This window comes from Halorubrum salipaludis (assembly GCF_002286985.1).
GTDB lineage: Archaea > Halobacteriota > Halobacteria > Halobacteriales > Haloferacaceae > Halorubrum > Halorubrum salipaludis.
In genome coordinates, this window is record NZ_NSKC01000008.1 from 1 (window position 1) to 225,256 (window position 225,256).

Genomic DNA, 225,256 nt, shown 5'->3' on the forward strand with positions numbered 1-225,256 from the left:
GGTTGGGTGGGACTCAAAGGGGCAGTCGCAAGGGCAGCTTAGGCGACGCTAAGCACCGCAGTGAAGGAGCGACAGCGACTGAACGAGGCGCGCAGCGAGCGTAAGCTGCCCTTGCGACTGGGGCTTTGGAAGTCTTCACCGCAAATACACCGATCACTCATGAATATCCGACAGCACCACCATTATCCGACTTATAAACAACCACTCCACTACCGTACGAGACTCACTCCTGCTCCCGATCAAGAAGCAGGCGCGTCCTCACGGCTGTCTCAGTAGAGATTATCTGAAAATATAACGACAACAGCGCCGACTCAGTCGTCGAGCGGGTTCTCGACGTCGATCTCGCCGGAGTCGATCTCGGCTTCGATCTCCCTGACCGCGGTGACCATGTTCTCGGTCTTCCCGTACGCGATGTCGCGCGGGAGCAGCTTCAGCCCGCAGTCGGGCGAGATCGTGAGCTTCTCCGGCGGGACGACGCGGAGGCCCTGCCGGATGTTCTCCTTGATCTCCTCGACCGGCTCCACCTCGGCGGTGTGGGCGTCGACGACGCCGAGCGCGAGGTCGGGCTCGAACGATGGGTCGGTGAACGTCGGGATCTGCTCGAAGTCGCCGTTACACAGCTCCACGTCGAACTCGTCGATCGGGTAGTCGTTGATCTCGGGGTAGATCCGCGAGTAGTCGCCGTAACAGACGTGGAGGCCGATCCGGACCTCCTCGTCGATGCCCGACACGATGCGTTCGAGGGCCTCGCCGACGATGGCGTGGTCCTCCGGCGTCGTCGCCAGCGCGGGCTCGTCGATCTGGATGTAGCGCGCGCCGGCCTCGACGAGCTTCTCGACCTCCTCGTTGACGAGGTCCGCGAGGTCGTAGACGAGCTCCTCGGTCGAGGGGTACGCCTCGTTGAACGCCCAGAACCCGAGCGTGTACGGCCCCGTGATCGGGACCTTGACGGGGCGCTCCGAGACATCGGAGGTGAACTCGAACTCGTCGACCAGCCACGGCTCGTCGTATTCGACCTCCTCGACGACGGACGGCTTGTCGAAGTAGTTGTGGCCCCACACCTTCACGGGCCCGTTGAACTCGTAGCCGTCGATGCGGTCGGCGAAGAACTCGACCATCTCGTTGCGGCGCATCTCGCCGTCGACGACCGTGTCGAGCCCGGCGCGCTCGTGCTCGTGGGTGATCAGCCGACAGGCGTCGTCGTGGGCCTCCTCCAGGTCCGATTCGTCGAACTTCGAGTCGGGGTCCGCGACGAGCTCGTCGGCGCGGTTGAGCCACTTCGGCTTCGGGTACGAGCCGACGACGGTCGTGAGCAGGAACGCGTCGTTCGGGTGGTCGTGCGGGCGGAACTGTTCGCGGTTGGCTTCGGGGTTTCGGGCCATTAGTCGAGCACCTCCGCGGCGGCGGCAAGGGCGTTCAGCTTCGCGCGGTACTTGTTGGTCGGCAGGTAGAACAGCTCGGTGTTCGGCGTCAGGTACGTCCGGTCGAACGCCTCGTTCGGGACCTGCGACTCGAACCACTCGACGCGCTCAGCGACCGTCTCCGGCTCCTCGACGAGCGTGTTCTGTCCGTCGACGAGCCCGAGCGAGAGCGAGTCGGTCGCGCCGAACTCCTGGACGTTGTAGACGGTGTCGTCGCGGTCGCCGGCGACGAGGTCGAGACCGAGCGCGTCGGCGCCCGCCTCGTCGACGAGGTGGGCGTACAGCTTCTCGCCGAGCGCGCCGTACGAGGTCTGGACGACCACGTCGGCGTCGGTCGCGTCGGCGACCGCCGCGATCGCGTCGGTCGCGGCCGACTCCTCGCCCTCCGCGGGCGGGCTCGTCACCAGCGACGGCTCCAGCAGGAACAGCGTCTCGTGGGCCGGGAACGCCTCGACCTCGCCCGCGAGGAACTCGGCGATCGCGGCCTGGAACTCCGCCTCGTCGCCGTAGTGTTCGTCGCTCGCGAGCTCCGCGAGCGAGTACGGGCCCGGAAGCGTCGCGGCGAGGTCGGCGTCGCCGGCCTCGCCGGCGAGCAGGTCGGTCGCGCGCTCCAGCTCGCGCGCCACGTCGCCGGAGAAGTCGAGGTCGTCGACGACCCGCGGGTCGCGGTAGAAGTTGTTGTTGTCGTAGTACCGCACGATCCCGCCGGTCTCGACGCTGTCGTGGACCGTGAGCGGGTGCGCGATCATGTCGTCCCAGCGCCCCTGCCCCTCGGTGATCAGATCGAGGCCGGCGTCGAGCTGGTCGTCGACGTACTCGGCGCGCACCTCGGCGTACTCCTCGACGATCGCCTCGCTCTCGTCGCCGCTCAGGAGGTCACCCTTCTGGTGGCCCTTGAGGTCGGAGAGCGTCTCCTTCGCCCAGTCCGGGAGCGGGTACAACCCCGGCGTGGCCGCGACTCGTTCAGTCATCACCGACCGTTCGATATGCCGCCGTATAATATTTGCTAATGCATTTTATGTTTTATAGTAATACAACATCGGTCGATGCGGCCGAAGGAGAGTGCTCCCTCACTCCCGGCGCAGCGCCACCACCGTGAGCGTCTCGAACGGGAACGACTCCTCGACGACCGGCTCGGCCGCGAACCCGGCGTCCTCCGCGAGGGCGAGCACCTCGTCGTACCCCGTCAGCGACGAGACCAGGAGCAGGACCACGCCGCCGGGCGCGAGGACGCGCCCCACGTCGTCGAGGAACGGCTCGATGAGCTCGCGGCCGGACTCGCCGCCCGAGAGCGCGTGCTCCATCCAGTCGTCCCACTCGTTGTCCGGGTCGGTCGGGAGGTACGGCGGGTTGAAGCACACGGTGTCGAACGCGTCCGCCCGGAACGGCGAGAGGAGGTCGGCGACGACCCCCTCGACGCCGCGCTCGCGGGCCTGTCGCGCCGCGTGGGGGTTGAGGTCGCTGCCGACCACGTCGAGCCCCCGCTCCTCGGCGACCTGCTGGGCGACCCACCCCGACCCCGTGCCGACCTCCAGCACCCGCCCGTGCGCTTCTTCGAGGGCCGCCTCCGCGAGCAGCCCTGAGTCCTCGGCCGGCTGGTAGACGACGGCGTCGTCGAGGCCGCGCCGCTCCGCGAGATCGGTCTCGGCGTCGTCTCCGGTCATCGGTCGGACTCCCCCGAGCCGTCAGCGTTCGACGCCGAGCCGTCAGCGTTCGACGCCGAGCCGTCAGCGTTCGACGCCGAGCCGTCAGCGTTCGACGCCGAGCCGTCGCCCCCGCCGTTCGACTCCGACTCCGCGGTCCCGCCCGTCGACCGGGACCCGCCGCGCGTCGCCGACCGGCCCTCGACCGACGCGTCCAACTGCGGCCCGGAGCTGCCCTCGGCCCGCGCGGAGAGCGTCTGCTGCGGGAACGGAATGACGATCCCCTCGTCTTCGAGCGCCGCCTTGATCGCGTTCATCGCGGCGGTCTGGGTGCGCCAGCGCTTGCGCATGCTGGGGTTCCGGATCCAGTAGCGGAGCCCCAACACGACCGCCGAGTCGGCGAACCGCTTCGTCACGGCGTTCGGCTCGGGCATCGCGGCCACGTCCTCGACCCCGGCGACGGTCTCCTCGATCACCGCCGCCGCGCGCTCGATATCGGCGTCGTAGTCGACGCCGACCTCGATCTCGATCCGCAGCCGGTTCCGCCGCGACCGGTCGATTATCGACCCCGACCGGACCGTGTCGTTCGGAAGCGTGATCACCTCGCCGTCGAACGACCGGAGGCGGGTGCTCATGATCGAGATCTCCGTGACGGTCCCCTCGTGGTCGCCGACCTCGACCCAGTCGCCCACCTCGAACGGGCGGGAGAACATCAGCACGAAGCCGGCGAGGATCGCTCCGAGCGTCTGGCGGGCCGCCATCCCGACCACGATCCCGAGGAAGCCGGCCCCGACGAGGAGCCCGCCGACGTTGTCGGTGAACAGCCCCACGACGACCAAGATTGCGAAGGTGTACACCGATATCTGGGTGAGCCGCCGGATCACCTCCTCCTGGTGGTCGGACAGCGCCGCGCTCTCGGCGGAGATCTCGCGGATGACCCCGCCGAGGAAGTCCGTGACCGCGTAGGCGCTCGCTAAGATCACCACCGCGAACACGACGTTCGACAGCTGGTCGGCGATCGCCGCCGACTCGTAGGCGTCGAGGAGCGCGCCGCTCCGGTCCCACACCGCGAGCAGCGAGAGCGCGCCGACCGCGGTGGCCCCGGCGACAGCCATCGACAGCAGGAGCCGCCGCTTCGAGGTGAGCTCCCCGTTCCGCCGCTTCGCCCACCCGGTGAGGAGCCGGACGCCGAGCACGGCGGCGACAATCAGCGCGGAGACCGCGACGCGCTCGACGTTCCCCGTCACGGCTCCGTAGAGATCGCTGAACGGCCCGGGAAGGGCGGTCGCGTTCTGCGCGAGGAGGGAGGCGATCACGGCTCCCCTCCGTCGGCGACCGCCGCGGCGCCCCGCACGGTCACGGTCCGAAACCGCCGCCGCGTCCGGCGGCCGCACCGTCGGGACCTCGGGACTCGAACGCTGAGCGGGGTCGCCGGCCACGCCATCGGCTCAGGCCTCCGTCGGCGACCCGCGCTCGCGGGCCAGCTCGGCCAGCGCCGCGAACGCCGCCGGTTCGAGGTCGCCCGGGCGGCGCCGGAGCAGGTCCTCGTCGGCGGCGTCGACGACGGCCTCGGGCTCGTCCAGCCCGGAGATGTGGCCCGTGTTTCGGATCGCGTTCCGGACCGTCTTCCGGCGCTGGGTGAAAAGCGCCTTCACGAACCGGAGGAAGAACGCCTCGTCGCCGGCCTCGTACTCCGGATCGCGGGGTGTACACCGGACGACGGCGCTCTCGACGGCCGGCTGGGGGTCGAACGCCTCCTTCGGGACGCGCTCGACGATCTCCACGTCGGCGTAGTGCTGGGCGGACACCGACAGGCGGCCGTACTCCGACTCCCCCGCCGACGCCACCATGCGCTCGGCGAACTCCGCCTGAAACATCAACACGAGGGGCCGCTTCTCGGGGAGCAGCCGGAAGGCGATCTCCGAGGAGACGCCGTACGGGAGGTTCGCGACGCAGGCGGTGAACGGCGGGAGGTCGACGTCGAGCGCGTCGCCCTCGATCACGTCGAGGAGGCCGTCGTCGACCGCGGTCGCGAACTCCTCGCGGAGGAAGTCGGCGAAGACGCCGTCGCGCTCGATCACGGAGAGGTGACCCGGAGCGGCGGCGTCGGAATCGGCGTCCGGGTCGCCGCCCTCCGCGACGATCGCCGCCAGCAGCCGGTCGGTGAGCGCCCCCGCGCCCCCGCCGATCTCGAGGAGGCGGCTCGCGTCGGCGTCGTCGGGGAGGTACGCCGGGATCCGATCGAGCACGCGGTCGTCGACGAGGAAGTGCTGGTCGCGGTCGGGGTTCGCGCGCTCCCCGGCCCGCCGGGCGAGCGCGTCGGGGTCGCGGTCCCCGTAGGCCGCGCCGGCGCCCGTCGATGAATCGGTCATGGCCGCGTTACTCCGCGGCTCCGGGTAAAAGTCCCGTTTCGGGTCGTCGCGGGCCGTCCCGACTGTCCGCCGCGAGGACGGGTCTGATCAGCCACAGAGATAGCGGCGATTGGTGGCGGGAGTGGGTATCGCAGATCGGTGGCGGCGAGACGGGATTTAAACTGCCAAGAGCGACGGCGACGCTCACTCATAAACCGATCTGCGGTGGCGTGCGCCTCCGAGCGTGCCGCCGAAGGCGGCCGCGAGGAGCACGCGCGAGGGACGCCGCGAGCGCAGCGAGCGGCGAGGCTGGGGAGGCGTGAGGCGCTGTGCGGTGCTGTGCGGGGCGGGACTCAAAGGGGCAGTCGCTGTGGGCGGCGCAGGCGACACAAGCACCGCAACGAGGGAGCGACAGCGACCGAGTGAGGCGCGCAGCGAGCGTGCGCCGCCCACAGCGACTGGGGCTTTGGAGGCCGTCACTCCAGAGTCGTCGATCACTTATAAACACCCGCCAGTACCACCACAATCTGACTTATAAACAACCAACCCATCGAAATGATTCACGTACTCCCGCTATCGATCGAGAGGCACGCGTCTCACCCAATCCGCCGGACGTCTGGCGCGTCGTACTCGCCCGCGAACGCCGCTGACCCCTCACCGAGACGCTCCCTCCCTCACTCCTCGTACCCGACGAACCGCCGGTACTTGAGGTCCTCCTCGCGGATCTCCTCGACGATCCGCTCGACGATCACCTCCCGCGGGCGGTGGAGGCCGGCGACGCGCTCCGAAACCTCCGCGAAGCTCTCGAAGGGGCCGCGCTTCCGCTCGTCGAGCACCTTGTTCCGGAGCTGTTTGCCGATCCCCGGAAGCAGGTTGAGCTGGTGGAGCCGCAGGGTGATCGGCCCGGCCTCGTTGTAGAAGTCGACGAACCGCTCCTCGTCGGCCTCGACGATGTCCTCGACCGCGTACTCGATCTCGGCGGCCGCGTTCCGGGTGAGGTCGTCGAACGACACCTCGCGGTACCGGCCGACCCCGGGGCCGTCCAGCGCGATCCGATCGCTCACGGAGACGTCGGCCGCCTCGTCGAGCGCGAGCTCGTACAGCCGGAACGCGTCCGTCCCGAGCCCGTACGCGACCGGCGACTTCCGGTACTGCGCGCGGTCGTCGTCCGGCCGCCCGTTGGGCAACACGTCCAACAGGACGACCGCGGGACCGTCGTCCGCGTCGGGCGCGTCGGTTTCGGGATCGCTCATACGCGTTTTAGGTGTCCGCGCGGTGAAAAAACCGCGGGCGTGCGGCGGTGACGACCGGTCCCGCACACCGGGAGCCGCCGAAAGCCAAAAGCCCGTCTGTGCCCCACGAACGGTATGAACGAGCCAGGCACCGAGGGCGTGCTGTTGGACCAGGAGACGCTCCGCGGTCGGCTCGACGACGCGCCCGGGTGGCTCCGGGAGCACTACCGAACCTTCCGCGAGTCGATGCTCGGCGAGCGCGACGGCTCCCCGTTCCCCTGCTACTTCGGCATCGAGGTCGAGCGCGAGGGCGACCTGCTGTACGCCGCCTGCGAGTCGACGACCGACCCCGCCGCCCTGCTCCGGCTCCGCGACGTGCTCTCGGAGTACCTCGACACCTACGACGACCACGCCGACCGCGCACCGCTGGCGGTGTTCTTCCGACCGCCCGACGGAGACCCGGGCGAGGCGCACTACCACGAGCGGCTCTGGCACGTGCTGGAGTTCCTCCACGTCCACGACCCCGAGCCGTGGCCCGAGGACATCCCGACCGACCCCGACACCCCCCGGTGGGAGTTCTGCTTCGGCGGCGAGCCGCTGTTCCCGACCTCCCGCGCCCCCTTCTACGACGAGCGCAGGAGCCGGTACTCGCCGGTGGGACTGGAGATCACCTTCCAGCCGCGGGCGGTCTTCGACGGGCTCACCGCCGACACCGAGGCGGGGGAACGGGCCCGCGAGACGATCCGCGACCGGATGGGCGAGTACGACGGGGTCTGTCCCCACGCCGACCTCGGCGACTGGGGCGTCGAGGGCGACCGCGAGTGGCGCCAGTACCTGTTCCGCGAGGACGACGACGCGAGCCCGGACGCCTGTCCCCTGCGCCCGACCCGCGAGCACCCGAAGGCGCCGGACGCGCTGCTGGAGCCGGGCGCGTGGCGTCGGTTCGACGAGTCGCCCCCGGCGGCGGGCGGCGATGAGGCGCTGACTACGGGGTTCGGCGATGACTGAGCCGTCGCGGTCGGCGGCCACGGAACCCGCCCGCGCGCGCTCCGACGACGCGGTCCTCCTGTTGATCGACTTTCAGACCGGATTCGACGAGCCGGGGTGGGGCGAGCGCAACAACCCCGACGCGGAGTCGATCGCGGCCGAACTCCTCGGCCGGTGGCGCGCCGAGGGACGACCCGTCGCGCACGTGCGACACGCCTCGACGGAGCCCGACTCGCCGCTGCGGTCCGACGCCCCGGGGTTTGCGTGGAAGCCGGAGACCGCGCCCGAGGCGGGCGAGCCGACCTTCGAGAAGTCGGTCAACGGCGCCCTCCTCGGCTCGGGGCTCGACGAGTGGCTTCGCGAACGGGGACACGAGTCGCTCGTCGTCTGCGGACTCACCACCGATCACTGCGTCTCGACCACGGTCCGAGCCGCGGAGAACCGCGGCTACGACGTTCGCGTGGTCGCCGACGCGACCGCGACGCACGCCCGAGCGACCCACGACGGCGACCGGATCGACCCGGAGACCTCTCACCGCGTCGCGCTCGCGCACCTGAACGGCGAGTTCGCGACCGTCGTCGAGAGCGGGGACCTGCTCGCGGACTGACCGAAAGCCCATATCCCTCCCGCGAGAACCGCGAGCGTGTTCTACGGAACTCCGAACTGCCCGGAGTGCGGGAGCCGCTTCCTCGTGAAATCGATCCGGATGAACGGGGGGTACGTCCCGCCGCCGGACCTGACCGTCTACCGCTGTTACCGGTGCTTCGCGAAGTTCACCGACGAGGACGTGGCGGCGGCCGAGGACGAGGTCGAGCCCGACGACGGGGGTCCGGAGAGGGACCGGCCGATCCGCGTCACCGATGTCGATCTCGCCGTCTCGCCAGCCGGCGAGAAACGCGCGGTCGACCGGTTCGCGGTCGCCCTCCGCAACGACGGCACCGAGCCGGTCCGAGTGGCGCGGGCGACGCTCGCGTTCGACGACGGCGAGGAGTCGGTCGCGCCGGTCGACCCCGTCGTCCTCGCCCCCGACGAGACGGCGACCGTCACGGTCACCCGCGACTGGCTCCACCCCGGCCAGGAGGCGGTGACGGTCCGGCTGTCGGGCGACGGCGAGACGGTCGGGTCGGTCCGGGTTACGGACCTCGACTGAGCCCGTCGCCGGCGGTCGGCGGCGATCGACCGCGTCAGTCGTCGGCCGCCTCCGCGGCGCTCCCGCTCGCGCCGTCGCCGGGGGCGTCGTCGGTGGTCGTGTCGTCGCGAGGCGCGGCGTCGCCGGACGTGTCGTCCCCGTTCGCGCCGTCCCCGCCCGCGTCGCCGCCGTCGCCGTCCCCGCTCGCGCGGTCGGCGGCGTTCGCGAACATGCCGCGCCGGGTCGTGTACAGGAAGTAGCCGCCCAGCCCGAGGAACCCGACGACGTTCGAGGCCGCGACCGCCCAGAAGACGGCCTCGACGCCCCAGCCGAGCCCGGGCGAGACGGAGACGCCGAACGCCCCGAACGTCGCGGCCGCGGGCACCGCGGCGACCGCGATCGGGAACCGGACCCCCCAGTACTTGACCAGGTCCGCGACGAACGAGGTCCGGGTGCGCGAGGCGCCGTTGAAGCCGGCGAGCAGGGTGTAGCTCCCGCCGAGCGCCCAGTAAGTGACCGCCAGGATCCGCAGGTACAGCACCGACAGCGACCGCCCCGCCGCGGTGAGATCGGGCGCGAGCAGATCGGCGATCCCCCCGGCGAACAGGAACTGGACGGCGCCGAGCGCGAGGAACCCGACGACGATCAGCTCGGTGCCGACGACCGTCGTCCGGCGGGCGCGCCGCGGGGCGTCCGCCCCGAGGTTCTGTCCGATCATCGACTGGGCCGCCTGCTGTACCCCGAGCGCGGGGACGACCGCCAGCGTGGCGACCCGCGCGCCGACCGTGTACGCCGCGACGCCGGCCGCCCCGCCGGCGATCGCGACCAGCCCCACGACGAGCACGCGCACCAGCTCGCTCACCCCGCGCTGGCCGCCGAGGGGGAGCCCGACTTCTACGACCTCGCGCACCGCACCGAGATCGACGGCGAACGCGTCGCGGGTGAGCCGGAACGTGTCCCGTCCGATCCCCGCCGCGTACGCGAGCACGTGGACGAGGCCGACGACGCCCGCGAGGACCGTCCCGAGGGCCGCGCCCGCGACGCCGAGCGCCGGGACCGGGCCGACGCCGAAGATGAGGACGGGCGCCGCGACGAGGTTGGCGAGGACGCTGGCGACGCTCACGTGGAGGACGGCGCGGGTGTCGCCGTAGGCGGTGAAGCAGTTCTCCACCGTGTCGCCGACCGCCCCGAGCGGGAGGACGGCGACGATGATCGCGAGGTACGTCGCCGTGGTGCCGGCCAGGGCGGGGTCCGCGCTGAGGGCCCGCACCAGCTCCTCGGCGTAGACGACGACGGGTATCGCGATCGCGCCGGTGACCGCGAGCGCGACGAGCGCGCCGTTGACCGCGACGCGGCGCGCACCCGCGTCGTCCTCGTCGCCGGCGCGCTGCGCGACGAGGATCTGCGTTCCGAGGGCGGCGACGACCACCGCCGCGCCCAGGAACGACTGGATCGGGAGGCTGAGCCCGACCGCGGCGACGGCGTCCTCGCTCACCCGCCCGAGCCAGAACGTGTCGACGAGGGCGTTCGCGACGTACACGAGGTTCTGCGCGACGAGCGGGGCCGCGAGCAGCAGGAGTACCCGGCCGACGGGCCCCCCGGTGATCGCCTCGCGGTCGACATCGAACATCGAATAGTTCCGTATCGGATTCTGATAATAAAAGCATACTGGTGTTAGATAGCATACGTCTCTCCGCGCCGGGCGCCGCGGAGCCCGCCGGTGGTCGGCCGGACCCGCCGCCGATCGATCGGATCCTCACGTTTTTGCACCCGGCCGCCGTGGCTCCGGTATGCAACGCGGCCGTCGGAAGCCGGACTGGCTGAAGTCGCGTCCCCCGTCGGGCTCCCGGTTCACGGAGATCAAAGAGCGCCTTCGCGAGCGGGACCTCCACACGGTGTGCGAGGAGGCGAACTGCCCCAACATGGGCGAGTGTTGGTCGGGCCGAGACGGGCCGGGGACTGCGACGTTCATGCTCATGGGCGACCGCTGCTCGCGCGGATGTAACTTCTGTGACGTGGAGACCGGCGGTATGGAGCCCCTGGACCCCGACGAGCCGGCGAACGTGGCGGACGCGGTCGCGGAGATCGGGCTCGACTACGTCGTGCTCACGTCGGTCGACCGCGACGACCTCGCGGACGGCGGCTCCGCGCACTTCGCCGAGACGATCCGGGCGATTAAGCGGCGGGACCCGGAGATCCTCGTCGAGACGCTGATCCCGGACTTCGGTGGCGACCCCGAGGCGATCGACCGGATCGTCGACGCCGGGCCCGACGTGATCGCCCACAACGTCGAGACGGTCGAGCGGCTCCAGTGGCCCGTGCGCGACCGGCGGGCCGGCTACGAGCAGTCGCTCGCGGTGCTCGACCGGGTCGACCGCGAGTCCGACATCCACACCAAGACGAGCCTCATGCTCGGCGTCGGCGAGTACCACCACGAGGTGTACCGCACCCTCGGCGACCTCCGCGAGGTCGGCGTCGACGTGGTGACGTTCGGCCAGTACCTCCGGCCCTCGCGCTCGCACCTCGACGTGTTCGAGTACGTACACCCCGACGTGTTCGACGTGTGGCGCGCGGTCGCCGAAGAGGAGTTCGGCTTCCTCTACTGCGCGTCGGGGCCGATGGTCCGTTCCTCGTACAAGGCGGGCGAGCTGTTCGTGGAGGCCATGCTCCGCGAGGGGCGCTCTCCCGAGGACGCACGGCGACACGCGCGCGCCGCGGGCGGCGACTGAGGCGGAGCGGGGAAGAGGGGGGACGGACCGCGGAAGACCGAGACGGATCGGCGAATTCCGACGTTCCGACAGCTGTCAGGCGTTTTCGAGGTATCGACTTTTGTCGGAACAGCGAGTTATTTACCTCTCCATAACTCACTCTGCGGCAGTGAGACGCACACATGGGAACAACTGAATCGTCGATCGTCGACTCGGCGCGGGCCCGGCCGGGGCTTCTTCTCGTCGCCCTCCTCGGCGGCCTGCTGCTCGTCGACCTCGCCGCGAAGCTCGCCGGGCTCTCCGTGGGCCCGGTCGGCGGGGCGCTCTCGGCCGATCGACTCGGCTCGAACCTCTGGAACGGGGTCGTGATCGGGCTCGTCGTCGGGCTCGCCGGCATCGGGCTCTCGATGACGTACAGCATCCTCTCGTTCGCGAACTTCTCGCACGGCGACCTGCTCAGCACCGGGGCGTTCACCGGCTGGGGGGTCGCGTTCCTGATCGCCGGGTTCGGAGACGTCCCGGTCCGGGCGCTGTTGAGCGTCCGGGACGCCGGGAGCGCGTCCGCCGGCGAGGTCGGCGCGCACATCCTCTCGACGCCCGTCGCGGTGCTCGCGGGACTGGTCGCGGCGTTCGCGATCACCGCGGCCGTCGCGCTGGCGCTGGACCGCGCGTTCTACAAGCCGATGCGGGACCGCGACGGGATCTCGATCCTGATCGCGTCGATCGGCGCCGCGCTGGTCGTCCGGTACGCGATCCAGTTCGTCTACGGCTCCGACCGGCGCGGCGTCACGGCGAGCGTCGACGCGTCGAACCTCGCGTTCGGTCCGCTCGGGCTCTCCGTCAACGCCCACGAGCTGACAATCGTCGTCGCCGCGATCGGGCTCATGCTCGCGATGCACTTCATGCTCCAGCGCACGAAGCTCGGCACCGCGATGCGGGCGATGGCCGACAACAAGGACCTGGCGCTCGTGACGGGGATCCCGGCCGAGCGCGTCGTCACCGCGACGTGGATCATCGGCGGCGGGCTGGCGGGCGCCTCGGGGTACCTCTACGTGCTGCTCCGCGGGACGATCCAGTTCGACTTCGGCTGGCTGCTGCTCCTCCTCATCTTCGCGGCCGTCATCCTCGGCGGGATCGGCTCGGTGTACGGCGCGATCGCGGGCGGGCTCGTCATCGGGATCGTCTTCACCACCTCGACGATCTGGATCCCCTCGGACTTCAACGAGGCCGCCGCCTTCGCCGTGATGATCACCATGCTCCTGTTGCGCCCCGAGGGGCTCTTCGGAGGTGTTTCGACCGCATGACCGACGCCTCGTCCTCGGGCGACCGGGACGCGCCGGCCGACGAGCGGCCGGAGAGCGCGACCGCCGCCCTGCTCGACGCCGCCAAGCGGAGCGACCTCGGGCTCGTGCTCGGGACGCTCCTCGTAGTCTACCTCGCCGCGACGGTGCTCACCTTCGCCGACGGTCTCAACAGCGTCGTCGGGCTGATGCGGACGCTGACGTTCCTCGGGCTCGTGTACGCGCTCGCGGCGCTCGCGTTGAACCTCCAGTGGGGGTACGCCGGGCTGTTCAACATCGGCGTGGCCGGGTTCATGGCGCTCGGGGTCTACACCATGGGGATCGTCGTCCGCTCGCCCGACCCGGCGTTCGGGCCGCCCGGGTTCGGGCTCCCGCTCCCGGTCGGCATCGCCGCCGGCATGCTGGTGGCCGCGGTCGTCGGCCTGCTCGCCGCGCTCCCGGCGCTCCGGCTCAAGGCCGACTACCTGGCGATCGTCACGCTCGGCATCTCGGAGATCGTCCGGCTGTTCCTCCAGTCGAGCGCGTTCGACACGTTCCTCAGGGACTCGCTCGGCGTCGGCACCGGCGGCGGCCGCGGCATGGGGATGCCGCGGAACCCCGTCCGCGACCTGTTCCTCGTCGACGGGCAGGCCGGGACGCCGACGGCCTTCGGCGAGCTCGTCTTCGGGGTCTTCGGCGAGGACGCGCTCGGGGTCTCCAACTCGATCCTCATCGACTGGGGGTACATCGCCGTGCTCGCCGCCTTCGTGATCGCCTTTTACGTCCTGCTGGAACGGCTCGGCCGGTCGCCGTTCGGGCGGACGCTCAAGGCGATCCGGGAAGACGAGCTCGTCGCCGACTCGCTCGGGAAGAACGTGGACCTGATCAAGGTGAAGGTGTTCGTCATCGGCTGTGCGCTGATGGGGCTCGTCGGCATCCTCTGGTTCGGCAGTCAGGGCAACGTCTCGCCGACGCCGCAGTTCATGCCCCTCCTGACCTTCTACGTCTTCATCGCCGTCATCATCGGCGGGTCGGGGTCGAACACCGGCTCGGTCCTCGGCGGGATCGTCTTCGCGACGGTCCTGTTCGAGGGGCCGCGCCGCGTCGGGGCGTCGGTACGCGATGTCATCGACGCCGAGACGCCGCCGTCGTTCGCCGACGCGGTGGCCGCGCTCGACCCGACCGCGTTCCTCGCGTTCGCGACGGACAACGTCGCGCCGCTCCAGTTCATCCTCCTCGGGCTCATCCTGGTGTTCATCATGCACCGGCGCCCCGACGGGATACTCGGGGACCGGATCGAGACGGCCGCGGCCGTCGACCTCTCGGAGCGCCCCAGCGGGGGTGAGACCGATGAGTAGCGACGTTCCGGACGCCTCGGACGTCGCCGACGCGGCGGACGAGGTCGACGCGGCCGACGCGATCACCGACGAGCCCGAGGCGAACGACAGCGCCGTCGAGGAGGCGGCGAAACACGTCCCCTCGGGGGCCCCGCCGCTCCGTGTCGAGGGGCTCGTCAAGCGGTTCGGCGGGGTCACCGCCGTCGACGGCGCCAGCTTCGAGGTCGAACAGGGGTCGCTGACGGGACTGATCGGCCCCAACGGGGCCGGGAAGTCGACCACGTTCAACTGCATCACCGGCGTCCACGAGCCGACCGCGGGGTCGGTGTACTTCAAGGGCGAGGACGTCACCGGGCTCGAACCGTACCGGATGGCGCGGAAGGGACTCGTCCGCACCTTCCAGATCGCCCGCGAGCTCTCGGAGATGACCGTCCTGGAGAACCTGATGCTCGCACCGAAGGGCCAGCTCGGCGAGTCGGCGATCCGGGCGGTCACGCCCGGCCTCCGGGGAGACGTCGTCGAACAGGAGGAGGCGATCCGCGAGCGCGCGTGGGAGACCCTCGACTTCTTCGAGATTGACCACCTCGCGACCGAACACGCCGGCAACCTCTCGGGCGGGCAGCGGAAGCTCCTCGAGATGGCGCGGGCGCTCATGACCGATCCGGAGGTGGTTCTGCTCGACGAGCCGCTCGCGGGGGTCAACCCCACGTTAGAGGAGAAGCTCCTCGACCGAATCCACCAGCTGCGCGAGGACGGCTACACCTTCCTCCTCGTCGAACACGACATGGACGTCATCATGAACAACTGCGAACACGTCATCGTCATGCACCAGGGCAGCGTTCTCGCCGAGGGGACCGGCGACGAGATACGGAACGACGAACGGGTCATCGAGGCGTACCTGGGGGAGGACGTATGAGCGTCGAGGAGGGCGAGACCGGCGACGAGCGCGTCGGCGAGAGCGGGACCGACGAGACGACCACCGACGAGACCGTCGCGGACGACCCCGTCGAGTCGGACGGGACCGCCGAGTCCGACGCGACCGACGCCGACGCGGGGACGGCCCACACCCTCGACGGCGACGCCATCCTCCGGCTCCGCGACCTCGACGCCGGCTACGGCGACCTGCAGATCCTCTCGGACGTCGACCTCGACGTCGCCGACGGAGAGTACGTCACCATCGTCGGCCCCAACGGCGCCGGCAAGTCGACCGTGATGAAGACGGTCTTCGGGCTCACGACGTACATGGACGGCACCGTCGAGTTCGAGGGCGAGCCGATCCACGGGCTCGCGCCCGAGCGGATCATCCGCGAGGGGATCGGGTTCGTCCCGCAGACGGACAACGTGTTCCCGGGACTGAGCGTCCGCGAGAACCTCGAGATGGGGGCGTACATCCTCGACGAGGTCCCCGAAGACCAGATCGAGGCGATCTACGACCGGTTCCCGATCCTCCGGGAGCGGAAAGACCAGAAGGCCGGGACGCTCTCCGGCGGCCAGCGCCAGATGGTCGCGATGGGGCGGGCGCTCATGCTCGACCCCGATCTGCTGTTGCTCGACGAGCCGTCGGCGGGGCTCGCGCCGGACCTCGTCTCGGACATGTTCGACCGGATCGACCGGATCAACGACTCGGGGACCGCGATCCTGATGGTCGAGCAGAACGCGAAGGAGGCGCTACGGCGCTGCGACCGCGGCTACGTCCTCGTCAACGGCGAGAACCGGTACACCGACCGCGGCGACGTCTTGCTCGGCGACGAGGACGTGCGGAAGGACTTCCTCGGCGGATAGCTCGGTCGTCCGTCTTTCGGTTTGCGGGCGGCTCGTCCGGGGCGCCCCGTTCGTGATCGATGGCGGGAGTAAGTCTCGCACGTTGGTGATCTGGTTGTTTATAAGTCGGATTGAGTTGTTGCCGTCGGCTGTTTATAAGCGATCGATGATGCTGCGGTGAAGCCCTCCAAAGCCCCAGCCGTGAGGCGGGCGGACGCTCGCTGCGCTCCTCACTCGGTCGCTACCGCTCCCTCGTTGCGGTGCTTGTGTCGCCTCCGCCCGCCTCACGACTGCCCCTTTGAATCCCACCCGACCGCGACCGCACAGCACCTCATGCCTCCCCAGCCTCGTCGCTGGCGGCTATCGCCGCCAGCGACTCCCTCGCACCGTCGGCTCGCGGCCGCCGAGGGCGGCCGCTCACCGGGGCGCGCCACCGCACGGCATTTATAAGTGATCGTCGCCGTCGCTTATATCCTTTTAAATGCAAGATCGCTCGCATCAATTTGCGATACCCACTCCCGAACTCAATCAAGAACGACCGTATATCGGACGGGGTCAGTCGAGCGCGTCGGCGAGGACGGGCGCGACGCTGACGACGCTGCAGCCGCGTTCGAGGGTGTCGCTGCCGACGATGCGGTCGACGCCGGCGCCGCGGAGCTTCGTCACGGCGTTGGCCGCGAGCATCGGGTGGACGCAGGCGGCGAGCACCCGCTTCGCGCCGCGGTCGTTCAGGACGGCGACCGACTCGCTCATCGTCGACCCGGTGGCGACGATGTCGTCGACGACGACCACGTCCCGTCCCTCCACGGGCGCGTCCGACGGCGACACCTCGATCGCGCCCGTGTCGCGGTCGCGGTGCTTCTCGAAGTAGTCGGTCTCGCCCGCGCCGTACGCGTCCCGAACCGTCTCCGCGATGCCGACCGCGCCCTCGTCGGGCGCGAGGAACAGGGGGGAATCGAGGACGGCCGGCAGGGGCTCCGCGAGCACGCCGGCGGCGTCGACCGTCTCGACCGGGGCGTCGTAGAAGTCGGCGACGCCCGCCTCGTGGGGGTTGACGAGGACGACGCGGTCGGTCCCGGTCGATATCGCCCGGGCCATTGCCCGCGCCGAGACCGGCTCGCCGTCGCCGAACGACGCGTCCTGCCGGGCGTACCCCATGTAGGGGATCACCGTCGTCACGCGCTCGGCGCCGGCCTCGCGGACGGCGTCCTGGAGCTGGAGCAGTTCGACCCACGCCTCGTCGGAGTCGGTCGCGGCGACGATCACCGCCTCGTCGCCCGCGAAGTCGGGGACCGCCGCGAGCCCCTCCCCGTCCGGGAACCGGTCGTAGGTCGGGGTCGCCAGCGGCCGACCCGTCTCCTCGGCGAGCGCGGCCGCGAGCAGCTGTGAGCTGGATCCGGGTACGATCATGGGCGTCCGTTCCCCAGACACCGATAAACCAGTTTCCTTACTCGCCCGCCTCGGAGTCCGATCGGCCGCCGATCGAGCCCCACGCGAGCGTGTGACGCACCGCGGCCACAGGGGCGGATATTTACGCGAGCGGCGGATACGACGCCGTAATGACCGAAACCGGAGACCGAGTCGGTCTCGTCTGCCCGTCGTGCTCGTCGGGCGAGGAGACCGTCCACGAAGTGTTGCGCCCCGGCGGGCAGGCGACCGTTCGCTGTACCGAGTGCGACCACACGCACAAAGCCGAGATCCCCGAGGAGGAGACCGTCCGGCTGACCGTCGTCGTCTCGCAGGACGGCGAGTCGTTCTCGACCGAGATGGACGTGCCCGCCGACACCTACGTCGCCACGGGCGAGGAGTTCGTCGTCGACTCGCCCGACGCCCTGATGCAGGTCCGGGTGACCGGGATCGAGGTCGGCCCCGAACAGCGCGTCGAGGAGGCCGACATCGAGGCCGTCGAGACGCTGTGGACCCGCGCGGTCGACAACGTCTCCGTCCCGGTGACGCTCCACCCGAAGGACGGCAACGCCGACCAGACGCGCTCGCTGCAGGTGAACGTCCCCGGCGACTACGAGTTCACCGTCGGCGAGACCGAGGTCTTCGGCGAAGAGGAGTTCACCGTCGAGGGCGTCCAGATCCGCGAGGACGCCCCCGAGTACCGCCACGAGAAGCTGGACCACGAGGGCGACTTCGCGTACGCCAAGGACTGCAAGCGGGTGTACGCCCGCGACGAGAGTCTGACGGCGTGGTCGGCCTGGTAGACCGAAGCGGGAGTCTCGGGCGAGCGGTCGCTGTTCGGAACGAGTCCTTCGAAAAAACGGTGGCACCGATGGGGGCGACCCACATCGAACACCGTCTGTGAGTACGACCGCGGCGTGGTCGGAGCGGCGTTAGATGACGCGGTTCTGCAGGTAGTCGAGGTGTTTCGCGTTGTAGACGATCTTGACCTCGTCCGTCGCCGGGCTGCCGATGCAGGTCAGGCGAACGTTCTTCTCTTCGACCTCCTCGTCGGAGAGGATCTGCTGCATGTCCATCTCGATGTCGCCCTCCTTGACGATGGAGGCGCAGTTCGCGCAGGCGCCGGCGCGGCACGAGAAGGGCCAGTCGTAGCCCTGGGCCTCGGCGGACTCGAGGATGTACTCGCCCTGATTCACTTCGAGGGTACCGTAATCCTCGTCGTCGAGGTCGGCGTCGGCGGCCTCCTCGAACAGGTCGTCGTCGTCCATCGACCAGCCGTGGTCGTCGAGCACTTCGTAGTTGAGGTATTCTACTGTGGGCATCACCCGGCGGTTTGATGCCCACCTCATTAGGCTTTGCTGTTCCGCGTTTTTCTCGGACGATCGCCCACCCCGAACGCCCGAACACGTTCGTTCTCCATCTGTCGGCGTGTTATCACGAATGATACGTCAGGAGAAACAGTAAATACCGGAGAGCCGCAAGCAGAGTCCGATGGAAGAGTCCGTCGTCGCCGACTTCGTCGGCCGCGTCCACACCTCCGACCTCGGAAGCGGCGAACCCGTGACGGGCCGCGTCCTCCTGAGCCAGCGCCGGCTCGTGCTCGCCACCGACGACGGGAAGACGACCGTCCCCCTCTCGAAGGTGTTCGACATCGTCGTCGGCACCGTCCCCGGCGACCTCCAGTCGTTTTTCAGCGACAGCGTCACCGTCGCGTACGATCGAGACGGACAGCGGGGCACCGCCCTTGTCGAGGGAGAGCCGGACGACATGGAGCGGTTCACTCGACTGCTGTTCAAGGCCCTGTTGCGCGGCGTGACGGTCACGGTCCGCCACCCGGCGAAGCTCGGCGGCCGCGTCACCGACGCGTCCGACCACACCGCGTCGATCAGCCTCTCGCCGGGCGCGATCGGCTTCGCCGACTGCCCCGAGCCGTTCGAGGTCGACCTCTCCACGGTCATCGACTACGAGCGGACCGACCGCACGATCGCCGGCACGAAGCGTCCCGCGCTCGTGTTCCGCCACGTCCCCGAGACCCAGACTGTGACGTCGATCGCGACGGTCCCCGACAAGCGGATCTTGAACGTGCTCGGCCGGTACATCAAGCTGGAGTACGACGAGGTGATGGAGGACGTCGAGGCGTTCGATCCGACGGAGGAGCAGCTGGAGATCCTCGTGTCGATCTACTCCGCCGGCGGCGAGGCGAACATCGCCGACGTGATCACCGGCGACGTGGCGCAGACGGAGATGGTCCTCGACACGCTCCGCGAGGAGGACCTCGTGGTCGACGGCGACGCGGGCGCCGCGCTCACGCGGAAGGGCCAGATGATCGTCACCTCGTACATGGAGTCGGTCAACTCCTAGCCGGCCCTCCGGGCCCGGCGCCCTACTCCTCGCGCCCCGCGCCCCGCTTCCCACACTCCGCGCCCCGCTCTCCGAGAGACGCCGGGAGCGACCCGCGCTGGACCCCGAGCGGGGGAAGTTTCATGGCGATACGCGTGTAGGTAGTTCACATGACAGACGACCACCGCGGGCGGTCGACGCGCCTCGACGCCGCGGTCCGCGATCGGGGGATCGACGCGCCGGCCGACTCCGCTTTGGCCGACGCGTCCGGTCCCGACTCGGGGCCGCGGGTCGCGCGGGTGCCCGAACAGCACGTCCATGACACCTTCTCCGTGGAGGGGATCGACACGAAGCGCCGAGAGGGGCTATTGGAGGCCGTCCTCCGCGACCGCGACGGCGTGAGCGCCGCGTCGGCGACCGCGCGGAACGGCACCGTCGGCGTCCACCACGACCCGTCGGTGTCCCGGGACGACATCCGTGAGACGCTGACGGCGTGCGGGCTCGTCGTCGACCCCGCGGACCGGGCGTTCGAGGCGCGGCGGGCCTCGCAGTTCGCGTCCGCCCGCGTCGCTGTCGCCGTGCTGTTCGGACTGATGGTCGCGACGCCGTACATCGCCGTGTTGTACCCGACCCGCATCGAGTGGTTGTTCTACGATCCGATGACGGTGTCGTACCTGCAGTCGCTCCTCGACTCGCGGATGGCGACGCACTTCTTCGTCAACCTCGGCGCGCTGTCGGGGATCGCGTTCCTCGTCGCCTGCGCCCCGCGCATCCGCCGGGCGCTCGGCGCGCTCGCGGAGGGGCGGCTCACGACCGACGCCCTCTTCGTCGGGGGCGTGGCCGGGTTGTTCGCCTACAGCACCGCCGCCGCGTTCACCGGCTTCGACGGGACGGTCCACTACGACCTCGTCGCCTACGCGGTCGCGGGCGCCACCCTCTGGGCCCACTTCGGCGCGGCCGACCCGGCCGCCGAGGACCACGGGGCGGCGGAGTCGGCCGGAAGCGCCCCCGACGCCGAGGTCGCGGAGGGCGAACTGGCCGACGGCGATCCGGTGGCGATGACCGACGGCGGTCGGTAGCCGGCCGCCCGCCGTTTCATTCCGTCTCCTTCAGTTCCCGCCGTTCGGCTCCGGCTCGACGCCCTCGATCGCGACCGCATCGCCGACCGCGAGCGTCGAGCCCCACTCCGCCTCCGGGACGACCGTGTTGACCATCAGCCGGAAGTCGTGGTCGAACCGGTCGCCCTCGGTCCACGCCGGCCGCGTCTCGCGGCGCTTCCGGATGAACGTCTCGCGGAAGCCGTCGATCGGCTCGCCCGTGTCCGGGTCCCGCGAGGGGACGACGCAGCGCTGACACGGGTTGACGCCGAACAGCTCGCCCTCTCCGACGGAGACGCGCACGGCCTCCCCGCGGTCGGCGAACAGCCGGTCCTCCCAGAACGCCGGGCAGTCGTCGAGCACGACGCTGGGGCGGAGCCGCCGCCGCATCTCCGTCGCGTCGTCGACCTCGTCGAACCACGAGGCGACCGCCTCCAGCGTCGCCCGCGAGACGACGGTCGGTCCCGGCGCCGCCCGGTCGTCGGGGAGCCCGCCGTCCGGCTCGCGGACCAGATCGACCGCGTAGCCGAGGTACTCGCCGACCCACGCCTCCAGCGCCTCGCGGTCGTCGGGGAGCGTAAACGTTTCCTCGTCCGCGGCGGCTCCCGTCTCCGGACGCGCCGGCCGCGAGAGGGTCACCGCGGTCGGCGTCGCGTCCGTCGGGCCGGCGACTTCGTAGGTCGCCGAGAGCCCGTGGACCGCCGGCTCGCTCTTCCCGTTGACGTAACCGCCGTCGCCGCCGACCGAGGCCGCGTGCGGGTCGACGCCCGCCTCGACGAGCGCGTAGGTACGGTCGCCGCGGAGGGCCCCGTTCGGGCCGATCTCGGCCCGTTCGAGTGCCACCCCGTCGTTCGACTTCAGCGGGTACGCGACGAGTTCCGCGATGCGTGCCATATCCGCGGTTCGGCAGGCGGCGACAAAAGGGTCCGGGAGGCGGGAAAAGCGGATGACGAGCGGGAGGAAGCGGAGAAAGCGGAGAAAGGCGTCGAGAGACGAGGGGGTTACTCCTCGTCGTCGGTGTCGTCGGTGTCAGCGTCCGCCTCGCCGGCGTCCGCGTCGTCGCCCTCCTCGTCCTCGTCGCCGACCGTCAGCCCGGCGGCCTCGAACGCCTCGGCGATCTCCTCGACCGGGAGGGTCCGGTAGCCGTCGGCTTCGGTGACCGTGGCGACGGCCAGGTCTTCCGGCTCGAACTCGTCGTCGTGGGCGGCGAGCGCGGCGATGCCGAGCTCGACGCCCGCGTCGAGCGAGAGCCCCTCGGTCCACTCCTCTTCGAGGTGGCCCTGGATGTCCTGACGGCCGCCGCCGATGACGGTCGCCTTCCACTCGTTCGGGGTGCCGGAGGGGTCGGCGGCGAACAGGCGCGGCTCGCCGTTGTCGATGCCGCCGATGAGGAGCGCGGCGCCGTACGGCCGAGTGCCGCCGCGCTGCGTGTTCTCCTGGATGTGGTCGGTGACGAACTTCGTCAGCGTCTCGACGCCGACGGGCTCGCCGTAGCGGAGGCGGTTCCCCTGCGACTGGCGGCGCGCGAGGTCGATCAGCTGGCGGGCGTCGGCGACGTGGCCGGCGCTCGCGGTGCCGAGGTGGTCGTCGAGCTTGTGGAGCTTCTCGATGCTCTCGGCCTCCATCAGCGTCGAGGAGGCGCGGGACATCGCGACGAAGACGACGCCGTCGGCGGTCCGGACGCCGACGCTCGGCGCGCCGCGCGAGACCGCCTCGCGGGCGTACTCCACCTGATAGATCCGTCCGTCGGGCGAGAACAGCGACGTGCCGCGGTCGTACGCCTGCTGGTCGTTGCCGCCCATCATCGTCGATCACCCGCTCTCGCGGTGTCGCGCTGGCTCATTACCCGTTCTTATACCGGACGGTTGAAAAAGCAACCGTAACCGGTACGCTCGGATCGGGACCCCGCACCCTATCCGTCCGCGTCGACGCCGGAGAGATCGCCGCGGAGTTCGCCGCCGCGCTCGTCGTCTGCGACGGGTCTTCGATCCCCGCCTGCGACGGATATATCCCCGAGACTCCCCTAAGAGGGGTGACATTGACACCCACGAGAACCACAGCCGCGCTGCTGGCCCTGCTGGCGCTCCTGGGGGCCGTCGGCGCGGCCGCGGCGGTGCCCGACGCCCGGATCGCGATCGACGGGGTGGACGTGAGTTCGAGCGAGCCCGCCGTCGGCGAGCGGACGGCGCTGAACGTGACCGTCTCGAACTCCGGCGGGAGCCCGGCGGCGGCGGACGTGACGAGCGTCCGGCTCATCGACGCGGACGGCGGCGACGACGAGGACGCGGACCGCGATTCCCGCGACGAGGCGACCGCGGTCGGGGCGCTCTCGGCGGGCGACGCGACCGACGTGGTCCTGTGGACCCGCTTCGACGAGCCGGGCGAGCACCGGCTCACGGTCGAGGTCGTCGCCGAGGGGGAGGCGACCGACGGCGACGACCGGGAGACCGTCACCGTGACGCGTGACGTGGTCGTCGACGTCCAGCCGGCCGAGGTCGCGCTCGACGTGCGGGCCCGGGCGCTCTCGCCGGAGGACCTCCGGAGCGACGAGGAGGACCAGAGCGCCGGCGGGATCGGCGTCGACGGCATCGAGGGGGTCTTCGGCGGCGGGGGCGGCGGGCTCCAGTCGTCCGATGACGACGCGGCCGAGTCGGTCCGATCGGCGGACTCGCCGGTGGCGGTGACCGTCGTCAACACCGGGACGTCGACCGCCGACCGCGTGCACCTGACCGCCGTCGGCACGCCGGTCGAGGCTGGCAGGGGAGATGACGGCGACGCCGGGGAGTCCGACGCGGCCGACCCGACCGTCGAGGCCGGCCCGTTCGTCGTGGAGGACGTGGCGCCGGGCGAGGAGCGGCGCGTGATCGTCGACCTCGGTCCCCTCGACGAGCGCTCGGACGTGACGGTTACGGCGGCGTTCCGGTCCGAGCTCGACGCGCCCGCCGGGGCCGGCGCGAACCGGACGGCGACCTCGTCCGTCCGGTACCCAACGCGCGAGGGCGCCCCGACCGTCACCGACGCGGCGGTCCGGACAACCGAGGGCGGCGAGGTGGTCGTGGACGCGAACCTCGGCAACGCGGGCACCGGCGAGCTGGAGGGGGTCGTCGTCTCGGTCGCCGGCGCCGAGGGGGTCGAGCCGACCCCGGCCGGCCGGGAGTACTTCGTCGGCGGCGTGGGGGCGGGCGACTTCGTCGCCTTCGATCTGCGGACGACGGCGAACGCCTCCGTCGCCGACTCGATCCCGATCCGGATCGCGTACACCGAGCGCGGCGTCCGGTACACTGAGACCACGACGGTGGCGCTCCCCGAGTCGGGCGACGGCGGCGGAGGCGGCTCCGGCGGCGTCGGGACGCTGGGGGCGCTCGGGATCGTCGGACTCGTCGGCGGCGCGGGCGTCGCGGTCGTCGGGAGCGCGGTCCGTCGACGCGATGTATAGCGTCGAACTGCGCGGCGCGACCAAGCGGTACCCCGGCGCGGGCGCCGAGCCCGTCGTGGCGCTCGACGACGTGGACTTCGCGGTCGAGCCGGGGGAGTTCGTCGCGGTCGTCGGCCCCAGCGGCTCCGGGAAGTCGACGCTGCTCAACGTGCTCGGGCTCCTCGACGACCCGACCGACGGGTGGCGCCTGCTGGACGGGACCGACGTGACCGAGCTCACCGTCGGCGAGCGCACCGCGGCCCGCAAGGAGTCGATCGGGTTCGTCTTCCAGGACTTCCACCTCCTGCCGACGCTGACCGCGGTCGAGAACGTCGCGCTCCCGACCGCGTTCGACCCGGGGGACGCGAGCGACCGCGCCGCCGACCTGCTCGGCCGGTTCGGGCTCGGCGACCGGCTGGACCACGAGCCCTCGGAGCTGTCCGGCGGGCAGAAACAGCGGGTCGCCATCGCCCGGTCGCTCATCAACGAGCCGGCGGTGCTGCTCGCGGACGAGCCGACGGGGAACCTCGACACGGAGACCGGCGAGTCGATCCTCGCCGAGTTCGAGCGCGTGAAGGAGGAGGGGGTCGCCGTCGTCGCCGTCACGCACGACCCGCTGGTCGAGGAGTACGCGGACCGTGTCGTCGAGCTCACGGACGGGGTCCTGGAGGGCGGGATCCCGGGCAGGGACCCCCCGGCCGAGGGGCCTTCGGACCGGGACGCCGACGCGGCTCTCAGACCGGGGGAACGATGACGGAGGGATCGGGGGGCCCGGAGCCCGGCGTGGGCGGCGGAAGCGAGGGCGCCAGGGGCTGGCTCCGGGGCTGGCGACCCGCCGTCTCGATGGCCGCGCGGAACCTCCGCCGGAACCGCGTCCGAACGATGCTCGCGGTGCTCGGCGTCTGTATCGGCGTGCTCGCGGTCGCGGGGCTGGGGATCTTCGGGAACGTGCTCGCGCTCGGCGCCGACGACGCAATCGGCGACATCGGCACGCAAGTGGTAGTCTCGCCGAACGCGGACGCCGGCGTGGAGTCGCTCTCGGCGGCCGACGTGGCGGCGATCCGCCGCGCCGTCGACGACCCGGCGGTCGGCGACCCGGCCGTCGTCCCGCTGTACTCCGACAACGCGGTCGTCGAGGGGCCGAGTTCACAGACCTTCGCGACGGTCTACGGCGTCGAGGAGCCGGGGCTCGCGTTCGAGGCCGCGGAGGGCAGGCTCCCGGACCGCCACAGGCAGGGGGCGATCGTCGGCGCGGGCGTCGCCGAGGACCTCGGCCTCGGGGCGGGCGACACCGTCGGGATCGCGGGGTCGCAGGTCCGCGTCGTCGCGGTGCTCGCCGAGAGCCAGACGTTCAGCCCGGTGGCGCCCGACGACGCCGTCTTCCTCCCGGAGTCGGCGTTCGCCGCCGACGGCTACGCGCAGGCGCTGGTCGTCGCGGAGTCGGGGGCGACCGCGCGGGCCGCCGCGGACGCGATCCGCGAGGAGGTGAACGCCCGGGAGGAGCGCGTCGACCTGTTCGAGCTGGCGGCGCTCGTCGACGAGATCAACGACTTCTTCGATCTCTTGAGCACGTTCCTCCTCGGGCTCGGCGCCATCTCGCTCGTGGTCGCCGGCGTCTCGATCCTCAACGTCATGCTGATGAGCACGGTCGAGCGCAGACAGGAGATCGGCGTGATGCGCGCGGTCGGCGTGACGCGTCGAGACGTGTTGCGCGTGCTGTTAGCGGAGGCCGGGCTTATCGGCGCGGCGGGCGCCGCGGCTGGGACCCTGTTGACCGTGCTGCTCGTCGCCGGGCTGGTGGCCGCGACGCCCGCGGTCGACGCGGCGCTCGTGCTCGACCCGACGAACGGCTACTACCTCCTGTTGGCGCTCGGCTTCGGCGTCGGCGTCGGGATCGTCAGCGGCGCGTACCCGGCGTGGAAGGCCGCGAACGAGCGCCCCGTGGAGGCGCTGCGGAGCTGATTCGGACTCGCACGAGCCTCGATACGGCGGGGCCGTCACCCCGCCCAGCCGGCCCGCATGTCGTCGGTGATGCGGTCGCGCCACGTCTCGAACGCGTCGCGACACTCGGGCTCGGCCTCGACGTGGCGCATGAAGCCCGCGCCGGGCGACGCGAGTGTCGCCCCGCAGAACGGACACCGTTTGGGCTCGATCGCGGTTTCTGACAGTGCCATGTGAACACACAACACGATGTAGCGTGAAAAATGTTTTCTCGATCGCTATTTCGCGAAGACAGTAGCCGAAATTCTGTGGCTAACGGGGATTACTGACTGAATAGCCAGAAATAACCAGATTTGATTCCAACCTAGCAGACTTCGATCTGCCAACGGGCAGGGGAGTCGGTCCCCTTCAGTCGACGGTTCGCTCGTAGGTGACGAACGCGAGGTCGGCGGCGTCGGTTTCGTCGTTGTCACCGGTCCCGACGACTTCGCGTTCCGCCTCGGCCCACTCCTCGGGGTCCCAGTCCGGAAAGCGCGTGTCGCCGTCGGGGCGCTCGGGGACCTCGGTCAGCACCATCCGGTCGGCGCGGTCGAGGAGCTGCTCGTAGACGGTCGCGCCGCCGATCACGTAGACCGCGTCGACGCCGCGCTCGGCCGCGTCGGCGGTCGCGAGGTCGACGGCCTCCCCGACGTCGCTCGCGACGACGGCGCCCTCGGGGAGATCGAGGTCGCGCGTCGTCAGCACGACGCTGGTGCGGTCGGGGAGCGGGCCGCCGATCCGGTCGGCGATGCTCTCGTAGGTCGTCCGGCCGACGATCACGGGATGTCCGGTCGTGAGCCGCTTGAAGTGCGCCAGGTCGGCCGGGTAGTGCCACGGCATCCCGCCGCCGTCGCCGATGACGCCGTTTTCGGCGACCGCGGCGACGACGACGAGGTCGATGTCCGCGCCGCCGGACGCCTCGCCGTCGGACGCGTCGCCGGCCATCACTCCGCGACCGCGAACGAGATCCCGTCCGCGGAGTCGTAGTCGACGACCTCGACGTCCTCGTAGGTGAGCTCGTCGAGCGGCACGTCCGCGATCTCGATCCGTGGGCGCTCGCGCGGCTCCCGCGAGAGCTGTTCGAGCAGGCCGGGGACGTGGTCGTACCCCTCCTCGCCGTCGGCCTCGTCGGGGGCCGTGCGCTCGACCCAGCTCTTCACGTCGAGGTAGTCGGCCTTGCTCTCGACGTTCGCGAGCCGGTCTTGCACGTACGGGAGGTTGTTCGCGTACCACTTCCCGCGCTCTCCGCGCCCGCAGTAGACGTGGGCGTCGACGACGGTGTGACCGAACTCGCCGACCTCGAACCCCGTCCGCTGCGCGAGCGCGTTCGCGAGCAGCGCGTAGGCGGCGATGTTGAACGGGACCCCGAGCGCGATGTCCCCCGAGCGCTGCGTGAGGTGGAGGTTGAGCCGCCCGTCCTGTACGTTCACGACGAAGGTGTAGTGACACGGCGGGAGCGTCGAGACCGCGGCGTTGGCGGGATGCCACGCGTTCACGACCATCCGGCGCGACTGCGGGTTCTCCGCTAAGGTGTCGAGCACGTACTGAATCTGGTCGAAGGTCCGGCGCTCGGCGCCGTCCGGTCCCTCCTCGACGGTCACCCAGCGGTGGGCGTCCTCGGGCCACGTCTCCCCGGGAAGCGCGTCGACGCCGTCCGGCACGGGGAACCGGCGCCAGAAGCGGCCGTAGGCGGTGTCGAGTTTGCCCTCCTCGTCGGCCCACGCGTCCCAGATCTTGGTCTCCTCGCGGAGGTTCCGGATGTGCTCCTCGCCGGAGAGGTACCAGAGCACCTCGTGGATCAGCGAGTTCCAGCGGTAGCCGTCCATCTTCTTGGTCGTAAGGAGCGGGAACCCCTCCGCGAGGTCGACGGTGTACTGCCCGCTGAACGTCGCGATCGTGTCGACGCCGGTCCGGTTCGGCTTGTACGTGCCCGTCGAGAGGGTCTCGTCGACGAGATCGAGGTACTGTTGCATGGTGGATCGGACTCTCCGCGCACTCGCCGGAGAGACGGGTTTACGTGTGCAAACGAACGGGCGAACCTAACCGTGACGGTTGCCGGTGGGTCGGTACGCCGGAGTCGTCGCGAGCGGTTTGAGAGCGAGGTGAGACTACCCGGCTAGGCAGTTCGCAAAATGCACCGGCCGAGATTTGAACTCGGGTTGCAACCATGGCAAGGTTGCGTGATACCACTACACTACCGGTGCGTGCTTCGCATTCGCTGGTTAGTCGGAGGATTACTTAAACCTGTCACATCCGACCGACCGCAAGAAGACGGGCCCGGAGACCTCGGATGAGGGGATGAGTTCCGAGGCGAGACTACTCCCCGCGCGTCGCCGCGATATCGTCGGCGTGTTCGGCTACGAGCTCGGCGAAGGCGGTCGCCTCCGCCCGCTCCTGCGCCTCGTCGTCGCGGCGGTCGCGGACCCGGCGTTTGATCGCGCGGAGCGCGTCCGGCTTCCCGCTTGCAATCTCGTCGGCGACCGAACGCGGGTCGTCGACGACGCGGGAGACGAGCCCGGTCCGGAGCGCCTCGTCCGCGTCGAGCACGCGCCCCGAGAGCGCGAAGTCGAGGGCGTCGCCCTCGCCCATGATTCGCGGCAGACGGACGGTCCCGCCCCACGCACCGAACAGCCCGAACTGGACGCCCGGCTCCGCGAACGTCGCCGCGGGCGTGGCGATTCGGAGGTCGGCCGCGAGCGCGATCTCGACCCCGCCGCCGCGGGCCGCGCCGTCGATCCCGCAGACGACGACCGTCTCGGCGCCGGCGATCGCCTCGGCCGCGCGCTGGCCCGCGCGGGCGAACGACTCCGGATCGTCGAGCGCGGCGACGACGTCGAGGTCGGCGCCGGCACAGAACGCCTCGCCGGCACCGCGAAGGTAGGTCACGGGCGCGTCGGCGTCGGCGACGGCGGTGCGGAGCGCGGTCAGGTCCTCGGGGCGGAGGGCGTTGCGGCGCGCGGGGCGGTCGATCGTCACGACGCGGATCCCGTCGTCGTCTCGGGTGCGGATCACGGTCGCGTATCCCGTTCGTTTCCAAAGGTCTTTGCCCCTCGATCGACTACCGTTACGTAATGGACGATGCCGCGCGAGCGCGTGACGCCGCGTCTGAGGCGCTCGCCGACGTCGAGCCCGACGAGCTGCGTGAGGCCCTCGAAGACCGGATCGCGAACGCCGCCGTGACCCCGGGGGTGCTGGCGCTCGTCACCGCCCGCGCGGTCGACCCCGAGGTCGACCCCGACGCGGTGGTCGACCGGGCCGCCGGCGTCCAGCTCATCTACGAGGGCCTCCGGCTCACCCGGTCGGTGGCCCACGAGGAGCCGTGGGTGACCGCGCCCACGCAGGAGTCGGACATCGACGCCGACATGGACGTGCTCACCGCCGACGTGCTCGTCTCGCGCGGGTTCGCTCTGCTGGCGTGCACCGACGCCGCCGCGGCCGCGGTCGAGGTCGTGCGCGCGTTCGGCCGCGACCAGACGCTCCGGGACCGCGAGGGGACCGACCCCGCCGCGGCGACCGCGCTCGACCGGAACCTGGAGATCGACGCCCTCGAGCTCGCGGTCGTCGCCGGCACCACCGCCGTCGGCGGCGACCCGCCCGAGGAGCTGTTGACGTACGCCCGCGACCTGGCGGCCGACTACGACGGCGAGTTCCCGCCGCCGGGGCGCGCGCTCCCGGAGACCACGGCCGACCGGATCGCCGACATCTCCGACCGCGCCGTGAGCGCGACCGATCGCTGAGTCGCCCGACGGCGACAGGGCGGTGTGTGTCCGCGTGACGGGTCGCCCCCGAATCGAAACCCATAAAGTCGAATCCGGTCAACGACTGATTGCGTGCCTGGGTAGCTTAGCGGTAAAGCGCGTCCTTGGTAAGGACGAGACCCCGAGTTCAAATCTCGGCCTAGGCTCTTCTTCCAATTCCCGTTCGACCAGCCCCGGCTTCGACCCGCTCCGGCCCTCGGCCGCAAGCCCGATATCCGTCGCCCCCGATCCCTCGACAATGACCTTCGCCGACCTCTTCGACCGGGCCGCCGAGTACGACGCGGACGCCGAGGCGGTGAGCGCGGCGCTGGCCGAGCGACGATCGGACTTGGACGCCACCGAGGCCGAGGGCGACGCCGAGACCCTCCCGCCCGTCGACCCCGAGCCGAGCCCGGCCCGCGTCGTCGCCGACGCCGACGTGCTCGCGGCCGACCTCCTCGTCGGCGGGGCGGCCCGCGAGGCGCTCGACGCGCTGCGCTCGCACGCGTGGACGACACTCGTCGCCAGCGACCCGCTTCTCGACGACGCCGAGGCGGTGATCGCCGCGCTCGCCGACGAGGGGTTGGCGGCCGACTGGCGCGACGCGGTCGCCGCGTGGCGCGAACCGGTGGCACAGCCCCCCGGCGACCACCCGGCGCTGGCGTCCGCGTACCGCGGCGGCGCGATGCAGGTCGTGAGCTTCGACCCGTCGCTCACGGGCCCGCGGGCCGCGGCCGGGCTCCGCGACCGGATGGCGGTGAGCGTCCGGGAGCCGCGGGCGTTCGCGACCGTCTTCTCGCCGGCGGGGCTGTACCCGGAGGCCGTCGGCGGGGAGTATCCGGGTCCCGACCGCGACCCACGCTCGATGGAGCCGGTGGAGGGCGGTGCCGGCGGACACCCCGACGCGGACCAGCACGGATAAACCGCCGCCGGCCGGAGCGACGGTAATGACCGACTCGGACGCGACCGCGGAGGGCGGCCCGGAGGGGCTCGCCGAGGGCGACGCCCCGGCGCTGCCGGCCGACCTCGACGCGGTCCGCGAGGCGCTCGTCGACTGGTACGAGGCCGACCACCGCGAGTTCCCGTGGCGGCGCACCGAGGACCCCTACGAGATCCTCGTCAGCGAGGTGATGAGCCAGCAGACCCAGCTCGATCGGGTCGTCCCCGCGTGGGAGGACTTCCTCGAGGAGTGGCCGACGACCGCGGCCCTGGCGGCGACCGACCGCGGCGACGTGGTCGCGTTCTGGTCGGACCACTCGCTCGGCTACAACAACCGCGCGAAGTACCTCCACGAGGCGGCCGGACAGGTCGAGGGCGAGTACGACGGGACGTTTCCGGAGACCCCCGAAGAGCTCCAGGAGCTGATGGGCGTCGGCCCCTACACCGCCAACGCGGTAGCGTCGTTCGCGTTCAATAACGGCGACGCCGTCGTCGACACCAACGTGAAGCGGGTGCTCCACCGTGCGTTCGCGGTGCCAGACGACGACGACGCGTTCGCGCGGGTCGCCTCGCGCGTGATGCCCGACGGCGAGTCCCGCGTCTGGAACAACGCGATCATGGAGCTCGGCGGCGTCGCCTGCGGGACGACCCCGCGTTGCGACGAGGCCGGCTGCCCGTGGCGCGGGTGGTGTCACGCCTACGAGACCGGCGATTTCACCGCGCCCGACGTGCCCGAACAGCCGAGCTTCGAGGGGAGCCGCCGACAGTTCCGCGGGCGGGTCGTCCGGACGCTCGGCGAGTACGACGCGCTGGCGCTCGACGAGCTCGGTCCCCGCGTTCGCGTCGACTACGCGCCCGACGGCGAGCACGGGCGGGAGTGGCTGCGCGGGCTGATCGACGACCTCGCGGACGACGGGCTCGTGGCGGTGGAGGAGCCCGCGGCGGGGGACGACTCCGGTGAAACCGTCGTCTCCCTCCGGCGGTGAGTCCCGGAGCCTGGGAACGCGGCGGTGAACCGTCATTCGTTTATCAGGGGAGCCGGAATAGCCGACCATGAGCGAGACCGTCGACGCCGACCTCTACACGCGGACGAAGGCCTTACTGGAGCCGGGCGACATCGAACTCGCGGGCTGTATCGTCCACACGACGCTCGGCGGCCAGGAGGACCTGGAGATGCACGAGCTCACGGTCGCGATCAACGAGGTCATCGCCGACCACGCCGGCAAGGGCGAGGCGTACATCGAGGCCGGCAACGACGACACGGACTTCTCGTCGAACCAGTTCCAAGGGCGCACCCTCGACGACGAGGAGTTCGTCTGGGAGTGCCAGCAGCTCCTCCGCGACGGCACCTTCGATCTCGTGTTCTACTACGAGGCGAACGTCGACCAGGAGGCGCTCGCGGCCGACCTCGCCGAGCTTGACGACGTTGATCGCGTGACGCAGGTCCCCTGACGCGGCGGATTTCCCGAGTCCGTGAGCGACACCGTCCTGATCCCCGGCGGCCGCGACGTGCGCGCCACCCTCGACACCGCCGCGAGCGACGGCTCTCAGTCGGAGACGGTCGTCGTCGCCTGCCCCCCGCACCCGCAGCAGCGCGGCCACCGCGGCGACGAGCGGCTGCGGGCGGTGAGCGACGCCCTGACCGACCGGGGGATCGACTGCCTCCGGTTCGACTACGGCGACTGGGACGAGGGGTACGGCGAGAGCACCGACGCCGACAACGCGGTGGGGTGGGCCGCGGAGCGCTACGATCGCGTCGGCCTGTTCGGCTTCTCGTTCGGCGGAACGATCGCGCTCGTCACGGCCGCGTCCCGCCCCGGCCTCGCCGGGGTCTGCGCGCTCGCGCCGACCGCGCGGCTGAACCCCGACGCGGACGCGCTCGCGGCCCTCGACGACCTCGTCGAGCTCGGCGTGGCGACGCGGATCCTGTACGCGACCCGCGACTCGACGGCCGACTGGGAGCCCGTCGTGGCGAGGGCGGAGGAGCTCGGGATCGAGACGCGGGCGTTCGAGTCCGACCACTTCTTCGTGGGGCGGGCGGGAGACGTGGGAGAGGCGGTGGCAGCGTTTCTCGGACCGCGGCTGTGGGACGGGTTATAAGTGGTCCGGCGGTTCCGGTGAACTCCCCGGCGGATGGCTGTCCGTGTTGTCCTCGGTACGGGCAGAGTGACGACCGATTACGGGAGTGAGTCTCGCAAATCGGTGGGGACGATACGGTATTTAAATAGCTGTGAGCGACAGGGACAATCGCTTATAAAGGACGCCGCGGTGGCGTGCGCCTCCGAGCGGGCCGAAGGTCCGCGAGGAGACCGCACGAGGGAGTCGGCGGCGACCAACGGGAGCCGCCGACGAGGCTGGGGAGGCGTGAGGCTGCGGTTGCTGTGCGGGGTGGGGGCTCAAAGGGGCAGGCGTGAGGCGCCCAGAGACGATGTAAGCACCGCAGGAACGAGTGGAACGAGTGACGAGGAGCGCAGCGAGTGTCTGGGCGCCTCACGCCTGGGGCTTTGGAGGTCCTCGCCGCCGATCTCCAGTTAACCATTTATAAGTGATCGGCTGGGGCTTTACAGGTCTTCACCGCAGAGCCGTCGACCACGTATAAACAGCCGACAGCAACACCAAAATCAGACTTATAAACAACCGAACAGCCAATTTGCGAGACTCACTCCCGCAATCGATCAAAACGTCGTTCCGCGACCGGGTGTTTCGGACGAGATCTCGACGACAGCGTTTACGACAGAACCGATCAGTTGTACCCTCGCCACCGGTGCCCGCACTCTTTGCACTTGAAGAATCGCGTCGGGGGCTCGTCGGCGGCGCCGGTTTGTTTGATCGTGTACCACGCCTCGCCGTGGCCGCACTCGTCGCAGACGATGTCGTCGGCGGTCGGCTTCCCTTCGAAGTTCGCGCCCTCCTCGGTCTCGATCACCTCGTCGCCGGTCTGCTCGGTCGTCGACTCGAACGCGGCCGCGAGCCCCTCGTCGCGCTCGGCGGTGCCGCCGCAGTCGTCGTTCTGACACACCATCTCCCCGTCGCGAGAGACCATCATCGAGCCGCAGTCGTCACAGAACTGCATATACGTGGCCGGTAGGGCGTCGAGCCGTTTAGCTCCCGTGACTGCGGGCGGCGGGGGTGCTCGCCGGCCGCGCGCCGCGAGTGCCCCCGGTTCCGCCTCCGGAACGCCCTTGCGTTCGCCCCGATCAGTGGTGGGTGAACATGAACCACCGAACGCTCGGGAACGTCGGCGCGGTCAGCGAGGTCGGCTACGGCTCGTGGCAGATCGGGAGCGACTGGGGCGACGTGAGCGAGGCCGAGGCCGTCGAAGCCGTCGAGACCGCCCGCGACGCCGGGATCGACTTCTTCGACACCGCGGACGTGTACGGCGACGGGCGCTCCGAGCAGATCCTCGGCGACGTGCTCGAAGACGACATCGCGAGCGGCGACGTGACGGTGGCGACGAAGGCCGGCCGCCGGCTCGACCCCCACGTCGCCGACGGCTACGACGAGGCGAACCTCCGCCGGTTCGTGAACCGGTCGCGGGAGAACCTCGGAATGGAGACGCTGGACCTGGTCCAGCTCCACTGCCCGCCGACGGACGTCTACTACCGCCCGGAGACGTTCGACGCGCTCGACGACCTCGCCGACGAGGGGAAGATTGCGAGCTACGGCGTCAGCGTCGAGCGCGTCGAGGAGGGGCTCAAGGCGATCGCGTACCCCGGCGTCGAGACGGTCCAGATCATCTTCAACCCCTTCCGCCAGCGTCCGGCCGAGCTGTTCTTAGAGGAGGCCGCCGCGCGCGACGTGGGCGTGATCTGCCGGGTGCCGCTCGCCTCCGGCCTGCTCACCGGGGCGCTCTCGCGGGACGCCGAGTTCCCCGAGGACGACCACCGCAACTACAACCGCGAGGGCGACGCCTTCGACGTGGGCGAGACGTTCGCCGGCGTCCCCTTCGAGACCGGCCTCGACGCGGTCGACGCGCTGGAAGATCGGATCCCCGACGACCGGGCCTTACCGGAGTTCGCGCTGCGCTGGATCCTCGACCACGACGCCGTCTCGACGGTCATTCCGGGCTCGACGACGCCGGCGCACATCGAGTCGAACGCGGCCGCGAGCGAGGCCGCCCCGCTGTCCGACGCCGAGCGCGAGGCCGCGAACGCGGTGTACGACGAGTACGTCCGCGAACACGTGCACCACCGCTGGTAGCCGGCTCGACCGGTTCGACTCGACCGCCGAGAGAACGAGGCGCTTTTCTCCCGAGCCGGGTCACGTCGAGGTGACTCGTGAACGACGGATCCGGAGCCGGCGGCGACGCGGCGGGCGATTCCGCCAGCGGCGCCGATACCGCAAGCGACGCCGACACCACGAGCGACGCCGACGACGCCGTTCCCGACGACGAGCGCGAGGCGCTCATGACGATCGCGGGCGGGGCGGTGATCACCGCCGGCGGCGTCTCCGGCCAGCGCGCGCTCACGGCCGCGACGGAGTTCGTCCTCGCGAGGGGGCTCGGTCCGGCCGCCTACGGCGTGTACGCGCTGGCGTGGCGGATCGCACAACTGCTCTCTCGACTCGTTACGTTCGGGAGCGTCCCGGCGCTCCAGCGGTACCTCCCGGAGTACGCGGACGACCCCGACAGGCAGGGGGTCGTCGCCGGGCTCGCGTACGCCACGACGCTCGGGTTCGGCGCCGCCATCGCCGCCGGGATCTGGCTCGCCGCGCCGCGGATCGACGCGCTCACCGTCGAGGACCCCGCGTTCCCGGCGACGATGCGCGCGTTCGGGTTCCTCGTCGGGCTGCTGGGCGTCGTGATGGTCGCGTCGGCGATCTTCCGCGCGGTCGGCTCCGCCCGCGGCGAGATCGCCTTCAACAAGCTCCTGCGCCCGGGCGTCCGGCTCGTCGGGGCGCTCACGGCGCTCGCGCTCGGCTACTCCGTCGTCGGCGTCGCCGGCGGTATCGTCGTCGCCACCGCGCTGCTCGCGGCGGTCGCCGCGCCCCTCTCGGCGCGGGTGACCGGAGTCGTCCCGTCGCTTCGGGGGGTACGCGGAGAGGCGCGGCGGTTCTACGACCACGCGGCGCCGGTCGCGATGAGCAGCCTCGGGAAGGTGTTCCAGAACCGCGTCGACGTGCTGCTCGTCGGGGCGCTGCTGACCGCGACCGCGGCGGGGGTGTACAACGTCGTCCTCGTGTTGATCGCGATCGCGTGGATCCCGCTGCTCTCGTTCAACCAGCTGCTGCCGCCGGTCGCCTCGGAGCTGTACGCGGACGACCGGACCGAGACGCTCAACGCGGTGTACGGCTCCGTGACCCGCCAGATCGTCACGAGCGTGATCCCGATCTTGGCCGTGCTCGTCGTGTACGGCCGGGAGCTGCTCGGGCTGTTCGGGGAGCCCTACGTCGCCGGGTACGTCCCCCTCGTCGTCTACCTCGGCGGGGTGTTCGTCGGCAGCGCGGTTGGCGCGACCGGCTGGCTCCTGATGATGACCGACCACCAGTACGCCCGGATGGCGCTCGACTGGCTGCTCGCCGTCCTCAACGTCGCCCTGACGTACGCGTTCGTGGTCCGGTACGGGCTCGTCGGCGCCGCGCTCGGCACCTCGCTGGCGATCGCGGTCCAGAACGGGATCCAGGTCGTCCTGCTGCGTCGCTTCGAGGGACTGTGGCCGTTCGACCGGACCTACCTCACCCCGCTCGCGGCCGGCGGCGTGACCCTCCTCGCGATGCGAGCGATCCGGGCGGTCGTTCCCGGGCGGGCCGCGATCGTCGTCGGGGCCGCGGGCGGGCTGGCGGTCTACGCGGGCGCGCTCCGCGTCCTCGGCGTCGATCCCCGCGACCGGCTCGTGGCCCGGGAGCTGGCGAGGCGGTACCGCGCGGCGCTCGCGGAGCGGCTCGGTCGGTAGGTCACACACCGCCGGTCCGGCTCGCAACGGCGACACTTTATCAGGACCGACGCGTAGTGGAGGTATGGAAACGATCGACCGCGGGTCCGCGGGCTCGGCCCGCGTCGCGATCGTCGGCGGGATCCACGGCGACGAACCCGCCGGCGAGCGGATCGTCAGGCGGCTCGCCGACGAGCTCGACGCGGAGGGAGAAGGCTCCGGCGACGGGCTCGTCCGCCTGATCGTCGCCAACGAGCCGGCGCTGGCGGCGGGGACCCGGTACACGGACGCCGATCTGAATCGCGCGTTCCCGGGCGACGCCGACAGCGACGAGTACGAGCGGGCGCTCGCGCCGCGGCTCGCGGCCGAACTGGACGGGATGGACGCGGTGCTGGCGCTCCACACCTCACACAGCGCGCCCCCGCCCTTCGCGATCCACAGCGGCCTCACGCCGTCAGTCCGCCGGACCGTGACGGCGATGCCCGTCGACTACGTCGTCGACGCGAGCGGGCTCCGCGGGACGACGCTGGACTCGACGATCCCGCACACCGTCTCGATCGAGGTCGGCCGACAGGGCAGCGAGGAAGCCGTCGAATTCGGCTACGAGGCGTGCCTGGCGTTCCTCCGGGCCCACGGCGCGATCGACGACGAGCCGCCGACGTTCACGGAGACGACGGTCGTCGCGGGCGACGAGGAGGTGCCGAAGGGCGGCGGCGAGCCGACGGTCCACTTCGCCAACTTCGAGGAGATACCCGTCGGGGAGGTGTTCGCCGAGGACGACGTGTACACCCACCGCGTCGAGGAGTCGGGCGTGGTCCCGATACTTGCGAGCGAGCACGGATACGAGGAGATATTCGGGATCTACGGGCGCGTGGCAGGGACGCTGGAGCCGCCGGGCGCTGTGGACGACGCGGCGGGAAGCGAGAGCCGCGGAGAAGCGGACGGAACGGTCGAGGAAGCGGACGGAACGGTCGAAGAAGCGGAGACGGAGTAGCCCGCGTTCACTTCGCGGTCGGCGTCACGTCGCCGACCGCGTCCATCACCTGCATCGCGGCGCTGGCGGCCAGCCCACGCGCGACCTCGTCGGTGTCGGCGTCGGCGATGCCGGCCTCGAGCTCGTCGGGGTCGGGCGTGAATCCGGCCGAGACGGGGTGACCGGCGGGCGGGTTGACGGCGACGGTCGCCTGCGGCCCGTTCGCGCCGACCGACAGCTCGGAGCCGACGGCGTAGCTGTCCGGGAGATACGATTCGGTTCGGGAGACGATTCCGGCGACCGCGCGCCGGAGCCGCCGTTTCTGGTCCGGAGAGAGGTCGACGGCCGCGGGCTCGCCCGCGTTCGTCACACCCGGTGCCCCGGCGTACGGGTTGTTGCCGTTCATCGAAGACACGCTGGATACGCGGAGCCGACTCAAAAAGGCGTCGGCGGGAGCGATCCGACGGGGGGTTCGCTCGGAGCTTACAGGATCGGCTCGGACTCGCCGTACGCCGCGATGACGACCGCGGTCGTGAAGCGGTCGGGCTCCGCGGCCGCCGTCTCGACGCGGAGCTCGCGGTCCGGCAGGTCCCAGTCGCGGAGGTCGCCGCCCGCGTCGAGCCCCGCCTCGATCCGCTCGCGCACGTCGTCCGGGTCCTCGCCGGTCACCTCGTAGAAGAGCCCGGGGCCCGGACCGGTGGCCCAGCCGAGCCCGGCCGCCACGTCGGGGTGGCGGCGCGGCGCGCGCTTCGACTCTGCGTCTTCCGCGCCGGCGCGGCCGCCCTCGCGGAAGTCGACCGCGTCGCCCGGGCCGACCGTCCGCCGCGCCTCGACGACCGTGAGCCGGTTGCCGGCGGGGCCGAGGTCGGGGGCCTCGTCGACCGACTCGACGGTCGCCTCGGCGGGGACGACCGAGGAGACGGCGACGAGGTTGTAGTTGTGGAGGTTCGCGTCCGCGAGCGCGGCGTCGTAGGAGGCCATCGCCGTGTCGGCGACGCCGACGCCGCCGGCGACGTGGATGGTGTTCATCGACGGGAGGTCGGCGACCCGGGAGGTAAGGGGTTACGAAGCGGTCGTCGTCGACGACGAACCCTTATAAATGATAATGCGGTGGCGCGCGCCTCCGAGCGGTCGCCCTCGGCGACCGCGAGGAGCGCGTGCGAGGGACGCGGTGAGCGCTCGGAGAGCGCGAACCGCGAGGCTGGGGAGGCGTGAGGCTGCGGTCGCGGTGCGGGTGGGAGTGGGACTCAAAGGGGCAGCCGCGAGGCGGGCGCAGGCGACGTAAGCACCGCAACGAGGGAGCAACGCGACCGAGTAAGGAGCGCAGCGAGCGTGCGCCCGCCTCGCGGCTGGGGCTTTGGACGTGTTCACTGTCGATCCGTAGACGACCGCTTATAAGCGAGCGACTGAGGCTTTGGAGGCCATCATCGTCGATCCGCGGTCAAAAATCCCAGAACACTCAAACCCGACCCGCAATCGATACCGTCAGTACTGGTAGTTGATGACCTGCTCTTCGGTCTGCTCGGCGTCCTGCAGCTTCTCGCGGGCCGCCTCGAAGTCCGCCTGCGTCACTTCGGTGCGGCCGTCGCGGATCGCGAACATCCCGGCCTCCGTGGCCAGCGAGGCGATGTCGGCGCCGCTGTACCCGTCGAGCTCGCGGGCGACCGCGCCCACGTCGGTCCCCTCGGCGACGTTCATGTCGCGGGTGTGGATCTCCAGGATGCGCTCGCGGCCCTCGGGGCCGGGCTCGGGCACCTCGATGAGGCGGTCGAAGCGGCCCGGACGGAGGATGGCCTCGTCGAGCATGTCGAAGCGGTTGGTGGCGGCCATGATCCGGACCTCGCCGCGGTCGTCGAAGCCGTCCATCTCGGAGAGCAGCTGCATCATCGTGCGCTGGACCTCGGCGTCGCCCGAGGTCTTCGAGTCCGTCCGCTTGGCGGCGACCGCGTCGATCTCGTCGATGAAGATGACGGCGGGCTCGCGCTCGGCGGCGAGCTCGAACAGGTCCCGGACGAGCCGGGCGCCCTCGCCGATGAACTTCCGGACGAGCTCGGAGCCGGCCATCTTGATGAAGGTGGCGTCCGACTCGTTGGCGACCGCCTTCGCGAGCATCGTCTTCCCGGTGCCCGGCGGGCCGTGGAGGAGGACGCCGCTCGGGGGCTCGACGCCGACCTTCTCGAACTGCTCGGGGTCCTCGAGCGGGTCCTCGACGGCCTCGCGGACCTCGCGGATCTGGTCGTCGATGCCGCCGATGTCGTCGTAGGTCACGTCCGGCGACTCGGTGACCTCCATCGCCTGCGCCCGCGAGTCGGTCTCGTCGTCGAGCACCTGCTGGACCGCGAAGGAGTCGTTGATCGCGACGCGGTCGCCCGGACGGAGGTCGGACTCCAGCGTCGTTGACGCCTGCGTCAGCACCTCCTGGTTGTTACCGTGCTGCTTGATGACGACGCCGTCCTCCGTGATCTCCTCGACGGAGGCGATGTACAGCGAGGAGGTCTTCAGCACCTCGTTCTCGCGTTTCAGCTCGTCGACGTCCGCCTTCAGCTCGCCTCGCCGGTCCTGCGCGTCGTCGAGGCGGTCCTCGAGCTCGTCGTTGACCTGCAGTATCCGCCGGTAATGCTGGCGGATCGCCTCGAGCCGTTCCGTCTCGCTCATCTCCGGATCGAGCTCCAGACGGGGACGGTCGGGCAGTGAGGGGCTATGAGACATTGGTTGTCCCCGGTTACGAAGCGCGCGTAAATGTGCCTTTGGGTCACGGCGGTCTCCCGGTCCTATCGGAACCCCGGTTCTCACCGGGCGATCGGAACCGATCTCGGCGGCCGAACGCGAACGGCTCGCCGGCTGAGCGCCAAAATATCGCTTCTGATATCTATGGGTCAACGTTTTAACCGGTCACTCGAGTAGCTCGCGTCATGAGCGCACGAACAGCGGTCGACCGCGCCGGCTCGGAGGCCTCGGCGGACGACCAGCAGACCGCCGTCCTCCGATCATGAGCGGCGGCGAGACGAGACCCACGGTCCTCGCGGTGGACGACGAGCCCGACCTCGCCGAGCTGTACCGCGTGTACCTCGACGCGGCCTACGAGGTGCGGATCGCCACCGGCGGCGAGGAGGCCCTCTCGATGATGGACGACTCGGTCGACGTGGTCCTCTTGGACCGGCGGATGCCCGACATGTCGGGTCACGAGGTGTTAGAGGCGATCCGCGGGGATGGGTACGACGCGCGGATCGCGATGCTGACCGCAGTCGAGCCCGACGTGGACATCGTCGAGATGCCGTTCGACGACTACAAGACGAAGCCCGTCACGAAGGAGGACCTGCTCTCGCTCGTGGAGGTGCTGCTCCACCGCGCGGAGTTCGACGAGCACAGCCAGGAGTTCTTCGCGCTGGCGTCGAAGAAGGCCGCGCTGGAGGCCGCCGGCGAGACGGGAACCGACGAGTACGAGGACCTTCTCGACCAGATGGAGGCGGTCCGAGACCGCGTCGACGACACCCTCGATCACCTCTCCGCCCGCGACGCGTTCGTCGAGGTCCCCGGCAACGTCCCGTAGTCGCTGTTCCGGCAACGTCCCGTAGTCCCCGCCCCGGAAACACCCTGATTCCGGTTTTCTACTCGATCTCCAGCTCGCCGCTCTCGTCGCCCCCCTCGCTCTCCTCGTCCCACTCCAGCTCGAACTCGACGCTGAGCTCGCCCGGCCCGTCGGCCGGTCCCTCGCGCTCGGCTTTCACCTCGAACGCCGGTCGCGCCGGCGGGTCCATCGTCAGCGACTCCTGACCCTGCTTCAGCGTGATCGCGTTGCCGGACTCCAGCGAGTCCGCGACGGTCCGGAGGTACGCGGCGATCTCGGCGCGGGTCCGACGGCTCTCCGACTCGAAGAGGACTTCCTCGGGCATGCGTGGGAGTAGGCGCCGTCGCGACATAAACACGACGCGGGTCTCGATCGGCACCGCCCCCGACCGACACCGCCCCCGACCGTTTTGTAGGGTCCCGCCGAAGGCGAAACCGTGCCTGTCCCCGACTGGCTCCGGACCGCGTTCGCCGTCGTCGTGTACTGGACGGCGATCGCGGTCGGCGGATCCGTGCTGCTCGCCGACCCCACGAGCCCGCTCGCCGCGGTCCCGGTCCTCGGCGGCGGTGCGGTCGCCGCGCACGCCGCGCGGACCGATCGCCTCGTCGAGCTGGGCTACGCCGTCGGCACGATGTGGCTCGCCGTCCTCGCCCTCTCGGTCGGGGCCGGCGTCGTCGACTTCGCGGCCGCCCCCGACGGCGAGATCGCGCCGCTGGCCGATCTCCCGGGCGTCGCCGCCGCGGGGACCGTCGGGCTGTTCGCGGTGCTCGTCGGCGCGTACGCCGCGTTCGCCCGCCGGAGCGCGAGGCGCGACGCGTCCGAGCGCGACTGAACGACCCGAACAACGACCGGTCGGCCCGAACGACGACCGCCCTCAGAACCCGTCCTCGAACACGAACGTCCCAGTTGCACCTTTTTCCCGGCCTCGCTCCGCTCGGCCGGCAAAAATCTGCACCAAAAAACCGCGCGTCCGAGGACGACTGAACGACCCGAACAACGACCGGTCGGCCCGAACGACGACCGCCCTCAGAACCCGTCCTCGAACACGAACGTCCCGTTCCGCTGGACGACCTCGCCGTCGACCTCGATGACGGAGTCCTCGCTCATGTCGACGATCATGTCGACGTGCTCCGCGGACTCGTTGACCTCGTTGCCCTCGCCCACCGTCTCCGGGTACGCGGAGCCGACCGCCATGTGGACCGTGTCGCCCATCTTCTCGTCGAACAGCATGTTGTAGGTGAACCGGTCGATCTGGCGGTTCATCCCGATGCCGAGCTCGCCGAGCCGGCGGGAGCCCGCGTCGGTGTCGAGGATGCCGGAGAGCAGGTCCTCGTTGCGCTCGGCCGAGTGCGAGACGACCTCGCCGTCCTCGAAGCGCAGGCGGACCCCGTCGATCTCGCGGCCGTAGCGGTACAGCGGGAGATCGAAGTGGACCTCGCCGTCGACGCCGTCGCGGGCGGGCGCGGTGAACACCTCGCCGCCGGGGAGGTTCGCCTCGCCGTAGTCGTTGAGCGTGGAGTTCCCGGACACGTCGAGCGTGAGGTCGGTCTCGTCGCCGGACTTAATCGTGACCTCGTCGGCGTCATCGAGGATCTCGACCATCTCGGCCTGGAACTCGCGCTGTTCGTCCCAGTCGAGCGAGACCGCGTCCCAGACGAAGTTCTCGTACGCCTCGGTGCTCATCCCGGCGAGCTGGGCGTGGCTCGCGGTCGGGTACTGCGTGAGACACCACGTCTTCGAGAGCCGCGTCCGCTTGACCTCCTCCATCGCGCGGTTGTAGGCGGCGTTGGTCTCCGGATCGATGTCCGCGTCCTCGGTGGCGTTCGCGCCGCCGCGGGCGATGATGAACACGTCGGCTTCCTCGTAGAGGGCGCGCCGGTGGCTCGGCTCGGAAAAGTCGTCGGCGGAGCGCTTGAAGGCGCGCTGGGCGCGCTTCGAGTAGTTGAGGTAGACGGGGTTGGCGCCGCGGTCCCCGCACACCTCGTGGAGGGCGACCGCGAGGTCCTCGGCCTCCTTCGGCAGCTGGATGACCACGTCGTCGCCCGACTGCATATCGGTCGAGTGGTCGGCGATGATCTCGGCGTGTTCGCGAACGCGTGCGTCCATACACGGCGTTTCGCGGCCGGGGAATTACGGCTTTTCCTTCGCAACGCGTTTGCCGTCGGCAGCCCTACTCGCGCCCATGTCCCGGCTCGCGTTCCGCGCGGCCGCGGCCCTCGTCGGCGTCGCGCTGCTCGCGGCCTACCTGACCGCGGCGCTGTTCGTCGCCGACGCGCTGCGGTTCCTCTGGGCCGTCCGCCCCGACCTCCCGGTCCTCCTCGCGCTGCTCGCCGCCGTCGCGGTCGGCTCGGCGTCCCTCAGCTACCGGATCGGGACCGCACAGGTCCTCGCGAGCCTCGAGGGGGACCGCGTGCCCAGGGAGCGCGCGCCCGACCTCCACCGCCGGGTCGACGCGCTCGCGGCGCGGATGGAGGTCGACCGGCCGACGCTGTACGTCACCGACGCCCGGACGCCGAACGCGTTCGCGGTCGGCGGCTCGGGGCGGTCCGGCGGCGGAAAGGCCGGGGGGATGGTGGTCGACCGATCGCTGTTCCGGCTCCTCACGGCCCGCGAGCTGGAGGCGATCGTCGCCCACGAGCTGGCGCACCTGGAGGGCAACGACGGGTTCGCGGTCGCGATGGCCGACGGGGTCGGGCGGACCGTCGTGGGGATCGCCACGGTGATCGCGCTGCCGGCGCTGCTGGCGCTGTCCGGACTCGCGACCGCCTCGGCGTGGATCCGCGGTCGACCGGGCGACCGGTCGGGCCCCTTCGCGCGGCTCCACCGCGCGCTGTCGGAGGCGCTGTTCGCCGGGTTCGTGCTCGCGACGCTCCTCACGCGCTCCCGCTCGCGCAGGCAGGAGTTCGCGGCCGACGACCGCGCCGCCGAGGTGACCGGCGACCCGATCGCGCTGGCGCGGGCCCTCCGGCGGATCGAGCGCGCGACCGATCCGACGTGGCCGTTCGCGCCCCGCTCCACGCACGGGCGGACCGAGGACCCGGCCGAGCGCTGGCTGTCGACGCACCCGTCGACCGACGAGCGCGTCGAGCGCCTGCGGCGCCGGGCCGAATCGCAGGGGCCGACGCGACGGATCCCCGCTGGGCCGTCAGGGCGAACCACCGGACGCGGGCGGTCGCCCCGGTGAGAGCGAGGGGGTCGACCCATCGATCTGAATGTCGTGCGGTGGCGCGTGCCTGCGAGGCCGCCCTGCGGCCGAGCAGCACGCGCGAGGGAGTCGGCCGGCGCTTATAAGCGCCGGCCGACGAGGCTGGGGAGGCGTGAGGTGCGGGTGCTGCGCGGTCGGGTGGGACTCGAAGGGGCAGTCGTGAGGCGGGCGCAGGCGACGTAAGGACCACAGCGAGGGAGCGACAGCGACCGAGCGAGGACCGCAGCGAGCGTGCGCCCGCCTCGCGGCTGGGGCTTCGGTGATGTTCACCGCCGATCCGGAGTCATCGACGTATCGCCGAGCGGCTGGGGCTTCGGTGGTGTTCACCGCCGATCCGCAGTCAACGACGTATCGCCGAGCGGCTAGGGCTTCGGTGGCGCTCCCATCTGGATCGACTTCAAAACTGGAGGCCCGGTACGAGGTCCCTTACAGCCCGTACTGCTTCCGTGCCGCGTCGCCGAGTCCGCGGTCGTCGAGCAGGTCCAGCGGCACGAGCATGTCCAACTGCACCACGCCCGGGAGCCGGCCGATCTGGACCCCGCCGGTGAAGGTGCAGCGGGCACGGATCTCGCCCTCGCTCATGTCCAGCAGGGTCCCGGCGCGGTCGAAGGCGTTCTGCGTGGCGTCGTTGACGGTGGCGCCGGAGCCGACGACCTGGATCGGGGCCATCTCGTCTTCGACGTCGACGCCGTGCTCCGCGCCGAGGTCGCGGCCGGCCTCGCGCTCGGCGTCCGAGTAGGGCTGGCTGATAAAGGGGAGGTCCTCCTCGTTCGGGAGCAGGATCGGGCCGTCGAGGTCGAGCCCCTCGATCACCTCCACGTCCATGGTGACGGTGCCGCTCACGTCGGTGGTGTGGAGCGAGAGCTCGCCGTCGCCCTGGTTCGCGTGGAGGTCGCCGACGTACACCCCGCCGCCGTCGACGGCGACGGGACAGATCAGGGTGGCGCCCGCGCGGACCTCCGGGATGTCCATGTGGCCGTCGGTGCGCTTCTCCAGGTCGGCCTCCGTCTCGACGCCGTAGTCGTGGTCGGCGCCGATGAGGCTCTGGCCGAAGTCGCCCGCGTTGTGCGAGTCGGGCATCGTCACCGGCGGCGTCGTCCCGATGTTCCCGATGAAGGGCCGGAGGCGGCCGAGCGTGCCGGGCATCCCGTCCGGCTCGTACAGCAGGATCGGGTGCTGCCGGGCGTTCTCCGGGATGTCCATCACCTCGTCGGCGTCGAGCGCGAGCTCGTGGGCGCCCTCCTTGTCGAGGGTGATCCCGACCGCGTTCTCGTGGTCGAACGCGACGGTGTAGCCGTACTCGAAGCCGAACGAGGAGGCGTTGGCGCCGCACTCCGCACACCGGATCGCGTCCTCGCCGGTGCCCTCGACGACGGAGTCGGGCCACGTCGTCCCGCACTCGGGACAGCGGTGGTCCACGAAGGGGTCGTCGCCGAACGCGCCCTCGCGCTCCGCCATCGACCCCGTGCTCGTCGCCATGCTCGTCACGGTCACGTCGCGGATGTGGATCGCGATCGCGTCGCCGACCTCCGCGCCCTCGACGCGGATCGGGCGCGTCACCTCGTGGCCGCCGCGGAACGAGGGCGTGACCATCGGCCCCCAACAGCCCGGCGGCGTGTACGTCTCGACGGTGCCGCCGTCCGCGACCGTGCCCGCCCACTCCTGATCGGGCCCGACCAGCCCGAGCGTGTACTGGTCGACGTAGAGCTCGTCGTGTACCTCTTGCTGTGACATACACATTTTGGTACGGTATGGCACAGCATAATCGTGGTGTTCGCGGCACGCGAGTCGGGGAGATCGGGGAGGTGGCAAGCCGGGTGGCAATGGGCCGGAGATTGCGAAGCGAGGTGAGCCGGCCTCGGGATCGCGGACCGCCTCGGGGAGTCTGCTGGTTTTTATACCGCGAACACAGTCGATCGGGTATGCAGACGCACGTCGTGCCCGTCGGGTTCGACTACGACCGGATGATCGCCCCCCTCATCCGGGACCAGTTCGACGTCGACCGCGTGATCCTCCTCGAAGGCACGGTCGGCAGCGAGGCCAACGTCGAGTACTCGCGCAACATCGCCCGGAAGCTCGAACAGGACTTCCGGAACCTGCTCGGCGCGGAGACGGTCCGCGAGAAGCTGACGGACGTGTACGACTACGACGCCGCCTTCGAGCGCGCCTACGACCTCATCAACGCGGAGCTGGACAGAGAGGAAGGCGTCGACGAGGGCGACGAGCGCGAGGTCTGGGTGAACCTCTGTTCGATGCCCCGCCCCGTCTCCTTCGCGTTCGCGACCGCGGCCCACTCGATCATGGTCGAGCGGCAGGACGACCGCGACCGCATCCACACCTACTACACCGCCCCGGAGAAGTACTTAGAGACCGAGCTCGCCGAGGAGCTGCGCGCGACCCGCGACCTCCTGGGCGACCTCGACGCCGCCGACCTCGACCCGGAGGCGCTCGCGGACGCGGGCGTCGACCCCGACCGCGTCGCCGACCGGCTCGCGAGCACCACCGACCTCCTCGCGGAGTTCGACGAGCGCGGCACCACCATCGGCGCGAAGCGCATCGGCGACAGCCACGTGATCGAGCTCCCGGTCGCCTCCTTCCAGAACGTCAAGCCGTTCGAGGAGCTCGTCTTGTTCACCCTCGGCGAGCACGGCGAGTTCGAGTCCGTCTCCGAGCTGGCCGAGACGCTCGCCGACGACCTCAACGAGGAGTACACCGACTCGTTCCGCTCGAAGGTGATCTACAACGTCGACCGCCTCGGCCCCGGCGGCAAGGGGTACATCGAACGCGAGGAGCGCGGGAAGTCCTACCGGACCACCCTCTCGCGGATCGGCCAGCTGTGGGTCCGAGCGCACGCCGACGAGGACCGGGACTTGGCGTAGGACGTGTTGGATCTGGGGGCCTCCGTCGGTTTTTTTTTATAAGCGGTTGCTGGCGGCGGATCGACGGCGAAGGCCTCCAAAGCCCCAGGCGCGAGGACTCGCGCGGCTCGCTGCGCGCTTCAGTCGCTCGCGTTGCTCGCTCCTTCCAGTGCTTGCATCGCCGTGCGTCGTCCTCGCGGCTGCCCCTTTGAGTCCCACCCGACCGCAGACCGCAGCCTCACGCCTCCCCAGCCTCGTCAGTCGCCGTCGCTTCGCTCCGGCGACTGACTCCCTCGCGCGTGCTCCTCGGCCGCGGGGCGGCCTCGAAGGCACGCGCCGCCGCGGCTGTTCTATCAGTGCCACGACCGTCCCGTTTTTATCCGTGGGATGGAGAGACGTACCCGATGACTCCGGCGCGGGATCCCGACGCGACAGACCGCGACGCCACCGACCTCGACGACGACTTCGGCTTCGCCGAGCCGTCGACCGACCAGTCGTTCGAGAACGCGCTGGCGAAGGCCCGCGACGGCGACCGCCTCTCAGTCGACGACGCGACCGAACTGCTCGCCACCGGCACGGACACCGAGGGGATCGACCCGGTCCGCAAGGAGGCGGTTCTCGAGCTCGCCGACCGGCGACGCCGCGAGGAGGTCGGCGACGAGGTGACCTTCGTCGCCAACCTCAACAACAACGTCACGACCGCCTGCAACACGGGCTGTCTGTTCTGTAACTTCAAGGACTCCGCGCACGCCTTCGAGGCCGACAGCGACGCCGACCACGCGGGGTTCACGAAGACGCCCGCCGAGTCCCGCGAGATCGTCGAGGACGCCCTCGACATGGGCGTCTACGAGGTGTGTTCCGTCTCGGGGCTCCACCCGGCCTTGGCGCTGAACGAGGAGCATCACGAGATCCTTCGGTCCTACGACGATCCGGAGAGCGAAGTGAACTACAAGCCGCCGTCGGCGTACGCCACGGACCCGGGCACCTACGTCGACCAGATCGAGGCGATGTCGGTCGGCGGGATCCACGTCCACTCGATGACGCCCGAGGAGGCGTACCACGCCGCCCGCGGCACCGACTGGGACTACGAGACCGTCTACCGCGAGCTCGCCGCGGCCGGCCTCGACTCCGCGCCCGGCACCGCCGCGGAGATCCTCGTCGACGAGGTCCGCGACGTGATCTGCCCCGGGAAGATCCGCACCGACGACTGGGTCGCGGCGATGGAGGGCGCGATGGCAGCCGGCCTCGACACCACCTCCACGATGATGTACGGCCACGTCGAGACGGTCGCCCACCGGGCGGAGCACCTCGGCGTGATCCGCGACCTGCAGGACCGCACCGGCGGAATCACGGAGTTCGTTCCCCTTTCGTTCATCCACCAGAACACGCCCCTCTACCGCCACGGCGTCGTCGACTCCGGGCCCTCGCGCGACGAGGACGAGCTCGTGGTGGCGGTCGCGCGCCTCTTCTTGGACAACGTCGATCACGTGCAGGCCTCGTGGGTGAAGTCGGGCGACGCGCACGGCCTGAAGCTGCTCAACTGCGGCGCCGACGACTTCATGGGCACCATCCTCTCGGAGGAGATCACCAAGCGCGCCGGCGGCGACTACGGCGAGTTCCGATCGTTCGACGACTACGTCGACATGATCGCGGCGATCGGTCGCACCCCGGTCGAGCGCTCGACCGACTACCGGACCCGGCGCCGGATCGACCCCGACGACGGCCCCCACGGCCCCCGGCTCGGCCCCCGCGCCGACGGCACGCCGATGCTCCCGGACTCGTCGTCCGGCGCGGACCCCGACGGCGAGTCGGCGAGCGCCGACGACTGAGCCGACCGAGCGGGCGAGCCCGCCGAGGCGTCCTCCGAGGGCGACCGCTCCCAACGAGCGAGAAGCGCCGTAATACTCTTAATATTGGTATGCGTTAACACACGCAGGATGCCCGCGTCAGACGCACCGACCGCCGGCTCGGAGAGGGGCCCGCCGCCCGAGGAGGGCGACGGCGACGGAGATCCGGACCGCCCGAGAGTGTCGCTCACCCGCACCGACGAGCGGGTGCTGGCGTACCTCGACGACGTCGGGACCGACTACCCGGCGTTCGTCGCGAGCAACACGGGGCTGTACGTCGACCACGTCGAGTCGCGGCTGGAGGCGCTCGCCGCGGCGGGGCTCGTCGAGCGAGTGACGGACGAAGAGGTGTTCCGGGTCACCGACGCCGGGCGCGACGCGCTCCGCGAGGACTGCGCCGCCTGGTCCGACTGACGCGCGCCGCCTGGTCCGACTGACGGGGGTCGATCGGCTTTTCGGGTCCTACCGGCCCAGATCCGCGTGCGCCGAGGAGAGGTGTCTGGAGCCGAGCGCCGCCAGAAGCGACAGCTCGCCCGCAAGCGCGCCCACCGCGATCGCCTCCGCGAGCGCGTCGCCGTTGCTCCCGGCGGGGTCGCCGCCGCCGCGGACGCCGAGGATGTCCAGCCCGGCGGCCTGCGTCGGGAGCTTCGTCCCGCCGCCGACGGTGCCGACTTCGAGGCTCGCGAGCGACACGGAGCAGTACAGGTCTCCGTCGGGCGTCGCCTCCGCGGTCGTGATCGCGTTCGCCCCCTCGACGACCTGCGCCTCGTCCTGCCCGGTTGCGAGGAACATCGCGGCGACCGCGTTGGCGACGTGGGCGTTGAAGCCGAGCCCGCCCGCCTTCGCGGAGCCGACGAGGTTCTTCCGGGTGTTGATCTCGGCGATCGCCTCCGGCGTCGTGTGAAGCCGTTCTTCGACGACCTCGCGGGGGATCTCCACGTCGGCGCTCACGGAGCGCCCGCGCCCCTCGACCGCGTTGATCGCGGCCGGCTTCTTGTCCGAACAGAGGTTTCCGGAGAGCGCGACGAGCGAGGCGTCGGTCGCGTCCTCGATGGCGTCGCAGGCCTCGCGGGTCGCGATGGTGACCATGTTCATCCCCATCGCGTCCTTCGTGTCGTAGCGGAACCGGAGGTAGACGTTGTTGCCGACGACGTACGGCGTCACCTCGAGGAGTTCGCCGTGGCTCGTCGTCGACTCGGCGGCCTCCCGCAGCGTCTCCTCGTTGTCGCGGACCCACGAGACGAGCGCCTCCGCCTCGGCCACGTCGGCGACGCGGAAGACGGGCGCGCGGGTCATCCCGCTCTTCGTCACCCGCGCGGTCGCCCCGCCGGCGTCGTTGACGACCGAGCAGCCGCGGTTGATGGAGGCGACGAGGGCGCCCTCGGTGGTCGCCATCGGGAGGTACCGCTCGCCCGAGAGCGCGCCGCCGTCGACCGCGACGGGCCCGGCGACGCCCATCGGCACCTGCACGGCGCCGACCATGTTCTCGATGTTCGACCCGTGGGCGTCGGCCGCGTCGAAGGCGTACTCGCCGAGGGCGTCGACGTCGGCGTCGGCGGTCTCGGCGACGAGGCGACGGCGGGCCGCCGCGGCGGTGTCGGCGTCGGCGTGCTCTTCGAGCTCGTGGAAGCGGATCTCGCCGTCGCGGACGCGCGCCGCGAGCGACGCGGGAGTGGCGTCGGCCATGCCCGCGTCTCCTCGCGGCGCGTGCTAATGGCTATCGGTTCCGGCGGCGCTGGAGGGGCGCGGGGCAGGACCGTCCGCCGCCGACCTACCGCCCGACGAACCCCGAGAGCCGCTCGCGGAGCGACTCGCCGCCGAGCTTGAGGTAGTAGGCGTCGCCGCCGTCCTCGTAGTAGTCGTCGATCCGGCGGACGACCTCGAAGCCGAGGTGCTCGTAGAAGCCGAGCGCCCCGGTGTTGGTCGTGCGGGCGTGGCAGGTCACCGACCGGTGCTCCGCGGCCACGTCGGCGATGAGGCGCTCGGCGTGGCCGCGTCCCCGGTGTTCGGGGTGGACGGCCAGAAAGAGGACGTAGCCGTCGCGTCGCACGGAGGCGAACGCGACGATCTCGTCGTTCTCGACGAGCAGATGCGTCGTGGAGCGGCGGTAGGCGTCGACGAAGAACCCCCGTCGCTGTCGGAGGACGCCCTCCTCGGATCGGATCCGCTCTTTGAGCTCCCACGCCTCCGTGGCGTGGTCGGCCTCGCCGGGCGGTTCCGTCCGCTTTTCCACGTTGACGCTCACTGCAGGAGACTAACACGCCAACGCAATATAACTCCACCGCCAGCGGGGAGGGTTGCGGTCGAGGCGTTTCGACGGCACCCCGGCCGCGCCCGACGACGGAAGCGTTTTGGTGGGCTCGGTCGTGGCTCCGGTAATGGCCGGCGAGTCGCCACCGGACCGCGGACGCCTCAGACGAGCGCTTCTGACCGGCGTCGCCGTCATCGTCCCCTCCGTCATCACCCTCGCGGTGCTCGGGGTGGTGTTCAACGCGATCTACGACTACTTGGACGCGTTCTCGTCGGCGATCGTGCCGGTGTTGCCGCCGGGAACGCTCCCGGTCGGCCGCGAGATCGCCATCGAGGTCGCCACGCCGGTCGTGTTCGTCGGGTCGATCCTCCTCATCGGGATCGTCGTCGAGTCGACGCGGTACGGTCAGCGCGCGGTCGACTACGCGGACTACGCGATAGAGCAGATCCCGGGCGTCGGATCCGTGTACGAGGGGTTCCGACAGATGAGCGACGCCATGCTGGAGTCGGACGGCGGGAACTTCCGCGAGGTTGTCCTCGTCGAGTTTCCGACCGAGGGGAGCTACACGCTCGCGTTCGTCACGAGCGACACGCCGGAGACGATCGCCGCCCCGGCCGAGAGCGGAAAGATGCGGACGCTGTTCATGCCGATGGCCCCGAACCCGGTGATGGGCGGGCACGTCCTGTTCGTCCCCGAGCGCCGGATCGTCGAGGTCGATCTGACCGTCGAGGAGGGGATCCGGGCGCTGGTGACGAGCGGCGTCGCCCTCGAACGCGCCGCGGCGGAGGCCGACGGCGTGTCGCCGGAACAGGTCCGCGACAGGGGCCACGGCAAACGGATCGGCTCGCATCACTCCTCGATGTCGGACGCGGCGAAGCGTCCGGACGACGACGGGGACGGGCGAGGCAGCGAGCGGATCGCGCCCGACGACCGGGGTGACGACCGATGAGCTACGCCCTCCGCGAGCACACGGCCGACGTGGCGGTCGAGGCGACCGCGCCGACACTCGGAGGGCTGTTCGAGGCCGTCGCCGACGGGCTCACCGCCGCGAGCTGCGAGACGGTTCCCGACGCCGGAGACCGATTCGAACTCGCCGTGAGCGCCGAGAGCCGCGAGGCGCTGCTGTTCGACTTCCTCGATCAGCTGATCTACGAACGCGACGTACGGCTCGTGTTGCCCGCAGACCACGAGTGCGCGATCGTCGCCCCCGACGAGTCCGGATCGGGAAGAGCAGAAGCGACGTGGACCGTCGAGGCGACGGCCCGCGGCGTCCCGCTCGACGCCGTCGCCGCCCGCGAGATCAAGGCGGTCACGTACTCCGAGATGCGTCTCGAACGGCGGGACGAGGAGTGGTACGCGTACGTCGTTTTCGACGTGTGACGTACTCAGGCGCCGGAAAACCGCGATCCGCGTGAAAACCGTTATCCTTGCAGAGATCCTTGTTAGCGTATGCCACAACCAGGTGAGCGCGTCGCGGATTCGGACGCCGAATCGGGGACGGAGGAGGCGGCGGAACGCCGACCGGACGCGGCGGCTGAGGGGGCCGCCGAGGGGGTCGGTCGGCGCTGGCGCGCGGGCGTCGCGGGCGGGGTCGTCGCCGGCGCGGTCATGGGGATAGTGTTACACGGCGCCTTGGACCTCATGCCGACGATCGGCGCCCTGATCGGCGCGGAGACGGTCGCCGCCGGCTGGGCGGTCCACCTGTTCAACAGCGCGGCGTTCGGGGGGTTGTTCGTCGCCGTCTTCGACCGCGGGTTCTTCGACGACCTGCGCGCGGACGTCGGGGGGTGCCTCTCGCTCGGCGTCGTCCACTCGGCGCTGCTCGGCGTGATCACCGGCGGGCTGCTGTTGCCGACGGCGCTCGCGCTCGAGGGCGCCACCGCGCTGCCGGTGCCGACGCTACCCGTGCCCGGGCTCACGGCGAGCTTCGAGTTCGGCGCGGTCATCGCGGTCGCGCACCTGCTGTACGGGCTCGTGCTCGGACGCGTGTTCGCCGCGTTCACGCTCGTCGAGGGCGAGATCGGGTGGCTCCCGATCGACCCGGTCGACTAGCGGTCGCGGATGCGGCCCGTTCGCGTTCGCGCCCGCTGACGCAACGCCCTTCTCCCCCCGTACCGAACGCCGGGTATGACCACGCGCGAGTTCGACGGGATCCGGCTGGAGAAGGTGCGCGAGCACGTCTGGGAGATCCCCCGCGAGGGCGACATGAACGTCCCCGCGCGGGTGCTCGCCAGCGAGAGCCTGCTGGCGGAGATCGGTGAGGACGACTCGCTCCGACAGCTGAAAAACGCCACGCACCTGCCCGGGATGGTCGAGCCCGCCCTCTGTATGCCCGACGGCCACCAGGGGTACGGGTTCCCGGTCGGCGGGGTGGGCGCGATCGACGCCCGAACCGGCTGTATCTCGCCCGGAGCGGTCGGCTACGACATCAACTGCGGCGTCCGGATGGTCCGGACGAACCTCACCTACGACGACGTGCGCGGCCGCGAGGAGGAGCTCGTCGACGCGCTCTTCGAGGCGATCCCCTCCGGGCTCGGCGGGGGCGGCGTCATCGGCGGCGACGCCGACGCGATCGAGGGCGCCTTAGAGCGCGGCGTCGAGTGGGCCGTCGAGGAGGGGTACGGGATCGAGAGCGACCTCGCGCGCTGCGAGGACGAGGGGCGGCGCCCCGACGCCCGGCCCGAGTACGTCTCCCAGAAGGCGATGGACCGCGGGCGCAACCAGATGGGGTCGCTCGGCTCGGGGAACCACTTCCTCGAGGTCCAGCGCGTCACGGACGTGTTCCGCGAGGCGGTCGCCGAGGAGTACGGGCTCCGCGAGGACGGCATCGTCGTCCTCATCCACTGCGGGAGCCGCGGGCTCGGCCACCAGACCTGCAACGACTACCTCCGGCGGATCGAGAAGGAGCACGGCGACCTGCTCGCGGACCTCCCCGACAAGGAGCTCGCGGCGGCGCCCGCCGGCTCGGAGCTGGCCGAGGAGTACTACGGCGCGATGGGCGCCTGCATCAACTTCGCGTGGGTGAACCGCCAGCTGATCACCCACCAGGCCCGCGAGACCTTCGGCGAGGTGTTCGACGCCGACCCGATCGAGGACCTCGGGATGGAGCTCCTGTACGACGTGGCGCACAACATCGCCAAGAAGGAGACTCACGAGGTCGGCGTCGACGCCGACGGGCGCCCCGCGGTCGGCGACGAGGCGGTCGACCGCGCGGACCGCGAGCTGTACGTCCACCGCAAGGGCGCGACGCGGGCGTTCCCCGCGGGCCACGAGGACGTGCCCGAAGCGTACCGCGGCGTCGGCCAGCCCGTGATCATCCCGGGCAGCATGGGCGCCGGCTCGTACGTGCTCCGGGGCGGCGACGAGTCGATGTCGGTGTCGTTCGGCTCCACGGCGCACGGCGCCGGCCGCCTGATGAGCCGGACGCAGGCGAAACAGGAGTTCTGGGGCGGCGACGTGCAGGACGACCTCGAGGACGGCCAGCAGATCTACGTGAAAGCGGAGTCCGGCGCTACCATCGCCGAGGAGGCGCCCGGCGTCTACAAGGACATCGACGAGGTGATCCGCGTCAGCGACGAGCTGGGAATCGGCGACAAGGTCGCGCGGACGTTCCCCGTCTGCAACATCAAGGGGTGAACGAGGCGCCGTCGGCCGGCGGCTTATATCGGATGCCGCGGGCACTCCGCGTCGAGATGTCGAGCCACTCGCGGGACGGCGACGCGCGACGGGAGCCAACCAGACGATCGGTCCTCGGCGGGGTCGCCGCCGTCGCCGGCGGCGGCCTCACCGGCCTCGGTGCCATCGCCGCCTCCGGTCGGCCGGCGGCCGCGGTCGACGGCGACCCTGCGGCCTTCGAGGCGGGCGACGCGCCGACGGTCACGAGCAACGACGGCCGGGTCGAGTCCGTCTACCTCTCGCCCGCCGTCGAGGTGTCGTGGGCCGACTTCTCCGAGGGCGTCGAGCGCGTGACGCTCTCGCTCGCCGTGGGAAGCGACGCCGGCGTCGACGAGGTGTACCGCGAGACGCTCACGGCGGCCGACCCCGAGGCGACCCCCGGCGACGTCGCGGCAGTCGGGGACGTCGGCGGCTCTCCCACCGACGACGCCCCGCCCGACTTCGATGCGGTCGACGGCGGCCTCACCGCGCGGTTCGCGCGCGCCGACGCGACCGCCCGGGGCGACGCGGTGACGAGCGAGGCGCTCTCCGCGGCCGAGCTGTCCGGCGGCGAGACGGAAACGACGACGCTCGACGTGGTGTTCCGCGCGCAGGTCGCCGGCGGCGGCGACGAGGCGACCGTCGTGCGCACGACGACCGTCGATCTGACTGTTGAGAACCCCGCGGGAGATGCGACGGCGGGCGGATCGGTCGGGATCGACGCCGTCTGAGAACTGACGCCGTCCGGGAGTCGACGCCGCCGCTCTCGCTTCGTCAGCGCTCCCGCTTCGCCTCCCGACCGAGATGTTCCTCGACGGCCTCGACCTTCCGGTCGGCGGTCGTCTCCTCGGTCCGCTTGTCGTCGATCTTCAGGACGGTGGAGACGCGGTCGCCGTCGACGGCGTCGTGGGCGGCCGCGGCCGCCGCGAACAGCGTCTGGGCGTCGTCGGCCTCGATCACGGTCCCCATCGGGTTCGTCTCGTAGCTCACGTCGAACTCGTCGAGCGCGGCGACGGCCTTCGCGACCTCGCCAGCCATGCTCCCCTCGATCACCGGCGCGACGCTCAGGAGTGCGATCGCTGTCATACCTGGCCGTCCGCGCCGCGGACACTTAAAAACGGAGCGCCGACGCCGCGAGGGCACCGACGGCGGCCTCAGTCGAGGGCGTCCACTCTCCCGGTGTCTGCTACCGGTCGAGGGCGTCCACTCTCCCGGTGTCCGCTACCGGTCGAGGGCGTCCACTCTCCCGGTGTCCGCTACCGGTCGAGGGCGTCTTTGAGGAACGAGAGCTGGTGACCGATCGCGCCCTCGAAGTCGTCGCCGAACGGGGAGAAGTGGTCCGCGGGCATCGTGACGACGGTCCCGCGAGAGAGCGCCTCGCCCGCGTCGACGACCGCCTCGCTGTCGACGATGGCGTCGTCGGTGCCGGCGAGAAGGAGCGTCGGCGCTCGGATCTCGTCGAGCCGCTCGACGGGTCGGTAGTTCGCGACCCGCAGCAGCGACCGCGCCGGCGTCTCGTTGCGCCACGTCGACTCGCGGTCGACCAGGTCGAGGTACTTCCGCTTCGTCCCCGGCTCCGTGATCGCGGCCAGCTCCTCGGTGCTCCCGACGATCGGGACCGTGCGACCGCGACCGAACCGGTGACCGAACTGGTCGCGGACGCCCTCGACCCCGGAGCGCGCGAGGTACCGCCCGCTGCGTCGCCGGGCGATCGCCCGCCCGTCGAGCATCGGGACCGCGCCGATCACGGCGTCCGGGTCGCGCCGCTCCGCCGCGAGCGTGAGGACGTGCGCGGCCGACAGCGACGCACCCCACAGCACCAGCCCGCGGCCGACCGCGTCGACACGTCGGACGCGGTCGATCGCGGCCGCGTAGTCCGCGCGCTGGCCCTCGGGATCGACGAGCTGCGAGTCGCCGTCGGACGCCCCGAACCCGCGGTAGTCGAAGAGGAACGCGGCGTAGCCGGCGTCGGCGAACCGCTCCGCGACCGCCGGGTAGCCGAAGCTCCGCTCCGCGCCGAGCCCCGGCGCCATCACGACGACCGGCGGGTCCTCGTCGCCGCCCGGCAGGTAGAGGGTGCCGCGGCAGGTGTCGCCGTCGGCGTCGAACGCGAGCTCGCGGGTGGCGAACCGCTCGCGGGGCGGCCGGGCGAGGCGTCGCTGCGCGCGGTTCACCGGATTCCTGCGGGTCACGCTTCGTCCCCGGCCTCCGCGGGGTCGCCCCCCGCGGCGCGCTCGTCGGACCCGTCGGCGTGTCCAGTGGATCCGTCGGTGTCGGCGGGCTCGTCCGCGTGCGTCAGCGTCTCCAGCACGCGCGTCGAGAACTCCGTCTCGCTGATCTCGTAGCCGATCAGCTCCTCGAACCAGGTCGCCTCCGCGTGCCACGTCCCGAGCACGTCGCCCGGCGAGCGGACCACGGTCGCCTCGACCCGAACGGGGTCCCACGCGTCCGCCTCGGCTCGCTCGATGAGGGCGTTGAGCGCGCGCCCGATCTCGCCGTGGTGCACCTCGCGCCCGGGAAACGCCGTCATGTACGTGATCTCCAGCGGCTCGCCGCCGTCGACGGCTTCGACGCTGATCCCGTAGCTGCGGAGCTCCGGCTCCACCTCGGTCGTCCGCTCGTCGCCGGTCATACGCGACCCACGTCCGGGCGAGATAAATCGGTACCGGCGTCCGGGCGGCGGGGTCGCTCGGGGAGCGAAAACCGGATGGTCGCGCGAGAAACGGATCGCCTCAAAAGCCGCGGACGGGGGGAGGCCGTCGCGATAGACGGCCGGGATCGGATTTGTCAGAGGCACACGATTGTCCCGCGCGGCCATCCCGGAGTACTCCGCGAAATTATATAAACTCTCGGGACGGTTCCGATCGGTGATCGGTTGGATTGAAATCGATCCCCGAACGGGGGGCGAGTCGCCGGTTCCCGACACCCTTTATCAGTGTCGCGTGACAGGATCGGGTATGCTCGGGGGGACGGCGATCGCGCTGACGCGCTCGACCGACGCGGCCGGCGTCCTCGTCGTCGGCGGGCTCTTGACCCTGCTGACATGGGTCCTCACCCCGGTCTGGGTCGTCGGATCCCTCGTTTTTCCCCCGCTCCTCCTGCTCGCGCCGCTCGCGCTCGCGCCGGCGTTCGTCGTCCGCGGCTACTTCGTCCGCGTCCTCGCCGACGGCATCGCGACCGGGAACGCGGACGGAGCGCCCGCCGTCGTCGCGTGGAACGACCTGTACCGCGACGGCCTCAAGTCCGCGCTCGTGAGCGCCGTCCTCCTCGCGCCGCTCGCGCTGGGGCTCGCGCTCCCGGTCCTCGCGGGCGGCGCCCTCGGAAGCGGCCTCGTCGATTCGGCTCCCGCCGCCGACGCCGTCCGGACCGCTCTCGGCGAGGGAGGCGTGCCGGCCGTCGCCGGTTCGGCGGCCGGGCTCGTCGGGGCGGTCGCCGCGGCGTACCTCCTCGCGTTCGCGTACGTCAGGCCCGCGGCGCTCGCGGCGTTCGCCGCCTCCGGACGGCTCCGTGACGGGCTCCGACCGAACCGGGTCGCCCGCGTCGTCGGGTCCGGTTCCTACGCCGCCGCGTGGCTCGTCGCGGCCGGGACGCTCGGCGCCGGCTACGCGCTGGCCGGCCCGTTCGTCCCGCTCGTGGTCGGCGCCGCGCTCGTCTTCGCCGTTCGCGTCGCCGCGTACGGGCTGTACGGGCGGGGCGCGGCGGCGACGCTGACGGTGGTCGACGCGGGCGACACCGACGAATCGGCCGATCCGACCGCGTCGGAAGCAGCCGGGCGGTCGACCGACCTCGCGCGTCCCCCGACGCCCGAGGTCCCGCCGGCGGTGCAGACGGGACGGACGGTCCCGGGCGTCGGGACAGAGGTCGGCAGAGCGATCGGCGGCGGCTCCGTGCCCGACGGCTCCGGCGGGACTCTCGGACCCGACGGCGGCTTCGACTGGTACGCGCCGGACGGGGACTCGATCGGGCGCGACGAGGCCGGCGGGACCGGGGATCCCGACGCTGACGCTGCCGACGACACTCGCGCCGCCGCAAGCGACGAGTTCGAGTGGAGCGTCGGCCTCGCCGACCCAGAAGACAAGAGTTGATACGCGGCCGGGGCGACGGTCGGGTATGCGCATCACCGATCGGGGCTACGGCGAGGAGGGCCGCGAGCGGCTCACGCTCGTCCCCGAGAACGTCGACGACCTCTGGCACCTCGCGCACGTCCTCGAGCCGGGCGACCTCGTGGAGGGCGACACCACCCGTCGGATCCAGCGGAACGACGACCAGATGCGGGACACCGGCGGCCAGCGCGAGCACCTGTTCGTCACGCTGGAGGTCGACGACGTGGAGTTCGCCCGGTTCGCCAACCGGCTCCGCGTGTCGGGCGTGATCGTCGGCTGCTCGCGCGAGGACCAGCTCAACGCCCACCACACGCTCAACGTCGAGGAACACGACGAGATCACGGTCGAGAAGCGCTTCAAGCCGGACCAGACGGAGCGGTTGGAGGAGGCCACCGAGGCCGCCGAGAACCCCGACGTGGCCATCGCGACCGTCGAGGAGGGGGCCGCGTACGTCCACACCGTCCAGCAGTACGGCACCGAGGAGTACGCCTCCTTCACGAAGCCGACCGGCAAGGGCGACTACTCCCGGCCGCGCGAGGAGCTGTTCGCCGAGCTTGGCGAGGCGCTCGCGCACCTCGACGCCGACGCCGTGATCGTGGCCGGGCCGGGGTTCACGAAGCAGGACGCGCTCGACTACATCGAGGCGGAACACCGCGACCTGGCCGACCGGATCACCACCGTCGACACCTCGGCCGCGGGCGACCGCGGGGTCCACGAGGTGCTCAAGCGCGGCGCGGTCGACGAGGTCCAGAAGGAGACCCGGATCTCCAAGGAGGCGACGCTCATCGACGACCTCACCGCGGAGATCGCGCAGGGCGCGAAGGCGACGTACGGGCCCGAAGACGTGGCCGAGGCCGCCGAGTTCGGCGCGATCGAGACGCTCCTCGTGGTCGACGAGCGACTCCGGCAGGAGCGGCAGAACGAGGGCGACTGGGGGATCGACGTCAACGAGGTGATCGAGTCGGTCGAACAGCAGGGCGGCGACGTGGTCGTCTTCTCCTCGGAATTCGACCCCGGCCAGCAGCTCTCGAACCTCGGCGGGATCGCCGCGATCCTGCGGTACCGGCTGCAGTAGGAGACGACCGACGCAGCGTCTGTTTATAAACAAACGGTGCGGTGGCGTGTGCCGGTGAGCGGCCCACAGGGCCGCGAACCGCCCGCGCGAGGGAGTCGGCCACTCGGAGCGAAGCGGAGAGTGGTCGACGAGGCTGGGGAGGTGTGAGGCGCGGGGCGGTGCGGGGTGGGATTCAAAGGGGCAGCTGCGAGGCGGGCGCAGGCGACGTAAGCACCGCAGCGAAGGAGCGACAACGACTGAGCGAGGAGCGCAGCGAGCGTGCGCCCGCCTCGCAGCTGGGGCTTTGGAGGTGACGACCGCGCTAGCAACCACTTATAAGCGTGTGACGAGGGCGTTGGAGGTGTTGGCCGTCGAATTACCTCAATCGTTTATTCACCAGTAAGCGCCTCGCTTGCGGGCGCGAAGTCGATCGTCTGCCCCCGCCCTCTCTCGCTCGCCCGCTCGTAGAGCATGTGCGCGGCCGCGACCGTCTCGATCCCGGTCCCCCCGGAGTCGAAGACGGTCACCTCGTCGTCGCTCGTCCGGCCGGGATGGTCCCCGGCGACGACCTCGCCGAGGTCGGCGGCGATTCCGGATTCCCCGTCGACCAGTCCCGCCTCGACCGCCGCGAGGAACGAGCCCGCGTCCTGCGCCGCCCGCTCGCGGATGTCGGGGACGTAGGTCGCGCGCGCGACCAGCTCGGGCGGCAGCTCGTTCTTCTCCGGGTGGTACTGCCCCATCGCGGTGACGTGGGTACCGGGCTCCACGTCGGCGTCTGCGATGACCGGGTCGCTCGCGGTGGTCGCGGTGATCACCACGTCGGCGCCGTCGAGGGCCGCGCTCGCGCTCCCGGCCGCCGACACGTCGGCGTCGAGCCGGTCGTCGAACGCCTCGGCGAACCCCTCGCGGTTCTCCGCGGTCGGGGAGAAGACGCGGACCGCCTCGAAGTCGCGGACGGTCGCGGTCGTCGCGAGCTGGCCGCGCGCCTGCGCGCCGCTCCCGATCACGGCGATTTCGGTCGCGTCGTCGCGGGCGAGCGCGTCGACCGCCACCGCCCCCGCGGCGCCCGTCTTGAACGGGTTCATCGAGGCGCCGTCGAGCAGCGCTAGCGGCTCGCCGGACTGGGCGTCGAAAAGCGGCGTCATGAACCACGCGTCCTCGGCGCCGAAGCCGGCGGAGTAGGCGTACCCGCCCATCGCGCCGGTCTCGGGCAGCACCGCGGCGTAGGTGGTGAGCATGCCCGGCGGCTCGCGGTTGAACAGCTTCGTCCGCGGCTCCGCGGGCGCGCCCTCGCCGATCTGGCGGTAGGCGTCGCGCACGACCGCGACGTAGTCGGCGGGCTCGGCGAGATCGTCGACCTCGGCGCTCGTCAGGAACAGGGCGTCGGTCATATCGGTCCGGTCGGGCGCGAGCGACTAAACCGTACAGGGAACCGGAACGGCCGGTTCGTCGAGGAAATCCCGTCAGTCGGCGCCGTCGGTCCGCGATCGACCGCGCCGCGGAGCGCCCGACCGGCCGGGCGAGCCGCCCGCCGCGCGGTCGTTCCGGACGCGCGCCTCGTCCGTGACTGGGGCCTTGACGAATATCGCGTGGGCCATGACGGCCCCCGCGACGAGCGCGCCCCCGGGAAGCGCCGCCGTCAACGACAGCCCGACCAGGTTCAACGCGGCGGTCACACCGATCAACGCTGCCGGAATGAGCCCGAGAACGTAGTCGTAGTACCCAGTCATGATCCGGTTAATACTACTGCAAAATCGCTATTAAATCTTTCTCGGGGTTCGCCGTGACACCTCGAGTGATCACTCAAAACGATCGCATAAGTTATGGCAACGTATTCGGCGAGCCGGACCGCTCGCGGGACCGCGGAGGGGGGGTGAGAGAACGGGTTGGAAGTGAGAGAACGGGTTGGAAGTGAGAGAACGAGGCGGAGAAGCGAGTTCGAAGCCGCGATCGCGACCGCCTACCGGAGCTTGAAGTACAGCGCGCGCCAGCCGCCGAGCGCGACCGCGCCGAGGACGAGCATGACCGCGGCGAACGTGAGCGCGGCGCTCCCGCGGAAGACGAACTCCCGGAGCGCGAGCCCGACGATCGCGGCCGGGATCCACGACCGGATCACCAGCGGGACCGACGACTTCGCGGTCTCCACGGCGCCGGCCGAGTACGCGCCGACCAACGGCGCGACGAGGACCCACCCGATCAGGAAGGGGGCGTACACTTCGAGCAGGTACAGGGGGTTCGCGGACAGGAATTCGACGGTGCTGTGGTTGAGCGCACCGATCGTCAACAGGACGATCAGCGCGATCAGGTCGCCGACCGCGAGGGGGACGGCGTCGCGGTCGAGGCGCGTTTCGAGGAACGACGAGTCGGGCATACCGACCCGTCGGAGCCGCCCCTACTTTGTACGTACGGATTCGGTCCGACGGTCGGTGGTGGTCGACGGCCGCGACGCCGCCGATCGGGCCGCCGCTACGCGTACAGCGGGTGCGCCTCGCAGAGCTCGACGACGCGCTCGCCGACCTCGTAGATCACGTCGTCGCTGTCGACGTTGTCGACGACCCGGGCGATCAGGTCGCCGACCTCCTCGATGGCGTCCGCGTCGAAGCCGCGGGTGGTGAGCCCGGCCGTGCCCGCGCGGATCCCCGAGGGGTTGAACGGCGATCGGGTCTCGCCGGGCACCGTGTTCCCGTTGAGGACGATGTTCGCGGCCGCGAGCGCGTCCGCGGCGTCGCCGCCGGGCAGGTCCGGGTGCGAGTCGCGGAGGTCGACCAACACGAGGTGGTTGTCGGTGCCGCCGGAGACGAGGGTGAAGCCGTGGTCCTGCAGCGTCTCGGCGAGCACGTCGGCGTTGTCGACCACGTTCTGCGCGTACTCCTCGAACGAGGGGTCGAGCGCCTCCTTGAACCCGACCGCCTTGCCGGCGATGTTGTGCATCAGCGGGCCGCCCTGCCCGCCGGGGAACACCGCCTTGTCGACGTCGTCGGCGAACTGCTCGTCGCACAGCACGATCCCGCCGCGACCGGCGCGGATCGTCTTGTGCGTCGAGCCGGTGACGAAGTCGGCGACGCCGACCGGCGAGGGGTGGACGCCCGCCGCGACGAGCCCGGTGATGTGGGCGATGTCGGCGAGGTGGTAGGCGTCGACCGCGTCGGCGGCCGCCTGGATCTCCTCCCAGTCGACCGTGCGCGGGTACGCGGAGTAGCCGGAGACGATGATGTCCGGCTCGAACTCCTCGGCGGCCTCGCGGAGCCCCTCGTAGTCGATGTAGCCGGTGTCGGCGTCGACCTCGTACTGCTCGACCTCGTAGATCTGTCCGGTGAAGTTCGCGGGGTGACCGTGCGAGAGGTGGCCGCCGTGGTTCAGGTCCAGCGAGAGGATCTTGTCGCCGGGCTCTAACACGGAGTAGTAGACGGCCTGGTTCGCCTGCGTCCCGGAGTGGGGCTGGACGTTGACGTGGTCGGCGCCCCACAGCTCCTTGGCGCGTTCGATCGCGAGCTCCTCGACGTCGTCGGCGTACTCGCAGCCGGCGTAGTAGCGACCGCCCGGATAGCCCTCGGCGTACTTGTTGGTGAGGACGCTCCCCTGCGCCTCCAGCACCGCCTCGCTGACGTGGTTCTCGCTGGCGATCATCGCGAGCGTCTGCTCCTGCCTGTCGCGCTCCCCGGCCAGCGCGTCGGCGACCGCGGGGTCGACCTCCCGGACGTGCTCGTGGTCCATGTAGGAACCCCCGTTCGATCGCGCATTAATCCTTGCGTCACGTCGGTGACCCCTGACGCTCCCGTCGCGGTACCCCGACGATCACCGACGGCTCGCTCGGACACCCTCGGCGACTCGCACCCCGAACGATCACCGAATCACCGAATTGGCCATTTTCGGCGGTTTCGACGCCTGAAACCGCGTTGTTCCTCCCTCGAATCCCGTTAATATTAAATACGAATCCGGCTTTTATCCGGAGAGATAGATGGTGTCGAATTTACTGGAAGCAGACGTCGAAAATGTCCTCGACGCGGCGTTCGCGGGCGACGACGAAGAGCTGTTCGTCGTCGATCCCGCCCCGGAGACGATCGTGTCGCTGGTCGAGGCGGCGATCGGCCGCGACGACCTGCCGGAGATGTCGATGCTCGTCGACGAACGAACGCTGAAGAGCGTGATGGAGGACTTCCTCGTCGCGTCGAAGGCGGCCGACCTCGTCGCCGACGGCGCGCTCGACCTCCGCGTCCTCGACGGCGCGGTCGACAACGCGCTGTTCGTCTCCCCGTCGCGGGTCGTCGTGCTCGTGAGCACCGACGACCACGTCGCCGCGCTCGCCTCGGACGACGAGGCGTTCGTGGACGAGGTGTTCGAGACGCACCGCGACGCCTTCGCGGACGCCGAGACGTACGGCCTCCGCACCCCCGCGATCAGTCGGGTGCGGGAGACCCTGGCAGCCGAGATCGGCGAGGCGACCCGCGAGGACTTCGACGCCGTGCTCGCCGCGATCGACTCCGCCACGGGCGACGGCGGGCTCGACGAGGTGACCGTCTCCCTGCTCGTCGCCGCGAAGAACGACGTGCTCCTCTACGACATCTCGAAGTGGGGCGAGGACGTGGGGATCGCCTCGAAGGCGACGTTCTCCCGCACGAAGACCCGACTGGAGGACCTCGGCGTCATCGACACCGAGAAGGTCCCGATCGACGTCGGCCGTCCCCGCCTCCGGCTCAAGCTCGGCGACGAGGGGCTCCACGATCTCGCCGCCGCCGACCTCGCGGACGAGGTCGCGGAGATGCTGGCCTGAGGGCGGAACGACGACTGTTCACAGTTTCGGCGCCGTCACCCGCGGCTTTTTTTCGCTCCTTCGCCTCGGAGGTGACATGGACATCGGACTTGTCGGCGACGGCCCCGCGGTCGAGGCCGTCTCGGCCGCGCTCGGCGACGTCGACGTGAACGTGATGCCCGTCGAAGCGGGGCTCCTCGACGGGTTCGACCTCGCGGTCGTGGTCGACACCGCCGGCTCGGAGACGTTCGCGACCGCGGACGCGCACCTCGACCGGTGGGTCGCGCTCGAGGTCGGCGGGCTCGGGGGCGTCCCGCTGGAGCCGGTCGACGCCGCGGTGACCGTCTTCGACGAGACCTGCTACGACTGCCTCCGGCGACGGGTCGCGAGCGGCGGGGCCGAGGCCGCCGACGCGCCGGCCGGCCGCCGGTCAGCCGTGCGCTACGCCGGCGCGCTGGCCGGTCGCCGCGCCATCCGGCTGCTCGCCGGCGACCCGGTCGCCGACACGGTCGCGGAGGTGCCGGGCGCCGAGCGAACCCTGCTCCCGGTCCCCGGCTGCGACTGCGGCGACGACCCGGGCGACGCGCTGCCCCGCGAGGGCGAGGCGCGGGCGCTCTCGGACGCGGTCGACCGCGCCGAGCGAACGGTCGACTCCCGCGTCGGTCCGCTCTCGGAGGTGGGCGAACAGGAGTCGTTCCCCGTGCCCTACTACGTCGCGCGGGTCGCCGACACGACGCCCTTCTCGGACGCGCGGGCCGCCGAGTTCGGCGGGGGCGCCGCCGCCGGCTGGGACGAGGCGTTCATGAAGGCGCTCGGCGAGGGGTTAGAGCGGTACGCCGCCGGGGTGTACCGCGAGGGGTCGTTCACCCGCGCGCCGGCCGCGAACGTCCCGAATCCCGTGACGCCCGACGCGTTCGTCCGGCCCGAGAGCGCGGAGTCGTACGCCCGCGACGACCGGCTCCCGTGGGTGACCGGCGAGGGGCTCGGCACGGGCGAAGTCGCGAGCCTGCCGGCGGAGTTCGTTCACTTCCCGCCGCCGGAGAACCGGTACCGGTCCGCGATCACGACGGGGCTCGGGCTCGGCAACTCCGGGCCGCACGCCGCCCTGTCGGGGCTCTACGAGGTCATCGAGCGCGACGCGACGATGACCAGCTGGTACTCGACGGCCGACCCGCTCGGGATCGAGGTCGACGACGAGGGGTTCGCGGAGCTGGAGAAGCGCGCCCGCGCCGAGTCGCTGTCGGTGACCGCGCTGCTCGTCACGACCGATGTCGACGTGCCCGTCGTCGCGGTCGGCGTCCACCGCGAGGGCGAGTGGCCCCGGTTCGCGGCCGGCTCCGGCGCCAACCTCGACCCCGCCGCGGCGGCCCGGAGCGCGCTCGCGGAGGCGCTCCAGAACTGGACCGAGCTCCGGTCGATGGGACCGGACGCGGCCGCGGAGCAGGGCGCGGCGATCGGTCGTCACGCCGACTTCCCGGCGGAGACGCGGGCGTTCTTCGACCCGGACGCGAGCGTCCCGGCCGAATCGCTCGGCGAGCCCGACCTGTCGGGTGCGGAGGAGCTGACCGCCGTGGTCGACCGCGTCGAGACGGTCGGGCTGGAGCCGTACGTCGCGCGGACGACCACTCGGGACCTCGCCGCGCTCGGCTTCGAGGCGGTCCGCGTGCTCGTCCCCGGCGCGCAGCCGCTCTTTACCGGCGACCCGTTCTTCGGCGACCGCGCCCGCGACGTGCCCCGGTCGATGGGGTTCGAGCCCGACCTGGAGAAGGCGTACCACCCCTTCCCGTGAGTCGGAGAGCGGCGCTCTGATCACGCCTTTTTAAGCGGATCGCAGTCGGATATCCGCCATGGAGGTACTCCCGGACGCGGACGTCGACGCGGTCGAAGCGATCGAGGGCGTGTTCCTCACGCAGGGCGCCGCGGGCAACGAGGCGAGCATCCAGCGGTTCGTCATCGAGTCCGGCGCCGAGGTCCCCGAGCACGACCACCCGCACGAGCAGGTCGGCGTGATTACGGAGGGCGCCCTCACCTTCGTCGTCGACGGCGAGGAGCGCGTCGTCGAGGCGGACGACACCTACGTGATCCCCGGCAACGAGCCGCACGCGGCGCGCAACGACACCGACGAGCCCGTCGTCGGCTACGACATCTTCTCGCCGCCGCGCGCGAACCCGGACTGGCAGGAGTGATCGTTTATAAATCGGCACGCGGTGGCGCGCGCCTCCGAGGGGCCGCCGAAGGCGGCCGCGAGGAGCGCGTGCGAGGGACGCGGCGAGCGCGGTGGGCGACCGAAGGGAGCCCCAAGCGAGCCGCGAGGCTGGGGAGGCGTGAGGTGCGGGTGCGGTGCGGACGGGTGGGACTCAAAGGGGCAGCCGGCGAGGCGGGCGCAGGCGTTCACGAGAGCGGAGCTCTCGTGAGCCAATCAGAACGCTTCGCGTTCTGATGACGACGCAAGCACCGCAGGGAGCGAGTGAAACGAGCGACCGAGGAGCGCAGCGAGCGTGCGCCCGCCTCGCCGGCTGGGGGCTTTGGCGGTGTTCACCGTCGATCCGGCGTTAGAGATTTATAAGTGAGCGACTTGAGCTTTGGCGGCGTTCACCGCCGATCCGGAAGCAGCTATTTATAAACGGATGTATCGATCCGAGTCGCGATCCGAGTATGGGGGCAACGCCCGCCACTGTCACGCACCCTTTATCAATCGCCCCCGAACCACGGGGCAACCATGGCACGCGCGAGCGCCGGGGCCCGGATCCACTTCGGCTTCTGTAACCTCAGCCTCTCGCACGAGCGGCTGTACGGGGCCCTCGGGCTCGGACTCGCGGAGCCGCGGGTGGTCGTCGACGCCGATCCGGCCGAGACGGTGACGGTCGACATCGACTCGGAACCCGCCGACCTTCCAATCGCCGACTCCCCGACCGCCGACCCCGCAATCCACACCGACGTTCGCGAGTACGCCACCACCGCGGCCGACCTCCTCGGCGTCGACGGCGCCAGCGTCACGGTCCGCCGAACGCTCCCGCGCCACGCCGGGCTCGGGAGCGGCACCCAGCTGGCCGCGGCGACGCTCGCGGCGGTCGCGGCCGCCCACGGGAAGGAACCCCAGGTCCGCAAACACGCCCCGGCGCTCGGCCGCGGCGGGCGCTCGGGCGTCGGCGTCGCCACGTTCGAGGCGGGGGGGTTCGTGCTCGACGCGGGCCACCCCACCGCGCGGTTCACCACCGACCGGCCCGCGGACGGCGAGTGGACCGTGCCGCCGGTGGCCGCCCGCCACGCCGTGCCCGACGACTGGCGGTTCCTGCTCGTCCGGCCGGACGCCGACCCGGGGCGGAACGGCGACGCCGAGGACGACGCGATGCGGACCGCGGTCGAGCGCGCCGAGCCCGGGCTCGCCGACCGGATCGGCGGGATCGTCACCCGGCGCGTGCTCCCCGCGATCGCGACGGGGAACGCCGAGCGCTTCGGCGCCGCCGTGGCGGAGATCGGCCGGCTCAACGGCGCGTGGTACGCCGACGAGCAGGGCGGGGTGTACCGCCCCCCGGTCGGCGACGTGGTCGCGTCGCTGTCGGCGTCCGCGGCCGTGTTCGGCGCCGGGCAGTCGTCGTGGGGGCCGACCGTGTACGGGGTCACGGACGCCGCGAACGCGGGCGCGGCGGCGACCGCCGGCGAGCGCGCGCTCGACGAGGCGGGGGTGAACGGGTCGGTCTCGGTCGTCGAGGCGGCCGACGGCGGGGCGCGGGTGACGGAGTAGGCGGCGGTCGCCCGCCGACGCGACGCCTGCACGAGCAACAACACTAAGCGGAGCGGCCTCCCCATACGGGACATGCCGAGTCTTCCGTTCGGCGTCGCCCGGCTCGACTCGATCCTCGAGGGCGGGGCGCCGCCGGGGAACGTCGTGTTGCTCGCGGGCGAGTCCGGCGCCGGCGCGCGCGAGTTCCTGTACACCAGCGCGGCGATGAACGCCCTCGGGCACGCCGACCCGGAGCTGTTCGACCTCTACTACGGCGACCTCCCCGCGGACGCCGAGCTCCCGGAGGCGGTCCACTACCTCTCGTTTACCGCCGACACGGACGCGCTCACTCGGGAGATGGGGTACACGATGGCCGACGAGATCGTCGACGCCGCGGTCGACGAGATCGGGTTCCGGGACCTCTCGCCGGAGTACTTTCAGCTCAGCCCGATCCCGCGCGACTGGTACGAAGACGAGACGGCGTCGATCACGGAGCTCGGCGACCGCGGCGAGTACGAGGACGTGCTCACCGCGTTCGGCGACTACCTGTCGGCGCACGCCGACGACAGCCTCGTCTGTATCGACTCCGTGACCGACCTCGTCTCGATGGTCGACGAGGACACCGAGTGGAGCGACGTGGCGATGGTGATGAAGGGCCTCAAGAAGGCGGCCTACGACTGGGGCGGGCTCATCCTCGTGCTGGTGAACACCGACTCGCTCACCGACCGCGAGTTCGGCGCGCTGATGGACGCCGCGGGCGGGACGCTCCAGTTCACGTGGGAAAGCGGGGGGTCCCAGCGCGCCCGGACCATGTTCGTCCGCGAGTTCCGCGGGGTCCTCTCGCGGCTGGAGTCGGAGAACATCGTCCGCTTCGAGACCGAGATCCACGAGGGCGGCTTCGACATCAGCGACGTGCGCAAGATCCGGTGACGCCGCGTCTTCGACGGCCCGAATCAGCTCCCGTCCCGAGTATCGATCGGGAGAACGACGCGACAGATTACTTAAGTCTCCCCTCGAAAGGGAGCGTAGATGACGGAGGGCCCGCGATGAGCGACCTCGATCCGACCGACGACGGCGACAGCGCCGCCGCGGCCGCGGAGGCCGACGCTGACGCGGTCGCGGACACCGCGGAGGCCGCGGTCGCGGCCGCCGCCGCCGAGGCCGACGTCGGTCGCGAGGAGCTGCTGAAGCGCGCCATCGTCGCGCTCGCGGAGTCCGAGGGGATCGACGTTCCGGACGCGGAGGAGGTGGCGGCGATCCAGGCGCGGCTCGACGACCTCGACGCCGAGGTCGACGAGAAGGTCGAGGACCTCCGGGAGCGGTTCGTGGAACTGTACCGCGACCTGGAGTCGAAGGCGCCCGCGGACCACGCCCACGAGGAGACGGCCGAGCGGCTGGACGCGGTCGCGGCCGACCTCGACGCGGTCGCCGACCGGCTGGACGAAATCGAGGCCGAGGCGGCCGCGACGGCGACCGTCGGCGAGGCGGTCGAGGAGACGATCGACGCCCTCGACGATCGGCTCGCGCGCGTCGAGTCCCGGCTCGACGAGGTCGGCGACGGCGACGAGATCGACGAGCTGCGCGACCGGACCGAGGCGCTCGACGATCGCACGCAGGACCTCGACGGCCGCGTCGACGAGATCGACGAGAAGCTCTCGCGCGTCGCGAGCGCGGTCGTCAGGGTCCGCCGGCGGCTGGAGGCGGCCGAGCGCGACCGCGCCGACCGCGAGCGGCTCGACGCCCTGACCGCCGCCGCGAACCGCGGGGGCGTTCGGAAGGCCAAGTGTACGAACTGCGGCGAGACCGTCGACATCGGGCTGTTGACGGCGCCGGAGTGTCCCCACTGCGGCCGAGGGTTCGAGGAGCTCGAGCCGAACCCCGGCTTCCTCGGCACCTCGCGGCTGGTCGTCGGGGACCGCCCGGCGCTCGGCGGGGAGGTCCACGGCGACGCCGGCGGCACCGCTGACGCGGCGGGCGGCGGAACGGCAGACAGCCCCGGCGGCGACGTGAGCACCCGCGAGGGCGACGGAGGCGGTGAGCCGTGACCGAGGACGACGCGGCCGGTGACGATGCGGCCGGCGACGACGCGACCGACCCATTCGACGACGAGTCGCTCGGCGGGGGCGACGCGGCCGACGACGCCGACGGGATCGACGACCCCTTCGCCCGGTTGGACGAGGGCGAGCCGGAGGCAGATCCCGACCCCGAGAGGTCGCTGTTCGGCGAGGCGAAGCCGGGGGTCGACGACCGCGATCCGGTCGACGCGGGCGGCGCCGGCGCGGACGATGCCGGCGCGGACAACGCCGCGTCCGACCCCCGACCCACCGCGAACGCGGGTCTGACAGGGGCCGACGACCCGTTCGACGAGCTCGGCCCGGCGACGGGCGAGACCGACGCGGAGCTCGACGAGGCGTTCGAGCGGATGGACGTCGGCGGCGTCGCCGAGGAGGACGTCTGGGAGTCGCTCGACGAGGACGCGGCGGGCGGGGTCGGTGAGTTCGGCGGCGCGGCCTCGGAGACCGGCGCGGCGGGAGCGGGCCTCGGGGGAGACTTCGTCGGGGCCGGCGACGAGCGCGTGATCTCGAAGCGGACGTACTGCCAGCAGTGCCCGCACTTCTCGGCGCCGCCCGAGGTCGCCTGCGGCCACGAGGGGACCACGATCCTCGAGGCCGTCGGGTTCGACGAGTTCCGGGTCCGGAACTGCCCGATGGTCGACGAGGATGACCCGACGTTCGACGCGGCCCGGGAGGAGTAACCGGAACACGGTACGTCTCGCGTTCGCGGAATCGCCGACGGTTTCTGAACACGCTCAAGGGTGTCGGGTCCCGAGAGCGTTCCGTCCGTGAGAATAGTTCGGCGACGGGACGAGACGGGTGTCGATTTCGGTCGAGGAGCGCTGACCGGGGCGATAGGGGATTCGATTACGGTCATCCCGCTGGTCGTCGCGCTCGCGCTGCTGACAGACGTGTCGCTCCCGCACGCGCTCGCCGGGTTCGGGGTCTTCCAGGTCGTCTGGGGGGTCCGGTACGGGCTTCCGATATCCGTCGAGCCGATGAAGGCGCTCGCGGCGCTGGCGATCGCCGGCGCGTTAACGTACGCGGAGCTCGCGCTCGCCGGGCTCGTCCTCGGCGTCCTCCTCCTCGCGATCGGGCTCTCGGGGACGCTCGCGCGGGTCGAACGCTGGATCGGCGAGCCGGTGATCCGCGGGGTGCAGTTCGCGGTCGGGCTGGTGCTGCTCGAGACCGGGATCGACCTCGCGATCGCCGACCCGGTGCTGGCGGCCGCGGGAGTGGCGATCGCCGCGGCGGCCGCGCTCGCCGGCCACGGGAAGGCGAGCGCCCTCGCGGTCGCGGTCGTCGGGATCGCGGTCGCGCTCGTCACCGCCGGCGTCCCGGCGCCGCGCTGGCCCGGCGCGCCCCCCGGCCTCTCCCTAGCGGTGCTCTCCGGCGCGGTCACTCGGAACACGGCCGACGGGATCGCCGCGCAGCTCGCGATGACGATCGGCAACGCCGCGCTGGCGACCTCGCTGCTGTTCGCCGACCTGTTCGACGCCGAGGTCACGCCCGACGAGCTGTCGGCGACCATGGGCGCGACGAACCTGCTCGCGGTGCCGCTCGGCGCGATCCCGATGTGTCACGGCTGCGACGGGGTCGCCGGCAAGCACGCGTTCGGCGCGCGGACCGGCGGCGCGAACGTCGTCCTCGGCGTCGGCTACCTCGCCGCGGTGCCCTTCGCGACGCCCGCGCTCCTCGACGCCTTCCCCGTGGCGATGCTGGGCGCGCTGCTGGCGATCGTGGCCGTCTCGCTCGCGCGCAACGCGCTCGACTCCGAGAACGTCGCGCTCTCGGTCGCGATCGGGCTCGTCGCGCTCGCGACGAACCTCGGCGTCGCGTTCCTGCTCGGGATCGTCGCGCACCTCGCGTGGGAGCGCGTCGGCGAGCGAGCGTCGGGAGAGTAGTCCCTTATAAACAGGTGGAGCGGTGGCGCGTGCCTTCGAGGCCGCCTCGCGGCCGAGAAGCACGCGCGAGGGAGTCGCTGGCGGCTGTCGCCGCCAGCGACGAGGTTGGGGAGGCGTGAGGTGCGGTCGCTGTGCGGGGCGGGACTCAAAGGGGCAGTCGCGAGGCGGCCAGAGGCGACGGAAGCACCGCAGCGAGTGAGCAACGCGAACGAGCGAGGAGCACAGCGAGCGTCTGGCCGCCTCGCGGCTGGGGCTTTGGCGGTCTCGTCAGCGCCGATCAGCGATTTATAAGCGACCGCGTCGTCGTACGGCCGAGCGGCTGGGGCTTTGGCGGTCTCGTCAGCGCCGATCAGCGATTTATAAGCGACCGCGTCGTCGTACGGCCGAGCGGCTGGGGCTTTGGAGGCCTTCGCCGTCGATCCGCAGTCAACCGTTTATAAGCGAGTGGCTGAGGCTTTGGAAGTCGTCGCAGTCGATCTGCCAGCAAGCGGTTATAAAGGAACGATCGCGTCACGATCGGAGCCGACCGCCGAACTACCGATCGCTTATAAAACGTCTTCGAGCGCGTCCATAACCACGTCGACCCGGTCGACCCGCGCGTTGTGGCCCATGTGGCCCACCCGCAGGATGTCGTCGGCCAGCTCGCCCAGCCCGGTCGCGAGGAGCACGTCGTGGTCCTCGCGAAGCGCCTCCTGCAGCGCCGCGGCCCGCCCGGGAACCTCGAAGGCCGTCACCGTCGGGGAGGCGCGCTCCGGGTTCGGGAACGGCTCCAGCCCCAGCGCCGCGCCGCGCTCGCGACACCGCGCGGCCGCCTCCCGGTGTCGCTCTCGGACGGCGTCGAGCCCCTCGTCGAGCCACAGCCCGAGCGCCGCGTCGAGCGCGACCACTTCGGTCGTGAGGTGGGTGTACGGGAACCCCTCGTCGGTGTCCCGCCACGGGAGGAAGTTCGTGTACAGCGAGTGCGGGTCCCGCGCCTCCATCGCCGCCCACGCGCGGTCGCTGATCGCGGCCGTGGTGAGCCCCGGCGGCGCGCTGAAACACTTCTGGGACGCCCCCAGACACACGTCGATCCGGTCGGTGGGCACGCGAACCCCGCCGAGCGACGAGACGGCGTCGACGACGGTGAGGATCTCCCCGTCGGCCTCCGCGAGGAGGTCGAGCGCGGGGCCGAGGTCGTTGAGCGTCCCCGTCGGCGTCTCGCAGTGGACCATCGTCGCGACGTCGAACGCATGGTCGTCGTCCGCGAGGACCGACTCCAGCTCCGCGAGCGGGAGCGGCTCGTCGTAGTCGGCCGCGACCAGCGTCGCCTCGCCGCCGTACGACTCGACGAAGTCGGCGAACCCGTCGCCGTAGAGCCCGTTCGAGAGGCACAGCACCTCGGTCCCGGGCTCGACCAGCGAGGCGATCGCGGCCTCCAAGCCGAGGATCCCCTCGCCGCCGGGGACGACCACGTCGCGGGTGGGCTCGTCGACCGGTTCGGCGCCGGGCCCGTCGGCGTCGCCGCCCGGATCGACCCCGTAGACCGTCGCCAGCCGGTCGGTCAGCCGGTCGTAGATCCGGTGGAACTCGGGGTCCACGTCGGGGTTTATCAGCTCGCGGCTCATCGCGTCGCGGACGGCGTCGGGGACCGCGGTGGGTCCCGGCGTCATGAGCATACGCCGTCACTCGCTTCCATCGGCATAAGGGCGCCGTCGCGGCCCCTCCTCCCCCGCGGATCGCCCGTCCGCGTCGACGACGCACCCTGCGCCACCCACCCGTGTGCCACCGGCCCGTGCGCCGGGGTCACAGACCTGCCGATACGTTAATACGTTTCTGTCGCCTGCGTTACGACGATGATGCTTCCGACCCACGTGCTCGGCGGGATGCTCCTCGCCGCGCCGCTGGTGCGCGTGGCACCGGAACTCGCGCCGATCGGGTTCGTCGCGGGGTTCCTCGGCGGGCTCTTCCCGGACCTCGACATGTACGTCGGCCACCGGAAGACGCTCCACTTTCCCGTGTACTACAGCCTGTTCGCGGCGGTCGCCCTCCTCGCGGCCCTGATCGCGCCGTCGGCGGCGACCGTCGGCGCCGCGCTGTTCCTCCTCGGCGCGGCCCTCCACAGCGTCGCCGACATGTACGGCGGCGGGCTGGAGCTGCGCCCGTGGGAGGGGAACTCCGACCGGGCCGTGTACAACCACTACCACAAGACGTGGATCGCCCCGCGACGCCTCGTGCGGTACGACGGCGCGGTCGAGGACCTCGGGCTGTCCGTGGGGCTCGCGCTCCCCCTCCTGCTCTTAGTCGACAGCCCGCTCCGGCAGATCGTGCTCGGCACGCTCCTCGTCGCCGCCGTGTACACGATGACGCGGCGGTACCTCGCGGAACTCGCGGCCCAGATCGCTCCCTACGCACCGGAGGCGCTGTCGCCGTTCCTCCCGGACCGGTACGTCGACGACGACCCGAAGCGGTAGCGGGGAAACGGTAGAGGAGAAGCCGTAGGGCGGAGACCGGGACAGACCCCTCAGTCGAGCCCGTCGATCGCGCGCGCCGCCTCGAGCACCTCGTCGTGGAGGTGTCCGTTCGAGACGACGAGTCCCGTGGAGTCGTGTCGCCAGCGGGTTCCCTCCAAGTCCGTCGCCTTCCCCCCCGCCTGCCGGACCATGAACACGCCGGCGACGGAGTCCCACGGGTTCGCGCGGAGGTTCGAGATCGTCCCCTCCAGCCCGCCGGCCGCGACGGTCGGGAGCACGACCTGCGCGGCCCCGAGGCGGCGCAGGTCGCTGAAGCGACGGACGATCGCCTCGCAGGCGGCGGCGTACTCGTCGCGGGAGTCGTGGTCCCACCACAGCGTGGGGTCGACGGTCCCCCGGCGCGGGTCCGACACGTCGCTGACGTGCATCTCCTCGCCGTTGCGGTACGCGCCCTCCGCGTCGGCGGTGTACACGTCGCCCAGTGCGGGCGCGACGGTGGCCGCGGCGACCGGCTCGCCGTCGACGACGGCCGCGACCGCGGTCCCCCACACCCGGATGTCCCGGACGTAGTTGTGGGTGCCGTCGATCGGGTCGATCACCCACGCGGCGCCCGACTCCGGGACCGTCTTGCGCTCGTCCTCCTCCTCGCCCACGATCGCGTCGTCCGGGAACGCCTCGCGGATCTCGTCGATGACGGTACGCTGGGCCGCCCGATCCGCCTCCGTCACCACGTCGTCCTCGCCTTTCGTCTCCACGTCGATGTCGCTCCGGAAGCGCTCGTTCGCGACGGCCGCGCCCGCCCGCGCCGCGCGCTCCGCGACGGCGGCGCGCTCGCCTGTGTCGGTCATGGGCGTTCTGCGACGCCCCGCGGCGTATAAACGTCGATCCCGCGAGCGGCCGGACCGGGAATAATTAACTCAGTTCCGAATCTGAGTATACTTAAGTGCGTCCGGGGCGGACGGACGCGTATGGAACCCGAAGAAGCGGTCCGCCAGCTCGAGTACGCCATCGACGCCTCGCTCGACGACATCGGCCAGCGCGCCGCCGCCGGCTACCGGCCCACCTTCGAGCGCGTGGCCGACCGCGCGGACGGCACCGCGGTGTACGAGCTCGCCAGCCGACTGTCCGCGTCCGTCGTCGACGGCGACCGGCCGAGCCCCGCGGCCGCGAACCGGCAGGCCGACCGCGTACTGGACGACCGGGCGTTCACGGACGGCGGGGAGTAGGTCCGGATCGCGGCGAGACAGTGTTCGACTCGCGTGGAGAGCGCTCTTTTAGTTAGGCCGTGAATCCGGAGCCACAGCCGCGTCGACGTTGGAGCAGTCACGCTCCGACTCAGACGTGATAACTCGCACACAGGATTCAAATACGCGCTTCGCGGAGCGGAATTATGGGAGCGAGACGCGGTGGTGGGGTTTATGAGTACATACGCGAGGACCGAGCGGTCTCGAAGGTCGTCGGCGTCGTGTTGATGACGGCGATCGTGATCGTGTTGGCAGCGACCGTGGCGACGATGCTGACCGGGTTCGCCGGAATGTTAAGCGATCCGGCACCACAGGTGGTGTTCTCGTTCGAGTACGACGACGATGTCGAAGACCCAAACACCGAATACCACCCCAGTATTCCCTCTGGTGCTGAGGAAGTTCTCGCGGTTCGGCATGCAGGCGGTGAACAACTCGATCCTGACCACATCGAAGTTATCACTCGAATCACGACCGACGATGGAGACGTTATCGAACATCGGGATCTGTGGTCAGAAGCGTCGACAGGTGAGGATTCGGCGCTTACTGTCACCGGAGCGATGTACCCGTATGCGGGAGGGAGCCACAGTCTCAAAGGAGGTAACGTGACCATCCTCTGGCAGGATCCGGAGACTGATACCGGGGTTATCCTCAAAAAATGGGACGCTCCGCCGAGAGACGAGGAGTGACCGCGGCTATTGACCCGAAACGCCGTCGTCTTCCTCTTCTCCCTCGTTGTCGAGCACGGTGACGCCGTCGTCCGGCTCTTCGTCGGAGGCCGTAATCGTGGCGTCGAAGTCGAACTCCTCGTTGTTGTCGAACTCCGGATCGACTCCCTGGGTGTCGATCAGAGTTCCAATTTCCGCCGCTTGACCGGGTTCAAGCTTGACGACCGCAGACTCTCCATCTAGCAGAGAGTCATCCGTTTCGGCGACGTAGAAGCCAATCTCTCCGATATCTTGGTCGCCGTACGTCTTCTCGAAGTCACTCTCAAAGAACACGTCCTGTGTTCCCTGATTGGTTACCCGGAAGAGCCGATCGAACAAATACGTCGATTTACTGCCAGGACCGCGACCGTTGCTGTCGTCACCGACATCTTCGTCGAAACTGAGACGGATCTCACCTCGTTCTTCATCATCGGTGATCGTTTGGTCGATCGGTTCCATTGCCAGTAAGGCCTCGTCCTCATCGGCAATGTTGACGTTGACCGTCCGGGTTGCTTCAACGCTGGTGAACGCGCCAGTACCCATCGCGGTGCCGGCAGCGGTGACTCCGAGCGTGGCGAGGAGGGTACGTCGTTTCATGCGTTATCACCTCTGTTGACATCGACGCCGACGATGGTCAGCGTGTCAATAATACCCTCTCCCGGAGTGACCCCATCGGTAGTAGCGACGAGATCGACCACGAACGAGTTACCGTCTTCGAGCGTGATCCCGTTGTTCTCGTCGTCGAGCGGAGCGTCGGTCTCCGGGTCGTCCTGTCCCCGGTAGAAGCTCACCGCGTCCGGATTTCCGTCTCCATCTCCTTCGAACGATTTCTCGAAGTGGATATCGACCTCGTTCCGGCCCAAGTTGCTCACTTGGAACAGGTTCGGGATGGTCGTCACCGCGTCCACGTTGAGCGCAGTGACGTTCAGATCGAGGCGTCCGGTGTCTTCGTTTACCAGGGCGAAGGGATCGTCCTGTGCCAGAGGCGTTCGACTGCCGTTTTCGGGATCGTCGATCGGATCGCCGTTCGCGTCAACTGGCTGAAGTGCGAGGTACGCCTCCGTGTCATCACGAACGTCGATATCAACCTGGCGATCCGCCTCAACGCTCGTGAACGCACCCGTACCCATCGCGGCACCGGCGCTGGCGACGAATCCGCCGAGACTGAGGATGGCGGTACGTCGCTTCATGAGTCGTTCACCTCTTCGGCATCAGCGATAATCGTCACTTCGAGACCGCCACCACCGAATATATCGGTGTTAAGCGTCTCAATTTTATCTTCTGTCTTTGTGTCAACAGCGAATCCGAGTGCGAACGATTGACCCGGCCCAATGATCGGTCTGCTTCCTGACGCCTCGTCAAGCAGGTTCAATCGGCCACTCTGACCCGGGACATTTGTCGCGAACAGCTCGAACGGATCCCCCGGAGAGAGGTTTGGTGACGTGACCGAGACCTCCACTTCCTGTGTTCCCTGATTTTCGACTGGAAACACTTCTTCGAGGGTAGTGCTGGCAAACGGACTCACACCAGCACCGTCAAAATCACCCTCAGCATCAGGCGCAACATCGATCTCGATTATTCCGTCGGACTCCGTGGCGTATTCCGAATTCGCATAATTTTGATCATCCGGATCGAGTCGGAGAAACGCCTGTGCGTCCGAGGAGGTCTCGATCGAGATGCTTCTCTCGGCGCTGACGCTGGTGAACGCGCCAGTTCCGAGAGCCACGCCCCCGGTACCGACGAGCAGACCAGCGCCCGCGAGGACACTACGCCGTTTCATTGGTGCTACCAGTTAGTCCTGATTCCCGCCGACGCGCTCGGCGATGAAGGTGAAGGTGCCACTTTCGACCTGATCAAGGCTATTCCCCTTCGGAACGTAGATCCCAATGTTCGTTGCCGCGTCACCGGGGGAAAGAGTCGTGGTCTGACCGCTATCTGTATCACTCAGGCCAGTGTTGTCGCTGGAGTCTCCCTGCGAATTTTCGGCATAAATGCCCAGGAAGCCTCCCTGTGAAGCGATCAGATCTGATTCGACAGAAAGAACGACCTCCTGAGAACCGTTGTTTTGGATATCGATCAGGTTGTCGAACGTAGACTTTGCATTTTTGTTGATACCGGAAGCACTCCCAGCAGTATCGTCAGACTGTGTGAAATCAAAGCTCACCGTATTGTCACCGGTGATCTCGACATATTCCTGTGCGTTTGGAGTCACGTTACCGTCACCGTCAGTTGCCTTCTCGAAGCTCAAGAATGCGCCCGCGTCACCAGCAGTTTCAATAGAAATACTGCGGTCCGCCCTAACACTCGTAAACGCGCCCGTACCCATCGCGGCCGCGCTTCCAGAAGCCAATGCACCCAGGCCAACTACGAACTTACGACGTTCCATGGTTGTGTGTCCGCGACCCGAGCTCGCGGGGACCGTCCCGCGCTGAGTCGCTTCACTCCACCCATGCCACTATACCCATATCGTTATGACACGCTCGTGGTGACCACAGGCGGATCCGGAACTTACACGACCGCCTCTCGTGTGTCCACAATCACACCCTGAACACCGATCGATCCGTGATCGAGTACGCCTCGATGTCGCTCATCTATGTGTGCTGAAACGACCGGATTCGCGGGTTTCAGTCGGGTTTCGATCGGTTCAAGCAGTCCTTGACGTCCGAGAAACCGACGCATGAAGCCGGTTCGATCCGAACCTATCAGATACAGTATCACTCCCCTTTATGTAGTCCTATACACAGGATCCTGTTAACCGCCGAACAGGAGGTCGCCGGCACGGCCTCGGTCGGCGAGCGCCACACGATGCTCTCGATGAGTCAGACGGGAACGACGACCGACGTATCGCTGCCGGAACAGGAGATCTTCGAACTGCTCGCGAACCGCCGCAGGCGCTTCACCATCCACGCCCTCAAGCGCGCGGGCGAGGCGATGGACGTCGCCGAGCTCTCGACGCGCATCACAGCCTGGGAGACCGGCACCGATCCCGACACGATCACCTACGACGACCGCCGGAACGTCCACACCGTCCTCACCCGCACCCACCTGCCGAAGCTCGACGAGCACGACGTGGTCGAGTACGACGCCGAGGCGAAGGTCGTCGAGCCGACCCCCGCGCTGGAGGACCTCGACGTCTACATCGAAGTCCTGCGCGGGAGGGAGATCCCCTGGAGCATGTACTACCTCGGGCTCTCGGGCGTCGCCGCCGCGCTCCTGCTCGCGGTCGCGGTCGGCGTCCCCGGCCTCGCGCTGCTCGAGCCCCTCGACGTGAGCGTGTTCACGGTGACCGCCTTCGCCGTGAGCGCCGCGACCCACTACTACTACGGCGAGCGCGCCCGCCTCGGCAACGAGGCGAAACCGCCGGAGCTCCGCGACCGGCAGTGAGCCCGGCGCGTCGAAGCCGCGATGCGACGGGGGAAACCCGGAACCGGATCGAAACCCGGACCCGATCCGGTCGACGCCCGGTAACGGCCGATCGATTCCGGTAAGGGCCGATCTACTCACCCGGTAAGGACCGATCGACTCCCCCGGATCGACCGGTAACCCGGGGTTTCGTCCGTGTCACATGTTAGCGATCGGCTCATAACTTAGTGGGTATCCGGCGTAACGCCTCGCAAATGAGCGCGACGAGCGAGGTGATAGACCGCCTTCGGCAGCCCGAATACGTCGGTGAGAACCGGTGTGTTCCGTGTACCGTCGTCAACTCGATCATCGCCCTCCTCCTGGCGGGCGCCGTCGCCCTCGCGTGGCCCCCGGCCGGGGCGGGCGTGCTCCTCCTCTCCGCGGCGGCCATCTACCTCAGGGGGTACCTGGTTCCGGGAACGCCCGAGCTGACGCGGCGCTACCTCCCGGAGCGCGCCCTCCGGGCGTTCGGGAAAGAGGAGACGATCGTGCGTCGGCGGAGCCCGGCCGCCGAACCGACCGAGGCGGAGCGCGACGTCCCGGATGCGTCAGACGGCGGCGACGACGCCGGCGCCTCAGCCGTGTCAGACGCCGCTGACGACTCAGACACCGCTGAGGTGTCGGCTCCCGCGGACCCCTCCGAGGTCGAGGCGATGCTCCGGGAGAGCGGCGTCGTCGAAGACGACCCGGACGCCGACGACCTCCGGCTCACCGCCGAGTTCCGGGAGGTCTGGTGGCGGCGGATCCGGCGGTTCCGCGGCGACGACGAGGCGGCGAAGCGCCGTCTCGGGGCGGTTCTCGACCTCGATCCGGACGTGCTCGGGTTCGAGGCGGGCGACCGCGGTCGGTTCGTCGTGACGCTGGAGGGGGACCCGATATCGCGGTGGGACTCGGACGCCGCCTTCTACGCCGACCTCGCGGTCGAGCCCACGCTCCGCGAGTGGCTCCCCGACTGGGAGGGGCTCGGCGACCGCCGCCGGACCGAACTGATCGCGGGGATGCGCGCGTTCCTGGAGTCGTGTCCGGCCTGCGAGACGACGCTGACGCAGGTCGAGAACGTCCGGAAGTCCTGCTGTTCGAGCGACGTGGTGGGCGTCGACGTCGACTGCGAGGCCTGCGGCGCCCGCGTGTTCAGCGGGACGTACCGGTGACGGGGCCAAATCGGTGACGGGAACGAACCGGTGACAGGAGGGGCGAATTGGACCGCGAGAAGGGGAACCTCGCCGAGCCCACCGACCCTCCGAGTCTACTCGCCCGCGAACCGCTCGTCCGCCTCGTCCCATTCAAATTTCACCGACGCGAGCTCGTGGTCCGGACAGGGATCGCTCGGTTCGCGGGGTGTCTCGCTCCGGAGCACTTCCTTGGCAGGGACGATCCAGTCGTCCGGCGCGGTCGCCGCGTCGCGCGTGGTTATCACCCCCGACGCGGGCACGTCCGTCGCCACGAGGAACCGCTGGTCGCCCGGCGGGACGCCGGGGCCGCCGCCGGTGAACAACACGACCTCGTCGAGGGGCACCGCGGCGTCGAAGGCGACGCTCACGGGACCGCCCGCGCTCCCGTCCGCGTCGGCCCCCTTGCGCTCGGCCGCCTCGACATCGTCGAGACCCGGCTCCGACTCGTTCCCGAAGGCGACGAAGCTGATGTCGGGGGGCGCGCCGCCGTCGTCTTCTCCGTCGTCGGTGCCGTCGCCGTCGCCCCCGCCTCCGCCGTCACCGCCGTCGACTGCACACTGTCCGTCGGTGTCGGCGACGATCCGCAGGCGGTCTCCGTCGAGCAGGGAGGTGTCGTTTGTCCCGTCGATTCCGAACGTCCGCGTCTGGATCCCGACGCAGACCGATTCGCCGACCGGCAGACTCACCGCCGACTTCGGGTCGTCAGGGTCTGCCGAAGCGGGGTCGAAGACGAGGGCGTCATCGAGCGCCGAGGAGCCCTCGTCGCGCGCGCCGGCCTGATAGAACACGACGGACGGATCGCCCGCGTCGAGCCCGCCGCCGGACTCCGGCATGTCGACCGGGTCGTACTCCAGATCGACGCAGGTGCGCGTTTTCCCCTGGTTGCTGATCTGGAAGACGCCGTCGAACGACGTGATCGCGTCCCCGTTGACGCCGGTGCCGCCGGCGCCCGACGGCCCCATGTCGATCGCGATGCGACCGCGGGCGTCGAGGCCGACGAACTCGGAGTTCGGCGTCGGGTCGCCGTCGTCGCCCCGACAGGCGTCGAAGCCGAGGTACGCCTCCGGGTCGCCGACGACCTCGACGCCCACCTCGCGCTGCGACGCGACGCGGGAGAACGCGCCCGTGCCGATCAGGGCGCTCCCTCCGAGCGAGACGGCGCCGGTGCCGAGGATGAACTCCCGGCGCTTCATCGATACCCCCTCCCGAGTCGTGCCGGTGTGATATCGGTCATGGCCCTACCTGTCGGCCTCGTACTCGTCGAACGGTTCGTCGCCGGCGCTCGCGGTTCCCAGCGTCGTCGGCGCCGACACCTGTACGCCCTCGACGGTCATCGCGTCCGGCTCCTCGCCCGCCACCGCGACGGCGACGTTGTCGATGTCGGCGACGCTCGCTAACCCGCCGCCGAACGGGAACAACGTGAAGAGGACGCCGTCGACGCCGGGGTTCCCGATCACGAAACACCCCGTCCCCGAGTCGAACTCGATCGTCGCCGACGCGAGGGAGTCGGAGCCGGGGTTCCACGTGGTCGGCGACTCGTCGAACTCACCGTGGTGATCGGTGACCTGTACCCCGATCGGCGTCTCCCCGTCGGCGTCCGCCTTCTCGACGCAGACCTCGACTGCGTTCGTCGCACTCGCTCCGTCGTCGAGCGCGTCGACCGCGCCGAGGGCGTCGAACTGAGACTCGAGCTCCGTCTCCGGGTCGGCGTTCGGCACCAGCGAGATCGCGCCGGAGTCGGTCGGCGGACTCTCGTCCGTGACGGTCGCGTCCGCGACAGCGACGATCTCTTCGTCGAACAGCGTCGTCCCGCCGGTCGCGTCGACCCCGTGGGTCTCGGTGCGGACCCCGACGGTGAGACACTCGCCGAGCGGGATCGTGACCGCGGCGTCCTCGCCGACGAGCGACGACTCCTCACCGGGGGCGCCGTCGCCGTCCGGATAGTGGTAGAAGTCGAGCGGCGCGTCAGACGCCGCTCCGGGCGGGAACGCGTCGTCGTCGAACTCCCGAACGTGGAACGCGGCGTCCGCTTTCCCCTGGTTGCACACCTCGAACATGGCGTCGAACCAGGTCGTCGAGTCGGAGTTGACCCCCTCGCCGGGCTCCGCGTCCGGTCCGTCGAAGTCGTCGTGGTCGCTCACGTCGATCGCGAGGTGCCCGTCCCCGTCGATCGCGACGTAGTTCTCGCTGTTGAGCGACCCCGTCGCCGAGAGTCCGAGGTACGCGTCGGGGTCCTCGGCGACCTGCACCGTCACGTCGCGTTGCGACTCGACGCGGGAGAACGCGCCCGTCCCGAGCAGGGCGCTCCCACCCACCGAGGCGGCCCCGACGCCGAAGACGAGGTCTCGTCGGTGCATGGTCGATCAGCTCGACGGCGCGGTGTAGGAGCCCTGCTCGTACAGCAGCCCTTCGTCCGGGTCGTCGACCTCGACGTCGACGGGGCGGTTCGACCCGTCCGTCACCGGGTTCGTGGTCGTGTACGACAGCACGTACGCCTCGTCGGTGATCGAGGTCGTGATGTCATTGATGACGGGTGTGAGGCTCGAATCGGACGAGAACTCGATCCACGTCCCGTCGTCGACGTTGTCGGCGATGTCCTTCTTGTTGACGGGGTACCCGGTCGCGTCCGGAGCGACCGCGTAGTAGCTGAAGTTCCCGTCGTTGAGGAACCCCTCGACCTCGGACTGGCTGAACCGCGTATGGTCTTCGGTCTCGTCGTGTGCACCGACGTCGGTGATGTCGATCAGCACCCGCTGTGCCCCGGAACGGAACGCGGAGAGCTCCGCGCCGTCGCCCTGCTGTGCGGCCGCGTTTCCGGTGCCGACCGCGATCGCGTCCACGTTGTCTTCTGCCGCGTCGCCGCCGCCGGACGCGGACAGCCCGTCGACCGCGGTCTGGAAGTTCGCGGCGTCCGTGAAGTCGGTGTCGACCTCGACGATGTCCTTGAACGAGACGAGCGCGTATCGGGCGTCGACGCCCTCGTTTTCGAGATCCGTCGTGAAGTCGTTGACCTCCGCTTTCAGGTCGTTTATCGCCCCGCCCATGCTCGCGGTGTCGTCGAACACCACGACGATGTCGACCGCACCGCCCGACTCGAAGTCGACGCTCTCGACCGTCTGTCCGCAGCCGTCCTCACACACCGCGAAGTCCGACGCGGTGAGGTCGCCGGCGTTCCCGGCGGGGGTGTCGACCCGGATCCGAGCGTCGATGGCGGGGAACCCCGCCCCCGGTTCGGGACCGGCCGACAGCAGGTTCGAGAAGGGGTCGTCGGTCGATCCCGGCGTGAACGAGCACTCGGGACACTCGGGCTCCGGCCCCGGTTCGCCGGCGAAACAGTCACCGTCGACGTCGGCGGCGACGGTGACCTCGCCGTCGAACAGCGGGGCGTCGTCGGTCGCGTCGACGTCGAACGTCTCCGTCCGGAGGCCGATCGTCACGCACTCCCCGAGCGGGAGCGGGAGGGGGTCGCCCTCCTCGATGTCGACTCGACCGCTCGTCGTGGGGTCGCCGTCGCTGTCGCCGTCGTAGTAGAAGACGAGTTCGGCGTCCTCGCGCCCGAAGTCGTCCGGCGCGGTGTAGGAGACACAGACGTCTTCTTTCCCCTGGTTACAGATGTCGAACATCCCGTCGAACCAGGTTCGGGAGTCGGAGTTGACGCCCTCGCCGGGCTCCGCGTCCGGCCCGTCGAAGTCGTCGTGTTCGCTCACGTCGATCTCGAGGTGTCCCTGCTCGTCGAGATCGACGTAGTTCATGCTGTTCGGTGTTTCGAGGGGCTGTAACCCGAGATACGCGTTCGGGTCTTCGGCCACCTGAACCGTTACGTTTCGCTGTGACTCGACGCGGGAGAACGCGCCCGTCCCGAGCAGGGCGCTTCCACCGACGGAGGTGGCTCCGGCACCGAGGATGAACGTTCGTCGTTTCATCGTGAGTCGTGTTCGCTTCTGATCGTCGACTCGGTCGTTCGCACGCCGAGCGTACCGCAGTCAGTCGTCGTTCGCTGTGCTCCTGTCCGCTCGACGGGTGTCGGGTTCGGCGTTCGCGGGAGCCGAGGCCCCCCGAATTGAGACGGGGAGGACCGAGACGCGCCGACGCGCCGGCGACGATCGGCTCTCCGATCACCCCGGAGAGCCGCGTCCGCCGTGTCGGCGTCTCGGATCACCGCGTCTCACCCCGAACACTCTTCGAGGTCGCCGAGGTTCCCGACCTCCCACTCGTCCTCCGAGATGATCTGGTAGTCGCTGAGATCGACCTCGGTGACGAACGCGTCCGACGGGACCACGTCGTACAGGTCGGCGACGGCGTCGTCGAACGCGTCCGCGAGGTCGGCGAAGTCCGACACGTCCCGGACCTCCGTGTACCGGGCCTCGGTGAGCGCGTCCAGCGAGCCCGTGGAGTCGGTGGGGAAGAAGTCGTCGACGGCCGGGTCGAGCGTGACGAAGTTGGAGTCGTCAGCGGTCCAGTCGTCACGCGTCGGGTAGGGGACGTCCCCCGGGTCGCACTCCGCTTGCGTCCAGTAGACGATCCCGCGGAGCGGGAGTCCGGTGTCGGCCGAGAACCCGGCGGTCTCACCGGGATCGAGCGGGTCGCCGTTGTCCATCACCATGTCCTCCTCGTCCGGGCTGTCCAAGATCGCGAATCCGACGCTGTCCATGTCGGGCGCGGCGTCGCCGACGTTCGTCACGTCGAAGGCGGTCGTCCCCGGGAACTCGTCGCCCTCGTCGGGGGACTCCTGGTAACAGTCGATGAACGCGTCGAGTTCCGCACACTCCGGCTCCGCCCTACACGCCTCTTCGCCGACGTCGGCGACAAGGCTGACCTCGCTGAGCAGCTCGTCGCCGGCGCCCGGCGCGGTGATCTCGTAGTCGTCGTCCTCGCGCGTGTACACCTGAATGCCGACGCAGACGCAGTGACCGACTTCGAGCAGGATCGAGTCGTCGACCCCCGTGAGCGTCTGGAGGTCGGGGTCGTCCTCGACGAGGTCGCCGTCCTGGAACGCCAGCTTCTCTGGCGTCGTCGTCTCCGGTTCCTCGTTCACGTAGAACGTGACGCGGTCGGGGTCGGCGCCGTCCTTCTCCGAGATCCACAGACAGACGTCCTCCTTGCCCTGGTTACAGAGCTGGAACACGTTGTCGAACCAGCTGATCGACTCGGAGTTGACGCCGGAGCCACCGTTGCCCGACTCCCCCATGTCGACTCTGAGGTGGCCGAGGTCGTCGAGGTCGGCGAAGCTGGAGTTCGGCGTCTCGTTGCCGTCCCCGTCGATGCAGTCGTTCATCCCGAGGTAGGCGTTGTCGTCCTCGGCCACCTGGATCGTGACCGAGCGCTGGGCGTCGATCCGGGAGAACGCGCCCGTGCCGATCAGGGCGCTTCCCCCGGCCGCCGCCGAGCCCGTCCCGAGCAGGAACGATCGTCGCTTCATGGTCGCTTCTCCGTGTGTGTCATGGTTGGTGGATCAGTCGCCAGCCGGCTCGCCGGCCTCGGGCGAATCGGCCGTGATCACGACTTCCCCGTCGATGAGCGGCGAGCCGTTCGTGGCGTCGACGCCCTTGGTCACGGTGCGGACGCCGATCTCCCGGCACTCGCCCACCGCGAGCGGGACGGTGTCGCCCTCTGCGACGAAGATCCGGTCGCCTTCGTCGCCGGGGTCGTCGCCGCCCTCGGAGATGTAGTAGAAGCCGACGACCTGCTCGTCGTACCCGTCCGCGGGCGCCGTCCAGTTGCCGCCGATGTCCCGATCCTCCGGCGGGGCGGGCAGCTCGTAGCTGATGTCCGCCTCGGCCTTGCCCTGATTACAGAGCTGGAACATCCCGTCGAACCAAGTGAACGAGTCGGAGTTGACGCCCTCTCCGGGCTCGGCGTCCGGTCCCTCGAAGTCGTCGTGCTCTCCAACGTCGATGTAGAGGTGGCCGTTCCCGTCGGTGTCGACGTAGTTGTTGCCGTTCGGCGTATCCATCGGGACCATCCCGAGGTACGCGTTTGCGTCCGTCGCGACCTCGATGCTCACTTGCCGCTGCGATTCCACTCGACTGAACGCGCCGGTTCCGAGAGCCGCGGCGCCTCCCGAGGCCGTCGCGCCCAATCCGATGACGAACTTGCGTCGTTGCATTGGTCGTGTCACCCGTGGTGTGCGCCCCGGCCCCGATCGTTCGACCGGACGGACCCGCCGTCCGACCGGTCGGATTCGATCGCGGCGCCGGAGCGCTCGATACCGACATCGGAAGGGTGTCACTTTATTATGAGATTCTCGCTAACACAGCACACGAAGCACGCTGTCGGAGCGATCCGACCACGCGACCGGACAGTCGCCGCTCTCTGGAGGAGCGATCACCGGTCGTTCGAGGAGCGATCCGCCCCATCCGCGGGTGGTCAACGGCGATTCAAACCCGTACGACGGCCTGAAAACCCGGTTCGAGGCGAGTCGTTCCCGGCAAAATGATCTTGTTCCGCAGAGACGGATTCATAAATATGTCGGAAGATAAATATTTTCTGGTTAATTATCCTACCTATTTATGGGCCCCCAGTGAGCATTTCCCCATAGAACCGGCAACAGTAGCCGATAAACAGCGGGGGAGGGGCGAATCTGGTGTTCACCGGATGAACGCGATCACAGGAACCACCGACAACCGAGGCGGGGCCGACCGCGAGATCTCCAGCGAGGACGTCTTCGAGATCCTCTCGAACCGGCGGCGGCGGTTCGTGATACACGCGCTCAAGCATGCAGACGAGCCGCCGGACGTCTCGGAGCTGTCGCGGTACGTCGCCGCGTGGGAGCTCGACGTCGACGCCGATGAGGTGCCGTACGAGTACCGCCACAACGTCCACAGCACCCTCAAGCGCACGCATCTCCCGAAGCTGAGCGAAACCGACATCGTCACCGTCGACGAGGACGACACCGTCAGGCCCGCCCCCGGACTCGAACGCATCGAGGTGTACGTCGAGGTGCTGCGCGGCAGGGAGATCCCGTGGAACAGCTACTACATCCTCCTCTCGGCGCTCTCGGTCGCGCTCCTGTTCGCCGTCGCCGTCGAGGCGCCGGGATTCGCCGGGTTCACTCCCCTCGCCGCCGGCGCGTTCACCGCGACCGCCTTCGGGATCTCGGCGGCGGCCCATCACGCGATCGGTCGCCGAACGCGGCTGGGAACGACGGAGAGACCGCCCGCCGCCCGTCGGAAGCGATGAACCGAACTCGGTCGGTGGGCCTCACTCTCGCGCTGTTCGCGGCTGCGGGACTGGCGTTCGGGAGCCTCTCCGCCGTCGACGTCACGAGCGACCGCGGCGTCGACGTCGGCGTCGCCGGGGCGAACGAGGACCCGTACCTCGGGTTCGAGGCGGTGAACCGCAGCGCGGGGGGCAACGGCGACGCCGTCGTCACCGTGGCGTACGAGAACCGGTTCGGGGTTCCCCTCGACGGGATCGAGATCCGCGTCACCCGCGGCGCCGGGGAAGAGCCGATCGCGACCCCCGAGATCGGCGGTCCGATCTCCGCCGGCGGGTCGGCGACGGTCGACGTGACCGTCGACTGCGGGAAGTCGGGAGGGGACGCGCTGACGTTCCGCGCCGACGCCGCCGGTCCCGGCGTCCGCGCGTCGACGACCCAGACCGTGGAGGACGCCTGCGACGCGGTCGGCTGACGGGATCTACGCCGACACCTCGACCCGCTCTCCCAGTTCGGGCGCGGTCGCGTCGAACCCGTCCTCGCGCAGGGCCGCCGCGAACGACTCGCAGCGGTCGCCGTGGTTCACGAGCACCCGAGCGCCGCGGTAGGCGCCCAAGAACGACTCGAGCCCGCCGCGGTCGGCGTGCGCGGAGAAGTCGAACGACTCGACGCGCGCGCTGACGGGACGGACGGTGCCGTTTATCGCCAGCCGCCCGTGCTCCTGTAGCTCCCGCCCGGGCGTTCCCTCGACCTGATACCCCGTCAGCGTCACGAGGTTGGTCGGGTTCGCCCGGATCGCCGGGAGGTACGAGTGGACGGGGCCGCCGGCGAGCATCCCCGAGGTGGTGACGATCAGCCCGTTGTCGCCGGCGATCCGCTCCCGCTGGCCGTCGCGGCCGGTGACGAAGCGCGCGGCGCCCGCCGCCCGGCGGAGCGCCTCCGGATCGCGCAGGAACTCGGGATACCGGCGGACCAGCTCGGTCACCTCGATACCCATCCCGTCGACGTACGGCGTCAGGTCGTTTGCCTCGGCGACGAGCATGAGCTCCTGGGTCCGTCCGATCGCGAACGCGGGGGCGACGACGGTGCCGCCCTCCCAGATCGCCGTCTTCACGCGCTCCGCCCAGCGGTCCTCGACGGCGCGGCGGTCCTCGTGGGTCACGTCCGCGTACGTCGACTCGCAGATCACGGCGTCGGCGTCGGGCCGCGCGGTCGTGCCGGAGACGAGCCGCTGGTCGTCGGTGTGGAAGTCGCCGCTGTACAGCAAGCGTGTGTCTCCGTCATCTATCAGGACGTGTGCCGACCCCGGAATGTGGCCGGCGTTGAACAGCGTCACCTCGTAGGCGGTGCCGCCCGCCTCGACGACGAACGGCTCCTCGTAGGCCTGCCGTTCTTCGACCTCGCCGAGCCGCGCGACGTGCTCCTCCGAGAAGGGGCAAAGCGGACTATTGCCGTGGAGTTTCAGGGTGTCGCGGGCCAGCGTCCGCGCGAGTTCCGCGGTCGGCGGCGTCCAGTGGATCGCGGGTCGCCGGTCCCCCTTCAGGAGGGCCGGCACCGCGCCGACGTGGTCGAGATGGCCGTGCGAGACCACCACCGCGTCGGGCTCGGGGTCGCGGAGGGGGTACTGCGGGGGGTCGGCGGTCAGCAGGCCGTAGTCGACGAGGAGCGCGTCGTCGACGAGGACGGCGCTCCGACCGACCTCGCGGGCGCCGCCGAGGAACTCGACCTCCATGCCGGAACCCACTCGCCCGGCGCGTTAGTGCTCGTCGGTCCCGGCGTCTCCGCGTCGCGATCCGGACGAGCCGAGCCCCGGACTGAGGACCGGCAGGGGTCCGACGACCCACACCCACGCCGCGAGCATGAACGCGCCCGGCAGCTCCGGGAGCGCGAGTCCGGACACCGGCCACCAGCCCGCCGCGAACGTCGCCCAGACGGCGACGTGGACGGGAGCGAACGCGAGGGCGAGGCGTCCGGTCGCCGTCCCGCGCCGTGCGAGGCCGTCGATCGCGAAGACGACCGTGATAAGCGCGTAAAACCCGATCGCGGCCGGGCCGTGGAGCGGCTCCGTGAGGTCGAAGACCCCGACGCCGGCCATCGCGACCATCGCGAGCGCGAGGACGCCGGCGCGGGCCCCGTCCGTGATCCCGGCTTCCGACGACGAGCACCGGAGGCCGAGGGCGTAGCCGACGCCCGCGGCGCCGCCGAGGATCAGCCCCCAGTTGAACGCGGGGGCGCTCCGGTCGCGGACCCCCAGATCGGAGAGCGCGTCGGTCGTCCACGAGAACGTCGGATCGAGGAGAATCGCGGCGGCGATCCCGCCGAGCGCGAGCAGGGTGGCCACGGCGCCGAGCGCTCGGGTGGCGGCGACCGCGTCGCCGCCGGCGTCGGCGGTGAACATCGGAGAACGGCTTCAGTCGAGGCGCTCCGCGGCGTCCCGTTGGACCAGCGGGTCCGCGTTCTCGGCGGGGAGCGTGACCACGTCCTCGCTCGCGAGCTCGTACTCGCGCTCGTCGACCCCGAATATCGCGCCCACGTCGCGGGTGATCCGGACCGTGGCGCGGGCGGGGGCGTCGTCGGACGACGCGGCGTCGACCGGCGCGTCGCCGGCCGGTGTGTCGTCGGCGGGTGTGTCGGCGGCGGGTGTGTCGTCGGTGTGTGCGTCGTCGGGGGCGGCGCCGCCCTCGGCCGGCTCGTCGTCGATCGCGGCCGGATCGGGGTCGTCGCCCGCGTCCGAGCCAGGTGCTCCGGGGGGAGCCGGCTCCGGCGGAACCGGGGTGGGTCCGTCGCCCGCGGTCGGGTTGACACCGGCGGTCGAGGGCCCGGCCGCCGGGGCCCCGCCGTCGGTGGTGGCGTCGAGGGCGTCCGCCACCTCCTCGTCAGAACCGCCCATGGCGCCGGCGAGCGCGTCGGCGCTCCCCTCGGCCGCCGCGCTCCGGCCGCTCCCGCCGTCCCCGTCCGACGGCGCGTCGGGCGGCGACTCAGCGGCGGAGTCGGGCTCGGGTGCGGGTGCGGGCGGCTCCGGCGCGGACGGCTCTGGGTCCGCCGTGGGGGCCCCATCTGTCGCATCCGCCGTCGACTCGGTCGTCACGTCCGTCGGAACCGCCTCGTCGCGCTCGGGCGAGGCGGGGGGTTCCTCGCCGGCGAGCACGTCGAGCACGCGCGACTTGTTCTCGCCGATCCGGTCGACGAGATCGTCGAACAGCTGTCGCTCCTCCGTGGTCATGCCGTCCTCGTCGACCGGCATGTCCGCCGCCGCGAACGACGCGAGCTTGACGACCTTGCCGACGCGGCGCTCGTACAGCGCCTCCGCGACCTCCTCGGCGGTCTCGACCTCGTCGGACATCCGCCGCACGTCGTCGTCGGAGAACGGCTTGTCGACCTGCTCGGCGCGGCGGTCGCGGGCCGCGCGCAGGTCGGCGACGTAGGCGGCGACGTCGTCGTAGAAGGAGTCCCGCAGGTGCTGGAGGCTGTCCTTGCGGCGTTCCTTCGCCTGGGCCGATCTGAGCTCGTCGAGGTTCATCGTTCGGGGGCTTTCCGCGCCTCGCCGCGGGCCATCAGGAAGACCCCCGCGAACTCGGGCACGGTGTTTCTACCGGGTTCAACTCTAACGCGCTCGCCGTTTAATTCTACCGTCCGATCGGCGTCAGTCTCGATCTGAATTTCGCGGCCGACGAACCGGTCCGGCACCGCGTCGCGGAGCGGATCGAATTCGTCGAGCTCGACGCGGTCGATCGGCGTGACCACGAGCCCGGACCCGCCGTGTAGCGTGCCCGGGAGCCGGATGAGCCGCCGGGTGTCGGTGGTGACCGGCTCGTCGATCGGCGCCGTGTCGGTCGCGGTCACGCGCGCGGCGAGCGCGGAGACCAGCCGGCGGACGCCGGGGCCGCCGGCCTCCACGTTGCCCTCGCGGACCGCGGTGGGGTTGCGGTCGAAGGCGCCGAGGATCGTCTCCGCGCGCCCCTCGCCGATCCCCTCCAGCTCCGTCAGTCGCTCGCGGGCGTCGGCCTCGTCCATGTCGCGGAGGTCGTCGGCGTACTCGACCAGCGCCTCGTGGACGCGCGCGCCCCAGCCGCCCTCGGTCCGCAGGACGCGCTTCGTCGTGCCGCGCTCGGAGACCGTCCGGATCAGCCCCTCGGTGTCGAGGTCGATCGCCCGCACGTAGTCGACGATCTCGCGGCGCGCGTCGCTGTTCAGCTCCCGGACGCCCTCGTCGCGGACGTGGACGTGATACCCGCGTCCGCCGGAGAAGACGACGGTGAGGTCCTCGAACGCGAAGTCGTCGTCGAGGAAGTCGAGCAGGCGGAGGAGGGCCTGCTTGCACTCGGCGAGCATCTCGGGGTACGAGGTCGTCTCCGGGTCCACGCCGGGGAGGTGGTCGGCGTCGAGGTCGAAGATCAGGTCGGCGGAGCGCCACCCCTTCTGCGACATCGTCGACGCGCCGGGGTCGTCGTAGCGGGCGGCCGAGAAGTACGCGTGCCGGGGCGCGTTGTCCGCGAAGAACGTGTCCACGTCGCCCAAGTCGTACAGCGACTGGTGGCGGAGCATCGTCGTGCCCGACCCGGGAGTCCACGGGATGTGGCCCCACTCGCGGAGGTTCGCGTCCGGCGGGAGCGCCGGCGAGGCCCGGCGGTAGTAGTCGCCGAACCGGCCCTTGAGGTACTCGCGCGTCCGGTCGTCCATCGTCTCATCCGGTACCGGCGGTCGACGTATCAACGTATCGTTCCGGACGGGCGCGGACTGAGCGGCATAAGCGACCGGAGGACGATGACGCCCGCGACGGTTGGACCTCCCGGTGGCGCGTGCCTGCGAGTGGCCGCCGCAGGCGGCCGCGAGCCAGCACGCGCGAGGGAGTCGCTGGCGGCCGAACGAAGGGAAGGCCGCCAGCGACAGGGCGAGAGCGAAGCTCTCGCTTGCAACCGGACGTAGTCCGGTGACGAGGCTGGGGAGGCGTGAGGCTGCGGTGCTGTGCGGTGCGGGGTGGGACTCAAAGGGGCAGGCGGGAGGACACCACAGGCGACGCAAGCACCGCAGGGAGCGAACGAAGTGAGCGACCGAGGAGCGCAGCGAGCGTGTGGTGTCCTCCCGCCTGGGGCTTTGGAAGTATTCACCGTCGGTACGTCGACAATGACCCGACAATCCGCAGCCACAACACTATCCGGGCCCGAGCCGTATCCGGACGCATGCGCTCCGAAGACGAGGTTCGCGAGCAGTACGAGTTCCTCCGCGAGCAGCTGGACAACGAGGAGATGCAGCACCGCGGCGTCGAGGAGCTGTTCACCCACTACAAGCGCGCGCTCGGCTGGGTGTTAGAAGAAGAACACATGTAGCGCGCGCTCGTTAGGTTTATCAGTCGGTACCCTGTACGAACAGGTGACGCTTCGTCTGGAGGGCCGAAGCGTCAGCGGGGACCAACGGCAGGCCCGACGCGGCTTTTTTCCGCGTCGGGCGTGCCTCTTTCCGACCGACGACAGCATCGAAGAGCGTCCACGCTGTCCTGTTTCCTGATCGCCGATCCGCACGTTCGCGCCGATCGACGCCCGCCGACCGAACGTCCACCGGCGGCTCCGGTCGCGACACGCGCCGATCGCCTGAGCCGACCGATACCCGCCACAGGCGCCTTCACGGGCGGTCTCGACGCCGTGAGTCGATCGCTCGGTGGAGTAAATATCTCAGCGTACAGAAACAAAATTTCCGGGACGAAACCGCGTTCGAACCGAGCAGACGGTTGAACCGCTGACAGAACGGATCCCGCGAAATCCGCCGATTAGGGCGGGTGACAACGAGATGGGCGTTTCTTATAACGGTATATTTATTTATTCAGGATGGGTATGTACGGACTGTTGCATGTACGACCTCACAGGTTTCCAGCGTGACCTGCTCTACGTGATCGCCGGTCTGGACGAGCCTCACGGACTCGCCATCAAAGAGGAGCTCGAGGACTACTACGAAAAGGAGATCCACCACGGCCGGCTCTATCCGAACCTGGACACGCTCGTCGAGAAGGGGCTCGTCGAGAAGGGCCAACGCGACCGGCGCACGAACTACTACACGCTGACCCGCCGCGGGCGACGCGAGATCGACGCGCGGACCGAGTGGGAGGCGCAGTACATCGACCACTGATCGGTCGAGATCGCCGACGCCCCCGGCGGCTCCGTCGGTCCGTAGCGGTCCGTCCTTCGCCGCCGCGGCTTCGTTTTCAGTCCCCGCATCTTCCCTCTGTCCTCGCATCCTCTCTCTCCTCGCATCGCCCTCTGCCCCCGCATCTCCCTTTGCTCCCGCATCGCCCTCTGCCCCGCTTCCCCCTCTGCCCCGCTTCCCCCTCTGCCCCGAATCGCCCTTTTCCCGCCGTTCCGCCCGTTTCTTCTCACATCTGGATAGTCTGCGCCGCGAGTTGGACGTTTCTCCAACTGCGCGCGGATCGCCTTTATTTTAATCTCCCCGAGTGCCACACGCAGGCATGGATCGCGACACCGCCGCCCCCGACGTGACCGACCTCCCGGGCGACCGCGCGCGGGAGTGGGTGGAGTACCACCACGAGTCGGCCGCGCCGAGCACGTACGTCTACGAGTTCGTCTGGGACCGCACCGCGCCCGCCGAGGGCCCGTTCTGTACCGACGTCGACGGCAACGTCCTCATGGACTTCACGAGCCACGTCGCCGCCGCGCCGCTCGGGTACAACAACCCGAAGATTATGGAGCCGCTCGCGGAGTTCGACCTCGTCGACCCGCTGAAGATCGCGGGCCAGGACTTCTACGTCGCCGGCGGCGAGTCGCCGGGCGACGGGCTCCCCGGCTCGTCCGGGCTGATGGAGCGGCTCACCGACATCACGTCCCACTACGACATGGACACCGTCTTCCTCTCGAACTCCGGGGCGGAGGCGGTCGAGAACGCGATCAAGATCGCGTACGACGACTCCGGCGGCGCCAAACACGCCATCACCTTCGACGGCGCGTTCCACGGGCGGACGCTCGGCGCGCTCTCGCTCAACCGGTCGAAGTCCGTCTACCGCCGCGACTTCCCGGAGATAAGCGGCGTCCACGACGTGCCCTTCTGCGACGACCGGACCTGCACCGCCGAGACGTGCTCGTGCGGCTTCTTCGCCGACGGCGTCTCGCAGCTCCGGCGGAAGCTCGATCCGGATCGCGGCCACATCGACCCCGACGACGTGGCGTACCTCATCATGGAGCCGATCCAGGGTGAGGGGGGCTACCGGTTCCCCTCGGACGCGTTCGCCGACGAGGTCGCCGCCCTCGTCGACGAGCACAACATCACCCTGATCGCCGACGAGATCCAGTCGGGCGTCGGCCGCACCGGCGAGCTGTGGGGCTCGGACCACTACGCGCTCGAACCCGACGTGATCTCCAGTGCGAAGGGGCTCCGCGTCGGCGCGACGATCTCCCGCTCGGACGTGTTCCCCGAGGAGAAGAGCCGGCTCTCCTCGACGTGGGGCGCGGGCGACATCCTCGCCTCCGCGCAGGGCGCGCTCACGCTCGACGCGATCCGCGAGCACGACCTGCTGGACAACGCCGCGGTCCGCGGGCGACAGTTCAAGGAGACGATGCGCGACGCCGACCTCCCGGGCGTCGACGACGTGCGCGGGAAGGGGCTGATGCTCGCGCTCCAGTTCGACTCGAAGGAGCGCCGCGACGCGGCCATGAAACAGGCGTTCTCGCGGGGGCTGCTCACGCTCTCGTGCGGCTACGACGTGCTCCGCGTCCTCCCGCCGCTCGACGTCACCGAACGCGAGATAGCGCTCGGCTGCGACCTCCTCGCCGCGGCGATCGAAGACGCCGCGTAAACCCGACACCGTCGTCGAGAGCGCTTCCGTCGCGGCCTACCGGTCCGCGAACCACTCCGCGAACTTCTCCAACGCGCGGCCGCGGTGCGACACCGCGTTCTTCCGCTCGGTGTCCATCTCGGCGAACGTCTCGCCGTCGTGTTCGAAGATCGGGTCGTAGCCGAACCCGCCCTCCCCGCGCGGCGCGACGATCCGACCGGGGACGTACCCCTCGAACAGCTTGACCGGGAGGGCGTCCGAGTCATCGGCGTCCGCGTCCGGTCCCGCCGCCGCGGCCGCGTCGCGGTCCCCGCGGTCGACCGGGTCAGGGCTCGCGTCGAACCCGTCGCCGTCGCAGTAGCCGAGCACGCACCGGAACGCGGCGCGGCGGTCGTCGAGGTCGGCGGCGATCTCGTGGACGCGTTCGACCCCCAGCGTCTCCTCGACGTACGAGGAGTACGGGCCGGGGAAGCCGTCGAGCCCCTCGACGAACAGCCCCGCGTCGTCGACGAGCACCGGCTCGCCGGCGTGGCGGTACGCCTCCCGGGCGCCCTGCGCGGCGATCGGACCGAGCTCGGCCGCCTGGATCTCCGGGTAGTCGAAGTCGAGCCGCTCAACCGAGCCGTCCCGGAGGTACCGCTCCGCCTCGTGCACCTTCCCGGGGTTCGTCGTCACGTATCTGAGCACGGATCCCGATGCGGGCGGCCGGAACGAATACCCGTCGGTCGCGGGCGGCGCGGTCGGTTCGACGCCCCGCTCGCCGGTACGTTTTTTGTTGATTCGTCGAAACGACAGCATATGGCCCTCCCGACGTTCGAGAAGAAGCGGCTGATCGGACTCATCGCGGTCCTCTCGTTCGGGCTCACGGCGCTTTTCGCCGTCCTCCTGCCGGGGGTCCTCGAACCGCTGATCCCGGCCACGTTCATCTTCGGCTTCCTCGTGCTCGTCCCGACGGTAGCCCTGCTCGGCGAGGACTTCCCCCTCGTCGAGTCGGAGACGGCGGACGGGGAGTCCGCGGCGGCGACGACCGGGGACCCGCTGGCGACGCTCCGCGAGCGGTACGCGTCCGGCGAGATCGGCGAGGAGGAGTTCGAGCGGAAGCTCGATCGGCTCCTGGAGACCGAGGAGCTGAACGACCGCGCCGACGGCGGGTCCGACCGCGCCGACGGCGGACGGGAGCGCGACCGAGAGCGCGACCTGGAGTTCGAGTAGCCAGTGCGGCCCGGCCGAGACTCGGGGGTTCCGCCGGTCCGACCCGAACGGACATCCTCTTAAGAGCCGACCGACAGGAACGGACGGACATGCTGATCGCCGGAACCGTCATCGCCGACCCCGAGACCGTGATCCCCGACGGCGCCGTCGTCGTCGAGGGAGAGACGATCGCCGCGGTCGGCGACGCCGAGACCCTCCGCGAGGAGTACCCCGACCGCGAGCGCCGCGAGCTCGACATCGTCGCTCCCGGGCTCGTCGGCGGCCACGTGCACTCGGTGCAGTCGCTCGGTCGGGGGATCGCCGACGACGCCGCCCTCCTCGACTGGCTGTTCGACGCCGTGCTCCCGATGGAGGCGGCGATGGACGCCGACGCGACCCGCGCCGCCGCCGAGCTCGGCTACCTCGAATGCCTCGAGTCGGGGACCACCACCGTCGTCGACCACCTCTCCGTCAACCACGCCGGAGAGGCGTTCGAGGCGGCGGTCGAGACGGGGATCCGCGCGCGGCTCGGGAAGGTGCTGATGGACAAGGAGTCGCCCGAGGGGCTGATCGAGGACACCGACGCCGCGCTCGCGGAGAGCGAGTCCCTCATCCGCGAGCACCACGGCGCCGCCGGCGGCCGGGTGCGCTACGCGGTCACGCCGCGGTTCGCCGTCTCCTGTACCGAGGCGTGCCTGCGCGGCTGTCGCGACCTCGCGGACAGCTACGACGGCGTGACGATCCACACGCACGCGAGCGAGAACGAGGACGAGATCGCCGCCGTCGAGAAGGATACCGGGATGCGGAACGTCCTCTGGCTCGACGAAGTCGGGCTCACGGGACCGGATGTGACGCTCGCGCACTGCGTCCACACCGACGAGGCCGAGCGCGAGGTGCTCGCCGACACCGACACGGTCGTCACGCACTGCCCCTCCTCGAACATGAAGCTCGCCTCGGGGATCGCCCCCGTGCAGGACTACCTCGACCGCGGGATCGCGGTCGCGCTCGGCAACGACGGACCGCCCTGCAACAACACGCTCGACCCCTTCACAGAGATGCGGCAGGCGAGCCTGCTCGGGAAGGTCGACGCCCGCGACCCGACCCGGCTCCCGGCGCCGACGGTGCTGGAGATGGCGACGACGAACGGCGCGCGTGCGGCCGGCTTCGACCGCCTCGGCACGCTCCGGGAAGGCCAGCGCGCGGACGTGATCGGGCTCACGACCGACCGCACCCGCGCCACCCCCCTCCACGACCCCCTCTCGCACCTGGTGTACGCCGCCCACGGCGACGACGTGACCTTCACCATGGTCGACGGCGAGGTCCGGTACGACGACGGCGAGCACGTCGGGATCGACGCCGACGCGGTCCGCGAGCGCGCCACGCGCCACGCGAAGCGCGTGGTCGACGAGGCGGGCATCGAAACGGCCGAACTGTAGCCGGTCGGCGGAGCGGTCGCGGACGGGCACGGCGGATCCCCGCCGTCACCCGAAAAACCGGTTTGATCCGAACAAATTCGGGACGAGAATCTCCCGTTTATACCCGTTCGGGGGACGTTCGACGAGTCACCATGACGGACCGATCGCGGACGACAGGCGACGACCGCTCTCAGGACGACCAGTCACCGGACGACCAGTCTCCGGACGGGCCCACCGACGCCTTCCGGCGACGCGAGTTCGTCGCGCTCGGCGCGGGCGCAAGCGCGACGCTGCTCGCGGGCTGTGCCGGCGACGGAGGACTCTCGCCGTCCGACGGCTCGGACGGGAGCGACGGCTCGGACGACTCCGACGGCTCCGAGACGCTCACCGGCAACTTCCGACTCCTCATCAGCGACGCGCCGGCCGACATCGACGACTTCGACCAGCTGAACGTCACTCTCGACGAGGCGCGGATCTTCGAGGCGAGCGAGGGAGATGACGAGGACGACGAGGACGACGAGGAGGAGAACGACGCAGACGAGGACGAGGGCGAACAGGCCGGCAACGAGACCGAGGAGGACGACTCGCCGAACGGAACCGCGGACGAGGACGACGACGCGGACGAGGACCCGGACGACGGGGGCGACGAGGAAGCAGACGCAGATGAAGAAGACGAGGATGACGACGAAGACGACGAATCCGAAGACGACCGCGGCTTCACCGTCGTCGCCCTCGACGGCGCGACCGTCGACCTGACGCAGGTGATCGAAGAGGACGCCATCGCCGTGTTCGACGGTGAGATCCCGGCGGGAAGCTACGAGAAGATCGAGCTCTCCGTCACCGCGGTCGAGGGGATCGTCGACGGCGAGGAGGTCGAGGTGAAGCTCCCGAGCGAGAAGCTCCAGATCACGAACGGGTTCGAGGTCACACCCGACGAGCCGGTCAGCTTCGTCTTCGACATCAACGTCGTCAAGCGGGGCCCGAACAACGGCTACATCCTCCAGCCCGTGATCTCGGGGAGCGGGGTCGCCGGTCGCGATGTCGAAGTGAACGAGATCGGGGACGAGACCGACGACGAGGACGAGGATGAGGACGAAGGCGATGACGATGAGGACGAAGACGACGACGGGGAAGACGGTGCGGACGACGGCAGCGACGAAGACGAAGGCGGCGAGAGCGGCGGAAACGAGACCGACGACGGATCGAGCGACGCCGAAAACGGGACGGCGACGAACGAGACGGAGAGCTGATCCGGGTCGGCACTGACGCTGGCACCGGTACCGAAATCGCAGCCGAACCGAACGCGGCGCCCCGCGCCGATCATGCGGTCGCTTTTTGCCGAGGCGGACCCGACAGGGCGTATGACCATCGACCCGTCGGAAATCGCCGATCTCATCGAGGACGGAATCCCGAACGCCGTCGCCCGCGTGACGACCCCGCGCGTCCACGACGACGAGGACGAGGACGCCCACTTCGCGGCGTGGGTCGTCTCGCCCGCCTTCGACGGGGAGTCGCTCGTCGACCAGCACCAGCGCGTGTACGACGCCGTCGGCGACCACATGACGCGGTCGGTCCACGCCCTGGAGATCAAGACGTACACGCCCGAGGCGTACGCGGAGCACGGCGACGGCGCCCTCGACGACGACCTCCGCGAGGCGGGGCTGTTCCCGGTCGAAGGGGAGTGAGGCCGGACCGATGAACCACGTCGTCGGGCTCGCGCTGCTCGGCGCGGTCGCGTGGGGGTTCTGGGCGATATTCGCCGACGTGGCGACGCGCTCGATGGCGCCCGAAGCGGCGATGATCGTTTCCTACACGGTCGGGATCGGCGTCGCCGGGCTGTACGTCCTCTACCGCGGGACGACCGTCCTCGGGAACGACCCGACCGCGATAGGGATCGCGGCGCTCGCCGGCGTCGCCTCCGGGATCGGCGCGGTGTCGTACTACGCCGCGCTCCAGACCGGCGCGTCCAGCGTCGCGACCACGATCACGGCGCTGTACTTCGTCGTCGCCGCGGTGCTCGGCGTCGCGGTGCTCGGCGAGTCGCTCGCGCTCAGCGACATCGCCGGCATCGGCGCCGCGGTCGTCGCCGTCGTGCTGATCGCGTACTGAGCGAGGGCGTCGACTTTTAGGTGTCCGGCCACCGAACGCCGCCGCATGCGACTCCCTCCCTCCCTGTTACAGCGCTTGCGGGACGCCTCGTGGCCGGTCGTCGCCCTCGTCGTCGCTCTGTTCCTCGGCGTGCAGTTCTTCCGCGGAGAGGCGGTGGCGCCGGGATTCGGTTGGGTGCTGTTGTTGTTTTTCGGCATGACGCTCGGGTTCGTCGCGCTCGCGGGGTGGACGGCGGGTGGGGAGTGAGCTGGCGAGGACGCCGAGCGCGCGTCCGTGCGAGATCGGCTTCCCGCGGCGCGGGAACCGCGGCCGCTTCCAGTAGCTTTTACCCGGTCTCCCCGGAACGCGCACGCATGGGTGAGGACTACCGCACGGAGGAGGACAGCCTCGGAGAGATGCAGGTGCCGGCGGACGCCTACTGGGGCGCACAGACCCAGCGCGCCGTCGAGAACTTCCCCATCTCGGGGATCGGGATGAGCCGCCGGTTCATCCGCGCGCTCGGGGTCGTCAAGAAGGCCGCCGCGCAGGCCAACCGCGACCTGGGCCTCGTCGACGACGACACGGCGGAGGCGATCGTCGCCGCCGCCGACGAGGTGATCGCGGGCGAGCACGACGACCAGTTCCCGGTCGACGTGTTCCAGACCGGCTCGGGCACCTCCTCGAACATGAACGCCAACGAGGTCATCGCCAACCGCGCCGCCGAGATCGCGGGCGCGGAGATCGGCGACCGGGTCGTCCACCCCAACGACCACGTCAACTACGGCCAGTCCTCGAACGACGTGATCCCGACCGCGATGCACGTCGCCTCCCTGGAGGCCGTCGAGAAGGACCTGGTGCCCGCCCTCGAGACCCTCCACGCGGAGCTTGAGGCGAAGGAGGCCGAGTTCGACGGCGTCGTCAAGACCGGCCGGACGCACCTCCAGGACGCCACCCCGATCCGGCTCGGACAGGAGTTCGGCGGCTACCGGACGCAGGTCGCGAAAGGGATCGAGCGCGCCGAGCGCGCCCAGTCGAACCTCCGCGAGCTCGCGCTGGGCGGCACCGCGGTCGGCACCGGGCTCAACACCCACCCCGACTTCCCGGAGCTGGCGGCGGAGTACATCTCCGACGAGACGGGCACCGAGTTCCGCGAGGCCGACAACCACTTCGAGGCGCAGGCCGCCCACGACGCGATGAGCGAGGCGCACGGCGCGCTCCGCACGATCGCGGGCAGCCTCAACAAGATGGCCAACGACCTCCGCCTGCTCGCCTCCGGCCCCCGCAACGGGCTCGGGGAGGTCGAGCAGCCGGAGAACCAGCCCGGCTCCTCGATCATGCCCGGGAAGATCAACCCGGTCGTCGCCGAGTCGGTCAACCAGGTCCACAAGCAGGTCGTCGGCAACGACGCCGCGATCTCGGCGGGGGCGGCCCGCGGCGAGATCGACTTAAACCTCTACAAGCCCGTGCTCGCGCACAACTTCCTCGAGTCGGCCGAGATCCTCTCGAACGTCGCCGCCACCTTCGGCGAGCGCTTCGTCGCGAAGCTGGAGGCCAACGAGGAGCACTGCGAGACGCGCGTCGAGCAGTCGATGGCGCTGGCGACCGCGCTGAACCCCGCGATCGGCTACGACAAGGCCTCGACGGTCGCCAAGAAGGCCCTGAAGGAGGGGAAAAGCGTCAAGCAGGTCGCCGTCGACGAGGGGTACCTCACCGCGGAAGAGGCCGACGACGTGCTCGACCCCGAGGCGATGACCCACCGCGTCATCCTCGGCGACGAGGACTGAGCGCCGCGGACTCCCCCGAGTCGAACACCGACTTCTGGAGCGCGATTCGCGCCGGATCGGCACCATTTAAGCCGCAGTCGGTCCGGGTTCCAAACGGATGAAACTACACGAACATCAAGCGAAGACTATCTTCGCCGACGCCGGGATCCCCGTACCGGACTCCCGGCTCGCGACGAGCGTCGACGAGGCGCTCGACGCGGTCGACGAGATCGGCTACCCGGCTGCGATCAAAGCGCAGGTCCACGTGGGCGGCCGCGGGAAGGCCGGCGGCATCAAGATCGCGACCGACCGCGAGGAGGCCGAGCAGTACGCCGAGGAGATCCTCGGCATGGACCTGAAGGGGTACACGGTCGACTCCGTGCTCGTCGAGGCGGGCGTCGACTTCGTCGACGAGCTGTACGTCGGCGTCACGATGGACCGCGGCGAGGGCAAGCCGGTCCTGATGGTCTCGACCGAGGGCGGCGTGAACATCGAGGAGGTCGCCGAGGAGAACCCCGACGCGATCGCCCGCGAACACGTCGACCCCTCCTTCGGGCTTCACCCGTATCAGGCCCGCAAAGTCGTCTACGAGGCCGGCGTCGACGCCGACGTGGCGCTCGACGTGGCCTCGATCCTCTCGACGCTGTACGACCTCTACGAGGAGAACGACGCCTCCGAGATCGAGGTCAACCCCGTCATGATCACGGGCGACCGCGACGTGATCGCCGCGGACGCCGTGATGAACATCGACGAGGACGCGCTGTTCCGCCACCCCGACCTCGAGGAGCTGGCCGAGGAGTCCTACGAGGACGACCTCGAACGCAAGGCCGGCGAGTACGGCTTCGACTACGTCCGCCTGTCGGGCAATGTCGGCATCATCGGCAACGGCGCCGGGCTCGTGATGACGACGCTGGATCTGGTCGACTACTACGGCGGCAAGCCCGCCAACTTCCTCGACATCGGCGGCGGCGCGAAGGCAGAGCGCGTCACGCAGGCGCTCGACATGGTGTTCTCCGACGACAACGTCGACGCCGTCGTGTTCAACATCTTCGGCGGGATCACCCGCGGCGACGAGGTCGCCAAGGGGATCAACGAGGCCTTAGAGCAGTTCGACGAGATCCCGAAGAAGGTGGTCGTCCGGCTCGCCGGCACGAACGCCGAGGAGGGGATGGAGATCCTGAACACGGACCTCGTCGAAGTCGAGAAGACGCTGGAGGACGCGGTCCAGCGCGCGGTGCAGAACGCAGAGGAGGTGACCCAATGAGCATTTTCGTCGACGACGACACCCGGGTGGTAGTGCAGGGGATCACCGGCGGGGAAGGGAAGTTCCACGCCGGCCAGATGATCGAGTACGGCACCAACGTCGTCGCCGGCGCGGTGCCCGGCAAGGGCGGCCAGGAGGTCGACGGCGTCCCCGTCTACGACACCGTCGACGAGGCCGTCGAGGAGGAGGACGCGGACGCCTCCGTCATCTTCGTGCCGCCGGCGTTCGCCGCCGACGCGATCTTCGAGTCGCTCGACACCGACCTTGACCTCGCCGTCGCCATCACCGAGGGGATCCCGACCCAGGACATGGCGAAGGTGAACAAGCGCCTGAGCGAGACTGACACCCGCCTCATCGGCCCGAACTGTCCGGGCATCATCACGCCCGGCGAGGCGAAGCTCGGCATCCTTCCCGGAAACATCTTCTCCGAGGGCCGCGTCGGGCTCGTCTCGCGGTCCGGCACCCTCACCTACCAGGTCGTCGACAACCTCACCGAGCGCGGCCTCGGCCAGTCGACCGCCATCGGCATCGGCGGCGATCCGATCATCGGCACCTCCTTCATCGACGCGCTGGAGGCGTTCGAGGCCGACCCCGCCACCGACGCGGTCGTGATGTGCGGCGAGATCGGCGGCGAAGACGAGGAGCAGGCCGCCCGCTTCATCGGCGAGCACATGGACACGCCGGTCGCCGGTTTCATCGCCGGACGCACGGCGCCGCCGGGCAAGCGCATGGGCCACGCGGGCGCCATCGTCTCGGGCTCCGGCACGGGCACCGCCCAGTCGAAGATCGACGCGCTCAACGACGCGGGCGTCCCCGTCGGCGACACCCCGGAGGAGGTCGCCGACCACGTCGAGGACTTCCTGTAAGTCGGTTTCGGGGAGCCGTAACGGAGAACCGCCCCGCACCGGCCGTTTCGCCGCCGTTCTCAGTTTCGGATACCGGAGCGAAAGGTAAAATTACCCGTGGGGAGAGGTGTGACTATGGATACCGATCCCACGGACGGCCGGGGCGGTCCGGGAGCCGACGCCTTCCGGGGATCGGAGCCGGCCGGGGGCGGGCCGCGCCGGGTGCTCCTCGTCGACGACGAGCCGGGCGCGGCCGACCTCGCCGCAACGCACGTCGAGCGCCTCGTCGATCGGGTCGAGACGGTGACGCGGACCGCGCCGGCGGACGCCCTCGACGTCGTCCGCGAGGAGCGGGTGGACTGCGTGGTCAGCGACTACAACATGCCCGGCACCGACGGGCTCGAACTCCTCGAGGCGGTCCGAGCGATCGATCCCGGGCTCCCGTTCGTGCTGTTCACCGGGCGGGGGAGCGAGGAGATCGCGAGCGAGGCGATCTCGGCGGGCGTCACGGACTACCTCCAGAATGGCGTCGGTCGCGACCGGTACGAGATACTCGCGAACAGCGTCGAGAACGCCCTCGACCGCCGCCGGGCCGAACGCGACCTCCGGGAGGTGAACGCGAAGGTCACCGCGATCCACGAGTTCGCGACCGAGGTGGCGGCGGCCGAGAGCGCCGACGAGGTGTTCGAGCGCGTCGTCGGCGCCGCCGAGGGGATCTTGGAGTTCGACCGCTGCGTCACCGCGCGGCGCCTCGACGACCGGCTCGTCCCCACGGCGCGCTCGGCGAACGTCGGCGAGGACGAGGTCAGGACGTTCGATCTCGGGGAGGGCGTCGTCGGGACCACGGCCGCCGAGGAGCGGACGATCGTCGTCGACAACCTCAGCGTCGACCCGGCGGACCCGGACGACCTCGAAGATCCGGAGACTCCGAGCGGAGCGTCCCCCTCCGAGGAGGGCGGTCGGAGAGAAGGGTCCGACGGCGGGGACGACGGCGACGCGGACGCCTCAGCGGACGGAGCGGAGCTGGCCGACCCGGTCGCGGACAACATCCGCTCGGCGATCAGCGTCCCGATCGGGTCGTACGGCGTGTTCCAGGCGGTCTCGGACGGGTACGCCGCGTTCGACGAGGGCGACGTGGAGTTCGCCGAGCTGCTGGCCGCCCACGCCGCGGACGCGCTCGAACAGCTCGAGACGGAGAACGCGCTCAGGGCCGAACGCGACAAGCTCTCCGCGTTTTTCCGAGACCTGCCGCTCCCCGTCATCAGGACCGCGCCCGCCGAGGGGGCCGATCGGCGGATCGACGCCACGAACGAGGCGTTCGAGGAGACGTTCGGCCTCTCCGAGGCGGACCACGGCTACGAGGAGATCCACGACGCGATCATCCCCGAAGGCAGCGATCCAATCGACGCGAGCGGCGTTCTCGAAGACGGCGAACCGGTCCGGCGGGAGGTGCGGCGGCAGACCACCGACGGGCTCCGCGACTTCATCCTGAACGTGATCCCGGTCGACCGGTCGGAGGAGACGATCGTTTACAACGTCTACGCCGACATCGACGACCAGAAGCGGGTCGAACGCACCCTCCGGCGGCTCCACGAGACGACCCGCGAGATGTTCCGCGGCGGGGACCGCGAAGAGGTCGCGGCGCTCGCCACGCGAGCGGCGATCGACATCCTGGAGTTCCCGAGCAGCGGCGTCCGGCTGTACGACCCCGAGACCGATGCGCTGCTGCCGACCGCGATAAGCGAGGAGGCGACAGAGGCGCTCGGGGAGCGGCCGGCCTTCGGCCCCGGCGACGGGCGGCTCTGGGAGGCGTTCGAGACCGGCGAGCCGATCGTCGTCGACGACCTCGACGCGGTCGACACCGCCATCGGCTACGGCGAGCATCGGAGCCTGCTCGTCGTCCCGCTTGGTGACCACGGCGTGATGCCGCTCGGCTCCCGCGAGCCGGGCTTCTTCGACGACACCGCGGTACAGCTGGCGCGGGTGCTCGGCGCGAACGTCACGGTCGCGCTCAACCACGCTCAGCGCACGGCCCAGCTGCGCGAGCGCGACGCCGAGCTCCAGCGGGAGATAGATCGGTTGGAGAAGTTCGCCGGGCTCGTCTCCCACGACCTCCGGAACCCGCTCAACGTCGCGGCCGGCCGGCTCGGAATCGCGCGGTCGGCCGTCGACGACGGCGAGGCCCTCGACGAGCTCGACCGGATCGGGGACGCCCACGACCGGATGGAGGAGCTCATCGACGACCTGCTCGCGCTGGCGCGCCAGGGCCGGACCGTCGACGAACTGGAGACCGTCTCGCTCGCCGACGCGGCCGCGCGGGCGTGGCAGACCGTCGACACCGCGGACGCGACGCTGGACCCGCCCGGGAGCTCGCTCACCGTCGAGGCCGACCCGGAGCGGCTGCGTACCCTGCTCGAGAACTTGTTTACAAATAGCGTGGAGCACGGTAGCAATCCAGCACCCGACGCCGGCGGCGTCACGGTCAGCGTCGGCGCGCTCCCCGACGGCTTCTACGTCGCCGATGACGGCGCCGGCTTCGACATCGACCCCGAGGAGGCGACCGAGTACGGGACCTCGAGCGATCCGCGCGGAACCGGCTTCGGGCTCGCGATCGTCCGCGAGATCGCGGCCGCTCACGGATGGGAGTTCGAGGTCGTCGACGGGGACGGCGCGCGGTTCGAGTTCCGGACGGGCGACTGACCGGGGTCGGACGCGCCGGCACCGACACCCTATATAAAACGGTCGTGGACGTGCGGGGCGGGCGCACACCCGGGCCACGGTTATGCCCGACTCGACCGTGTGTACCGGGTATGGACGAAGGAACCCGCGAGCTGCTCGAGCCGCTCCCGCCGAGCGCCAAACTGGTCTATTACGTCCTCGACGAGGAGGACCGGTTCGACCAGACCGGGCTCGCCGAGGAGACCCGCCTCTCGACCCGAACCGTCCGGTTCGCGGTCGAGAAGCTCACCGAGGTCGGGCTCGTCGAGGAGGGCCTCTGCCCCAAGGACGCCCGCCGGTCCGTCTATGCGGCCGTCCCCGAGTCGGAGCGGCCGACCGGGTCCGAGCCCGAGACCGCCTCCGAGCCCGACGCGGAGGCGCCGACGGCGACCGCGGTCGCCGAGGACTGACGCCGACCGACGCGCCGCTCTCCCGGTCCGCTTCCTCCCCGATCCGTCGCGTTTTTGCCCGCGCGACCGGTAGTGAGCACACTCGATGGCGACGTATCACATCGAAACGTACGGCTGTAGTTCCAACCGGGGCGAGAGCCGGGAGATAGAGCGGGCGCTGCGCGACGGCGGCCACCGCCCGGCCGACGGTCCCGAAGACGCGGATGTCGCCATCCTCAACACCTGCACGGTCGTCGAGAAGACGGAACGGAACATGCTCCGGCGCGCGGAGGAGTTAGCGGAGATCACCGCGGAGCTCGTCGTCACCGGCTGCATGGCGCTCGCGCAGGGCGAGGCGTTCGAGGAGGCCGACGTCGACGCCGAGATCCTCCACTGGGACGAGGTGCCCGCGTACGTGCTCAACGGCGAGTGCCCGACGGTCACCCCCGACGCCGAGCCCGTCCTCGACGGCGTCGTCGGCATCCTCCCCATCGCGCGCGGCTGCATGAGCAACTGCTCGTACTGCATCACCAAGTTCGCGACCGGGCGGGTCGACTCCCCCTCGGTCGAGGAGAACGTCGAGAAGGCCCGCGCGCTGGTCCACGCCGGCGCGAAGGAGATCCGGGTGACCGGCCAGGACACCGGCGTCTACGGCTGGGACGAGGGCGACCGGAAGCTCCCGGAGCTGCTCGACCGGATCTGCGACATCGACGGCGAGTTCCGCGTCCGGCTCGGGATGGCCAACCCCGGCGGGATCCACGGGATCCACGAGGAGCTGGCCGACGTGTTCGCGAGGAACGAGGAGCTGTACGACTTCGTCCACGCGCCGGTCCAGTCCGGCTCGGACGCGGTGCTCGAGGACATGCGCCGCCAGCACCGCGTCGGGAAGTTCCGCGAGGTCGTCGAGACGTTCGACGACCGGCTCGACCACTGGACGCTCTCGACCGACTTCATCGTCGGCTTCCCCACCGAGAGCGACGCCGACCACGAGCGCTCGATGGACCTGCTCGCCGAGGTCCGCCCGGAGAAGATCAACGTCACCCGCTTCTCGAAGCGGCCCGGCACCGACGCCGCCGAGATGAAGGGGCTCGGCGGCACCGTCAAGAAGGAGCGCTCGAAGGCGATGTCCGAGCTGAAGATGGAGGTCGTCGGCGAGGCGTACGAGTCGATGGTCGGCGAGACCTTCGAGGCCCTCGTCGTCGAGGAGGGCACCGGCGACTCCGTGAAGTGCCGCGACTCCGCCTACCGACAGATCATCGTTCAAAAGGCCACCGAGCGCGGCGTGGAGGTGGGCGATTTCCTGGAGGTCGAAGTGACCGGTCACAACACCGTCTACGCGTTCGGCGACCCGGTCGCGCCGGACTCGGCGGAGCGGGGTTCGGTCGACGGCGAGTCCGTCGAGCGCGACGACGCCCCCGGCTCGACCACCTCCTCGGCGTAGCGACTCGGGGAGCGGCTCCTCCGGCTCGACCACCTCCTCGGCGTAGCGACTCGGGGAGCGGCTCCTCCGGCTCGACCGGCCCGTTCGACCGTCCCCGGTCGACTGCTTCCGTTCGACCGGCCCGTTTTGACCCCCTCCCCCCGTCTGATCCCTACTCGTTCGGAGTCGACCCGCTCGGTTTCCAGCTCCCTCCGCCGTCGACGTCCGCGTCCGCGCCGAGCGAATACCCCGATTCGGCGCGGTCAGGGAGCCGGATTCGGACGACGGTCCCCTGCGGGTCGTTTTCGGTGAACTCGACCGTTCCGTCCGCCCGGGTCACGGTCCAGTATATCAGCCACAGCCCGAGCCCCTCGGTGTGTTCGAGCGGTGTCTCCACGACGTTCCGGAGCGTTTGCCGTTCGATCTGTGGAATTCCCCGTCCGGTGTCTTCGATGACGAGGCTCGTCGCGCCGTCCTCGTCTCGTCGGACGCGCACCGTGATCGTCACGTCGTCGTCGTTGTGTTCGATCGCGTTCCGAAGCGCTTCCTCGAACGCGAGCGGGAGCGCCGGGTGTGTTCGGACGGCGCAGCTGTCCGGGAGCTCCGTCCGGACCGTGACCCCGGGCGACTCCGCGGTCAGCCGAGCCACCCCCTCTTCGACGACGGCGACGAGATCGAGCGACTGCACCGTCTCTGTCCGCCAGATCGACGCGATGCGTCGGGTCCGTTCGCTCGTCTCGACGAGCTCCTCCAAGTGAGTCCGAGCGATCCGCGCCCGGTCCGCGACCTCCGCCCTGTCGTCCACGTCCTCGATTCCGTCCAGGTACCCGAGCGCGACCGAGAGCTCGTTGCGAATGTTGTGCCGCAGGACGCGATCGTTGATCGAAAGCAGGGTGGAGAGCTCCCGTGATTCGGCGAGCTGTTCGTCGGCCTTCACGACGTAGGGACCCGCGCGCGATCCGACCGCCGCGCCGAGGCTGGTGGCGAACGTGATCAGAAACGAGAGCTTGAACGCGTGGTGTTCGAGCAGCCAGATGAGCCAGACGATGGCGGCGAGCGCGGCGAACGAGAGCGCCGTCAGCGCGCCGATTTGGACCGCACGTCGCTGTCCGGACGGGGATATCTCCCACTCCGGGAGCTCGTACGCGGTGTAAAAGACGATCCCGCAGAGCCCGAAGATGAGCACGGACTCGAGCAGCGCGCCCACTCCCCCGCCGTTGATCGCCAGGTGTCGCACGCCCAGAGCGGCGCAGAGGCCGCCGAGCGCGACGAACCCAACGCGAGGGGAGAGGCGGGAGACCATTGGGCGTCGTACACCGCCACGACGTTTATGCGTTTCTTGGCGGCCCGATCGCGGCGGATCGGCTCATCGATCGTCGTAGATGAGCTCGACCTCGTCGGCGAAGCGGTCTAAGATGTTGCGCCGCTTCTTCTTCATCGTCGGCGTGAGCAGGTCGTTCTCCTCGGTGAACTCCTCTTCGACCAGTCGGAACCGCTTAATCTGCTCGTATGGCTCGAACTCCTCGTTGACCCGGTCGACCTCCTCCTGAATCCGCTCGCGGACCCGGTCGTCGCGGCAGACGTCCCGGTGATCGTCGGGGAGGTCGATCCCGCGCGCGTCCGCCCACGCCGCCACCTTCTCGAAGCTCGGGACGATCAGCGCGGAGACGAACTTCCGGCCGTCGCCTAACACGACGCACTGCTCGACGAACTCGTTCGCCGCGAACCGGTCTTCGATCGGGCCGGGCGCGACGTTCTTGCCGGTCGAGAGCACGAGCAGCTGCTTGGCGCGCTCGCGGAAGGCGATGTACCCGTCCGGCCGGAGCTGGACGATGTCGCCGGTGCGGAACCAGGGGTCGTCCGGATCGCCGCCGCGCTCCTCCGGCGGGTCGCCGGCCACGACCGTGTCCTCCGGGAGCCGGTCCGGCTCGGTGAACGCCTCCGCGGTCGCGTCCGGACGGTTCCAGTAGCCGTCGGTCACCTGCGGGCCACGCACGAGGAGCTCGCCGGCGTCGCCCGCGAGGTCCGCGACCTCCTCGCCGACGACGGTCCCGTCGATCGCGACCTCGGTGTCGACCACCGGCGGGCCGATGGTGCCGACCGTCGGTGCCTCGGGCGGGTTGACGCTGATGACGGGCGAGGTTTCGGTGAGTCCGTATCCCTCCAGGATCGGCAGGTCCATCGCGTGGTACAGCGCGCACAGCTCCGCCGACAGCGACCCGCCGCCGGAGATGAAGAAGTCGATGTTGCCGCCGATCGCCTCCCTGACCGACGAGAAGACGAGCTTGTCGGCGATCGCCCGCTTGGCGTCGAGCACGGCGCCCGGATCGTCGGCCTCGTGGTGGGCCTGTCCCACGCCGACCGCCCACTCGAAGATGCGCTCCTTGACGGGGGACTCGCTCGCCTGCTCGCGGATCGCGTCGTACAGCTTCTCGTAGACGCGCGGGACGCTCGTGGTCGTCGTCGGCCGGACGAGCCCGAAGTCCTCGCGGAGGGTGTCGGGGCTCTCTGCGTAGCCGACGGTCGCCCCCGCGGCGAACATCATGTAGTGGCCGGCGAGCCGCTCGAAGACGTGCGCGAGGGGGAGGAACGAGAGCGTTGTCGAGTCGGCGCTGATCCCCGGCACGTCGGGGTCGCGGTCCGGGCGGTCCGCAAAGCGGCGGTAACACTGGTTGACGTTCTCCCGGAAGTTGGCGTGGGTGAGCCGGACACCCTTGGGCTTGCCCGTGGTTCCAGAGGTGTAGATGAGGCTCGCGAGGTCGTCGACCTCGACCGCGTCGATCCACGACTCGTAGGCGGCCTCGTCGAACGCCTCGTCGCCGAGGGCGTGGACCGCGCCGAGCGTGTACACGTCGTCGACGGAGAGGCCGGTGTCGTTCCCGTCGCCTCCCGCACCCAGCTCCGCGTCGAGGTCCGCCGCGTCCACGTCGTCGAACGTCACGACCGCGTCGAGCTCGTGGTCGAGGTCGCCGGCGACTCCGAGCACCTCGTCGAGCAGCTCGCGGTTCTCCGCGACCACCACGGTCGCCTCCGGGTCCTCGATCAGGTAGCGGACCTGACTCGGCGAGGAGGAGGCGTACACGGTCGTGACCGTCGCGCCCGCGGCCAGCGCCGCGAAGTCGGTCTGGGCCCACTCCATCCGGGTCTGCGCGTACAGCGCCACGCGCGTGTCGCCGTCGACGCCGAGCTCGCGGAGCCCGGCCGCGAGCCGCCGGACGATCGCGCGCATTTCGGCGTAGGTCACGTCGGCGTACTCGCCCGCCGTAGCGGGCGGGAGCACGCCGCTGGAGACCAGCGACCGGTCGTAGATCCCGCCCTTGTACCGCTGAGCGAGCCGGTCCGCGTTGCGCTCCGCGGACCGCTCGAACATTCGCGGGAGCGTCTCCCGGGCGACGGCGTCGTCCGAGAACCCCCGTTCCGCCTCTCGCCAGTTCATACCACGAACTCCCGCCCAAACAGTATAAACGATCGGGTAGTTTCGAGTTCACTCGGGGGTCGGAACGCGAGGGTTTAATCCCGAGAGGGAGCGAGAGGCCCCTGTGGACCCCGATCGGATCCCCGCCGAGTTCCCGGCCCCGAGCTTCCGAGGGGCACAGGAGCGGGCGCTCGCGGACATCCGCGACGCGTTCGCCGCCGGCAACGACGTGGTCTTGGTGCGCGCGCCGACCGGCAGCGGCAAGTCCCTCCTCGCGCGGGCGATCATGGGCGCGTCGGCGACCGTCGAGGAGACCGCCCCGAGCGACGCGACCGGCGCCTACTACACCACCCCGCAGGTGTCGCAGATCGACGACGTGGAGGCCGACGACCTGCTCGACGACCTGGCGGTCATCCGGGGGAAATCGAACTACGACTGCATCCTCCCCGGCGAGCACGACACCCCGGTCGACCGCGCGCCCTGCGTCCGCCAGCAGGGGTTCGACTGCTCCGTGAAACACCGGTGCCCGTACTTCTCCGACCGCGCGATCGCCTCCGGGAACCGGTACGCCGCCATGACGCTCGCGTACTTCATGCGGACCGCCGGCTCGGAGGTGTTCCGGAAGCGCGACGTGGTCGTCATCGACGAGGCCCACGGGCTCGCGGAGTGGGCGGAGATGTACGCGACGATCGAGCTCTCGCCGGACCGCGTCCCCGTCTGGGACGAGGTCGGCGTCCCCGACGTGGCGGCCGACGCCGGCCCCGAGGAGGACCCGCTCGACCGCACCGCGCGGTTCGCCGCGTCGCTCCGCGACACCGCCAAGCGGGCGAAAGACGAGCTCGTCGGCCGCCCCGAGCTCGAGCGCGAGGAGGTCGCGCGTCGGGACCGTCTCCAGGAGCTGATCAGCGAGCTCGGCTGGTTCTTAGAGGACTACCGCGACCCCGAGTCGCCGACGACGTGGGTCGTCGACCAGCCGGACGGCGAGGGGTCGGCGCTCGCCATCAAGCCGCTGGACCCGGCGCGTTACCTCCGGCACACCGTGTGGGACCGCGGGAACAAGTTCGCGCTGCTGTCCGCCACCATCCTCTCGAAGGAGGCGTTCTGTCGCGGCGTCGGCCTCGACCCCGCGAACGTCGCCCTCGTCGACGTCGAGCACACGTTCCCGCTCGCACACCGGCCCCTGTACGACGTGACGCAGGGGTCGATGACCTACGAGCACCGCGACGAGACGGTGCCGAAGATCGCCCGCCTGATCGTCCGGCTGATGGCGGAACACCCGGACGAGAAGGGGCTGATCCACGCGCACTCGTACGACATCGCCGGCCGGCTCACCGAGCTGCTCGGGGAGTTCGGCGTCGCCGCGCGGGTCAGACGGCACACGCGGGCGAACCGGGACGCGGAGCTGTCAGCGTGGAAGGCGAGCTCGGACCCGGAGGTGTTCGTCTCCGTGAAGATGGAGGAGGCGCTCGACCTGAAGGGCGACCTCTGTCGGTGGCAGGTGGTGTGTAAAGCGCCGTACCGCAACACCAACGACTCCCGCGTCGCGCGCCGGCTCGAGGACGACCAGTGGGCGTGGTACCACCGGACCGCGCTCCGGACCGTCATTCAGGCGTGCGGGCGGGTCGTCCGCGCCCCCGACGACTACGGCGCGACGTACCTCGCCGACGACTCCTTGCTGGATCTGTTCGACCGCGCGGAGGCCGACACGCCGCCGTGGTTCCGCGACCAGATCGACGCGATGACGACCCCGACGCTGCCCGAGTTCGACCCGGGCGCCGCGCTCGCCGGCATCGACGCCGAGCCGACCGGGCCGTCGCGCGCGGCCCGTCGAGGCGGGACGACCTTCGGCGGCGGTTCGGGCGGGAGCGGTGGCCTCGGGAGTGGCGGATCGCGAGCGAACGGCGCGGGTGCGGGCGGCTCGGGCGCGTCCGGCGGGTCGGGGACGGGAGCGACCGGCGAGGACGCGGGCGGAACGACGCGAACGCGCTCGGAGGCGGACGCGGAGCGCCGCGAGGACCACCCGCTCTCCGACGTCTGGGGCGACGGCTAGGGGTCGGCGGGAGGGGGACGGACGGAGGCGGTGACGGCCTCCGATCCGGACCGCGGTCGTGAGAGCGGATCTGTTCTGCGCTTAGAGGAGCGAGACGCCCCAAGCGGCCATGGAGCTGACCATGAGGAACGCGAAGAACAGCGCGAACAGCTGTTGTCTGTCCATACCTCGGCTACGACCGCAGAGCGTGATAACTCCTGCGGGCGCGGGTCGATTCGGTCGACGCCGGTCGGCGTCGCCCGCCGATCCGCGTCACGAACCGATCGACAGTACGTACCGGGCGACACCGCGTACCGATCGAGAGGCCATCTCGAACGCATTATATTACCACGGACTGATCAACCGTCAATATATATCGTATAAGGTGTATCAGGGACCTCAGTCAATTAGTAACCTTCATAAACCATCACGCCACTACCCTAGGTATGGCAACGAAGGGGCTGGCGACCGCGCTGACGCTGTACGGGGCGCGAACACTGACACTCTCTCAGGCCGCCGCGCAGGCCGGGCTCAGCGAGGCGGAGTTCGTCGATCAGTTGGAGCGCCGCGGGATCGACGTGACCGAGTCGGAGCGCGCCGCCGCGCTCGGCGAGGAGCGGACCGCCCGCGCCGACTGATCGGACGCGACGCGCGACGCCGCGGATTTCGATCGTTTGGATCCGTCGATATCTGGTTCGAGAGGGCTATTTTCGATCGAGTGCGGGAGTGAGTCTTGGACGTTGGTCATCTGATTGCTTATAAGTCGGATTAGGTGTTGCTGGTGGCTGTTTATAAGTGATCAGCGTGCCTATGGTGAAGACCCGCAAACCCCCAGCCGTGAGACGGTCAGACACTCGCTGTGCTCCTCACTCGTTCGCTCCGCTCACTCGTTGCGGTGCTTGCATCGTCTCTGACCGTCTCACGGCTGCCCCTTTGAGTCCCACCCGACTGCTGACCGCAGCCTCACGCCTCCCCAGCCTCGTCGCTGGCGGCAGTAGCCGCCAGCGACTCCCTCGCACGCGCTCTCGCCGGCGGCGTCGCCGCCGGCTGTCAGAGAGACCTTCGGTCTCTCACTACTCGCGCCCTTATCAGGGCGCTCGGAGGCGCGCGCCACCGCACCGCTATTTATAAGAGATCATAACCGCCGACCACGGTCGAACGGAGTCGACCTCTTAAATCGGCGGACGGCCCCGAACCTACTCCTCGGGGACGAGGTGGACCTCGCCGCCGTGCTCAAAGGCGAGCACGGTGTCGTCGTCGCCGTCGACGAACTCGGGGTTCGGGACGGTCTTCGCCTCGTAGGTGACCGGGTCGAGCACCTGGATCGCGTTCTCGTCTTCCACCGTCACGACCGTCGTCTCCGCGGCGTCGTCCCGGCGGCCGAGCCGCGCCGCGTCCGGGGCCGCTCCGTCCTCGAACTCCGAGGTGTACTCCGCGCCCGTGGCGAGCCGGACGCCGCGGAGCCGACCCGAGACGCTCGTGACGAGGACGGGACCGTCGCCGTCCTCGGGATCGATTATCTCGCCCTCGGCGTACCGCGGGAGCCGGACCGCGAACGTCACCCGGTACACCTCGTTGCCGTCGCCGTCCTCGGTGACGAGGGTCGGGTACGACTCGAAGCTCCCGCCGAGCGACTCCGTGATCCGCGTCGCGACGTTCTGTGCGAGCCGGTTCGAGGAGAGCTTGACGTCCGGCCCGTCGTCGGTCTCGTTCACCTCCGTGATGAACGCCTCGCGGTCGCCGTCGGCCTCCTGGTCGGCGACGTACGTCTCGGCGATGGCGAGCGCCTCGGCGCGCTCCTCGGGCGTCAGATCGCGCTCGTCCGCGCGCACCTGCACGACCCCGGCGTAGTAGCCGCCGGCGATCCGCCCGCAGCGGTCGCAGGTCCCCCGCGAGATCTTCACCGGGACGGTGACCTCCGCGGAGCGGAGCGTCCCGCGGACGACCCCCGAGAAGCGGCAGTGCATCCGGACGTTGTTCTCGTCGACCTGCTCGGGCTCAACGCCCCACTCCACGTCCTCGGCGTCGACGTGCACGCCGAGCGCCTCCGCGACCTCGTCGACGGCGACGTCGGTGTAGTCGCGCGCGCCCACGTCCCGCCACGACTCGCCGCGGCGGACCGCGCCGCAGCCGGAACAGACCAGCACCTCGATCCGGTCGGGCGCGTCGACCAGCTCGAAGTCCTCGAAGTAGCAGTCGTCACACAGCAGCGCGTCCCGCCCTCGGGGGTCGCCGGGAAGCGGCTCGCGCCGCTCCGGGACGGCGTCGCCACACCGGGGACAGAACTCCCGCGATTCGCTCATTGCTCCCGGATACGCCAAGGAGCCGTTTAAGCGGCGCGGACCGTCCCTCGTTGGCCGGCGCCGAGCCGGCGCCGTCGCGGACGCTTCCGGCCGGATCCCTCCGAAATCGTTTTTCGCGCGGGCCGAGAACGGGTGGGTATGAGCGAGAACCCCGACGACGAGCGCCTCGAGGAACTGCGAGAGAAGAAGATGGAAGAGCTCCGTGAGCGCCAGCAGGGCGGCGGCGACGCCGAGGCCCAACAGGAGGCGCAACAGCGCGCCGAGGCCCAGCAGGAGGCCGTGCTCAAGCAGTACCTCACGGACGGCGCGCGCCAGCGGCTCAACGCGGTCGCGATGTCGAAACCGGAGTTCGGCGACAAGGTGAAACAGCAGGTCGCGGCGCTCGCACAGAGCGGCCGGATCCAGGGACAGATCGACGAAGACCAGATGCGCGACCTCCTGAAGGAACTCCAGCCCGATCAGCAGAGCTTCGACATCCGCCGCCGATAGATGGAGCTCGCGCTGCTGTACAGCGGGGGGAAAGACTCCTCGCTCGCCGCCCACCTGCTCGACCGCTTTTACGACGTGCGCTGCGTCACCGGGAGCTTCGGGCTCACCGACGACTGGAAACACGCCGAGCGCGCGGCCGCGGAGCTGGGGTTCCCCTTCGAGCGCGTCGACCTCGACCGCGAGGTCGCCGAGGAGGCGACCCGGACGATGATCGACGACGGCTACCCCCGCAACGGGATCCAGCGCGTCCACGAACACGCCTTAGAGACGATCGCGGGCCGCGAGGTCGACGCCATCGCCGACGGCACGCGCCGCGACGACCGCGTGCCGACGGTGTCGCGCGCGCAGGCACAGAGCCTGGAGGACCGCCACGGGATCGACTACATCTCCCCGCTCTCCGGGTTCGGCCGCCACGCCGTCGACCGCCTCGTCGAGGAGACGTTCGACGTCCAACAGGGGCCGAGCGAGGAGGTCCCCAAGGCCGACTACGAGGACGAGCTCCGGACCCTCATCGCCGACGAACACGGGGAGGAGAGCGTCAGCGAGGTGTTCCCGGACCACGATCAGACGTACGTGCACGGCCGGAACGACTGACCCGCCCGCGTGTCGACCCGTCCGCGACCGACACGTTCTCGCCGGCTCGGGGGTGCCGGAACGACTTTCGGTCCCGCGCTCGTAGCACCCGGTATGTCATCCGAACGAGTGGTCGAGCTGCTCCGAGCGGCGTACGCCGACGAGATCGAGACCGTGATGAACTACCAGACGAACGCCATCGTCCTCGACGGCGTCCGCGCCGAGGAGATCAAAGAGAGCCTCAAACAGGACGTCCAAGAGGAGCTCGGTCACGCCGAACAGCTCGGACAGCGGCTCAAACAGCTCGACGCGCGCCCGCCGGGGTCGGCGGAGTTCACGGCGAGGCAGGACTCCCTGCAGCCGCCCGAGGACTCGACCGACGTGCTCTCGGTCATCAACGGCGTGCTCGACGCCGAGGAGGGCGCGATCGCGACGTACCGCGACCTGATCGACGCCGCCGAGGAGGCGGGCGACCCGGTCACCGAGGACCTCGCCGTGACGCTCCTCTCCGACGAGGAGGCCCACCGGACGGAGTTCCGCGGCTTCCAGAAGGAGTACCAGCGCGACTAGGCACGACTAGGAGCGACTAAGCGAGACGGGACTCGCCGAGGACGCTCGCCAGCCGGCCGCCCTCCCGCCGGAGCCGGCCCCGAAAGGATGCTTTCAAGCGGGCGCTCGCCGAACCCACGCCCATGTACGACGGCCTCAAGGGATTCCGCGACTTCTACCCCGGCGAGCAGTCGGCCCGGCGCGAGGTGACGGACGCGATCGAGGACGCCGCGAGCCGCCACGGCTTCCGCGAGATCGCCACTCCCGCGCTCGAACGGACGGAGATGTACGTCGACAAGTCGGGCGAGGAGATCGTCGAGGAGCTGTACGCCTTCGACGACAAGGGCGGCCGCGGCGTCTCGATGACCCCGGAGCTCACGCCCACCGTCGCCCGGATGGTCGTCGCGAAGGGCCAGGAGCTGTCGAAGCCGATCAAGTGGATGTCCACGCGCCCGTTCTGGCGCTACGAGCAGGTCCAGCAGGGGCGGTTCCGCGAGTTCTACCAGACGAACATCGACGTGTTCGGCTCCTCGGCGCCCGAGGCCGACGCCGAGGTGCTCGCGGTCGCCGCCGACGCCCTGACCGATCTGGGACTCACCGGCGACGACTTCGAGTTCCGCGTCTCGCACCGCGACATCCTCGGCGGACTCGTCCGGGCGCTCGCCGACGACCCCGACGCGGTCGACGCGGAGGCCGCGATCCGCGCGGTCGACAAGCGCGCGAAGGTCGACGACGGGGAGTACCTCGGACTCCTCTCCGACGCCGGGCTCGACCGCGCGACCGCCCGCGAGTTCGACGACCTCATCTCGGACGTCGACGCCCCCGCGGACCTCGACGCGGTCGCCGAGGCCGGCGGCGAGGAGGTCGAGGCCGCCGTCGAGAACCTCCGGAACGTGCTCGCCGCGGCCGACGACTTCGGCGCGGGCGAGTTCTGCGAGGTGTCGCTGACGACCGCCCGCGGGCTCGACTACTACACGGGCGTCGTCTTCGAGTGCTTCGACTCCACCGGCGAGGTGTCCCGGTCCGTCTTCGGCGGGGGGCGCTACGACGACCTCATCGAGAGCTTCGGCGGCCAGCCCACGCCCGCGGTCGGCGTCGCGCCCGGCCACGCCACGCTCAAGCTCCTCTGTCAGCGCGCGGGCGTCTGGCCCGACGAGGAGCTGACGACCGACTACTACGTGCTCTCGGTGGGCGACACGCGCGGCGAGGCCGCCGCGCTCGCCCGCGACCTCCGGGCGCTCGGCGACGACGTGGTCGTCGAGCAGGACGTCTCCGACCGGTCGTTCGGCGCCCAACTGGGGTACGCCGACTCGATCAACGCCGAGACGGTCGTGGTCGTCGGCGAGCGCGACCTGGAGAACGGCGAGTACACGGTGAAGGACATGGCGACCGGCGACGAGACGACCGTCCCGGTCGAGGAGTTCCCGCCCGAGGACGGGCTGCCGACGTACGAGGACTACGAGTAGCGTCCTCTCCGACCGCTCAGTACCGGAGTTCGCCCCGGCTCTCACGGACTGAGACCGCGTCCAACGCTTTTGTGCGACGGCGAGCGATCCGGGAACGATGACCCCGCTCGCGACGGCGATGCCGCCCGGCGAAGTCGCCCTCCGGATCGCGGCCGGCGTCGGCCTCATCCTGATCAACGCGTACTTCGTGGCGATCGAGTTCGGGCTGACCCGCCTCAGACAGTACCCAGAGTCGGAGATGGACACCCCCGGCCTGCGGCGCGCCTGGGAGATGACCGACGACCTGGAGTTCTACCTCACGACCTGTCAGATCTGGATCTCCGGGACGAGCATCGCGCTCGGCGTCGTCGCCGAGCCGGGGCTCGCGGCGGTGTTCGCGCCGCTCTTCGAGAACACCGCGCTCGCGTCCGCCGGCGCCGGATCGCTGCTCGCCTTCCTCCTGATAAACATGGTTCACCTCACCCACGGCGAGCAGACGCCGACGTACCTCGGGGTTGAGCGCTCGAAACAGGTCGCCGAGTACGGGGCGCGTCCCCTCTACTGGTTCGCGTGGGTCATCTCGCCGCTGATCCGCTTCGGCGACGGGGTCGCGAAGGCGACGCTCCGGCTGTTCGGCGTCGAGATGACCGGATCGTGGACCGAAACGGAAGGCGAGGTGCTGGAGACGCGCGCCCAGCTCCGGACCCGCCTGGGATCGATGATGGAGGAGATCGAGCTCCCCGAGGAGCGCCGCGAGGAAGTGCTCAACGCCCTTGCCGTCGACGAGCTCCCGGTGAGCGAGATCATGACGCCCGCCGACGAGATCGTGGCGCTGTCGACGGCCGCCTCGATCGCGGAGAACCTCGACCGGATCAGCGACACCCCGCACAGCCGCTTCCCGCTCTTCGGTCCGGACCGGACGGCGATCGAGGGGATCGTGTACGCCCCCTCGGTCGTCACGCACTACGAGGCGCTCACGGACGGGTCGCTGACGTTCGCGGACGTGGCGGCGCCGCCGATGACGGTGTCCGCGGACGCGAACGTCAGCGACGCCTACGATCGATTCCAGGCGGAACACCAGGAGCTGGCGGTCGTCATCCGCGACGGCGAGGTCGTCGGGCTGATCACCGCGACCGACGCGATGGAGGCGGTGATGGGACAGCTGGAGGACCCGCTGGACGCCGACCTCCTGTAGCCCGGCGTCGCGATCGAGCCCGGCCATGCCGAACCCGGCCTCACTCGGCGCAGACCGTTTCGAGCCAGTCGAACTGCGCCGCCAGCTCCGCCCGTCGCTGCCGGGCGATGACCGTCGCGTCGAGCACGCCGCCGACGATCGCGACGTCGAGCGCGAACTCCGTGGTCGCCTCCACCTCGCTCCCGTCGGGCGCGGGCGAGACGGCGTACGTCGTCCGCATCTCCTCGAAGATTCCGTCGCGCTGCTCGTAGGCCAGATCCGCGTCGGGACGGTCGACGAGTTCGAGCGCGAGTTCGATCGTCGCGATCCCCACCTCGTTCGCAACGCGGACCGTCTCGCCGTCGACGGCCACCTCGTCGAACCCCGACGCCCGCATGAAGGGGCCGATCCGGTGCATCGACTCGCGGACGGTCTCCGGCGGCGCCCGGATCCCCCGCGAGAGTGTGACCGCGTTCACGGGCCGATCCCTCCGCGGGAGCGCGGCGAACGTCTTGGATGTGTGGCGACCATCAGACGGGAGGTAATGAGCACTCCGGCCCCTTCACACGGGTCCCGAACGCGTTCGGATCCTCACACCGCACCGAGCGCGTAGGCGATCTGCCCGACCCCGGCGACGACGAGCAGCGCGCCCGCGACCGTAGTGAACCGGTCGACGCCTCCGGCGACCGCGCCCGCGCCCACCCGGTGGCCGACCGCGGTCGCAACCGTCACCGCCAGCATCAGCCCGGCGAAGCTCCCCGCGTAGCTCGCGAGGGTGGCCGCGGCGCCGGCGGTCCCGAGCGTCATCGACTGGACCGCGACCGCGAGGAACAACGGGAGCACGCAGGCGGTCGCGGCCAGCGCGTAGAGGGCGCCGAAGAGGCCGAACCCGAGGACGCTCGTCCGTCGCTCCGGAAGCGAGACGTGCGCGCCGAGGCTCCAGCCTGAGAGGACGACGGCACCGAGGGCGACGAGCGCGACGCCGACGAGTGGCTCCACGACGGGAAGCAGTCGCTCGACGGCCTCTCCGGCGGCGAGCGCGAGCCCGGAGAGGGCGCCGAAGACGAGGAGCGCCCCGATCGCCGCCGCGAGGCCGCGCACGGCGGCGCCCGCGAGCGGGACGCCTCCCTCATCGACCGCCGCGGCGTAGTACCCCACGTAGCCGGGCAGCAGCGCGTAGGCGCACGGCGAGAAGAACGTCGCGGCGCCCGCCCCGAGCGCGAAGGACGCGGTCCCGGCGAGTTCGGCGGTCATGCTGTCACCTCGCGGCCGCGATCCGTTCCCGCAGTTGCTCCGCGGACTGGTGCCCCCGCGCGGCCGAGACGATCCGGTTGTCGGCGTCGAGCACGACGGTGTACGGGACGCCGGCGGCGTCGAGGCGCTCGGTGAGCGTCAGCTCCGGATCGTAGGCGACCGGCCAGTCGCCGCCGTGGTCGCGCCACCAGTCAGCCACGTCTGCCTCCGTCACCGTCTGACCGACCGGCTCGTTCGTCACGGAGACGACCTGCGCGTCCGCGACACTCGCGGCGACCTCGCTCAGCGGCGCCATCGAGCGCTTGCAGACGCTACACCACGTGGCGAACACCTCGACGAGGGTGACGTGGCCGCGCACGGGGACCGTCTCGGTCCCGGTCGGGCTTCCGGGCGCCTCGATCCGCGGCAGATCGACTGGCGCGACCGCGCCGTCCCCGCCGAGGGAGCCGCCGTAAACGGCACCGGCGCCGAGGCCGGCGACGCCGAGCCCGGCCGCGCCCGCGAGGAGGTCGCGTCGGCGCATCTCACCACCTCTCGCGGAGCGTCCGGACGTCGTCCACGACGTCTGCGGGGTTCGGAACCTGTCCGGTGTAGGCCCGCTCGACGTAGCCGTCCGCGTTCGCCAGGACGATCAGGTTCGTGTGGACGTACGCCATGTTCTCTGCGTCCCGGTCCTCCTTCGGGATGTACTCGTACGCGACGCCGAACGCGTCAGTGACGACCGTGCGGGCGCGCTCGTCGCCCTCCGGTCGGAGGAACCACCAGTTGCCGGCCTCGCGGTCGACGCCGCGGTCCTCGCCGTACGACTCGAGCTCGGCGGCGGTGTCGTGTTCGGGGTCGAACGTCACCGGCAGGAACGCCATCTCGTCGGCGAACCCCTCCGCGACCGACTCCGCCTGCACCTGCACGAGGTTGGCGGTCAGCGCCGGACAGGTCATCGAACACCGGGCGAACACGAAGGTGAGCATCGCGTGGCGGTCACCGACGAACTCCCGCGTCGATACCTCCCGGTCGTGCAGCGGCGCCGGGACCGAGACCTCGGGGAGCTCTTCGCCGTGGATCGGGTACGGGAGGTCGGCATCGGACCGCTTCTCGTAGTTCTCCGGCGGGTCCAGCGCGACATCCTCAGCGGCGCCGGTGGACCCGAGCGGGAGTCCGGAACAGCCGGCCAGCGAAACGCCGAGCGCGGCCGTGCCGGCGCTTCGGAGGAACGTTCGGCGATCGATCGGGAGTGTGGGTGACATGGGTGCGTCGATTGGGTAGTGTAGTTGTCGCGTGCGGTTCGTCGTTCGACCTATCCGTCGAGCGCCTCGCGGCACCGGGCGTCGTACTCGGCCACGGTGTCCGCCGCGAGTCCGGGCAGCTCGTCGGCGTCCCGCTCGATCGCCGGTTCGCCGTCGAGGTCGGGTTCGCCGACCACAACGCGGCCGACGTTGCCGAACGACTCGTGGGTGCCACAGAGCACGACCGTGTCGGCGTAGTCGTAGACGCCCTCGGTCTCGAAGGTGACTGAGAACCGGCTCCCGTCGCGGATGAGGTCGCTCGACCACGGCTCGGCGTCCTCGGGGATGCGCCGGTGGTCTCCGTGCGTCTCGGGATGATAGCTCGCGACGGCGTTCCGCTGGCCGCCCCCGACCCACGTGACCGTGCCGCCGACCTCGACGTGGACGATCCCCGGTTCGAGCGACGGACTCGGGATCGAGGCGATCGAGACGATCGCCTCGGGCGCCGGAGTACCGAGCGTCCCGGCATCGGTCGTCGCCCCGCCGACGTCCCCGTCAGAGCCGGTCGCGCCGTCGTCGGAGCCGCTCGCGGCGCTCCCGAGGCAGCCAGCGAGACCGAGCGCGGCCACCGATCCGCCGAGTTCGAGCACGCGACGGCGCGTCTGTGACTTCGTCATGGGCCTGAAGGTTCGAGTGCCGGGTCACCCCGTGCGGTTACTCGCCGTCGGGGTTCGAGTCGAAGATGTCCGTGTCCTCTTCCCCCTGCACGTCGAGCACGCCGAGGACACCCTTCCGAACGACTCGGCTCAGGGAGTGGTCGACGAGCTTGATCGGGCCGGGGACCGGCGTCTCGATCTCCGCGGCGGTGACGGTGCCGGGCGCGACCGGCGTCGTCTCCACGTAGCGGGCGGGGTCCGAGACGAGGTCGCCGTCGCGGTAGAGCTTGTCCCAGACGTTGCCGATGGCGTGCCACGAGCTGCTGAGGTTCGGGCCGCCGTTGGACATGAAGATCCGGACCCGATCGCCCTGATCGATCGGGATCCGACCGTTGCCCGACTCGGTGAACGCGTACGCCTCGCCGTTGTATGTCACGTACGTCGGATTCTCGGCCTTGGCGGCGTCGAGGTCGAACTCGTGGTGCCCCTCCTCGCCGGGCTCGCCGTTCGTGTAGATCTCGTGTTGACCGAAGTAGAGCTCGCGGTCGACCTCCGGGAGCCCGTCTTTCGGCTCGACGAGGATGGAGCCGAACATCCCGGCGCTGATGTGGTGGTCCATGTTCGGGACCGCGCAGTGGTAGATGTGGACGCCGGGGTAGGTGGCCTTGTACTGAATGGTCGCCTCCTCGCCGGGCGCGATCGTCGTGTGATCCGCCCCGCCACCGGGCCCGTACACCGCGTGGAAGTCCATGTTGTGGGGCATCCCGCTGTCCTCGGGGTTCTTCAGGGTGAAGTTCACCGTATCGCCCCGGCGGACGCGGACCATCGGCCCGGGCACCTGCCCGTCGAAGGTCATGTAGTCGAAGGTGACGCCGGGCTCGATCTCGGCGGTCACCTCCGTCGTCTCCATGGTAACCTCGTGCGTGCGCGGCTCGTCCCAGTCGACGGGGTCGGGCACGTCCGTCGGGTCCGCGGCGATGCGGTCCACGTCGACGTCCGCGGCCGGATCGAGCGAGGTCGCCTCGGCCGACGCCTCCCCGCTCTCGTCGCCTCCCGTCTCGTCCGAGGACGCCGTGGCGGCGTCGGTCTGTCTGCCGCCCGTGCAGCCCGCGAACGCGGCCGCGGCGCCGATACCCGCCGTCTTCAGGAACGCACGCCGATTGGTGTGGGAATGTCGGGTCATTGGGTCTCCCTCCAATTGGTATTTGCCGGGGGAACCCCGTATAACCGCACAAATGTTCTCAGTTCGTGAGTAAATCTCTGAACATCATCGCCGTTTTTACTTAAAGGGTATCCGGATCTAATACCGGCGACCCGAACGTGTTTGAGAGCTGTCTGATCTCGAGGAGTCGAGCGCGAAATGAGAACGGGTCGCGTCGGGGGGAGCGTCGAGCGTCACTGGGAAGTCTCGTCGACGTCGGCCTGCGGCGGGAGATCCTCGACGAACCGCTTGACGGCGATCTCTTCGGCGCGGTGCAGCGCCTCGCTGCAGGTGGACTTCGCGACCCCGGCGCTGTCGGCCAGATCGGTGAGCGAGCAGCTCCGGGGCGTGTCGTAGTACCCCGCCTCGACCGCGCGGAGAAGGAGGTCCTGTTCGGTCTCGGTCAACAGCTGGCTCGCCTCAAGCCGATCCCGGACGTGCTTGACGCGGAACTCCAGACCGAGCTCGTCGAACTGCCGGCCCAGCTCCGCGATCCGGTCGTGGGCCCCGGTGATGTCGATGGTGGCCTCCCCGTCGCTGATCTCGACGGGCATCTCGATGGGGACGCCCGAGCGCTTCGCCGCGAGGAGCAGCAGCGGCGCCGAGGTCTCGAACTGCACCGTCACCTCGTGGTCGGACCGGCCCATCACCGACGTGTCGGTGACGGCGGGATGTGCCTCCATCGCCTCGAGGACGGCCTCGACGTCCGGGGCGGTTATCCACACGAGCGCGAACCCCGGGCCGTCGCCCGGAAGCGCGGCGATCACTCGGAACGTCGCCTCCGGGAACTCGCGGGAGACGTCGGCCGCCCACGGGCCGTCCGGGAGCTCGACGACGAGACGTGCTTGCGTCATCGGGCCTCTCGGAGCGGTACTCCGGCTCGTCCGCTGGGCGTTCGGGTCGGACACGGCCGGATGCGACTCCGTCGCGATCCGGAGATCGGGTCGGTCCGCGGTCGCGGGAGCGGGCGTCCCCTCCCCGACCGCCGGAACGTGAGTCTGACGCGTCGCCGGTCGAGGTCGTGTTCAGCCATCGTCGGATAGGTGGACGTACGCCTCTAGTTAAAAGGGTTCTCCGAGTATTTTCACGAACGGATGCCATCGGCGAAACTGTTCGGGGGTTCCCTTATACCGACCTCCGATCGGAACGGGTTCAGCGCGGCGACGACCGGTGACGGCCGCAGTCCCGACGACCGGTGACGGTCGACGCTCACCCCTCGATGGGTCACCGGATATATGCCGAACAGGTTCGGCCGAGAACCCAATCGGCCGTGCGGACGTTATCCGTCCGAGCGATGGCTACCGAAGTGGACCTGCGCGACCGTTCCGACCGTGACCGTCGGGATCGGATATACGGCGCGCTCGACGGGGCCGAACCGGGCGAGGAGCTTCACGTCACCGCCGATCGGGGGATCGACCCGTGGCTGATCCGGTATCAGATCGATCGCGAGCGCGCGCTCGACTGGGAGCACGAGGGGGCCGACGCGGAGCCTCGGGAAGTCCGGATCGCCAAAGGGGAGGCGCTCGACGACGGGGCGTCGGGGACTTTCGACGCGCGCGATCTCGTGCCACAACGACGCCACGAGGCGCTGCTCGACGCGTTCGGCCGCCTCGAACCAGACGAGGGGTTCGTGCTGGTGAACGACCACGACCCGAAGCCGCTCTACCACGAACTCCGGTCGACGCACGGCGAGGTCGTCGGCTGGGAGTACGAGAGCCGCGGCGGGGGCGAGTGGCGCGTCGCGATCGCGAAGACCGGAGCGTCGGCGGCCGGCGGCGAGGCCGACGACGTGATCGCGCGGTTCGACGTTCGCGAGATCCCGAAGTCGGAGCGCCACGAGACGATCCACCACCGATACGGGATGATACCCGACGGGGAGACGATGGAGATCGTCGCCCCGCACGAGCCGCGACCGCTCCGCGGCGAGTTCCGGGACCGGTACGGCGACGCGTTCGACTGGGAGGTGGCGGAAAACCGGCCCGGGCGCTGTCGCGTCCGGATCACGAAGGCCGAGAAGAGCGGGGAGACCGACGACACCCCGGAAGTCGCGACGGAGCTCGACGTTCGCGACCTCCCGCCTGCCCGGCGCCACGACCGGATCTTCGAGGCGTACGCGGACCTCGACGGCGGCGAGGGGTTCGTGCTGGTGAACGACCACGACCCGAAGCCGCTCTACCACCAGTTCGACGCCGAGGCCGGCCCGGAGTTCCACTGGGAGTACCGCAAACGCGACCCCGGCGAATTCCGAGTGCTGATCGGCAAGTCAGCGTCGAGTGACGGCGGGGAGCCGGTCTCGGAGCAACCGAGCGCGCCGTTCTGAATCGACGCGTAACCGGTCATTTATCCGGCTCGTCGAACCCCACGCGGCGAGGCCCCGAACACGCCTCACGCGGCGAGGCCCCGAACACGTTCGCGAACAGGGACTCGTGGGTGGTCGACCGATCACGAGTGATGAGCGACTGCCGGCTCTGTGACCTCCCGACCCCCGACCCCCCCGTCACGGAGAGCGGGGTCGACGGCGAGTTCTGTTGCCGCGGCTGTCTGGAGGTGGCGCGTCGGCTCGACGACGTGGGCGACGCCGAGGCGGGGGTCGGCGAGGGCGAGGGCGCGACGCTCGGAGCCGAGGGCTCGACGCCCGGAACCGACGAGGCGACCCTCCGAGCCGACGACTCGGGGGGCAAAGCTCCCCCGTCGGACGCCGCCGAGGCCTATCTGGCGGTCGACGGGATGCACTGCACGACCTGCGAGACGTTCCTCGGCCTGCGCGGCGACGACTGTCGCGGCGTCCGTGCGGTGGAGGCGAACTACGGCACCGAGACCGCCCGCGTCGTCTACGATCCGGCGGAGATCGACCGCGATGAGCTCCCGGAGGCCCTCTCCGGTTACGGCTACGCGCTCCGGTTCCGGAACGGCTCGGAGACCGGCGGCGGCGACGCCAGCGACCGAACGGGCGGCGGGGGTCGCGCGGGGAGACGCCGGGACGATCGGACGGTCGAACGGCTCGTCGTCGGCGGCTTCCTGGCGATGCTGATCATGCCGTGGTACGTCCTGTCGCTGTACCCGAGCTACCTCGGCATCGAGACGAACGTCCTCGCGATCGACACGACCACCGCCGCGGGGCGGTACCTGCCGCTGGCGTTCATCGCGCTCCTGACGACCGTTCTGCTGGCGTACACCGGCGCGCCGCTCCTCCGGGGCGCGTACGTGAGCGTTCGCGCGCGCCGGCCGAACATGGATCTCCTCGTCGCGGTCGCGGCGCTGTCCGCGTACGCCTACAGCACCCTCGCGCTCGCGACCGGCAGCACGCACCTGTACTACGACGTCACGGTCGCCGTCGTGATGGTCGTCTCGCTCGGCCGGTTCTACGAGGAGCGGGTCAGAGCGCGGGCGACCGACCTCCTCGAGACCGTCACGGCCGCCCGCGTCGAGTCGGCGACGCGCGTCACCGGAGCGGGATCGGAGACCGTCCCGATCGCGGACCTGGAACCGGGCGATCGAATCCGGGTCACGCCCGGCGAGCGCGTGCCGATCGACGGCACCGTGATCGAGGGCACCGCCGACGTAGACGAGTCGGTCATCACCGGCGAGTCGCTCCCGGTGCGGAAGGGGGCCGGCGAGACGGTGATCGGCGGCGCGACCCTCCTCGGCGACGTGCGGGAGACCGACGGGGGAGCGGTCGACGGCGGGGCGACCGCGGGAGCCGAATCGGCCGGCGCGATCGCGGTGCGGGTCGGCGAGGACGCAGAGAGCACCGCGGACCGGCTCGCCGCCGCCCTCTGGGAGGTCCAGACCGCCACGCCGGGGATCCAGCGGTTCGTCGACGCGCTCGCGACGGTGTTCGTGCCGGTCGTGTTGACGCTCGGGCTTGTCGTCGCCGGCTGGCGGCTGGCGACCGGAGGCACGGTCGCCGCCGCGATGCTCGCCGGGCTGACCGTCCTCGTCGTCTCCTGCCCGTGCGCGATGGGGCTCGCGACCCCGCTCGCCGTCTCCGGCGGGCTCCGCGACGCGCTCGACCGCGGCGCGGTCGTCACGGACGCCTCGGTGTTCGAGGTGGCCCGGGAGGCCGACACGGTGGTGTTCGACAAGACCGGCACCCTCACCGCGGGCGAGATGCGCGTCGCCGAGACGCACGGCGACGACCGGACGCTCCGGCGCGCCGCCGCGATCGAGCGCCGGGCCGACCACCCCGTCGCGGACGCGATCCGGGAGGCGGCGGCCGGCGACCTCGCGGAAGGGACCCGAGTGGAGTCGTTCACCCGCCACCCCGGCGCCGGGATCTCGGGGCGACTCGTCCCCGGCGATGGATGGGAGACCGACTCCCCACCGGCCGACGCCCGCGTCGTCGTCGGGACCCCCGACCTCGTCGAGAGCGAGTGCGGCCCGATGCCCGACGACCTGCGGGGGCGCGTCGACGACGTCGCGGACCGGGGCGCGCTGCCGGTCGCGGTGGGGTGGGACGGCGCGGCCCGCGGGGTGATCGCGGTCGAGGATCGCGAACGGGAGGGGTGGGCGGCGGCGCTCGACGCGTTCGCCGACAGGGAGGTGGCGGTCCTCACCGGCGACGAGGGACCGCGGGCCGACCGGTTCCGGGACCACCCCGCCGTCGACGAGGTCTTCGCCGGCGTGCCGCCGGACGGGAAGCTCGAGGCGGTCCGCGGGTTCGCCGCGTCCGGGACCACCGTGATGGTCGGCGACGGCACCAACGACGCGCCGGCGCTCGCGGCGGCGGACCTCGGCATCGCGATGGGCGACGGGACCGCGCGCGCGGTCGAGGCCGCGGACGTCGTCATCGCCGACGAGGACCTGCGAGCGGTCGAGACGGTGTTCGACCTCGCGGCGGGGACGCGGCGGCGTATCCGCGAGAACGTGGCGTGGGCGCTGTGTTACAACGCGGTGGCGATCCCGCTCGCGGTCGCGGGGCTGCTCAACCCCTTCTTCGCCGCGCTGGCGATGGCCGCCAGCAGCGGGATCGTCGTGACGAACTCGACGCGGTCGGTGTTGTGAGAGCAGCGCCGTGAAACGGCAGATCGCCGAACGGTGTTTCCGGATAGATCGCGGGAGTACGTGAATCATTGCGGTGGGTCGGTTGTTTATAAGTCGGATTGTGGCGATGCTGGCGGGTATTTATAAGTGATCGGCGGCTCTGGAGTGACAGCCTCCAAAGCCCCAGTCGCTGTGGGCGGCGCACGCTCGCTGCGCGCCTCACTCGGTCGCGAGCGCTCCCTCGTTGCGGTGCTTGTGTCGCCTGCGCCGCCCACAGCGACTGCCCCTTTGAGTCCCGCCCCGCACAGCACGGCACCGCATCCTCACGCCTCCCCAGCCTCGTCGCTCGCTGCTCGCGGCTTCGCCGCTCGCCATCGAGGTGCTCGCGCTGCTCGCACCTCGCACCGCTCGCGACTCCCTCACGCGTGCTCCTCGGCCGCGAGGCGGCCTCGGAGGCACGTGCCACCGCAATAGCCGTTTATAAGGAATCATCGCTTCCGGTCACAGATCGCTTAAATACTGCTTCGCTGCCGACAATCTGCAAAACCCACTCCCGCATTCACTCGTCGCTGTCCCTCACAGAGTCCCACGAGACCGAGATCGTTCGACTCGGCTTCACCCCGACGACCCGCCCCGACGCCCCCGTCACACCGTCCGGATGAAACGCCGGAGGGTGTCGCCGTTCGAGTCCCTGAGCTCGACCTCGAACTGTTTCCCGGACGGTCCGTCCGAGAGCGACTCGCGGGGCGCCGACACCGCGTACGGCGGCTCGTCGCTGCGGTCGATCTCCTCGCCCCCGGCGAGGAGCACGACGTGGTCGACGCCCTCGGCGGTCTCCAGCTCGCAGGTGACCGGGTCGCCGTCGGTCTCGCAGACCAGATCCGCGGTCACGTCGCCGCCGTCGGCGCCGAAGCCCGACGAGAAGTCGAGCAGCATCACGCCCGGCGCGAGGGTCCCCACGACCGCGACGATCAGGAGGAACGTCGTGAAGTTGATCTTCGACCCGTTCCGGGCGATCCGCCGCACGGTGGGGTTCTCGGCGGTGCGGCGCAGCCGGATCACGGCCGGCACGACGAGCAGGTGGGTGAGCGGTCCCCACGCGATCAGGACGAAGCCGTAGGCGATCGCGTACCGGAGCGCGGTCGCGTCGATCCAGTAGGCCGTCAGGACGTTCCCGCCCATCCACAGGAAGAACCCGAGGAAGACGAGCGCGCCGCTCTTCAGCCAGCGCCAGACGGGCGTGTTGGCGTAGTACACGCTCAGGAAGTCGCGCCACGTCTGGCGTACGATGCCGCCGAGTCGCGTCCAGGGACGGGTCCGGGAAGTGTCGGTCATTCGTGGGGTGTCTCGCAGTCGTTCGATATTCGGGGCGTGATTCGGTCGGTGAGTCGGAGGTTTTCGGCCGGTGAGACGGAGTATTCGGTCGGTGAGTCGGTCAGCGGTTCCGAGAGCGGTCCGGGCGACCGGCGCTTACGCGCCGATCGACCAGAGCTGGGTCAGCAGGTACCAGTTCAGCACGTAGACGGCGGCGAAGACGCCGAGGAAGATCAGGCAGAGCGCGAACGTCCCGCGGAGCTCCACCGCGTGGATCGGCTCCCCGCCGTCGGCGTGGAGTCCGCCCTCGGGGAGCATCCCGCCGTCGTCGCCGACGGGGAGCCGGTCGCCGAACAGCAGCGAGCCGACCGAGACGCCGACGAACAGGACGCCCGAGAGGATCGCTAACAGCGCGAAGACCCCGAAGATCATGAATATCGGGATCGCGGCGGAGAAGCTGAACTCCGAGCCGGGGATGTTCCTGACGACCTCGGCGGTCCGGCGCGGCACGCCGTAGAGGATCCCCGCGTACATCAGCATGAGCGTGGCGACGCTCATCGCGGCCCCGTAGGCGTACGGGATCGCGCTCGCCAGCGTGTCCGAGATGAAGTCCCGACGGAACATCGTCTTGATGACGAATAAGACGAGCCCGAAGAACGCGAGCGTCGTCCCGAGCGCGACCGTCGCGTGGAAGTGCCCGACCGTCGCGAGGGTGTTGTGCCAGGTCATGTTCACCTGCACCTGGCCCATCACGACGCCGGTGATCCCGCCGAGGAACCCGAAGAGGATGATGCTGAAGATCGTCGAGGCGAAAACGGGGTTCTTCCAGGGCGCGGAGGTGAGCCAGCCGAAGAGCCCGCCGCCCTGCCCCCGGCGACGGCGCCCGGCCTCGATCCCGGCCGGGATCGCGAACGCGTGGATCATGCTCGCGAAGGCTGCGCCGTAGAACGCGTAAGAGGTGTTCCAGATCCGCCAGCCGGCGGACATGCCGGGGTCGACGAGCAGGTGGTGGGCCGCCCCGAGGTTGATGAAGAAGAGGTAGAGGATGAAGGCGGTCCGAGAGACCTTCTCGGAGATCACGACCGCGCCGCCCACGACGTGGGTGAGGAAGTACCACACCGTGATCATCGCGAGCAAGTTGATCTGCTGGGTCCCGTGGCCGACGATCCAGTAGAGCTGCCGGTAGATCCCCGGATCGACGGAGGCGATGAGGTCGATCCGCCACGCCAGCGCGTACGAGAACGCGGCGATCCCGCCGAGGATCGCCTCGACGGCGACGATACCGGCGATGAAGGCGCCGAAGGCGACGAGCGGGAGCGTCCGGCTGCTGTCGCGGGTCTCCGTCCAGATCGTCGCGAAGAACGGGAGCGCGGCGATCGTGGCCCCGAGCAGGAAGAGGACCGCCGTGCCGTAGAACCACGGCGAGACGGGGAGCGGGACGTACGCCGTCAGAAGCGGCGCCTCGTTGGGCGCCTCGGCCAGCCAGATGGACGCGTTCACGCCGATCGCGCCGGCGAGCATCGTGACGTAGCCAACCCCCGCGAGTTTGCGGAGCGGGAGCTTCCGGCCGAGCACCATCGGCCCGCCCACGTAGAGGACGGCGACCTCCATGAACACCATCCAGAAGATGAGCAGGTTCCACGCGTGGATGCTCAGGTGCGTGTAGTAGCTGCTCGGGTCGATCAGGCCGACGAACTCCCAGCGCGTCATCGCGACCGAGAACGCGAAGCTCCCGCCGACCGCGAGCGCGATCACCGCGGTCAGCCCGAACAGCTTCACGTAGTTCTCCACGGACCGATGAACCTCGAGTCCGGTCACCGAGCACGTGCGGAACCCGTCCGCGCCGTAGTCGTTCCGGAACAGGGAGGCGATCGCCGACATGCTATCCCTCCACCACCGTGAAACGGCCGTGCATCGTCCGGTGGCCCTGTCCGCAGAACTCGTTGCAGACGACGTGGTAGGTGCCCGGCTCGTCGAAGGTCATCGGGATCACCCACTCCGAGCCCGGGAACACCTGGAGGTTGATCTGCTTGTTCAGGTTCTCCTCGGGCCTGACCGAGAAGCCGTGCTGCACGTCGTAGGCGCCGAGGTGGATGTCGTACTCCCGGCCCGCTTCGAGGACGACTGGGAGCCCGTCCCAGTTGAACCGCATCGCGCCGACGTACACGTCGTCTTCGGGCGGGATCAGACCGTCGTCCGTCTCCTCGGCGGCCTCCTTGTACTCGCCGACCCGGTCCTGATACTCGTCGGGGTCGACGTCGTAGGTCGTGCCGATGGGGTTCTGGTCGCCGAACTGCGTGAACCCGGCCATCCACGAGAAGATGCCGAGCGACCACGCGCCGGCGAGGCCGAGCCAGACGCTCTCGCGGCGATGCACCGGTGTGTTCCACCAGTCGTCGTCCGGATCGTCGAGTGGGTTGCTCATGCGTCGATCACCTCACTGGAAGCGACAGGAGGTCGAGTAGTCCCCATCCGACGTAGGCCACGAGAAAGAACACGATCGCCGCCGCGGCCAACAGCCAGATACGGTTATAGAGGCGTTGCATCGCAGGTACCTCTCCGCCGTCGGTCGTCGTACGGTTGCTCATGAGTCGCTCACACGGGCAGATACACGGATATGCATGGTGAGCGTTAGCCCGCACATGTTCGCGCGCCGGCGTCGCGCCGGCTCACATCGCGAGCGTTTCCACCAAGATCGCCGCGAGGACGGCCCCGAGGTAGGCGTTCGAGGCGTGGAAGCTCCTGTAGGCGGCGGCCCGCCCGTCCTCGTCCTCCCGCCCGTCGGCGTCGTACTGGCGGACCACGCTCCGCACGAACACCGCCCCGAGCGCCGTGGTGGTGACCGCGTAGAGGACGCCGAGGTCGGTGACGCTCCCCAGCAGGACCGCGGCGATCAGCGTGACGCCGAGCCACGCGAGGATCCGCCGGCGCGCGGTCCCGACGCCCGCGACGACCGGGAGCATGGGGTAGTCGGCCCGCGCGTAGTCGTCGCGGTGCGCGATCGCGAGGTTGTAGAAGTGCGCCGGAGTCCAACAGCAGACGACGACCGCGAGGAGGACCGCCGGGAGCTCGACGGTCCCGGTCACGGCGGCGTACCCGATCAGGGCCGGAAGGGCGCCGGATCCGCCGCCGATCACGGTGTTCCACCGAGTCGTGGGCTTCAGCAGGACCGTGTACACGTACGCGTAGTAGACGACCGCCGCCGCCGTGAGCGCGGCCGCGAGGGCGTTGACGAACGCGAGCAGGACCGCCATCGAGGCGACGACGAGCGCGACGGCGAAGGCGGTCGCGCGCCGGACGCCGACCCGGTCGGTCGCGATCGGCCGGTCCGCGGTCCGCCGCATCTTGCGGTCGCGGTCGCGCTCGTACACGTGGTTGAACGCCCCCGACGCGCCGGTCGCGAGGGCGCCGCCGCCGAGGGTCGCGACGACCGTCACGCCGTCGAGCTCGGCGCCGGTCGCGGCCGCGAGACCCATCCCCGCCAGCGCGAGCAGGCACAGCAGCCACAGCAGCCGCGGCTTGGTCAGCTCCAGATACGCCCGAACGCGGTCGCGGAACCGGAGCGAGCCGCGTTCGGACGCCGGAGGGCCCTCGCTCTCGGCGGGTAGGTCCGCGGTGGACGCCGCGCGGTCGTCCGAACCGCCCGGAGCGCCGTCGTCGGCCGGAACGTCCCCCGTCGCCTCCGCCCTGACCACGAGCGTCGCGAGGAGAGCGGCGAACACCGCGATCCCGCCCAGCAGGTGGAGCCCGTCGTCGAACGGCAGCGCGTCGGTTCGCCCCGCGAGCCCGACGCCGGCCTGCGCCGCGTAGGCGATCAGGACGGCAATCGTTCCGGCGCGGACCCCGCGAGAGGCTCCCGTTCGGTGCGCGAGAAGGGCCGTGGCGACGAGCAGTACGCCGACGGCGACCGCGGAGACGTGGTGGACGGCGACCACCGCGGAGCCGGCGTCCGCGGCGGCCGTCGCGCCGAGCGCGACGAGCAGATACGTCCCCACGGCCGCCCAGATCAGAAGCGTCGTGAGCGGCGGTCGGTCCATACGTCAGCCTCGCGTCCCGGACCCGCGGTTCTTCCCCCGAATATGTTCGAATCGGGATCTCGGGGCGACACCGAAACGGCGTCCGCGAGTGATCGAGGAGCCCCTCAGCGCCACGCCTCCCGCAGGAACACGAGCGCGCCGCCGAGCATCGCGAGGTTCCCGAAGAAGGCGAGCCGCTCGCCGCTCTTGTCGTCCTCGTCGGCGTTCCAGAAGTCGTGCATCGTCGCCGTCACCGCGGTGAGGAAGGCGACGGCCGCGCCGGTCGCCACCCGCGGGAGCCGCCAGAGCGCGATCCCGAGTCCGGCCGCGACCATCATGCCGGACGCGAACGGGGCCGCGAGGTCGGGCGCGGGCACCCCCGCGGACTCGGCGTACTCGATCGTGTCGTCCATGTCGCGGAAGTCCTCCGAGGCCTGCGCCGCGAGGCCGACGCCCAGGAGCACCCGGCCGAGCCGGGAGGGCGCGCCGCGGCCCTGGTCGTCACCCGTCGCGCCGGTGGTGTCGTCGTTGTCGCTCATGGATAGCGAAACGGTAGCACGCCTCATAAATCGGGGTGTCGGCCGGGGGAGCGAGCGCGCCCGCCGCCCCGGTCCGGCGGTCGCGTCCGTCAGCCCCAGTTCCACCGGGCGTGGAGCCGGCGGACGGACAGGTCGAGCCAGAAGCCGATGAAGCCGATCACCAGCATGATGGCGGGGATCTCCGCGTAGGAGAACCGGTCGCGGGCGTCCAGGATGAGGTAGCCCAGCCCGGTGTTGACCCCGAGCATCTCCGCGGGAACGAGGATGATCCAGAGGATCCCGATAGAGAGGCGGATCCCCGTGAGCATGTCCGGAATCACCGCGGGGACGACGACCCGGCGGAGCAGCGCGCGCGTGTCGCCGCCGAGCGACTCGCCGACCGTGATCCAGTCGTCGTCGATCGTCGCGATCCCGTGGGCGGTGTTCAACACGATCGGCCAGAGGCCGGCCATGAACATCACGAACACCGCGGACCGGGTCCCGACGCCGAAGACGATGATGGCGATGGGGAACCACGCAAGTGGCGAAATCATCCGCATGAACTGGAAGAGGACGGTCGTCGCGCGCTCGGCCGCCTTGAAGTAGCCGACGACGATCCCGACCGGGAGCCCGACCGTCAGACAGAGGCCCAATGCGACCGCGAATCGGTAGACGCTGACGAGCACGTGGTCGTAGAACGACGGCGACGCGACCAGCTCTGCGAGGACGGCGAACGTCGCCGCCGGCGCGAAGTTGGTGATGATGCCGCTGCCGAGCGCCGTCACCGTCCACCAGACGGCGAGGCCGCCGAGGAGCCCGACCGCCGGCAGCAGGCGGCCGCCCTCCCCGACCAGCTCAGAACCGGATCGTCTCCTGTCTCTCGTAGCCATCGTCCTCGGGGACATCGAACGCCGGCGGGCCGCCGGCCGCTTCCAGCGCTGTGCGAACGGGGTCGTACGCGACGAGGTCGTCGGCGACCTCACCGGGCTCTAAGTCGTCGAGGAAGGCGTCCTCGCCCTCCACGCGGGTCTCGCTCATGCGGCGGACAAGCTCCTCCGTGTACGACGGGTACGGGTACGGGTAGAAGCCGATCCGGTCGATGTCCCAGTCGGCGTTCCGGATCGCGCCGGAGTCGAGGTACGGCTCGTGGTCGTCGTAGTGGGTGAGCGCCCGGTCGATCGGCTCCGGGCCCTGCGGGAGCAGGCCGCTCCCCTCCGAGGAGAGCAGCCGTGCGGCCTCCGACCGGTTCTCGCGGAGGTACTGCTGGGCGTCGACGATCCCGCTCATCACGTCGGTCGTCCACTCCGGCTGCGACTCGACCAGCTCCTCGCGCATCACGACGACGCAGCAGGCGTGCTCGCGCCACACGTCGCCGGTGAACCGGAGGATCTTCCCGCCGGCGTCGAGCTCGCCGATCGCGTTGAACGGCTCGGCGACGATGTACCCCTCGATGGAGCCGTTCTCGAGCGCGGCCGGCATGTCCGGCGGCGGGGTCACGACGAGGTTGACCTCGTCGTCCGCCACCTCGTCGGCCGAGGAGTCGGTCCGGGGCGTGAGCCCGTGCTCGCGGAGCCCCATCTGGAGGATGACGTTGTGGATGGAGTACCAGAACGGGACGGCGACGGTGCCGCCGCCGAGGTCTTCCCACTCGTCGATATCCTGTTGGACCGTCAGCGCGGAGCCGTCCGTGTGGTCCCACGCGACCACCTTCACGTTCGCGTCCAGCGTGTCGCCGTAGCGCATCCACACGGTCATCGGCATCAGGAAGTGAGCGACGTTGACCTCGCCGGAGAGGAACGCCTCCGAGAGGTCGGACCAGCCGCGGAACAGGGTCGGCTCCGCGGCGTCGACGCCGTGGTCCGCGAAGTGGTCGTTGGCGTACCCCGTCAGCAGGGGCGCCGCGTCCGTGATCGGGAGGTAGCCGATCTCCGCGGTCGGCGGCCCGTCGTCGCCGCCGAGACAGCCGGCCGTGGCGGCGACGCCGGTCGCCGCGAGCGACGCCAGCCCGGACTCCTTCATGAACTCGCGCCGGGAGAGGCCGCTCGTGCGGGCCTTCTCCGACGGGTTCCGCCAGCCGGCGCCGCCGACGAGTTCGCGCGCGCTCGCGGCGACGTCGGGGTCGACCTCGTCGCCGCGGGCCGTGGAGTGCTCGTGAGTCATTCGAGTCCCACCGCCTCCAAGTGTTCGAACGTCGCCGCGCGCTCCGCGAGGAACGCCTCGTCGTCGCGCGAACGCGTCTCGCTGTCGATGCGTTCGACGTGCTCGATGCCCGCGGGCACCGGCCCCATGATCGCGACGCGGTCGCCGAGGTACACCGCCTCGTCGATGTCGTGCGTGACGAACACGGCGGTGACGCCGAGCTCGTCGACGATCCGGAGCAGCTCGTCCTGTAGCTCCATCTTCGTCAGCTGGTCGAGCGCGGAGAACGGCTCGTCCAACAGTAGCACGTCGGGATCGTTCGCGAGCGTCCGCGCGAGCGACGCGCGCTGCGCCATCCCGCCGGACAGGTCCGCGGTGTCGGCGTCCGCGACGCCGTCGAGCCCGACCAGCTCGAGCAGCTCGTCGACGTGGTCGGCGTCGGGCTCCTCGCCGCGGAGCCGCGGCCCGATCTCGACGTTCTCGCGCACCGAGAGCCACGGGTAGAGCAGCGGATCCTGAAAGACGACGCCCCACCGGTAGTCGGGGCCCGTCACCGCCTCGCCGTCGATCTCGACGCGGCCGCCGGTCGGGTCCTCGAGTCCCGCGAGCAGGTGCAACAGGGTCGTCTTGCCGCAGCCCGACGGGCCGAGCAGACAGCAGACCTCGCCGGGGTCGACCCGGAGGTCGAGCCCGTCGAAGACGAGGGTCTCGTCGTACCGCTTCGTGAGGTCGCTGGCGACGACCGGCGCCGCGTCGGCGGCGCTCCGAGCAGTTCCGGCGCCGCCGGCGTCCTGCTCGACCGCGGACGCGGAGTCGGCTCGGGCGTCGGCCCCGCCGCCGGAGTCCCCGCCGTCGTCGTCAGTCGTCGCCGCGCGGGACTCGATCGACATCGATCAGTCCGCCGTCGCCTCGGGCTCGTCCTCCTCGGACTCGGCCTCGTCGTCCGGGAGCACGCCCTCGTCGTCGAGCTCCTCGGCGGTCCCGATGTCGGCGTCGTCCGGGACGAAGCCCTTCTCGCGCATCCAGTCCGTGGTCGCGTCGATCCGCTTCTCGTCGGGGGCGCGCACGGGGAGGAACTCGCGGAGCTCGAACTCCTCGCGGAGGCGCTCGAAGTTCACGTCGTCGAACGCCGGCTTGTCGCCGGCCTCGTCCTCGAGGAGCTCGACGTACCGGTCGGTGTACCCCTCGAGGTCGTCGTTGATGTCGGCGACCGCGCGGTTCAGCGCCGCGAGGAACCCCTCGAGCTTCTCCGGCTCGGGCTGCTCGCGCGTCGTGATGGCGGCGCGGCACGGGCCGTCGAACACCTCCTTCAGCTCCTCGTCGTAGCGGCCGAGGGTGACGAACGGCTCCAGCACCGCGATGGAGTCGACCTCGCCCGCCTTCACCGCGTCGAAGCGCTCCTCCGCCTCGCCGACGTGCTCTAAGACGATCTCGTCCTCCTCGAAGCCCTCGTTCTCCAGCATCTCGCGCATCGAGTAAAAGGAGGTGGCGTACTTGTTGATCCCGACGGAGCGACCGCGCAGGTCGTCGATGGTCTCGGCGTCGTCGTCGGCGTCGACGAAGACGACGCGGTCCCACTCGCTGTAGGAGCCGACGATGTCGCGGTCGGTCTCGGAGACCTCCTGGACCGCGTTCCACTCGCAGACGCCGTGGGTGCCGCCGTCCTCGTCCATGTCGTCCCACCAGTCGGCGTCGAAGGCGTTCTCGCCCTCGAAGTCCTGCGTGCCCGGCGCGAAGTACGAGAGGTCGGCGTCGACGCCCTCGTCCTCGAAGTACCCGTTCTCCTCCGCCACGTCCTGGACCAGCCTCCACGTGAAGTATTCGTGGGAGACATTCAGATCTGACATCGAATACCCCTTGGTTTTATTGTAGGGTATAGTCCCGGAAACCGACAAGGATGTGCGGTGAAACCGCCTTCGCGCAAATATTGCGATCGCCGAACACGTTCGTCCGTCGACACGACCGCCGGTCAGTCGCAGTTCACTGTAGATCCGCCACAACGGGCGTTTTCGCCCGGTACCGTGATCCGCTCGTATCCGATATACCCGCAATACTTGTTGGATCCTCTGTCGGCTCCCGAAAAACGGGGGTTCAGCCCCGTTCGATCCGGTCGAGCAGGGTCGCCGTCGCGTCGGCGTCGAAGGCCAACGGTCGCCGCCACCAGGGCCCCTTGCCCGAGTCGCTTGAGAGCGCAGTGACGAGCCGGCTCGCGTCCGCGCCTGATTCGGGGCTGCTCAGGGGGACGACGCGTTCGAAGGGCCCGGACGCGTGCGGATCGCCCGCGACGACGACCCGCGCGTCGAAGGGGTCCCGCTTCAGGTGCGCGTTGGTCGGCGCGAGCGCGGCCGCCGCGTCGCGGTCGACGAGGCCGGAGGAACCGGACGCGCTCGCGTCGACCGCGAGCACCCGATCGACGCGGATCCCGGCGAAGAGGTACGCGCCCCAGTCCGGAGCGAGGTCGCCGTCGGCGTCGAGCGCGTCTCGCTCGCCGCCCTCGGCGGGGGCCTCGTCCGGACCCGCCCAGCCGTGCGGCCGCAGCGACAGCGTCGCGTAGAAAAACAGCCAGTCGCCGGGTTCGAGGTCGACGATCCGGCCGGCCTTCACGCCGTGAGGGTCGCCGTAGGTCGCGCGGTCGCGGCCGTGGACGCCGGGGAGCTCCGGGTCCATGTGGACCGGCGTCTCGCGCAGGTCGGCGGGCACCGGGAAGGGGAGGTCGAGGTCGGCGTAGGTCGGGAGCGGCTCGTCGACCGGGAACCGCTCGCGCGGGAGCGTCGCCGCCGACTCGGGGATCGGCACGTACGCGAAGGAGCCGTCGGGGTACACCGGCCCGCGGAACCCCGGCTGGTTCGTGTTGGCGGCGACGTTGACGGCGACGGCGCGGGGGCCGGCGCGCTCCCGGGGTGGGCTCACCGGTCAGTCCGCGGTCGCCGCGGGCGCGCCGTGCTCGATCTCGGTGCCGAGGAGGTCGAGGAACTGCGCGATCCACTCGGGGTGGTCGGGCCACGCCTGCCCGGTTACGAGGTTCCCGTCCGTCGTGACGCCGTCGACCCACGAGCAGCCGGCGGCCTCGACCTCCGGCCTGACCGCGGGGTACGCCGTCAGCTCGTAGCCGTCGAGCACGCCCGCCGCCGCGAGGATCTGCGGGCCGTGACAGATCGACGCGACCGGCTTGTCGGCCTCGAAGAAGTGCCGCACCGTATCGAGCACCGCCTCGTAGCCGCGGAGGTACTCGGGCGCGCGCCCGCCGGGCACGACCAGGGCGTCGTAGTCGGCCGGATCGATCTCGTCGAACCCGTGCGTGAGCGCGAAGTCGTGGCCGCGGGTCTCCAGGTACGTCTGGTCGCCCCGGAAGTCGTGGATCGCGGTCTTGACCGTGTCGTCGCCGTCCTTCTCCGGACAGACCGCGTGGACCTCGTGGCCGACCGCCTGGAGCGCCTGATACGGGACCATGATCTCGTAGTCCTCGCCGAAGTCGCCGACGATCATCAGTATCCGTTGTCCTGTCATGCGTGTAACACCACGGCGAGATACGTCCCGCGGCCGCATAACGGTATTGGCGGTCGGTAGCACGGCGCAGGTTCGCTGCCGCAAAATACGAAATCGATCGGGTCGGTCCCGCGTCGCTGCGACCTCCCGACCGCGAACCGGGCTTTAAACGCCGCGGCCCTGCAGCTTCTCCTCGTCGGCCATGTCCTCGTTGGACTGGCCCTTCATCCCCTTGCCGATGCCGGAGGCGATGTCGGCGAGCTCGTCGGGGTCGTCCCAGTTGTTGACGGCCTCGACGATCGCGTTCCCCATCTCGACGGGGTCCTCCGCGCCGAAGATGCCGGAGCCGACGAAGATGCCGTCACAGCCGTGGTGCATCATCAGCGCGGCGTCGGCGGGGGTGGCGATGCCGCCGGCCGCGAAGTTGACGACCGGGAGCCGGCCGGCCTCGGCGGTCTCGTGGACCAGATCCCGGGGCGCGCCGTGCTCGCGGGCCCACTCCTCGCGCTCCTCGTAGTTGAGTCCGGTGAGCGTGCGGATCTGGTTTTTGATGGTGCGCTGGTGCTGGACGGCCTGGTTGACGTCGCCGGTGCCGGCCTCGCCCTTCGTCCGGATCATCGCCGCGCCCTCGCGGATGCGCCGGAGCGCCTCGGGGAGGTTCCGGGCGCCGCAGACGAACGGCGACGCGAAGTCGCGCTTGTCGATGTGGTACTCGTCGTCGGCGGGCGTGAGCACCTCCGACTCGTCGATCATGTCGACGCCGAGCGACTCTAAGATCTCCGCCTCCTTGCGGTGGCCGATCCGCGATTTCCCCATCACCGGGATCGACACCTCGTCGATGATCTCGGTGACGTTCTGCGGGTCGGGCATCCGCGCGACTCCGCCGCGCTTGCGGATGTCGGCCGGGACGGCCTCCAGCGCCATCACCGCGACCGCGCCGGCGTCCTCCGCGATCCGCGCCTGCTCGCGCGTGACGACGTCCATGATGACGCCGCCCTTCTGCATCCGCGCGAAGCCGCGCTTGACCAGGTCGGTTCCCCGCTTCAGCTCCTCCAGATCCGTGGCCTCTGCCATGTCCGATCGGTGGGTCGCCGGCCACTTAACGGGTCGCCTTAGCGGATTGAGGCGACCGCAACCGCGAAGTCCCTCCGCGCCGAGAGTCGACTCGTGACCACCGGAGCCAGTCCCGCCGGAGCGAGCCTCACCGAAGCGACCCTCACCGGGGCCGTCCTCGCCGGCGGGCGGTCGACGCGCTTCGGCGACCGGGACAAGGCCGTCGCCCCCCTCGCGGGCGTGCCGATGGTCCGCCGCGTCGCAGACCGCCTCGTCGGCGCCGACGACCCCATCCCGCCGGGCGCAGACCGCGCCGCCGGCGGCGATCCGGTCGTCGACGAGCTCGTGATCAACTGCCGTCCCGATCAGCGGGCGGCGATCGCGGACGCGCTCTCCGGGCTTCCCGTCCCCCTCCGCTGGGCCGTCGACGAGGAGCCCGACCTCGGGCCGGTCGCCGGCATCCGGAACGCGTGTCGGGCCGCCGCCGGCGAGTACGTCGCCGTCGTCGCCTGCGACATGCCGTTCGTCGACCCGGGGTTCCTCGCCGGACTCGCGGCCGACGCCGCGGGGCGCGAGGCGGCGATCCCCCGCCTCGACGACCGTTGGCTCCAGACGACGCAGGCGGTGTACCGCGCAGAGCCGATGGCGGCCGCCTGCGATCGCGCGCTCGCCCGCGGCGACCGCAAGGTGCTGGCACCGATCGAGGAGCTCGACCGGACCGTCGTCGACGACGCGGAGATCCGCGAGCGCACCACGGAGCGGACGTTCACCAACGTCAACACAGACGCGGAGCTCGCGGAAGCGGAGACGGCGATCGGAGAGGCGCTCTCCGGGTCCGGGTCCGGCTCCGACGACGACGCTCAGTGACCGGAACGAGGCTCACCGGCTCCGACGACGACGCTCAGTGACCGGAGCAACGGGAGGGGAGGGAAACAGAGCGACTACTCTTTCAGCAGCTCGTACGCCTCGTTCAGCTCCTTGAACGCCGCCTCGTCGCCCTCCTCACCGTCCGGGTGGAGCCGCTTCGCCCGCGCTCGATAGGCGGACCGCACCGCCTCGCTATCGGCGGTCCGGTCGAGCCCGAGCGTCGCGTAGGCCTCCGCCTCGGACATCCCGCTCGCCGGCGGGGCGCGGTCGCGGGGGTCGCCGGCGCCGGGACCGCGGGCGCCGGACGCGGTTCGGCCCCCGGGACCCCGAGCACCTCCCGCCCCGCGGCCGAACCCGCCGTCGGTCGCACCGGCGGAGCGGTGCGCGGACCGGCGGTGTTCGGCGGCTCGCGCGCGCTGTCGGGCCCGTGCGCGCTCGCCGGGCCCCACCTGCGCGGCCTCGCGGCGGACGCGGTCGCGGAGCCGGCCGCTGGCGTGGTACCAGAGGAAGTACGAGACGATACCGAACGGGACGGCGACCGCCAACAGGACGGGAGAGACGACGACGCCGGCGACGAGCAACAGGGCCGTCAGTCCGATGAACGTCGCTGCCATGCCGACGACGATCGCGCGGTTCGTCACGGGTGCTCTCGGGGCTCCAGCGTTGTAAGCGCTCGGGCGGGAGCCGCGCGCTCCCGTCGGATATCGCCGGAACGGGACCACTGAGGCGAACGGGCCGGGAGCCGGTCAGCCGAGCACGTCGTCGCCGGAGGCGCTCCCGGAGTGGCGGAGGTACTGGACCGCGATCCCGACGACGAAGGCCGCGGCGAACGCGGCGTTCGGGGGCGACGCCTGCTCGGCGAACGCCACGGGCTCGCCGGCGACGACCGCCCGCCAGACGGGGACGGCCATCGCCAGGAGCCCCGCGCCGAGCGCGACCAGCGACAGCGTGATCATGTAGTCGTAGTACCGCATCGCCAGCAGTCCGGCGACGGCGCCGACGACGACCGCGATCAGCAGGAACTGCTGGAACTCGGGCTGGGAGAGCAGCGACGACTGGATCGCCGCGTCGACCTCGACCGCGTCCAGCCCGGACGCCGACGGGTCGTAGAACTGCCGCAGGAGCGACTCGCCGGCGGTCATCACCAGCACGGCGAGCGTCGCAAAGACGAACGCCGCGATCGACACCGCGAACCGCGCCGCAAGCGGGATCAGGACGCGGCCGAGCACGGTGCCGATCAGCACGGCCGCCCCGGCCACGATCAGCCGCTCCCCGGCGGCCGGCGGAGCCGCCATGATCTCGGGGACGACCACCCACCCGACGAACCCGCCGACGATCGCGCCGCCGAGCCAGCTAATCCAGCCGAGCACGTGGTCTTTGAGGTCGTACGCGGCGACGACGAGCGCGGCGCCGACGAGGGTGTTCACGGCGAGCACCGCGAGAGATATCGGATCGGCAGTAATTGACATGCGTTGACAGCATCGGTCGATCGACTTAGTTCTCCGGATTCGGGCGATTCCACTGCCTCCCTCCGCACCGTTTATGCCGGCGGGCGACCGGATCCGTGGTATGCCGACTGCGGACCGCGAGACCGTGACCGGGCTCCCGCCGGGGATCGCTGACGCCCGCGAGGAGCTGACGCCGATGCTCTCGCAGTACGCCGACCTGTGTGCCGCCCACGAGGACGCCCTCGTGCTGTTCCAGGTCGGCGACTTCTACGAGGCGTTCTGCGAGGCGGCCGCGGCGGTCGCCCGCGTCTGCGAGGTGACGCTGACGGAGCGCTCCGACTCGACCGGCGACTACCCGATGGCCGGGATCCCCATCGACAACGCCGCGCCCTACCTCGAATCGCTGCTCAACGCGGGCTACCGCGTCGCCCTCGGCGACCAGGTCGAGGACGCCGAGCAGGCGTCCGGGCTCGTCGACCGCGCGGTCACCGAGGTGATCACCCCTGGGACGGTCGTCGAGGACGAGCTGCTGGAGGCCGGGACGACGAACTACGTCGCGGCGGTGGCGGGCGGAGGCGGGGAGGGGACCGACGGCACCGCCCCGGCGGCCGTCGGCCTCGCCGCCGTCGACGTCTCCACGGGCGAGTGCCTCGTCACCTCGGGCGACCGCGACGCGGTCGCGGAGGAGCTCGACCGGATCGCGCCCGCGGAGCTGATCGCGGAGCCGGACGCCCCCGCGTTCGAGCCGTCCGACGCCGAGCGCGGCTGGACGACCCACGCGTACGACCCCGGCGCCTTCGAGCGGCAGGCCGCGGCCGAGCGGTTAGAGCCGTACCTCCCGGCTCCCGACCGGCGGTTCGACGGCGACGCCGAGCTGCGGGCCGCGGGGGCGGTGCTCGCGTACGCCGAGTACACGCAGGGCGACGACGGCCCGCTCTCGTACGTGACCCGGATCCGGCGGTACGACCCCCGCGACCGGCTCCGGCTCGACGCCGCCGCCCAGCGCAGCCTGGAGCTGTTCGAGAACCGCGGGCTGGGCGCCAGCGACACCCTGTTCGACGCCCTCGACGAGACGAGCTGCGCGCTCGGCCGGCGGTGTTTAGAGCGCTGGCTCCGGCGCCCCCTCGTCGACGCCGACGCCATCCGGAGCCGCCACGACGCGGTCGGCGAGCTGGCCGACCGCACCCTCGTCCGCGAGGCGCTCGGCGACGCGCTCTCGGCCGCCTACGACCTCGAACGCCTCGTGGGCCGGATCTCCCGCGGCCGCGCCGACGCCCGCGACCTGCGCTCGCTGCACGCGACGCTCGCGGTCGTGCCGGAGCTGAAGGCGACGCTGGCGGGGGCGGACGGAGAGGATGTCGACGACGGCAGCGCCGACCGCCCCCGCACCGACCACCTCCGCGACCTCCGCGACCGCCTCGACGAGCTGACCGCGGTCCGCGAGCTGATCGACGACGCGATCGCCGCGAACCCCCCGCCCGAGATCACCGAGGGCGGCGTCATCCGCGAGGGGTTCGACGGCGACCTCGACGACCTCCGGGCCACCGAGCGCGAGGGGCGCGAGTGGGTCGCGGACCTGGAGGCGAGCGAGCGCGAGCGCACCGGGATCGACTCGCTGTCGGTCGGCCACAACCAGGTCCACGGCTACTACATCGAGGTGACCGACGCCAACCTCGACCGCGTCCCCGACGACTACCGCCGCCGACAGACGCTGAAGAACAGCGAGCGCTACTACACGCCGGAGCTGAAGGAGCGCGAAGAGGAGATCGTCGGCGCCGCGGAGCGCGCGGACGCCTTAGAGTACGAGCTGTTCGTGGACGTGCGCGAGCGCGTCGCGAGCGAGACGGAGCGGATACAGGACCTGGCGGACGCGATCGCCGAGCTCGACGCGCTCCGCTCGCTGGCGACCGTCGCCGTCGAGGGCGACTACGTCCGGCCGGAGATCGCCGACGACCCCGACGCCGGCGTCGAGATCGAGGGGGGCCGTCACCCGGTCGTCGAGCGCGCCGAGGAGTCGTTCGTCCCGAACGACGCGGACCTCCCCCGCGGGTCGATCGCGGTGATCACGGGCCCGAACATGAGCGGGAAGTCGACGTACATGCGCTCGGTCGCGCTCGCGGTCGTCCTGGCGCAGACCGGCTCGTTCGTCCCCGCGCAGGCGGCGTCGCTCCCGGTCTTCGACCGGCTGTTCACCCGCGTCGGCGCCTCCGACGACATCGCCGGCGGCCAGTCGACGTTCATGCGCGAGATGAGCGAGCTGACCGAGATCCTCCACGACGCCGGGACGGACTCGCTCGTCCTCCTGGACGAGGTGGGGCGCGGCACCGCCACGACCGACGGGCGCGCCATCGCCCGCGCCGCGGCCGAGTTCATCCACGACGAGCTGGGCGCGACCGCCCTGTTCGCCACGCACTACCACGACCTGACCGACCTCGCCGAGGAGCGCGAGCGCGCCTTCAACCTCCACTTCACGGCGACCCGCGAGGACGGCGACGTGACGTTCCTCCACCGGGTCGTCCCCGGCGCCTCCTCCTCCTCGTACGGCGTCGAGGTCGCGGAGCTCGCCGGGGTTCCGGCCCCCGTCGTGGACCGGTCCCGCGACCTCGTGGCCGCGGAGACGGGCGACGCGGCGGTGAGCGACGCGGAAGGCCGCGACACGGAGACGGACGGACCCGATCCCGCGGCCGACGGCGACCAGGGCGACGACGCGGACGCCTCGCTCCGGGAGTTCCTCGCGGAAGGGGACGAGAGGGAGGAAGCCGAATCGGCGGATGCGAGCGCTGCGACCGATAGCGACCCCGCGAACGACGGCGACCCGCAGACCGACCAGCCGACCAGTTCTGCGACCGATCTGACCGCCGCCCTCCGCGACCTCGACCTCGCGCGGATGACGCCGATCGAGGCGCTGAACGCCCTCCACGACCTCCAGTCGCGGGTCGACGATGACCGGTGAGGAGCGCGCCGACGGGGGGGCCGGCGACGGGAGCGACCCGGACCGCGTCCGCCGACTCGACCCCGCCACGGTCGACCGGATCGCCGCCGGCGAGGTGGTGACGCGCCCCGCCCGGGTCGTCGGCGAGCTGATCGACAACGCGCTCGACGCGGGCGCCTCGCGGGTGGAGATCGCGGTCGACGGCGACGGCACCGACCGGATCCGGGTCGCCGACGACGGCCACGGGATGGACCGCGAGGACGCCCGGCTCGCGGTCGAGCGGCACGCGACGAGCAAGCTCGCGCCCGACGGCGACCCGGTCGGCGTCGCGTCGTTGGGGTTCCGCGGCGAGGCGCTGGCGGCGATCGCCGAGGCCGCGCGGCTCGAACTCGTCACGGGCGACGGCGACGCAGTCGGGACGCGGGTGGTCGTCGACGGGACGGGGAGCGACCCCGATTCTGCGGAGCCGACCGTCACCGACGCCGGGCGCGCCCGCGGCACCACCGTCGTCGTCGAGGACCTGTTCGCGACCCGCCCCGCGCGCCGGGAGTCGCTCGCGGGGCCGGCGACCGAGTTCGCGCGGATTTCGTCGTTGGTCGCCGACTACGCGCTGGCGAACCCCCGCGTCGCGTTCACGCTGGAGCACGACGGGTCGCACACGCTGTCGACGCCGGGGTCCGGGGTCACGGAGGCGCTGCTGGGCGTGTACGACCGCGAGACTGCGAGCCGGTCGACCGAGGTCGCGGCGAGCGCCGAGATCGAGGGGGCGGGGGGCAGGGACGAATCCGTACCGATAGCCGTCGCCGGCGCCCTCGCGTACCCCTCGGTGACGCGGTCCTCGCGCGACCACGTCCGGGTCTCGGTGAACGGGCGACCGATCCGGAACGACCGGATCGCGGCCGCGGTCCGGGCGGGCTACGGGCGTCTGCTCCCCGACAGCCGGGAACCGGTGGCGGCCGTCGACGTCTCGCTGCCGCCCGCCCGCGTGGACCCGAACGTCCACCCGGCGAAGCGGGAGGTCGGGCTCCGCGACGCCGACGCGGTCGCCGACGCGGTCGAGTCGGTCGTCGCCGACGCGCTCACGGGGGCGGACCTCAGACGGAAGCGCGAGGTCGACACCGGGCTCGACGGGACGCTGGAGCCGGTCGGCGGCGACGAGGGGGAGCGGCCGGCGGCGTTCGCGGACGCGGAGCCGGTCGGGACCTTCCGGGACCTCTACGTGCTCGCCGAGGACGGTGACGAGCTACTAGTGATCGACGGACACGCCGCTCACGAGCGCGTGAACTACGAGCGGCTCGCCCGGGCGTTCGAGGGGGAGTCGGTGCCGACCGTCCCGCTCGACCCGCCGGCGACCGTGTCGCTGTCGGCCGACGAGGCCGCGGCCGCCGAGGCGCACGCCGACGCCCTCGCGGCGCTCGGCTTCGAGACGGAGCCGTTCGGCGGCGGGACCGTCAGGCTCCGGAGCGTTCCGGCGCCGTTCGGGCGGGCGGCCGACGCAGACGCGTTCCGCGACGCGCTCGCGGCGCTCTCGGACGTGGAGTCGGCCGGAACGGGGTCGGCGCGCGACGACCTGCTCGCGGACCTGGCGTGTCACCCGTCGCTGAAGCGGGGGGAGTTCGACGACCTCGACGACGGCGGCCTCCGCGACCTGCTCGACCGCCTCGGCGAGTGCGATCGGCCCTTCGCCTGTCCGCACGGCCGGCCGACGGTGCTGTCGGTCGACGAGGCGACGTTCGCGGCGGGGTTCGGCCGGGAGCGCTAAGGGACCGAGGCGCCGGTCCGGAGCCGCCTACGTGGGCCGGTCGCTCGCGCGGCCGCCGCCCGATCGCTCGTCGGCCTCCTCGTCGAACCGCTCCACGCGCTCGACGGTCTCCGCCGCCTCCGCCGTCTCGGGCGGGTAGGACACGGTCCGCTGCGGGTACGGGATGGATATCCCGGCGTCCGCGAAGCGGTCCTGTATCATCTCGACGGCGGTCGCCTTCGAGCGCCACCGCGCCTGCGGGGTCGGCGGCTCGATCCAGAAGCGGAGGTCGAGCAGGATCGCGGAGTCGCCGAAGCCGGAGGGGATCACGTACGGCTTCGGGTTGTTCGCGATGGTGTCGATCTCGGTCAGGACCTCCTCGGCGATCTCGCTGGCCTCGTCGGGGTCGTCGTCGTAGCCGATCCCGACCTCCATGTGGATCCGGAGCCGGCCCTCGCGGCTCCGGTTCGTGATCGCCTGGTTTGTGACCAGGTCGTTGGGCACGACGACGTACTCGCCGTCGAAGTTCCGCATGTGGGTGTTCATGATGGTGATCTCGGTAACGAACCCCTCCTCGTCGCCGATCTCCACCCAGTCGCCGATCTCGAAGGGGCGCGCGAACATCAGCACGAAGCCGGCGATGAGCGACCCGAGCGTCTGCCGGGCCGCCATCCCGAGGACGATCCCGAGGAAGCCGGCCCCGACGAGCAGCCCGCCGAGGTTCACGCCCCAGATCCCGAGGACGGTGATCCCCGCGATCACCAGCACGCCGACCTGCATGATCCGGCTGAGCAGCTGCTCCTGGTGGGCGGTGATGCGGTCGCTGTCGGCCGAGAGGTCCTCGACGTACTCCTCTAACACGTCGCTCGCCACGTAGGCCGCGCCGAGGAGCAGCGCGGAGAGGAGCGCCTGCGCGCCGACCGTGAGCATGTTCTCCGCGACCGGCAGCACCGCGACCACGACCGCGAACCGGCCCCACAGCGCCAGGATCGCGACGGCCGCGAGCGCGAACAGCGCGAGTTGGAGCAGTCCGACGAGCAGTCGCAGCGCGAACGAGACCGGGACCGCCTCCCGCATGGTCTCGATGGAGCTCTCGCCCCGCCCGTCGAGGAACCGTTCCACCCAGCCCGTCGCGACGCGCTCTCCGGCCCGGACGGCCCGCGGGAGGAGCAGCCATCCGACGGCGAGGGTCGCGAGCAGGATCCCGGCGGTCACCGCCAGGCGGGCCTCCGTGCTCGCGACGCTCCCCAGCAGCGCGTCGAGTCGCGTTCCCAGTTGTGCGGTCACTGTCCGACGATTTTCCCTCGCGGATAAAAATGGTCCCCTGTAACTATCGTCCGGGAGAACGGGACCGCGACGCCTCGGTCACCGCCCGCGACGCAGCTCCTCGATCAGCTGCTCGATGAGCGCAGACTGCCTGTCGAGCCGCTCCGCCTGCTGTTCGACGGTGTGGCGCAGCTCGGCCACCTCGGTCGCGAGGTCTTCGCCCTCGACGCCGGCGCTCTCGAACGGCGAGCCGTCGAAGGCGTCGGCCGGCTCGGTCGTCTCCGTCGCCTCACCCGCGTTCGCCCTCTCGGCGGCGTCGGTCGCCGCGATCTCCTCCGCCGTCGCCTCGCCCGCGGCGTCGCCCGCGAAGTCGGTCTCGGAGCCCGCCGCCGGGTCCGCGTCGACGACCGACTCGGTCGCCGACTCCGCGATCGGATCCTCGTCGAGCGGGTCGTCCGCGACGAGGTCATCACCGAGCGGGTCGTCCGCGACCGGATCGTCGCCGAGGGGATCGCCACCGACCGAGTCCGCGTCGGTCCCGTGACCGGCGGTCGAGTCCTCGATCGACTCCGCGTCGGGGGCTTCGGCGGGGTCCTCGACGACCGATCGGGAGTCTCCCCTCCCGCCGGACGCCGTCTCGGCTCCGGATGCGGTTCCAGCGTCCGGTTCCGTCCCCGAGACGGACCCCGCGTCCGGCGCCGACTCCCGCGGCTGCGAATCGCCGTCCGCCTCCTCCTCCGCGTCGGCGACCGGCGAGGCCGACAGCGGGTCGGGCCCCTCGCCGAAGTCGGTGGTGCCGCCGGCGTTTCCCGCGGGGTCCGCGGCCGCGCCGTCCTCGTCGTCGGCGACGGTCACGCGGAACTCCTCTAAGCTGTCGACGCCGTGGTACGAGCAGACGGCGTCGACGAGCGTCTCCCGGACAGCCCGCGCGGACTCGTTGGGGGCCTTGAACCGCTCCGAACGCCCGGCGTGGGTCAGCACGACCGCGGTGGCGACGGTCCCCTCCTCGAAGTCGAGGTCGGTGAGGTCGGCGTAGGCGAACTCCTCGAACTCCTCGTCCCAGACCGCGGAGCCGACGTGTTTGACCAGCCGCTCGCTGGTGACGACCAGGGTGAGCTCGGAGAAGCGGAAGGTCCGGACGACGGACTCGCCGGGGTCGGTAACGCCCGTCGCGGAGAGGACGCCAGCGAGGATCGGGTGGAGGACGTCGTCGACGCGCTTGGCCGGCACCGAGATCGTCTCGTCGCCGTCGAGGCCGTAACCGAGGGTGAGTTTCGCCTTGCGGCGACCCGTCGAGACCGCGATGCGCTCGACGTCGTGGGAGTACTCCGCGACCGACTCGTCCGACAGCAGACCGTCGCCGCGATAGACGAGCGTGCGCGTCGGCGTGACCGCGAGGCGGTCGTCTCCCCCGAGCGGGACCTCGGCCACGACCTCCTCGTCGCCGACGGTCCCCGCGAGCAGTTCGGGAAGGCTCATATCCCGGAGATCCGCCCCGTCGGCCATAAATCCGCGGGGTCCGCGTCGGCAACGGTCGCGGAGGGGCGGTCGCGGAGCGATCGAGGGTGACCGTCGCCGCCTCTGTTACGGGTTCGCAACCTTCCGACGGATGGGAAGGTTAAAGGGTTTCATCGCGGTACGGAACAGTGAGGCCGGGTGGCTTAGCTGGACATAGCGCCGCACTCATAGGGTTCGGAGATTCGGTGCGGTGACGCCTTGGAAGCGTCCGCGTCCTTCCCGTGGCTCCGCCGAGCCTCGGACCTGGGACATGCGGAGATCGTGGGTTCGGAGCCCACCCCGGCCACTCAGTTTTACACCTCGTTTCCCGTGGCGAGCCGCGCTGCCCGTCGACGGCGACACCGGGATCCGCGGCCCCTCACGTCAGCGCAGCCTGATCGCCGACAACACCGCCATAATGACCGGAAACACGGCGAAGAAGGCGATCACGCCGGCGAACGTTCGCAGGGCGATGAGCGTCGCGTCGCGCCAACCGAGACCCGAGAGACTGCCGTCGGAGAAGAGGATCACCGCGGTCACGGAGCAGAAGGCGAGCGTCCACAGCGCCGCCCCGACTCGGCGGAGGTCCCCCTCGTCGACGCTCGCGGCGGGGCCGGTGACCGGGTCACCACCGTGGGACGGCGGGTCGCGCATATGCGATTGTTATTCTCAAGTGACATATACTGTTTCGTTTATTAACACAATCGGGGCCCGGATCCATCTCCGATCGGCGCGTGTGGTCGAAACGCCTACGGGTCCCGGCCGCGACGGCGACCGTATGCAAGCCCGCGACCTGATGGAGTCCGACGTGAAGACGGTCTCGTCAGACGACGACGTGGCCGCCGTGTTCAAGAAGTTCGCTCGGTACGAGTTCAGCGGCTTCCCCGTCGTCGACGACGCGGACCGAGTCGTCGGGGTCGTCACCGAGTCGGACCTCGTCGACCTGTTCGAGCCGGACGACGAGACGCTGTGGATCCCGATCGGGCTCCCTCCGTTCGTCGACACCCTCACCTATCAGGTGAAGCCGCCGTGGGCCGACCTCGACTTGGGCGTCGACATGGTCCGGAACGCGGACAAGCCGATCTCCGACGTGATGAGCACCGGCGTGGCGACGGTGACGCCCGACACCGACGTGAACGAGGTCCTCGACCTGCTCGCCGGCGACGACCCGGACATCAACCGCGTTCCGGTCGTCGACGGCGACGATCGGATCGTCGGGATCATCGCCCGGCAGGACGTTGTCCGGGCGTTCCGCGATAAGCGGCTGTCGTAAGATCGGTTGGAGAGTGGATCGGCGGTGAAGATCTCCGAAGCCCCAGCCGCTCGCTTATAAATCGTTGACTGTGGATCGACGGTAAACATCTCCAAAGCCCCAGCCGCGAGGACTCGGTGCGCTCGCTGCGGTCCTCGTCGCTCGCTTCGCTCGCTCCTGTGGTCCTTGCGTCGCGCGCCGTCGTCCTCGCGACTGCCCCTTTGAGTCCCACCCGCACAGCGACCGCACCTCACGCCTCCCCAGCCTCGTCGCTGGCGCCTTATAAGGCGCCAGCGACTCCCTCGCGCGTGCTTCTCGGCCGCGAGGCGGCCTCGAAGGCACGCGCCACCGCTTCGGATTTGGTTCAGGGATCGACACGAACCAGCCACGCCGCGGGGTCGTCGAGTTCGGCGCGCGTCGGGAGGTTCTCCGGGCGCTCCCAGACCGCCCCGGCCGCCTCGATCCCGCGAGCGTCGGCGACCTCGCGGAAGAAGGCGGCGCCCTGCTCGTACTGCCGGCGCTTCAGTCCCAGCCCGAGCAGCCGGCGCGCGAGGCGCTGGATCGGGCCGCCGCCGCCCCGACGCTCGTCGAGCTTCCGACGGAGGTCGGCGTATTCGCCGTCGAACGCGCGGTCCATCAGCACCTCGGCGTACCCCTCGACCGCCGTCATCGCCGCCTGCAACTCGGCGAACGGCTCGGTGTCGAGCGCGTCGACCGGCAGCCCGCCCGCGGTCAGCCCGCCGCCGTCGAGCCCACCGTCGCCGGTGAGCCCCTCGATCCCGCGTTCGACCCGCGATTCGAGGTACTCGGGGAGCCACGGCGCCGCGCCGAACTCCGCCGCGTGCGTCACCTCGTGGAAGGCGATCCAGCGTCTGAACCGCGGGAACTCCACGTTCAGCGAGTCCGCGACCGCGACGATGTTCGGGTGGACGAAGTAGAGCCCGTGGTCGGCGTCGGGCTCGTCGGCCAACAGGAGCGGGTCGTACTGACCGAGCACGTTGCGCGCGAGGAAGCCGAGCGTGAACGCCATCGACCCGGTGTTGGCGATCCGCGAGAGGTCCCGCCCGAACCCCCGCGTGAGATCGCCGGTCGAGAGGTCGACGGGACCTCCGGTCGGTTCGACGATTCCGTCGGCCGTGTCGCCGATTCCGTCGGTCACGCCGGTCGATCCCTCGTCGCGTCCGGTCGCGGCCGCCTCGATCGGCGCCATCACGTTCCGGAACGTGTCGACGCTGGCGTCGATCCAGTGGTGGCGGTTCTGCACCTCGATGGCGTTGGGCACGTCGAACTCGATCCCAGCCACCTCGCGGAGGCGGGCGCGCGCGTCGCGCACGTCGGTCGCGTACCCCGCCCGGTCCGCGTCGGTGAGCGCGAGCGATCCGGGGTCGGTGCCGGCCTTCGCGGCCGCCGCAGCCCGCTCCCAGTCGACGACGCCCGGTCCGCTGGCCTCGGAGACGGTCCGGAGGCTTCGGAGGATGTCCATACGGACCGGAGGGGTGCGCGCCTCAAGTCCCTTGTGTCGGTGACGGCGCCGCGCCCTCGCGGTGTCCAGTCGGCCGGTATCGGCGGTTTCTTGCCGACCGCCGGACAGCCACGCGTATGCGCGACTCACAGAGAGCGTTCCTCGAGGACCTGCTCGCGACCGCCAGCCCCTCCGGGTTCGAGACGCCGAGCCAGCGGGTCTGGACCGACTACGTCCGCGGCTTCGCCGACGAGGTCTCCGTCGACGCCTACGGCAACGCCGTCGCCGTCCACGAGGGCGACCCGGACGCGCCCACAATCGCCCTGACGGGCCACGCCGACGAGATCGGCTTCATCGTCCGCGACGTGCTCGACGACGGCTTCCTCCGGATCTCCCGGATCGGCGGCTCCGACCGCACCGTCTCGAAGGGCCAGCACGTCACCGTCCACGCCGACGAGCCCGTCCAGGGCGTGATCGGCCAGACCGCGATCCACCTGCGCGACCCCTCGGAGGACGAGTACGAGGAGATCGCCGGGCAGTTCGTCGACATCGGGAGGGCCGACGCCGAGGAGGCCCGCGAACACGTCGAGGTCGGCGACCCCGTCACCTTCTCCACGGGGATCGAAGAGCTCGTCGGCGACCGGATCGCCGCACGCGGGATCGACAACCGGACCGGCACGTGGGCGGCCGCCGAGGGGCTCCGCCGCGCCGCCGAGCGCGACGCCGACGCCACCGTCTACGCCGTCTCCACGGTACAGGAGGAGGTCGGTCTCAAGGGCGCGCAGATGGTCGGCGTCGACCTCGACGCGGTGGACGCGTTCGTCGCGGTCGACGTCACCCACGCCACCGACAACCCCGACGTCGACGGCGAGCACCGCGGCCCGGTCGAGCTCGGCGCCGGCCCCGTGATCGCCCGCGGCAGCGCGAACCACCCCGTCCTCGTCGACCTCGCGCGCGGCGCCGCGGCCGAGGACGACATCGACGTGCAGCTGCAGGCGGCGGGCTCCCGGACCGGCACCGACGCCGACGCGTTCTACACCGCCCGCGGCGGCGTCCCGTCGCTCAACGTCTCGATCCCGAACCGCTACATGCACACGCCGGTCGAGGTGGTCGACACCGGCGACCTCGACGCCGTCGCCGACCTCCTCGCCGCGATCGCCGGCGGCGCGGCCGACGCCGCCCCGTTCGCGGTCGACGTGTGACTCCGACGCGTGACTGCGACGCGACTTCCGCGTTTCGACGACGGCAGCGAGACGGGTGCCCACGGTAAACCGGGACACGGCGGGGTCGAAACGGAACAGTTTTACAATATCCTGCCCTACCCGTGAATGCGTCGAACGGACGCGCTCTGGTGGTGTAGTCCGGCCAATCATATTGCCCTCTCACGGCAATGACCTGGGTTCGAATCCCAGCCGGAGCATCCCAATCCGACGCATTCTCTCGGTTTTCGTGGTGAGCTAACCAGAGGTGGGTTCGCGTGGAACTGATACGTCGGCCCGCGATCGCTACGGATGTACAGTGTCGGGTTAGAACAGATCGGCCGTCAGACCGGAGCCGTCAGCGTCGAACGGGCCGATAGTTGCCACTGCGGCCGCACCAGCCGTATTCCCGATCGTCGCTAACTCCTCAAGATCCGAGATACCGTCGCCCCGTGCGGCGAGGACTGCACCAGCGAACGCGTCACCAGCTCCGGCCGTGGTAGCGACCGTCGCCGATGGCGGAGTCGCAGTTTCCTGTTCAGTAATCTCACCGTCATCCACGGTCAATGCGGTCGTCTCTGCCGGCCCGTCCGTAATGAACACCATCGCCGAGTGGTTCGGCGGAAGCAGTTCGAGTATGCCCTCAGGTGTGCGATCAACACCTGCCACCGCGAGGTCGTCTGTTCCGGCGAAGATCAGATCACAGTGCTGTAATATGTCCCTGAGAGCCTGGTGATAGGCGTCAGGAGTGGCCCACTGGTTTGTGCGTCCGTTCAGATCGAACGAGACGCGAGTCCCGCTTTCCGCGGCCGCCTCGGCGAGCCGTCGAACCGCAGCCTGGTTCACCGCAGTCGGCAACGTGACGCCTTCCAGATGGATCCACTCGTAGGGAGCCACTAGTGTCGCCGGATCGGCGGACGGGGTGAAACCGTAGCAACTCCCGGCCACCCAGGCGTTCCACTGTTCGTCGTCTTCCGTGGGGACGTACAGCGTGAGCGGTGATGCCGCGTTGACCCGCGTCACGTGTGTCGTGTCCACTGGGCCGTCCGTGAGGTGCTGGGCGGCCAGCTCTCCCATGGCGTCGGTTCCGATATTCGTCACGAGGCTGGTCTCGCTGCCGAGCGAGGCCGCCCATCGTGCGACGTTCGTCGCCGTCCCGCCGATGTGCCACTCAAACTGGCTTCCGGGTGTGATCGATGTCTCGTCCACCGGATAGAGATCGATCGTCGTATCGCCAACGACCAATACACCCTGTTGATTATCGCTCATCGGTTTTCCGCCGGTAGGTGTTCGATATCCTCCGCAAACCAATCTTCGGCTGACTGTCTGTGGTTCGTCACGGATCGGTGGGAGCCCCGTCAAGTGAGGAAGTGAGATGCTGTCGTACCTGCAGGCCTGTGTGAAACCGAGAGAGGATATCGGACTGATGAGTTGCGCATGCGAGTACCGCCAGCCCACCGTTCCCGACTGGGACGATCCGTTGGTGTGACTTGTGCGGTTCGTGACGACAACTCGGACAATTCACTCCGCCGGCCGGCCGGTGATCGAGAAGTTCGGCGCGACCTTCAGTCGCAAGCCCACAGAGAGAGCAGAACTCTTCGAGGTGGTTGTCACACCCGACGAGCGGGATCGTAAATTGGTCAAGCAGCAGGAACGAGACGCTTTCTCTTCCTGGGGATTGAAGCGCAGATTCGCAAGCGGCACACTGTGTGAATGGATTCCTGTGGGGGGAATCTGGCACTGGTTGGAGAGGGGCTCCGTTGTCCATACTCAAGATATATCTCCAATTGATGGGCCACGCCGGTAAGTTACGGGGAATCGGGTTCCTGACCCTGACTTCACCACCGACCGCTGACATCACCGCCGTTCGATGTCAGTTGACGTCGATGATTTTGATGTCGAACTGCACTGTGGAAATACTCAACAGTTGATGGTTTCACATACCCAATTGCTCAATACAGGTGAACGATGTAGCGCAGTGGATCGGAATCTATCTGATCCTTGGTAAGAACACCGTGCAAGATATAGAGTATGAGTTCAGCACGAGGCCATAGTCAGCTATGCGTTCAGATTCAGTCTCATCGTCCGGGCGAATCTAAGGCGCGATTACAGAATCTCGTGGGCAAGAGTTCATCAAAACAGAGCGTGAAGAGTTAGTGGCGGCCTTAACGAAGAATACTGAGTTCGCCTTCACCGAGACCGTCAAGTGCTTTCCCAAGTCCACGACTTAGAGCGAGGAAGTCTGCTTCCTCGGAATGGGGAGATACTGTATAGTCAAGAGCAGTCTGGGGGTTTTTCAGCCACCCTTGGAAGTCATCTGGCAATTCACTCCGAGGGAACTTTCGAGGTACATCCATCCACTCAACCTCACGAGTGTGGGGGTAGCCGTACTCGTCGTTGAAGTGTCCGTCCCAGTCGTATTCGTATGAATCCTTCAGGTAGCCAATTGAATCAACGGTGTTCCGTCCGAGGTAGAGGAATAGTGGAGTGCCAACTGGCCAATCACGAAACCGAATGATTTGCTCGGCAGCGTTCTTGGCTCGGCCCTCTTTAATCCCCTTCTCTTCATACATCGCCTTTAGTTCGGTCGATTCAAGTCCACGAATGTCTGCAGTATCGGTTTCGCCGTCGAACGGCGTTCCCTCACGGAACATGAATCCAATAGCTACCTTGTTTTTCTCTCTGCAATCATCCGCGAACTGGTATCGGCGTGAAAAATCAGCACCTTCCGTACTGTCCTTCCAGTGACCGGCTGTGACCTTGGCAAGCTTCATACACTCCATCCATTATCTTACTTGGACTAAAGTGTTTCTGTTTGATACCAGTTGATATGGGATAATTTGGGTTGTTCTAAGGGCAATAGGCATACTGAACAAGCTATAGACCAACCAGTGACCGATTCGCGCCCTACATCTTGTACGGCGCTCTGAACATCCTCTGAAACTGGTAGGACTTACAGCAGTCAATTCGCAGTTCTCACCGACCAGCTGTTTCAGGAGAGAATATGTCTGAAGAATTGGATTTCAACAAAGCCTGTCGAACGTCAGCGTTTCGCCAGTGAGCCGGAGGTTAATTGTCATACGAACACGAGAAACACTACACGAGAAGTCTGTTGTATCGAGAGAGCTGTCACTGCCGCGTCAGCTATTTGATCGTTCAGAGCGATACTCCGATATCTCATCGGACACCTCTGCGGACGACCTAGATGGTTCACCGGAGGCAGGCGACTCGAACAGTACGGACGACGCCTCCGACCGGCTCGTCACCCGCCGGCGGCTCCTGCTCGGCGTCGCTGGGGGTATTGGGCTCCTCGGGGGCAGCGGACTCTACGTCGCACGATCGCTCGACGGCGACTTCGGCGGGTACGACGCGCCGGAGACGCAGCCGATGGTGACGACCCGTGGACGCCTCGACGCGGACGACCCGACGGAGCGAGTGGGCTCGTGGGACTTCGACGAGGCTGACGCGGTGGTCCTGTACGTTCACGGCCTCGGCGCGGACGCCGAATCGGCCCGCGATCAGGCGTACACTGCCCAGTTGGGGCTTACAGCGGCGACGGGGCGCGCCGCGGAATCCGACGGCCCACCAGTGATCGGCTACTCGTGGGCGTCGAACGTCGACTGGGAGCCAGCAAAACAGACCGCGGACGCCAACGGTGCCCCGCTCGCTGACTGGCTGTCGGCGTGGGCTGATGACGACGGGCGACCGATCTACCTGTTCGCCCACTCTCTCGGTGCCCGCGTGACAGGGGCAACGCTCCGCGAACTCGCTGAACGCGGGCAGACAGATGTCCTCGCTTCGGTGTCACTGTTCGGCGGGGCGATTCCGAACGATAGCGTCGCTGTTGACGGCCGATACGGTCCGGCCATCGCGGCGGTCGACGCCCCCGTCTTCAACTTCCACAGCCGGAACGACCGCGTCCTGAGCTGGGTGTATCGCGCGTCGGACCGGACTCGCGCGGTCGGCCACGGGGGGCTCGCGTCGTCGTCGTCGGCCGCACCGGCCAGCTACACGGACGTCGAGGTCACCGATTTGGTCGCCGACCACTATTCCTATCTCGAGCCTGAGGAGGGATGTCTGCCGCGGGCAGTCGGCCAAATTGGATTCGAGTGAGTCAGTAGGTCAGATCGACTTAAGGGCCTCCCAGTCGCTTCGACCTTGATCTCCGTGTCCCGAGCTCGTGAGGCAGACGCCTCGCTAAACTGATTTGGGTATTGAGGTTGGTACGCGACCTCGACGATAATGCTGGTTCTGATGACCGGCGATCGCCAACGAGTTTAACCAACAGTGCGCTGTACTCCGCGGTTCTGTTGGTTAAGGTTAGTGGGACTCAGTTTCGTCTGTCTCAACCCGGCCGTGTCGTTCATCGATCTCATCGAGCATATCGAGTGTTTTGCGGATCGACGCCCGAACCGCGTCGCTTCGGTTGACGAATTTTCCCTCGTCACCGACGTGCTCGTCGAGGTCATCAAGCAATTCCTGGGGAATCTCGACGCTGACCTTCGGCATACGCTCGTGTTCACAGAGGAATACTTCAGCGTGTCGCACAGTACACCGGACTCGTTTGGCGGCCTCAATATGCACGCTCCATAGCGGTCGATAAGACCGAACACCATTACCGGTCCAACACCTCGGAAGCAGGTCAGATCCCACCGACGGTGGCGAGGAGTCCAAGCAGTACCAATACAACAAACGCGACTGCGCCGACGGCGAGCGGCGTGTTCTCCATGGCTTTCTCGTAGAACGGCATCGCGTTGTAGTGGTCTCGGAACGCGTCTCGGTTCGTCTCGTCGTAGAAGTACTTGGTTTTGAGTGCGAACCGCTCGGTCACCGCACAGCCGGTACAGACTGGTGTTCCTTCCAACCGCTCGGTTTTGATGTGCGAGTCGCAGTTGATACTCCCGCAGTTCGTACAGAACGTGTAGGTGGCGTCCGTTCCGGCAGTGTCACAGTGAATGCACTGGTGGATGCCGTCTTCCTTGGTGACGCGTGAGGGCCCGGCCGCGAAATACTCGTACGGGTACGAGTACTCCCCGAGCTCGGTCGTGTGCCGGACCTGTGGTAGATACACCGGTTCGATCGATTGGACGGACACGTCGGAGCGGTTCGGTTCGCAGGTTTTGGTGTACGTGACGTTGTTATCGCCCGTGTAGGAGACGGTCGTCGTGTGGTGATCGCGGAGCCGTTCGACCGCCCACTCCTTGTACTCAGTCTGGGTCTGCCCGAACCGACGCTCCTCGATCGCATCGAACTCGGTCTCGAATCGATCCGCATCGAGGGCAATCGTCGCGTTGAGATTCTCCACCACGAGATTCGACACGTCACTCGACGCGGTGCGTGGCTGGCCGCGCTCTGCGTGGACGACGAACCGGGATCGGTCGTTGATTCGATGAACAACGCCAACCGACGTCTCGAAGACCGCGTTCGTGTCCGCCATCACGGTGACGACCGGTCGAAACGTGACTTCCGAGTACGGGTCGGGAAGGTCTGCGGAATCGATGTTGTCGATGTCGCGGAACGCCGCCGTGACGGGGGCAGCCACTGTCGTCGCCGGATCGTACGGGCGGAGCGTCTCGTCGCACAGGATTTCGATCCGGCCGTTGTAGAGGTTGAGTCCGATATCGTCGGCAATCTCACGGAGGTCTTCCCCGTCGATCAGTTCGATCGGATACGGATCGCCGTTTGCTCGGAGTCGCTCGGCGTACTCTATCGCTGGCCCAGTGAACCGGCCAGTCGTCGCCACCATGCCGCGCTTCGGCCCGTCGAACTCGAACGTCGCGACCGCCGAGTGCAGCTTCTGGACGATCGGCCGCCCGACCGTGTCCGTGTGCTTACACTCGACGACGACCCCGCGGCGCGTGCCGTCGACGACCTCCTCCATCAGGATGTCCCGCCCCTCGTCGGCCGTCCGCTCCGCCTGCCGCACGTTCTCGTACCCGAGGTTCCGGAACACGTCCTCCATCACGTCCTCGAACTCGAACCCGGTGAGATCGTCCAGGACAGGCATGGATTCTATTCTCCCAGATTCGGCCGTGACGGAAATACGTACCTTCGATTAGCCAGCAGTCCCGACTACTCCTCGAATCCGGGCCCGACGGTGAGCGAGTCCGGTGCGCAGGGCAGCTGATTGTGTTGACACCACCGACAGTGGTCGCCGGCCTCGTACCGGTCGAAGGAGAACTCGGCGATGCGGTTCATCGACTCCGTCACGTCGGTCCGGACCGCGTCCAGCTCGCCGTCGCCGAACGGTCGCGTTTCGACCGTCGGGCCGATGTCGCCGACGTACGCGTACCCCGCGCGCGTCACCGGCTCGTCGTACAGCTCCCGGCACGCCAAGAGGTAGATCGGGAGCTGTTTGTCGTCCCGCAGATCGCGGCGGCGTTCGGTCGCCTTGTAGTCGATCACGAGGAGGTCGTCGTCCGGCGTTCGGTAGACGGCGTCGATGAACCCGACGAGTTCGTGTCCGTCGAGGTCGAGTTCGAACTCCCGTTCGGCGTCGACGACCTCGTAACCGGAGAGATCCAGTTCGAAGTACCGGTCGATGCACCGTTTCGCGGCCGGCAGCGCGTCCTCGGCGCGGCGATGACCGGCGAGGCGCTCGCAGACCTCGTACCACTCGTCTTTCCCGCTCGCGTCCCGGTTCGCGGCTTGCTCCGCGGTGTCGTGGAACAGCACCCCGATCTCGCGCTGCGACGCGCCGCTCCCGGCGTCGCTCGGTGCCGCCGGCCCGCGGTAATCGGCGAACGCCTTCACCACGTACTCCAGGTAGTGGGTCCGCGGGCACTCCTCGTAGGCCGCCAGCGAGGTGTAGCTGTGCGACAGCGAGGGCGATGGCGTCGTCGGGCCGTTCAGGGCCCCAACACGGAGCGTTTCCCGTACCGGATTCGGTGCGAGATCCCCGTCGAGGGCGGCCGTCGCGAGGTCGAGCACGCGGTCGCGCGCGGTCTCGACGGTGAGCTCCTCGCCGTCGTGCGTGACGCCGCCGCCGACGCGCCCCGTCGTCTCGTCGGCCAGCGTGTCGGTCCAGTCCGCCGCCGCGTCCGGGAGGCAGTCCTGAACGTCGGTCCAGAGGGGGAGTCGCCCCCGGTCGGGCCGCCACGGGATCCGAGGCGGCAGGATCTCGTCGACGGTCTCCGAAACCGGGTGCGCGTCCGCGGCGTCGTCGTCCGCACTCCCGCCTTGGAGGACGAGGACATCCTCGGCGCGCGTGATGCCGACGTGGAACACGCGACGCGTCTCTCGCGCGTCGCGCTCGACGAAGTCCTCGGCGAACGCCGCCTCCGGCCCGTCCGAGAGCCCCGTTTCGAGCGCGTCGTACGCGCGCGAACTCGGCGCCCACTCCTCGGCCGTGACTCGCGGGATGAGGACGACCGGGAAGTCTAACCCCTTGCTCTTGTGAATGGTCATCACGTTGACCGCGTCGTCGGCGACGTCCGGCTGGCTCGTGGGCGAAGTGCCGCTCTCGTCGAACAGCGAGTCGTGGTGTTCGAGCGAGTCGACGAACGCCGGGGTGAGCGGCGGTTGGACGGCGCCGTTCCCGTACTGTTCGACGACGGTCTCGAGCCGGGCGAGGTCCCGGCGCTCCTGTTCGCTGAGGTACCACTCGATGTTCGTGAGCTCCGTGAGCTCGCGGTACAGGTGGCTGAGCGACGCCGAGTCGCGGAGGTCGAGCAGCTCACAGGCGTGCTCGCGTGCCTCGGCGACGCGGTCGGGTTCGTCGAACTGGTCGAGCGGCGTCTCCAGGAGCGCGTCCACGAGCGGGTCGTCGCCGGCGTTGAGCGCGCGGAGGTCGGCGTCGCAGAGCCGGTACCGCATCAGGAGAACGCGGTTCCAACTCACCTCGTCCTCCGGGCTGGCGAGCGCCTTCAGGTAGGCGGTGACGGTCCCGACGCCGACCGACTCCGCGGCCAGATCGCCGGCGACCTGATACGGGATTCCGGCGTCTTCGAACGCTTCGATGACCGGCGTTGCGTGGGCGTTCTTCCGGACGAGGAGCGCGATGTCGCCCGGGTCGTACGCTTCGTCGAGGTCCGCTGCCGCCCCGCTCAGTAGGTTCTGTACGACCGTGCGAAGCTGTGTCGCGCCGTCCGCGTCGCCCTCTTCGTCCGGGAGCTCGACGGTGGCGACGGCGTCCCCGTCGTACGCGGGTTCGTCGACGCGGGTGAGCGTCTTGTGTCGCTCGCGGCGGTCGAGCCGCTGAATCGCCTCGTTCGCGAAGTCGAGGATCGGCTGCCGCGACCGGAAGTTCTCCGTTAAGGGCTCGTCGGCGAGCGCCGCGAACGCGCGGTCGAGCTCGTCGGTGATGTTGGCGACGTGTGCCCCGCGCCACTCGTAGATCGCCTGGTCGTCGTCGCCGACGACGAACAGGTTGTCGTCGGTGACGAGCGACGTGACGAGGTCGAACTGGAGGCGGTCCGTGTCCTGGAACTCGTCGCAGAACACGTACTCCCACCGGTCGGCGATCTCGTCGCCGACGGGCGACGCCATCAGCGCGGCCGTCTCCGCGACGAGGCCGTCGAAGTCGACGAGGTTCCGGTCGTCGAGTTCCCGCTCGTACGCCGCGTATCCCGCCGTCAGGTCGCGGGCAGCGAGGCAGTCGGAGAGGAACGAGTCGAGCTGTTCCGTGAGTTCGAGGTCGAGGCTCCCCGGGATCCCCGTCGGCGCGCCGCTCGCGTATCCGCCGAGCAGGTACTTCGGGAGTTTGTGCGCGTTCTCCGGCAGCTCCCGCTCGCCCGCCTCGTGGGCTTCGAACGCCGCTTCCAGCGCGTCACAGAGGTCGACCAGCCGGTCGAGGAAGTCCCGCACGCTGGCTTCCATGCCGCCTCCCTCCAGTGCGTCGCGTTCCGCGACGAGCTCGGCGCGGACGGCCGGGAGCGAGTCGAGCACGCTCGACACGGAACGGCCGCCCAAGTGATCGCCGGCGATCGCTTTGACGCGCTCCGAAACGTCGGCGAGCTCGTAGACGCGGTCCGCGGGCCCGAGGAACGCGTCGACGTCGTCCGGTGAGACGCCGCTCCGCTTCATCGACCCGACGAAGTCGAGAAGCTTCGTCGCGGCCCCCGGCGCGTACCCGTCGCTCCCGTACACGTTCGGTTTCACCGACCGGTACTCGACCTCGTCGAGGACGTCCGAGACGACGGCGTACTTCTCGGCGTCCGTGGCGACCTCGAAGTCGGGGTCGAGGCCGGCCTCGTACGCGTAATCGGAGAGGATCTCGTTGCAGATCGAGTGGTACGTGTACGCGTCGACGTCGTACCCCGCCGTCCCGAGCTTCGCGTTGAGCTTCTCCCGCATCGAATCGGCGGCGTTGTTCGTGAACGTCAACGCGAGAATCCGGTCCGGGGACACGCCCTCCTCGTCGATGAGGTGCTCGATCTTCCGCACCATCGTGAACGTCTTCCCGGTCCCGGCCCCGGCGAGGACGCGCATCGGGTACGCGTCGGCGTCGATGATCGCCCGCTGTTGCGGCTCCGGGGACACGTCGTCCTCCGGGACGGGGAACCACGACGGGTAGTCGGCGCCGTCGCTCATCGCCGCACCTCCGGGGAGAGGCGATCGGCGCACATCTCCCGGTAGTCGCAGTTCGGGCACGCCTCCTCGGTGATGAGGTCGAACGGCTCCGGCTCGAAGGCGTCGCCCGTGATTCCGTCGTGGGCGGCGCGAATGAGCGCCCGGATCGTGTCGGACTGCGCCTCGTAGATCCCCGTGGTCTCTCGCGGATACCCCCGCACCGACACCTCGTACCCGTCCGGCGTGCTCTCGAACGACGTGCTGTTGAGCAGCCCGTAGAAACTGAATCGGACGTCCATCCCGTCCTCGTAGAACGGTTCGTTCTTCACGCCCTCGACGTACGTCGCCGTCTGGAACGCGTTCCGCACCCGTTTCGGTTCGTGCGCCTCCCCGTCGAGATGCGCGCCGAGATACTCGGCCGTCCCCGACGAGAGGACACCGCGGGTAGTCCGCTTGTAGTCGAAGACGTGGAGCCCGTCCGCCGTCCGGACGACGTTATCGGCCTTCCCGTGCAGCTCCCGGCCGTCCACTTCGCACTCGACCCGGCACTCCGTGGCGAGCGACCGGCGGGCGTGCTCGATCCCGTCGCCGCCGTCCGGATCGAAGAACGACTCGACGGCGGCCCGGTTCTCGGCACACTGGTACTCCCGGTGTGCGGCCGATTCGTAGTCGTCCGGCGCGCTGTGCTCGTCCCACTTCGCGTCGAAGGTCCGCATCGCCCGGTCGGAGATGGCCCTCGGATCGTCGTCGCGGTCGGTCGCGTCGCACACGTCCTCGATCGTCTCGTGGTAGATCGTTCCCTGATTCAGGTACAGCTCGGACCGGTCCGGCGTGTTCACGCCCTGCGCGTACCGGTAGTCGTACTGCCGGGGGCAGGTCGCGTACGTCGCCAGCCGCGACGGCGACAGTGACGCCGAACTCATCGCCGCACCTCCCCGTTCGCGAGCTCGACGCGGGCGCGCAACGCCTCCCGGAGCCTGTCGCCGCGCACGCCGCTCTCGTCGAGCAGGCCCTGAATCTCGCCGAGCTCCGCCTCCACCTCGTCGAGCGACACCGACACGTCCCGACTGTTGGCGCGCCGCACCTCCGCGAGGGCGTCGTCGACCCGCGACAGCAGAAACTCCTCCGCCGCCCGCTCGCTCGTGACGTGCGGGTCGTCGGCGTCGGTCACCCACGGGAGCTCGTCGTACGCCGCCGTGAGGAACCGCGACGCCTGCGCGCGCTCCTCGAGCGCCGTGTCCTCGAACTCGTAGAGACAGCAGTACAGCCGCTCCGTCGCCGCGTCGGCCCCGACGGCCAAGCGCCGCCGCGCGTGTTCCGTGTGGTACCGCGCGAACGGCCGCGCCGACGCCGTCGACGTCGTCGGGAACGTCGCCGCCACCGCCGACGCGTCGAGCTCTGTGACCGCCGGGTAATCCGGCATCGACGCGACGCGCTCCGTCGGGAACAGCCGCGTCAGGAACGCGTCACCCGGGTACTCGCCGTCGACGAGGTTCACAAGGAACACCGCGCGGAACGACTCGTTCTTGACGGCCCGTAAGTGGTCGACGCGCACGCCGCCGTCGAGGTCCGTCGCGCTCGTCTGACTCCGCCGCGGCGCGTACTCGTGGGCGCGTTCCATCATCTCTCGGAAGGACGCCCACGTCGCGTCCGCGAACGCCGTGGTTTCGAGGAACTCGGCCATGCGAAACGCCCGCCGGACGTTCCCGAACTGCGACCGCGCCTCGAGCGGCGAGGCCCGCTCCGCGATGCGCTCTTTCAAGCCGACAGCCGTCGCCCACCACCGCACCGCGTCCTCGATCGACTCCATGCTACGCATTCGGTCCACGCGGGCACTGTCGGTATCCGCCCCGCGGTCGAGGCGGTCACCGTCGTCGTCGCCCGCGAGCTCGCGGACGACCGCGAGTAGCTCCCGGATCGCCGGGTCGTCGCCGAACCCGGTCACCGTCGTCGACGCCGTCGGGATCCCCGCGCGTTCGAACGCCTCGATGACCTCCGTGACGCCTTCTCCGCTCCCCTTCGCGGCGACCGCGATGTCGTCGTACCCCCAGTCGGAATCCCCGACGAGCGACTCGATCTCGTTCGCGATCGCGGCGAGCTGCTCGTCGCTCGACGCCGCGGCCAACACCGAGACCGAGCCGAGCTCCGGGTCGGCGTCCACCCGCCCCTCGGCGAAGTACGCCGCCGTGGCTCCCGGTCGCGTCGACGGCGGAGACGAGACCGCGCGGCGGGACGCCTCGAACGAGACGCGCTCCGTCACCGGTCCCGTCTCGACCCACGTGCGGCGCACGCTCGCGTGCTCCTCGGCGACGCACGCGAGCTCGCAGTCCGCGGTGAGCGCGTCGAGGTACGCGCGGTCGAGCGGGAGGAACTCCTCGAACTCGACCGCGAGCACCGCGTCGGCGTCGACGACGGCGTCGCGGTCGTCGCCGGCGAGCGCGTCGCGCGCCGCCGAGATGAGCTGCCCGCGCTCCATGTGGTCGTGTTCGGCGAGCCACTCGTGGAACGCGTCGAGCGCGGCCGCGATCTCCCGGAGTTCCGGGGTCTCGTCGGGCGTGACGGTTTGCCAGGAGAGCGTGTCCATCACTCGGTCCACGTCGTCGACGAACGACGGCTGCGCGGACGCCCGCCGCAGGTACTCCGCGTCCCACTCGTAGTCGGCGAGGAACCGATGTAGGAGCTCGCGCCGTAACGCGTCCGAGAGGATGACGCGGTCATCGGACTGGCTGAGGACGTCGGTCGCGTGCACGACCAGCGACGTCACGTGCGGCGTCGCCGCCCCCGACAGTTCCTCGTCCAACGCCTCGCGGAACGCGTCCGTGCTCGTCGGCGCGCCCGTGACGACGAGTACGTCCTCGGACTCGTGGTCGTCGAGGAACTCGGCGTAGACGTCCCGCGCCGTTGCTTCGACGTTGTGCGCGCCGAACGGTACCGTCACCAGCTCACCGTCGAAGCTGCGGCGATCCGTCTCGCTCATGGACGGCCCTCAGCCGGAGAAGACGGAACGGTGGTACGCTGCATACGACACGATTCTAAGACCTGGCTGATAGGTGTTCTCCCGATCGGTATCGTCCGTCGCACGTCATCGGAATTTGGCGGGCGGGCCGATACGTCGCTGTCACGACGACCGGTCGCCGATCGCTTCGTCCGGTCGCGGGCTCAGGGAGAGGAAACCGCCCGTGCCGACTCGCTGGGAACCTCGCGGAGGAGGGAGAAACGAGCGGAGAGTCTCCGGCAGAGACGACCGGTCCGGTCCGTTCGACAGCTGGATCCGAACAGAGATCGAAAGTCAAACATATAATATTTGTATATAACATTGTAATCTGATAATTATGAAACGGACATCGTCACAGAACTGGATTCGTTTATCCTAATCGCTCTCGGTTCGACAACAGTAACAGACATATGTCGCCCTCAGACGGCGATTTGGGTCAATTTCCATCGTCAGATAGACGGGGTATCCATCGAAAGGACCCATATTCACCCATATTTTAAATAATCACGCCATATATTTTGTATCTCAACCCTTTAATATCGTATTCTACTATATAATTCCGATAAATAGTCAGTAAGTGAAACATTTCGCTCTTTCTAACTCCCCACAAACAAATATGTTTGTACTCGTAGTATTTGAAGTATAGATTTTATTTGTTATCTGTTTATGGGTGTGCCAATACAACTGGAATCCGATTCCACCGGTCCGGTATCGGACGACCAAAACGGGAAGCGAGTCGGTCGCGGACCCGACTACTCGTCGCTGTCGGCGGCGTCGAGATAGGTGATCGCGCCGCCGAGCAGCGCGAGGTTTTTCAGGAAGTTGATCTTGTTGTCGTGGCGCTCTTTCCCCTCCATCGTCCAAAAATTGTGGATCGCGGGGGTGGTGCCGAGGAAGAACGTGACGAGCGCGCCGGCCGATACTCGGGGCAACTTCCAGAACACGACGCCGAGGTTGGCGACGAACAGCATCCCGGTAACGAACGGGACGAGCAGGTCCGGCATCGGCACGCCCTTCTCTTCGGCCACCTCCACCCGCTTGTCGTTGTTCTTGAACCCGTCCACCGCCATGTACGCGAGCACGCCACCGTACAGGGCGCGGCCGATCGCGGACGGGGAGTCTGCGGTCTCCTCGCCGTCGCTCACGCTCACACCACCTCGATGCGGCTGACGTTCGCGTCGACGCGGCCGACCGTCTCGTACGCCCCGTCGTCGGTCCGGCGCATGAGGCGGCCCTCCACGTCGTCGCGCTGGTCCGGCACGTCGAACAGCCCCGAGCCGCAGATCACGTCGCCGTCGTACACGTCCCACGTCTCGATGATCTCGTGGGGCTCGCCCGGGAACGACACCCGCTCGAAGTCCCGACCGAAGTTCGTCGACTCGAACAGCGCCACCTCGTGGTCGTCGTTCACCCACGCCGGCGGCGCCTCCTCGCCGCCGCAGAAGAAGACGGTCCCGTCGTGGACGAACACGCGCCTGACGTACGAGAAGTCGTTCCCGGTGTCGATCCGCGTCCACGACTCGCCCGCGTCGGTGGTGCGCCAGAGCCCGCCCTCGCCGACCGCGTGGCCGAGCCCGAGGTTCTCCAAGTTGTGATCGAGGTACCCCGTCGCCGCCAGCCACACGTCCTCCGAGATCGGGAGGATCTGGTGGATGTCGTCGACGATCGTGTCGCGTCGGTCCGTCCACGTCTGCCCGCCGTCCGCGCTCAGGTGGATCCCGCCGGCCTCGACGCCCGCGATCAGCTGGTCCGGGCGGCCGGGGACCGCTTCGAGCGCGCGCAGCCGGGCGTAGTGCGGGTCGATCGGCGACTCCCAGTGGCCGCGCGACGGGAGGTCGCGGAACCCCTTCTGTTCGGCCCACGTCTCCCCGCCGTCGACCGAGCGGAAGACGTACGGGTCGTTCGTCCCGGCGTAGAGCGCGCCGTCCGCGGTCGCGAGGATCGACCAGACCTCGCTCTGGCCAGCGTGCCAGAACCGGTCCCCGAGGGGGACGCCGAGGTCCTCCCACGTCTCGCCGCCGTCGAGGGAGCGGTACGCCCCCGCGGTGGACGCGACGAAGACGCCCTCGGTGTGGTCCCACGACTTCACGGCGGTGACGACCCCGCAGTCGAGCACTTCGCGCGCCTCGTCGCGCTCGAACGGGACATCGTCGACGCGGTACAGACCGTCGTCTGTTCCGATCAATAGTGGCATACTCCGTGTGAGACGAGGAACCACAATAAAGGTTACCAATGTGTACATCTAAGTGCGCTCGGAGCGAGGGTAAACCATACCGACCACGGGGCGACTCGCCTCGCTCGGACTCCACTCATGACGAGACCTCACCCGACGAAGCGACCGACCGACGCGGCGTACCTCGACGAGCGAGACGACGGGACGCGAGACGGCGACGACGGGACACTCGACCCGCCGCGAGAGCTGCTCACGCTCCCGTGGATCGACATCCACAACCACGCGCACACGCTCTCGTGGGACGACCGGGAGCGGTACGCCCTCTCGGGCTGTCGGTCGATGATGATGGTCGCCTCCGGCTACCACTGGACCCCGTACAAACCCGTCGAGGCCGACGACATCCGCTTCCTGTGGGACGACGCGATCAACCGCCGCGAGGCGATCGAGCGCAACCACTTCTTCGAGGCGAAGCTCGGGCTCGGCGTCCACACCGGCGTCCGCATCGAGGACCCGGACGAGCTGCTCGCGGCGATGGACGACTACTGCGCGCTCGACGAGGTCGTCGCCGTCGGCGAAACCGGCGTCGTCCCGTCCCAACACGTCGAGCGCTGGGGGATCGAGGAGCAGCAGGCCGTCGTGCAGGCCCAGATGGAGCTCGCGCGTGACCACGACCTCCCCGTGCTCCTCCACACGCCGAACACGTCGACCGACGCGAAGCGGGAGTACCGCGACGGCCTCGGCGTGACGCCCGGCTACGAGAAGAACGCGGGGCTCGGCGCCGACCCCGTCCTCGACGGCGACAACCCCGAGCTCGAGGCCGTGAAACGCGACGTGGCGGCCGCGCGCGACGCCGGCCTCCCGGAGGAGCGCGTCGTCGCCTCCCACGCCGACGCCAACAACACCGCGTACCTGATGGAGGAGACCGACTGCTACCTGAGCTACACGATCGGCCACTCGTGGCTGGTCGGCGTCGACGCCGCCGACGTGGCGAACGCCATCGACGAGTACGGCCCCGACCGGATCATGGTCGACACCGACTGCGCGAACGTCCTCCGCACCGACCCGTACGCGCTGAAACGCGCGATCTTCGAGCTGTACCGCTACGGGATCGACGTCGACGACATCCGGCAGGTGGTACTGGAGAACCCGCGGACGGTCTTCGGCTTCGAGCAGTAGTCCGCGGTTCCTACCAGCACAGTCCCGTCGAAGCGTTATTCTTCAGGCAGATCCCTGAGCGACAGCGGCGATCGCTTATAAACGAACGAGGCGGTGGCGCGCCCCGGTGAGCGGCCCGGAGGGCCGCGAGCCGACGGTGCGAGGGAGTCGGTCGCCTGCGGCGACCGACGAGGCTGGGGAGGCGTGAGGTGCGGGGCGGTTGCGGATGGGTGGGACTCAAAGGGGCAGCCGGGTGGGCGGCGCAGGCGACACAGGGACCGCAAGGAGTGAGCGAAGCGAACGACTGAGGACCGCAGCGAGCGTGCGCCGCCCACCCGGCTGGGGCTTTGGAGGCCGTCACCGCGGAGTCGTCGATCACTTATAAATAATGGGCGACGACCCTCCGATCCAACTTATAAACAATTACTCAGAAAATCTGACACACCCACACCCGTGATCGCTACTCTCCGTCGAACGCGAACTCGGTCGTCAGCTCGCCGACCTCCTCGACGCCGATCGTGACGCTGTCGCCCTCCTCCAAGAGGACCGGCGGCTCGCGGTACACGCCCACGCCCGGCGGCGTGCCGGTGAACAGCAGGTCGCCCGGCTTAAGCGTGAACGCCTGACTGCAGAAGGAGACGAGCTCGTCGATCCCGAAGATCAGGTTCGCCGTCGTCGACTCCTGGAGCCGCTCACCGTTCACGTCGGCCCAGATGTCCAGGTCGTGCGGGTCCGACACCTCGTCCGTCGTGACGAGCTCCGGCCCCGTCGGCGCGAACGAGTCGAGGCTCTTCCCGCGGACCCACTGGCCGTCGCCGTGCTGGAGGTCCCGCGCCGACACGTCGTTGCCCACGAGGAAGCCCGCCACGTGGTTCATCGCCTCCTCGGGCTCGACACGGCGCGCCTCCTCGCCGATGACGGCGACCAGCTCCGCCTCGTAGTCGACCTTCTGCGTGAGGTCGGGGTCCCACGAGACCGTGTCCTCCGGCCCCGCCACCGTCGTCGGGAACTTCGAGAAGAGCACGGGCTCGTCGGGGATCTCGTTGTCGCCCTCCTCCGCGTGGTCGCGGTAGTTCAGCCCGACGCAGACGACCTTCTCCGGGTCGGAGACGGGCGCCGCCCGGGAGAGGTCCGCGGCGTCGTAGACGCCGACGCCCGTCTCCTCGGCGTACTCGATCGCCAGCTCCGCCTTCCGCCGCCACTCCCACTCGTCGAGGAGGTCGCTCGTCTGCGGTCCGAGGTCGACGCCCGCCCCGGCCCCCGCTTCGGAGAGCTTGACGACCGTCTCGTCTCCAGTCGCCACGCCGCTCCACGGCTGTTCTGCCGGCTCCGATCGGTATTGTCCGACGCGCATACGTGTCGATACAGACGCGGCGGCGTAATAATAGTGCCTGTGCGAGCGCGGCGGGCGTCCCGCCGACCCCGATGGCTTATCCGACGCTGACCGATCACTCTCCGTCGGCGATCCGGGTCAGCCGCGGGTCCGTCTCGTCGCGCCCCTCTCGGAGCCGGTGCGCGCCCGCGAACGCGACGCGGTCGCCGACGGAGACGTCGCCGTCGGCCAGCTGCGCGGTCAGTCGGACCTCGCCGAACCGGGCGATCCCGAGGTGGTTCGGACTGCGGACGTCCGGCGGGGTCATCTCGACCGTCGTCCGGGCGACGAGCACGCCCTCACCGAGCTCGTACGTCCCGATCGCCCGCCCCGAGCAGTCCGGGCAGCGGTGTCGGTCGTAGTACCACTCGGCGCCGCAGTCGTCGCAGACGAACGCGCGGTCGACGGCGAGTTCGTCGGGTCGCCCCCCGCCGATCGGTCGCTCTCCGTCGGAGTCGCCGCCGGTCGACTCACCCATGCCGGACCACCGTACAGACGCTGTTGTTTCCGAACCCCGCGACGTTGATCGCGAAGCCGACCTCGGGGTCGGGCACCTGCCGCTCGTCGGGGAGGTCGCCGCGCAGCTGCCAGACCAGCTCGACGATCTGTGAGAGCCCGGTCGCGCCGAGGGGGTGTCCCCGGGCCTTCAGCCCTCCACCCGGGTTCACCGGGAGCGAGCCGTCGAGCGCGGTCTCCCCGTCCAGCGTGGCCTCCCACGCGGTGCCAGGGTCGTAGAACCCGAGCTCCTCCAGTTCGAGGAGCTCTAAGATCGTGAACGCGTCGTGGATACACGCCACGTCCACGTCGTCGACGGCGAGTCCGGCCCGGTCGAACGCCCGCTCGCCGGCCGTCCGGACGCTCTCGATGGCGAGGGGGTCGTCGCGCTCGGCGACCGCGTGCGTCCCCGTCGCGCTCCCGATCCCCTCGATGCGGACGCTCCCCTCGTCGGGGACGGTCTCCTCGGGCGACAGGACTACCGCGGCGGCGCCGTCGGTCATCGGACAGCAGTCGTACAGCCGGAGCGGGTCGGCGACGACCGGCGAGTCGAGGGCGTCCTCGACGGTGACCGCCTTCTGGAACTGCGCGAAGGGGTTGGCGCGCGCGTTCCGGTGGTTCTTCGCGGCGACCGCCGCGAGCGACTCGCGGGGCGCGTCGTAGCGGTCGAGGTACGCCCCGGCCGCGAGCCCGCCGAACGACGGGAGCGTCAGGCCCTGCCGGTACTCGCGGTCGTGGACGAGCCGGCTGATCGACTCCGTGACGTCGGGGGTGTCGCGGACGGACATCTTCTCGACGCCGACGACGAGCGCGACGCCCTCCCCGCCGGCACCGACGGCCTCGACGCCGCGGTGGCAGGCGCTGGCGCCGCTGGCGCTGGTGTTCTCGATCCGGTCGGCCGAGGCGCCCTCGACGCCGATCGCGGACGCCAGCGCGTTCGCGACCCCGGCGCGCGTCCCCAGCGACTCCGCGAGCGCGTTGCTGACGTGCAGCGAGGCGACCTCCTCGCGCGAGTGGCGGGAGTCGGCGAGCGCGCGGTCGGCCGCCGCCGCCGCGAGTTCGAGGATCGACGCGTCGGCGGCGGCCCGGAACTCGGTCATCCCGACCCCGGAGATTGCGACTCCGGTCATCGGTCAGTTCGCGTCGTCGTCGCCGAAGGCGCCGGCCTCGGCGAGCCTGTCGATCTCCGCGTCGGAGTAGCCGAGCTCGCGGAACACGTCGCGGTTGTGCTCGCCCAGCGTCGGGGGCGCGCGGTCGAAGCCGCTGTCCGCGCCCTCGTACCGGAGCGGGTGTTCGATCACCGGGATCTCGCCGAGCTCCGGGTGTTCGATCTCGGTCACCGTCCCGCGCGCGTCGATCTGGGGGTTGTGCAGCGCCTCCTCGACGTCGTACACCGGGCCCGCGGGGACGCCGGCGTCCTCGGCGATGATCTCGATCCACTCGTCGGTCGTGTGCTCGGCGAGCGTCTCCTCGATCTCGGCCTCCAGCTCGTCGAGGTGGTCGACCCGGTCGGCGTTCTTCTCGAACCGGTCGTCCTCCGGGAGGTCGGGCCGGTCGAGGGCCTCGCACAGCTCGCCCCACAGCTTCTCGTTGAGGATGCAGACGTTGATGAACCCGTCCTTCGTCTCGAACGTCTGGTACGGGGCGAGGACGGGGTCTTTCGTCCCCATGCGTTTGGTCTCCTCGCCGGCGAACACCATCCCGGCCTGCTTGGTGAGCCACGGCAGCGTCGCCTCCAGCATGCCGAGGTCGATGTACTCGCCCTCGCCGGTCTGTTCCCGGCGGTACAGCGCCGTCATCGTCCCGAACGCGGCCCACATCGCCGTGATGAGGTCCGTCATCGGCAGCCCGACCTTCACCGGCTGGCGCCCCTCCTCGCCGGTGACGCTCATGATCCCGCTCATCCCCTGGATCAGGAGGTCGTACCCGGACCGCTCGCGCCACGGCCCGGTCTGGCCGAACGCGGAGATCGCGAGGTACACCAGGTCGTCGTTGTACTCGCCCAGCGTCTCGTGGTCGACGTCGAGCCGCTCGGCGGTGCCGGGCCGGAAGTTCTGGATGAACACGTCGGCCTCCTCGACGAGCTCGTACAGCGCCTCCTTGGCTTCCGGGTTCTTCAGGTCGAGCTCGAGGCTCTTCTTCCCGTAGTTCAGCGACCAGTAGTACGGCGACTCGCCCTTGATAAAGGGCGGCCCGGAGTGGCGGACCGCGTCGCCGTATCCCGGCTGTTCGATCTTCACCACCTCGGCGCCCTGGTTCGCGAGCATCGCGGAACAGAAGCCGCCGGTGACGAAGGTGGACAGGTCCAGCACCTTCACTCCGTCGAGTATCTTTCCCGTGTCGGTCATGCTCGGTGCCCCGCGGTGGTCGCGCGCGTCGTGTCTTCGGTCATGGACTCGTGATGTGTCATGGATTCGGTCGTGGGCTCGTGGGTGGTCGCGGATCCGGCTCCGATCGGCGTCTCCGGAACCGGATCCGCGATCCGGTTGATTCCGTGTCTCACACGTTAGCGTATCGGGTAGTAAAACTGTCGCCGGCTACGTGTGTACGATGTGGAGTTCGAGTTCGTTGGCCGCCGCGAGCACCTTCTCGCGGATATCGGTCTCCAACCGGTCGGTCCGCAGCCGCGTCCCCGGGCCGGAGACGCTCAGCGCCCCGATCACCTCCCCGTCTCGCCCGCGGAGACACGTCCCCATGGCGTGGACGCCCCCCGTCGACTCCTCGATGTTCAGCGCGTACCCGCGGTCGCGGACCTCCGCGAGGGCCTCCCGAAGCTCCGCCCGGTCCGTGATCGTGTTCGGTCCCGTCCGCTCGAACTCGAAGGCGTCGACGAGCGACTCGCGGGTCGACTCCGGCAGATTCGCGAGGATCGCCTTCCCGGCCGCGCTCGCGTAGAGGGTCCCGCGCCGCCCCATGTGCGCGCCGGTCTGGACGGGGTTCTCGCCGGTCTCCGTGTAGATGTACACGCGTTCGAGTCCCTCTCGAACGATGAACTGGGCCCGCTCGCTCGTCTGCTCCGCGAGGTCGTCCACCTTCGACTTGATCATCTGATATTCCGGGATCTCCCGCTGGAGATCGCCGCCGACCGTGAGGAACTTGAAGCTCAGTCCGTACTCGTTCCCGTCTTTGACGACGTACCCGTGCTCTTGGAGGGTGAACAGGTGCCGGTGCGCCGTGCTCCGTGTCATGTCGGCCTCGTTTCCGACCGCTTCGAGCGTCATCGGTCCCCGATCGAACAGCAGTTCGACGATTTCGAGGCTCTTCGCCGTCGTTTTGACCGTCGACGCGGGCGGGTTGTCCATACCGCTGTTACCGCCTTGCAGTATTTAAACATCCCGCATATTCGGATCCGAATGAAAATCGGATGCAACAGAAGCGATCAAAGGTGCCACAAGGCGAAGTAGATCGCATATGATCGGATGTACTCTTGGTCTGGACTCGGTCGGTACCGCACGGGACTCTGTGCGATCGGTACCTCGAGGCGGCAGATCTCTCCGCCGGTCAGATCCGGTGGCGAGGACAGGGCCAAAAATTACAAACATAGTATCGTAATGTTTGGACCACAGACGTGCTAACTAGATCCCATATGATGAAGTGACGAGAGAGCCGGTAAAACCGCTAATAACCGGTTTATTCGTCCAATCACACCGAGACACTCACGAATTTCCGTCTCAACATGTGGGACGACAATACCTCGGACCAATTGGCTCGTCGACGATCGGTAGATACCGACAGCAGTTGGCCTCGGAGGTGTTCCAAATCATATCCGAGAAAGAGTATATATTGAGCTTTGATATTATCTCCGGTCCTGCCGCGCTTCGATCCGATCTCCGGGGCCGACTCCCCACTCAGTCCTCGGAAGCGTCCTCGGACTCCACCGAGCAGCCGCAGCCGCCCCGCCGGATCAGCTCCCCGACAGGCGCGTCGGCGCCGCAGTTCGGGCAGACCGTGCGGACGTCGACGAGCACGTCGTAGTCGTCCCGGTCTAACTCGTCCGCGTTCGCGAGCGACGAGATGGCCGACTCGGCGACCGCCGAGAGGCGGCCCTGGAGCTTCTCGATGGTCTCGACCTTCCGATCGGCCATGTCCTCGTCCGCCGCCGGGAGGCTCGCCTCGCGCTCCTGCGTGAGGTACGTGTGCACGGCCTGATGGGTGACGAAGTCCTTGGTGAGCGCGTCGACGTCGATCCCCTCGCGTTCGAGGCGGCGGCGAGCCCGCGTCGTCGACGACCCGGAGTCGCCGCGGAGCGCCTCGTACGTGCTCGACACGTCGACGTTGAGCGACGAGACGTTCTCCTCGCGGAGCGCCGCCTCCAGCACCGCCTCGTTGAACTCGTCGGCGAGGTCTCGCAGGCTGGTCCGCTCGCCGGACTCGCCGGTCCACGCGGCCTCCAAGGTCGCGCCCATGCCGTCGAGGCCGTACTCCCGGATCACCCGCGCGACCTTCGTGTTCGTCCCGCTCGCTTCGGTGGTCATGTTCGGGTTTCGACCCCGGGCGTGACAAAAATATCGGTGTGTCGTTCCGTCGGTCGCGGCGAGCGAGACCGAAGCGGTCACTCTCGGCGAGAGCCGACGACGACGCGATATAAACAATCAGAATCAGTACTATTCTCTAGAAATATACGTTTGAATATACTTTGGAGCGCGGTTCTCGAGTCCCCGCCGAGACCCCGCCGACGCGGTCGCGCGCGGCTGGACAGTGTTCCCCCGTTCAGTACGCTTATTATCCTCTCGCTCGGAGCGTCCACTACATGGCTGCTCAAGAGGCGGTTCCGGATCCGGCAGACTATCCGGACCCGAAGACGGCGGACCACGTCACGTACAACCCCTCGTTCGCGGAGTTACGCGAGCTGTCGGCGGACGAGGAGGTGACGACCGAGTACGGCTCGCCGTCGTACGTGAGCGACTACCGGTCGCGGAGCGCGGACGCGACGGCGAACGCCGTCGACGACGACTTCGGCGACGCGGACTACGACGTGTTCGCGCGCGGCGTCGAGTGGACCACCGACGCGGACAACGACGTGGTCTGCGTCGACCGGGTCGTCGGTCGACACCCGGAGACCTCGTACGTGTGTCGGCTGTTCCTCCCCGCGGAGTACGGTCGGATCGCGCTCTCGTGGGCGAAGCTCCTCGAACCGGCCGAGGGGCAGTCGCCGGACTTCGTCACGGTACAGCTGCCCGACGCGACCGACGAGCCGCGGATCCGGGTTCACCCGGATCGGGGGGTCACGACGGTCCTCGGCAGCGACTACACCGGCGAGGCGAAGAAGTCGTTCCTCCGGCTGTTCATGCACCGCGCGAAGCGACAGGGCGGGCTCGGCCTCCACGCGGGGAGCAAGCGGGTGACGCTCGCCGACCGGGACGGGACCCGCGAGGTCGGACAGGTGTTCCTCGGGCTCTCCGGCACCGGGAAGTCGACGCTGACCAGCCACGGCCTCTGGCTCGACGAGCCGGAGGGCGTCGAGATGATCCAAGACGACGTGTGCGCGCTCCTCCCCTCGGGGACCGTGTCCGGCAGCGAGGGGGGCGGCCTCTACGTGAAGACGATCGGCCTCGACGCGTCGGAACAGCCGGAGCTGCACCGCGCCGTGACCGACGAGAGCGCCGTCTTGGAGAACGTCGCCGTCGACGACGACGGCGCGGTCCACTTCGACGAGCCCCGGTACGGGGGCAACGCCCGGGCGACCATCCGGCGGGACCGGCTGGAGAGCTCCGCCGACGACATCGACTTAGAGCACGTCGATCAGGTCTTTTTCATCACCCGGAACCCGCTGATGCCGCCGGTCGCGCGCCTCGACCACGAACAGGCCGCGGTTGCGTTCATGCTCGGCGAGTCCGTCGAGACGAGCGCGGGCGACCCCTCGCGGGTCGGCGAGTCGCTTCGGGTCGTCGGCACCAATCCCTTCATCGTGGGGCCGGAGGGCGAGGAGGGCAACCGGTTCCGGGACCTCATCGCCGACCTCGACGTCGAGTGCTACGTCATCAACACGGGCGCCGTCGGCACCGACGACCCCGTCAAGGTCGGGGTCAAGGAGACGGTCGCGATCCTCGAGGGCGTCGCGCGCGGCACCGTCGAGTGGACCGACGACGACGCGCTCGGGCTCACGGTCCCGTCGTCGGTGCCCGGGATCGACGTCGACCGGTTCGCGGTCGCCGACCGCGTCGCGGACTTCGACGAGGCGCAGGCGGCGCTCCGCGACGAGCGCCGCGAGTACCTCGCCCGGTTCGACGAGCTCGACGAGGAGATCGTGGACGCGACGTACTAGCCGGGCGTTCGAGCGGCCGTCTCGCAGAGGATCGTTGAAGCGTCAGGGTGGAAGCCGGCGCGTCAACTGGACCGCGGTACTCAGACCGACGACGGTGCGTCAACTGGACCGCGGTACTCAGACCGACGACGGTGCGTCAACTGGACCGCGGTACGTCAGTCCGCACCGTGTCGAAGCGTCTGGCCGCAGTTACGGCAGACGAGCGAGCCGTGGTCTCTCGCGACTGTCTCTCCACATCGGGTGCATGTCGAACGCATACGTGACCCCTAGTTCGACGTTCATATAACTCTTACTCGTCGATTGTCGATTTCGAGAGGCAGACCGCCGGGCTCAGTCGTCGGTCGCGGCGTCCGGTCGGTACCCGCGGCTGGGATGGCGAAGCTGAACAGGCCGCCGGCGAAACCGACCCATGCGAACCCTTCGCGACGCCGGCGCCGTCCCGGGCGCCCCCGACGAGTAGCGAGCCGAGCGAACCGAATCAGCGGTCACGCGAAGTCCGGGCCGTCCACGTCGGCGTCGGCCGCCTTCCGCCAGGCGTGGTCGGGCGTCCACCCGAGGTCGCGCTCGGCCTTCGCGGTGGTGAACGCCGACGCGTCGCCCTCGGTGTCGCAGGGCGGCGTCTCTTCGAACAGCGCGTCGAACAGCCGCTCTGTGTCGACGCCGAGGTAGTTCTCCGCGGCGTGACAGAGGTACGCCTCGTGGCCGTCGACGTCGGCCGCGAGCGCCGCCGTTACCATCGACGCGAGGTCGCGGACGTCGATGTACGACCAGAAGTTCCCGATGCCGCCCTCGGGCGGCGCGTCCGTCGATCGGGCCGCCAGCTCGTCGATGTCGAACGCCTCGCGGTTCCGCTCGGTCAGGTAGTCGCCGGGGTACTGCACCCACGACGGCCGGACGGAGACGACCGAGACGCCGTGTCTGCGCGCGGTCGCTCGGGCGACCGCCTCGCCCGCCTCCTTCGATGCGCCGTACGGGTCCGCCGGCCGGAGGGGGTGCGCCTCGTCGACCGGGACGTAGTCGGGCGCGAGGACGCGGTCGGCGAACGGGAACCCGTAGGCGGACTCCGAGCTCGCCCACACCACGTCGGCGCCCGCGCTCCCCGCCGCGTGCAGGACGTTGTACGCGCTCTCCGTGTTGTTCGTGAAGACGCGGGAGCCGGCGTGACCGGTCGGGTCGGGGATCGCGGCGAGGTGGACGACCGCGTCGGGGTCCGCGCCCGCGATCAGTTCGGCGGTCTCTCCCTGGTCGCGCAGGTCGACCTCGAAGAACGACGCGCCGTCGGGCCCGCCCGCGGCGGGGAGGCGCTGATCGAGGCCGACCACGTCGCGTCCCTCCGCGACGAGCCGGTCGACGACCCACCGTCCGACGCCGCCGAGCGCGCCCGTGACGACGACTGTCGACTGTGTCGTGCTCATGGCCCCTCAGACGGAATCCGGCTTAATGAAACGCGGGGGACCGGGGTCAGTACGCGTCGGCCGCCGCGAGCGCCTCCGCGTCGTCGAGGGCCCAGTCGTCGAGGTACCGCTCCTCCGCGGCGACGAGCTCGGCGAACAGCTCGCGGGCCGCCTCGGTCTGGAGCGTCCGGACCTGCGGGTCGAGCAGGAACGCCTGAAACGCGCGGTCGACGTCGCCGTCGCGGGACGCCTCGATCACCGTCTCGATGGTGTCGACGTGCGTGGACAAAAGCGACCGGACGGGCCGCGGGAACCCGCCCGCGCTCAGGGGGCGGAGCTCGCCGTCCTCGGTCAGGATCCGGTCGGCGTTCACGGAGCCGAGCTGCGCTGCCTTCTCCGCGACCGTCATCCGGTCGAGGAGCTCGTCGACGCGTCGTTCGGTCGGCGTCCCGGAGACACCGCCGTCTGGACCAGTTCGCATCATCGGACCCCTCTCGATCCCAGTTATTAATGATTCGGGTGTCGGCGCGCGGTCGCCGGTGCTTCGGGTGTCGCGGCGCGGGGCGTCAGCACCGTCCCGGCGGCGAGCACGTCGTTCTCAGCCTCAGAACGATTTTCCCGATCGCCCGGTCAGCGGAGCGCCGAACCGGCGCGTTCGAACAGCTCTCGCTCCGGAATTGGGTCGCTTCGCGGAGATATTTCAACATTCTGACCGATGAAGTTCTATTCTGTAATGGAGAACGAACGCGACGGGAGACGATCCGGCTCGGAGACGGCACCGGTCGGGAGATCCGCCGTCTCGGCCGAAGGCGACCGCCACAGTATCTTTAAATAGCCCCGCCGGGAGGTGTCCGTCATGGACGATCGAGCCGAGCCGCCGGCGTACCGGCGGGAAAGCGCGCCGACGGACGAGCGGATCGACGACCTCCTCGGCCGGATGACGCTGCCGGAGAAGGCCGGACAGGTGACCGGGACGTGGGCGGGGACGCTCCGGGAGACGCACGACCTCGACGACGTGAAGGCGGCGATCGACGACCGACACCTCGGCTTCGCGGCCCCGTTCGGCTGGGGCGGGGCGCTCGCGACGACGCCCGAGGACGCGGTGGCAGCGGTCGAGGAACTGCAGACGTACGCCCGCGAGGAGACGCGGCTGGGGGTCCCGCTTTTATTCAGCGTCGACGCGGTTCACGGACACGCCTACGTCTCCGGCGCGACGGTGTTCCCGAACGGGCTCGGGGCGGCGGCGACGTGGGATCCGGAAGGGATCGAGGCCGCGGCCGCGGTGACGGCGCGGGAGGTCCGCGCGACGGGCGCCCACCAGAACTACGGCCCGACGGTCGACGTGGGACGCGACCCGCGATGGGGGCGCGTCTTCGAGACGTTCGGCGAGAGCCCGCACCTGGTGGGCGAGCTCGCGGCCGCGAAGGTCCGGGGGTATCAGGGCGAGGGCCCGGGCGACTCCGCCGCCCCCTCCGATCCCGACCGGGTCGTCGCGACGGCCAAGCACTTCCCGGCGTACGGGGAGCCCGAGCGCGGCGAGGACGCCTCGCCCGTCGACGTCTCCGAGTACAAGCTCCGAAACACGTTCGTCCGCCCGTTCGAGCGCGCCCTCGACGCGGGCGTCGCGTCGGTGATGCCGTCGTACAACTCGATCGACGGCGAGCCCTCGCACGGATCCGCGGCGTTCCTCGACCGACTGCTCCGCGAGGAGCTGGGGTTCGAGGGGCACGTCGTCTCCGACTGGAACGGGATCCGGCACCTCCACGAGGACCACCGCACCGCCGCCGACCACGCCGACGGCGTCCGACAGGCACGGGAGGCAGGCGTCGACGTGGCCTCCGTGGGCCACGCGCCCCACGCCGACCGCGTCGTCGAGCTCGTCGAAGCCGGCGACCTTGACGAGGCAACGCTCGATCGGGCAGTCCGTCGGGTCCTCCGGCTGAAGTTCGGCCTCGGGCTGTTCGACGAGGGTCCGGACGAGATCGTCGACGAGGACGAGGCCGCTGAGACGCTTGGCGCGCCGGCCCACCGCGAGCGGGCCCGCGAGACCGCCCGAGACAGCATGACGCTGCTGGAGAACGACGGGCTGTTGCCGCTCGCCGGCGACGAAGACGTGTTCGTGGGCGGCCCGAACGCCGACGACCTCGTCGATCAGCTCGGCGGCTGGAGCGTCGCGCGCGACGAGGGGCTTCCGGGGAAGACGATCCGAGAGGCCGTCGCCGACGCGACCGCCGGCGAGGTGACGTACGCGCCCGGGACGACGCTCGACGAGGCGGCCGACGTCGACGCGGCCGTCGAGGCGGCGCGCGAGGCGGACGTGGCCGTGCTTGCGCTCGGCGAGGGGTGGTACATCCACGAGTTCGGGCCGGAGGCGCAGGCCGGGACCGAGACGGGCAACTGGCCGACGAGGGGCGACCTCAGGCTCCCGGAGGCGCAGCGGGAGCTCGTCCGCCGGGTGCACGAGACGGGGACGCCGGTCGTCGGCGTCCTCGTGACCGGTCGACCCCTGATCGTCGACTGGATGGCCGAGCACGTGCCGGCGATCCTCATGGCCTACTTCCCCGGCACTGAGGGGGGCGTCGCGGTCGCGGAGACGCTGTTCGGGGAGAACGATCCGAGCGGTCGGCTGCCGATCTCGGTGCCGCGCGACGAGGGCGACCTCCCGCAACACCACGACGCGCTCGCGCACCCCACCCCCATCGGCGCGGACGAGCATCCCGACTCGTACGACCCGCTGTTCGAGTTCGGCCACGGGCTCAGCTACGCCGACTTCGAGACGGCGGACCTGAGCGCGAGCGTCGAGCCGGCGACGGCCGGGTCACCGGCGAGCGACGACGAAGGTGTGGGAGACGCCGCCCCCGCGGACCGGACGGTTCGGGTCTCGGTCGCGGTGTCCAACGTCGGCGACCGCGCCGGGACGGAGACGGTACAGGTGTACGCCCGACAGCGACACGCGTCCCGCGTGCGCCCGGTCCGGTCGCTCGTCGGGTTCGAGCGCGTGACCCTCGATCCGGGCGAGACCGGGCGCGTCGAGGTGTCGGTGCCGGCCGAGCGACTCGGCTTCTACAAGCCGCGGGAGGGGCACGTCGTGGAGTCCGGGATCTATCGGATCGACGTCGACGGGGCGTCGACGACTCTCGACCTGTAACGGCCCGGTCTGCGATCGCCGTCGCTGTTCTGACATCGGAAACGCGGAGACGGGGGCGTTACAGGAGTATTGGTGTAATGAAACAGATCCGGACGCTCCGAACCCGTGGAGAGCGAGAAGGGAACTGCAGAGGCTCCGGGCGAGTCGGCCGCGGCCGGCCGATCAGTCGATCTGTTCGACGTAGGCGTACTCCTCGGGGAGCGCGGCGGCGTCCTCGGGCAGGAGCGCGGCGACGAGGTAGTCCGCGTGCGTCCGGAAGTAGTCGACGACGCGCGCGATCCGGTCCGAGTCGATCGCCTCGAGCGAGTCGAGCAGGACGAACGGGACCGTCTCGTAGACGTCGTGGACCAGGTACCCCGCGAGCGCGAACACGAGGCCCGTCACCTCCCGTTCGCTCTCCGAGAGGTGGTCGACCGTGTCCTCGTAGGCCGTCCCGTCGGGCGACGAGCGAATGATGTGGAGATCGAACCGGGTCCGCGTGACCTTGCGACGCCCCTCTCGCACCTCGGTCTCGCGGCGCTCGATCCAGATCCGATCGAGGTTGTCGTACTCCAAGATGTCGAGGACCGTCTCCATGTGGTCGTTGAACTCCTCGACGGCGTCCTCCTCGATGCGGTCGACGCGCGTCCGCAGCTCCGTCAGCCGGTCCGCGAGCTCCTCGCGTTCCGCCTGCAGGTCCTCGCGGCGCTCGATCGCGGCCTCGCGCTCGTCGATCTCGTCGTCGATCTCGTCGATCTCGTCTTCGAGCCGCTCGATCCGCAGCTCGATCCCGTTGGCCTCGCGGTGGAGCTCTAACGCCTCGTCGTAGCCGTCGACGTCGATCGACTCGGCCTCCTCCTCCAGCTCCTCGATCTCCGCTTCCTTCGACTCGATCCGATCCTCGAGGTCCGCGATCCGCGACTCGGTCGACTCGATCTCCGTCCCGACCGCGTCGAGCCGCTCCTCGGCGCGCTCGATCTCGCGTCGGGCCTGTTTGATCGACGACTGCTTGTCGGTGAGCTCCTGGATCTCGGCGCGGATCTCGTTGCGCTCGTCGAGCTTGTCCGACCGGAGCTCCCGGAGCCGGTCGAGGGTCGCCTCGATCTGGTCGGTCTCGACCTCGGACCCGCAGGTCCAACAGACCGTCTGGTCGCCCGCGGTCAGCGCGTCGGTCGGGTCGTCGCCGGGCGTCCCCTCGTCGATGTCGATCCCCGAGCCGCTCACCATGTCCTCGTTGAAACCGATGACGCTCCCGAGCTCGTTGACCTCGTCGTCGAGGGAGCGCTTCCGCCGGCGGAGCTCGTCGATCCGACCGGCGAGCCGGTCCGCGTTCTCGTCGGGCTCTTCTGCCTCCTCGACGGTCTCTTGGAGCTCCTCGCGCTCCGCCTTCAGCTCCGCGAGCGTCGAGCGCTCGGTCTCGAGGTCGAACTCCAGGTCGTCGAGGGCGGACCGGGCGTCGCGCACCCGCTGGAACGCCTCCTCCATCTCCTCTTTGCGCGTGCGGCTCTCCTCGACGCCGGCGTCGAGCTCGTCGAGCTCCTCTCGGACCGACTCCAGCTCTTCTTGCGCTTCTTCCAGCTCCTCGAGCTTCTCGCGGCGGTCCGCCTCGAGGTCGGGGAGGTCGCGTTCGAGGCTGTCGAGCGTCTCGATCTCGGACTCCAGCTCGTCGCGTTCGCGCTTGCACTCGCGGATCTCCGCGTCGATCGCGTCGGTGTCGATCGGGCGCATGATGATCTCGCGGAGGTCGTCGCCGCGGGCCACCGCCCGCCGCGCCTCGTTGTCCTCAAGCAGGAACGCGAACAGGTCGGCAAGCTCCGGGTCGTCGAGGTACGGATCGCCGCCGAAGGCGACGGAGTCGCCGCGGCGCTGCAGCGTCCGCGTGTACGTCTCGTCGCCGAGTTCGAGCGTCACCTCCCCCTCCTCGGCGTCGCCCTTCAGGGAGCTCTGACGGCTGCCGAGCCCGGCCATCAGCGCCTGCAGGAAAGAGGTCCGATTCGTCGCGTTTCGCCCGGTCAAGATCGAGACGCCGTCGGGAAGCGTCACCGACGCCTCGTCGATACCGCCGATGTTTCGAACATCGACGCGGACGGCGGGTTTCGAGATCTGAGCCATCGATATGGTTCGAGAAGGGTGGTCAGAGTGTTAAGTGTATCCTTCCCTCACGAGTCGCGGTATTTCGAATCGAGCGCGTCTGCGTCGCTCCGCCGAACCGAAGTCGCTCCCGATCGAACGATACCGCCTCCGCGAATAGATACTATTTCTGATGTGTTAGAACTAACATAAGACCAGACAAATATTCTCCGACGGAGCCGATCCATCGGTCCGACGGGGTGTCGAAGCGATCTCTCGAAGCGCTCACGGGTCCCGTCAATCACGGCGGTGAAGGCGTTCGACGTTTCACTCGGGGCGTATTCGTCCTCTGTCGGCGGAGAGCGGATTCGGCCACTGGTCACAACTCCCTCCGTGTGGGCGTCGGTACGAGGGTCGAAAACGTATCACATCCTCTCACGGAAGACGGGTTCCACGCCGTCCCGGTTTCCACGCTCGCCGCGAGCGTCGCCTTTCGTCCGCAGTAAACCGATTGGTGAGGACCGACGACGGGAGCTGCCGGCGTTGTTGAGCGCCGTCTTCGCCGACTCTCTCGCCGATCGCGGCGCCGTTCGGACTTCGATCGATCCCCTGCGGTCGATCCCGCTCCGGGACGAACTGCGAACTCTGTGTCAGGCCCATTATATATCAAAATAAGATATAATATTGGAAACAGAGAGGACGGAAAACGGATCGGGTTCACGAGCAACCGCAGCGGTTTCCCGATTTTCCCGGACTTCCGCGTCAACACGGGAGGACCGTCGGCGAGCGATCCGAACCGCTTCCTTCCCTCGCGTCTCACGTTCGGACATGGACCGTTTCCAGAACACGGGACAGCCGGACTGGGACTGGTGGGGTCGGGTGTGGCCGACGCCGGGCGCCACCCTCCGGCGGCTGGGGCTCTCGCCCGGGGACCGCGTCGTCGAGATCGGCAGCGGGAACGGCTACTTCGCGCTGCCCGCCGCGCGGATCGCCGACCCGGCGACGGCCTACGCCGTCGACGTCGACGGGTCGCTGCTCGCCGAGCTCGACGCGCTCGCGGCGGACCAAGGGATCGACAACGTCGCGACCGTCGAGGGGGACGCGCGGGTCCTCCCGGAGCTGCTCCCCGAGCCCGCGGAGTTCGCGCTGCTCGCGAACGCGTTCCACGGGATCGGGGACCGCGCCGCGTTCGTCGAGGGGGTCGCCGACGCGCTGGCTTCCGACGGCCGGTTCGTCGTGGTGAACTGGCGCGACCTACCGCGCGAGGAGACGACGATCGGCGGCGAGCCGCGGGGGCCGCCCACCGAGCTGCGGCTTCCGTCGGAGGCGACACGGCGAGCCGTGGAGGAGGCGAGCGACCTGCGTCTCGTCCGGGAGGTCGACCTCCCGCCGTACCACTACGGGCTCGTCTTCGAGCGCTGAGAGCGCGGAGAGAGGAGGAAAGTCAGTCCAGCGCCGCCAGCGCCTCCGCCGCCTCGCGCGCCGCCTGCAGGTGGTCGCGGGCGCGCCGAGGGTCGTCCGTCTCCTCGGCCGCGCGGGCGAACCGGGTCAGCGTCCGCGTCAGCGACGCGCGGGCGTCGGCGACGGTTCCCGAGTCGGCAGGCTCGGCCGGCGGCGTCGCGCTCGCCCCGTCGCGCGGCGCCTCGGCGGTCGACGGGGACGAGGCCGCGTTCGAGGCGGCGGCGTTCCGATCCGTCGCGTTCCGACTCGCGTTCGGGGAGGTCGCCTGTCCCGCAGTCGGAGACCCCGACGCGTCTCGGTCTTCTCCCTGCGACGGGCGCTCGTCGCTGTCCCGGGTCTTCACGACCTTCCGCGGCGCGTTCCCCGCCCCTTCCAGGTCCGCGGCCTGGGCGCCCCCCGGGGAGTTGCCGCGCGCGCCTTTGCCCTGCACGCCCTTACCCTGCGTGTCCTTGCCCTGCGCACCCTCACCCGATCCGGTCGCCTGACACGTCGGGCAGAACTCCTGTCCGTCGTGGCGGAAGATGGGGTCGCCGCAGTCGTCGCAGTGGCGGTTCGTCATCGTCGCGCCCTGCAACAGCAGCTCGGACATCCGCTGAGTGTGTTCGCGCTTCTGTTCGTCCTCCGCGAACTTCTCGCGGAGCTTCTCGCGTTCGGCCTCCTTGTCGAACCCGTCGCTCATATGCGGATGAACGTGGTTCACGAGCAAAAGTCCGGTGGGCTCGGGACGGGAGCGGAGCAGGGGTGTCGGGGCGTCTCGGACGACCCTACTCCTCGGTCTTCGTCCGGTCGTCGGGGTCGAGCTCGCCGCGGTGGATCTTCGAGCCGTCCTGCGCGACCTGTCGACCGAGCACCGCGCACTTCACGCGCATCGGGGAGATGTCGACGCCGAGCATCTCGGTGATGTCGTCGGTGTCGAGCTCCTCGAGCTCCTCGATCGACATCCCGTGGAGCCGCTCGGAGAGCATGCTCGCCGAGGCCATCGAGATGGCGCAGCCGTCGCCGGTGAACCGCACCGCCTCGATCTCCTCTTCCGCGTCGTCGAGGGCGACCTGCATCCGGATCGTGTCGCCGCAGGAGGGATTCTCGCCGACGTGCGTGAAGTCGGGGTCCTCGAGCTCCCCGTAGTTGCGCGGATTCTTGTAGTGGTCGAGGATCTGCTGTCGGTACATGTCCGAGCCCAGTCCCATATCGCTCTCAGGTAGGCCGGTGCGAGTCAAAAGGGTTCCGTCGCTCGCGACGCGTCGAGCCGGCGACGAGAGACCGGTGACTACTCTTCCGATTGAGACGCTTTCACGGACGAGCTCGGCCTGTCCGGTGAGACCGTGGTCGCGGTGCGACTGGCCCGGGACCCGTCGCCGACGAGCCCGCCGAGCCGCTCGAGGATCCGGTCGTACTGGCCGCGCTCCGGCCGCTTCGGGAAGTAGGCGTCCGCACCGGCCGCGAGCGTTCGCGCCTCCGTCTCCCGCTCGCGGCACGTGGTGTGGAACACGACCGGAACGTCGATGCCCCGCCCCCGGATCCGGTCGACCAGATCGACGCCGGAGCCGTCCGGAAGCCGCTGTTCGGTTACGACGCAGTCGGCCGCGTCGACCGCGCCGAGCGCCGCTTCCATCCCGTCGACCGATCGAACCGCGAACCCGTCGGCGAAGCGCTCCGCGAACGTCGTCAGCAGCTCGGCGGAGCGCGCGTCGGGCTCGACGTGAAGGATAACGACGGGACCGCCGTCTTCCCCGGAGCCGCCGTCGGCGGCGACGGGGGTGTCCGTTTCGACGGGGGTGTCACTTTGGGCGTCCGACGCGGTGGAAGGACGTGTGGAATTCGTCATAGGCTGGTGATACCGGCGCAACGCCGTCGGAAACTATCGGAGGAGGTGCTCTGGGAACGGTCGTCACCGTTCGTCACCCGCGATCGGTTCGTTACCCGCGATCGGTTCGTCATGATGATTCGGCCATCGGGCCCCGTACACGTATAAGAAGAAGATACTCAGCCCGAATTTGGGCGGATTAAGCCGGTTTAACCGTCGAGTGTCGCCGTCGTGTAGAGTCGTCAGCAACCAGCCGCCGTCCGACGGTTTCGGCGCGCCCTCGCGGAGCCGAGAGACGGATCGCAGAGCGAGGCTCGGAGATCGCCGCGATGCGGCGTCAGGCGAACAGGTCGCGCGCCTCGCCGACGGCCTCGACCAGCGCGTCGACCTCCTCGACGGTGTTGTAGAGGTAGAAGGAGGCGCGCGCGGAGGCCGCGACGCCGAGCTCGTCGTGGAGCGGCTGGGTGCAGTGGTCGCCCGCGCGGATCGCCACCCCGTAGTCGTTGAGGATGCTGGAGAGGTCGTGGGCGTGGACGCCCTCGACGTTGAACGCGACGAGCCCGCCGCGGTCGTGGCCCGGCGGCCCGTAGATCTCCACGCCGCCGAGGTCGGTCAGCTCGTCGTAGGCGTACTCGGCAAGCAGGTCCTCGTGGGCCTGCACGTTCTCCATGCCGATCTCCTCGAGGTACTCGATCGCGGCGGCAAAGGCGATCCCCTGCGCGATCGACGGCGTGCCGGCCTCGAACTTCCACGGGAGGTCCTCCCACGTGGAGTCCTCGAAGGAGACGCGCCGGATCATGTCGCCGCCGTAGAGGTACGGCTGCATCTCCGCCAAGATCTCCTCGCGGCCGTACAGCGCCCCGATGCCGGTCGGCCCGCACATCTTGTGCGCCGAGAAGGCGAGGAAGTCGACGCCGAGGTCCTCGACGTCGACCGGCCGGGTCGGCACCGACTGCGCGCCGTCGGCGAAGACGTACGCGTCGTGGTCGTGGGCCATCGCCGCGATCTCCGGGATCGGGTTGACGGTGCCCAGCGTGTTCGAGACGTGGACGACCGACACCATCCGCGTGTCGTCGTCGATGCACTCGGCGGCGTGCTCCATGTCGAGCCGCCCCTCGTCGGTCACCTCGATGAACCGCACGTCCGCCCCCGTCTTCTTGCCGATCTGCTGCCACGTGACCAGCGACGCGTGGTGTTCCATCTGCGTGAGGACGACGTTGTCCTCGGGGCCGAGCTCGTCGAGCCCCCACGCGTAGGCGACGAGGTTCATCGCCTCCGTGGTGTTCTTCGTGAAGACGATCTCCTCGCGGCCCGACGCGCCGACGAAGTCGGCGACGGTGTCGTGGGCCTGCTCGTAGGCGACGGACGCCTCCTGGCTCAGCTGGTGGATCCCGCGATGGACGTTGGCGTTGTAGCCGCGGTAGTAGTCCGCGATCGTGTCGACGACCGGGTCCGGCGTGTGCGAGGTCGCCGCGCTGTCGAGGTAGACGAGCGGGGTGTCGTCGCCCGGCCCCTCGCCCGGCGTCTCCGGATCGCCGCCGACCAACCGATCGAGGATCGGGAAGTCGGCGCGGACGGCCTCGACGTCGAACGGGTACTGTTCCTGAACTCCCATTACCCGGATCTGGGGCCCGAGCACTAACACACCTTCGGTCCGGTACGTGTTGCCAGTGTCTCGGAGGAGAGTCGGTGACCCCCGGCGCTGGTTCGAAGTTATACCCTCTGTCACGATCTCTGGTACAAGAGAGTACGTTTCGTGCGTTCTGCGAAATACGAGGAACAGCGTTCCCGGTTGTGTCAAAATGTTATGCGGCAGATATCATCGTCTGAAACAGCCGATCGATGAGACCTGCTTCTTGATCGATAGCGGGAGTGAGTCCCGCAAATCGGTGGGGACGATACGGTATTTAAATAGCTGTGAGCGACAGGGATGATCGCTTATAAAGGACGCCGCGGTGGCGTGCGCCTCCGAGCGGGCCAAAGGTCCGCGAGGAGACCGCACGAGGGAGTCGGCGGCGACCAACGGGAGCCGCCGACGAGGCTGGGGAGGCGTGAGGCTGCGGTTGCTGTGCGGGGTGGGGATCAAAGGGGCAGGCGTGAGGCGCCCAGAGGCGATGTAAGCACCGCAGGAACGAGTGGAACGAGTGACGAGGAGCGCAGCGAGTGTCTGGGCGCCTCACGCCTGGGGCTTTGCAGGTCTTCACCGCAACACCGTCGATCACTTATAAACAGCCGACAGCAACACCACAACTCCACTTATAAACAACCGAACAGCCAATTTGCGAGACTCACTCCCGCAATCGCTCACCACTGCGTCTGTGCTGAGCGCTTCATGAGTTCCCCGAAGATTGTGTTTATCGTGCACACAGATACTTAACGCTGAGTCGTTCATTTCGACCATCTATGAGTACAGTCGGTACAATTCGCGTCCTCCACGTCGATGATGATCCGTCATTTGCTGATCTGGTCGCGACGTTTCTTGAGCGCGAACATGACAGGATCAACGTCCATACGGAATCCGATCCGAGCGACGGGTTAGATCGCCTCGCCGAGCAGGAGTTCGATTGTGTCGTCTCTGATTACGATATGCCGAGTCGAAACGGAATTGAATTTCTCGAGGCCGTCCGCGATCGAAACCCCGACCTTCCCTTTATCCTCTTCACTGGGAAGGGGTCTGAAGAGATCGCTAGCGACGCGATATCAGCGGGTGTGACGGACTATCTGCAAAAGGGATCGGGCACCAGCCAGTACGTCGTTCTCGCAAACCGGATTAGCAATGCCGTCGAGCAACATCGTGCTCGCCAAGTGGTTCAGGAAACTGAACAGAAGCTCTCAGAACTCGCCGACCGGACGGATGATCTTTTATTCATGTTCAACGGTGACTGGAGTGAGCTGCTGTTCATCAATTCCGCGTACGAAGAGATCTGGGGCAGGTCGATCGCGGATCTCGAGGACGCCCCGAGTTCATTCTTGGACCTGATCCACCCTGAAGATCGACAGAAGGTCCGGCAGTCAATGGAACAGCTGTCGAACGGCAACTCCTCACAGATCGAGTATCGCGTCGTCCGCCCGGAGGGAGACTACCGATGGGTCCGCGGTGACTCCAAACCGGTTCTCAACGAGCAAGGGGACGTCGTACGAATCGTCGGTCATGTCCGAGACATCACGGACCAGCGGGAGCGGGAGCTCCATCTCAAAACGATCATCGACAACCTTCCCGGGTACGTGTATCGCCACGAGTATGAATCGGAGTACCCGTTACAGTTCGTCAAAGGTGATGCCGAGTCGATTACTGGATATACGACGACTGAGTTGGAAGAGAACATTCGCCTCGCTGAGGAGATCATTCACCCTGACGATCGGGAGGACATCTGGACCGAGCTTCTCGAAGGCATCGAAGCGAGGGGCCGCTTCGATTCGACGTATCGCATCATTGCCAAAGACGGCGACGTTCGCTGGATTCGCGATCAGGGGACGTTGATTGAGGACCCTGCGACCGGGAACGAGGTGATCGACGGGTTCATCACCGATATCTCGTCGCAGATCGAACGAGAGCGACGACTTGAGCGACAGCAGACGTTCATGGATGAGAGCCTCGACGCGCTTCAAGACGTCTACTACGTCGTCTCCGAAGACGGGGAGCTCATTCGTTGGAACGAGCGTGTCTCGGAGATCTCCGGCTACGCTGATTCGGAGCTTGATAACATCGATATCTCGGCGCTGTTCGTTGAAGAGCATCGGGAACGGATCACCGACAGTATCGACGAGGCGATACAGACGGGTGCTTCGACGACGCGAGCCGACGCACTCACCGTCGATGGCGAACGAATCCCGTTCGAGTTTCGCAAGACCCGTGTCCGAGATCCGGTCCACGGGGAAGCAGTGGCAGTCGGGGTTGGCCGAGATATCTCTGAGCAAGTACAGCGCGAACGGGAACTCGAACGGATCCGTGATTTCTTCACCGAAGCTGAACAGTTAGGTGAGTTGGGCGCGTGGGAGTTTTCGACCGACGGGACCGTTGTGTGGACGGACGGAACTCGCCGAATCCACGACGTCGATCCCGAGTTCACGCCGACGCTCGAGGAGGCGCTTGAATTCTTCCATCCCGAGGATCGAGAGACGATCGAGCAGGCCGTCACCACCGCGCTCGAACGTGGCGAGTCGTACGAGGCGGATCTCCGGATTAATACTGCTGAAGGTGACCAGCGCTGGATTCGGACCCGTGCGAAGGTGCTCGACGGGGCAGACCCGCGAACTGTGCGGGGGTTCGTACAAAACATTACAGCGCAAAAAGAGCGCGAACAGGAGCTACAGACCGCTCACGCCCAATTGGAGAACGCGATCGAGGCGGGTGCACTCGGAACGTGGGAGTGGCACATCCAAGAGGATCGAGTTGTTGTCGACCGTGAATTCGCGAACACGTTTGACGTGGACCCGGATCGTGCACAAGACGGCGTCGAACTCAACGAGTTCGTTTCGTCGATTCACACCGCCGACCGTGACCGGGTGGAAGCCGAGATCGATGAGACTGTGGAAACGTGTGGTGACTTCGAATCCGAATACCGAGTGTTGGACGCCGATGGCGACGTCCGCTGGGTGCTCGCACGCGGAACCGTCAACGGCGATGCAGACGGGACGCCGCTGAGCTTCCCCGGCGTACTTATCGACATTACCGAACGGAAGCGGATGGAACGGGAGTTACACCAACAGAACGAGCGCCTCAACGAATTCGCCGGCGTGGTTAGCCACGATCTCCGAAGCCCCCTCAGCGTGATCGAAGGTCGGGTCGAACTCGCCAGGGGGGACGGTGAAAACGAGCATCTCCCGGCGATCGAATCCGCCGTTGACCGAATGAATCGGATCATCGAGGATCTGCTCTGGTTAGCTCGTGAGGGACGGGATATTGGATCGTTAGAGCCCGTGTCGCTTCGAGATACTGTCGAGGATGCATGGGCGATCGTCGGTGATCCCGCTGCCGACGCCACGATGAACTACGGAGACGAAGACGGTGACCGGGGACTGATCAAAGCGGACTCGGATCGCCTTACGCAACTCCTCGAGAATCTCTTCCGGAACGCGATCGAGCACGGGGGCGACGACGTGAGGGTGACCGTCGGCTTCGTCGATGACGGGTTCTACGTCGAAGACGACGGGCCGGGGATTCCGGACGATGACCGCGACACGGTCTTCGAAGCGGGGTACTCAACGGCTGAGTCCGGAACCGGGTTCGGATTGCGGATCGTCAAACAGATCGTTGAGGCCCACGGCTGGGAGATTCGCGTGACCAGAGGTCGCGACGGCGGTGCGCGCTTCGAGGTCACCGGCGTGGAGTTCGACGGGTGACACGGCTCCGCGCGGACACCGAACGGCTGCCGCATGCGCTCGGGTTCCGCCGTCGGGTTCGAAGAACGCGCGAAATGCACGCGCTCAGCGTCACGCCCGAACTAGTGCGCTTTTGAACGCGGGGGACCTCGGTGCGGGTATGACCGATACGCTCAGGCTCGCCACGCGCGGGTCGGACCTGGCGCTCCGGCAGGCCGGGACCGTCCGCGACGCCCTGTCGAGCCGCCGCCGCGACGTGGAGCTCCGGCGCGTCGAGACCCGCGGCGACCAGATCCCGGACGAGATGATCCATCGCCTCGGCAAGACCGGCGCCTTCGTCCGCGCGCTCGACGAGGAGGTGCTCGACGGCGACGCCGACCTCGCCGTCCACTCCCTGAAGGACGTGCCCACCGAGGGGATGGACGATATGGTCGTCGCCGGCGTCCCCGAGCGCGCGCCCTCCGGCGACGTGCTCGTCCACCCCGACGGGCTCGGCATCGAGGACCTCCCGTCGGGCTCCGTCGTCGGGACCGGGTCGCTCCGCCGGACCGCCCAGATCAAGGCCGCGCGGCCGGACCTCGTGGTGGAGCCCCTCCGGGGCAACGTCGACACCCGGATCGAGAAGCTCCTCGCGCCCGGCCTGCAGGCGGAACACGAGCGCCGCCTGATCGCCTCGGGCGAGGCGCGCGCGGCGACGGCGGACGAGGGCGGTGAGGGCGGTGAGGACGGCGACGCCGACGAGCCGAACTGGGACGCGCTGAGCGACGGCGACGCCGACGGCGACGCAGAAGCGGGAGACGATGACGAGGAGTTCGACGAGAGCGTCGAGGAGTGGTTCGACTCGCTGTCGGATCTCGAACGCTCGGCGATGGAGCGGAAAGTGGAGACGGAGTACGACGCCATCGTGCTCGCGGAGGCCGGGCTCCGGCGCTCGGAGCTGTTCTACGAGGTCCCCACGACCCGGCTCCCCCGCGAGGAGTTCGTCCCCGCGGCCGGGCAGGGCGCCATCGCCGTCACCGCGACCGACCCCGACGTGATCGAGGCGGTGCGCTCCGCGGTCGACCACCCGCGGACCCGGGTGGCGGTCACCGTCGAGCGCACGATCCTCGGCGAGCTCAACGGGGGCTGTGTCGCCCCGATCGGCGTCTCGGCGCTCGTGCAGGGCGAGCACGTCCACACGCGCGTCCGGGTGCTCTCGACCGACGGCACCGAGGAGGTGGCCGACACCCGCGACCTCCCGATCCGGTCGCACGCGAAGGCCGCGGAGGAGTTCGCGGCCGACCTCGCCGACCGGGGCGCCGCGGACCTGATCGCGGCCGCCCGCGAGGAGACCGAGGCGGAGGCCGACGAGGGCACACGGGAGGGGACGGAGGAGGAAGCGGACGATGAGTGAGAGCGACGACGCGACGACGCCGGGCGAGGAGCGAGCCGCCGACGATGTCGGCACCGTCTACCTCGTCGGCTCCGGCCCGGGCGACCCGGACCTCCTGACGGTGAAGGCCGCCGACCTGATCGAGTCGGCCGACGTGGTGCTCCACGACAAGCTCCCCGGCCCGGAGATCCTCGGGCGGATTCCTGACGAGAAGCGCGAGGACGTGGGGAAACGCGCCGGCGGCGAGTGGACCCCGCAAGAGTACACGAACCGCCGGCTCGTCGAGCTGGCGCGGGAGGGGAAGTCGGTCGTCCGCCTGAAGGGCGGCGACCCGTTCGTCTTCGGGCGCGGCGGCGAAGAGGCCGAACATCTCGCCGAGGCGGGGATTCCCTTCGAGGTCGTCCCCGGCGTCACCTCCGCGATCGGGGGCCCTGCGGTCGCCGGGATCCCGGTGACGCACCGCGACCACGCCTCCTCCGTCTCCTTCGTCACGGGCCACGAGGACCCGACGAAGGAGGAGTCGGCGGTCGACTGGGACGCGCTCGCCGCGACCGGCGGCACCATCGTCGTGCTGATGGGCGTCGGCAAGCTCCCGGCGTACACCGCGGAGCTCCGCGACGCCGGGCTCGACGGCGACACCCCGGTCGCGCTGGTCGAGCGCGCGACGTGGCCCGACATGCGCGTCGCGACCGGCACCCTCGACACCATCGTCGAGGCCCGGGACGAGGCCGGGATCGAGCCGCCCGCGGTCACCGTGATCGGCGACGTGGCCGCGACGCGCGACCGCGTGCTGGAGTTCCTCCGGAACGACCGCGAGGGGGGAAGCGACCGCGAGGGGGGAAGCAACCGCGAGCGGGGTGACGACGCGTGAGCGACGAGCCGGAGGCGGCCGGCGCCGCCACCCCCCCGAGCGTCGCGGTCTTCCGCCCGGCCGACGAGCGGATCGACGACGCGGCGGAACTGCTGAGGTCGCTCGGCGCCGCCCCCGTCGCCGACCCGATGCTCGCGGTCGAGCCGACCGGGGCGACCCCCGGCGACGCGCCGACCGTCGTCCTCACGAGCAAGACGGGCGTCGAGCTCGCCGCCGAGGCGGGCTGGGAACCCGGCGACGCAGTCCTCGTCGCCATCGGCCCCGCGACCGCGGACGCGGCCCGCGAGGCGGGGTGGACCGTCGATCTCGTGCCGGACGAGTACACCTCGGCGGGGTTGGTCGAAGCGCTCTCGGGGCGCGTCGACGGCGAGCGCGTCGAGGTGGCGCGCTCCGACCACGGGAGCGACGTGCTCTTGGACGGGCTCCGCGAGGCCGGCGCGACCGTGACCGAGACGGTGCTGTACCGGCTGACGCGCCCGGAGGACGCCGGCGAGTCCGCGGCGCTGGCCGCCGCGGGCGACCTCGACGCCGCCGCGTTCACCTCGTCGCTCACGGTGACCCACTTCCTCGACGCCGCCGAGGAGCGCGGGATCCGCGAGGCGGCGGTCGACGGACTGAACGACGCGGTCGTGGGCGCGATCGGGCCGCCGACCGCGGAGACGGCCGCCGAACACGGGATCGACGTCGACGTGGTCCCCGACGACGCCGACTTCGAGGCGCTCGCGCGGGCCGTCGCCGAGGCGGTCGGCAGGGACTGACAGGGCGGACGCGACGGAGCCGCCGACCGCCTCGGCGACGCGAACGAGCGAGTGACGACGGACGGGAGGAGCGACGATCGATCGGACGACGGACCGGACGATTCCGGGACGGTCGACCCGGCGATGTTCCGGACGATTCTCGGGACGGCGAGAAGTCTCACGACCGATACTGAGACACAGATCGGTTATCGGATCGGGGAAACGGGGAGAAATTCGCGTGTAAGCCCTGTTCGAGCGCGATCTGAGTCTCCTCTATCACCCCATTATTATCAAATTTGATATCTAACCCCGCACATTTATCAGCCAACAGGTGAGAACTGATAGCATGGAACCGAGCGAGCGATGGTCGATCCGGGTCGACGACGGGGTGCTCGTCGTCGAGCTCCCGCACGGGACGGGCCTCTCACCGTCGGACGGCGAGTCGCTGCTCGACCGATGGCGGACGCTCGCCGGCGAGCGACGGGTGAACGCCGTCGTGCTCGTCGTGCGGACGACGCGCCCCTGCTCGGATGCCGGCCGTCGGACGCTCCGGCTCGCGGCGCGGGCCGCGGCCGACCGCGGCGTGACGCGGTTCGCGGTGGTGGCGGAGCGCCCCAAACGACAGTACCTCGAACGGACGATGGACGTCGAGGGGGTCGACGCCGAGCCGTTCAACGACGCCGCCGCCGCGATGCGGTGGGCGAAGTGCCCGTCGGAGCCGGCGGTGTCCGTCGTCACCGACTGAGCGGTCGCCGTCGCTGGTCGCTGGGACTTCACGAGTAACGGACACGAACGACCGTAATCGACTCCTTACCGCCCGCTCTCGACCGCGACGTACATGTCCGTCGCGAGCCGCTCGGCCCGGTCGGCGTCGGCGGACTCGGCGTAGATCCGGATCTTCGGTTCGGTGCCGGAGGGGCGCACGAGCACCCAGGCGTCCCCGTAGTCGAGCCGGTAGCCGTCGGTGGTGTTGGGCTCCGCGTCCGCCGTCTCGACGTAGGCCCGGGCCGCCGACAGCATCTCGTCGCGCTCGTCGTCGTCCGCGTACTCGACGTTGCGCCGCACGAAGTGGTAGTCGGCGTAGGGAGCGACCGCCTCGCTGACGGGGCCGTCGGCGGCCGCGAGCAGTTCGAGGAAGCGCGCGCCGATGTACGCGCCGTCCCGCGAGAGCCGGTACGGCGGGAAGAACACCCCGCCGTTCCCCTCGCCGGCGATAGGAACGTTCGTCCCCTCCGCGTGGAGTTCGCGGGTCCGCGTGATGATGTTCGTCGCCCCGATGGGCGTGAGCTCGAGGTCGGCGTCGTTGGCGTCGCAGACGTCGACGAGCCGCTGGGAGACGTTCACCGCGCTGACGACGGCGTCGCCGGGTTCGAGACAGGCGTCCGCCATCGCCGCGAACGAGGTGTCGCCGTCGACGAACGCCCCGGTCTCGTCGACGAACACCGCCCGGTCCGCGTCGCCGTCGTGGGCGATCCCCACGTCGGCGTCGGTGGTCGCGACGAGCCGCTGCAGGTCCGCGAGGTTCGCCGGGACCGGCTCCGACTGGCGACCGGGGAAGTGGCCGTCGGGGGTCGCGTTCACGGTCAGCACCTCGCAGCCGAGCTCGCGGTAGATCCGGGGCGAGGCCAGCGACGCCGCGCCGTGGCCGGGATCGACCGCGACCGTGAGGTCCGCGTCGGCGATCGCCTCGGCGTCGACCGCGTCGATCAGCTGGTCCGCGTAGTCGTCGACGACGCCCTCGACGCGCGTCGTGGCGCCCGCGTTCCGCCAGTCGGCGTGGTCGTAGTCGTCGTCGAGGACCCGGCGCTCGACGCGTTCGAGCACGTCGACCGACAGCTCCACGCCGTCGTCGCCGACGAGCTTGATTCCGTTGAACTCGGGCGGGTTGTGCGAGGCGGTGACGAGCACGCAGGGGACGCCGGCGGACTCGCAGTAGTTGCCGACCGCGGGCGTCGGGACGACGCCGAGCCGGTCGACGTCGCAGCCGACCGCGGCCAGCCCGCTCGCGGCGGCGTTGGCGAACAGCTCGCCGGTGGTGCGGGTGTCCCGAGCGACGGCGACCCGGTCGGCGTCCCAGGTCGTGCCGGCGGCTTTCGCGATGTCGAGGACGAGCTCCGGCGTGAGATACCGGAGCGCGACCCCGCGAATGCCGCTGGATCCGAACAGCTCCATGGGCGCCCATGCGCCGGCCGACGGGAAAGCGGTTCCGAACCGGGGCAGCGGCGGGACCCGGTGACACGGTCGACGCGTGCGGTTCAAACCCGTCGCGCCCGAACCGATCCGCATGGAACGCACGCGACGGGATCTGTTGGCGACGAGCGTGGCGACCCTCACCGCGGTCGGGTCGGTCGGCGTCGCCGGATGCCTCGACTTCGCCGCCGGCGACGGGCCGCAGGGGCCCGAGGGAGTTCCGGAGACGCTGACCTGCGAGGACGACGCGTTCGTCCGGCTGACCGCGCCCTTCGACGAGCCGGTCGAGGGCACCGTCGTCGACGCCGCCGGGACGCGGTTCGAGCTGGCGACGGAGGGGAACGCCGAGACGTACGGCCAGTCGATGCGGCTCGTGTTCCGCAACACCGGCGACGAGCCCGCGACCGTCCTCGGCAAGCACGCCTACTCGCTCCAGCGCGAGACGGGCGAGGGGTGGCTCGACGTTCGGGGATCGAGCTCCGGCGAGGCGGTCGAGCTCCCGCGGTCCGAGGAGACGCTCGATCCGAGCGGCGCGTACATCTGGTCGATCGACTTAGAGGAGGCGGCGATCGCGTCGGCGGTCCCCGATCGGGACCTCGAGGTGTGCCCGCCGCTCGGCGCCGGGACGTATCGGTTCGTCTACTGGGGGATCCCCGACGCCCCGGCGCTCGGCGCCGAGTTCGAGCTGGTGGGGTAAGCGCCGAACTGGAGGGACGCGGATTCGGTGAAGGCTTCTTCTTCAGAGACATTTCGCGCGAAACGGAGGGGGTTAAAGAGCGATTCTTGATCGACTGCGGGAGTGAGTGTCGCACGTTGGTGATCTGGTTGTTTATAAGTGGGATTGAGGTGTTGCTGTCGGCTGTTTATAAGTGATCGATGTGCCCGCGGTGAAGACCTGTAAAGTCCCAGCCGATCACTTATAAACGGTTAACTGGAGATCGGCGGCGAGGACCTGCAAAGCCCCAGGCGTGAGGCGCCCAGACACTCGCTGCGCTCCTCGTCACTCGTTCCACTCGTTCCTGCGGTGCTTACATCGTCTCTGGGCGCCTCACGCCTGCCCCTTTGAGCCCCACCCCGCACAGCAACCGCAGCCTCACGCCCCCCCAGCCTCGTCGGCGGCTCCCGTTGGTCGCCGCCGACTCCCTCGTGCGGTCTCCTCGCGGACCTTCGGCCCGCTCGGAGGCGCACGCCACCGCGGCGTCCTTTATAAGCGATCGTCGCCGCAGCTCACGTCTGTTTAAATACTCTATCACCACCGCCGATCTGCAACACTCACTCCCGCCATCACTCACCACTACGCCTGTATCGATCACAATCGGGTCAGAACGGATCGGTTTTGCGGGATGTCAACGAGGCCCAGATCCTAAAACGGGATCCAGTCGGAGGGCTGCCCGACCCGACCGCGGACGCGGAACTCCCGGTCGTCGCCCTCGACGCGGGTCTCGGCGATCACGTCGAACGGCTCGTGGAGGGTGTGGACCACCTGCTCGTCGTGGGCGGTCGAGTTGACCACGCCGACGAACGGCCACCCCTCGCCGGAGGTCTGGGAGGTCATCACGCGGGTGAATCGGTAGATCCGCTCGGGGTCCCAGTACATCAGCAGCTGGGACAGCGAGTAGACGCCCACGGCGCGGTCGCGGCCGGCCGACGACTCGACCACGTCGGTGAACTTGATCCCGATGTCGGTGAGGTTGCCGGCGCTGGCGACGTACTTCGTCGTCGGCGTGTCGTCGCGTTTGTCGCCCTGCTCGTGGGTGACGCAGTCGATGACGACCACGTCGTCGCCGTCTTTTCCGGTGATCGACTCGTAGTCGCCGCGGACCTTCTCCGCGGTCCGGCCGGTGGAGATGACGACCGGTCCGTCGGACCACTCGGCGAGCAGTCGGTTGAAGAGGTCGTACTTCCCGCTCATCGGCGGCCCGGTGACGAGCACGCTGTCGGCGTCGCGGACAGCGTCGGGAAGCACGGTCATGTGTCTGGCTTGAGGGGGTGTCGGGTAAAACCCTTCCGAGGGATCACTTCCGAAGCATCGACGGGAGGTCGAGCGACGACGGGGGCCCCTCGCGGGGAGCCCGCGTGAGTGTCAGTTCCGTTATCGCTCCGGGGAGCGCGGCCGACACCGGAGCGCCGCGCGGGGAGCCGGTGCCGTCGACGAGCCGATCCCAGACCGCCTCGGCATCGGGGTCGTCGGCCTCGGCGGCGATCTCCAGCGCCTTGGTCCGCCCCTCGTCGTACGAGAGCTCGATCAGACTCCGGTCGTACGCGTTCTCGAAGGCGTCCAGGACCCGGTCGAGCTCGGCGGGGCGCTCGTTGCCGACGCCGGCGGCGACGCCGAGCGCGAACGCGCGCTCGACGGCCTCCTCGCGGCCGAGCTCCTCCCACTCCGTGCCGAAGGTCCGGTCGTACATCAGCGGCTCACCGCCGCGGCCTCGCCGACCCGGAGCCCGCCGTCGGTGAACTCGACGCCCTGGATGTCGGTGTCGACGTCGGTGCCGCGCATCTTCAGCACCTGGATCCCGCGCTGCATCCCGTCGTCTTCGAGGTAGTTGTGCATGAAGACGACGCCGTGCGCGAGGTAGTGCTCCTCGGAGTAGGCGCTCGGGTCGGTCATCTCGGAGATGAGCAGGGTCGTCGCGTCGGTCCGCTTCAGCGAGGAGAGCAGCTGGATCATCGTGTCCTCGTCGTCGTCGAGGAGGAACCGCAACAGCATGGTGGAGTCGAAGACGACCCGGTCGATGTCGCGTGAGTTGATGAATCCGGTGAGCCGGTTCGTCACCCCCGAGTGGTCCCGCCGCTCGCCCGGGAGCCCGAAGAACCGCCGACCGTCCGAGGAGAACGAGTCGAGGAAGGTGATCCGGTCGGAGTCGAGGGCCCGGTCGAACCCGAAGTCGTACCCGCCCATGTCGCGGCGGATCCCCTCTTTCGTCTCGTGCATGCTGATGTACAGCACGTCTTCGCCGTTCCGAGCGCCCTGCGCAGCGAACTGCGAGCAGAACGTCGTTTTCCCGCTGCCGGGAGGGCCGCTGACAACGTACAGGCGGTTCTCCGGGAATCCGCCGTCGACGAGGGCGTCGAACCCGGGAACGCCGCTTGAGGCGCGCATACGGATCGACTTGTCGGTCATCGGATAAGGGTTGGCACCCGGTTCTCACGGGTGAGAACGATCGCGGGCAGGCGCGGCTACCGATGTCCGGTCATTGGAAAGTGCGGCCGACGGTGTCGGTGCGAGCGGCCGACGATGTCCGTCCAGAGCGGAAACTCGCGCTACGCGTCGGCTTCCTCGCCGTCCGCGGCGAGCTCGGCGGCGTCGATGTTCTCGATGTCGTCGATGTCCGGCGAGACCCAGACCACGAAGCGGTCGTCGGACTTGACGATCCCGTTGACCCCCTCGTCGTCGACGGTCGTCGCCTGATCGACGTCCTCCGGAGCCACGTCACGGACCTGGAACACTTCGTCGACCATCCAGCCGACGGTGCCTCCCTCGTCGATCTCCGCGTCGTCGAACACGACGATCCGCTCGCGGGGTCCCTCCTCGTCGATCGAAAAGAGCGTCTTCGGGTCGACGATCGTGGTCGTGCGCCCCCGCAGGTCCATCACGCCCTCGACGTGGTCGGGGGAGTTGGGGATCCGCGTGAGTTCGCCGGCGTCGACGATCTCGTCGATGACTCCGATGTCCAGACAGTACGTCCCGTCGCCCAGCCCGAACTCCAGCACTTTCGTGGGTTCGGCGTCCGTCTCGATGGCTGCCATGGACGTGTCTGCGGCGAAGGGGCCAATAACCGTGTCCCCTGAATTATCAGGCGTGATTACCGGGTCCGTGCATTTATGCTGATTCTGGGCCCGCTTCCGTACATGAGTAGGACGACGGATCGGCGAGGCGGTCGCGACGACTCTCTGCGGGTGGTTGTCGTCGACGACTCGCCGTTCATGCGAGGGTTGATCTCCGACCTCTTGACCGACGCGGGGGTCGCGGTCGTCGGCGAGGCGGGCGACGGCGCCGAGGCGCTGTCGGTGGTCGCCGAGACGCGTCCGGACGTCGTGACGATGGACGTCGAGATGCCGGGGATGGGGGGACTCGAAGCCGTCGAGCGACTGATGGACGAGACGCCGACGCCCGTGCTGATGCTGTCGGCGCACACCGCCGAGGGCGCCGAAGTGACGTTCGAGGCGCTCGAACGGGGCGCGGTCGACTTCTTCTCGAAGCCGGGCGGCGAGGTCTCGACCGGTGTCTCCCGCGAGTCCGACCGGCTCGTCGAGGCGGTCAGGTCGGTCGCGGGCGCCGACCTCGCCGCGGCGACGCGCGACCGCCGCGAGCGCGAGGCCGCCGAGCGCGGCCCGGACGCGACGGCCTCGACCGCTTCAACCCCGCCGACCGCGACCGCCGATGTCGACGACCCGCTGACGGTCGTGATCGGCGCGTCGACCGGCGGACCGAACGCGGTCGAACGTGTCATGTCGGCGCTGCCGATGGCCGACTGCCGGGTTGTCATCGTCCAGCACATGCCCGAGGCGTTCACGTCGCGGTTCGCCGACCGGCTCGACGAGGCCTCCGCGTACGACGTGCGCGAGGCGAGCGACGGCGCCCGGATCGGGAAGGGCGAGGCGCTCGTCGCCCGCGGCGGGAGCCACACCCGGATCGACAGCTACCGGTCCGGTCGGCTCCGCGTCAAGCTCGACGAGGACGACTCGCAGTCGGTCACGCCCGCCGCGGACGTGACGATGCGCTCGGCGGCTGAGGTCGTCGACGGCCCCCTCGTGGGCGTCGTGTTGACCGGGATGGGCTCGGACGCCTCCGAGGGGATCCGGGCGATGGCCGACGCGGGCGCGCGGACCATCGCGCAGAGCGAGGACACCTGCGTCATCTACGGGATGCCGAAGCGCGCGGTGGAGACGGGCGGCGTCGACGAGGTGCACGACCTCGACGACGTGGCCGGCGCGATCGTGGGGGGTGAGGCCTGATGGACTCCCACCGCGCCGCGTTCGTCGCCGAGGCGGAAGACGGGATCACGGACCTGAACAACGCCCTCCTCGCCTTGGAGGCCGACCCCGAGGACGCCGAGGCGATGGACGACGTGTTCCGCGTCGCCCACACGCTGAAGGGCAACGCCGCGGCGATGGGGTACGAGGACGTCTCCGACTTCGGACACGCCCTCGAGGACCTCCTCGACGCGGTCCGACAGGGCGACCGCGAGGTGACGCCCGAGCTGATGGACCTCCTCTTCGAGGGGGTCGACACCGTCGAGGCGATGGTCTCCGAGATCGCCGACACGGGCGACGTATCGACCGATCCCTCCGATCTGGAGGGCCGCCTCCGCGAGATGGAGGAGCACGGGACCGTCGGCGGCGGAGACGAGGACGGCGATACCGCCGAGGGCGACTCCGGAACCGACGCCGGCGACGCCGACGCGAGCGCGGACGACGAAGGCGCGGACGATGGCGACGCCGGCGCGGACGCCGGCGAACCTGAGGAGGATTCGGGCGACGCCGACGACGTGTCCGTTCCCGACCTCCCCGACGCGGCCGCCGCCCTCGACGACCCGGTCGCGTACGCGGACGTGACGATCGGCGAGACCGCGATGGCGGGCGTCGACGCCGCGCTCGTGGTGCAGGCGCTCGGCAACCAGTTCGGCGAGTACGTCACGGTTCCCGACGCCGAGGCGCTGGAGGACGGCGAGTACGACGAGCGGTTCGACGCCTTCGTCGGCGACGCCGACCCCGACGTGGTCGCCGAGGGGATCGGCGCGCTCACCCAGGTTGAGTCGATCGCGACGGCAGGCGTCGAAAACGGGGAAGACGGCGAAGCGGGCGACGAAGACGGCGAGTCGACCGAAGCGGGCGACGCAGCCGAGACCGACGACGCCGAAGCGACCGCGGACGACGACGACCCGGACACCGCCAGCGACACGGACGATACCGACGACACGGCGGATGGGGCGGACGCCGAAGAGGAAGATACCACCGAGGCCGAAGACGACGCGTCGGACTCCGGCTCCTCTTCCGACTCCAAGTCCGGCGACGAGATCAAGTCCATCCGCGTCGACGTCGACCAGGTCGACGAGCTGTACGGGCTCGTCGAGCAGCTGGTGACGAGCCGGATCAAGCTCCGCCGGGAGTTAGAGGAGCTGAACGCGCAGTCGGACGCGTTAGACGAACTGGACAAGCTCGCGTCCAGCCTGCAGGACACGGCGATGGACATGCGGCTCATCCCGTTCTCGCAGGTGTCCGACTCGTTCCCGCGGCTCGTCCGCGACATCTCGCGGGACCTCGACAAGCGGATCGACTTCGAGATCGAGGGCGACGACGTGGAGCTCGACCGCACCATCCTCACGGAGATGCGCGACCCGCTCGTCCACGTCCTGCGGAACGCGGTCGACCACGGGATCGAGACCCCCGAGGAGCGCGAGGCGGCCGGGAAGGACCCGACCGGGCACGTCAGGCTCACGGCCGAGCGCGAGCGCGACCACGTCATCATCGAGGTGGCCGACGACGGCGGCGGACTCGACCCCGACCAGCTCCGCGAGAAGGCGGTCGACGAAGGGGTCAAGAGCCGCGAGGCGGTCGATGCGATGGAAGACGACGAGGTGTACGACCTCGTGTTCCACCCCGGCTTCTCCACCGCGGAGGAGGTCACGGACGTCTCCGGGCGCGGCGTCGGGATGGACGTGGTCCGGACGACCGCCCGCGACCTCGACGGCTCCGTCTCGGTCGAGAGCGAACCGGGCGAGGGGACCACGGTCCGGTTCCGGCTCCCCGTCACCGTCGCCATCGTGAAGGTGATGTTCGTCGACGTGGGCGGCACGGAGTACGGGATCCCGATCAAGTCGATCGCCGAGGTCGCCCGCGCGGACGACGTGGAGGAGGTCCACGGCGACGAGATCGTCCGCCACGAGGACGACCTGTACCCCGTGATCCGGCTGAACGAGCGGCTCGCGAACAGCGGCGCCGCGGCGGCCGGGTCCGGCGTCGGCGCCGGCGGTCCCGGTCAGTCGGAGGCGGCGGCCGGCGACGAGGCCGGAGCCGCGACGACGGACGACGACACAGCCTCCGCGACGACCGACGGCGGCGTGACCGACGAGGGGATGCTCGTGCGGATCCGCGAGGAGACCCGGCAGGTCGCGCTCCACTGCGACGCCGTGCTCGATCAGGAGGAAGTGGTCGTGAAACCGCTCGACGGGCCGCTGTCGGGGACGCCGGGCCTCAGCGGCACGGCGGTCCTCGGCGACGGCGACGTCGTGGCCGTCCTCGACGTGGTGAGCCTATGAGCGGCGAGACCGAGACGGCCTTCGAGGGCGTCCTCAGGCAGATCGACGACACGGTGCCGTTCGAGCCCGGCTACTACAACGAGTCGTACCTCGACCGCCGGATCACCGCTCGGATGCGTCGACGCGACACCGAGTCCCACGAGGAGTACGAGCGGCTGCTCCGGGAGGACGACGACGAGCGCGAGGCGCTGATGGACGCGCTCACCATCAACGTGACGGAGTTCTTCCGCAACCCGGAGATGTGGGAGGTGCTCCGCGGCGTGCTGCGTGAGCGGACGAGCGAGCAGCGGCGGGTCCGGGTCTGGTCGGCCCCCTCAGCGGACGGCCGGGAGCCGTACTCCGTCGCGATGCTGGCCTGCGACGACCCGGAGATCGACGAGTCCCGCGTCAAGGTGCTCGGCTCGGACATCAGCGAGGAGGCGCTCGACAACGCCCGCGAGGGCGTGTACCACACCACCCGCACGACCGACATCGCGGCGGAGCTCGAGCCCCTCTCGGACCCCGACCGCTACGTCGAGCGCGACGGCGACACGTTTCAGGTGCGCTCGGACGTCCAGCGGCTCGTCGACTTCGAGACGCACGATCTGATCCGTGACGGCGCGCGCGATCCCTTCGACGTGGTGCTGTGCCGCAACCTGCTGATCTACATCGACGTGGACCACAAGGGGGCGCTGTTCGACACGCTCGAGGCGTCGCTCGCCGACGACGGCGTGCTCGTGCTCGGCATGACCGAGAGCGTCCCGCCGGACCGCTCGGACAGGTACGACCCGATCGACAAGCGTCGGCGGGTGTTCCGGAGGGTCTGATGTCGCTGTACCAGCACGCGAGAGACGGGAACGCCGAGCGCCTCAGGGACGCGATGGGCAGCGACAGCGCCGCGGTCCGGAAGCGCGCGGCCGAGTTCCTCGGCGAGGTCGCCGATCCGGACGACCAGCCGTCCATCGACGTGCTCTTGCGCGCCGCGACCGGCGACGAGGGCGCGCAGGTCCGCGGGGCCGCGGTCGACGCGCTCGACGAGATCGGCGAGGCCGCGCTCGAACAGCTCCTCTCGGAGCTCACGGGTACCAAGGGGTCCGAGGCTGAGTGGGTCACCGCCCGGAAGTTCGCCCGCGCGCTACAGGCCGACCGCCCGGAGCTCCGGATGGCCGCCGCCAACGCGCTCGGTCGGCTTGACGACGCGAGCGGGCTCCAGCACCTCGTCGAGGCGCTCGACGACGAGGACCCCCGCGTCAGGCTGCGGGCGTGTCAGGCCTGCGGGACGTTCGCCGACCCGCGTGCGGTCCCCGGACTGACGGAGCGGCTCGACGACGAGCCGCGGGTCCGGCGGGCGGCCGCGAACGCGCTCGGCAACATCGGGACGGACCAGGCGCTCGCCCCCCTCCTGGACCTCCTCGACGACTCCGACGAGTCGCTCCGGCGCATCGCCGCCGGCGCCCTCGGAAAGGCGAACAACTCGGAGCCGATCGAACCGCTGGCGCGCGCGCTCGGCGACGAGAGCGCGGTGGTGCGCAACGCCGCGGTGTACTCGGTCATCGAACTCCTCTCGAACGTCCCGACCGAGCAGAGCCACGCCGTCCGGGATCAGGTCGTCTCGGAGCTGAAGCAGGCCGACGACGCGACCGTCGTGGAGCCGCTCGTCGAGATCCTCACTGACGGTCAGCAGAGCCGCCAGCGGCGGAACGCGGCGTGGATCCTCGGCCGGGTCGCGGAGCCGGAGTCGGCGGCCGCGGTCGAGGCCCTCGCGGACGCGCTCGCCGACGAGGACGCGCAGACCGCGCAGTTCGCGGCCACCAGCCTCAAGAGCCTCGGCGGGCCGATCGTCGAGGACCGGCTCCTCGACCGGCTCGGCACCGAACACCCCGAGGACGCCCGCGCGAAGGCGGTGTTCGTGCTCGGGCAGGTGGGCGGCCAGGAGACGCTCAACAAGCTCGAAGAGTTCACCGACGACGAGAGCCCCGCGGTCCGGAAGCGGGTGTTTTCGGCCGTCTCGAAGCTCCGGGCGGGGGGATCCTAAATGTCGGGGGAGAGCGGCGAGTACAAGGTCGCCGACACGCAGGCCCGGTTCGCGGTCGCCGTCCGCGACGGGCGGAAGGTGAGCGACGTCTCGTGGACGCCGGGGCGCGTACTCCTATCGAACCGGCGGCTCATCCTCGCCGGCAACGACGGGAAGCGCACGGTCCCGCTCTCCGAGCTCGAGGGGCTCGGCGGACGCCACGACGCCAACCAGTCGGTCGCGCGAGTCTCCAACTACGTCAGCTTCGATCTGGGCGATCAGGTGTTGCTCGTCGCCGCCTCCGAGCACGAGTCGTTCGAGCGCGACGTGTACCGGGCGCTGCTCGACCAGCGGACGGTGACCGCGAAACACCCCGCGATCGAGGGGGGCGTCGTGCAGGAGACCGAGTGGGAGCAGGCCCGGGTGAAGATCGACGAGAACGGGCTCAACGCGGCCTTAGAAAGCGGCGCGTTCGTGAAGTTCGACCTCGACGACATCAGCGGTCTGGACGCCGCGAAACGCACCGTCAACGGCGAGAAGAAGCCCGTGATCGAAGTGTCGCACACCGACGACGAGGGGACCAGCATCGAGACCCACATCGCCGGCGACCCCAGCCGGATGCGGTTCGTCGAGGCGTGGCTCCGGAAGGGCGAGCAGCGCTCGTCGACGAACGTCGACCTCTCCAGCCGCGACCGGGAGGTGCTGATGGCGCTGTACTCCGGCGTCTCGCCGTTCGAGATCCCGTCGTTCCTCGGGATGGACGTCGACGCCGTCGAGGAGACGTTCGAGCGGCTGATCGACCTCGAAGTGGTCGAGGAGGTGCGGATACGCCGCGAGGTGGCGCTGAACTCCCGCGGACGCAACATCGCCAGCGAGGCGATGAACGAGCAGTAGCAGGCGGGCGACTTCGGGAGCGTCGGTGGCGAGCGCTGTCGGGGAGTAGCGAACAGCCGGCGCGACCGGTCTACCGCGGCGGTGCGCCGGGCTCCCGCCTCGGCCGCCGCGGACGGCGACTCAGTTCACGGGCGGGGTGGTCGCGGTATCAGTGATAAACTGCGGGGTCGCTCGGAAGGCGCACCCCGTCGTCGACGTCGAATTACTCTTAAGTCACAGCCCGACCGAAGGGGGACATGAGCTACGAGGCGGTGTTCTTCGACCTCGACAACACCCTGTACCCGTACGCCCCCTGCAACGAGGCGGGCAAGCGGGCCGCCCTCGCGGCGTTTCGCGACCGGGGGTACGAGATGGACCGCGAGACGTTCGACGAGCTGTACGCGGCCGGGCGCCGCGAGACGAAGCGGGAGACCCGCGGCACCGCAGCCTCCCACGACCGGCACATCTACTTCAAACGCGCACTGCGGCGCCACGCCGGGGAGCACGACGCCGCCGACGCGCTGGCGCTCGGCGACGCGTACTGGGAGGGATACGCGAGCGAGATGGAGCTGTGCGACGGGGTCGAGCGCGTCTTCGACGCCCTCGCCGAAGCGGGAACGGAGATCGCGGTCGTGACCAACCTCACCACGCGCGTCCAGCTGCAGAAGCTCTCTCGGCTCGCGATCGACGACCGGATCGACCGGCTCGTCGCCTCCGAGGAGGTCGGCCGCGAGAAGCCGAGCGCGATCCCCTTCACGACCGCGCTCGCGGCGTTCGACCGACGGCCGAGCGAGGCGCTCATGGTCGGCGACAACGTCGACGCCGACGTGGTCGGCGCGAACGCGGTCGGGATGGACACGGCGCTGTTCGTCGCCGACGGCGACGCGCCCCCCGTCGAATCGCTCGACGGCGACCGGCGTCCGGACCACCGGCTCGACGCGTTCGCCGACCTGACGGAGGTGGCGGCGTGAGCCGAGACGACGCCGGCGGAGATTCCGAGGCCAACCCCGACCTCCTGCGCGACGCGCGCGAGGCGGTCGTGGAGTACGCGCCGGCGCTGGCCGACCTCACTCCGGGTCGGACCGGGAACCTGAGCGTCCGCGACGGCGATCGGGTCGCGGTGACGCCCACCGGCGTCCCGTACGACTCCTTCGACGCGGTCGACGTGCCGGTGGTCTCGTTGGACGGCGACCGGCTGGCGGGCCGGATGGCGCCGTCGAGCGAGGTGCCGATGCACACGGGGATCTACAAGCACGACCGGCCGGGCGCGATCGTCCACACCCACTCGCCGTGGGCGACGACGATGGCGACGCTCCACCGGAAGCTCCCCCCCGTCCACTACATGATCGCCGCCGTCGGGCGGGAGGTGCCGCTGGCCGACTACGCGCCGTACGGCACCGCAGAGCTGGCCGCGAACGTGGTGGCCGCGATGGCCGAGGCGAATTCCGACGCCGCGATCCTCGCGAACCACGGGCTCGTCGTCACCGGTCCCGACGTCGAGACGGCGGTCGAGAACACCCACCACGTCGAGGACCTCTGCCGGCTCTACCTCCGGGCGTCGGCGGTGGGCGAGCCGCACGTCCTCTCCGACGAGCAGATGGCGACCGTCGAGGAGCGGTTCGAGAGCTACGGCCAACAGCCGGACGACGGCTCGTAGCGGGGGACGGCGGTCGAACGCCGCCGACCCGTAGCGGGGGACGGCGACCGGACGCCGGCGACTCTCGACCCGACCGCCTCCCGCCCGGTTTTATAAATACCGCGGCGGCTACTGGATCGGTATGACCGACACAGAGCCGGCGGCCCCGGTCCGGGAGACCGCCGAATCGATCGCGACGATGGAGATCCGCGGCGCGGCGACCATCGCCTCCGCGGCCGCGGAGGCGCTCGCCGAGCAGGCCGAGGCCGCGGCCGCGTCGGGAGAGACCGCGAGCGACCCCGCCGCCTTCCGGGCGTCGCTGCGCGCCGCGGGGCGGACCCTCCGCGAGACCCGGCCGACCGCCGTGTCCCTGCCGAACGCCCTCCGCTACGTCCTCCAGCGCATGGAGGGGGAGACGGTCGACGAGCTGCGCCGCAGCGTCGTCGGCGCCAGCGACGCGTTCGTCCGCCAGCTCGACCGCGCGCAGGAGGACCTCGGGCGGGTCGGCGCGAACCGCCTCGCCGACGGCGACACCGTGATGACCCACTGCCACTCGACCGACGCGCTCGCCTGCATCGAGGCCGCCGTCGAGCAGGGGAAGTCGATCTCGGCGGTCGTCAAGGAGACCCGCCCGCGCCAGCAGGGCCACATCACCGCCGAGCAGCTCCGCGACGCCGGCGTCCCCGTCACGCTGATCGTCGACTCGGCGGCGCGGCGCTACCTCGACGAGGTCGATCACGTCGTCGTCGGCGCCGACTCGATCGCGGCGGACGGCGGCGTCATCAACAAGATCGGCACCTCGGGGCTCGCCGTCAACGCCCGCGAGCGCGGCGTCCCGATCATGACCGCCGCCCAGACGATCAAGCTCCACCCGGAGACGCTGACGGGCCACACCGTCGAGATCGAGATGCGGGACGAGAGCGAGGTGATCGACCCCGAGACCCGCGACGAGATCGGGGAGATCGACGTGCGGAACCCGGCGTTCGACGTGACGCCGCCGCGGTACATGGACGCGATCGTCACCGAGCAGGGCCAGTTCCCGCCCGAGAGCATCGTGACGCTGATGCGGGAGCTGTTCGGCGAGGGCGCCGCCGAGCCGTGGGCCGAGCCATGAGCGATGACGGCCCGGGGCGCGACGGGACCGACGACTGGGAGGAGGAGCTCGCGGAGTGGGACGAGGAGGTCTCCGAGTGGGAGGCCGGAGACGGCGGCTCCGACGGCGACGGAGACGGCACCGCGGCCGGGGACGACCCCGGACCCGACCGCGACCCCGTCGACGACGATCCCGACTTAGAGCCGGAGTCCTCGGGCCGCGTCCCGAAGGTGGTCTCGGCCGGTCACATCAACTGGGACGTGACGATCCACGTCGAGCGGCTGCCGGAGCCGGACGGCGAGACCCGGATCGACTTACTCGAGCAGTCCGGCGGCGGCAGCGCCGCGAACGTCGCGGTCGGGCTCGTGGGGCTCGGCGGCCAGTCGGTTGTCTTCGGGAGCGTCGGCGGCGACGAGTCGGGGGCGCTGGCGCTCCGCGAGCTGGCGAGCGCCGGCGTCGACCCCGGACAGGTCCTCGTCGACGCGGACGCGCCGACCTCGGTGAAGTACGCGATCGTCGACGGGAGCGGCGAGCTGCTCATGTTGGCCAACGACGGCGCCAACGAGTCGTTCACCGCGGCCGAGCTCGACCGGAACACGCTCGCGGCGGCCGACCACCTCCACCTCACGGGCCAGCAGCCGGAGACCGCGGCCGCGCTCGCGACCGCGGCCGGCGAGGCCGGGACGACTCGGAGCTTCGACCCGGGACGCCGCGTGGGCGACCGCGAGTTCGAGGCCGCGCTCCACGCCGCGGACGTGCTCTTCCTGAACGCCCCGGAGGCCGACGCGATCGCCGACGCGACCGACATCGACCCGTGGGAGCCCGACGACCGCGTCGTCGCGATCAAGCTCGGCGAGGAGGGGGCGACGGTCCGGACACCCCACGGCGACGTGTCGCATCCCGGGTTCGACGTCGACGCCGTCGACACCGTCGGCGCCGGCGACGCGTTCGCGGCCGGCTTCCTCGGCGCCGCGCTCAGGGACCCCGAGATCACCGGCGGCGGGTTCTCGCACGACCCCCGTGACTACCAGGTGCCGCTGCTCGTCGCCAACGCCTGCGGCGGGATCGCGGCCGAGACGGTGACCGCCCGCGCCGACCTCTCGTGGGAGCGCGTCCGGTCGGTGATGGGGGAGTCGCCCGAGTCGGACCTGCTGATCGAGATCCGGGTGTGAGACGGCGCCGTGAATCTGGTTCTCCGGACGCGTTGTCGCACGATCGAGCCGATCGTTGAAGCGGGCCTTTTGATCGAGTTCGGGAGTGGGTATTGCAGATCGGTAGCGGCGAGACGGTATTTAAACAGCCAAGAGCGACGACGATCGCTTATAAATGACGACGCGGTGGCGCGCGCCTCCGAACGGCCGCCACCGGTGGCCGTGAGGAGCGCGTGCGAGGGAGTCGCTGGCGCCTTATAAGGCGCCAGCGACGAGGCTGGGGAGGCGTGAGGCTGCGGTTGCGGTGTGGGTGGGACTCAAAGGGGCAGCCGCGAGGGGAGCTTAGGCGACGCTAAGCACCGCAGAGAGCGAGTGAAACGAGCGACCGAGGAGCGCAGCGAGCGTAAGCTCCCCTCGCGGCTGGGGCTTTGGAGGCCTTCACCGCGGGCACATCGATCACTTATAAACACCTGTCAGCAACACCCAAATCCAACTTATAAACAACCGAACAGCCAATTTGCGAGACTCACTCCCGAAGTCGATCACGCTGCTGGGTCTGTACAGATCGGATTCGGGTCCGAACAAGTCACCTGGCGAGGAATCGATAGTATTTCGACGACCCCCGAACGCGACCGCGCTACCCGACGTAGTCGAACGCCGCCGCGACGTCGGCGGCGCCGAAGAAGACGAACCGGTAGCGACCCGGCTGCAGGTCGGGACAGACCCGGAGCCCGCCCGGCTGGTTCTCGTCGGCGACGAGCCCGGACTCGGTCAGCTCGAACTCCCACGCGACAGTCTCGCCCGGCCGGTGAGCGATCGCCTCGTCCGTGTAGCCGAACCGGTCGTCGTCGCCGCCGCGCACGTCCATCCACCCGTCCTCGGTGAGCACCTCGACGTTGTACTTCCCGTGGTTGCCGACGTATTCCTCGCGGGCGGAGACGTTGGTCAGCTCGATCCGCACGTCGTCGCCGCGCTCGAACGTCAGCGCCGCCGCGCGGTCGTCGCCGTCGTACGCGGGGTTCACGACGCGGAGCTCGAGGGGGCCGCTCCCGTCGCCGTCTTCCCCGGTACCGCCGCCCGATCCCCACGAGACGCCGTCGGAGTAGAAGCCCGGGTGGCGCTCGAAGGCGCCGTCCTCGCAGTCGAGCGGCGCTGGCACGGTTTGGGGATCCCCGTCGGGTCTGACGAATCCGTCGAGCCCGGCGGGATCCAGAATTCCCCCGTCGCCGGTCAGCTCCGCGGTCTCGTCCCAGCCGTTCGTCACCGAGAGCCGGAGCGCGTCCGGCAGCGGGTCGGCGGTGACCCGGAGCAGCGCGCCGGAGAAGGTGACCGCCTCGCCGCAGGCCTCGTCCTCCGCGGCGGTGTTCTCGACGGTCACGCTCGCGACGAGCGTCCCGTCCTCGACGGCGACGTCGTCGAACGCGATCCGGTCGTGGCAGGTGGTGGGTCCGACCGACTCGACGTACGCGAGCACGGACGACGAGAAGTCGGTCGCCTCGACGAACTCCCCCACCGCCGCGGGCGCGTCGTCGAACAGCCAGCGCGCCTCGTCCTCGTCGGTGAACAGGGTACAGAAGCCGCGTCGTGACTCGCGGTCCCACGCCGGCCCGGAGAGCGCGCCGCCGGCCTGCTGGACCGCCGTGTCGGTGAGTCCGTCGCCGCCGTCCTCGCCGTCTTCCCCGTCCCTGCCGTCCTCGCCGTCCTCGCCGTCGGCTCCGTCGCCGGTTCCGCCGTCGCTCCCGTCGTCGCCGTCCCCCGCGCCGGGCTCGACCTCGTCGGTACAGCCGGCGAGCGCGGCGACGCTTCCCGCCCCGATGCCGTATATCGCCGTTCGACGCGTGAGTTCGGTCATGACGGGCGTGGCTACGACGCCCCCACATAAGGGCTTCCTGTAGGCGCAAAGACCTCTCTGTGTAACGCCGGCGTCGGCTGCGGTCGAGCGCCCGCTCCGTCGAGGGTGGGAATCACCGCTCCGAGAACGACTCTCTGCGGCCGATCGAACCACCGTCTCGACGATCGTCGTCGATCCGTGAAAAACCGTGAGAGGACTCGATAAAGAATTAGGGCCGATATGAGGCCGTTTTAAAACGTCGGCGAGGGGGCGAGAAACGTGGTGAAATCGTCCGAACCCTCTGCGGGCTATATGTGGTCTCCAGTCGTAGGGAGAGGTGTCCATGTCAACCCCCGCTTCCACGCGCCTCGCGTCCGGCCGGCAGGTCGCCGGACTGATGACCGGCACGGTGAAGGCCGCCGCCTTCTGGGCGGCCATCGCCATCCCGACCGCCTACCCCGTGCTCCTCTACATGGGGCTCGAAGGCACCCCCGGTCTGCTGTTCGTCGGCCTGCTGTTCGCGAACGCCCTCGCGCTCGCGCTCGGCCACGACTACAAGCGCTGAGGCCGTCACGCTCCCCGAGTCCGCACGTATCGCAGCCGAGGCAATCGTCGCCCTCCTCTCTCCCGGATCTACCCGCCCCCACGGGCCGGTCTCGAAGCGCTTACCCACCGGCCGGTCCGACTGTGGGTATGACCGACGAGACGCACGTCGAGTGGCGCGACTGGGGCGCCGAGGCCTTCGCCGAGGCCGACGACCGGGACTGCCCGGTTCTGCTCTCGCTGTCCGCCACGTGGTGCGAGGGCTGTCACGAGATGGACGCGATCACCTACGCCGAGCCGCGGATCGCCGCCAACGTCAACGAGGGGTTCGTCCCGGTCCGCGTCGACGTCGACCGCCGCCCGCGGGTGCGCGAGCGATACAACATGGGCGGGTTCCCGACGACCGCCTTCCTCACCCCCGAGGGCGAGCTGCTCACCGGCGCGGGCTACCTCGACGTGGACGGGATGCGGCAGGTGCTCGAGTCCGTCCGCCAGATGTGGGCCGACAAGGGACGAGAGGCGGGTCGGATCCCGCGCGCGCTCGACGCCGACCTCCCGCCGAGCGGGGAGCTGACGGACGCGATCGAGAGCCACCTCGCCGGCCAGATCGAGGTGAAGTACGACGAGGAGTACGCGGGCTGGGGCTCCGACGCGAAGTTCCCGCTTCCCCGCACCGTCGAGTTCGCGCTGAAGCGCGACCGCGACCGCGCCCTCCGGACGCTCGACGCGGTGCGCGACCACCTCGCCGACGACGTGGCCGGCGGGTTCTTCCGGTTCGCGGGGACCCGCGACTGGGGCGACGTGGCCTATGAGAAGCCGATCGACACGAACGCGGCCGTCACCCGCGCGTTCGCGAACGCCTACCTCTACACGGGCGACGAGGCCTACCTGGAGCCCGCGACCGACGCGGTCGGCTTCCTGACCGACGACCTCTGGACCGGCTACGGCGTCGGCGGGAGCCTCGGGCCCGGGCTCGGCCGCGCCTACTACGCCGCGTCGGCCGCGGACCGCGCGGACCTCGACTCGCCCCGCCGCGACCTGACCGTCTTCGCGGGCGGGAACGCGCTCGCCGCCGACGCGCTGCTCGCGGTCGCCGCCTACACCGACCACGAGCGCACGCGGGAGTACGCCGAGCGGATCCTCGACGGGCTCGAGCGCGACCTGATCGACGCCGACACCGGCGAAGTGACGCACTACCGCGGGAGCGACGAGGTCGGCGAGTCGGACCTGCTCGCCGACGCCGCCCGCGTCGTGAGCGCGTACACCCGCGCCGCCGGCGTGCTCGGCGAGGGCGCGGAAATCGCCCGCGCCGTCGCGGACCGAGCCATCGATCGCCTCCGCGTCGACGGCTCCTTCGTCGACGGGCCGCGGTCGGGCGCGGGGCTGCTCGACCGTCCCTTCCGCCCGCTCGACGGCAACGTCGAGATGGCGGACGCACTGCTCGACCTGGCGGCGCTGACGGGCGAGGAGCGCTACGAGACGGTCGCCCGCGAGACGGCCGAGGCGTTCGCCGGCGCCACCGAGCGCCTGAGCGTGCAGGTCGCCGGGTACGGGAGCCTCGCGGGGCGGCTGCTCCGCGGCACCACCGTCGTCGCCGTCGGCGACGAGCCCGGCAGCGACCTCCACCGCGCCGCGTGGCGCGTCGCCGACCACGAGAAGGTCGTCGTCCCGAACGCACACCGGGAGGACGCGCCCGCCCCGCGGTCGGTGCCGGCGGGGTCGGCGGTCGTCCTCGCCGGGGACGCCGCCTCGGAGCCGGCGGAAACACCGGACGAGTTGATGACGCGCGTCGCCGAGACCGCCGAGTGACGAAGCGGATCCCGGAATCACCCGCGACGGCGGCGGCTCGGTTCGGCGCCGACACGATCCCGGCGACGCGAACGCGTTCGCCGACCACCGCCGGTTCGTGTAAACCTGCGACGCGTTTATACTGATCCCGCCGGATCGGTGGGTATGGCATCTCTCCGCGACCTCGGGCTGTCGGAGTACGAGGCCCGCGCGTACCGCGCGCTCTTACGCACCGGGCCGACGACGGCGAAGGACCTCTCGCGGGCCAGCGAGGTCCCGATGGGGCGGGTGTACGACGTGCTCAACAGCTTGGAACAGCACAACCTGGTCCGGAGTCAGGCGGCCAGCCGACCGAAGAAGTACGCGGCGGTGGAGCCCGACGCCGCGCTCGACCGGCTGTTAGAGGAGAAGAAGCGGGAGCTGGAGACGCAGGCGGAGCAGTACGAGGAGGTGGTCGATGACCTCTCGACGGAGCTCGACGCGGGCGAGCCCGTCGACGGGCAGTTCTGGACCGCGGCCGTCGGCGCGGAGGACGCGACCGACCTCCTCTTGGAGCGGATCGCGGCCGCCGAGCGCCGGATGGTCGTCGTCGCCGGCGCGCCCGCGACCGGCTTCGACCTCGGGACGGTCGGCGAACAGGTGACCGACGAGCTTGAGGCGGCGCTCGACCGAGGCGTCGAGATCCGCGTGTTGCTGTCGCCGGAGACCGTGGACGCGCTCCCGCGGAGCGTCGGCCGGCGGTACACCGCCGACCTCTCGGACATGGACGGGTTCGAGGTGCGCACGACGCCCGGGGTCGACGGGACCTTCTCCGTCTTCGACGGGATCGAGGTGTGCATCGAGGTGCCGCACCCGCTCTCCGGCGACGAGCCGTTCGCGATGATCGACGTGAAGGACGCGGAGTTCGCGGCGAGCGTGAGCGAGGAGTTCGAACCGCAGTGGGGGGAGGCGGAGCCGCTGACGTTCGGGTGAGGAAGAAGCGCTCGTGACCTCACCAAGAGGGGATAGCGATCACAGCCCGGTTAGTACAGGGACAGCGGCGATCGATCTCGGGAGTGGGTGTTGCAGATCGGTGGTGGTGATAGGGTATTTAAACAGCCGTGAGCGACGGTCATGATATCTTATAAATAGCGGTGCAGTGGCGCGTGCCTCCGAGGCCGTTTCGCGGCCGAGGAGCACGCGCGAGGGAGTCGCTGGCGGCCGAGCGAAGCGAAGGCCGCCAGCGACGAGGCTGGGGAGGTGTGAGGCTGCGGTGCTGTAGCGGGCGGGTGGGACTCAAAGGGGCAGTCGCTGTGGGCGGCGCAGGCGACGCGAGCACCGCAGCGAAGGAGCGAAGCGACTGAGCGAGGAGCGCGGCGAGCGTGCGCCGCCCACAGCGGCTGGGGCTTTGCAGACCCTCATCGTAGCGTCGTCGATCGCTTATAAACATCCGCTAGCGACACGCCAATCCGGCTTATAAACAATCTCTCCACCAACATGCGAGATTCACTCCCGAAACCGATCAAGAGCCGGTCTTCGGCGACGAACCGCTTCAGACGAGCGTCTGTCTGAACCGGAGGAATTCGACGGGGATAGCGACTCAGGACCGGTCAATCAGTGACGGCCGGACCGCGCCTACTTCGCGTTCAGTTCGTCCTGCAGGTCGGCCATCGTAACCTCTCGCTCGGCGTGGGCGTTGTGCTGGTGGATCGACTCGTCGTTCGACTGTTTCATGTAGATCACGGCGTCGTCCGGGAGGTGGTCGAACTCCTCGACGGCGCCCTCGGCGAGCGCGCGGACGCAGTCCTCGACGAACTTCGCGTCGGCGTGGGCCTCGTAGGTCATATGGTCCTCGTCGGGTCGCTTCGCCATGTTGTAGATCCGGGCGCTCATCGAGTCGCGGGCGACATCGATCAGGTCGCGGAGGTCGATGTCGGGGTGGCCGTCGGTGGTGACGGTGAGCGTCGCGTGGCCGCGCTGAGAGTGGCCCGGCTGGGGGACGGCGTCTAAGAACTCCTCGGTGGTCTCCTCGTCGACGCCCAGCTCGGCGAGCTTCTCGCGGGCGCGGGACTCGCTCATCCCCTGCGAGCAGGGACAGACGGTCATCCCCGTCACCTCGGCGCCGATCTCCTCGCGGGTCCCCTCCTCGGTCGCGGTCGCGCTGGCGACGATCGTCGCCGTGCTCTGCGTCTCGATGCCCGACGCGGGCGTGTCCTCGCGGGTGACCAGCTCCGCCGACATCGACACCTCGGCGGTGGTGGTGTAGTCGTGCTTCTCCAAGAGCCGCTCGGCGGCGTCGCCGCAGACCTCCTCGACGCGGTACGCCTCCTCGCGGGTGATCTCCTCTAAGATCTCGTCGATCGTCGCGAGGTTCCGCGACATGTCGATCCCCTTGCGACCGCTGGGAAGGTCGACGAACACCTCGAACTCCGCCATGAGGACGATGGGGCGCTTGTCCCCTCGGGCGATCTTGACGAGCTTCTCGACGCCGGTGACGCCGACCTGCGAGAGCCCGACTGAGACGTCGGGCGCCGACGCCTGGACGTCCGGCAGCTGGTGACTCATTACGAACATGGTAGGCAGTCAAAGGATTAGCCCTTTCGAAAGGGGGAGTCGCGTCGGGTTGTCTCCGCTTCGGCGACCGTTCCGCCGCGAGCGTGGGACCAGTTCACGTCCGAGGACGTGTGACTGGCTCCCCCTCGACGGCGTGGTACCGGCTCCCGTCCGAGAGCCGTAACGCACCATTTATAACCGCGGCAGCGGAAGAACGCCCAAGACCATGCCGAGTTCCAATGGGCCCCAGAAGGCGACCCGCGACAAGCTCTCGAACAAACCCCGCGACCGCGGCACGTCGCCGCCGCAGCGAGCGATCCAGGAGTTCGACGAGGGGTCGCAGGTCCACCTCAAGATCGACCCGAGCGTCCAGAAGGGTCGCTTCCACCCCCGCTTCGACGGTCGCACGGGTACGGTGGTCGGCAAGCAGGGGTCCGCGTTCAAAGTCGAGATCCCGGACGGCGGCAAGACGAAGACGCTCATCGTCGCCGCCGCCCACATGAGCGCACAGCAGAACTGACACGCAATGACGATATTCAAAGAGAAGCTCGACGAGGAGTACGTCACCACCTCCGAGGCGAAGGAGATCCTCGTGGACATCGAAGCGGAGCGCGCGGAGGACGAGGACCGCGACCTGCGCTACGAGCTCGCCCGCGCGATCGAGCACGTCAACCGCTTCGCCCACCTCGACGCCGAGGAGTCGCGGGAGCTGGTCGAGGAGCTCACCGAGCTCGACCAGATCGACGTGCCCACCGCGGTGAAGATCGCGGACCTCCTGCCCGAGGACCGCACCGAGCTGCGCTCGGTGTTCGCGCAGGAGCGCTACTCGCTCGACGGCGACGAGCTCGACGACGTGCTCAACGTCGTCGCGAAGTACGCCTGACGCGTCGCCGACCGCTTTTCCGTCCGTTTCGTTCGCCGCCCGGAGCGACCGGACTCTCAGTCCCGCCGACGGGACCCCGGAACCCCTTTGACTCGGGACGACGACCCTACGGGTATGATCGACGAGACGGTCGCCGAGATCCGGGCGATGCGGACCCACAGCACGTCGGCGGTGGCCGTGAAGGCGACGCGGTCGCTCGCGGAGCTGCTCGACCGCGAGTACGTGACGGTCGACGAGTTCGAGCGCGACCTCGAACACAACGCGGGCGTGTTGCGGCGGTCGAACCCCTCTCACGCCGCGCTCCACAACGCGATGCGCGAGGTCGAGCGCTCGGTCGTCGGCGAGGCGACGAGCGTCGAGGACGGCAAACAGCGGCTCGAGGAGACCATCGACCGCGTCGCCGACGACATCGAGACGGCGAAGGGAGAGGCCGCCGCCAACGCGGCCGAGCGCATCGAGGACGGCGACACCCTGCTGGTCCACGACTACTCGACGACGGTGCTGGAGTCGATCGAGAACGCGGCCCGCGACGGCGCCCACCTCACGGTGTACGTCACGGAGGCGCGCCCCCGTACCCTCGGCCGGAAGACGGCCCGTGTGCTCGCCGGGATGGCGCGGGTCGACACCCGGATGGTGGTCGACAGCGCGATGGGGTACGCCCTCCGCGACTGCGACCGCGTCCTCCTCGGGATCACCTGCATGACCGGCGGCACGTACTACAACCGGGTCGGGACGTTCCCGCTGGTCGTCACGGCGCGCGAGCTCGGCGTACCGGTGACCGCGGTCGGCTCGGGCGCGAAGCAGATCGAGGAGTTCCGGTTCGAAAACGAGTTCCGCGACGCGGTCGAGGTGATGCGCGAGCCCGTCGAGGACGTGACGATCGAGAACCCGAGCTACGACGCGACCCCGATCGGCATGATCGACACCGTGATCACCGACGACGGGGTCGCGGAGTAGTCGGGGCGGCGGCGACCCCGCCGCCGTCGTCGAGACCGAGTAACCCGGCGGATCCGGGAACCGTCGTTTCAGCGATTGAGATCCGCCACAAGCGCTTTGTACGTGTGACGTGTTAGCGTACATAATGAGCGCGAGGCAGGGAACAGCGGGGGTGTTCCGGATTCAGGAGGCCGAGCCGACGGCGACGGCGGAGTGTACCACTCTCCCCTGTGACCTCGCCGCGATCGCGACCGAGCCCGGCGTCGTCACCGCGCTGGTCATCGCGGGTGTCGTCGCGTTCGTCGCGCTGGCGTACGTCCGCGACGCCAAGGCGGAGTGCCGAGGCGAGCGGCGGCGGGTCCTCGACGAGCGCGCCGCCTTCGAGGAGTTCGCGGACCGCGTCTCCGGGCTCGACCCCGCGCCCGCCTCGTCGACCGCGTCGTCGTTCGACGGGCCGACGGCCGCGGTCCGGACGGTCTCCCCGGTCGACGGCGGAGGCGGGGCCGGCGACGACGTCAGGCTCCGGCGCGTGCTCGCGGCGTACCGAGACACGGTGATGTCGCTGCCACACTACAGGGAGGAGTACGACGAGACGATCCCCGAGAGCCTCGCCGCCGAGCTGGGCCCCGACACGGCCACCGCGCTGGCCTCCAACGGCACCCTCTCGTCCGGGGCGCAGTCGGCGCTGGTGCGGCGGAGCCGGCGGGCGGCCGACGCCCGGTCGTCGCTGGCGGACGCGATCGACGCCGAGATCGACGCGCTCTCGGAGTACGAGTCGGACCTGTCCCGCGTCGACCGGCGCCGCCGGCGGCTCCTCGAACACCTCGACGGCGTGGAAGGAGACGGGACGGACGCCGCGATCGACGTCTGGCACCGCCTCGGCGAGCTCGAGTCCGAGTGCGACGAGGCGGCCGGCGAGCGCCAGCGCGCGCTCGACGACCCGCCGATGACCGTCGACGCCCCCGGGGACGACGCGGGTCGCCGGTCGTTCCACGAGTACCTGTACGGGCCGACAGAGGGGCCGCGCTATCCCGTGTTGGCCCAGATCGCGGAGATCGCCGGGCAGATCCGGACGGACCGCGACCGAGTCGCGAGCCGTGTCGCCGGCGGCGAGTGACCCGCGGAGCGACCCCCCCGATGCCTGACGACGGCGGGGGTGGGGACGCGGCCCACGCCAACGCCGGCTTCCGCCGGCTGTTCGGCGACGACGGGCTCACGTTCGGGCTCGGGTTCCCCCTGACCGGCGAGCGGCGCGGCACGCCGGACCCCGCCGAGGAGATCCGGCTTGCGGAGCGCGCCGAGGCGCTCGGGTTCGACGGGCTCTGGGCGCGGGACGTGCCGACCTACTGGCCGAAGTTCGG

212 protein-coding genes and 4 tRNA genes (1 of these 216 cut by a window edge) are annotated in these 225,256 nt (G+C 69.7%); 110 read left to right on the forward strand and 106 right to left on the reverse strand.

Features of this window, described 5'->3' with window-relative positions:
* Positions 1–311 precede the first annotated feature (311 nt).
* The 6 genes from CK500_RS11590 to CK500_RS11615 all read right to left on the reverse strand — a co-directional run bounded on the left by CK500_RS11590 (position 312) and on the right by CK500_RS11615 (position 6,668).
* Positions 312–1,382: a methionine synthase gene (locus CK500_RS11590; RefSeq protein ID WP_095637383.1), complete on the reverse strand. Its 1,071-nt coding sequence runs from the start codon at positions 1,380–1,382 to the stop codon at positions 312–314.
* A complete protein-coding gene (locus CK500_RS11595) occupies positions 1,382–2,392 on the reverse strand; it encodes a 5-methyltetrahydropteroyltriglutamate--homocysteine methyltransferase (RefSeq protein WP_095637384.1) in 1,011 nt (336 codons plus the stop codon). The genes CK500_RS11590 and CK500_RS11595 overlap by 1 nt, the downstream gene beginning before the upstream one ends.
* A 99-nt stretch (positions 2,393–2,491) precedes the next feature.
* Positions 2,492–3,085, reverse strand: a complete 594-nt coding sequence (locus CK500_RS11600; protein WP_095637385.1) for a HemK2/MTQ2 family protein methyltransferase — start codon at positions 3,083–3,085, stop codon at positions 2,492–2,494.
* Positions 3,082–4,380: a mechanosensitive ion channel family protein gene (locus CK500_RS11605; RefSeq protein WP_095637386.1), complete on the reverse strand. Its 1,299-nt coding sequence runs from the start codon at positions 4,378–4,380 to the stop codon at positions 3,082–3,084. Before CK500_RS11605 ends, CK500_RS11600 begins: the two co-directional genes overlap by 4 nt.
* A gap of 132 nt (positions 4,381–4,512) precedes the next feature.
* Entirely contained in the window at positions 4,513–5,436 is a 924-nt protein-coding gene (locus CK500_RS11610) for a 16S ribosomal RNA methyltransferase A (protein ID WP_095637387.1), read from the reverse strand.
* Positions 5,437–6,089: 653 nt separating this feature from the next.
* The gene (locus CK500_RS11615) at positions 6,090–6,668 is read right to left on the reverse strand and encodes a DUF655 domain-containing protein (protein ID WP_095637388.1); all 579 of its coding nucleotides are present in this window, start codon (positions 6,666–6,668) and stop codon (positions 6,090–6,092) included.
* 114 nt (positions 6,669–6,782) lie between these two features.
* Between CK500_RS11615 and CK500_RS11620 the strand changes: the two genes are divergently transcribed.
* The 3 genes from CK500_RS11620 to CK500_RS11630 are packed head-to-tail and all read left to right on the forward strand — an operon-like array spanning position 6,783 to position 8,784.
* Complete coding sequence (locus CK500_RS11620; RefSeq protein ID WP_095637389.1) at positions 6,783–7,655, forward strand: YqcI/YcgG family protein; 873 nt, start codon at positions 6,783–6,785, stop codon at positions 7,653–7,655.
* The gene (locus CK500_RS11625; protein ID WP_095637390.1) at positions 7,648–8,241 is read left to right on the forward strand and encodes a cysteine hydrolase family protein; all 594 of its coding nucleotides are present in this window, start codon (positions 7,648–7,650) and stop codon (positions 8,239–8,241) included. Before CK500_RS11620 ends, CK500_RS11625 begins: the two co-directional genes overlap by 8 nt.
* Positions 8,242–8,277: 36 nt before the next feature.
* The gene (locus tag CK500_RS11630; RefSeq protein WP_095637391.1) at positions 8,278–8,784 is read left to right on the forward strand and encodes a hypothetical protein; all 507 of its coding nucleotides are present in this window, start codon (positions 8,278–8,280) and stop codon (positions 8,782–8,784) included.
* A 34-nt stretch (positions 8,785–8,818) separates the two neighbouring features.
* On the opposite strand, the gene CK500_RS11640 is transcribed toward CK500_RS11630, so the two are convergent.
* The gene (locus CK500_RS11640) at positions 8,819–10,393 is read right to left on the reverse strand and encodes an MATE family efflux transporter (RefSeq protein WP_233139143.1); all 1,575 of its coding nucleotides are present in this window, start codon (positions 10,391–10,393) and stop codon (positions 8,819–8,821) included.
* A gap of 160 nt (positions 10,394–10,553) precedes the next feature.
* Between CK500_RS11640 and lipA the strand changes: the two genes are divergently transcribed.
* The 5 genes from lipA (at position 10,554) to CK500_RS11665 (ending at position 15,870) form a co-directional block, all read left to right on the forward strand.
* Positions 10,554–11,492 carry a lipoyl synthase gene (gene lipA / locus CK500_RS11645; protein ID WP_095637392.1) on the forward strand — a complete coding sequence of 313 codons (939 nt, stop codon included), beginning with the start codon at positions 10,554–10,556 and terminating at the stop codon, positions 11,490–11,492.
* A 161-nt stretch (positions 11,493–11,653) separates the two neighbouring features.
* A complete protein-coding gene (locus CK500_RS11650; protein WP_095637393.1) occupies positions 11,654–12,775 on the forward strand; it encodes a branched-chain amino acid ABC transporter permease in 1,122 nt (373 codons plus the stop codon).
* The gene (locus CK500_RS11655; RefSeq protein WP_095637394.1) at positions 12,772–14,109 is read left to right on the forward strand and encodes a branched-chain amino acid ABC transporter permease; all 1,338 of its coding nucleotides are present in this window, start codon (positions 12,772–12,774) and stop codon (positions 14,107–14,109) included. Before CK500_RS11650 ends, CK500_RS11655 begins: the two co-directional genes overlap by 4 nt.
* On the forward strand, positions 14,102–15,004 hold the full coding sequence (locus CK500_RS11660; protein ID WP_095637395.1) for an ABC transporter ATP-binding protein: 903 nt from the start codon (positions 14,102–14,104) through the stop codon (positions 15,002–15,004). The genes CK500_RS11655 and CK500_RS11660 overlap by 8 nt, the downstream gene beginning before the upstream one ends.
* Entirely contained in the window at positions 15,001–15,870 is an 870-nt protein-coding gene (locus tag CK500_RS11665; protein ID WP_233139148.1) for an ABC transporter ATP-binding protein, read from the forward strand. Before CK500_RS11660 ends, CK500_RS11665 begins: the two co-directional genes overlap by 4 nt.
* Before the next feature lie 534 nt (positions 15,871–16,404).
* On the opposite strand, the gene prs is transcribed toward CK500_RS11665, so the two are convergent.
* Complete coding sequence (gene prs, locus CK500_RS11670) at positions 16,405–17,259, reverse strand: ribose-phosphate diphosphokinase (protein WP_095637396.1); 855 nt, start codon at positions 17,257–17,259, stop codon at positions 16,405–16,407.
* Positions 17,260–17,408: 149 nt separating this feature from the next.
* Here prs and CK500_RS11675 point away from each other — a divergent pair, with 149 nt between their 5' ends.
* Positions 17,409–18,059 carry an HVO_0476 family zinc finger protein gene (locus CK500_RS11675; protein ID WP_095637397.1) on the forward strand — a complete coding sequence of 217 codons (651 nt, stop codon included), beginning with the start codon at positions 17,409–17,411 and terminating at the stop codon, positions 18,057–18,059.
* A gap of 129 nt (positions 18,060–18,188) precedes the next feature.
* Here the strand turns inward: CK500_RS11675 and fer are convergent, their stop codons facing one another.
* Positions 18,189–18,578 carry a ferredoxin Fer gene (gene fer, locus CK500_RS11680; RefSeq protein WP_095637398.1) on the reverse strand — a complete coding sequence of 130 codons (390 nt, stop codon included), beginning with the start codon at positions 18,576–18,578 and terminating at the stop codon, positions 18,189–18,191.
* Positions 18,579–18,747: 169 nt separating this feature from the next.
* On the opposite strand from fer, the gene CK500_RS11685 reads away from it, so the two are divergent.
* The gene (locus CK500_RS11685) at positions 18,748–19,617 is read left to right on the forward strand and encodes a CheF family chemotaxis protein (RefSeq protein ID WP_095637399.1); all 870 of its coding nucleotides are present in this window, start codon (positions 18,748–18,750) and stop codon (positions 19,615–19,617) included.
* Positions 19,618–19,766: 149 nt separating this feature from the next.
* Positions 19,767–20,675, forward strand: a complete 909-nt coding sequence (locus CK500_RS11690) for a hypothetical protein (RefSeq protein ID WP_095637400.1) — start codon at positions 19,767–19,769, stop codon at positions 20,673–20,675.
* A 30-nt stretch (positions 20,676–20,705) separates the two neighbouring features.
* On the opposite strand, the gene CK500_RS11695 is transcribed toward CK500_RS11690, so the two are convergent.
* Both CK500_RS11695 and psmA read right to left on the reverse strand, forming a co-directional pair.
* Complete coding sequence (locus CK500_RS11695) at positions 20,706–21,587, reverse strand: MOSC domain-containing protein (protein WP_095637401.1); 882 nt, start codon at positions 21,585–21,587, stop codon at positions 20,706–20,708.
* Positions 21,588–21,694: 107 nt separating this feature from the next.
* Entirely contained in the window at positions 21,695–22,495 is an 801-nt protein-coding gene (psmA, locus tag CK500_RS11700; RefSeq protein ID WP_095637402.1) for an archaeal proteasome endopeptidase complex subunit alpha, read from the reverse strand.
* Positions 22,496–22,725: 230 nt separating this feature from the next.
* Here psmA and CK500_RS11705 point away from each other — a divergent pair, with 230 nt between their 5' ends.
* From CK500_RS11705 to CK500_RS11715, 3 genes are read left to right on the forward strand one after another with little or no spacing between them, the layout of a single operon-like run.
* A complete protein-coding gene (locus CK500_RS11705) occupies positions 22,726–24,129 on the forward strand; it encodes a COG1361 family protein (protein ID WP_198951554.1) in 1,404 nt (467 codons plus the stop codon).
* Positions 24,122–24,862: an ABC transporter ATP-binding protein gene (locus CK500_RS11710; RefSeq protein ID WP_095637404.1), complete on the forward strand. Its 741-nt coding sequence runs from the start codon at positions 24,122–24,124 to the stop codon at positions 24,860–24,862. Before CK500_RS11705 ends, CK500_RS11710 begins: the two co-directional genes overlap by 8 nt.
* The gene (locus CK500_RS11715) at positions 24,859–26,070 is read left to right on the forward strand and encodes an ABC transporter permease (RefSeq protein WP_095637405.1); all 1,212 of its coding nucleotides are present in this window, start codon (positions 24,859–24,861) and stop codon (positions 26,068–26,070) included. The genes CK500_RS11710 and CK500_RS11715 overlap by 4 nt, the downstream gene beginning before the upstream one ends.
* Positions 26,071–26,105: 35 nt before the next feature.
* On the opposite strand, the gene CK500_RS17420 is transcribed toward CK500_RS11715, so the two are convergent.
* The 5 genes from CK500_RS17420 to CK500_RS11735 form a co-directional block, all read right to left on the reverse strand.
* Entirely contained in the window at positions 26,106–26,282 is a 177-nt protein-coding gene (locus CK500_RS17420) for a DUF7501 family protein (RefSeq protein WP_198951555.1), read from the reverse strand.
* 175 nt (positions 26,283–26,457) lie between these two features.
* Positions 26,458–27,033 (reverse strand): dihydrofolate reductase, encoded by a 576-nt coding sequence (locus CK500_RS11720; RefSeq protein ID WP_095637406.1) that lies wholly within the window; start codon positions 27,031–27,033, stop codon positions 26,458–26,460.
* Positions 27,033–28,061, reverse strand: coding sequence for a thymidylate synthase (thyA, locus tag CK500_RS11725; protein ID WP_095637407.1), 1,029 nt, complete (start codon positions 28,059–28,061; stop codon positions 27,033–27,035). Before thyA ends, CK500_RS11720 begins: the two co-directional genes overlap by 1 nt.
* Positions 28,062–28,221: 160 nt before the next feature.
* Positions 28,222–28,292 (reverse strand) — tRNA-Gly (locus tag CK500_RS11730).
* 112 nt (positions 28,293–28,404) lie between these two features.
* On the reverse strand, positions 28,405–29,100 hold the full coding sequence (locus CK500_RS11735; protein ID WP_095637408.1) for an enoyl-CoA hydratase/isomerase family protein: 696 nt from the start codon (positions 29,098–29,100) through the stop codon (positions 28,405–28,407).
* A gap of 59 nt (positions 29,101–29,159) precedes the next feature.
* On the opposite strand from CK500_RS11735, the gene CK500_RS11740 reads away from it, so the two are divergent.
* From CK500_RS11740 to CK500_RS11765, 6 genes are all read left to right on the forward strand, one after another.
* A complete protein-coding gene (locus CK500_RS11740; RefSeq protein ID WP_095637409.1) occupies positions 29,160–29,825 on the forward strand; it encodes a DUF7114 family protein in 666 nt (221 codons plus the stop codon).
* A gap of 95 nt (positions 29,826–29,920) precedes the next feature.
* Positions 29,921–29,992 (forward strand) — tRNA-Thr (locus CK500_RS11745).
* Between the two features lie 92 nt (positions 29,993–30,084).
* Positions 30,085–30,747 carry a DUF7384 family protein gene (locus CK500_RS11750; protein ID WP_095637410.1) on the forward strand — a complete coding sequence of 221 codons (663 nt, stop codon included), beginning with the start codon at positions 30,085–30,087 and terminating at the stop codon, positions 30,745–30,747.
* Between the two features lie 25 nt (positions 30,748–30,772).
* Positions 30,773–31,750, forward strand: coding sequence for an HhH-GPD family protein (locus tag CK500_RS11755; protein ID WP_095637411.1), 978 nt, complete (start codon positions 30,773–30,775; stop codon positions 31,748–31,750).
* Positions 31,751–31,817: 67 nt separating this feature from the next.
* Positions 31,818–32,216, forward strand: a complete 399-nt coding sequence (locus tag CK500_RS11760; RefSeq protein WP_095637412.1) for a DUF5778 family protein — start codon at positions 31,818–31,820, stop codon at positions 32,214–32,216.
* A 21-nt stretch (positions 32,217–32,237) separates the two neighbouring features.
* Complete coding sequence (locus CK500_RS11765; RefSeq protein WP_095637413.1) at positions 32,238–32,864, forward strand: CocE/NonD family hydrolase; 627 nt, start codon at positions 32,238–32,240, stop codon at positions 32,862–32,864.
* Positions 32,865–33,507: 643 nt separating this feature from the next.
* Here the strand turns inward: CK500_RS11765 and CK500_RS11770 are convergent.
* Positions 33,508–33,837 (reverse strand): transcription factor S, encoded by a 330-nt coding sequence (locus tag CK500_RS11770; RefSeq protein ID WP_095637414.1) that lies wholly within the window; start codon positions 33,835–33,837, stop codon positions 33,508–33,510.
* A gap of 140 nt (positions 33,838–33,977) precedes the next feature.
* On the opposite strand from CK500_RS11770, the gene CK500_RS11775 reads away from it, so the two are divergent.
* From CK500_RS11775 to CK500_RS11785, 3 genes are all read left to right on the forward strand, one after another.
* Complete coding sequence (locus CK500_RS11775; protein WP_095637415.1) at positions 33,978–34,964, forward strand: aldo/keto reductase; 987 nt, start codon at positions 33,978–33,980, stop codon at positions 34,962–34,964.
* A gap of 77 nt (positions 34,965–35,041) precedes the next feature.
* Positions 35,042–36,655, forward strand: coding sequence for a lipopolysaccharide biosynthesis protein (locus CK500_RS11780; RefSeq protein ID WP_095637416.1), 1,614 nt, complete (start codon positions 35,042–35,044; stop codon positions 36,653–36,655).
* 64 nt (positions 36,656–36,719) lie between these two features.
* Positions 36,720–37,628, forward strand: coding sequence for a M14 family metallopeptidase (locus CK500_RS11785; RefSeq protein WP_095637417.1), 909 nt, complete (start codon positions 36,720–36,722; stop codon positions 37,626–37,628).
* Positions 37,629–37,635: 7 nt separating this feature from the next.
* Here CK500_RS11785 and CK500_RS11790 read toward each other — a convergent pair whose 3' ends face one another.
* The 3 genes from CK500_RS11790 to pan2 all read right to left on the reverse strand — a co-directional run bounded on the left by CK500_RS11790 (position 37,636) and on the right by pan2 (position 40,316).
* The gene (locus tag CK500_RS11790; protein ID WP_095637418.1) at positions 37,636–38,013 is read right to left on the reverse strand and encodes a DUF5811 family protein; all 378 of its coding nucleotides are present in this window, start codon (positions 38,011–38,013) and stop codon (positions 37,636–37,638) included.
* A 77-nt stretch (positions 38,014–38,090) separates the two neighbouring features.
* Positions 38,091–38,636, reverse strand: a complete 546-nt coding sequence (locus tag CK500_RS11795; protein WP_095637419.1) for a pyruvoyl-dependent arginine decarboxylase — start codon at positions 38,634–38,636, stop codon at positions 38,091–38,093.
* 456 nt (positions 38,637–39,092) lie between these two features.
* Positions 39,093–40,316, reverse strand: a complete 1,224-nt coding sequence (gene pan2, locus CK500_RS11800; RefSeq protein ID WP_095637420.1) for a proteasome-activating nucleotidase Pan2 — start codon at positions 40,314–40,316, stop codon at positions 39,093–39,095.
* 280 nt (positions 40,317–40,596) lie between these two features.
* Between pan2 and CK500_RS11805 the strand changes: the two genes are divergently transcribed.
* Positions 40,597–41,157 carry a response regulator gene (locus tag CK500_RS11805; RefSeq protein ID WP_095637421.1) on the forward strand — a complete coding sequence of 187 codons (561 nt, stop codon included), beginning with the start codon at positions 40,597–40,599 and terminating at the stop codon, positions 41,155–41,157.
* 58 nt (positions 41,158–41,215) lie between these two features.
* Here CK500_RS11805 and CK500_RS11810 read toward each other — a convergent pair whose 3' ends face one another.
* Entirely contained in the window at positions 41,216–41,500 is a 285-nt protein-coding gene (locus tag CK500_RS11810) for an amphi-Trp domain-containing protein (RefSeq protein ID WP_095637422.1), read from the reverse strand.
* A gap of 111 nt (positions 41,501–41,611) precedes the next feature.
* On the opposite strand from CK500_RS11810, the gene CK500_RS11815 reads away from it, so the two are divergent.
* Complete coding sequence (locus CK500_RS11815; RefSeq protein ID WP_095637423.1) at positions 41,612–42,007, forward strand: hypothetical protein; 396 nt, start codon at positions 41,612–41,614, stop codon at positions 42,005–42,007.
* A gap of 194 nt (positions 42,008–42,201) precedes the next feature.
* Here CK500_RS11815 and CK500_RS11820 read toward each other — a convergent pair whose 3' ends face one another.
* Complete coding sequence (locus CK500_RS11820) at positions 42,202–43,281, reverse strand: aminopeptidase (RefSeq protein WP_095637424.1); 1,080 nt, start codon at positions 43,279–43,281, stop codon at positions 42,202–42,204.
* 76 nt (positions 43,282–43,357) lie between these two features.
* Here CK500_RS11820 and CK500_RS11825 point away from each other — a divergent pair, with 76 nt between their 5' ends.
* On the forward strand, positions 43,358–44,359 hold the full coding sequence (locus tag CK500_RS11825; protein WP_095637425.1) for a M48 family metallopeptidase: 1,002 nt from the start codon (positions 43,358–43,360) through the stop codon (positions 44,357–44,359).
* Between the two features lie 447 nt (positions 44,360–44,806).
* On the opposite strand, the gene CK500_RS11830 is transcribed toward CK500_RS11825, so the two are convergent.
* On the reverse strand, positions 44,807–46,114 hold the full coding sequence (locus CK500_RS11830) for an acetamidase/formamidase family protein (RefSeq protein ID WP_095637426.1): 1,308 nt from the start codon (positions 46,112–46,114) through the stop codon (positions 44,807–44,809).
* A 188-nt stretch (positions 46,115–46,302) separates the two neighbouring features.
* On the opposite strand from CK500_RS11830, the gene CK500_RS11835 reads away from it, so the two are divergent.
* From CK500_RS11835 to CK500_RS11845, 3 genes are all read left to right on the forward strand, one after another.
* The gene (locus tag CK500_RS11835; protein ID WP_095637427.1) at positions 46,303–47,259 is read left to right on the forward strand and encodes an HFX_2341 family transcriptional regulator; all 957 of its coding nucleotides are present in this window, start codon (positions 46,303–46,305) and stop codon (positions 47,257–47,259) included.
* 383 nt (positions 47,260–47,642) lie between these two features.
* The gene (gene cofH / locus CK500_RS11840) at positions 47,643–49,067 is read left to right on the forward strand and encodes a 7,8-didemethyl-8-hydroxy-5-deazariboflavin synthase subunit CofH (RefSeq protein ID WP_095637428.1); all 1,425 of its coding nucleotides are present in this window, start codon (positions 47,643–47,645) and stop codon (positions 49,065–49,067) included.
* Positions 49,068–49,175: 108 nt separating this feature from the next.
* A complete protein-coding gene (locus CK500_RS11845) occupies positions 49,176–49,499 on the forward strand; it encodes a DUF2250 domain-containing protein (RefSeq protein ID WP_095637429.1) in 324 nt (107 codons plus the stop codon).
* A gap of 48 nt (positions 49,500–49,547) precedes the next feature.
* On the opposite strand, the gene hmgA is transcribed toward CK500_RS11845, so the two are convergent.
* Positions 49,548–50,771 carry a hydroxymethylglutaryl-CoA reductase (NADPH) gene (gene hmgA, locus CK500_RS11850; protein ID WP_095637430.1) on the reverse strand — a complete coding sequence of 408 codons (1,224 nt, stop codon included), beginning with the start codon at positions 50,769–50,771 and terminating at the stop codon, positions 49,548–49,550.
* Positions 50,772–50,856: 85 nt separating this feature from the next.
* The gene (locus CK500_RS11855; RefSeq protein ID WP_095637431.1) at positions 50,857–51,330 is read right to left on the reverse strand and encodes a GNAT family N-acetyltransferase; all 474 of its coding nucleotides are present in this window, start codon (positions 51,328–51,330) and stop codon (positions 50,857–50,859) included.
* 133 nt (positions 51,331–51,463) lie between these two features.
* On the opposite strand from CK500_RS11855, the gene CK500_RS11860 reads away from it, so the two are divergent.
* The 5 genes from CK500_RS11860 (at position 51,464) to CK500_RS11880 (ending at position 55,721) form a co-directional block, all read left to right on the forward strand.
* The gene (locus CK500_RS11860; protein WP_095637432.1) at positions 51,464–52,285 is read left to right on the forward strand and encodes a DUF502 domain-containing protein; all 822 of its coding nucleotides are present in this window, start codon (positions 51,464–51,466) and stop codon (positions 52,283–52,285) included.
* Positions 52,282–52,716: an archease gene (locus tag CK500_RS11865; RefSeq protein ID WP_095637433.1), complete on the forward strand. Its 435-nt coding sequence runs from the start codon at positions 52,282–52,284 to the stop codon at positions 52,714–52,716. Before CK500_RS11860 ends, CK500_RS11865 begins: the two co-directional genes overlap by 4 nt.
* 69 nt (positions 52,717–52,785) lie before the next feature.
* On the forward strand, positions 52,786–53,388 hold the full coding sequence (locus CK500_RS11870; protein ID WP_095637434.1) for a hypothetical protein: 603 nt from the start codon (positions 52,786–52,788) through the stop codon (positions 53,386–53,388).
* 75 nt (positions 53,389–53,463) lie between these two features.
* Positions 53,464–54,972 carry an RtcB family protein gene (locus CK500_RS11875; RefSeq protein WP_095637435.1) on the forward strand — a complete coding sequence of 503 codons (1,509 nt, stop codon included), beginning with the start codon at positions 53,464–53,466 and terminating at the stop codon, positions 54,970–54,972.
* 56 nt (positions 54,973–55,028) lie between these two features.
* Positions 55,029–55,721 carry a hypothetical protein gene (locus tag CK500_RS11880; protein ID WP_095637664.1) on the forward strand — a complete coding sequence of 231 codons (693 nt, stop codon included), beginning with the start codon at positions 55,029–55,031 and terminating at the stop codon, positions 55,719–55,721.
* A gap of 43 nt (positions 55,722–55,764) precedes the next feature.
* Here the strand turns inward: CK500_RS11880 and CK500_RS11885 are convergent, their stop codons facing one another.
* From CK500_RS11885 to CK500_RS11895, 3 genes are all read right to left on the reverse strand, one after another.
* Positions 55,765–56,076: an MTH1187 family thiamine-binding protein gene (locus tag CK500_RS11885; protein WP_095637436.1), complete on the reverse strand. Its 312-nt coding sequence runs from the start codon at positions 56,074–56,076 to the stop codon at positions 55,765–55,767.
* Positions 56,077–56,246: 170 nt separating this feature from the next.
* Positions 56,247–57,182: an alpha/beta hydrolase gene (locus CK500_RS11890; RefSeq protein ID WP_095637437.1), complete on the reverse strand. Its 936-nt coding sequence runs from the start codon at positions 57,180–57,182 to the stop codon at positions 56,247–56,249.
* Complete coding sequence (locus CK500_RS11895) at positions 57,179–57,622, reverse strand: hypothetical protein (RefSeq protein ID WP_095637438.1); 444 nt, start codon at positions 57,620–57,622, stop codon at positions 57,179–57,181. Before CK500_RS11895 ends, CK500_RS11890 begins: the two co-directional genes overlap by 4 nt.
* Positions 57,623–57,947: 325 nt before the next feature.
* Between CK500_RS11895 and CK500_RS11900 the strand changes: the two genes are divergently transcribed.
* Entirely contained in the window at positions 57,948–59,075 is a 1,128-nt protein-coding gene (locus CK500_RS11900) for a DUF4013 domain-containing protein (protein WP_095637439.1), read from the forward strand.
* Between the two features lie 25 nt (positions 59,076–59,100).
* Positions 59,101–60,168 carry an mRNA surveillance protein pelota gene (locus CK500_RS11905; protein ID WP_095637440.1) on the forward strand — a complete coding sequence of 356 codons (1,068 nt, stop codon included), beginning with the start codon at positions 59,101–59,103 and terminating at the stop codon, positions 60,166–60,168.
* A gap of 368 nt (positions 60,169–60,536) precedes the next feature.
* On the opposite strand, the gene CK500_RS11910 is transcribed toward CK500_RS11905, so the two are convergent.
* From CK500_RS11910 to glyA, 4 genes are all read right to left on the reverse strand, one after another.
* Entirely contained in the window at positions 60,537–61,538 is a 1,002-nt protein-coding gene (locus CK500_RS11910) for an ornithine cyclodeaminase family protein (RefSeq protein WP_095637441.1), read from the reverse strand.
* A 72-nt stretch (positions 61,539–61,610) separates the two neighbouring features.
* Entirely contained in the window at positions 61,611–61,877 is a 267-nt protein-coding gene (locus CK500_RS11915) for a hypothetical protein (RefSeq protein WP_095637442.1), read from the reverse strand.
* Positions 61,878–62,107: 230 nt separating this feature from the next.
* Positions 62,108–62,518, reverse strand: coding sequence for a DUF3054 domain-containing protein (locus CK500_RS11920; protein WP_095637443.1), 411 nt, complete (start codon positions 62,516–62,518; stop codon positions 62,108–62,110).
* 95 nt (positions 62,519–62,613) lie between these two features.
* Positions 62,614–63,861, reverse strand: a complete 1,248-nt coding sequence (gene glyA, locus CK500_RS11925; RefSeq protein ID WP_095637444.1) for a serine hydroxymethyltransferase — start codon at positions 63,859–63,861, stop codon at positions 62,614–62,616.
* A 244-nt stretch (positions 63,862–64,105) separates the two neighbouring features.
* Here glyA and tbsP point away from each other — a divergent pair, with 244 nt between their 5' ends.
* From tbsP to CK500_RS11965, 8 genes are all read left to right on the forward strand, one after another.
* Positions 64,106–64,918 carry a transcriptional regulator TbsP gene (gene tbsP, locus CK500_RS11930; protein WP_095637445.1) on the forward strand — a complete coding sequence of 271 codons (813 nt, stop codon included), beginning with the start codon at positions 64,106–64,108 and terminating at the stop codon, positions 64,916–64,918.
* A gap of 76 nt (positions 64,919–64,994) precedes the next feature.
* Positions 64,995–66,686, forward strand: a complete 1,692-nt coding sequence (locus tag CK500_RS11935) for a YcaO-like family protein (protein WP_095637446.1) — start codon at positions 64,995–64,997, stop codon at positions 66,684–66,686.
* 58 nt (positions 66,687–66,744) lie between these two features.
* Positions 66,745–67,083: a cupin domain-containing protein gene (locus CK500_RS11940; protein ID WP_095637447.1), complete on the forward strand. Its 339-nt coding sequence runs from the start codon at positions 66,745–66,747 to the stop codon at positions 67,081–67,083.
* 533 nt (positions 67,084–67,616) lie between these two features.
* Positions 67,617–68,642: a beta-ribofuranosylaminobenzene 5'-phosphate synthase family protein gene (locus tag CK500_RS11945; RefSeq protein WP_095637448.1), complete on the forward strand. Its 1,026-nt coding sequence runs from the start codon at positions 67,617–67,619 to the stop codon at positions 68,640–68,642.
* Positions 68,643–68,714: 72 nt separating this feature from the next.
* Positions 68,715–69,551 carry an RAD55 family ATPase gene (locus tag CK500_RS11950; RefSeq protein WP_095637449.1) on the forward strand — a complete coding sequence of 279 codons (837 nt, stop codon included), beginning with the start codon at positions 68,715–68,717 and terminating at the stop codon, positions 69,549–69,551.
* A gap of 116 nt (positions 69,552–69,667) precedes the next feature.
* Complete coding sequence (locus CK500_RS11955) at positions 69,668–70,666, forward strand: hypothetical protein (RefSeq protein WP_095637450.1); 999 nt, start codon at positions 69,668–69,670, stop codon at positions 70,664–70,666.
* A complete protein-coding gene (locus CK500_RS11960) occupies positions 70,663–71,376 on the forward strand; it encodes a hypothetical protein (RefSeq protein WP_095637451.1) in 714 nt (237 codons plus the stop codon). Before CK500_RS11955 ends, CK500_RS11960 begins: the two co-directional genes overlap by 4 nt.
* Before the next feature lie 87 nt (positions 71,377–71,463).
* Complete coding sequence (locus CK500_RS11965; RefSeq protein ID WP_095637665.1) at positions 71,464–72,579, forward strand: putative sulfate/molybdate transporter; 1,116 nt, start codon at positions 71,464–71,466, stop codon at positions 72,577–72,579.
* Between the two features lie 545 nt (positions 72,580–73,124).
* On the opposite strand, the gene CK500_RS11970 is transcribed toward CK500_RS11965, so the two are convergent.
* Complete coding sequence (locus tag CK500_RS11970; RefSeq protein ID WP_095637452.1) at positions 73,125–74,234, reverse strand: pyridoxal-phosphate-dependent aminotransferase family protein; 1,110 nt, start codon at positions 74,232–74,234, stop codon at positions 73,125–73,127.
* 177 nt (positions 74,235–74,411) lie between these two features.
* Here CK500_RS11970 and CK500_RS11975 point away from each other — a divergent pair, with 177 nt between their 5' ends.
* Positions 74,412–75,029: a metal-dependent hydrolase gene (locus CK500_RS11975; RefSeq protein ID WP_095637453.1), complete on the forward strand. Its 618-nt coding sequence runs from the start codon at positions 74,412–74,414 to the stop codon at positions 75,027–75,029.
* A gap of 50 nt (positions 75,030–75,079) precedes the next feature.
* Here the strand turns inward: CK500_RS11975 and CK500_RS11980 are convergent, their stop codons facing one another.
* Positions 75,080–75,877, reverse strand: a complete 798-nt coding sequence (locus CK500_RS11980) for an inositol monophosphatase family protein (protein WP_095637454.1) — start codon at positions 75,875–75,877, stop codon at positions 75,080–75,082.
* Between the two features lie 120 nt (positions 75,878–75,997).
* Here CK500_RS11980 and CK500_RS11985 point away from each other — a divergent pair, with 120 nt between their 5' ends.
* Positions 75,998–76,255, forward strand: coding sequence for a hypothetical protein (locus CK500_RS11985; RefSeq protein WP_095637455.1), 258 nt, complete (start codon positions 75,998–76,000; stop codon positions 76,253–76,255).
* Positions 76,256–76,419: 164 nt separating this feature from the next.
* Entirely contained in the window at positions 76,420–76,959 is a 540-nt protein-coding gene (locus CK500_RS11990) for a type IV pilin (RefSeq protein WP_095637456.1), read from the forward strand.
* Between the two features lie 6 nt (positions 76,960–76,965).
* Here the strand turns inward: CK500_RS11990 and CK500_RS11995 are convergent, their stop codons facing one another.
* From CK500_RS11995 to CK500_RS12010, 4 genes are read right to left on the reverse strand one after another with little or no spacing between them, the layout of a single operon-like run.
* Positions 76,966–77,574: a hypothetical protein gene (locus CK500_RS11995; protein ID WP_095637457.1), complete on the reverse strand. Its 609-nt coding sequence runs from the start codon at positions 77,572–77,574 to the stop codon at positions 76,966–76,968.
* Complete coding sequence (locus CK500_RS12000; RefSeq protein ID WP_158224044.1) at positions 77,571–78,107, reverse strand: hypothetical protein; 537 nt, start codon at positions 78,105–78,107, stop codon at positions 77,571–77,573. The genes CK500_RS11995 and CK500_RS12000 overlap by 4 nt, the downstream gene beginning before the upstream one ends.
* Before the next feature lie 56 nt (positions 78,108–78,163).
* Positions 78,164–78,757: a hypothetical protein gene (locus CK500_RS12005; protein WP_095637459.1), complete on the reverse strand. Its 594-nt coding sequence runs from the start codon at positions 78,755–78,757 to the stop codon at positions 78,164–78,166.
* A 12-nt stretch (positions 78,758–78,769) separates the two neighbouring features.
* Complete coding sequence (locus tag CK500_RS12010) at positions 78,770–79,363, reverse strand: hypothetical protein (RefSeq protein WP_144049554.1); 594 nt, start codon at positions 79,361–79,363, stop codon at positions 78,770–78,772.
* A gap of 419 nt (positions 79,364–79,782) precedes the next feature.
* Here CK500_RS12010 and CK500_RS12015 point away from each other — a divergent pair, with 419 nt between their 5' ends.
* Together CK500_RS12015 and CK500_RS12020 are read left to right on the forward strand one after the other, a co-directional pair.
* Positions 79,783–80,361, forward strand: coding sequence for a DUF7344 domain-containing protein (locus CK500_RS12015; protein ID WP_095637461.1), 579 nt, complete (start codon positions 79,783–79,785; stop codon positions 80,359–80,361).
* A 233-nt stretch (positions 80,362–80,594) separates the two neighbouring features.
* On the forward strand, positions 80,595–81,530 hold the full coding sequence (locus tag CK500_RS12020) for a hypothetical protein (RefSeq protein WP_095637462.1): 936 nt from the start codon (positions 80,595–80,597) through the stop codon (positions 81,528–81,530).
* Positions 81,531–81,625: 95 nt separating this feature from the next.
* Here CK500_RS12020 and CK500_RS12025 read toward each other — a convergent pair whose 3' ends face one another.
* From CK500_RS12025 to CK500_RS12045, 5 genes are all read right to left on the reverse strand, one after another.
* Positions 81,626–82,744: a hypothetical protein gene (locus CK500_RS12025; RefSeq protein ID WP_095637463.1), complete on the reverse strand. Its 1,119-nt coding sequence runs from the start codon at positions 82,742–82,744 to the stop codon at positions 81,626–81,628.
* Positions 82,745–82,789: 45 nt separating this feature from the next.
* Entirely contained in the window at positions 82,790–83,908 is a 1,119-nt protein-coding gene (locus CK500_RS17425; protein ID WP_198951556.1) for a hypothetical protein, read from the reverse strand.
* A gap of 6 nt (positions 83,909–83,914) precedes the next feature.
* On the reverse strand, positions 83,915–85,474 hold the full coding sequence (locus CK500_RS12035; protein ID WP_095637464.1) for a VWA domain-containing protein: 1,560 nt from the start codon (positions 85,472–85,474) through the stop codon (positions 83,915–83,917).
* Between the two features lie 242 nt (positions 85,475–85,716).
* Positions 85,717–86,970, reverse strand: coding sequence for a hypothetical protein (locus CK500_RS12040; protein ID WP_095637465.1), 1,254 nt, complete (start codon positions 86,968–86,970; stop codon positions 85,717–85,719).
* Between the two features lie 33 nt (positions 86,971–87,003).
* Complete coding sequence (locus CK500_RS12045) at positions 87,004–87,657, reverse strand: hypothetical protein (RefSeq protein WP_233139155.1); 654 nt, start codon at positions 87,655–87,657, stop codon at positions 87,004–87,006.
* A gap of 488 nt (positions 87,658–88,145) precedes the next feature.
* Between CK500_RS12045 and CK500_RS12050 the strand changes: the two genes are divergently transcribed.
* Together CK500_RS12050 and CK500_RS12055 are read left to right on the forward strand one after the other, a co-directional pair.
* Complete coding sequence (locus CK500_RS12050; protein WP_095637467.1) at positions 88,146–88,730, forward strand: DUF7344 domain-containing protein; 585 nt, start codon at positions 88,146–88,148, stop codon at positions 88,728–88,730.
* Positions 88,727–89,182, forward strand: coding sequence for a hypothetical protein (locus CK500_RS12055; RefSeq protein WP_144049555.1), 456 nt, complete (start codon positions 88,727–88,729; stop codon positions 89,180–89,182). The genes CK500_RS12050 and CK500_RS12055 overlap by 4 nt, the downstream gene beginning before the upstream one ends.
* Before the next feature lie 6 nt (positions 89,183–89,188).
* Here the strand turns inward: CK500_RS12055 and CK500_RS12060 are convergent, their stop codons facing one another.
* From CK500_RS12060 to priS, 4 genes are read right to left on the reverse strand one after another with little or no spacing between them, the layout of a single operon-like run.
* Positions 89,189–90,439: an MBL fold metallo-hydrolase gene (locus CK500_RS12060; RefSeq protein ID WP_095637469.1), complete on the reverse strand. Its 1,251-nt coding sequence runs from the start codon at positions 90,437–90,439 to the stop codon at positions 89,189–89,191.
* A 24-nt stretch (positions 90,440–90,463) separates the two neighbouring features.
* Positions 90,464–91,105, reverse strand: coding sequence for a DUF998 domain-containing protein (locus CK500_RS12065; protein WP_095637470.1), 642 nt, complete (start codon positions 91,103–91,105; stop codon positions 90,464–90,466).
* Between the two features lie 12 nt (positions 91,106–91,117).
* The gene (locus CK500_RS12070) at positions 91,118–92,227 is read right to left on the reverse strand and encodes a DNA replication complex subunit Gins51 (RefSeq protein ID WP_095637471.1); all 1,110 of its coding nucleotides are present in this window, start codon (positions 92,225–92,227) and stop codon (positions 91,118–91,120) included.
* Positions 92,224–93,387 (reverse strand): DNA primase small subunit PriS, encoded by a 1,164-nt coding sequence (gene priS / locus CK500_RS12075; RefSeq protein ID WP_095637472.1) that lies wholly within the window; start codon positions 93,385–93,387, stop codon positions 92,224–92,226. Before priS ends, CK500_RS12070 begins: the two co-directional genes overlap by 4 nt.
* A gap of 500 nt (positions 93,388–93,887) precedes the next feature.
* On the opposite strand from priS, the gene CK500_RS17430 reads away from it, so the two are divergent.
* From CK500_RS17430 to CK500_RS12085, 3 genes are all read left to right on the forward strand, one after another.
* Positions 93,888–94,034, forward strand: coding sequence for a hypothetical protein (locus CK500_RS17430; protein ID WP_198951557.1), 147 nt, complete (start codon positions 93,888–93,890; stop codon positions 94,032–94,034).
* A 517-nt stretch (positions 94,035–94,551) separates the two neighbouring features.
* Positions 94,552–94,827, forward strand: coding sequence for a PadR family transcriptional regulator (locus CK500_RS12080; protein ID WP_095637473.1), 276 nt, complete (start codon positions 94,552–94,554; stop codon positions 94,825–94,827).
* 337 nt (positions 94,828–95,164) lie between these two features.
* Positions 95,165–96,505 carry an aminotransferase class III-fold pyridoxal phosphate-dependent enzyme gene (locus CK500_RS12085; RefSeq protein ID WP_095637474.1) on the forward strand — a complete coding sequence of 447 codons (1,341 nt, stop codon included), beginning with the start codon at positions 95,165–95,167 and terminating at the stop codon, positions 96,503–96,505.
* Between the two features lie 36 nt (positions 96,506–96,541).
* Here the strand turns inward: CK500_RS12085 and CK500_RS12090 are convergent, their stop codons facing one another.
* Positions 96,542–97,171 (reverse strand): non-canonical purine NTP pyrophosphatase, encoded by a 630-nt coding sequence (locus tag CK500_RS12090; RefSeq protein ID WP_095637666.1) that lies wholly within the window; start codon positions 97,169–97,171, stop codon positions 96,542–96,544.
* A gap of 111 nt (positions 97,172–97,282) precedes the next feature.
* Here CK500_RS12090 and CK500_RS12095 point away from each other — a divergent pair, with 111 nt between their 5' ends.
* The 12 genes from CK500_RS12095 (at position 97,283) to CK500_RS12150 (ending at position 109,598) form a co-directional block, all read left to right on the forward strand.
* Entirely contained in the window at positions 97,283–97,696 is a 414-nt protein-coding gene (locus CK500_RS12095) for an SHOCT domain-containing protein (RefSeq protein ID WP_095637475.1), read from the forward strand.
* A gap of 89 nt (positions 97,697–97,785) precedes the next feature.
* Positions 97,786–99,111, forward strand: a complete 1,326-nt coding sequence (locus CK500_RS12100; protein WP_095637476.1) for a 5'-deoxyadenosine deaminase — start codon at positions 97,786–97,788, stop codon at positions 99,109–99,111.
* A gap of 131 nt (positions 99,112–99,242) precedes the next feature.
* Positions 99,243–100,340, forward strand: coding sequence for a DUF4382 domain-containing protein (locus CK500_RS12105; protein WP_095637477.1), 1,098 nt, complete (start codon positions 99,243–99,245; stop codon positions 100,338–100,340).
* 111 nt (positions 100,341–100,451) lie between these two features.
* Positions 100,452–100,775 carry a BolA family protein gene (locus tag CK500_RS12110; RefSeq protein WP_095637478.1) on the forward strand — a complete coding sequence of 108 codons (324 nt, stop codon included), beginning with the start codon at positions 100,452–100,454 and terminating at the stop codon, positions 100,773–100,775.
* Positions 100,776–100,785: 10 nt separating this feature from the next.
* On the forward strand, positions 100,786–101,199 hold the full coding sequence (locus CK500_RS12115) for an EamA family transporter (RefSeq protein WP_095637479.1): 414 nt from the start codon (positions 100,786–100,788) through the stop codon (positions 101,197–101,199).
* Between the two features lie 45 nt (positions 101,200–101,244).
* Entirely contained in the window at positions 101,245–101,445 is a 201-nt protein-coding gene (locus CK500_RS12120) for a hypothetical protein (RefSeq protein WP_095637480.1), read from the forward strand.
* Between the two features lie 107 nt (positions 101,446–101,552).
* Positions 101,553–102,962 (forward strand): class II fumarate hydratase, encoded by a 1,410-nt coding sequence (locus tag CK500_RS12125; protein WP_095637481.1) that lies wholly within the window; start codon positions 101,553–101,555, stop codon positions 102,960–102,962.
* Positions 102,963–103,059: 97 nt separating this feature from the next.
* Positions 103,060–104,205 carry an ADP-forming succinate--CoA ligase subunit beta gene (gene sucC / locus CK500_RS12130; protein WP_095637482.1) on the forward strand — a complete coding sequence of 382 codons (1,146 nt, stop codon included), beginning with the start codon at positions 103,060–103,062 and terminating at the stop codon, positions 104,203–104,205.
* A complete protein-coding gene (gene sucD, locus CK500_RS12135; RefSeq protein ID WP_095637483.1) occupies positions 104,202–105,071 on the forward strand; it encodes a succinate--CoA ligase subunit alpha in 870 nt (289 codons plus the stop codon). Before sucC ends, sucD begins: the two co-directional genes overlap by 4 nt.
* Before the next feature lie 114 nt (positions 105,072–105,185).
* The gene (locus CK500_RS12140; protein WP_095637484.1) at positions 105,186–107,750 is read left to right on the forward strand and encodes a hybrid sensor histidine kinase/response regulator; all 2,565 of its coding nucleotides are present in this window, start codon (positions 105,186–105,188) and stop codon (positions 107,748–107,750) included.
* A 110-nt stretch (positions 107,751–107,860) separates the two neighbouring features.
* Entirely contained in the window at positions 107,861–108,178 is a 318-nt protein-coding gene (locus tag CK500_RS12145; protein WP_095637485.1) for a helix-turn-helix domain-containing protein, read from the forward strand.
* Positions 108,179–108,263: 85 nt separating this feature from the next.
* A complete protein-coding gene (locus CK500_RS12150; protein ID WP_095637486.1) occupies positions 108,264–109,598 on the forward strand; it encodes a tRNA (N(6)-L-threonylcarbamoyladenosine(37)-C(2))-methylthiotransferase in 1,335 nt (444 codons plus the stop codon).
* 151 nt (positions 109,599–109,749) lie between these two features.
* On the opposite strand, the gene CK500_RS12155 is transcribed toward CK500_RS12150, so the two are convergent.
* Both CK500_RS12155 and CK500_RS12160 read right to left on the reverse strand, forming a co-directional pair.
* Entirely contained in the window at positions 109,750–110,880 is a 1,131-nt protein-coding gene (locus tag CK500_RS12155) for a sensor histidine kinase (protein WP_095637487.1), read from the reverse strand.
* A 63-nt stretch (positions 110,881–110,943) separates the two neighbouring features.
* A complete protein-coding gene (locus tag CK500_RS12160; RefSeq protein WP_095637488.1) occupies positions 110,944–113,013 on the reverse strand; it encodes an AMP-dependent synthetase/ligase in 2,070 nt (689 codons plus the stop codon).
* A gap of 103 nt (positions 113,014–113,116) precedes the next feature.
* Here CK500_RS12160 and CK500_RS12165 point away from each other — a divergent pair, with 103 nt between their 5' ends.
* Both CK500_RS12165 and CK500_RS12170 read left to right on the forward strand, forming a co-directional pair.
* A complete protein-coding gene (locus CK500_RS12165) occupies positions 113,117–115,042 on the forward strand; it encodes a helicase C-terminal domain-containing protein (protein WP_095637489.1) in 1,926 nt (641 codons plus the stop codon).
* A gap of 425 nt (positions 115,043–115,467) precedes the next feature.
* Positions 115,468–115,659, forward strand: a complete 192-nt coding sequence (locus tag CK500_RS12170) for a UPF0175 family protein (protein WP_095637490.1) — start codon at positions 115,468–115,470, stop codon at positions 115,657–115,659.
* Positions 115,660–116,217: 558 nt separating this feature from the next.
* On the opposite strand, the gene CK500_RS12175 is transcribed toward CK500_RS12170, so the two are convergent.
* Positions 116,218–117,324, reverse strand: coding sequence for a 60S ribosomal export protein NMD3 (locus CK500_RS12175; protein WP_095637491.1), 1,107 nt, complete (start codon positions 117,322–117,324; stop codon positions 116,218–116,220).
* A 138-nt stretch (positions 117,325–117,462) separates the two neighbouring features.
* On the opposite strand from CK500_RS12175, the gene CK500_RS12180 reads away from it, so the two are divergent.
* The 5 genes from CK500_RS12180 to CK500_RS12200 all read left to right on the forward strand — a co-directional run bounded on the left by CK500_RS12180 (position 117,463) and on the right by CK500_RS12200 (position 121,575).
* Positions 117,463–117,813, forward strand: coding sequence for a DNA-binding protein (locus tag CK500_RS12180; RefSeq protein ID WP_095637492.1), 351 nt, complete (start codon positions 117,463–117,465; stop codon positions 117,811–117,813).
* The gene (locus tag CK500_RS12185) at positions 117,814–118,407 is read left to right on the forward strand and encodes a DUF7411 family protein (RefSeq protein ID WP_095637493.1); all 594 of its coding nucleotides are present in this window, start codon (positions 117,814–117,816) and stop codon (positions 118,405–118,407) included.
* A 93-nt stretch (positions 118,408–118,500) separates the two neighbouring features.
* Positions 118,501–118,956 (forward strand): DUF892 family protein, encoded by a 456-nt coding sequence (locus CK500_RS12190; protein WP_008847836.1) that lies wholly within the window; start codon positions 118,501–118,503, stop codon positions 118,954–118,956.
* 122 nt (positions 118,957–119,078) lie between these two features.
* Positions 119,079–120,401: a histidine--tRNA ligase gene (hisS, locus tag CK500_RS12195; protein ID WP_095637494.1), complete on the forward strand. Its 1,323-nt coding sequence runs from the start codon at positions 119,079–119,081 to the stop codon at positions 120,399–120,401.
* A 97-nt stretch (positions 120,402–120,498) separates the two neighbouring features.
* Positions 120,499–121,575 (forward strand): CNNM domain-containing protein, encoded by a 1,077-nt coding sequence (locus CK500_RS12200; protein WP_095637495.1) that lies wholly within the window; start codon positions 120,499–120,501, stop codon positions 121,573–121,575.
* A gap of 40 nt (positions 121,576–121,615) precedes the next feature.
* Here CK500_RS12200 and CK500_RS12205 read toward each other — a convergent pair whose 3' ends face one another.
* From CK500_RS12205 to CK500_RS12235, 7 genes are all read right to left on the reverse strand, one after another.
* Positions 121,616–122,032 (reverse strand): SRPBCC family protein, encoded by a 417-nt coding sequence (locus tag CK500_RS12205; RefSeq protein WP_095637496.1) that lies wholly within the window; start codon positions 122,030–122,032, stop codon positions 121,616–121,618.
* A gap of 113 nt (positions 122,033–122,145) precedes the next feature.
* Positions 122,146–122,808 carry a cytochrome c biogenesis CcdA family protein gene (locus CK500_RS12210; protein ID WP_095637497.1) on the reverse strand — a complete coding sequence of 221 codons (663 nt, stop codon included), beginning with the start codon at positions 122,806–122,808 and terminating at the stop codon, positions 122,146–122,148.
* Positions 122,809–122,812: 4 nt separating this feature from the next.
* Positions 122,813–123,331 carry a TlpA family protein disulfide reductase gene (locus CK500_RS12215; RefSeq protein ID WP_095637498.1) on the reverse strand — a complete coding sequence of 173 codons (519 nt, stop codon included), beginning with the start codon at positions 123,329–123,331 and terminating at the stop codon, positions 122,813–122,815.
* A 1-nt stretch (position 123,332) separates the two neighbouring features.
* Positions 123,333–124,052 (reverse strand): SCO family protein, encoded by a 720-nt coding sequence (locus tag CK500_RS12220; RefSeq protein WP_095637499.1) that lies wholly within the window; start codon positions 124,050–124,052, stop codon positions 123,333–123,335.
* Positions 124,053–124,102: 50 nt separating this feature from the next.
* Complete coding sequence (locus CK500_RS12225; protein WP_144049556.1) at positions 124,103–124,708, reverse strand: cupredoxin domain-containing protein; 606 nt, start codon at positions 124,706–124,708, stop codon at positions 124,103–124,105.
* Between the two features lie 37 nt (positions 124,709–124,745).
* Positions 124,746–125,870, reverse strand: coding sequence for a copper-containing nitrite reductase (nirK, locus tag CK500_RS12230; protein WP_095637501.1), 1,125 nt, complete (start codon positions 125,868–125,870; stop codon positions 124,746–124,748).
* A gap of 212 nt (positions 125,871–126,082) precedes the next feature.
* Positions 126,083–126,742, reverse strand: coding sequence for a helix-turn-helix domain-containing protein (locus CK500_RS12235; RefSeq protein ID WP_095637502.1), 660 nt, complete (start codon positions 126,740–126,742; stop codon positions 126,083–126,085).
* 440 nt (positions 126,743–127,182) lie between these two features.
* Here CK500_RS12235 and CK500_RS12240 point away from each other — a divergent pair, with 440 nt between their 5' ends.
* Together CK500_RS12240 and CK500_RS12245 are read left to right on the forward strand one after the other, a co-directional pair.
* The gene (locus tag CK500_RS12240) at positions 127,183–128,208 is read left to right on the forward strand and encodes a DUF2249 domain-containing protein (RefSeq protein WP_095637503.1); all 1,026 of its coding nucleotides are present in this window, start codon (positions 127,183–127,185) and stop codon (positions 128,206–128,208) included.
* Positions 128,209–128,339: 131 nt separating this feature from the next.
* Positions 128,340–130,892 (forward strand): heavy metal translocating P-type ATPase, encoded by a 2,553-nt coding sequence (locus CK500_RS12245; RefSeq protein ID WP_095637504.1) that lies wholly within the window; start codon positions 128,340–128,342, stop codon positions 130,890–130,892.
* 624 nt (positions 130,893–131,516) lie between these two features.
* Here the strand turns inward: CK500_RS12245 and CK500_RS12250 are convergent.
* From CK500_RS12250 to pdxS, 13 genes are all read right to left on the reverse strand, one after another.
* Positions 131,517–132,206, reverse strand: a complete 690-nt coding sequence (locus tag CK500_RS12250) for a hypothetical protein (protein ID WP_095637505.1) — start codon at positions 132,204–132,206, stop codon at positions 131,517–131,519.
* Between the two features lie 135 nt (positions 132,207–132,341).
* Positions 132,342–134,066: a cytochrome c oxidase subunit I gene (locus CK500_RS12255; RefSeq protein WP_095637506.1), complete on the reverse strand. Its 1,725-nt coding sequence runs from the start codon at positions 134,064–134,066 to the stop codon at positions 132,342–132,344.
* Position 134,067: 1 nt separating this feature from the next.
* A complete protein-coding gene (locus tag CK500_RS12260; protein WP_095637507.1) occupies positions 134,068–134,610 on the reverse strand; it encodes a cupredoxin domain-containing protein in 543 nt (180 codons plus the stop codon).
* A 7-nt stretch (positions 134,611–134,617) separates the two neighbouring features.
* Positions 134,618–134,773: a hypothetical protein gene (locus CK500_RS17435; protein WP_198951558.1), complete on the reverse strand. Its 156-nt coding sequence runs from the start codon at positions 134,771–134,773 to the stop codon at positions 134,618–134,620.
* Positions 134,774–134,854: 81 nt separating this feature from the next.
* A complete protein-coding gene (locus CK500_RS12265; protein ID WP_095637508.1) occupies positions 134,855–136,222 on the reverse strand; it encodes a heme o synthase in 1,368 nt (455 codons plus the stop codon).
* A 104-nt stretch (positions 136,223–136,326) separates the two neighbouring features.
* Entirely contained in the window at positions 136,327–136,740 is a 414-nt protein-coding gene (locus CK500_RS12270; protein WP_095637509.1) for a DoxX family protein, read from the reverse strand.
* Positions 136,741–136,829: 89 nt separating this feature from the next.
* Positions 136,830–137,609 carry an ABC transporter permease gene (locus tag CK500_RS12275; RefSeq protein ID WP_158224045.1) on the reverse strand — a complete coding sequence of 260 codons (780 nt, stop codon included), beginning with the start codon at positions 137,607–137,609 and terminating at the stop codon, positions 136,830–136,832.
* Entirely contained in the window at positions 137,575–138,879 is a 1,305-nt protein-coding gene (locus CK500_RS12280; protein WP_095637511.1) for an ABC transporter substrate-binding protein, read from the reverse strand. The genes CK500_RS12275 and CK500_RS12280 overlap by 35 nt, the downstream gene beginning before the upstream one ends.
* A complete protein-coding gene (locus tag CK500_RS12285; protein WP_095637512.1) occupies positions 138,876–139,748 on the reverse strand; it encodes an ABC transporter ATP-binding protein in 873 nt (290 codons plus the stop codon). Before CK500_RS12285 ends, CK500_RS12280 begins: the two co-directional genes overlap by 4 nt.
* A gap of 3 nt (positions 139,749–139,751) precedes the next feature.
* Entirely contained in the window at positions 139,752–140,705 is a 954-nt protein-coding gene (locus CK500_RS12290) for an ABC transporter substrate-binding protein (RefSeq protein ID WP_095637513.1), read from the reverse strand.
* Positions 140,706–140,949: 244 nt separating this feature from the next.
* Positions 140,950–141,768 carry an Nmad3 family putative nucleotide modification protein gene (locus CK500_RS12295; protein WP_095637514.1) on the reverse strand — a complete coding sequence of 273 codons (819 nt, stop codon included), beginning with the start codon at positions 141,766–141,768 and terminating at the stop codon, positions 140,950–140,952.
* 3 nt (positions 141,769–141,771) lie between these two features.
* Positions 141,772–142,365, reverse strand: a complete 594-nt coding sequence (locus tag CK500_RS12300) for a DJ-1/PfpI family protein (RefSeq protein WP_095637515.1) — start codon at positions 142,363–142,365, stop codon at positions 141,772–141,774.
* Positions 142,366–142,509: 144 nt separating this feature from the next.
* Positions 142,510–143,418: a pyridoxal 5'-phosphate synthase lyase subunit PdxS gene (pdxS, locus tag CK500_RS12305; RefSeq protein ID WP_095637516.1), complete on the reverse strand. Its 909-nt coding sequence runs from the start codon at positions 143,416–143,418 to the stop codon at positions 142,510–142,512.
* A gap of 93 nt (positions 143,419–143,511) precedes the next feature.
* Here pdxS and mobA point away from each other — a divergent pair, with 93 nt between their 5' ends.
* Complete coding sequence (gene mobA / locus CK500_RS12310) at positions 143,512–144,264, forward strand: molybdenum cofactor guanylyltransferase (protein ID WP_095637517.1); 753 nt, start codon at positions 143,512–143,514, stop codon at positions 144,262–144,264.
* A gap of 74 nt (positions 144,265–144,338) precedes the next feature.
* Here the strand turns inward: mobA and CK500_RS12315 are convergent, their stop codons facing one another.
* Together CK500_RS12315 and CK500_RS12320 are read right to left on the reverse strand one after the other, a co-directional pair.
* Positions 144,339–144,905 carry a J domain-containing protein gene (locus CK500_RS12315; RefSeq protein ID WP_095637518.1) on the reverse strand — a complete coding sequence of 189 codons (567 nt, stop codon included), beginning with the start codon at positions 144,903–144,905 and terminating at the stop codon, positions 144,339–144,341.
* Positions 144,906–145,010: 105 nt separating this feature from the next.
* Entirely contained in the window at positions 145,011–145,733 is a 723-nt protein-coding gene (locus CK500_RS12320; protein ID WP_233139158.1) for a hypothetical protein, read from the reverse strand.
* 100 nt (positions 145,734–145,833) lie between these two features.
* Here CK500_RS12320 and mutS point away from each other — a divergent pair, with 100 nt between their 5' ends.
* Both mutS and mutL read left to right on the forward strand, forming a co-directional pair.
* Positions 145,834–148,665 carry a DNA mismatch repair protein MutS gene (gene mutS / locus CK500_RS12325; RefSeq protein WP_095637520.1) on the forward strand — a complete coding sequence of 944 codons (2,832 nt, stop codon included), beginning with the start codon at positions 145,834–145,836 and terminating at the stop codon, positions 148,663–148,665.
* Positions 148,655–150,406 carry a DNA mismatch repair endonuclease MutL gene (gene mutL / locus CK500_RS12330; protein WP_095637521.1) on the forward strand — a complete coding sequence of 584 codons (1,752 nt, stop codon included), beginning with the start codon at positions 148,655–148,657 and terminating at the stop codon, positions 150,404–150,406. The genes mutS and mutL overlap by 11 nt, the downstream gene beginning before the upstream one ends.
* Before the next feature lie 27 nt (positions 150,407–150,433).
* On the opposite strand, the gene CK500_RS12335 is transcribed toward mutL, so the two are convergent.
* Positions 150,434–151,672: a mechanosensitive ion channel family protein gene (locus CK500_RS12335; protein WP_198951559.1), complete on the reverse strand. Its 1,239-nt coding sequence runs from the start codon at positions 151,670–151,672 to the stop codon at positions 150,434–150,436.
* A gap of 78 nt (positions 151,673–151,750) precedes the next feature.
* On the reverse strand, positions 151,751–153,130 hold the full coding sequence (locus CK500_RS12340) for a DUF7115 domain-containing protein (protein WP_095637522.1): 1,380 nt from the start codon (positions 153,128–153,130) through the stop codon (positions 151,751–151,753).
* Between the two features lie 171 nt (positions 153,131–153,301).
* On the opposite strand from CK500_RS12340, the gene CK500_RS12345 reads away from it, so the two are divergent.
* Positions 153,302–153,455 (forward strand) — tRNA-Met (locus CK500_RS12345).
* Positions 153,456–153,532: 77 nt separating this feature from the next.
* On the opposite strand, the gene CK500_RS12350 is transcribed toward CK500_RS12345, so the two are convergent.
* A complete protein-coding gene (locus CK500_RS12350) occupies positions 153,533–153,802 on the reverse strand; it encodes a hypothetical protein (RefSeq protein ID WP_095637523.1) in 270 nt (89 codons plus the stop codon).
* Between the two features lie 124 nt (positions 153,803–153,926).
* Between CK500_RS12350 and CK500_RS12355 the strand changes: the two genes are divergently transcribed.
* Positions 153,927–154,421, forward strand: coding sequence for a CBS domain-containing protein (locus CK500_RS12355; protein WP_095637524.1), 495 nt, complete (start codon positions 153,927–153,929; stop codon positions 154,419–154,421).
* Positions 154,422–154,764: 343 nt separating this feature from the next.
* On the opposite strand, the gene CK500_RS12360 is transcribed toward CK500_RS12355, so the two are convergent.
* Positions 154,765–155,883: a zinc-dependent metalloprotease gene (locus CK500_RS12360; protein ID WP_095637525.1), complete on the reverse strand. Its 1,119-nt coding sequence runs from the start codon at positions 155,881–155,883 to the stop codon at positions 154,765–154,767.
* Positions 155,884–155,999: 116 nt separating this feature from the next.
* Between CK500_RS12360 and CK500_RS12365 the strand changes: the two genes are divergently transcribed.
* Together CK500_RS12365 and CK500_RS12370 are read left to right on the forward strand one after the other, a co-directional pair.
* Positions 156,000–157,064 (forward strand): M20/M25/M40 family metallo-hydrolase, encoded by a 1,065-nt coding sequence (locus tag CK500_RS12365; RefSeq protein WP_095637526.1) that lies wholly within the window; start codon positions 156,000–156,002, stop codon positions 157,062–157,064.
* A gap of 143 nt (positions 157,065–157,207) precedes the next feature.
* Positions 157,208–157,282 (forward strand) — tRNA-Glu (locus tag CK500_RS12370).
* Between the two features lie 106 nt (positions 157,283–157,388).
* On the opposite strand, the gene CK500_RS12375 is transcribed toward CK500_RS12370, so the two are convergent.
* Both CK500_RS12375 and CK500_RS16895 read right to left on the reverse strand, forming a co-directional pair.
* Positions 157,389–158,330: a carbohydrate kinase family protein gene (locus CK500_RS12375; protein ID WP_095637527.1), complete on the reverse strand. Its 942-nt coding sequence runs from the start codon at positions 158,328–158,330 to the stop codon at positions 157,389–157,391.
* Positions 158,331–159,226: 896 nt separating this feature from the next.
* Entirely contained in the window at positions 159,227–159,835 is a 609-nt protein-coding gene (locus CK500_RS16895) for a hypothetical protein (RefSeq protein WP_144049557.1), read from the reverse strand.
* A 613-nt stretch (positions 159,836–160,448) separates the two neighbouring features.
* On the opposite strand from CK500_RS16895, the gene CK500_RS12385 reads away from it, so the two are divergent.
* The gene (locus CK500_RS12385; RefSeq protein ID WP_095637668.1) at positions 160,449–161,174 is read left to right on the forward strand and encodes a DUF726 domain-containing protein; all 726 of its coding nucleotides are present in this window, start codon (positions 160,449–160,451) and stop codon (positions 161,172–161,174) included.
* Positions 161,175–161,381: 207 nt separating this feature from the next.
* Here CK500_RS12385 and CK500_RS12390 read toward each other — a convergent pair whose 3' ends face one another.
* The 7 genes from CK500_RS12390 to CK500_RS12420 all read right to left on the reverse strand — a co-directional run bounded on the left by CK500_RS12390 (position 161,382) and on the right by CK500_RS12420 (position 171,760).
* Positions 161,382–161,570: a ribbon-helix-helix domain-containing protein gene (locus tag CK500_RS12390; protein ID WP_095637529.1), complete on the reverse strand. Its 189-nt coding sequence runs from the start codon at positions 161,568–161,570 to the stop codon at positions 161,382–161,384.
* Positions 161,571–161,703: 133 nt separating this feature from the next.
* Complete coding sequence (locus tag CK500_RS12395; protein ID WP_095637530.1) at positions 161,704–163,068, reverse strand: restriction endonuclease; 1,365 nt, start codon at positions 163,066–163,068, stop codon at positions 161,704–161,706.
* Between the two features lie 65 nt (positions 163,069–163,133).
* Positions 163,134–166,592, reverse strand: coding sequence for an ATP-dependent helicase (locus CK500_RS12400; protein WP_095637531.1), 3,459 nt, complete (start codon positions 166,590–166,592; stop codon positions 163,134–163,136).
* The gene (locus CK500_RS12405; RefSeq protein WP_095637532.1) at positions 166,589–167,494 is read right to left on the reverse strand and encodes a PD-(D/E)XK nuclease family protein; all 906 of its coding nucleotides are present in this window, start codon (positions 167,492–167,494) and stop codon (positions 166,589–166,591) included. Before CK500_RS12405 ends, CK500_RS12400 begins: the two co-directional genes overlap by 4 nt.
* The gene (locus tag CK500_RS12410) at positions 167,491–169,548 is read right to left on the reverse strand and encodes a PD-(D/E)XK nuclease family protein (RefSeq protein WP_095637533.1); all 2,058 of its coding nucleotides are present in this window, start codon (positions 169,546–169,548) and stop codon (positions 167,491–167,493) included. Before CK500_RS12410 ends, CK500_RS12405 begins: the two co-directional genes overlap by 4 nt.
* A gap of 770 nt (positions 169,549–170,318) precedes the next feature.
* Positions 170,319–170,717, reverse strand: coding sequence for a DoxX family protein (locus CK500_RS12415; RefSeq protein WP_095637534.1), 399 nt, complete (start codon positions 170,715–170,717; stop codon positions 170,319–170,321).
* Entirely contained in the window at positions 170,714–171,760 is a 1,047-nt protein-coding gene (locus CK500_RS12420; protein WP_095637535.1) for a WD40/YVTN/BNR-like repeat-containing protein, read from the reverse strand. Before CK500_RS12420 ends, CK500_RS12415 begins: the two co-directional genes overlap by 4 nt.
* A 117-nt stretch (positions 171,761–171,877) precedes the next feature.
* On the opposite strand from CK500_RS12420, the gene CK500_RS12425 reads away from it, so the two are divergent.
* On the forward strand, positions 171,878–172,915 hold the full coding sequence (locus CK500_RS12425; RefSeq protein WP_095637536.1) for a TatD family hydrolase: 1,038 nt from the start codon (positions 171,878–171,880) through the stop codon (positions 172,913–172,915).
* 439 nt (positions 172,916–173,354) lie between these two features.
* Here the strand turns inward: CK500_RS12425 and CK500_RS12430 are convergent, their stop codons facing one another.
* From CK500_RS12430 to rdfA, 6 genes are all read right to left on the reverse strand, one after another.
* The gene (locus CK500_RS12430) at positions 173,355–174,248 is read right to left on the reverse strand and encodes a fumarylacetoacetate hydrolase family protein (RefSeq protein ID WP_095637537.1); all 894 of its coding nucleotides are present in this window, start codon (positions 174,246–174,248) and stop codon (positions 173,355–173,357) included.
* 94 nt (positions 174,249–174,342) lie between these two features.
* Positions 174,343–174,744: a Zn-ribbon domain-containing OB-fold protein gene (locus CK500_RS12435; RefSeq protein ID WP_233139166.1), complete on the reverse strand. Its 402-nt coding sequence runs from the start codon at positions 174,742–174,744 to the stop codon at positions 174,343–174,345.
* The gene (locus CK500_RS12440) at positions 174,737–175,891 is read right to left on the reverse strand and encodes a thiolase C-terminal domain-containing protein (protein ID WP_095637538.1); all 1,155 of its coding nucleotides are present in this window, start codon (positions 175,889–175,891) and stop codon (positions 174,737–174,739) included. The genes CK500_RS12435 and CK500_RS12440 overlap by 8 nt, the downstream gene beginning before the upstream one ends.
* A gap of 3 nt (positions 175,892–175,894) precedes the next feature.
* Positions 175,895–177,109 (reverse strand): CaiB/BaiF CoA transferase family protein, encoded by a 1,215-nt coding sequence (locus CK500_RS12445; protein ID WP_095637539.1) that lies wholly within the window; start codon positions 177,107–177,109, stop codon positions 175,895–175,897.
* A 189-nt stretch (positions 177,110–177,298) separates the two neighbouring features.
* The gene (locus CK500_RS12450) at positions 177,299–178,063 is read right to left on the reverse strand and encodes an IclR family transcriptional regulator (RefSeq protein WP_095637540.1); all 765 of its coding nucleotides are present in this window, start codon (positions 178,061–178,063) and stop codon (positions 177,299–177,301) included.
* Between the two features lie 546 nt (positions 178,064–178,609).
* Complete coding sequence (gene rdfA / locus CK500_RS12455; protein ID WP_095637541.1) at positions 178,610–179,236, reverse strand: rod-determining factor RdfA; 627 nt, start codon at positions 179,234–179,236, stop codon at positions 178,610–178,612.
* A 275-nt stretch (positions 179,237–179,511) separates the two neighbouring features.
* Here rdfA and CK500_RS12460 point away from each other — a divergent pair, with 275 nt between their 5' ends.
* Positions 179,512–181,026: a phosphoenolpyruvate carboxykinase (ATP) gene (locus CK500_RS12460; protein WP_095637542.1), complete on the forward strand. Its 1,515-nt coding sequence runs from the start codon at positions 179,512–179,514 to the stop codon at positions 181,024–181,026.
* A gap of 485 nt (positions 181,027–181,511) precedes the next feature.
* Here CK500_RS12460 and CK500_RS12465 read toward each other — a convergent pair whose 3' ends face one another.
* Together CK500_RS12465 and CK500_RS12470 are read right to left on the reverse strand one after the other, a co-directional pair.
* Positions 181,512–182,441: an NAD-dependent epimerase/dehydratase family protein gene (locus CK500_RS12465; protein WP_095637543.1), complete on the reverse strand. Its 930-nt coding sequence runs from the start codon at positions 182,439–182,441 to the stop codon at positions 181,512–181,514.
* 46 nt (positions 182,442–182,487) lie between these two features.
* On the reverse strand, positions 182,488–182,901 hold the full coding sequence (locus CK500_RS12470) for a family 4 glycosyl hydrolase (protein ID WP_233139169.1): 414 nt from the start codon (positions 182,899–182,901) through the stop codon (positions 182,488–182,490).
* Positions 182,902–183,276: 375 nt separating this feature from the next.
* Between CK500_RS12470 and CK500_RS12475 the strand changes: the two genes are divergently transcribed.
* Positions 183,277–185,568, forward strand: a complete 2,292-nt coding sequence (locus CK500_RS12475; protein ID WP_095637544.1) for a glycoside hydrolase family 3 N-terminal domain-containing protein — start codon at positions 183,277–183,279, stop codon at positions 185,566–185,568.
* 162 nt (positions 185,569–185,730) lie between these two features.
* On the opposite strand, the gene CK500_RS12480 is transcribed toward CK500_RS12475, so the two are convergent.
* Positions 185,731–187,659 (reverse strand): archaea-specific SMC-related protein, encoded by a 1,929-nt coding sequence (locus CK500_RS12480; protein ID WP_095637545.1) that lies wholly within the window; start codon positions 187,657–187,659, stop codon positions 185,731–185,733.
* A 786-nt stretch (positions 187,660–188,445) separates the two neighbouring features.
* On the opposite strand from CK500_RS12480, the gene CK500_RS12485 reads away from it, so the two are divergent.
* The gene (locus tag CK500_RS12485; RefSeq protein ID WP_095637546.1) at positions 188,446–189,039 is read left to right on the forward strand and encodes a class I SAM-dependent methyltransferase; all 594 of its coding nucleotides are present in this window, start codon (positions 188,446–188,448) and stop codon (positions 189,037–189,039) included.
* Positions 189,040–189,061: 22 nt separating this feature from the next.
* On the opposite strand, the gene CK500_RS12490 is transcribed toward CK500_RS12485, so the two are convergent.
* The 4 genes from CK500_RS12490 to CK500_RS12505 all read right to left on the reverse strand — a co-directional run bounded on the left by CK500_RS12490 (position 189,062) and on the right by CK500_RS12505 (position 192,497).
* Positions 189,062–189,757, reverse strand: coding sequence for an Sjogren's syndrome/scleroderma autoantigen 1 family protein (locus CK500_RS12490; RefSeq protein ID WP_095637547.1), 696 nt, complete (start codon positions 189,755–189,757; stop codon positions 189,062–189,064).
* A gap of 85 nt (positions 189,758–189,842) precedes the next feature.
* Positions 189,843–190,265, reverse strand: a complete 423-nt coding sequence (gene sufU, locus CK500_RS12495) for a Fe-S cluster assembly sulfur transfer protein SufU (RefSeq protein WP_095637548.1) — start codon at positions 190,263–190,265, stop codon at positions 189,843–189,845.
* 80 nt (positions 190,266–190,345) lie between these two features.
* Positions 190,346–190,903, reverse strand: a complete 558-nt coding sequence (locus CK500_RS12500; protein WP_095637549.1) for a response regulator — start codon at positions 190,901–190,903, stop codon at positions 190,346–190,348.
* Between the two features lie 316 nt (positions 190,904–191,219).
* Positions 191,220–192,497, reverse strand: a complete 1,278-nt coding sequence (locus tag CK500_RS12505; RefSeq protein WP_095637550.1) for an aminotransferase class V-fold PLP-dependent enzyme — start codon at positions 192,495–192,497, stop codon at positions 191,220–191,222.
* A gap of 788 nt (positions 192,498–193,285) precedes the next feature.
* Here CK500_RS12505 and CK500_RS12510 point away from each other — a divergent pair.
* From CK500_RS12510 to CK500_RS12530, 5 genes are all read left to right on the forward strand, one after another.
* Complete coding sequence (locus CK500_RS12510) at positions 193,286–196,225, forward strand: PAS domain-containing protein (protein WP_095637551.1); 2,940 nt, start codon at positions 193,286–193,288, stop codon at positions 196,223–196,225.
* A gap of 139 nt (positions 196,226–196,364) precedes the next feature.
* On the forward strand, positions 196,365–197,597 hold the full coding sequence (hemC, locus tag CK500_RS12515) for a hydroxymethylbilane synthase (RefSeq protein ID WP_095637552.1): 1,233 nt from the start codon (positions 196,365–196,367) through the stop codon (positions 197,595–197,597).
* Positions 197,590–198,447 carry a uroporphyrinogen-III C-methyltransferase gene (gene cobA / locus CK500_RS12520; protein WP_095637553.1) on the forward strand — a complete coding sequence of 286 codons (858 nt, stop codon included), beginning with the start codon at positions 197,590–197,592 and terminating at the stop codon, positions 198,445–198,447. Before hemC ends, cobA begins: the two co-directional genes overlap by 8 nt.
* Positions 198,444–199,205, forward strand: a complete 762-nt coding sequence (locus CK500_RS12525; RefSeq protein ID WP_095637554.1) for a uroporphyrinogen-III synthase — start codon at positions 198,444–198,446, stop codon at positions 199,203–199,205. The genes cobA and CK500_RS12525 overlap by 4 nt, the downstream gene beginning before the upstream one ends.
* Positions 199,206–199,530: 325 nt before the next feature.
* On the forward strand, positions 199,531–199,929 hold the full coding sequence (locus CK500_RS12530) for a hypothetical protein (RefSeq protein WP_095637555.1): 399 nt from the start codon (positions 199,531–199,533) through the stop codon (positions 199,927–199,929).
* A 65-nt stretch (positions 199,930–199,994) separates the two neighbouring features.
* Here CK500_RS12530 and glmM read toward each other — a convergent pair whose 3' ends face one another.
* Complete coding sequence (glmM, locus tag CK500_RS12535; protein ID WP_095637556.1) at positions 199,995–201,356, reverse strand: phosphoglucosamine mutase; 1,362 nt, start codon at positions 201,354–201,356, stop codon at positions 199,995–199,997.
* 112 nt (positions 201,357–201,468) lie between these two features.
* Here glmM and CK500_RS12540 point away from each other — a divergent pair, with 112 nt between their 5' ends.
* The gene (locus tag CK500_RS12540) at positions 201,469–202,071 is read left to right on the forward strand and encodes a hypothetical protein (protein ID WP_095637557.1); all 603 of its coding nucleotides are present in this window, start codon (positions 201,469–201,471) and stop codon (positions 202,069–202,071) included.
* A gap of 666 nt (positions 202,072–202,737) precedes the next feature.
* On the opposite strand, the gene CK500_RS12545 is transcribed toward CK500_RS12540, so the two are convergent.
* The 4 genes from CK500_RS12545 to CK500_RS12560 all read right to left on the reverse strand — a co-directional run bounded on the left by CK500_RS12545 (position 202,738) and on the right by CK500_RS12560 (position 205,124).
* Positions 202,738–203,346: a DUF7504 family protein gene (locus tag CK500_RS12545; RefSeq protein WP_095637558.1), complete on the reverse strand. Its 609-nt coding sequence runs from the start codon at positions 203,344–203,346 to the stop codon at positions 202,738–202,740.
* Between the two features lie 43 nt (positions 203,347–203,389).
* Positions 203,390–203,782 carry a hypothetical protein gene (locus CK500_RS12550; RefSeq protein ID WP_095637559.1) on the reverse strand — a complete coding sequence of 131 codons (393 nt, stop codon included), beginning with the start codon at positions 203,780–203,782 and terminating at the stop codon, positions 203,390–203,392.
* On the reverse strand, positions 203,782–204,477 hold the full coding sequence (locus tag CK500_RS12555; protein WP_095637670.1) for an RAD55 family ATPase: 696 nt from the start codon (positions 204,475–204,477) through the stop codon (positions 203,782–203,784). Before CK500_RS12555 ends, CK500_RS12550 begins: the two co-directional genes overlap by 1 nt.
* Before the next feature lie 161 nt (positions 204,478–204,638).
* Positions 204,639–205,124 (reverse strand): chemotaxis protein CheW, encoded by a 486-nt coding sequence (locus tag CK500_RS12560; RefSeq protein ID WP_095637560.1) that lies wholly within the window; start codon positions 205,122–205,124, stop codon positions 204,639–204,641.
* 102 nt (positions 205,125–205,226) lie between these two features.
* On the opposite strand from CK500_RS12560, the gene cheB reads away from it, so the two are divergent.
* The 9 genes from cheB to CK500_RS12605 all read left to right on the forward strand — a co-directional run bounded on the left by cheB (position 205,227) and on the right by CK500_RS12605 (position 215,403).
* Positions 205,227–206,333, forward strand: a complete 1,107-nt coding sequence (gene cheB, locus CK500_RS12565) for a chemotaxis-specific protein-glutamate methyltransferase CheB (protein WP_198951560.1) — start codon at positions 205,227–205,229, stop codon at positions 206,331–206,333.
* Positions 206,333–208,636 carry a chemotaxis protein CheA gene (locus CK500_RS12570; protein WP_095637562.1) on the forward strand — a complete coding sequence of 768 codons (2,304 nt, stop codon included), beginning with the start codon at positions 206,333–206,335 and terminating at the stop codon, positions 208,634–208,636. The genes cheB and CK500_RS12570 overlap by 1 nt, the downstream gene beginning before the upstream one ends.
* Complete coding sequence (locus tag CK500_RS12575; protein ID WP_095637563.1) at positions 208,633–209,442, forward strand: CheR family methyltransferase; 810 nt, start codon at positions 208,633–208,635, stop codon at positions 209,440–209,442. Before CK500_RS12570 ends, CK500_RS12575 begins: the two co-directional genes overlap by 4 nt.
* A complete protein-coding gene (locus CK500_RS12580) occupies positions 209,442–210,650 on the forward strand; it encodes a HEAT repeat domain-containing protein (RefSeq protein ID WP_095637564.1) in 1,209 nt (402 codons plus the stop codon). Before CK500_RS12575 ends, CK500_RS12580 begins: the two co-directional genes overlap by 1 nt.
* Complete coding sequence (locus CK500_RS12585) at positions 210,651–211,523, forward strand: CheF family chemotaxis protein (RefSeq protein WP_095637565.1); 873 nt, start codon at positions 210,651–210,653, stop codon at positions 211,521–211,523. It abuts the gene before it with no gap.
* A 236-nt stretch (positions 211,524–211,759) separates the two neighbouring features.
* Entirely contained in the window at positions 211,760–212,473 is a 714-nt protein-coding gene (locus CK500_RS12590) for an HAD family hydrolase (protein WP_095637566.1), read from the forward strand.
* Positions 212,470–213,159 carry a class II aldolase/adducin family protein gene (locus CK500_RS12595; protein WP_095637567.1) on the forward strand — a complete coding sequence of 230 codons (690 nt, stop codon included), beginning with the start codon at positions 212,470–212,472 and terminating at the stop codon, positions 213,157–213,159. The genes CK500_RS12590 and CK500_RS12595 overlap by 4 nt, the downstream gene beginning before the upstream one ends.
* 121 nt (positions 213,160–213,280) lie before the next feature.
* A complete protein-coding gene (locus tag CK500_RS12600) occupies positions 213,281–214,252 on the forward strand; it encodes a ribose 1,5-bisphosphate isomerase (protein ID WP_095637568.1) in 972 nt (323 codons plus the stop codon).
* A complete protein-coding gene (locus CK500_RS12605) occupies positions 214,249–215,403 on the forward strand; it encodes a carbohydrate kinase family protein (RefSeq protein ID WP_095637569.1) in 1,155 nt (384 codons plus the stop codon). Before CK500_RS12600 ends, CK500_RS12605 begins: the two co-directional genes overlap by 4 nt.
* A gap of 616 nt (positions 215,404–216,019) precedes the next feature.
* Here CK500_RS12605 and CK500_RS12610 read toward each other — a convergent pair.
* Positions 216,020–217,234 carry a hypothetical protein gene (locus tag CK500_RS12610; protein WP_095637570.1) on the reverse strand — a complete coding sequence of 405 codons (1,215 nt, stop codon included), beginning with the start codon at positions 217,232–217,234 and terminating at the stop codon, positions 216,020–216,022.
* A 322-nt stretch (positions 217,235–217,556) separates the two neighbouring features.
* On the opposite strand from CK500_RS12610, the gene CK500_RS12615 reads away from it, so the two are divergent.
* The 3 genes from CK500_RS12615 (at position 217,557) to CK500_RS12625 (ending at position 220,516) form a co-directional block, all read left to right on the forward strand.
* Complete coding sequence (locus CK500_RS12615) at positions 217,557–217,778, forward strand: hypothetical protein (protein ID WP_095637571.1); 222 nt, start codon at positions 217,557–217,559, stop codon at positions 217,776–217,778.
* 128 nt (positions 217,779–217,906) lie between these two features.
* Positions 217,907–219,565 (forward strand): DUF255 domain-containing protein, encoded by a 1,659-nt coding sequence (locus tag CK500_RS12620; protein WP_095637572.1) that lies wholly within the window; start codon positions 217,907–217,909, stop codon positions 219,563–219,565.
* 144 nt (positions 219,566–219,709) lie between these two features.
* Entirely contained in the window at positions 219,710–220,516 is an 807-nt protein-coding gene (locus tag CK500_RS12625) for a TrmB family transcriptional regulator (RefSeq protein WP_095637573.1), read from the forward strand.
* A gap of 642 nt (positions 220,517–221,158) precedes the next feature.
* On the opposite strand, the gene mptA is transcribed toward CK500_RS12625, so the two are convergent.
* Positions 221,159–222,088, reverse strand: coding sequence for a GTP cyclohydrolase MptA (gene mptA / locus CK500_RS12630; RefSeq protein ID WP_095637574.1), 930 nt, complete (start codon positions 222,086–222,088; stop codon positions 221,159–221,161).
* Between the two features lie 214 nt (positions 222,089–222,302).
* On the opposite strand from mptA, the gene CK500_RS12635 reads away from it, so the two are divergent.
* From CK500_RS12635 to CK500_RS12655, 5 genes are all read left to right on the forward strand, one after another.
* Entirely contained in the window at positions 222,303–222,596 is a 294-nt protein-coding gene (locus CK500_RS12635; RefSeq protein ID WP_095637575.1) for a 50S ribosomal protein L21e, read from the forward strand.
* A 6-nt stretch (positions 222,597–222,602) separates the two neighbouring features.
* Complete coding sequence (locus CK500_RS12640) at positions 222,603–222,959, forward strand: RNA polymerase Rpb4 family protein (RefSeq protein WP_095637576.1); 357 nt, start codon at positions 222,603–222,605, stop codon at positions 222,957–222,959.
* Between the two features lie 114 nt (positions 222,960–223,073).
* Entirely contained in the window at positions 223,074–223,916 is an 843-nt protein-coding gene (locus tag CK500_RS12645; RefSeq protein ID WP_095637577.1) for a translation initiation factor eIF-2B, read from the forward strand.
* Positions 223,917–224,040: 124 nt separating this feature from the next.
* Entirely contained in the window at positions 224,041–225,012 is a 972-nt protein-coding gene (locus CK500_RS12650; protein WP_095637578.1) for a DUF7260 family protein, read from the forward strand.
* A gap of 20 nt (positions 225,013–225,032) precedes the next feature.
* A protein-coding gene (locus tag CK500_RS12655) for an LLM class oxidoreductase (protein ID WP_095637579.1) crosses the window boundary here: on the forward strand, positions 225,033–225,256 show its beginning. Its footprint extends 745 nt past the window's final position; 224 of the gene's 969 nt are visible here — the first part of the coding sequence; the start codon lies at positions 225,033–225,035; its stop codon lies off the right edge, out of view.

Excerpts from the sequence above, each read along its gene's own strand:
- CK500_RS11590 (WP_095637383.1), bottom strand. The coding sequence starts at position 1,382 with ATGGCCCGAAACCCCGAAGCCAACCGCGAACAGTTCCGCCCGCACGAC.
- CK500_RS11595 (WP_095637384.1), bottom strand. The coding sequence starts at position 2,392 with ATGACTGAACGAGTCGCGGCCACGCCGGGGTTGTACCCGCTCCCGGAC.
- CK500_RS11600 (WP_095637385.1), bottom strand. The coding sequence starts at position 3,085 with ATGACCGGAGACGACGCCGAGACCGATCTCGCGGAGCGGCGCGGCCTC.
- CK500_RS11610 (WP_095637387.1), bottom strand. The coding sequence starts at position 5,436 with ATGACCGATTCATCGACGGGCGCCGGCGCGGCCTACGGGGACCGCGAC.
- CK500_RS11615 (WP_095637388.1), bottom strand. The coding sequence starts at position 6,668 with ATGAGCGATCCCGAAACCGACGCGCCCGACGCGGACGACGGTCCCGCG.
- CK500_RS11620 (WP_095637389.1), top strand. The coding sequence starts at position 6,783 with ATGAACGAGCCAGGCACCGAGGGCGTGCTGTTGGACCAGGAGACGCTC.
- CK500_RS11625 (WP_095637390.1), top strand. The coding sequence starts at position 7,648 with ATGACTGAGCCGTCGCGGTCGGCGGCCACGGAACCCGCCCGCGCGCGC.
- CK500_RS11640 (WP_233139143.1), bottom strand. The coding sequence starts at position 10,393 with ATGTTCGATGTCGACCGCGAGGCGATCACCGGGGGGCCCGTCGGCCGG.
- lipA (WP_095637392.1), top strand. The coding sequence starts at position 10,554 with ATGCAACGCGGCCGTCGGAAGCCGGACTGGCTGAAGTCGCGTCCCCCG.
- CK500_RS11650 (WP_095637393.1), top strand. The coding sequence starts at position 11,654 with ATGGGAACAACTGAATCGTCGATCGTCGACTCGGCGCGGGCCCGGCCG.
- CK500_RS11655 (WP_095637394.1), top strand. The coding sequence starts at position 12,772 with ATGACCGACGCCTCGTCCTCGGGCGACCGGGACGCGCCGGCCGACGAG.
- CK500_RS11660 (WP_095637395.1), top strand. The coding sequence starts at position 14,102 with ATGAGTAGCGACGTTCCGGACGCCTCGGACGTCGCCGACGCGGCGGAC.
- CK500_RS11665 (WP_233139148.1), top strand. The coding sequence starts at position 15,001 with ATGAGCGTCGAGGAGGGCGAGACCGGCGACGAGCGCGTCGGCGAGAGC.
- prs (WP_095637396.1), bottom strand. The coding sequence starts at position 17,259 with ATGATCGTACCCGGATCCAGCTCACAGCTGCTCGCGGCCGCGCTCGCC.
- CK500_RS11675 (WP_095637397.1), top strand. The coding sequence starts at position 17,409 with ATGACCGAAACCGGAGACCGAGTCGGTCTCGTCTGCCCGTCGTGCTCG.
- fer (WP_095637398.1), bottom strand. The coding sequence starts at position 18,578 with ATGCCCACAGTAGAATACCTCAACTACGAAGTGCTCGACGACCACGGC.
- CK500_RS11685 (WP_095637399.1), top strand. The coding sequence starts at position 18,748 with ATGGAAGAGTCCGTCGTCGCCGACTTCGTCGGCCGCGTCCACACCTCC.
- CK500_RS11690 (WP_095637400.1), top strand. The coding sequence starts at position 19,767 with ATGACAGACGACCACCGCGGGCGGTCGACGCGCCTCGACGCCGCGGTC.
- CK500_RS11695 (WP_095637401.1), bottom strand. The coding sequence starts at position 21,587 with ATGGCACGCATCGCGGAACTCGTCGCGTACCCGCTGAAGTCGAACGAC.
- psmA (WP_095637402.1), bottom strand. The coding sequence starts at position 22,495 with ATGGGCGGCAACGACCAGCAGGCGTACGACCGCGGCACGTCGCTGTTC.
- CK500_RS11710 (WP_095637404.1), top strand. The coding sequence starts at position 24,122 with ATGTATAGCGTCGAACTGCGCGGCGCGACCAAGCGGTACCCCGGCGCG.
- CK500_RS11715 (WP_095637405.1), top strand. The coding sequence starts at position 24,859 with ATGACGGAGGGATCGGGGGGCCCGGAGCCCGGCGTGGGCGGCGGAAGC.
- CK500_RS17420 (WP_198951555.1), bottom strand. The coding sequence starts at position 26,282 with ATGGCACTGTCAGAAACCGCGATCGAGCCCAAACGGTGTCCGTTCTGC.
- CK500_RS11720 (WP_095637406.1), bottom strand. The coding sequence starts at position 27,033 with ATGGCCGGCGACGCGTCCGACGGCGAGGCGTCCGGCGGCGCGGACATC.
- thyA (WP_095637407.1), bottom strand. The coding sequence starts at position 28,061 with ATGCAACAGTACCTCGATCTCGTCGACGAGACCCTCTCGACGGGCACG.
- CK500_RS11740 (WP_095637409.1), top strand. The coding sequence starts at position 29,160 with ATGGACGATGCCGCGCGAGCGCGTGACGCCGCGTCTGAGGCGCTCGCC.
- CK500_RS11750 (WP_095637410.1), top strand. The coding sequence starts at position 30,085 with ATGACCTTCGCCGACCTCTTCGACCGGGCCGCCGAGTACGACGCGGAC.
- CK500_RS11755 (WP_095637411.1), top strand. The coding sequence starts at position 30,773 with ATGACCGACTCGGACGCGACCGCGGAGGGCGGCCCGGAGGGGCTCGCC.
- CK500_RS11760 (WP_095637412.1), top strand. The coding sequence starts at position 31,818 with ATGAGCGAGACCGTCGACGCCGACCTCTACACGCGGACGAAGGCCTTA.
- CK500_RS11770 (WP_095637414.1), bottom strand. The coding sequence starts at position 33,837 with ATGCAGTTCTGTGACGACTGCGGCTCGATGATGGTCTCTCGCGACGGG.
- CK500_RS11775 (WP_095637415.1), top strand. The coding sequence starts at position 33,978 with ATGAACCACCGAACGCTCGGGAACGTCGGCGCGGTCAGCGAGGTCGGC.
- CK500_RS11785 (WP_095637417.1), top strand. The coding sequence starts at position 36,720 with ATGGAAACGATCGACCGCGGGTCCGCGGGCTCGGCCCGCGTCGCGATC.
- CK500_RS11790 (WP_095637418.1), bottom strand. The coding sequence starts at position 38,013 with ATGAACGGCAACAACCCGTACGCCGGGGCACCGGGTGTGACGAACGCG.
- CK500_RS11795 (WP_095637419.1), bottom strand. The coding sequence starts at position 38,636 with ATGAACACCATCCACGTCGCCGGCGGCGTCGGCGTCGCCGACACGGCG.
- pan2 (WP_095637420.1), bottom strand. The coding sequence starts at position 40,316 with ATGTCTCATAGCCCCTCACTGCCCGACCGTCCCCGTCTGGAGCTCGAT.
- CK500_RS11805 (WP_095637421.1), top strand. The coding sequence starts at position 40,597 with ATGAGCGGCGGCGAGACGAGACCCACGGTCCTCGCGGTGGACGACGAG.
- CK500_RS11810 (WP_095637422.1), bottom strand. The coding sequence starts at position 41,500 with ATGCCCGAGGAAGTCCTCTTCGAGTCGGAGAGCCGTCGGACCCGCGCC.
- CK500_RS11820 (WP_095637424.1), bottom strand. The coding sequence starts at position 43,281 with ATGGACGCACGCGTTCGCGAACACGCCGAGATCATCGCCGACCACTCG.
- CK500_RS11825 (WP_095637425.1), top strand. The coding sequence starts at position 43,358 with ATGTCCCGGCTCGCGTTCCGCGCGGCCGCGGCCCTCGTCGGCGTCGCG.
- CK500_RS11830 (WP_095637426.1), bottom strand. The coding sequence starts at position 46,114 with ATGTCACAGCAAGAGGTACACGACGAGCTCTACGTCGACCAGTACACG.
- CK500_RS11835 (WP_095637427.1), top strand. The coding sequence starts at position 46,303 with ATGCAGACGCACGTCGTGCCCGTCGGGTTCGACTACGACCGGATGATC.
- cofH (WP_095637428.1), top strand. The coding sequence starts at position 47,643 with ATGACTCCGGCGCGGGATCCCGACGCGACAGACCGCGACGCCACCGAC.
- CK500_RS11845 (WP_095637429.1), top strand. The coding sequence starts at position 49,176 with ATGCCCGCGTCAGACGCACCGACCGCCGGCTCGGAGAGGGGCCCGCCG.
- hmgA (WP_095637430.1), bottom strand. The coding sequence starts at position 50,771 with ATGGCCGACGCCACTCCCGCGTCGCTCGCGGCGCGCGTCCGCGACGGC.
- CK500_RS11860 (WP_095637432.1), top strand. The coding sequence starts at position 51,464 with ATGGCCGGCGAGTCGCCACCGGACCGCGGACGCCTCAGACGAGCGCTT.
- CK500_RS11865 (WP_095637433.1), top strand. The coding sequence starts at position 52,282 with ATGAGCTACGCCCTCCGCGAGCACACGGCCGACGTGGCGGTCGAGGCG.
- CK500_RS11870 (WP_095637434.1), top strand. The coding sequence starts at position 52,786 with ATGCCACAACCAGGTGAGCGCGTCGCGGATTCGGACGCCGAATCGGGG.
- CK500_RS11875 (WP_095637435.1), top strand. The coding sequence starts at position 53,464 with ATGACCACGCGCGAGTTCGACGGGATCCGGCTGGAGAAGGTGCGCGAG.
- CK500_RS11880 (WP_095637664.1), top strand. The coding sequence starts at position 55,029 with ATGTCGAGCCACTCGCGGGACGGCGACGCGCGACGGGAGCCAACCAGA.
- CK500_RS11885 (WP_095637436.1), bottom strand. The coding sequence starts at position 56,076 with ATGACAGCGATCGCACTCCTGAGCGTCGCGCCGGTGATCGAGGGGAGC.
- CK500_RS11895 (WP_095637438.1), bottom strand. The coding sequence starts at position 57,622 with ATGACCGGCGACGAGCGGACGACCGAGGTGGAGCCGGAGCTCCGCAGC.
- CK500_RS11900 (WP_095637439.1), top strand. The coding sequence starts at position 57,948 with ATGCTCGGGGGGACGGCGATCGCGCTGACGCGCTCGACCGACGCGGCC.
- CK500_RS11905 (WP_095637440.1), top strand. The coding sequence starts at position 59,101 with ATGCGCATCACCGATCGGGGCTACGGCGAGGAGGGCCGCGAGCGGCTC.
- CK500_RS11910 (WP_095637441.1), bottom strand. The coding sequence starts at position 61,538 with ATGACCGACGCCCTGTTCCTGACGAGCGCCGAGGTCGACGATCTCGCC.
- CK500_RS11915 (WP_095637442.1), bottom strand. The coding sequence starts at position 61,877 with ATGACTGGGTACTACGACTACGTTCTCGGGCTCATTCCGGCAGCGTTG.
- CK500_RS11920 (WP_095637443.1), bottom strand. The coding sequence starts at position 62,518 with ATGCCCGACTCGTCGTTCCTCGAAACGCGCCTCGACCGCGACGCCGTC.
- glyA (WP_095637444.1), bottom strand. The coding sequence starts at position 63,861 with ATGGACCACGAGCACGTCCGGGAGGTCGACCCCGCGGTCGCCGACGCG.
- tbsP (WP_095637445.1), top strand. The coding sequence starts at position 64,106 with ATGGTGTCGAATTTACTGGAAGCAGACGTCGAAAATGTCCTCGACGCG.
- CK500_RS11935 (WP_095637446.1), top strand. The coding sequence starts at position 64,995 with ATGGACATCGGACTTGTCGGCGACGGCCCCGCGGTCGAGGCCGTCTCG.
- CK500_RS11940 (WP_095637447.1), top strand. The coding sequence starts at position 66,745 with ATGGAGGTACTCCCGGACGCGGACGTCGACGCGGTCGAAGCGATCGAG.
- CK500_RS11945 (WP_095637448.1), top strand. The coding sequence starts at position 67,617 with ATGGCACGCGCGAGCGCCGGGGCCCGGATCCACTTCGGCTTCTGTAAC.
- CK500_RS11950 (WP_095637449.1), top strand. The coding sequence starts at position 68,715 with ATGCCGAGTCTTCCGTTCGGCGTCGCCCGGCTCGACTCGATCCTCGAG.
- CK500_RS11955 (WP_095637450.1), top strand. The coding sequence starts at position 69,668 with ATGAGCGACCTCGATCCGACCGACGACGGCGACAGCGCCGCCGCGGCC.
- CK500_RS11970 (WP_095637452.1), bottom strand. The coding sequence starts at position 74,234 with ATGCTCATGACGCCGGGACCCACCGCGGTCCCCGACGCCGTCCGCGAC.
- CK500_RS11975 (WP_095637453.1), top strand. The coding sequence starts at position 74,412 with ATGATGCTTCCGACCCACGTGCTCGGCGGGATGCTCCTCGCCGCGCCG.
- CK500_RS11980 (WP_095637454.1), bottom strand. The coding sequence starts at position 75,877 with ATGACCGACACAGGCGAGCGCGCCGCCGTCGCGGAGCGCGCGGCGCGG.
- CK500_RS11985 (WP_095637455.1), top strand. The coding sequence starts at position 75,998 with ATGGAACCCGAAGAAGCGGTCCGCCAGCTCGAGTACGCCATCGACGCC.
- CK500_RS11990 (WP_095637456.1), top strand. The coding sequence starts at position 76,420 with ATGGGAGCGAGACGCGGTGGTGGGGTTTATGAGTACATACGCGAGGAC.
- CK500_RS11995 (WP_095637457.1), bottom strand. The coding sequence starts at position 77,574 with ATGAAACGACGTACCCTCCTCGCCACGCTCGGAGTCACCGCTGCCGGC.
- CK500_RS12000 (WP_158224044.1), bottom strand. The coding sequence starts at position 78,107 with ATGGGTACGGGTGCGTTCACGAGCGTTGAGGCGGATCGCCAGGTTGAT.
- CK500_RS12005 (WP_095637459.1), bottom strand. The coding sequence starts at position 78,757 with ATGAAACGGCGTAGTGTCCTCGCGGGCGCTGGTCTGCTCGTCGGTACC.
- CK500_RS12010 (WP_144049554.1), bottom strand. The coding sequence starts at position 79,363 with ATGGAACGTCGTAAGTTCGTAGTTGGCCTGGGTGCATTGGCTTCTGGA.
- CK500_RS12015 (WP_095637461.1), top strand. The coding sequence starts at position 79,783 with ATGCTCTCGATGAGTCAGACGGGAACGACGACCGACGTATCGCTGCCG.
- CK500_RS12020 (WP_095637462.1), top strand. The coding sequence starts at position 80,595 with ATGAGCGCGACGAGCGAGGTGATAGACCGCCTTCGGCAGCCCGAATAC.
- CK500_RS12025 (WP_095637463.1), bottom strand. The coding sequence starts at position 82,744 with ATGAAGCGCCGGGAGTTCATCCTCGGCACCGGCGCCGTCTCGCTCGGA.
- CK500_RS17425 (WP_198951556.1), bottom strand. The coding sequence starts at position 83,908 with ATGCACCGACGAGACCTCGTCTTCGGCGTCGGGGCCGCCTCGGTGGGT.
- CK500_RS12035 (WP_095637464.1), bottom strand. The coding sequence starts at position 85,474 with ATGAAACGACGAACGTTCATCCTCGGTGCCGGAGCCACCTCCGTCGGT.
- CK500_RS12040 (WP_095637465.1), bottom strand. The coding sequence starts at position 86,970 with ATGAAGCGACGATCGTTCCTGCTCGGGACGGGCTCGGCGGCGGCCGGG.
- CK500_RS12045 (WP_233139155.1), bottom strand. The coding sequence starts at position 87,657 with ATGCAACGACGCAAGTTCGTCATCGGATTGGGCGCGACGGCCTCGGGA.
- CK500_RS12050 (WP_095637467.1), top strand. The coding sequence starts at position 88,146 with ATGAACGCGATCACAGGAACCACCGACAACCGAGGCGGGGCCGACCGC.
- CK500_RS12055 (WP_144049555.1), top strand. The coding sequence starts at position 88,727 with ATGAACCGAACTCGGTCGGTGGGCCTCACTCTCGCGCTGTTCGCGGCT.
- CK500_RS12060 (WP_095637469.1), bottom strand. The coding sequence starts at position 90,439 with ATGGAGGTCGAGTTCCTCGGCGGCGCCCGCGAGGTCGGTCGGAGCGCC.
- CK500_RS12065 (WP_095637470.1), bottom strand. The coding sequence starts at position 91,105 with ATGTTCACCGCCGACGCCGGCGGCGACGCGGTCGCCGCCACCCGAGCG.
- CK500_RS12070 (WP_095637471.1), bottom strand. The coding sequence starts at position 92,227 with ATGAACCTCGACGAGCTCAGATCGGCCCAGGCGAAGGAACGCCGCAAG.
- priS (WP_095637472.1), bottom strand. The coding sequence starts at position 93,387 with ATGGACGACCGGACGCGCGAGTACCTCAAGGGCCGGTTCGGCGACTAC.
- CK500_RS17430 (WP_198951557.1), top strand. The coding sequence starts at position 93,888 with ATGCGCTCCGAAGACGAGGTTCGCGAGCAGTACGAGTTCCTCCGCGAG.
- CK500_RS12080 (WP_095637473.1), top strand. The coding sequence starts at position 94,552 with ATGTACGACCTCACAGGTTTCCAGCGTGACCTGCTCTACGTGATCGCC.
- CK500_RS12085 (WP_095637474.1), top strand. The coding sequence starts at position 95,165 with ATGGATCGCGACACCGCCGCCCCCGACGTGACCGACCTCCCGGGCGAC.
- CK500_RS12095 (WP_095637475.1), top strand. The coding sequence starts at position 97,283 with ATGGCCCTCCCGACGTTCGAGAAGAAGCGGCTGATCGGACTCATCGCG.
- CK500_RS12100 (WP_095637476.1), top strand. The coding sequence starts at position 97,786 with ATGCTGATCGCCGGAACCGTCATCGCCGACCCCGAGACCGTGATCCCC.
- CK500_RS12105 (WP_095637477.1), top strand. The coding sequence starts at position 99,243 with ATGACGGACCGATCGCGGACGACAGGCGACGACCGCTCTCAGGACGAC.
- CK500_RS12110 (WP_095637478.1), top strand. The coding sequence starts at position 100,452 with ATGACCATCGACCCGTCGGAAATCGCCGATCTCATCGAGGACGGAATC.
- CK500_RS12115 (WP_095637479.1), top strand. The coding sequence starts at position 100,786 with ATGAACCACGTCGTCGGGCTCGCGCTGCTCGGCGCGGTCGCGTGGGGG.
- CK500_RS12120 (WP_095637480.1), top strand. The coding sequence starts at position 101,245 with ATGCGACTCCCTCCCTCCCTGTTACAGCGCTTGCGGGACGCCTCGTGG.
- CK500_RS12125 (WP_095637481.1), top strand. The coding sequence starts at position 101,553 with ATGGGTGAGGACTACCGCACGGAGGAGGACAGCCTCGGAGAGATGCAG.
- sucC (WP_095637482.1), top strand. The coding sequence starts at position 103,060 with ATGAAACTACACGAACATCAAGCGAAGACTATCTTCGCCGACGCCGGG.
- sucD (WP_095637483.1), top strand. The coding sequence starts at position 104,202 with ATGAGCATTTTCGTCGACGACGACACCCGGGTGGTAGTGCAGGGGATC.
- CK500_RS12140 (WP_095637484.1), top strand. The coding sequence starts at position 105,186 with ATGGATACCGATCCCACGGACGGCCGGGGCGGTCCGGGAGCCGACGCC.
- CK500_RS12145 (WP_095637485.1), top strand. The coding sequence starts at position 107,861 with ATGGACGAAGGAACCCGCGAGCTGCTCGAGCCGCTCCCGCCGAGCGCC.
- CK500_RS12150 (WP_095637486.1), top strand. The coding sequence starts at position 108,264 with ATGGCGACGTATCACATCGAAACGTACGGCTGTAGTTCCAACCGGGGC.
- CK500_RS12155 (WP_095637487.1), bottom strand. The coding sequence starts at position 110,880 with ATGGTCTCCCGCCTCTCCCCTCGCGTTGGGTTCGTCGCGCTCGGCGGC.
- CK500_RS12160 (WP_095637488.1), bottom strand. The coding sequence starts at position 113,013 with ATGAACTGGCGAGAGGCGGAACGGGGGTTCTCGGACGACGCCGTCGCC.
- CK500_RS12170 (WP_095637490.1), top strand. The coding sequence starts at position 115,468 with ATGGCAACGAAGGGGCTGGCGACCGCGCTGACGCTGTACGGGGCGCGA.
- CK500_RS12175 (WP_095637491.1), bottom strand. The coding sequence starts at position 117,324 with ATGAGCGAATCGCGGGAGTTCTGTCCCCGGTGTGGCGACGCCGTCCCG.
- CK500_RS12180 (WP_095637492.1), top strand. The coding sequence starts at position 117,463 with ATGAGCGAGAACCCCGACGACGAGCGCCTCGAGGAACTGCGAGAGAAG.
- CK500_RS12185 (WP_095637493.1), top strand. The coding sequence starts at position 117,814 with ATGGAGCTCGCGCTGCTGTACAGCGGGGGGAAAGACTCCTCGCTCGCC.
- CK500_RS12190 (WP_008847836.1), top strand. The coding sequence starts at position 118,501 with ATGTCATCCGAACGAGTGGTCGAGCTGCTCCGAGCGGCGTACGCCGAC.
- hisS (WP_095637494.1), top strand. The coding sequence starts at position 119,079 with ATGTACGACGGCCTCAAGGGATTCCGCGACTTCTACCCCGGCGAGCAG.
- CK500_RS12200 (WP_095637495.1), top strand. The coding sequence starts at position 120,499 with ATGACCCCGCTCGCGACGGCGATGCCGCCCGGCGAAGTCGCCCTCCGG.
- CK500_RS12210 (WP_095637497.1), bottom strand. The coding sequence starts at position 122,808 with ATGACCGCCGAACTCGCCGGGACCGCGTCCTTCGCGCTCGGGGCGGGC.
- CK500_RS12215 (WP_095637498.1), bottom strand. The coding sequence starts at position 123,331 with ATGCGCCGACGCGACCTCCTCGCGGGCGCGGCCGGGCTCGGCGTCGCC.
- CK500_RS12220 (WP_095637499.1), bottom strand. The coding sequence starts at position 124,052 with ATGTCACCCACACTCCCGATCGATCGCCGAACGTTCCTCCGAAGCGCC.
- CK500_RS12225 (WP_144049556.1), bottom strand. The coding sequence starts at position 124,708 with ATGACGAAGTCACAGACGCGCCGTCGCGTGCTCGAACTCGGCGGATCG.
- nirK (WP_095637501.1), bottom strand. The coding sequence starts at position 125,870 with ATGACCCGACATTCCCACACCAATCGGCGTGCGTTCCTGAAGACGGCG.
- CK500_RS12235 (WP_095637502.1), bottom strand. The coding sequence starts at position 126,742 with ATGACGCAAGCACGTCTCGTCGTCGAGCTCCCGGACGGCCCGTGGGCG.
- CK500_RS12240 (WP_095637503.1), top strand. The coding sequence starts at position 127,183 with ATGGCTACCGAAGTGGACCTGCGCGACCGTTCCGACCGTGACCGTCGG.
- CK500_RS12245 (WP_095637504.1), top strand. The coding sequence starts at position 128,340 with ATGAGCGACTGCCGGCTCTGTGACCTCCCGACCCCCGACCCCCCCGTC.
- CK500_RS12250 (WP_095637505.1), bottom strand. The coding sequence starts at position 132,206 with ATGACCGACACTTCCCGGACCCGTCCCTGGACGCGACTCGGCGGCATC.
- CK500_RS12255 (WP_095637506.1), bottom strand. The coding sequence starts at position 134,066 with ATGTCGGCGATCGCCTCCCTGTTCCGGAACGACTACGGCGCGGACGGG.
- CK500_RS12260 (WP_095637507.1), bottom strand. The coding sequence starts at position 134,610 with ATGAGCAACCCACTCGACGATCCGGACGACGACTGGTGGAACACACCG.
- CK500_RS17435 (WP_198951558.1), bottom strand. The coding sequence starts at position 134,773 with ATGAGCAACCGTACGACGACCGACGGCGGAGAGGTACCTGCGATGCAA.
- CK500_RS12265 (WP_095637508.1), bottom strand. The coding sequence starts at position 136,222 with ATGGACCGACCGCCGCTCACGACGCTTCTGATCTGGGCGGCCGTGGGG.
- CK500_RS12270 (WP_095637509.1), bottom strand. The coding sequence starts at position 136,740 with ATGAGCGACAACGACGACACCACCGGCGCGACGGGTGACGACCAGGGC.
- CK500_RS12275 (WP_158224045.1), bottom strand. The coding sequence starts at position 137,609 with ATGGCTACGAGAGACAGGAGACGATCCGGTTCTGAGCTGGTCGGGGAG.
- CK500_RS12280 (WP_095637511.1), bottom strand. The coding sequence starts at position 138,879 with ATGACTCACGAGCACTCCACGGCCCGCGGCGACGAGGTCGACCCCGAC.
- CK500_RS12285 (WP_095637512.1), bottom strand. The coding sequence starts at position 139,748 with ATGTCGATCGAGTCCCGCGCGGCGACGACTGACGACGACGGCGGGGAC.
- CK500_RS12290 (WP_095637513.1), bottom strand. The coding sequence starts at position 140,705 with ATGTCAGATCTGAATGTCTCCCACGAATACTTCACGTGGAGGCTGGTC.
- CK500_RS12300 (WP_095637515.1), bottom strand. The coding sequence starts at position 142,365 with ATGACAGGACAACGGATACTGATGATCGTCGGCGACTTCGGCGAGGAC.
- pdxS (WP_095637516.1), bottom strand. The coding sequence starts at position 143,418 with ATGGCAGAGGCCACGGATCTGGAGGAGCTGAAGCGGGGAACCGACCTG.
- CK500_RS12320 (WP_233139158.1), bottom strand. The coding sequence starts at position 145,733 with ATGTCAATTACTGCCGATCCGATATCTCTCGCGGTGCTCGCCGTGAAC.
- mutS (WP_095637520.1), top strand. The coding sequence starts at position 145,834 with ATGCCGACTGCGGACCGCGAGACCGTGACCGGGCTCCCGCCGGGGATC.
- mutL (WP_095637521.1), top strand. The coding sequence starts at position 148,655 with ATGACCGGTGAGGAGCGCGCCGACGGGGGGGCCGGCGACGGGAGCGAC.
- CK500_RS12340 (WP_095637522.1), bottom strand. The coding sequence starts at position 153,130 with ATGAGCCTTCCCGAACTGCTCGCGGGGACCGTCGGCGACGAGGAGGTC.
- CK500_RS12350 (WP_095637523.1), bottom strand. The coding sequence starts at position 153,802 with ATGCGCGACCCGCCGTCCCACGGTGGTGACCCGGTCACCGGCCCCGCC.
- CK500_RS12355 (WP_095637524.1), top strand. The coding sequence starts at position 153,927 with ATGCAAGCCCGCGACCTGATGGAGTCCGACGTGAAGACGGTCTCGTCA.
- CK500_RS12360 (WP_095637525.1), bottom strand. The coding sequence starts at position 155,883 with ATGGACATCCTCCGAAGCCTCCGGACCGTCTCCGAGGCCAGCGGACCG.
- CK500_RS12365 (WP_095637526.1), top strand. The coding sequence starts at position 156,000 with ATGCGCGACTCACAGAGAGCGTTCCTCGAGGACCTGCTCGCGACCGCC.
- CK500_RS12375 (WP_095637527.1), bottom strand. The coding sequence starts at position 158,330 with ATGAGCGATAATCAACAGGGTGTATTGGTCGTTGGCGATACGACGATC.
- CK500_RS16895 (WP_144049557.1), bottom strand. The coding sequence starts at position 159,835 with ATGAAGCTTGCCAAGGTCACAGCCGGTCACTGGAAGGACAGTACGGAA.
- CK500_RS12385 (WP_095637668.1), top strand. The coding sequence starts at position 160,449 with ATGGTGACGACCCGTGGACGCCTCGACGCGGACGACCCGACGGAGCGA.
- CK500_RS12390 (WP_095637529.1), bottom strand. The coding sequence starts at position 161,570 with ATGCCGAAGGTCAGCGTCGAGATTCCCCAGGAATTGCTTGATGACCTC.
- CK500_RS12395 (WP_095637530.1), bottom strand. The coding sequence starts at position 163,068 with ATGCCTGTCCTGGACGATCTCACCGGGTTCGAGTTCGAGGACGTGATG.
- CK500_RS12400 (WP_095637531.1), bottom strand. The coding sequence starts at position 166,592 with ATGAGCGACGGCGCCGACTACCCGTCGTGGTTCCCCGTCCCGGAGGAC.
- CK500_RS12405 (WP_095637532.1), bottom strand. The coding sequence starts at position 167,494 with ATGAGTTCGGCGTCACTGTCGCCGTCGCGGCTGGCGACGTACGCGACC.
- CK500_RS12410 (WP_095637533.1), bottom strand. The coding sequence starts at position 169,548 with ATGAGCGAGACGGATCGCCGCAGCTTCGACGGTGAGCTGGTGACGGTA.
- CK500_RS12420 (WP_095637535.1), bottom strand. The coding sequence starts at position 171,760 with ATGCCACTATTGATCGGAACAGACGACGGTCTGTACCGCGTCGACGAT.
- CK500_RS12425 (WP_095637536.1), top strand. The coding sequence starts at position 171,878 with ATGACGAGACCTCACCCGACGAAGCGACCGACCGACGCGGCGTACCTC.
- CK500_RS12430 (WP_095637537.1), bottom strand. The coding sequence starts at position 174,248 with ATGCGCGTCGGACAATACCGATCGGAGCCGGCAGAACAGCCGTGGAGC.
- CK500_RS12435 (WP_233139166.1), bottom strand. The coding sequence starts at position 174,744 with ATGGGTGAGTCGACCGGCGGCGACTCCGACGGAGAGCGACCGATCGGC.
- CK500_RS12440 (WP_095637538.1), bottom strand. The coding sequence starts at position 175,891 with ATGACCGGAGTCGCAATCTCCGGGGTCGGGATGACCGAGTTCCGGGCC.
- CK500_RS12445 (WP_095637539.1), bottom strand. The coding sequence starts at position 177,109 with ATGACCGACACGGGAAAGATACTCGACGGAGTGAAGGTGCTGGACCTG.
- CK500_RS12450 (WP_095637540.1), bottom strand. The coding sequence starts at position 178,063 with ATGGACAACCCGCCCGCGTCGACGGTCAAAACGACGGCGAAGAGCCTC.
- rdfA (WP_095637541.1), bottom strand. The coding sequence starts at position 179,236 with ATGACCACCGAAGCGAGCGGGACGAACACGAAGGTCGCGCGGGTGATC.
- CK500_RS12460 (WP_095637542.1), top strand. The coding sequence starts at position 179,512 with ATGGCTGCTCAAGAGGCGGTTCCGGATCCGGCAGACTATCCGGACCCG.
- CK500_RS12465 (WP_095637543.1), bottom strand. The coding sequence starts at position 182,441 with ATGAGCACGACACAGTCGACAGTCGTCGTCACGGGCGCGCTCGGCGGC.
- CK500_RS12470 (WP_233139169.1), bottom strand. The coding sequence starts at position 182,901 with ATGCGAACTGGTCCAGACGGCGGTGTCTCCGGGACGCCGACCGAACGA.
- CK500_RS12475 (WP_095637544.1), top strand. The coding sequence starts at position 183,277 with ATGGACGATCGAGCCGAGCCGCCGGCGTACCGGCGGGAAAGCGCGCCG.
- CK500_RS12480 (WP_095637545.1), bottom strand. The coding sequence starts at position 187,659 with ATGGCTCAGATCTCGAAACCCGCCGTCCGCGTCGATGTTCGAAACATC.
- CK500_RS12485 (WP_095637546.1), top strand. The coding sequence starts at position 188,446 with ATGGACCGTTTCCAGAACACGGGACAGCCGGACTGGGACTGGTGGGGT.
- CK500_RS12490 (WP_095637547.1), bottom strand. The coding sequence starts at position 189,757 with ATGAGCGACGGGTTCGACAAGGAGGCCGAACGCGAGAAGCTCCGCGAG.
- sufU (WP_095637548.1), bottom strand. The coding sequence starts at position 190,265 with ATGGGACTGGGCTCGGACATGTACCGACAGCAGATCCTCGACCACTAC.
- CK500_RS12500 (WP_095637549.1), bottom strand. The coding sequence starts at position 190,903 with ATGACGAATTCCACACGTCCTTCCACCGCGTCGGACGCCCAAAGTGAC.
- CK500_RS12505 (WP_095637550.1), bottom strand. The coding sequence starts at position 192,497 with ATGGGAGTTCAGGAACAGTACCCGTTCGACGTCGAGGCCGTCCGCGCC.
- CK500_RS12510 (WP_095637551.1), top strand. The coding sequence starts at position 193,286 with ATGAGTACAGTCGGTACAATTCGCGTCCTCCACGTCGATGATGATCCG.
- hemC (WP_095637552.1), top strand. The coding sequence starts at position 196,365 with ATGACCGATACGCTCAGGCTCGCCACGCGCGGGTCGGACCTGGCGCTC.
- cobA (WP_095637553.1), top strand. The coding sequence starts at position 197,590 with ATGAGTGAGAGCGACGACGCGACGACGCCGGGCGAGGAGCGAGCCGCC.
- CK500_RS12530 (WP_095637555.1), top strand. The coding sequence starts at position 199,531 with ATGGAACCGAGCGAGCGATGGTCGATCCGGGTCGACGACGGGGTGCTC.
- glmM (WP_095637556.1), bottom strand. The coding sequence starts at position 201,356 with ATGGAGCTGTTCGGATCCAGCGGCATTCGCGGGGTCGCGCTCCGGTAT.
- CK500_RS12540 (WP_095637557.1), top strand. The coding sequence starts at position 201,469 with ATGGAACGCACGCGACGGGATCTGTTGGCGACGAGCGTGGCGACCCTC.
- CK500_RS12545 (WP_095637558.1), bottom strand. The coding sequence starts at position 203,346 with ATGACCGTGCTTCCCGACGCTGTCCGCGACGCCGACAGCGTGCTCGTC.
- CK500_RS12550 (WP_095637559.1), bottom strand. The coding sequence starts at position 203,782 with ATGTACGACCGGACCTTCGGCACGGAGTGGGAGGAGCTCGGCCGCGAG.
- CK500_RS12555 (WP_095637670.1), bottom strand. The coding sequence starts at position 204,477 with ATGCGCGCCTCAAGCGGCGTTCCCGGGTTCGACGCCCTCGTCGACGGC.
- CK500_RS12560 (WP_095637560.1), bottom strand. The coding sequence starts at position 205,124 with ATGGCAGCCATCGAGACGGACGCCGAACCCACGAAAGTGCTGGAGTTC.
- cheB (WP_198951560.1), top strand. The coding sequence starts at position 205,227 with ATGAGTAGGACGACGGATCGGCGAGGCGGTCGCGACGACTCTCTGCGG.
- CK500_RS12570 (WP_095637562.1), top strand. The coding sequence starts at position 206,333 with ATGGACTCCCACCGCGCCGCGTTCGTCGCCGAGGCGGAAGACGGGATC.
- CK500_RS12575 (WP_095637563.1), top strand. The coding sequence starts at position 208,633 with ATGAGCGGCGAGACCGAGACGGCCTTCGAGGGCGTCCTCAGGCAGATC.
- CK500_RS12580 (WP_095637564.1), top strand. The coding sequence starts at position 209,442 with ATGTCGCTGTACCAGCACGCGAGAGACGGGAACGCCGAGCGCCTCAGG.
- CK500_RS12585 (WP_095637565.1), top strand. The coding sequence starts at position 210,651 with ATGTCGGGGGAGAGCGGCGAGTACAAGGTCGCCGACACGCAGGCCCGG.
- CK500_RS12590 (WP_095637566.1), top strand. The coding sequence starts at position 211,760 with ATGAGCTACGAGGCGGTGTTCTTCGACCTCGACAACACCCTGTACCCG.
- CK500_RS12600 (WP_095637568.1), top strand. The coding sequence starts at position 213,281 with ATGACCGACACAGAGCCGGCGGCCCCGGTCCGGGAGACCGCCGAATCG.
- CK500_RS12605 (WP_095637569.1), top strand. The coding sequence starts at position 214,249 with ATGAGCGATGACGGCCCGGGGCGCGACGGGACCGACGACTGGGAGGAG.
- CK500_RS12610 (WP_095637570.1), bottom strand. The coding sequence starts at position 217,234 with ATGACCGAACTCACGCGTCGAACGGCGATATACGGCATCGGGGCGGGA.
- CK500_RS12615 (WP_095637571.1), top strand. The coding sequence starts at position 217,557 with ATGTCAACCCCCGCTTCCACGCGCCTCGCGTCCGGCCGGCAGGTCGCC.
- CK500_RS12620 (WP_095637572.1), top strand. The coding sequence starts at position 217,907 with ATGACCGACGAGACGCACGTCGAGTGGCGCGACTGGGGCGCCGAGGCC.
- CK500_RS12625 (WP_095637573.1), top strand. The coding sequence starts at position 219,710 with ATGGCATCTCTCCGCGACCTCGGGCTGTCGGAGTACGAGGCCCGCGCG.
- mptA (WP_095637574.1), bottom strand. The coding sequence starts at position 222,088 with ATGAGTCACCAGCTGCCGGACGTCCAGGCGTCGGCGCCCGACGTCTCA.
- CK500_RS12635 (WP_095637575.1), top strand. The coding sequence starts at position 222,303 with ATGCCGAGTTCCAATGGGCCCCAGAAGGCGACCCGCGACAAGCTCTCG.
- CK500_RS12640 (WP_095637576.1), top strand. The coding sequence starts at position 222,603 with ATGACGATATTCAAAGAGAAGCTCGACGAGGAGTACGTCACCACCTCC.
- CK500_RS12645 (WP_095637577.1), top strand. The coding sequence starts at position 223,074 with ATGATCGACGAGACGGTCGCCGAGATCCGGGCGATGCGGACCCACAGC.
- CK500_RS12650 (WP_095637578.1), top strand. The coding sequence starts at position 224,041 with ATGAGCGCGAGGCAGGGAACAGCGGGGGTGTTCCGGATTCAGGAGGCC.